The organism is Oceanobacter mangrovi, assembly GCF_019740315.1.
Taxonomy (GTDB): domain Bacteria; phylum Pseudomonadota; class Gammaproteobacteria; order Pseudomonadales; family Oceanobacteraceae; genus Oceanobacter; species Oceanobacter mangrovi.
Genome location: NZ_JAHXZR010000011.1, coordinates 1 through 203,357 on the forward strand (window position 1 = coordinate 1; position 203,357 = coordinate 203,357).

General features: G+C 55.0%; 175 protein-coding genes, 4 tRNA genes, 1 rRNA gene, 1 other RNA gene and 1 pseudogene. 65 read left to right on the forward strand and 117 right to left on the reverse strand.

The window, feature by feature from the left end; translation table 11 throughout:
* Window positions 1-292 precede the first annotated feature (292 nt).
* The gene (locus K6123_RS19035; RefSeq protein WP_221800702.1) at window positions 293-1,420 is read left to right on the forward strand and encodes a DUF5610 domain-containing protein; all 1,128 of its coding nucleotides are present in this window, start codon (window positions 293-295) and stop codon (window positions 1,418-1,420) included.
* A gap of 34 nt (window positions 1,421-1,454) precedes the next feature.
* Here K6123_RS19035 and K6123_RS19040 read toward each other — a convergent pair whose 3' ends face one another.
* Both K6123_RS19040 and K6123_RS19045 read right to left on the reverse strand, forming a co-directional pair.
* On the reverse strand, window positions 1,455-2,345 hold the full coding sequence (locus K6123_RS19040) for a TraB/GumN family protein (protein ID WP_221800704.1): 891 nt from the start codon (window positions 2,343-2,345) through the stop codon (window positions 1,455-1,457).
* A gap of 133 nt (window positions 2,346-2,478) precedes the next feature.
* A complete protein-coding gene (locus K6123_RS19045; protein WP_221800706.1) occupies window positions 2,479-2,715 on the reverse strand; it encodes a DUF2061 domain-containing protein in 237 nt (78 codons plus the stop codon).
* Between the two features lie 233 nt (window positions 2,716-2,948).
* Between K6123_RS19045 and K6123_RS19050 the strand changes: the two genes are divergently transcribed.
* Together K6123_RS19050 and K6123_RS19055 are read left to right on the forward strand one after the other, a co-directional pair.
* Window positions 2,949-3,827 (forward strand): DUF6502 family protein, encoded by an 879-nt coding sequence (locus K6123_RS19050; protein WP_221800708.1) that lies wholly within the window; start codon window positions 2,949-2,951, stop codon window positions 3,825-3,827.
* Window positions 3,824-4,150 (forward strand): hypothetical protein, encoded by a 327-nt coding sequence (locus tag K6123_RS19055; RefSeq protein ID WP_221800710.1) that lies wholly within the window; start codon window positions 3,824-3,826, stop codon window positions 4,148-4,150. The genes K6123_RS19050 and K6123_RS19055 overlap by 4 nt, the downstream gene beginning before the upstream one ends.
* A gap of 3 nt (window positions 4,151-4,153) precedes the next feature.
* On the opposite strand, the gene K6123_RS19060 is transcribed toward K6123_RS19055, so the two are convergent.
* Complete coding sequence (locus tag K6123_RS19060) at window positions 4,154-4,855, reverse strand: hypothetical protein (RefSeq protein WP_221800712.1); 702 nt, start codon at window positions 4,853-4,855, stop codon at window positions 4,154-4,156.
* A gap of 179 nt (window positions 4,856-5,034) precedes the next feature.
* On the opposite strand from K6123_RS19060, the gene K6123_RS19065 reads away from it, so the two are divergent.
* From K6123_RS19065 to K6123_RS19075, 3 genes are read left to right on the forward strand one after another with little or no spacing between them, the layout of a single operon-like run.
* Window positions 5,035-7,119 carry a beta-propeller domain-containing protein gene (locus tag K6123_RS19065; RefSeq protein ID WP_221800714.1) on the forward strand — a complete coding sequence of 695 codons (2,085 nt, stop codon included), beginning with the start codon at window positions 5,035-5,037 and terminating at the stop codon, window positions 7,117-7,119.
* A 37-nt stretch (window positions 7,120-7,156) separates the two neighbouring features.
* Window positions 7,157-7,642 carry a hypothetical protein gene (locus K6123_RS19070; RefSeq protein ID WP_221800716.1) on the forward strand — a complete coding sequence of 162 codons (486 nt, stop codon included), beginning with the start codon at window positions 7,157-7,159 and terminating at the stop codon, window positions 7,640-7,642.
* A gap of 28 nt (window positions 7,643-7,670) precedes the next feature.
* Window positions 7,671-9,224, forward strand: a complete 1,554-nt coding sequence (locus K6123_RS19075) for a vWA domain-containing protein (RefSeq protein WP_221800718.1) — start codon at window positions 7,671-7,673, stop codon at window positions 9,222-9,224.
* Between the two features lie 2 nt (window positions 9,225-9,226).
* On the opposite strand, the gene K6123_RS19080 is transcribed toward K6123_RS19075, so the two are convergent.
* The 13 genes from K6123_RS19080 to K6123_RS19140 form a co-directional block, all read right to left on the reverse strand.
* Window positions 9,227-9,946, reverse strand: coding sequence for a pseudouridine synthase (locus tag K6123_RS19080; protein WP_221800720.1), 720 nt, complete (start codon window positions 9,944-9,946; stop codon window positions 9,227-9,229).
* A 202-nt stretch (window positions 9,947-10,148) separates the two neighbouring features.
* Window positions 10,149-11,441 (reverse strand): adenylosuccinate synthase, encoded by a 1,293-nt coding sequence (locus tag K6123_RS19085; protein WP_221800721.1) that lies wholly within the window; start codon window positions 11,439-11,441, stop codon window positions 10,149-10,151.
* A 7-nt stretch (window positions 11,442-11,448) separates the two neighbouring features.
* A complete protein-coding gene (locus K6123_RS19090; protein WP_221800722.1) occupies window positions 11,449-12,630 on the reverse strand; it encodes an ATP phosphoribosyltransferase regulatory subunit in 1,182 nt (393 codons plus the stop codon).
* Window positions 12,631-12,643: 13 nt separating this feature from the next.
* Window positions 12,644-12,835, reverse strand: coding sequence for a DUF2065 domain-containing protein (locus K6123_RS19095; RefSeq protein ID WP_221800723.1), 192 nt, complete (start codon window positions 12,833-12,835; stop codon window positions 12,644-12,646).
* A 163-nt stretch (window positions 12,836-12,998) separates the two neighbouring features.
* On the reverse strand, window positions 12,999-13,865 hold the full coding sequence (gene hflC, locus K6123_RS19100; RefSeq protein WP_221800724.1) for a protease modulator HflC: 867 nt from the start codon (window positions 13,863-13,865) through the stop codon (window positions 12,999-13,001).
* Window positions 13,865-15,070: an FtsH protease activity modulator HflK gene (gene hflK, locus K6123_RS19105; protein WP_221800725.1), complete on the reverse strand. Its 1,206-nt coding sequence runs from the start codon at window positions 15,068-15,070 to the stop codon at window positions 13,865-13,867. Before hflK ends, hflC begins: the two co-directional genes overlap by 1 nt.
* Window positions 15,071-15,201: 131 nt before the next feature.
* The gene (gene hflX, locus K6123_RS19110; RefSeq protein WP_221800726.1) at window positions 15,202-16,512 is read right to left on the reverse strand and encodes a ribosome rescue GTPase HflX; all 1,311 of its coding nucleotides are present in this window, start codon (window positions 16,510-16,512) and stop codon (window positions 15,202-15,204) included.
* Between the two features lie 25 nt (window positions 16,513-16,537).
* Window positions 16,538-16,789 carry an RNA chaperone Hfq gene (gene hfq, locus K6123_RS19115; RefSeq protein WP_221800727.1) on the reverse strand — a complete coding sequence of 84 codons (252 nt, stop codon included), beginning with the start codon at window positions 16,787-16,789 and terminating at the stop codon, window positions 16,538-16,540.
* A gap of 110 nt (window positions 16,790-16,899) precedes the next feature.
* The gene (miaA, locus tag K6123_RS19120) at window positions 16,900-17,859 is read right to left on the reverse strand and encodes a tRNA (adenosine(37)-N6)-dimethylallyltransferase MiaA (RefSeq protein ID WP_221800728.1); all 960 of its coding nucleotides are present in this window, start codon (window positions 17,857-17,859) and stop codon (window positions 16,900-16,902) included.
* Window positions 17,859-19,817, reverse strand: a complete 1,959-nt coding sequence (mutL, locus tag K6123_RS19125) for a DNA mismatch repair endonuclease MutL (RefSeq protein ID WP_221800729.1) — start codon at window positions 19,815-19,817, stop codon at window positions 17,859-17,861. The genes miaA and mutL overlap by 1 nt, the downstream gene beginning before the upstream one ends.
* 7 nt (window positions 19,818-19,824) lie before the next feature.
* Entirely contained in the window at window positions 19,825-21,165 is a 1,341-nt protein-coding gene (locus K6123_RS19130) for an N-acetylmuramoyl-L-alanine amidase (protein ID WP_343224017.1), read from the reverse strand.
* Window positions 21,162-21,716 (reverse strand): tRNA (adenosine(37)-N6)-threonylcarbamoyltransferase complex ATPase subunit type 1 TsaE, encoded by a 555-nt coding sequence (gene tsaE / locus K6123_RS19135; protein ID WP_343224018.1) that lies wholly within the window; start codon window positions 21,714-21,716, stop codon window positions 21,162-21,164. The genes K6123_RS19130 and tsaE overlap by 4 nt, the downstream gene beginning before the upstream one ends.
* Before the next feature lie 63 nt (window positions 21,717-21,779).
* On the reverse strand, window positions 21,780-23,306 hold the full coding sequence (locus K6123_RS19140; RefSeq protein WP_246624911.1) for an NAD(P)H-hydrate dehydratase: 1,527 nt from the start codon (window positions 23,304-23,306) through the stop codon (window positions 21,780-21,782).
* A 184-nt stretch (window positions 23,307-23,490) separates the two neighbouring features.
* On the opposite strand from K6123_RS19140, the gene queG reads away from it, so the two are divergent.
* A complete protein-coding gene (gene queG, locus K6123_RS19145; protein WP_221800976.1) occupies window positions 23,491-24,531 on the forward strand; it encodes a tRNA epoxyqueuosine(34) reductase QueG in 1,041 nt (346 codons plus the stop codon).
* Window positions 24,532-24,538: 7 nt separating this feature from the next.
* Here the strand turns inward: queG and K6123_RS19150 are convergent, their stop codons facing one another.
* From K6123_RS19150 to K6123_RS19180, 8 genes are all read right to left on the reverse strand, one after another.
* Window positions 24,539-25,582 (reverse strand): CobW family GTP-binding protein, encoded by a 1,044-nt coding sequence (locus K6123_RS19150; protein ID WP_221800731.1) that lies wholly within the window; start codon window positions 25,580-25,582, stop codon window positions 24,539-24,541.
* A 254-nt stretch (window positions 25,583-25,836) separates the two neighbouring features.
* Window positions 25,837-27,831, reverse strand: coding sequence for a RecQ family ATP-dependent DNA helicase (locus tag K6123_RS19155; RefSeq protein ID WP_221800733.1), 1,995 nt, complete (start codon window positions 27,829-27,831; stop codon window positions 25,837-25,839).
* 148 nt (window positions 27,832-27,979) lie between these two features.
* Window positions 27,980-30,109 (reverse strand): D-(-)-3-hydroxybutyrate oligomer hydrolase, encoded by a 2,130-nt coding sequence (locus K6123_RS19160; RefSeq protein WP_221800735.1) that lies wholly within the window; start codon window positions 30,107-30,109, stop codon window positions 27,980-27,982.
* Between the two features lie 237 nt (window positions 30,110-30,346).
* Window positions 30,347-32,089 carry an extracellular catalytic domain type 1 short-chain-length polyhydroxyalkanoate depolymerase gene (locus K6123_RS19165; RefSeq protein ID WP_221800737.1) on the reverse strand — a complete coding sequence of 581 codons (1,743 nt, stop codon included), beginning with the start codon at window positions 32,087-32,089 and terminating at the stop codon, window positions 30,347-30,349.
* A 192-nt stretch (window positions 32,090-32,281) separates the two neighbouring features.
* Window positions 32,282-32,410: a hypothetical protein gene (locus K6123_RS23425; RefSeq protein WP_281423964.1), complete on the reverse strand. Its 129-nt coding sequence runs from the start codon at window positions 32,408-32,410 to the stop codon at window positions 32,282-32,284.
* Between the two features lie 148 nt (window positions 32,411-32,558).
* On the reverse strand, window positions 32,559-33,488 hold the full coding sequence (locus K6123_RS19170) for a tyrosine-protein phosphatase (RefSeq protein WP_221800739.1): 930 nt from the start codon (window positions 33,486-33,488) through the stop codon (window positions 32,559-32,561).
* A gap of 352 nt (window positions 33,489-33,840) precedes the next feature.
* On the reverse strand, window positions 33,841-35,061 hold the full coding sequence (locus tag K6123_RS19175; protein WP_221800740.1) for a hypothetical protein: 1,221 nt from the start codon (window positions 35,059-35,061) through the stop codon (window positions 33,841-33,843).
* The gene (locus K6123_RS19180) at window positions 35,052-35,897 is read right to left on the reverse strand and encodes a type 2 periplasmic-binding domain-containing protein (RefSeq protein WP_221800742.1); all 846 of its coding nucleotides are present in this window, start codon (window positions 35,895-35,897) and stop codon (window positions 35,052-35,054) included. Before K6123_RS19180 ends, K6123_RS19175 begins: the two co-directional genes overlap by 10 nt.
* A gap of 314 nt (window positions 35,898-36,211) precedes the next feature.
* On the opposite strand from K6123_RS19180, the gene K6123_RS19185 reads away from it, so the two are divergent.
* The 5 genes from K6123_RS19185 (at window position 36,212) to codA (ending at window position 43,149) form a co-directional block, all read left to right on the forward strand.
* Window positions 36,212-36,970, forward strand: coding sequence for an SDR family NAD(P)-dependent oxidoreductase (locus K6123_RS19185; protein ID WP_221800743.1), 759 nt, complete (start codon window positions 36,212-36,214; stop codon window positions 36,968-36,970).
* A gap of 439 nt (window positions 36,971-37,409) precedes the next feature.
* The gene (locus K6123_RS19190) at window positions 37,410-38,723 is read left to right on the forward strand and encodes an MFS transporter (RefSeq protein ID WP_221800744.1); all 1,314 of its coding nucleotides are present in this window, start codon (window positions 37,410-37,412) and stop codon (window positions 38,721-38,723) included.
* A 669-nt stretch (window positions 38,724-39,392) separates the two neighbouring features.
* Window positions 39,393-40,649 carry a cytosine permease gene (gene codB / locus K6123_RS19195; protein ID WP_221800745.1) on the forward strand — a complete coding sequence of 419 codons (1,257 nt, stop codon included), beginning with the start codon at window positions 39,393-39,395 and terminating at the stop codon, window positions 40,647-40,649.
* Complete coding sequence (locus K6123_RS19200; RefSeq protein WP_221800746.1) at window positions 40,649-41,905, forward strand: PucR family transcriptional regulator; 1,257 nt, start codon at window positions 40,649-40,651, stop codon at window positions 41,903-41,905. The genes codB and K6123_RS19200 overlap by 1 nt, the downstream gene beginning before the upstream one ends.
* On the forward strand, window positions 41,902-43,149 hold the full coding sequence (gene codA, locus K6123_RS19205) for a cytosine deaminase (RefSeq protein WP_221800747.1): 1,248 nt from the start codon (window positions 41,902-41,904) through the stop codon (window positions 43,147-43,149). Before K6123_RS19200 ends, codA begins: the two co-directional genes overlap by 4 nt.
* Before the next feature lie 389 nt (window positions 43,150-43,538).
* Here codA and K6123_RS19210 read toward each other — a convergent pair whose 3' ends face one another.
* Both K6123_RS19210 and K6123_RS19215 read right to left on the reverse strand, forming a co-directional pair.
* Window positions 43,539-44,036 carry an Lrp/AsnC family transcriptional regulator gene (locus K6123_RS19210; RefSeq protein ID WP_221800748.1) on the reverse strand — a complete coding sequence of 166 codons (498 nt, stop codon included), beginning with the start codon at window positions 44,034-44,036 and terminating at the stop codon, window positions 43,539-43,541.
* Window positions 44,037-44,069: 33 nt separating this feature from the next.
* Complete coding sequence (locus tag K6123_RS19215; protein ID WP_221800749.1) at window positions 44,070-45,488, reverse strand: aminotransferase family protein; 1,419 nt, start codon at window positions 45,486-45,488, stop codon at window positions 44,070-44,072.
* 381 nt (window positions 45,489-45,869) lie between these two features.
* Between K6123_RS19215 and K6123_RS19220 the strand changes: the two genes are divergently transcribed.
* From K6123_RS19220 to astB, 4 genes are all read left to right on the forward strand, one after another.
* Window positions 45,870-47,138, forward strand: a complete 1,269-nt coding sequence (locus tag K6123_RS19220) for a hydrolase (RefSeq protein WP_221800750.1) — start codon at window positions 45,870-45,872, stop codon at window positions 47,136-47,138.
* The gene (locus tag K6123_RS19225; RefSeq protein WP_221800751.1) at window positions 47,132-48,256 is read left to right on the forward strand and encodes an arginine N-succinyltransferase; all 1,125 of its coding nucleotides are present in this window, start codon (window positions 47,132-47,134) and stop codon (window positions 48,254-48,256) included. The genes K6123_RS19220 and K6123_RS19225 overlap by 7 nt, the downstream gene beginning before the upstream one ends.
* 11 nt (window positions 48,257-48,267) lie before the next feature.
* Window positions 48,268-49,794 carry an aldehyde dehydrogenase family protein gene (locus K6123_RS19230; protein ID WP_221800752.1) on the forward strand — a complete coding sequence of 509 codons (1,527 nt, stop codon included), beginning with the start codon at window positions 48,268-48,270 and terminating at the stop codon, window positions 49,792-49,794.
* 291 nt (window positions 49,795-50,085) lie between these two features.
* On the forward strand, window positions 50,086-51,450 hold the full coding sequence (astB, locus tag K6123_RS19235; protein WP_221800754.1) for an N-succinylarginine dihydrolase: 1,365 nt from the start codon (window positions 50,086-50,088) through the stop codon (window positions 51,448-51,450).
* Window positions 51,451-51,696: 246 nt separating this feature from the next.
* Here astB and K6123_RS19240 read toward each other — a convergent pair whose 3' ends face one another.
* The 4 genes from K6123_RS19240 to K6123_RS19255 all read right to left on the reverse strand — a co-directional run bounded on the left by K6123_RS19240 (window position 51,697) and on the right by K6123_RS19255 (window position 54,747).
* Window positions 51,697-52,398, reverse strand: a complete 702-nt coding sequence (locus K6123_RS19240) for an ABC transporter permease (protein ID WP_221800756.1) — start codon at window positions 52,396-52,398, stop codon at window positions 51,697-51,699.
* The gene (locus tag K6123_RS19245; RefSeq protein WP_221800757.1) at window positions 52,395-53,087 is read right to left on the reverse strand and encodes an ABC transporter permease; all 693 of its coding nucleotides are present in this window, start codon (window positions 53,085-53,087) and stop codon (window positions 52,395-52,397) included. The genes K6123_RS19240 and K6123_RS19245 overlap by 4 nt, the downstream gene beginning before the upstream one ends.
* Before the next feature lie 69 nt (window positions 53,088-53,156).
* Complete coding sequence (locus K6123_RS19250; RefSeq protein ID WP_221800758.1) at window positions 53,157-53,906, reverse strand: ABC transporter substrate-binding protein; 750 nt, start codon at window positions 53,904-53,906, stop codon at window positions 53,157-53,159.
* A gap of 52 nt (window positions 53,907-53,958) precedes the next feature.
* Window positions 53,959-54,747 (reverse strand): ABC transporter ATP-binding protein, encoded by a 789-nt coding sequence (locus tag K6123_RS19255; RefSeq protein ID WP_221800759.1) that lies wholly within the window; start codon window positions 54,745-54,747, stop codon window positions 53,959-53,961.
* A 642-nt stretch (window positions 54,748-55,389) separates the two neighbouring features.
* On the opposite strand from K6123_RS19255, the gene K6123_RS19260 reads away from it, so the two are divergent.
* Window positions 55,390-56,865 (forward strand): MFS transporter, encoded by a 1,476-nt coding sequence (locus K6123_RS19260; RefSeq protein WP_221800760.1) that lies wholly within the window; start codon window positions 55,390-55,392, stop codon window positions 56,863-56,865.
* A 160-nt stretch (window positions 56,866-57,025) separates the two neighbouring features.
* Window positions 57,026-59,314 (forward strand): glucosylglycerol-phosphate synthase, encoded by a 2,289-nt coding sequence (gene ggpS / locus K6123_RS19265; protein WP_221800761.1) that lies wholly within the window; start codon window positions 57,026-57,028, stop codon window positions 59,312-59,314.
* A 276-nt stretch (window positions 59,315-59,590) separates the two neighbouring features.
* Here the strand turns inward: ggpS and K6123_RS19270 are convergent, their stop codons facing one another.
* Together K6123_RS19270 and orn are read right to left on the reverse strand one after the other, a co-directional pair.
* Window positions 59,591-60,283, reverse strand: coding sequence for a glycine-rich domain-containing protein (locus tag K6123_RS19270; protein ID WP_221800762.1), 693 nt, complete (start codon window positions 60,281-60,283; stop codon window positions 59,591-59,593).
* Window positions 60,284-60,349: 66 nt separating this feature from the next.
* Complete coding sequence (orn, locus tag K6123_RS19275; protein WP_221800763.1) at window positions 60,350-60,895, reverse strand: oligoribonuclease; 546 nt, start codon at window positions 60,893-60,895, stop codon at window positions 60,350-60,352.
* Window positions 60,896-61,134: 239 nt separating this feature from the next.
* Between orn and K6123_RS19280 the strand changes: the two genes are divergently transcribed.
* Together K6123_RS19280 and rsgA are read left to right on the forward strand one after the other, a co-directional pair.
* The gene (locus K6123_RS19280) at window positions 61,135-61,467 is read left to right on the forward strand and encodes a hypothetical protein (RefSeq protein ID WP_221800764.1); all 333 of its coding nucleotides are present in this window, start codon (window positions 61,135-61,137) and stop codon (window positions 61,465-61,467) included.
* Between the two features lie 66 nt (window positions 61,468-61,533).
* Window positions 61,534-62,562: a small ribosomal subunit biogenesis GTPase RsgA gene (gene rsgA / locus K6123_RS19285; protein WP_221800765.1), complete on the forward strand. Its 1,029-nt coding sequence runs from the start codon at window positions 61,534-61,536 to the stop codon at window positions 62,560-62,562.
* A 17-nt stretch (window positions 62,563-62,579) separates the two neighbouring features.
* Here the strand turns inward: rsgA and K6123_RS19290 are convergent, their stop codons facing one another.
* The gene (locus K6123_RS19290) at window positions 62,580-63,575 is read right to left on the reverse strand and encodes a flagellar motor protein MotB (protein WP_221800767.1); all 996 of its coding nucleotides are present in this window, start codon (window positions 63,573-63,575) and stop codon (window positions 62,580-62,582) included.
* Window positions 63,575-64,426, reverse strand: a complete 852-nt coding sequence (gene motA / locus K6123_RS19295) for a flagellar motor stator protein MotA (protein ID WP_221800768.1) — start codon at window positions 64,424-64,426, stop codon at window positions 63,575-63,577. Before motA ends, K6123_RS19290 begins: the two co-directional genes overlap by 1 nt.
* Window positions 64,427-64,506: 80 nt before the next feature.
* Here motA and K6123_RS19300 point away from each other — a divergent pair, with 80 nt between their 5' ends.
* The 3 genes from K6123_RS19300 (at window position 64,507) to asd (ending at window position 68,342) form a co-directional block, all read left to right on the forward strand.
* Window positions 64,507-66,321 carry an HDOD domain-containing protein gene (locus tag K6123_RS19300; RefSeq protein ID WP_221800770.1) on the forward strand — a complete coding sequence of 605 codons (1,815 nt, stop codon included), beginning with the start codon at window positions 64,507-64,509 and terminating at the stop codon, window positions 66,319-66,321.
* Window positions 66,322-66,456: 135 nt separating this feature from the next.
* Window positions 66,457-67,284 (forward strand): sulfurtransferase, encoded by an 828-nt coding sequence (locus K6123_RS19305; protein WP_221800772.1) that lies wholly within the window; start codon window positions 66,457-66,459, stop codon window positions 67,282-67,284.
* 83 nt (window positions 67,285-67,367) lie between these two features.
* Entirely contained in the window at window positions 67,368-68,342 is a 975-nt protein-coding gene (gene asd, locus K6123_RS19310) for an archaetidylserine decarboxylase (RefSeq protein ID WP_221800774.1), read from the forward strand.
* Between the two features lie 121 nt (window positions 68,343-68,463).
* On the opposite strand, the gene K6123_RS19315 is transcribed toward asd, so the two are convergent.
* From K6123_RS19315 to efp, 5 genes are all read right to left on the reverse strand, one after another.
* On the reverse strand, window positions 68,464-68,880 hold the full coding sequence (locus tag K6123_RS19315; protein ID WP_221800775.1) for a hypothetical protein: 417 nt from the start codon (window positions 68,878-68,880) through the stop codon (window positions 68,464-68,466).
* 116 nt (window positions 68,881-68,996) lie between these two features.
* Window positions 68,997-70,310: a HupE/UreJ family protein gene (locus K6123_RS19320; protein ID WP_221800777.1), complete on the reverse strand. Its 1,314-nt coding sequence runs from the start codon at window positions 70,308-70,310 to the stop codon at window positions 68,997-68,999.
* A gap of 17 nt (window positions 70,311-70,327) precedes the next feature.
* Window positions 70,328-71,557, reverse strand: coding sequence for a DUF3500 domain-containing protein (locus K6123_RS19325; protein ID WP_221800779.1), 1,230 nt, complete (start codon window positions 71,555-71,557; stop codon window positions 70,328-70,330).
* 209 nt (window positions 71,558-71,766) lie between these two features.
* Window positions 71,767-72,690 carry an EF-P lysine aminoacylase EpmA gene (epmA, locus tag K6123_RS19330; protein ID WP_221800781.1) on the reverse strand — a complete coding sequence of 308 codons (924 nt, stop codon included), beginning with the start codon at window positions 72,688-72,690 and terminating at the stop codon, window positions 71,767-71,769.
* Window positions 72,691-72,774: 84 nt separating this feature from the next.
* The gene (gene efp / locus K6123_RS19335) at window positions 72,775-73,341 is read right to left on the reverse strand and encodes an elongation factor P (RefSeq protein ID WP_221800783.1); all 567 of its coding nucleotides are present in this window, start codon (window positions 73,339-73,341) and stop codon (window positions 72,775-72,777) included.
* A 35-nt stretch (window positions 73,342-73,376) separates the two neighbouring features.
* Here efp and epmB point away from each other — a divergent pair, with 35 nt between their 5' ends.
* Together epmB and K6123_RS19345 are read left to right on the forward strand one after the other, a co-directional pair.
* On the forward strand, window positions 73,377-74,417 hold the full coding sequence (gene epmB / locus K6123_RS19340) for an EF-P beta-lysylation protein EpmB (RefSeq protein ID WP_343224020.1): 1,041 nt from the start codon (window positions 73,377-73,379) through the stop codon (window positions 74,415-74,417).
* Window positions 74,418-74,637: 220 nt separating this feature from the next.
* Window positions 74,638-76,728 carry an EAL domain-containing protein gene (locus K6123_RS19345; protein ID WP_221800785.1) on the forward strand — a complete coding sequence of 697 codons (2,091 nt, stop codon included), beginning with the start codon at window positions 74,638-74,640 and terminating at the stop codon, window positions 76,726-76,728.
* 85 nt (window positions 76,729-76,813) lie between these two features.
* On the opposite strand, the gene serB is transcribed toward K6123_RS19345, so the two are convergent.
* Both serB and K6123_RS19355 read right to left on the reverse strand, forming a co-directional pair.
* Entirely contained in the window at window positions 76,814-78,052 is a 1,239-nt protein-coding gene (serB, locus tag K6123_RS19350) for a phosphoserine phosphatase SerB (RefSeq protein WP_221800787.1), read from the reverse strand.
* 35 nt (window positions 78,053-78,087) lie between these two features.
* On the reverse strand, window positions 78,088-78,258 hold the full coding sequence (locus K6123_RS19355) for a hypothetical protein (RefSeq protein ID WP_221800789.1): 171 nt from the start codon (window positions 78,256-78,258) through the stop codon (window positions 78,088-78,090).
* A 256-nt stretch (window positions 78,259-78,514) separates the two neighbouring features.
* On the opposite strand from K6123_RS19355, the gene K6123_RS19360 reads away from it, so the two are divergent.
* Window positions 78,515-79,852 (forward strand): adenylate/guanylate cyclase domain-containing protein, encoded by a 1,338-nt coding sequence (locus tag K6123_RS19360; RefSeq protein WP_221800791.1) that lies wholly within the window; start codon window positions 78,515-78,517, stop codon window positions 79,850-79,852.
* 67 nt (window positions 79,853-79,919) lie between these two features.
* Here the strand turns inward: K6123_RS19360 and K6123_RS19365 are convergent, their stop codons facing one another.
* The 3 genes from K6123_RS19365 to K6123_RS19375 all read right to left on the reverse strand — a co-directional run bounded on the left by K6123_RS19365 (window position 79,920) and on the right by K6123_RS19375 (window position 84,152).
* On the reverse strand, window positions 79,920-80,519 hold the full coding sequence (locus K6123_RS19365; RefSeq protein WP_221800793.1) for a tRNA-uridine aminocarboxypropyltransferase: 600 nt from the start codon (window positions 80,517-80,519) through the stop codon (window positions 79,920-79,922).
* Complete coding sequence (gene uvrA / locus K6123_RS19370; protein ID WP_221800795.1) at window positions 80,516-83,362, reverse strand: excinuclease ABC subunit UvrA; 2,847 nt, start codon at window positions 83,360-83,362, stop codon at window positions 80,516-80,518. Before uvrA ends, K6123_RS19365 begins: the two co-directional genes overlap by 4 nt.
* A gap of 112 nt (window positions 83,363-83,474) precedes the next feature.
* On the reverse strand, window positions 83,475-84,152 hold the full coding sequence (locus K6123_RS19375; protein WP_221800797.1) for a LuxR C-terminal-related transcriptional regulator: 678 nt from the start codon (window positions 84,150-84,152) through the stop codon (window positions 83,475-83,477).
* Window positions 84,153-84,409: 257 nt separating this feature from the next.
* On the opposite strand from K6123_RS19375, the gene K6123_RS19380 reads away from it, so the two are divergent.
* Together K6123_RS19380 and ssb are read left to right on the forward strand one after the other, a co-directional pair.
* Window positions 84,410-85,783 carry an MFS transporter gene (locus tag K6123_RS19380; protein ID WP_246624912.1) on the forward strand — a complete coding sequence of 458 codons (1,374 nt, stop codon included), beginning with the start codon at window positions 84,410-84,412 and terminating at the stop codon, window positions 85,781-85,783.
* On the forward strand, window positions 85,767-86,525 hold the full coding sequence (ssb, locus tag K6123_RS19385) for a single-stranded DNA-binding protein (protein ID WP_221800801.1): 759 nt from the start codon (window positions 85,767-85,769) through the stop codon (window positions 86,523-86,525). The genes K6123_RS19380 and ssb overlap by 17 nt, the downstream gene beginning before the upstream one ends.
* Before the next feature lie 93 nt (window positions 86,526-86,618).
* Here ssb and K6123_RS19390 read toward each other — a convergent pair whose 3' ends face one another.
* A complete protein-coding gene (locus K6123_RS19390; RefSeq protein ID WP_221800803.1) occupies window positions 86,619-87,431 on the reverse strand; it encodes a sulfite exporter TauE/SafE family protein in 813 nt (270 codons plus the stop codon).
* A gap of 255 nt (window positions 87,432-87,686) precedes the next feature.
* Between K6123_RS19390 and K6123_RS19395 the strand changes: the two genes are divergently transcribed.
* The gene (locus K6123_RS19395; RefSeq protein ID WP_221800805.1) at window positions 87,687-88,607 is read left to right on the forward strand and encodes a malate dehydrogenase; all 921 of its coding nucleotides are present in this window, start codon (window positions 87,687-87,689) and stop codon (window positions 88,605-88,607) included.
* Between the two features lie 26 nt (window positions 88,608-88,633).
* Here K6123_RS19395 and K6123_RS23530 read toward each other — a convergent pair whose 3' ends face one another.
* On the reverse strand, window positions 88,634-89,098 hold the full coding sequence (locus K6123_RS23530) for a CZB domain-containing protein (RefSeq protein WP_425517720.1): 465 nt from the start codon (window positions 89,096-89,098) through the stop codon (window positions 88,634-88,636).
* Window positions 89,090-89,767, reverse strand: a pseudogene (locus tag K6123_RS23535) (methyl-accepting chemotaxis protein); the annotation flags it as partial. The pseudogene K6123_RS23535 and the gene K6123_RS23530, both read right to left, overlap by 9 nt.
* A 167-nt stretch (window positions 89,768-89,934) precedes the next feature.
* On the opposite strand from K6123_RS23535, the gene K6123_RS19405 reads away from it, so the two are divergent.
* Window positions 89,935-90,519, forward strand: a complete 585-nt coding sequence (locus K6123_RS19405; protein WP_221800808.1) for a Maf family protein — start codon at window positions 89,935-89,937, stop codon at window positions 90,517-90,519.
* Between the two features lie 208 nt (window positions 90,520-90,727).
* On the opposite strand, the gene gspD is transcribed toward K6123_RS19405, so the two are convergent.
* The 4 genes from gspD to K6123_RS19425 all read right to left on the reverse strand — a co-directional run bounded on the left by gspD (window position 90,728) and on the right by K6123_RS19425 (window position 94,795).
* Window positions 90,728-92,644 carry a type II secretion system secretin GspD gene (gene gspD, locus K6123_RS19410; RefSeq protein ID WP_246624913.1) on the reverse strand — a complete coding sequence of 639 codons (1,917 nt, stop codon included), beginning with the start codon at window positions 92,642-92,644 and terminating at the stop codon, window positions 90,728-90,730.
* A 4-nt stretch (window positions 92,645-92,648) separates the two neighbouring features.
* Complete coding sequence (locus K6123_RS19415) at window positions 92,649-93,542, reverse strand: type II secretion system protein N (RefSeq protein ID WP_221800810.1); 894 nt, start codon at window positions 93,540-93,542, stop codon at window positions 92,649-92,651.
* Window positions 93,543-93,576: 34 nt separating this feature from the next.
* Window positions 93,577-94,338 (reverse strand): type II secretion system protein N, encoded by a 762-nt coding sequence (gene gspN / locus K6123_RS19420; protein ID WP_221800812.1) that lies wholly within the window; start codon window positions 94,336-94,338, stop codon window positions 93,577-93,579.
* Between the two features lie 163 nt (window positions 94,339-94,501).
* Window positions 94,502-94,795 (reverse strand): GIY-YIG nuclease family protein, encoded by a 294-nt coding sequence (locus tag K6123_RS19425; protein ID WP_221800814.1) that lies wholly within the window; start codon window positions 94,793-94,795, stop codon window positions 94,502-94,504.
* A 210-nt stretch (window positions 94,796-95,005) separates the two neighbouring features.
* Between K6123_RS19425 and trhA the strand changes: the two genes are divergently transcribed.
* Entirely contained in the window at window positions 95,006-95,701 is a 696-nt protein-coding gene (gene trhA, locus K6123_RS19430) for a PAQR family membrane homeostasis protein TrhA (RefSeq protein ID WP_221800816.1), read from the forward strand.
* A gap of 22 nt (window positions 95,702-95,723) precedes the next feature.
* Window positions 95,724-96,158, forward strand: a complete 435-nt coding sequence (arfB, locus tag K6123_RS19435) for an alternative ribosome rescue aminoacyl-tRNA hydrolase ArfB (protein WP_221800818.1) — start codon at window positions 95,724-95,726, stop codon at window positions 96,156-96,158.
* Window positions 96,159-96,185: 27 nt separating this feature from the next.
* Here arfB and djlA read toward each other — a convergent pair whose 3' ends face one another.
* The 3 genes from djlA to K6123_RS19450 are packed head-to-tail and all read right to left on the reverse strand — an operon-like array spanning window position 96,186 to window position 98,704.
* Window positions 96,186-96,980, reverse strand: coding sequence for a co-chaperone DjlA (gene djlA / locus K6123_RS19440; RefSeq protein ID WP_221800820.1), 795 nt, complete (start codon window positions 96,978-96,980; stop codon window positions 96,186-96,188).
* Window positions 96,981-97,673: an N-acetylmuramate alpha-1-phosphate uridylyltransferase MurU gene (murU, locus tag K6123_RS19445; RefSeq protein ID WP_221800822.1), complete on the reverse strand. Its 693-nt coding sequence runs from the start codon at window positions 97,671-97,673 to the stop codon at window positions 96,981-96,983.
* Between the two features lie 5 nt (window positions 97,674-97,678).
* A complete protein-coding gene (locus K6123_RS19450; RefSeq protein WP_221800824.1) occupies window positions 97,679-98,704 on the reverse strand; it encodes an aminoglycoside phosphotransferase family protein in 1,026 nt (341 codons plus the stop codon).
* Between the two features lie 194 nt (window positions 98,705-98,898).
* Between K6123_RS19450 and K6123_RS19455 the strand changes: the two genes are divergently transcribed.
* From K6123_RS19455 to K6123_RS19500, 10 genes are all read left to right on the forward strand, one after another.
* On the forward strand, window positions 98,899-101,421 hold the full coding sequence (locus K6123_RS19455) for an LPS-assembly protein LptD (RefSeq protein WP_221800827.1): 2,523 nt from the start codon (window positions 98,899-98,901) through the stop codon (window positions 101,419-101,421).
* On the forward strand, window positions 101,411-102,691 hold the full coding sequence (locus tag K6123_RS19460; RefSeq protein WP_246624914.1) for a peptidylprolyl isomerase: 1,281 nt from the start codon (window positions 101,411-101,413) through the stop codon (window positions 102,689-102,691). Before K6123_RS19455 ends, K6123_RS19460 begins: the two co-directional genes overlap by 11 nt.
* Window positions 102,688-103,695 (forward strand): 4-hydroxythreonine-4-phosphate dehydrogenase PdxA, encoded by a 1,008-nt coding sequence (pdxA, locus tag K6123_RS19465; RefSeq protein ID WP_246624915.1) that lies wholly within the window; start codon window positions 102,688-102,690, stop codon window positions 103,693-103,695. Before K6123_RS19460 ends, pdxA begins: the two co-directional genes overlap by 4 nt.
* A gap of 57 nt (window positions 103,696-103,752) precedes the next feature.
* Window positions 103,753-104,571 (forward strand): 16S rRNA (adenine(1518)-N(6)/adenine(1519)-N(6))-dimethyltransferase RsmA, encoded by an 819-nt coding sequence (rsmA, locus tag K6123_RS19470; RefSeq protein ID WP_221800832.1) that lies wholly within the window; start codon window positions 103,753-103,755, stop codon window positions 104,569-104,571.
* Between the two features lie 11 nt (window positions 104,572-104,582).
* The gene (gene apaG, locus K6123_RS19475) at window positions 104,583-104,960 is read left to right on the forward strand and encodes a Co2+/Mg2+ efflux protein ApaG (protein WP_221800834.1); all 378 of its coding nucleotides are present in this window, start codon (window positions 104,583-104,585) and stop codon (window positions 104,958-104,960) included.
* Between the two features lie 75 nt (window positions 104,961-105,035).
* Window positions 105,036-105,857, forward strand: coding sequence for a symmetrical bis(5'-nucleosyl)-tetraphosphatase (locus K6123_RS19480; RefSeq protein ID WP_221800836.1), 822 nt, complete (start codon window positions 105,036-105,038; stop codon window positions 105,855-105,857).
* A gap of 38 nt (window positions 105,858-105,895) precedes the next feature.
* Window positions 105,896-106,219: a thiosulfate sulfurtransferase GlpE gene (gene glpE, locus K6123_RS19485; protein WP_221800838.1), complete on the forward strand. Its 324-nt coding sequence runs from the start codon at window positions 105,896-105,898 to the stop codon at window positions 106,217-106,219.
* Between the two features lie 498 nt (window positions 106,220-106,717).
* Window positions 106,718-108,640, forward strand: coding sequence for a PrkA family serine protein kinase (locus K6123_RS19490; RefSeq protein WP_221800840.1), 1,923 nt, complete (start codon window positions 106,718-106,720; stop codon window positions 108,638-108,640).
* 169 nt (window positions 108,641-108,809) lie between these two features.
* Window positions 108,810-110,090 (forward strand): YeaH/YhbH family protein, encoded by a 1,281-nt coding sequence (locus K6123_RS19495; RefSeq protein ID WP_221800842.1) that lies wholly within the window; start codon window positions 108,810-108,812, stop codon window positions 110,088-110,090.
* A complete protein-coding gene (locus tag K6123_RS19500) occupies window positions 110,087-111,613 on the forward strand; it encodes a SpoVR family protein (RefSeq protein WP_221800844.1) in 1,527 nt (508 codons plus the stop codon). The genes K6123_RS19495 and K6123_RS19500 overlap by 4 nt, the downstream gene beginning before the upstream one ends.
* Before the next feature lie 312 nt (window positions 111,614-111,925).
* Here the strand turns inward: K6123_RS19500 and K6123_RS19505 are convergent, their stop codons facing one another.
* The 4 genes from K6123_RS19505 to K6123_RS19520 all read right to left on the reverse strand — a co-directional run bounded on the left by K6123_RS19505 (window position 111,926) and on the right by K6123_RS19520 (window position 116,306).
* Window positions 111,926-112,816: a hypothetical protein gene (locus K6123_RS19505; protein WP_221800846.1), complete on the reverse strand. Its 891-nt coding sequence runs from the start codon at window positions 112,814-112,816 to the stop codon at window positions 111,926-111,928.
* Between the two features lie 196 nt (window positions 112,817-113,012).
* The gene (locus K6123_RS19510) at window positions 113,013-114,155 is read right to left on the reverse strand and encodes a GGDEF domain-containing protein (RefSeq protein ID WP_221800847.1); all 1,143 of its coding nucleotides are present in this window, start codon (window positions 114,153-114,155) and stop codon (window positions 113,013-113,015) included.
* A 303-nt stretch (window positions 114,156-114,458) separates the two neighbouring features.
* A complete protein-coding gene (locus K6123_RS19515; protein ID WP_221800849.1) occupies window positions 114,459-115,673 on the reverse strand; it encodes a flagella assembly protein FlgT in 1,215 nt (404 codons plus the stop codon).
* A gap of 30 nt (window positions 115,674-115,703) precedes the next feature.
* Complete coding sequence (locus tag K6123_RS19520; protein ID WP_221800850.1) at window positions 115,704-116,306, reverse strand: LPP20 family lipoprotein; 603 nt, start codon at window positions 116,304-116,306, stop codon at window positions 115,704-115,706.
* A gap of 706 nt (window positions 116,307-117,012) precedes the next feature.
* On the opposite strand from K6123_RS19520, the gene traF reads away from it, so the two are divergent.
* Window positions 117,013-118,632, forward strand: a complete 1,620-nt coding sequence (gene traF, locus K6123_RS19525) for a conjugal transfer protein TraF (RefSeq protein ID WP_221800852.1) — start codon at window positions 117,013-117,015, stop codon at window positions 118,630-118,632.
* A gap of 126 nt (window positions 118,633-118,758) precedes the next feature.
* Window positions 118,759-120,000: a multifunctional CCA addition/repair protein gene (locus tag K6123_RS19530; RefSeq protein WP_221800854.1), complete on the forward strand. Its 1,242-nt coding sequence runs from the start codon at window positions 118,759-118,761 to the stop codon at window positions 119,998-120,000.
* On the opposite strand, the gene folK is transcribed toward K6123_RS19530, so the two are convergent.
* Genes folK through tsaD form a run of 3 tightly spaced genes read right to left on the reverse strand, consistent with a single transcriptional unit; the run spans window position 119,997 to window position 121,904 of the window.
* Window positions 119,997-120,503 (reverse strand): 2-amino-4-hydroxy-6-hydroxymethyldihydropteridine diphosphokinase, encoded by a 507-nt coding sequence (folK, locus tag K6123_RS19535; protein ID WP_221800856.1) that lies wholly within the window; start codon window positions 120,501-120,503, stop codon window positions 119,997-119,999. The two genes, K6123_RS19530 and folK, sit on opposite strands and share 4 nt — an antisense overlap.
* 1 nt (window position 120,504) lies before the next feature.
* Window positions 120,505-120,858: a dihydroneopterin aldolase gene (gene folB, locus K6123_RS19540; protein ID WP_221800858.1), complete on the reverse strand. Its 354-nt coding sequence runs from the start codon at window positions 120,856-120,858 to the stop codon at window positions 120,505-120,507.
* 5 nt (window positions 120,859-120,863) lie between these two features.
* The gene (gene tsaD, locus K6123_RS19545) at window positions 120,864-121,904 is read right to left on the reverse strand and encodes a tRNA (adenosine(37)-N6)-threonylcarbamoyltransferase complex transferase subunit TsaD (RefSeq protein ID WP_221800860.1); all 1,041 of its coding nucleotides are present in this window, start codon (window positions 121,902-121,904) and stop codon (window positions 120,864-120,866) included.
* A 325-nt stretch (window positions 121,905-122,229) separates the two neighbouring features.
* On the opposite strand from tsaD, the gene rpsU reads away from it, so the two are divergent.
* The 5 genes from rpsU to K6123_RS19570 all read left to right on the forward strand — a co-directional run bounded on the left by rpsU (window position 122,230) and on the right by K6123_RS19570 (window position 127,281).
* A complete protein-coding gene (gene rpsU, locus K6123_RS19550; RefSeq protein ID WP_221800862.1) occupies window positions 122,230-122,445 on the forward strand; it encodes a 30S ribosomal protein S21 in 216 nt (71 codons plus the stop codon).
* A gap of 33 nt (window positions 122,446-122,478) precedes the next feature.
* Window positions 122,479-122,925 carry a GatB/YqeY domain-containing protein gene (locus K6123_RS19555; protein ID WP_221800864.1) on the forward strand — a complete coding sequence of 149 codons (447 nt, stop codon included), beginning with the start codon at window positions 122,479-122,481 and terminating at the stop codon, window positions 122,923-122,925.
* A 128-nt stretch (window positions 122,926-123,053) separates the two neighbouring features.
* Window positions 123,054-124,925 (forward strand): DNA primase, encoded by a 1,872-nt coding sequence (gene dnaG, locus K6123_RS19560; RefSeq protein WP_221800866.1) that lies wholly within the window; start codon window positions 123,054-123,056, stop codon window positions 124,923-124,925.
* Between the two features lie 274 nt (window positions 124,926-125,199).
* Window positions 125,200-127,044: an RNA polymerase sigma factor RpoD gene (rpoD, locus tag K6123_RS19565; RefSeq protein ID WP_221800868.1), complete on the forward strand. Its 1,845-nt coding sequence runs from the start codon at window positions 125,200-125,202 to the stop codon at window positions 127,042-127,044.
* Between the two features lie 160 nt (window positions 127,045-127,204).
* A tRNA-Ile gene (locus tag K6123_RS19570) sits at window positions 127,205-127,281 on the forward strand.
* A gap of 11 nt (window positions 127,282-127,292) precedes the next feature.
* Here K6123_RS19570 and K6123_RS19575 read toward each other — a convergent pair.
* Entirely contained in the window at window positions 127,293-128,021 is a 729-nt protein-coding gene (locus K6123_RS19575) for an NUDIX hydrolase (RefSeq protein ID WP_221800870.1), read from the reverse strand.
* A gap of 137 nt (window positions 128,022-128,158) precedes the next feature.
* Between K6123_RS19575 and K6123_RS19580 the strand changes: the two genes are divergently transcribed.
* The 3 genes from K6123_RS19580 to K6123_RS19590 all read left to right on the forward strand — a co-directional run bounded on the left by K6123_RS19580 (window position 128,159) and on the right by K6123_RS19590 (window position 131,183).
* A complete protein-coding gene (locus tag K6123_RS19580; protein ID WP_221800872.1) occupies window positions 128,159-129,217 on the forward strand; it encodes a bifunctional nicotinamide-nucleotide adenylyltransferase/Nudix hydroxylase in 1,059 nt (352 codons plus the stop codon).
* Between the two features lie 178 nt (window positions 129,218-129,395).
* Entirely contained in the window at window positions 129,396-130,763 is a 1,368-nt protein-coding gene (locus tag K6123_RS19585) for a nicotinate phosphoribosyltransferase (RefSeq protein ID WP_221800874.1), read from the forward strand.
* 246 nt (window positions 130,764-131,009) lie between these two features.
* On the forward strand, window positions 131,010-131,183 hold the full coding sequence (locus K6123_RS19590) for a hypothetical protein (RefSeq protein ID WP_221800876.1): 174 nt from the start codon (window positions 131,010-131,012) through the stop codon (window positions 131,181-131,183).
* Between the two features lie 114 nt (window positions 131,184-131,297).
* Here the strand turns inward: K6123_RS19590 and K6123_RS19595 are convergent, their stop codons facing one another.
* The 9 genes from K6123_RS19595 to K6123_RS19635 all read right to left on the reverse strand — a co-directional run bounded on the left by K6123_RS19595 (window position 131,298) and on the right by K6123_RS19635 (window position 142,039).
* The gene (locus tag K6123_RS19595; protein ID WP_221800878.1) at window positions 131,298-132,425 is read right to left on the reverse strand and encodes a porin; all 1,128 of its coding nucleotides are present in this window, start codon (window positions 132,423-132,425) and stop codon (window positions 131,298-131,300) included.
* Between the two features lie 242 nt (window positions 132,426-132,667).
* Window positions 132,668-133,645, reverse strand: a complete 978-nt coding sequence (locus K6123_RS19600; RefSeq protein WP_221800880.1) for a LysR family transcriptional regulator — start codon at window positions 133,643-133,645, stop codon at window positions 132,668-132,670.
* 84 nt (window positions 133,646-133,729) lie between these two features.
* Window positions 133,730-134,788: a GlxA family transcriptional regulator gene (locus tag K6123_RS19605; protein WP_221800882.1), complete on the reverse strand. Its 1,059-nt coding sequence runs from the start codon at window positions 134,786-134,788 to the stop codon at window positions 133,730-133,732.
* A gap of 41 nt (window positions 134,789-134,829) precedes the next feature.
* Window positions 134,830-136,128, reverse strand: coding sequence for a TRAP transporter large permease (locus tag K6123_RS19610; RefSeq protein ID WP_221800883.1), 1,299 nt, complete (start codon window positions 136,126-136,128; stop codon window positions 134,830-134,832).
* Window positions 136,129-136,131: 3 nt separating this feature from the next.
* Window positions 136,132-136,683 carry a TRAP transporter small permease gene (locus K6123_RS19615; protein WP_221800884.1) on the reverse strand — a complete coding sequence of 184 codons (552 nt, stop codon included), beginning with the start codon at window positions 136,681-136,683 and terminating at the stop codon, window positions 136,132-136,134.
* An 88-nt stretch (window positions 136,684-136,771) separates the two neighbouring features.
* Complete coding sequence (gene dctP / locus K6123_RS19620; protein ID WP_246624916.1) at window positions 136,772-137,803, reverse strand: TRAP transporter substrate-binding protein DctP; 1,032 nt, start codon at window positions 137,801-137,803, stop codon at window positions 136,772-136,774.
* 329 nt (window positions 137,804-138,132) lie between these two features.
* Entirely contained in the window at window positions 138,133-139,494 is a 1,362-nt protein-coding gene (locus K6123_RS19625; protein ID WP_221800885.1) for an NAD(P)/FAD-dependent oxidoreductase, read from the reverse strand.
* Between the two features lie 72 nt (window positions 139,495-139,566).
* The gene (locus K6123_RS19630; RefSeq protein ID WP_221800886.1) at window positions 139,567-141,063 is read right to left on the reverse strand and encodes an aldehyde dehydrogenase; all 1,497 of its coding nucleotides are present in this window, start codon (window positions 141,061-141,063) and stop codon (window positions 139,567-139,569) included.
* 70 nt (window positions 141,064-141,133) lie between these two features.
* Entirely contained in the window at window positions 141,134-142,039 is a 906-nt protein-coding gene (locus tag K6123_RS19635) for a dihydrodipicolinate synthase family protein (RefSeq protein WP_221800887.1), read from the reverse strand.
* Window positions 142,040-142,658: 619 nt separating this feature from the next.
* Between K6123_RS19635 and K6123_RS19640 the strand changes: the two genes are divergently transcribed.
* Both K6123_RS19640 and K6123_RS19645 read left to right on the forward strand, forming a co-directional pair.
* Window positions 142,659-143,411, forward strand: coding sequence for a substrate-binding periplasmic protein (locus tag K6123_RS19640; RefSeq protein ID WP_221800888.1), 753 nt, complete (start codon window positions 142,659-142,661; stop codon window positions 143,409-143,411).
* Window positions 143,411-144,346, forward strand: coding sequence for a nucleoside recognition family protein (locus K6123_RS19645; RefSeq protein WP_221800889.1), 936 nt, complete (start codon window positions 143,411-143,413; stop codon window positions 144,344-144,346). Before K6123_RS19640 ends, K6123_RS19645 begins: the two co-directional genes overlap by 1 nt.
* Window positions 144,347-144,419: 73 nt before the next feature.
* Here K6123_RS19645 and K6123_RS19650 read toward each other — a convergent pair whose 3' ends face one another.
* Window positions 144,420-146,105, reverse strand: coding sequence for a methyl-accepting chemotaxis protein (locus K6123_RS19650; protein ID WP_221800890.1), 1,686 nt, complete (start codon window positions 146,103-146,105; stop codon window positions 144,420-144,422).
* A 224-nt stretch (window positions 146,106-146,329) separates the two neighbouring features.
* On the opposite strand from K6123_RS19650, the gene K6123_RS19655 reads away from it, so the two are divergent.
* Entirely contained in the window at window positions 146,330-146,851 is a 522-nt protein-coding gene (locus K6123_RS19655; protein ID WP_221800891.1) for a hypothetical protein, read from the forward strand.
* 111 nt (window positions 146,852-146,962) lie between these two features.
* Entirely contained in the window at window positions 146,963-147,436 is a 474-nt protein-coding gene (locus K6123_RS19660) for a YaiI/YqxD family protein (RefSeq protein WP_221800892.1), read from the forward strand.
* Window positions 147,437-147,700: 264 nt separating this feature from the next.
* On the opposite strand, the gene K6123_RS19665 is transcribed toward K6123_RS19660, so the two are convergent.
* Window positions 147,701-148,423 (reverse strand): GGDEF domain-containing protein, encoded by a 723-nt coding sequence (locus K6123_RS19665; protein ID WP_221800893.1) that lies wholly within the window; start codon window positions 148,421-148,423, stop codon window positions 147,701-147,703.
* Between the two features lie 162 nt (window positions 148,424-148,585).
* Between K6123_RS19665 and K6123_RS19670 the strand changes: the two genes are divergently transcribed.
* Window positions 148,586-149,398 (forward strand): methyltransferase domain-containing protein, encoded by an 813-nt coding sequence (locus K6123_RS19670; RefSeq protein ID WP_221800894.1) that lies wholly within the window; start codon window positions 148,586-148,588, stop codon window positions 149,396-149,398.
* Window positions 149,395-149,934 carry a 2-thiouracil desulfurase family protein gene (locus K6123_RS19675; protein WP_221800895.1) on the forward strand — a complete coding sequence of 180 codons (540 nt, stop codon included), beginning with the start codon at window positions 149,395-149,397 and terminating at the stop codon, window positions 149,932-149,934. The genes K6123_RS19670 and K6123_RS19675 overlap by 4 nt, the downstream gene beginning before the upstream one ends.
* 170 nt (window positions 149,935-150,104) lie before the next feature.
* Here the strand turns inward: K6123_RS19675 and K6123_RS19680 are convergent, their stop codons facing one another.
* The 3 genes from K6123_RS19680 to speB form a co-directional block, all read right to left on the reverse strand.
* On the reverse strand, window positions 150,105-151,556 hold the full coding sequence (locus K6123_RS19680) for an aldehyde dehydrogenase family protein (protein WP_221800896.1): 1,452 nt from the start codon (window positions 151,554-151,556) through the stop codon (window positions 150,105-150,107).
* Between the two features lie 18 nt (window positions 151,557-151,574).
* Window positions 151,575-152,903, reverse strand: coding sequence for a purine-cytosine permease family protein (locus K6123_RS19685; RefSeq protein WP_221800897.1), 1,329 nt, complete (start codon window positions 152,901-152,903; stop codon window positions 151,575-151,577).
* Between the two features lie 67 nt (window positions 152,904-152,970).
* The gene (gene speB, locus K6123_RS19690; protein WP_221800898.1) at window positions 152,971-153,927 is read right to left on the reverse strand and encodes an agmatinase; all 957 of its coding nucleotides are present in this window, start codon (window positions 153,925-153,927) and stop codon (window positions 152,971-152,973) included.
* A gap of 135 nt (window positions 153,928-154,062) precedes the next feature.
* On the opposite strand from speB, the gene K6123_RS19695 reads away from it, so the two are divergent.
* Window positions 154,063-154,965, forward strand: coding sequence for a LysR family transcriptional regulator (locus K6123_RS19695; RefSeq protein WP_221800899.1), 903 nt, complete (start codon window positions 154,063-154,065; stop codon window positions 154,963-154,965).
* A gap of 158 nt (window positions 154,966-155,123) precedes the next feature.
* On the opposite strand, the gene K6123_RS19700 is transcribed toward K6123_RS19695, so the two are convergent.
* The 7 genes from K6123_RS19700 to alaS form a co-directional block, all read right to left on the reverse strand.
* Window positions 155,124-155,240, reverse strand: a non-coding RNA gene (locus K6123_RS19700) — RtT sRNA.
* A 57-nt stretch (window positions 155,241-155,297) separates the two neighbouring features.
* Window positions 155,298-155,374 (reverse strand) — tRNA-Arg (locus tag K6123_RS19705).
* 44 nt (window positions 155,375-155,418) lie between these two features.
* Window positions 155,419-155,495 (reverse strand) — tRNA-Arg (locus K6123_RS19710).
* 78 nt (window positions 155,496-155,573) lie between these two features.
* Window positions 155,574-155,664, reverse strand: a tRNA-Ser gene (locus tag K6123_RS19715).
* Window positions 155,665-155,726: 62 nt separating this feature from the next.
* Window positions 155,727-155,921, reverse strand: a complete 195-nt coding sequence (gene csrA / locus K6123_RS19720) for a carbon storage regulator CsrA (RefSeq protein WP_221800900.1) — start codon at window positions 155,919-155,921, stop codon at window positions 155,727-155,729.
* Between the two features lie 192 nt (window positions 155,922-156,113).
* The gene (locus tag K6123_RS19725) at window positions 156,114-157,355 is read right to left on the reverse strand and encodes an aspartate kinase (RefSeq protein ID WP_221800901.1); all 1,242 of its coding nucleotides are present in this window, start codon (window positions 157,353-157,355) and stop codon (window positions 156,114-156,116) included.
* 264 nt (window positions 157,356-157,619) lie between these two features.
* Window positions 157,620-160,247: an alanine--tRNA ligase gene (alaS, locus tag K6123_RS19730; protein WP_221800902.1), complete on the reverse strand. Its 2,628-nt coding sequence runs from the start codon at window positions 160,245-160,247 to the stop codon at window positions 157,620-157,622.
* A 230-nt stretch (window positions 160,248-160,477) separates the two neighbouring features.
* Here alaS and K6123_RS19735 point away from each other — a divergent pair, with 230 nt between their 5' ends.
* The gene (locus tag K6123_RS19735; protein ID WP_221800904.1) at window positions 160,478-160,681 is read left to right on the forward strand and encodes a YgaP family membrane protein; all 204 of its coding nucleotides are present in this window, start codon (window positions 160,478-160,480) and stop codon (window positions 160,679-160,681) included.
* Window positions 160,682-160,704: 23 nt separating this feature from the next.
* Here the strand turns inward: K6123_RS19735 and K6123_RS19740 are convergent, their stop codons facing one another.
* From K6123_RS19740 to K6123_RS19800, 13 genes are all read right to left on the reverse strand, one after another.
* Entirely contained in the window at window positions 160,705-161,193 is a 489-nt protein-coding gene (locus K6123_RS19740) for a regulatory protein RecX (RefSeq protein ID WP_221800906.1), read from the reverse strand.
* Window positions 161,174-162,217 carry a recombinase RecA gene (gene recA, locus K6123_RS19745; RefSeq protein WP_221800908.1) on the reverse strand — a complete coding sequence of 348 codons (1,044 nt, stop codon included), beginning with the start codon at window positions 162,215-162,217 and terminating at the stop codon, window positions 161,174-161,176. The genes K6123_RS19740 and recA overlap by 20 nt, the downstream gene beginning before the upstream one ends.
* 133 nt (window positions 162,218-162,350) lie before the next feature.
* Entirely contained in the window at window positions 162,351-162,833 is a 483-nt protein-coding gene (locus K6123_RS19750) for a CinA family protein (protein WP_221800910.1), read from the reverse strand.
* Window positions 162,834-162,977: 144 nt separating this feature from the next.
* On the reverse strand, window positions 162,978-163,514 hold the full coding sequence (locus K6123_RS19755) for a nuclear transport factor 2 family protein (protein WP_221800912.1): 537 nt from the start codon (window positions 163,512-163,514) through the stop codon (window positions 162,978-162,980).
* A 173-nt stretch (window positions 163,515-163,687) separates the two neighbouring features.
* Entirely contained in the window at window positions 163,688-164,722 is a 1,035-nt protein-coding gene (locus K6123_RS19760) for a hypothetical protein (RefSeq protein WP_221800913.1), read from the reverse strand.
* 37 nt (window positions 164,723-164,759) lie between these two features.
* Window positions 164,760-166,139 (reverse strand): carbohydrate porin, encoded by a 1,380-nt coding sequence (locus K6123_RS19765; protein WP_221800915.1) that lies wholly within the window; start codon window positions 166,137-166,139, stop codon window positions 164,760-164,762.
* Between the two features lie 304 nt (window positions 166,140-166,443).
* The gene (locus K6123_RS19770; protein WP_221800917.1) at window positions 166,444-167,220 is read right to left on the reverse strand and encodes an SDR family NAD(P)-dependent oxidoreductase; all 777 of its coding nucleotides are present in this window, start codon (window positions 167,218-167,220) and stop codon (window positions 166,444-166,446) included.
* 141 nt (window positions 167,221-167,361) lie between these two features.
* Window positions 167,362-169,218 carry a phytoene desaturase family protein gene (locus K6123_RS19775; RefSeq protein ID WP_221800919.1) on the reverse strand — a complete coding sequence of 619 codons (1,857 nt, stop codon included), beginning with the start codon at window positions 169,216-169,218 and terminating at the stop codon, window positions 167,362-167,364.
* A gap of 165 nt (window positions 169,219-169,383) precedes the next feature.
* On the reverse strand, window positions 169,384-170,601 hold the full coding sequence (locus K6123_RS19780) for an MFS transporter (RefSeq protein WP_221800921.1): 1,218 nt from the start codon (window positions 170,599-170,601) through the stop codon (window positions 169,384-169,386).
* Between the two features lie 95 nt (window positions 170,602-170,696).
* Window positions 170,697-172,067, reverse strand: coding sequence for a DUF1329 domain-containing protein (locus K6123_RS19785; protein ID WP_221800923.1), 1,371 nt, complete (start codon window positions 172,065-172,067; stop codon window positions 170,697-170,699).
* Window positions 172,068-172,081: 14 nt separating this feature from the next.
* Window positions 172,082-173,818, reverse strand: a complete 1,737-nt coding sequence (locus tag K6123_RS19790; RefSeq protein WP_221800925.1) for a DUF1302 domain-containing protein — start codon at window positions 173,816-173,818, stop codon at window positions 172,082-172,084.
* Between the two features lie 53 nt (window positions 173,819-173,871).
* Window positions 173,872-174,882: an SMP-30/gluconolactonase/LRE family protein gene (locus K6123_RS19795; RefSeq protein ID WP_221800926.1), complete on the reverse strand. Its 1,011-nt coding sequence runs from the start codon at window positions 174,880-174,882 to the stop codon at window positions 173,872-173,874.
* Window positions 174,879-176,018, reverse strand: a complete 1,140-nt coding sequence (locus K6123_RS19800) for an amidohydrolase family protein (RefSeq protein WP_221800927.1) — start codon at window positions 176,016-176,018, stop codon at window positions 174,879-174,881. The genes K6123_RS19795 and K6123_RS19800 overlap by 4 nt, the downstream gene beginning before the upstream one ends.
* A 597-nt stretch (window positions 176,019-176,615) precedes the next feature.
* On the opposite strand from K6123_RS19800, the gene K6123_RS19805 reads away from it, so the two are divergent.
* On the forward strand, window positions 176,616-177,581 hold the full coding sequence (locus tag K6123_RS19805) for a LysR family transcriptional regulator (protein WP_221800928.1): 966 nt from the start codon (window positions 176,616-176,618) through the stop codon (window positions 177,579-177,581).
* Between the two features lie 99 nt (window positions 177,582-177,680).
* Here the strand turns inward: K6123_RS19805 and K6123_RS19810 are convergent, their stop codons facing one another.
* Window positions 177,681-178,718, reverse strand: coding sequence for a hypothetical protein (locus K6123_RS19810; RefSeq protein ID WP_221800929.1), 1,038 nt, complete (start codon window positions 178,716-178,718; stop codon window positions 177,681-177,683).
* Between the two features lie 154 nt (window positions 178,719-178,872).
* On the reverse strand, window positions 178,873-180,657 hold the full coding sequence (locus K6123_RS19815; RefSeq protein ID WP_221800930.1) for a hypothetical protein: 1,785 nt from the start codon (window positions 180,655-180,657) through the stop codon (window positions 178,873-178,875).
* Window positions 180,658-181,254: 597 nt separating this feature from the next.
* On the opposite strand from K6123_RS19815, the gene K6123_RS19820 reads away from it, so the two are divergent.
* Genes K6123_RS19820 through K6123_RS19830 form a run of 3 tightly spaced genes read left to right on the forward strand, consistent with a single transcriptional unit; the run spans window position 181,255 to window position 183,716 of the window.
* A complete protein-coding gene (locus K6123_RS19820; protein WP_221800931.1) occupies window positions 181,255-182,187 on the forward strand; it encodes a VOC family protein in 933 nt (310 codons plus the stop codon).
* A 17-nt stretch (window positions 182,188-182,204) separates the two neighbouring features.
* Window positions 182,205-182,567 carry a Rieske (2Fe-2S) protein gene (locus K6123_RS19825; protein ID WP_221800932.1) on the forward strand — a complete coding sequence of 121 codons (363 nt, stop codon included), beginning with the start codon at window positions 182,205-182,207 and terminating at the stop codon, window positions 182,565-182,567.
* An 18-nt stretch (window positions 182,568-182,585) separates the two neighbouring features.
* On the forward strand, window positions 182,586-183,716 hold the full coding sequence (locus tag K6123_RS19830) for an FAD-dependent oxidoreductase (protein WP_221800933.1): 1,131 nt from the start codon (window positions 182,586-182,588) through the stop codon (window positions 183,714-183,716).
* 585 nt (window positions 183,717-184,301) lie between these two features.
* On the opposite strand, the gene K6123_RS19835 is transcribed toward K6123_RS19830, so the two are convergent.
* The 4 genes from K6123_RS19835 to K6123_RS19850 are packed head-to-tail and all read right to left on the reverse strand — an operon-like array spanning window position 184,302 to window position 187,678.
* Window positions 184,302-185,072 carry a hypothetical protein gene (locus tag K6123_RS19835; protein WP_221800934.1) on the reverse strand — a complete coding sequence of 257 codons (771 nt, stop codon included), beginning with the start codon at window positions 185,070-185,072 and terminating at the stop codon, window positions 184,302-184,304.
* Between the two features lie 54 nt (window positions 185,073-185,126).
* Window positions 185,127-185,708 (reverse strand): cupin domain-containing protein, encoded by a 582-nt coding sequence (locus K6123_RS19840; protein ID WP_221800935.1) that lies wholly within the window; start codon window positions 185,706-185,708, stop codon window positions 185,127-185,129.
* 29 nt (window positions 185,709-185,737) lie between these two features.
* Window positions 185,738-186,523 carry an SDR family NAD(P)-dependent oxidoreductase gene (locus K6123_RS19845; RefSeq protein ID WP_221800937.1) on the reverse strand — a complete coding sequence of 262 codons (786 nt, stop codon included), beginning with the start codon at window positions 186,521-186,523 and terminating at the stop codon, window positions 185,738-185,740.
* Between the two features lie 3 nt (window positions 186,524-186,526).
* Window positions 186,527-187,678: an alpha/beta hydrolase family protein gene (locus K6123_RS19850; RefSeq protein WP_221800939.1), complete on the reverse strand. Its 1,152-nt coding sequence runs from the start codon at window positions 187,676-187,678 to the stop codon at window positions 186,527-186,529.
* Window positions 187,679-188,117: 439 nt separating this feature from the next.
* Here K6123_RS19850 and K6123_RS19855 point away from each other — a divergent pair, with 439 nt between their 5' ends.
* The gene (locus K6123_RS19855; RefSeq protein WP_246624918.1) at window positions 188,118-188,351 is read left to right on the forward strand and encodes a hypothetical protein; all 234 of its coding nucleotides are present in this window, start codon (window positions 188,118-188,120) and stop codon (window positions 188,349-188,351) included.
* Here K6123_RS19855 and K6123_RS19860 read toward each other — a convergent pair.
* The 15 genes from K6123_RS19860 to rrf all read right to left on the reverse strand — a co-directional run.
* Window positions 188,348-189,769, reverse strand: a complete 1,422-nt coding sequence (locus K6123_RS19860; RefSeq protein WP_221800941.1) for a sensor histidine kinase — start codon at window positions 189,767-189,769, stop codon at window positions 188,348-188,350. The two genes, K6123_RS19855 and K6123_RS19860, sit on opposite strands and share 4 nt — an antisense overlap.
* Window positions 189,770-189,773: 4 nt before the next feature.
* On the reverse strand, window positions 189,774-190,451 hold the full coding sequence (locus tag K6123_RS19865; RefSeq protein ID WP_221800943.1) for a response regulator transcription factor: 678 nt from the start codon (window positions 190,449-190,451) through the stop codon (window positions 189,774-189,776).
* A 77-nt stretch (window positions 190,452-190,528) separates the two neighbouring features.
* On the reverse strand, window positions 190,529-190,903 hold the full coding sequence (locus K6123_RS19870; RefSeq protein ID WP_221800945.1) for a YgiW/YdeI family stress tolerance OB fold protein: 375 nt from the start codon (window positions 190,901-190,903) through the stop codon (window positions 190,529-190,531).
* 250 nt (window positions 190,904-191,153) lie between these two features.
* Window positions 191,154-192,179 (reverse strand): fumarylacetoacetate hydrolase family protein, encoded by a 1,026-nt coding sequence (locus tag K6123_RS19875; protein ID WP_221800947.1) that lies wholly within the window; start codon window positions 192,177-192,179, stop codon window positions 191,154-191,156.
* A 266-nt stretch (window positions 192,180-192,445) separates the two neighbouring features.
* Complete coding sequence (locus K6123_RS19880) at window positions 192,446-193,393, reverse strand: NAD-dependent epimerase/dehydratase family protein (RefSeq protein ID WP_221800949.1); 948 nt, start codon at window positions 193,391-193,393, stop codon at window positions 192,446-192,448.
* The gene (locus K6123_RS19885) at window positions 193,393-194,427 is read right to left on the reverse strand and encodes a fumarylacetoacetate hydrolase family protein (protein WP_221800951.1); all 1,035 of its coding nucleotides are present in this window, start codon (window positions 194,425-194,427) and stop codon (window positions 193,393-193,395) included. The genes K6123_RS19880 and K6123_RS19885 overlap by 1 nt, the downstream gene beginning before the upstream one ends.
* Before the next feature lie 69 nt (window positions 194,428-194,496).
* Window positions 194,497-194,928, reverse strand: coding sequence for a VOC family protein (locus K6123_RS19890; RefSeq protein ID WP_221800953.1), 432 nt, complete (start codon window positions 194,926-194,928; stop codon window positions 194,497-194,499).
* A gap of 229 nt (window positions 194,929-195,157) precedes the next feature.
* Window positions 195,158-195,991 (reverse strand): SDR family NAD(P)-dependent oxidoreductase, encoded by an 834-nt coding sequence (locus tag K6123_RS19895; protein WP_221800955.1) that lies wholly within the window; start codon window positions 195,989-195,991, stop codon window positions 195,158-195,160.
* A complete protein-coding gene (gene hisD, locus K6123_RS19900; RefSeq protein ID WP_221800957.1) occupies window positions 195,991-197,271 on the reverse strand; it encodes a histidinol dehydrogenase in 1,281 nt (426 codons plus the stop codon). Before hisD ends, K6123_RS19895 begins: the two co-directional genes overlap by 1 nt.
* Window positions 197,272-197,406: 135 nt before the next feature.
* Window positions 197,407-197,943: a carboxymuconolactone decarboxylase family protein gene (locus tag K6123_RS19905; protein WP_221800960.1), complete on the reverse strand. Its 537-nt coding sequence runs from the start codon at window positions 197,941-197,943 to the stop codon at window positions 197,407-197,409.
* 3 nt (window positions 197,944-197,946) lie between these two features.
* Window positions 197,947-200,376: an efflux RND transporter permease subunit gene (locus K6123_RS19910; RefSeq protein ID WP_221800962.1), complete on the reverse strand. Its 2,430-nt coding sequence runs from the start codon at window positions 200,374-200,376 to the stop codon at window positions 197,947-197,949.
* 1 nt (window position 200,377) lies between these two features.
* Window positions 200,378-201,490 carry a WD40/YVTN/BNR-like repeat-containing protein gene (locus tag K6123_RS19915; protein ID WP_221800964.1) on the reverse strand — a complete coding sequence of 371 codons (1,113 nt, stop codon included), beginning with the start codon at window positions 201,488-201,490 and terminating at the stop codon, window positions 200,378-200,380.
* Between the two features lie 15 nt (window positions 201,491-201,505).
* Window positions 201,506-202,117, reverse strand: a complete 612-nt coding sequence (locus tag K6123_RS19920) for an NAD(P)-dependent oxidoreductase (protein WP_221800966.1) — start codon at window positions 202,115-202,117, stop codon at window positions 201,506-201,508.
* Window positions 202,118-202,185: 68 nt separating this feature from the next.
* A complete protein-coding gene (locus K6123_RS19925; protein WP_221800968.1) occupies window positions 202,186-202,941 on the reverse strand; it encodes an SDR family NAD(P)-dependent oxidoreductase in 756 nt (251 codons plus the stop codon).
* A gap of 313 nt (window positions 202,942-203,254) precedes the next feature.
* A 5S ribosomal RNA gene (rrf, locus tag K6123_RS19930) occupies window positions 203,255-203,357 on the reverse strand; the annotation flags it as partial.

Here is a 203,357-nt window from a genome sequence, read left to right on the forward strand (position 1 = left end):
GCAACGGCTTCATCCTTAAATTCTTGTGGGTACTGTTTGTAACTGCGTTTCTGACTCATGGTTGGCACCTCTGGCTGAGAAGAGTTTATCTCTTCTTGAGGTGTCCGGGTTATTCAACCAGAACACTGTCTCCAACCGTCGAGTAAGCATTCCTTCCTTGTTGCCTTAGACAAATAAGGCAGCCTCAAAATTTTCGCTAAAGTTCCTCAAATCGCTGTCGATAACGATCAGATACCCACCCTTGTTTGTCTTCTGCCCTGCCCGACAGAAGCGACGGTCAGGAGGCATTGGCATGATCAATATCAACTCCAAATTGAACCAGGCATTCACCCAGACCTACGCCCGCAACCAGGTCCAGAACGAAGCCGCCAAACAGACGACGGACAGCAGTAAGTCCGGCGAGGCAGCGGCCACCGATGCCAGCAAGGAAACCGAAACGGTGCAGTCGGCGGCGAAACAGGATCCGCAGACCACCGCCAATAATATTCTCGATTTTGTGGTGCGAGGTATCGACCAGCTGAAGAAATCCGGTGCTTCTGAAGAACGCATTCAGGCGCGTTTGGATGCGGCCCGTGCCGGGATCGAAAAAGGCTACGCCGAAGCCACCAAAATGCTCGACGACATGGGCATGCTGGATGAGCAGACCCAGACAGACATCTCCTCTTCACGCTCGCTGGTCGATAGTAGCCTGACCGACCTCGGCAGCCTCGAAAGTTATGTCAGCAACCGCAAGGCCGACCAGGCTGCCGCGCTGGAAGCCAGCCAGCAAACCCGTCAGTCGCTATTGGCGGGGTTTCAGAGCACATCCTCCCGATCGGCAGCCGCCGCCAGCAACCAGATGTCACTGGAAGTCAAAACCCGCGACGGTGACACAGTCACGGTTTATTTTGAAAGCAACGCGGCGGCGGCCGAATCCTGGTCAGGCGGCCGTTATGCCTTTGCATCATCGCTGGATCAGCAGTTCAGTTTTTCCGTTGATGGCGAGCTTGATGATGGTGAGATGGAAGCGCTCGGCAATCTGTTCAAACAAGTCGAGAGCCTCAGCAACCAGTTTTTTGCCGGGGATCTCGGCGGTGCGCTGGAACAGGCGATGTCGATGGGTTATGACAAAAATGAGCTGGCATCTTTCAGTCTGGACTTGCGCCAAAGCGCCTTTGCCCAGACCTCCAGCCGCTATCAGGCGGTGGCTGCCGACGCGCCAACTAGTCAGCTACAGGGCATGAAAGCCCAGCTGGCCAATTACGCCGACACCTACCTGGCAACCCTGCAAAAGGTCAATCCGTTTGCCGATGCCATGCAGCTGCTGGATCAGCTGACCCAGAGTCTGGTTGGAAAGGACAATCCCCTGATGCCAACGTTTGAGCAGTTCAATCAGGGCCTGCGGGACGTGATGGCAGCCCGCACAGGCACCGCCAGCTGAACAGGCACTGTACGCTGACGATTCACTATCCTGTTCAAGGGCGACTGATCTCATAACCGGCCTGTTGCAAGCGTGCCAGCAGGCCGTCTGGCCCAACCAGATGGGCAGCCCCCACCATTACCAGCTCGGTACCGTCTTCAGCAAACAACCGCTCAATGCCAGGCAACCAGTTGTTGTTACGGGTAACCAGCAGCTGCTGATACACCTGCGGGTAGTTAATCCGCATATCCTCAACCAGCTCCTGGTTCATTCGTTCCGTGTTGCCATTGCGCCAGGCTGCAACCATATCTGCCAGTTTGGTTTCGATTTCCTGCAAATCCCGCAAGGTCTGCGACACCATTTCATCTTCTGAGCCTTTTCCCATATTGGCCAGAAAATCGATTTGCTGTTGCACACTCTCCAGCATACCCAGCGCTTTGCCCTGTTCCAGCGCGCGTTGGTAGAAATACTCATCAACCCCGCTGGCTGTCAGCCCCCGGGCTTTCATTTCGGCAACCGTCAGTGTCAGTATCGCCAGCGAGACCTTGAACGGTCGCAGTTGCTGTAAACTCATGCCACGCTTGCCGAATTCCAGCATCAAGGCGCTGTAGGTGCGCGGCGACAAGACCTTGTCGATGGTTTCTTCCGGTCCGGCCAACATGGTCTGTGCCACCAGCTGTTGCAGTTCCGGTGTATTGAGCTTGCCAATATCGGTTTCGAACACCAGCCTGTCACTGTGCTGAAAGGCCGTTTCGTATTCATCAGGTAATGGATAATCAGAAGGCTTGAGTAAATGGATAGTGCCAGCCAGATAAATATGGCTGCCATTCTTGCTGACTTGCCAGACCGAGGCATCCGCCTGGCTGTGACTGCCGAGCAGAGTTGTCGTGGCAAATAGCAGTATCTGTAGAAGAGCAAATAACGGCGTTTTCAATAGCGTTTTCAATGGCGGCTTCCCTGACTTTATTTCCGGCCTGCAGTTCAGCAAACCGGGAGCGGGAATTCAAGCGGCTTGCGCTCTCCTTCCCGGGTCCTTGCGACTCATGCCTTCCACGCCGAGCCGCTGCAAAGTGCTTTGACTAGCGACCTGCACCTTCAGAATTCAGCGTCATCCAGTCTTGCAGGCTCTCGCTACCCACTTCCTGCAATTTGTCTCTCATGTTCCAGGCCATTTCGTGGAAATAAAAGGCGACTGTGTTAACCGCAGGCTCCACCATGGCTACCAGTCCGCCCACCAGCAAATCACCGGTCAACAGATAGGCGACAGTGAAGGCCACTGAAAAGTGCATTACCGCGAAGGTCAGTGTCTTGGCCATGGTGGGCTCCTTGCCAGGTCTGCTGGCGATGTGTTTGGAAGACAGTTTCAGAATAGGGCCAGCGCCATAATAGATAAAATCAAATAATAAAATCGTCCTGATAGCTTTTTAAAAACCAGGATCCAAAAGCTGATTGAAGATTCCCAATGTATAAAATGGTAAATATCTCCATTTTTGGACTTGGCCGCCCGCCTCCGCTAGAGTGGTGCTAACACCTGCTGACCAACCTGACCATGAGCCAACTTGAACGCCCAAGCCGATATCTGAATGCCGCCAGCCGGGTGCTGAAACCTCTGGTGCGTCTGCTGCTGAAGAATCAGGTGACCTACCCCCTGCTACAGCCGCTATTGAAGCAGCTCTACGTCGAGGTTGCCGATCAGGAATTCATGCTGGAGGATGGCAAGCGCCAGACCGAAAGCCGTCTGAGCCTGCTGACGGGTATTCATCGCAAGGAAATCAAACGGCTGCGGGAAGATGTCATTCCGGCTCCGCAAGCTCCTGCCAACCTGTCCCTCGGTGGCCAGTTGCTGGCTTATTGGTTATCGCAGCCAGGTTATCAGGCCGATGGTCAGCCACAACCGATCGCTCGCCAGAGCCGGCAACCCGGTGATATCAGTTTCGAGACGCTGGTGGAAACCGTCGGCCGCCAGGATATTCGCCCACGGGCGGTGCTGGACGAATGGCAACGCCTGGGTATCGTCACCCTCAACACAGAGGACCAGGTGATGCTGACCGCCGAGGCCTACATCCCCAGCGGTAATGAAGAAGAGCAGCTCTATTATTGGCAACGCAATCTGGCCGACCATATAGAAACGGCTTCCCGTAATCTTGACCCACAACAGACGCCATTACTGGAACGTAGCGTTTATTATGGTCAGCTATCGGAACATGCCGTCACAGAGCTGCATGACTATTATCGGCAACAGTCGATGGAATTACTCAAGCGGGTCAACGATAAGGCCCGCCAGCTGAAGCTGGAATCACCCGGCAACTGGCGTATGAATGCCGGAGTCTATTTCAGTCAGCAACCGCTGAATCAGCAACCGCCATTGCGACCCGACAGCACGACAAATAGCAACACAGAAATATCAGGCAAGGACGCAAACCCATGAACACATCGATACGGCGGGCCGCTGTCTTGCTGGTTCTGGGGCTGACCATTGTGCCAACCAGTCAGGCAGACACCGAACCCGATGGCATTGGCGGTACCGGCCTGAAAACACCGATTCACGGTGGTGACGAAGAAGGTATCGGCGGCACTGGCAAGGGCCCGGCTCAACCAGAACGCCCGGAAGTCTTTGAGCGGCCCGACCTGTTTGATATTCACGATATGGTCCGTCCGGGCATTGATACCAGCACGCCAGCAAGCAATGACGATGCGACAGGGTCTAACGATGCCGGGCAACCAGACACACCGTCTTCCGGCAATCAGTAAACGTCAGAAGCGGCTGGAAAATCCCACGCCCCACTGAGTGTTAACGGCTTTGCTGATACTGATGTAAGGGGAAAAGCGGCGCTCGGCGATGGTCAGCTGACGGCCCAGCGTCCAGGTATGACGAACCGGGCCGTCGCGCAGGCTGCTCTGGCGGCCACTGTAACTGATGTTCCAGCGATACCAGCTCACACCGGCTCCCCAGCTGAAGCCGTTCTGCAGGCGGTAATAGTCGCTACTGCCGCGCCAGCGGTAACCGACGTAGTACCACGGAATCCAGTTGGCCAGCCGTGCCAGCGACTGGACCCTCAATTCATTATCGACACCGCCGGTCCCCAGCCCCTTGCTGGCATCGGCTGTCGGCAACTTGAGCTTCCACTGCAGGTCCCACCACTGGCCCAGATGTCGCTGCTGGCCAAGCCGTGTCACACTCAACCAGCTGTCTGCCAAACTGCGTTGAGAGGATGACTCCACCACTCCAACAGTCGCCGACAAACGCCATTTTGGGGTTGCCCCGGGCACAATTACGGCAGCACTCGCCAGCAGACTCTGCCAGCTCTGGCCATCTGAGCTGTCAGCCAGACCGAAATGCCAGCCCCAGCTGTAACGTGCAGGCCACTCGTCGGCATTAGCCGTCTGCGTCCACACCGCCATAGCCGCCAACACCAGTTGTGCCGTGATTGTCTTTACTGCTACTGCCTTCAACACTGTTGCCTTCCCTGCACCCTGTTCACTGCCGTCTGGCCACTCACACTGCCCAACAAAGCATATGGCCACGGACACAATTTCTTGTAACAAATTTATTAAATTTAACCGTGTTTTCTCAAACGGCCTTGAAATGGGAAAATTTTCCACATAAATTATTTTGTATAAAAGATAATCACGACATGGACGAGACGGACATGAACAAGGCGACACTAGTACGCTTGGGCTGGCTGCCCGGTATAGTCATTTGCACGGTGCTGAGCAGCTGTGGTGGCGGCAGTTCCCACTCTCAGGAATCCGTCGATGTGGACGGTCAGCTGTCGTCGGCAACGACGCTGGAGCAGTATCTCAAGCGCGGTTATATCGACAGCTACAGTGGCAGCAACAACTACGATACCGACGATACAACCGGTACCGAGACGGCCACTGATGGCGTCGCTGACGCCGATAGCAGCGCGGATGAATCCGGTTATTCCACCACTAATACCCAGGAAAGTGGCGTCGATGAAGCCGACCTGATCAAACAGAACGGCAACTACCTCTACGCCGTCCAGCAACCCATGCCAGCCTGGCTGGACAGCGACTCTCCGACGGAACCACAAATTCTCAGCTGGGCAACCAGTGATGATCCGGTCAGCAGCAGTCTGCAAGGCACTACCAGCCTGACCGGTGCCTACAGCGTCGATGGCCTGTATTTGCTCGACCAGCAACTGGTGGCGCTGACTCGCAGTGGTGTAGATGGCACTCAACACACAGGCTATAGCAGCGTTGCCGAGGTCGATGACTACTACAGCCCCTGGTACTGGAAGTCCTACAGCACCGATATACGCCTGCTCGACCTGGCTGATCCAGCCCAGCCGAACCAAAGCTATCAACTCAGCATTGAAGGCTATCTGCTCAGTAGCCGGGTGGTTGACGGCCAGCTGTATCTGGTCAGCAAATTCACACCCGCAATCGAGGCTCCCTACGGCAGCGATTTGTCGGTTAATGAGTGGCAGCAACAGGTACTCGATACCCCCATTGAAGACTTGCTGCCACGAGTCTGGATTGATGGCGAAGTCAGCGGCCATCTGTTCGAGGATGGCGACTGCAATGTGCCCGATCTGACCGCCGCCAACAGCTACAACGGTTACCCCAGCATCGTCAGCCTGATCCGGGTGAATCTCAGCGACCCGAGCGACTGGCAAGCCAGCTGCAACAGCGGCCGCATCAGTGGTGTTTATGCCTCCACTGACGCCTTCATTCTCACTGGTTATACCGACAGCCGCTGGGATGCGACTCGCCTAGACTGGTACGACCTCGACAGCTTCAGCCTGATCGCCAGCGGCTCGGTCCCCGGCACCCTGGATGGCACACTACCGTCCTTCCGCCTCAGCGAACGCGCGGGCTTGTTAAGAATCCTGACCTCGAGCTGGAACTGGAGTGTCTGGGACGATGTCGCCATTGATGACGTTGATGAGTGGCAGCCGGAAGTTAGTACGAACAGCGATGACAGTACATCCAGCAGCGCGACGGATAGTACAACGGTCGAATCCAGTGATGACTGGCAACACCGGCTGTTTATCCTCAAGCCCGCCAGCGACGGCAGTCTCGATTTGGTGGCCCAGCTGCCCAACAGCGAGCGTACCAGTGTGATTGGCAAACCCGGCGAAGACGTCAAATCGGTGCGCTACTTTGGTGAACGCGCCTACGTCGTCACCTTCGAGCAAACCGATCCGCTCTATGTCATTAACCTCAGTGACAGCAGTGACCCTTATATCGAAGGAGAACTGGAAATCACCGGTTTCTCTTCCTACCTGCATCCGCTTAACGACACGCTGCTGCTCGGGCTCGGTCAGGCTGCCGATGATTCAGGATTTACCCAGGGCGTAAAACTCAGTCTGTTTGATACCTCTGACCCCGCCAACCCGACAGAGATCAGCAGCCTGGAGCTGGGCAGCCGCGGTTCCTGGAGCGACGCCCTCTACGATCATCATGCCATCAGCTTTATGGACACCGACTCAGGTGTGCGACTGGCGTTCAGCTGGAGCGAATATGAAGACTGGAACTGGCAAGGCAACCGCATTTTTGTTGCCGATATCAATACAAGTCCAGACACCATTACAGACACCGGCAGCCTGACTACCCGGCTCAACCAGACTTATCAGTCAGCCGACGACGATAACTACCGCTACTACTACGGCTATAGTCGGGTTGCCTTACAAGGTGCTGGTTTGCATTTGATCAGCAACGGCACAGTGGAATCCGGCACTCTGGAAAGCTGGTAACAGCTGGCCTGTTAATCACCAATCAAGGAACAGATTTATGACCCCTAACCAAACCCTCTGGCCCACCACGATCCTGACCATAACATTGGCACTGGCAGGTTGCGGCTCTGATGACAGCCCTGACGTCAGCCTCAGCGATGACAATTACGAAATTATCGAGCAAAGCTCGGCCAGTTACGACGATATAACCTTTGCAGCCTTCGGTGCAGGCAGCCAGTTACGTGTATTAACCAGTCAGGAGGAATACGAAGATTTATTAGCGGAGTTACCAGATAGTCCAACGGCCAACACCATCGACTTTGACAGCAGCAGGGTAATTTTTGCCTACACCGGCTCAACTCCAAATAGCTGCTACGGAATCGGTCTTAACAGCATTACAGCAACCGACCATGGACTTGCCGTCAATCTGTTACGTTCCAGCAGCAGTGACAGTAGCTGTAGCCAGGTTTTAACAGCCAGCTGGCTACTGGTGCAGATAGATACCGGAAGTTCTGATCTGATCACCTTTACCGAGCGCTGGTAAGTCATTATTCATACAAAAGGATTTTGGAATGCGTACAACCACTCTCCCGCAAGCATCGCCTTTGCTGGTGCTATTTTTGACCAGCCTGCTGCTGACCGCCTGTGATGGCAGCGAAACAGAAACCGACAGTGCAGGCACTGTTGATCCAGTTATTAATGACTCCAGCACTTCGGCCAGCCCGGGGATAATCTCGGATGAAAACGACAGTGATGACACTGACAGCCAACAAGCTGACAACAGCTATTTCTATTTTTCCTACGACGATTCAGCCAGCACCGCCTCACGGGACCTGAGCTTTTTCTATCTGGAGCAGGGCCTGCTGCCACAAAGCAGCTGGGGCCGCCCCTATGAATTTCTCAATGCTGAATCCTTTGGCAGCTTCAACAGCCAGACAGTCGGGCCGTTCGAGATTTCCATGTCTGCCCTGCCAGCCAGTGCCAGCGAACTGATGCTCGATTCAACCGCAGAAAACTACCTCGCTGTGGGAATCGACGTACAAGGCCCACAACTGAGCCAGGCAGAACGCAAGAATCTGGTCTTGACCCTGCTTGTTGATACCTCCGGATCGATGCAAAGTGCTTTTTATGGCGGATTCTATGAAACCATTGATGGGGTCAGTACACGCCTCGATCTGCTGCAATATGGCCTCGATCAACTGCGTTTTGCACTCAAGCCTGGCGATGTTGTGAATCTGGTTGAATTCAACACCAGTGCCAGCGTGGTGCTGGAAAACTGGCTCTACAGCCAGCAATCCACTTCCGCCGACCTCGATACCGCCGAACTGGCTGATTATTTCGAGCAACTAAGTACCAATGGCTCCACCAATCTCGACGCCGGGGTCCAGCTGGCCTATGACGTCGCCCTGCAATACTACGATGCAGATAAAGCCAACCGGGTCGTCATAATGACGGATGCTTACGCCAACACCGGCGAAACCGATACCAGCGTGATTGCCAACAACATCCTCATCAACGATATGGAAGGCATCTATTTCTCCGGCATTGGGATTGGTTCCGGCTTTGATGAAGACTTTCTCAATGAGCTGACGGACGCTGGCAAAGGCAGCTATTCCGCCATGGTGACACCTGCCGATGCAACCCGGCTGTTTGGTGATGACTTTATGCGCTTCGTCGATGTTGCCGTCCATGATGTGCTATTCAAACTCGATTACCCGGATAACTGGCAGCACGTCGCCTCAGCAGCAGAAGAACGCTCGACTGAAGCCAGCGACATCCAGACCATCAACTACGCCTACAACAGCGAGCAGTTTTTCTTCGAGGCTTTTTCGACTGACAGCAACCTGGCCGATAGTGCTGAAGTCACACTGCAGATCAGCTGGACTGATGATGCGGGCATCAGCCAGCAAGACAGCCTGACGCTGGATCTGGCCAGTATGCAAGCACAGGGTCTTAGTGAAACCCGTGCGGCGGCGGCTGTTACCGCATTGGCGAATCTGATCGCTGGCAGCATCAGCTGTGATCAGGTACAAGATTCCGGGCTACTGCTGCTGACAGACGAACACCCGACCCTGCAGAACTACCAGGATGCCATTGAGCAGTTCTGTCTGATCAGCCAGCAATAAGCTCAAGGCTGAATCCGACGCCACTGCCCTTCCGGCAAACCATCCAGCTGCCAGTCGCCAATCGCAATCCGGTGCAACCTCAGTACCGGATTGCGAAAACGCCCGAACATGCGTTTGATCTGGTGGTAACGGCCTTCGGTCAGAGTCACCCGCACCTGATGCTCAGACAGAATCTCCAGTCTGGCCGGTTGTGTGGTGATGTCTTCGAACGGGAAATACATGCCAGCGGCAAATGCCGCGACATAATCCTGGCTGACCGGATTTTCCAGTGTCACCAGATAAACCTTGCTGACCTTGCTCTCAGGTGCCATCAGGGAAGCGGACCAGCGACTGTCGTTGGTCAGTAGCAGCAAGCCTGTCGATTGCTTGTCGAGGCGGCCAACAATATGCAGTTGCTGCAGTTCCACAGCACTCAGCGGTTGCTGGTCCACAGCCAGAGATTCGCGCAGCAGGTCCAGCACAGTGCGGTGCTCGGCATCCGAGGTGGCGCTGACAATGCCTGCCGGTTTATGTAACGCCAGATAGATGGGCTGCAGGTCCTGCAGCAGCTGACCATCCAGCTCAATACGGTCAAAGGGCCCGACCAGCTGATTGATATCGGTTGCTGGCGCACCGTTTACCCACAGCCGCCGCTGGCCCAGCAGCAAGCGTACATCGCGCCGCGACCACTTGCTGTTGGCAGCAATAAAACGGTCAAGCCGATGATAACCACCCACAGCCATTAACCAGCACTGCCTGTCAGCCCTGAGCAGGACCGCAAAAACAGCTTCACCATCGCAACCTCCAGCTCAGACAGCAGCTACAAAAATGCCGCGCATTGCGCGGCATTTTAATTCGCCTAACCAATATGGCAGGCGATACGGTATTCCAGCCAAACGGGTATCCACTTACATGGAGTCCCGGCCAGCCGGGACTTCAGCAAGATCAGATATCGAAGCTGTGACGCAGAACGATGGTTTCTACGCGGTCAGGACCGGTAGAAATAATGTCGATCGGCGCGTTGATGGCTTTTTCCACAAAGCGGATATAAGCCTTGGCGTTTTCTGGCAACTCATCCAGCGATTTGGCACCGAAAGTAGATTCGGTCCAGCCTGGCAGCTCTTCGTAAACCGGCTTGATCTTCTCGAACTGGTCAGCAGAAGCCGGTACGTTGATAGCATTGCCATCCTGGTCTTCGTAGCCCACACACACCTTGATGGTGTCGAGGCCATCCAGTACGTCCAGCTTGGTCAGACAGATGGTGCTGATCGAGTTAACCCGGATAGAGTGCTTCACCAGCATGGCATCGAACCAGCCACAACGACGGGAACGACCGGTAGTAGTGCCTTTTTCGTTACCCTTGGTTTGCAGGTGCTCACCAATCGCATCCGTCAGCTCAGTCGGGAACGGGCCAGAACCAACACGGGTGGTGTAGGCTTTGGTGATACCCAGAATCTGATCCAGATACAGTGGACCAACACCGGAACCGGTCGCTGCACCACCGGCGGTGGTGTTGGACGAGGTTACGAATGGGTAGGTACCGTGGTCGATGTCCAGCAGAGTGCCCTGGGCACCTTCAAACATGATGTCGCCGCCGCTTTCGCGCACGCTGTGCACCAGTTCAACCGCGTCAACCACGATGTCTTTCAGCTGGGCAGCCCAGTCCAGACAGGCAGCCAGGGTTTCTTCGTAGTTCACCGCTTCACAGCCGTAGTACTGGGTCAGCGAGAAGTTGTGATATTCCATCACGTCTTTCAGCTTGTCAGCGAATTCAGGCTGGTACAGATCGCCAACACGCAGACCGCGACGGGCAACCTTGTCTTCGTAGGCAGGGCCAATGCCGCGACCGGTAGTACCGATCTTGGCGTTACCACGCTTCACTTCACGAGCCTGGTCCAGCGCCGTGTGGTACGGCAGGATCAGCGGACAGGCGTGGGACAAACGCAGACGCTCCATCACAGGTACGCCACGCTCTTCCAGCGCCCGGATTTCTTTCAGCAGGGCGTCCGGTGCAACCACCACACCGTTGGCAATCACGCAGCTCACGCCGTCACGCAGGATTCCGGATGGAATCAGGTGCAGCGCGGTCTTAACGCCATCAATTACCAGCGTGTGACCAGCGTTGTGACCACCCTGAAAACGTACTACTGCAGCGGCCTTTTCGGTCAGCAGGTCAACGATTTTACCTTTACCTTCGTCACCCCATTGGGTGCCCAGAACGACAACACTCTTACCCATGACTATCTCAATCTTGATCTGGTTGAACCTGGACCAGTTGCCACTGGCCGCCTTGTTGTTGCAGCGCGTAATCCGCAGACTGCGAGTCTTGCTCACGACAGCAGACTACTCGCATACCCTGCTCGCGCAATTCAGTTACTTTCTGCCACAGCGCAGCATCGCCACTGGCAGGAGCAATCACAACCGACTTGGCTTCTGGCTGGTATTCACCCAAACGGGCCAGCACACGCAAGTCAGCACTGAAACCACGGGCCGGACGCGCACGTCCAAAGGCCTTGCCGGTTTCATCATAGCGGCCACCCTGGGCAATGGCATCACCATAGCCAGGTACATAGGCACCAAAGACCAGACCGGTATGGTACTGATAACCACGCAGCTCGGTCAGGTCAATGTATAAGGGTACATTTGGATAACGTTCGGCCAGCTGTCCGGCAACGACGTTCAAATGATCCAGTTCTGCAGCAGCGGTTGGCACCAGTGCGGCAATCTGCGCGAAGGTCTGCTGCAGCGATGCCACCGAACCTTGCGCACGGGCCAGAAGCTTGAGCGCCTGTTTGCCATTGGCATCGGCGATTTCAGCTTCGGCCCAGGCTTCGATATCAGAAGCACACTTGAGTTTCAGCAAACCAAACAGCTGTGCCTGCTTGGTTTCGGTAATCGCAGCGGCCGCAGCAATGGCGCGGAACACACCAACGTTACCCAGATCCAGATGCACTTCTTTCAGTTTGCTGGCAGTCAGCAGGCTGACCATCAGACTGATGACTTCAACATCAGCCTCGGCACCGGCTTCACCGTACAACTCGGCACCAATCTGGGTCGGTGTGCGGCTGGCCAGCAGTGAACGGGCGCGGGTATGAAAAACGGTACGGCAGTAGCAAAAACGGCCAATGCCTTCCGGCGCCAGGCTGTGTGCATCAATACGCGCAACCTGGGGAGTGGTATCTGCGCTCAGACCCATCAGTCGGCCAGACAGCTGATCCGTTACCTTGAAGGTTCTCAGATCCAGGTCCTTGCCAGTGCCAGTCAGCAGGGAATCAAGATATTCCAGCACCGGAGGCATCACCAGGTCATAACCCCAGTTGTCCATCAGGTCGAGTAAACGGCGACGCAAGTGTTCAATCTGCTGCGCACCCGGTGGCAGCACTTCTTCAATGCCGTCCGGTAACAGCCAGCGATCCGCTAGTGTCATTCTTTAGCCCATATCAGTGGATGAGATACAAGAGACCAACGCCCAGCAGCATGCTGAACAGGCCCGTCATGCGGATGGTCCGGGTGTCGGCATCGGCCAGAGAGACCACCCAGCGGCGCCACTGTGCCGGTAACAGGAAAGGCATCAGACCTTCCAGTACAAATACCAGACAAATGGCGACCGTTAATTCTTGCCAGAGCGTCATACTTGTATCGTCGGGTGAGGGATGATCCGCTAACGCAGAAGCGTTCAATTAGTGATCAATCCCGTCGAATTCTCACAAAAAAACCGGGCCAGTGGCCCGGTTGCCGGATTCTAGCAAAACCGCTGGGCGAACTCCATGCTCAGGAGCCGATCAGCGGAATTGATTATTTGCCAGAAGGATCCTTCATGTAGCGGAAGAAGTCGCTGTCCGGCTTCAACAGCAAGATATCGTTGCTCTTGAAGGTCTCGGTGTAGGCTTTCAGGCTACGGGTGAAGGAATAGAATTCCGGATCCTTGCTGAACGCCGAGCTGTAGATACGAGCAGCTTCAGCGTCGCCTTCACCACGGGTACGTTCCGCATCACGGTAGGCTTCAGCTTCGATAACCGTCTTCTGACGGTCAGCATCGGCACGAATACCCTCGCCCAGCTCACGGCCCTGGGAGCGATGCTCACGGGCTTCCCGCTGACGTTCTGCCGACATCCGCTGGTAAACAGAGTCACTCAGTTCGTCTGGCAGATCGATCGCCTTGACGCGCACGTCGAGCACTTCGATCCCCAGTTCAGACTGGGTGTCTTCATTCAGCAGGCCAGTCAGCTTGGTCATCAGCTGGTCACGCTCACCGGATACCACATCGTGCATGGTACGAGCGGCGATTTCGTCACGCAGGCCCTTGTTCATCAGGTTCGACAACAGCTTGGATGCTTCCATCCGATTGCCGGAAGTGGCGCGGTAATATGCACCAACGTCCTTGATACGCCATTTGGCGAATGCATCAACGATGACGTACTTCTTGCCGGAAGTCAGGTAACGGGATGGATTGGAATCCAGCGTCAGAATCCGGGCATCGAACTTCTTGACGTTCTGCACGAATGGCAGCGCCCAGTGCAGGCCAGGCTGGATGTCCGACTCAACCACTTCACCCAGTTGCAGTTTGATCGCCAGTTCTTTCTCGTTGACGATGTAGAAACCACTGGCGGCACTCAGCAGAATGGCTGCCAACAGGCCGATAATCAGCGTTTTAGTAGACATTAACGACCCTCCCGGCGAGTACTTGATGATGTGGTTTGACGCGAACGAACTTCCTCCAGAACCTGATCGGTCAGACGGGAAATATCATCGTTACTGAGGCTGCCAGAGCTGCCAACCGGTGACACAGGCATATTCTTGATGATCTGGTCGAGAGGCAGGTACATCATGTTGTTGCCACCATCCACATCAACCAGCACCTTGCTGGACTGGGTATAAACGCTCGACAACGCATCGATATACAGACGCTCGCGCATTACGGCCGGAGCCTTCTTGTATTCAGCATAGAGGTCGTTAAAACGAGCGGCCTCACCTTCGGCACGGGCAATGACCCGATCCTTGTAGGCAGATGCTTCCTCCAGCTCACGCTGGGCCTTACCACGAGCTTCCGGTACGACGGAGTTGGCATAGGCTTCGGCTTCACTGATGAAGCGATCCTTGTCCTGCTTGGCTTTCTGCACGTCATCAAAGGCATCCTTAACCTGCGACGGTGCACGGGCGTCCTTGATGTTGACGGTGCTCAGCACCATACCGGTTTCGTAACGGTCGAGATAATTCTGCAGACGTACCTGTACCTGGTCAGCCAGCAGGTTACGACCAACCGTCAGGATCTGATCCATCTTGGTAGAACCCACTTCGTGACGCAGCGAAGACTCCGCCGCCGACACCAGAGTGCGCTCAGGTGATTCGACGCGCAGGGCGTATTTCACCGGATCAGATACCCGGTACTGCACGCTCAGTTCGATTTCGACGATGTTTTCGTCTTCGGTCAGCATGCGTTCCTTGACTTCAACTTCCCGTACACCGGTGGTGTTAACCGGCAATACCGAGTCGATCAAAGGTGCCTTGACGTTGAAACCCGGACCCGTGGTGTCATGGTATTTACCCATTCGCAGCACCACGCCACGTTCGGTTTCATCGAGGGTATAGAAAGAATTGAAGACTACCAGTACAACGATAATGGCTGCTGCAATAACCGCCATGCTGGCCAGACCGCCACCATTGCCATTGCTGCTGTTACCTGAGTTACCACCGTTGCCCTTGCCACCGAACATGCCATTGAGCTTGTCGAGCAACTGCTTCAGCGCTTCATCCAGATCCGGTGGCTGATTACCGCCACCTCCGCCGCCGCGATTGTTATTGCCGCGGTTGTTGTTACCCCAGGGATCATTGGGATTGCCCTTACCGCCGGGCTCGTTCCAGGCCATAGTTAACTCCGTCAGGGAAGTTTCTTGTCATTGTTGGAAACCAGCCATTGCCCTTCACAATGGCTGTCTTCGTCTTTATTCAGATGTGACGCAATGATAACGATTTTCCCGGCGAATGCGATAAAACATGACTATTGCCACGGTTCCCGCGGTTCCGGCAGGAAGCGGCTGACAGCAACATCGGCACGCGCAAGCGCTCGCTTGAAGTCCTGTTTCTGCATACGAATGGATAACCAGACGTCACCATTATCGTCATAACGTTCCTGTTTGATTGCGCCGAGTTCGTACAGTATCGCCCGCAGCTTGGCATCCGCCGGCAACAGACAAATGTCTTCTGACACCACGTCGTCACCCAACAGCTCGCCAATCGCCTGCTCAAGCAAGTCAAAGCCCTGTCGTTGCATGGCAGACAACCAGACCGCTACCGGTACACCGGCTTCGTCGCGATCAATACGCGGCTGGCCGTGTTCCAGCAGGTCAATCTTGTTGTAAACCCGCAGTTGTGGCACTTCCGTCGCATCGATTTCCGCCAGCACCTTGTCAACTTCAGCTATGTTGCGGTCACGCTCTTCCGCAGCACTGTCGACCACGTGCATCAGCAAGTCGGCTTCAGCGGCTTCCTGCAAGGTTGCCTGAAAAGCCTCAACCAGCTTGTGCGGCAGGTGGCGAATAAAGCCAACGGTGTCGGCCAGCACGACTTCGCCAATCGGCTCAACCGGCAAGCGTCGCAGGGTTGGGTCGAGCGTCGCAAACAACTGGTCAGCGGCGTAGACATCGGCCTGCGTCAAGGCGTTGAACAAGGTCGATTTACCGGCGTTGGTATAACCCACAATTGCCACGGTTGGCGTTGCGGAACGCTGCCGTGCCCGTCGGCCCTGCTGCCGCTGGGCACGCACCTTGGCGAGCCGGGCATTGATGTTTTTCACCCGTTCACGCAGCAATCGACGGTCGGTTTCCAGCTGGGTTTCACCCGGACCACGCAAGCCGATACCGCCTTTCTGACGCTCAAGGTGCGTCCAGCCCCGTACCAGACGGGTAGACTGATACTGCAATTGGGCCAGTTCGACCTGTAACTTACCTTCGTGGGTGCGTGCCCGCTGGGCAAAGATATCCAGAATCAGGCCGGTACGATCAAGTACCCGACACTGCAGTGCCCGCTCCAGGTTACGTTCCTGGCTGGGCGTAATGGAATGGTTGAAGATAACCAGCTCAACGCCGTGCAACTGCACGACTTCACGGATTTCCTCGACTTTGCCGCTTCCGATAAAAAATTTGGCGTCGGGTACATCACGTTTGGTGGTTACCAGTTCTACCGGATCAGCTCCGGCGGAGATCACAAGTTCCCGGAATTCAGCCAGATCCTCTCGGTTGACTCCCTCCGGGAAATCGATGTGCACCAGAACGGCTGTCTCTCCACCGTTCTGTGGGCGCTCAAAGAACAACTAGTCGCTACTCCTCAACTGTCAATCAGTTGTCGTCGCCGGATTCGTCATTCGTTTCTACTGGTGCCATACGGATGTTGCGAGATGGCACAACGGTAGAGATGGCATGTTTGTATACCATCTGGCTGACAGTGTTCTTCAGCAAAATTACGAATTGGTCAAATGATTCAATCTGTCCCTGCAACTTGATGCCGTTCACAAGAAAAATCGATACCGGCACCCGCTCTTTTCTGAGCTGATTCAGGTAAGGGTCTTGTAACGAATGCCCTTTTGACATTGTGTACTCTCCTCAACGAGTAAATGCCGCCAATATACGGCAGCGCAAAAATAAAAATATCCCCAGTCCGTCGCGCGAAAAGTGCCTGAAACAAGGCCAGAGCTGACTAATTACAGCGACTTGCTAAATATGGCGTTCGCTTCAAGTATTTTCAAGGCAGTAGACAACAGTTCCGGTGAATCTGTTTCAAGCCAGTGCAAATCCGGCCAGCTGCGTAACCAGGTGATTTGACGTTTGGCCAGCTGACGGGTAGCAATAATGCCGCGCTCAATCATGCTGTCGTAATCGTACTCACCCTGCAGGTATTCCCACACCTGGCGATAGCCCACTGCCCGAATCGACGGCAAACCTGTGTGCAAATCGCCACGCTGATACAGCGCCCGCACTTCTTCCAGAAAACCGTCGGCCATCATTTGACGATAGCGCATGGCGATGCGCTGGTGTAATACCGCCCGATCTTTGGGGCAAACCGCAAAATTGACCACATGGTAAGGCAGCGGTTCCGTCTGTTGTTCCTCCCAGAATTGCGTCAGCGTCTTGCCCGACACCCGATACACCTCCAGCGCCCGCTGAATCCGTTGCTGATCCATCGGTTTCAGTCGCGCAGCTGACTCAGGATCAACCTTGGCCAACTGTTCATGCATCCACGGCCAGCCATGCTTGTCGGCTTCGGCCAGCAACGCAGAACGGATTGTTTCATCCGCCTGGGGTAAGTCCGCCGCGCCATCGCGAAGGAACTTGAAATACATCATGGTGCCGCCGACCAGCAATGGAATCCGACCCGCCGCCGTAATCGCCGCCATTTCCCGCAGCGCGTCCTCGCGGAAAGTCATTGCCGAATAAGGCTCGGCCGGATCCAGCAGATCGATCAGCCGGTGCGGCGCCCGCGCCTGCATGGCGGCGTCCGGTTTGGCCGTGCCAATATCCATGCCCTTGTACACCAGCGCCGAATCAACACTGATAATGTCACAGGGGAAACGCTCCACCAGTTCGAGTGCCAGGGCGGTTTTTCCCGAGGCGGTTGGCCCCATCAGGAAAATGGCAGGTGGCAGGGAGGTCTGGCTGGTCATTAACGGCCTCGTAAAAACAGTTTGTCCAGCTCAGCCATGCTCAACTGGGTCCAGGTCGGGCGGCCGTGGTTACACTGGCCGCTGCGCTCGGTGGCTTCCATATCCCGTAACAGCGCGTTCATTTCCGGAATGGTCAATTTGCGGTTGGCCCGTACCGAACCGTGGCAGGCCATGGTCGACAGAATTTCATTGCGATGGGCTTCAATACGATCAGACGTACCATGCTCCATCAGATCACCCAGCATATCGGTAATCAGTTGCTGCACTGGCGCTTGCTGCAACAACACTGGAATCTGCCGGATCATCACGGATTCCGGCCCGGCCCGCGCCAACTCGACACCCAGTGCGCGAAATTCGTCGGCAAACTGTTCGGCGGCATCGGCTTCACGCTCGCTGACCGCCAGCGTCTGGGGCACCAGCAAGGGCTGACTGGCGACCTGCTGCTGATCAACGGCGACTTTCAGGCGTTCATAGGTAATGCGTTCGTGCGCGGCATGCATATCCACCAGCACCAGCCCAACTGCGTTCTGCGACAGGATATAAATGCCGTGTAGCTGGGCAATGGCAAACCCCAGCGGCGGTACTTCACCGTCGTCCGCAGGCAAGGCTGGAGTCGTTGTTGCCACCGGCAGTGGTTCACTCATCGAGCGATAGGCGGCCAACTGATCCGCCACCTGCGAGCCCTGAGGGCGCTGACTAAACGCCGTTTGCGAATAACTGCCTGAGCTTCCGCTTGCAGCCGGACTCCATGGCGTTTGCGAATCCACCGCCGAACGTTCGGCATAGGAAGCATTCGACGGCTGATGCTGCCATGGCAAGCGTTCCTGACCAGCAAACTCTCCCGCTTCCACCCCCGTTGCTGCCGCACGATTGGCGCTCAGGCCAAAACCGATTTGAGCTACTTCTGTAGAACCGGTCAGCTCAGCGGCATTGGTCGGCGGCAGCTGATCCTGTGGCCGCACTTCTCCCAACACCCGGTGCAGGGTGCGGAAGAGGAAATCGTGCACCAGCCGACCGTCACGGAAACGCACTTCGTGCTTGGTCGGGTGAACGTTGACGTCCACCAGTTTCGGATCCAGCGTCAGGTACAGCACAAAGGCCGGATGACGACCATGGAACAACACATCGCGATAGGCTTGCTTGATCGCGTGCACCACCAGCTTGTCGCGCACCGCACGGCCATTAACAAAGAAATACTGCATGTCGGCCTGCGAGCGCGAAAAGGTCGGCAAGGCCACCCAGCCCTGCAGATTCAGCCCGGCAGCTTCGGTATCAACATGCATGGCGTTATCAATAAACTGCGGCGACAGCAACGCAGCAACACGGCGCTCTTTTTCGATACCGCGTTCGGCCGCCCGCAACTGATGAATCACCTTGCCGTTATGACGCAGGCTGAAGGCGACGTCATAACGACTGAGCGCCAGCTTCTTTAAATGTTCTTCCAGATGGCTGAATTCGGTTTTTTCGGTACGCAGGAATTTGCGGCGCGCCGGGGTATTAAAAAACAGGTCACGCACTTCCAGCGTGGTACCAACCGGATGGGCTGCCGGACTGGTTTTGGTCATCATGTCGCGGCCTTCGGCCTCCACCTGCCAGGCCAGATCCGCATTTTCCGACCGCGACGTCAGCGTCAGCCGCGATACCGAACTGATCGACGCCAGCGCCTCACCACGAAAGCCCATGGTCATCACGGCTTCAAGGTCATCAAGAGTGACGATTTTACTGGTGGCGTGGCGGCTCAGTGCCAGCGGCAGGTCGTCCTTGTCGATACCACAGCCGTTATCCCGCACCCGCAACAGCTTGATACCGCCTTGCTCGGCGTCCACTTCAATACGATTGGCACCGGCATCGAGGGAGTTTTCGACCAACTCCTTGACGATATTGGCAGGACGTTCCACCACCTCCCCTGCCGCAATCTGGTTGGCAAGGCGAGGCGATAACAAATGAATCTGGGGCATGGGGATATCAGGAGTTGGGAATCTTGATGGTTTGGCCGATACGAATCTGGTCATCATCGAGGTCGTTGAAACGACGCAGTTCACTGATGCCAATGCCGTTCCTGACCGCAATTTCCGACAGGGTATCACCGCTGCGAATCACATACGACCGCCATAACGCCGGAGCCGGAGTGCTACGACGGGCTTCGATCAGAGTGCCACCCGGTGGATGATCGGTGAAGTAGTCCTTGATGCCGTCAAAAATCGAACCGGCCATCTGTTTCTGATAGGCCACGGTGTTGAGTTTGCGCTCTTCTTCCGGATTGGAAATAAAGCCGGTTTCCACCAGCAGCGCTGGCATGTCCGGCGCTTTCAGCACCACAAACGCCGCTTCTTCCACCTGCCGTTTGTGTAGATAGGAGATCTTGCCAAGATATTTGAGGATGTCGCCGCCAATGCGTTTGCTGGAATTACGCTGGTAGGTCATCGACAGATCGAGCAGCGTCATGCGCAGGTGATCGTCCTTGTCATCCAGCGAGATACCGCCGATCAGGTCGGCGTTGTTTTCGTTATCCGCCAGCCAGCGCGCGGTTTCTGACGTCGCACCGCGATCCGACAAGACATACACAGAGCTGCCATGAGCGCTCGGATGTTTGAAAGCGTCAGCATGAATGGAAACCAGGAAGTCAGCATTGGCGGCACGAGCTTTTTCAGTACGCTCACGCAAACCAATATAATAATCCCCCGTACGCACCATAAACGGCGTGTAACCCGGTTCCTGCTTGAGCCTCTGCTCCAACTGTTTGGCAATGGCCAGCACCACGTTTTTTTCCTTGGTGCGCTTGGGCCCGGATGCGCCCGGGTCTTCACCGCCATGACCGGCGTCGATGGCAATAATAATGTCGCGCGCCTTACTGATTTCCGTCACCGCCTGTTTGACCGGCGATACCGACTGGGCGGTATCTGGCCGTTTCAGGTCAACCACCAAACGATAGTCCTTATAGACATCGTTAGGGGCCAACGGAAAACTGCTGACCTTGAGGGTCTCATTGAGGTCCAGCACAATCCGCAGGGTGTGCTTGTCGGGGTGACCGGTACGCAGCCCGGAAACCGCGGTATCGGCCAGTTCGACGTTATCCGGGTTGGCCAGCATTTTGGCGTTGGCGAGATCGATCACCACCCGGTTGGGTGAGGTCAGCGGGAAAATCTTGTGTTCGGTGGCTTCGGTCAGATCCAGAACCAGCCGGGTACTTTCCGGTGATTGCCAGACCCGAATATCACGGACATCGGCATTCGCAGCCAGACAGCCAAACAGGCCCACCACCAGCGTCAGCATGGCGGCAAACGGCCGAATCCAACGCCCCGTCACGGCTGCGCCCCCGTTCGCACCTGGCCAGCCAGCTGCAAGGTGTCCTCAACCGGCTGCAAGCTGCTGTCACGCGACTGCAGTTGCTGCAACCAGCTATTGGCACGGGCAGATGCGGCAGTCAGGTAAATCTGGCGGCTGTCGCCAAGATCATCGAGATCAATAATCAGATCGGCTGGCGGCAACACGCCATGGCCTTTATCTGGCCATTCGACCAGACACAGGGCGTCGCCATCGATGTAATCGCGAATGCCCATAAACTCCAGCTCTTCCGGATCGCCAAGGCGATAAAGATCGAAGTGATAAATGTGCAGGGAATCCAGCAGGTAATCTTCCACCAGCGTGTAGGTCGGGCTTTTAACCGCGCCCTGGTGACCCAACGCCTGAATCAGACCACGGGAAAAGGCGGTTTTGCCAGCGCCCAACGTGCCTTGCAGGAAAATCAGGCCTCCCGACGTCAGCAAGGGCGCCAGACTGGCAGCAAAGGCCAGCGTAGCGGCTTCGCCATGCAGATTACGGGTCAGGCTCAGGACGGGAGAATGTTCAGCAGTCACGTTGGTAAAGTCTTCAATAATCAAACCGGGCCAGTTTATCAGCTCACCAGCTGATCGCCATCATCAGCGGGCGTTGTTCAGGTTACGGATATAGGGCATCAGGTCGGTCGCCAGCAGACCACGCTCACCGTGTTCCGCTGCCACCAGATCCGCTGCCGCGCTGTGCAGGCAAACGCCAAGGCGCGCGGCTTTCCAGGCGTCACAGCCTTGCGCCATCAGTGCAGCGATCACCCCGGTAAGCACGTCTCCCATGCCACCAGAGGCCATACCCGGATTGCCGTCGGTGCAAATCGCTACCCGCCCGGCCGGATCCCCAATCAAGGTACCGCAGCCCTTCAGCACCACTACGGCCTGATATTTGGCAGCCAGCTGGCGCACCGCCTGGAAACGGTCGCGCTGCACCTCAACCGTGTCGAGTTCCAGAAGCCGCGCTGCCTCACCAGGGTGTGGAGTCAGGACCACGTTACGTTCGGAAAATTCCCGCTGCCACGCCGGAGATGCCAACAGGTTCAAACCATCGGCATCCAGCACCAGCGGTTTGTCAGAATTCAGTACTTGCTGCATTAACAGCTCTGCCCAGCTGCCACGGCCCAAACCCGGCCCTACCGCCAGCACGCTGGGTGCTTCCAGACAGGCGGCCAGCTCCAGACCGGAATCAACGCCGTGCACCATCACTTCCGGACGCCGACACAGAATGGCCGTCACATGTTCAGGACGAGTGGCGCAGCTGACCAGCCCGGCACCGCTGCGACCGGCGGCTTCGCTGGCCATCGCCACCGCTCCTGCCATGCCGTGATCACCACCGATCACCATCACATGACCAAACTGGCCCTTGTGGGAATTGCCAGTACGCTGCGGTAACAACTCACGCTGGCGCTCAAGCCGGTGCCAGCTGATACGTTCGGCATCAGGAATAATCTGGAAACCCAGTTCACGAACCGAAGACAGCGGTGCATAGGCGATTTCACCCGCCAGCTCCGGGCCTTCCATCATCAGCAAACCACGCTTGATACCGACATAACTGACCGTCATATCCGCCCTCACCGCCGCCCCCATGATACAGCCGGTGTCGGCGTTCAGACCGGAGGGCAAGTCCATCGCCAGCACTTCGGCCGGATGATTGTTAACCGCATGAATCGCCGCCGCAAACAGCCCGGAAACCGGTTTATTGAGTCCGGTGCCAAGCAAGGCATCAACGATCAGATCGCCGTTAAAATCGAATTCTCCATCAAAGACATGCGGCATCACCCCAGCATCCAGTGCCAGTTGACGCGACTCGGCACTGGCGGCCGACAGTTCGCTGTGATCGCCAAGGGTGTATAGCGTGACGCCAATACCATGCAAGGCTGCCAGTGCCGCCAGATAATAACCGTCGCCACCATTGTTGCCGTTGCCAACCAGTACCCCAATGTGTTCAACATCCGGCCACTTGCCCAGCATACAGGCAAACGAGGCTTCACCAGCACGAGCCATCAGCTCAAAGGTACGGATCTCTTCCAGGCTGATCGCCAGGATGTCCAGTTCGCGAACCTGCCGGGCGGTGTACACCGCACCAGGTAAATGGTCCATTACACTGTTTGGTCGCTTCATCCTTGTATTCCTTCCCCACTTTGCGATGAATACCGGAGCATCCCCGTTGGCCCGCTGGCTCTGATACGCCGACCCGAATGGCGGCCAGCATGTGATAAAGTGAACGATTATAACCGCTGCTGCCACCGAACGGGAAACCTACTTGTCTGACAATTCAACCCTGATGACACCGCCAAGTGCGCCAATGCAGTTGCTACGGGTCAAATTAGACGACTGGGCCAAAGAGCTGGGCTTTCAGCAAGTAGGTGTCACAGACGTCGACTTGCAGCAGGCTGGCGCGCAGCTGCAACACTGGTTGCAACAGGGTTACCACGGCCAGATGGACTACATGGCAGCCCACGACGACATGCGCTGGCACCCTGAAAAACTGCATCCCGGCAGCTTGCGGGTGATCAGTGTACGGATGGATTACCTGCCGTCTGACACTCAAATGCTGGAGCAATTACGCACACCTGAACGAGCGTATATCTCACGTTATGCACTGGGACGGGATTACCACAAACTGCTGCGCAAACGCCTCACCCAGCTGGGCAATCAGCTGCGTGAAGCGGCTGGCGCAATGGACTTTCGGGCTTTTGTCGACAGCGCGCCGATTATGGAACGGCCACTGGCCCAAAAAGCCGGGCTGGGCTGGACAGGCAAACATACCCTGATCATCAACCGTAAAGCGGGCTCCTACTTTTTCCTCGGCGAGATTCTCACCGATCTGCCATTACCGCTTGATGAAGCCTATAACGAAGAACACTGTGGTCGTTGTACTTCCTGCCTGGATATTTGCCCGACCAACGCCTTTGTCGGCCCCTATGTACTGGACGCCCGCAAGTGTATTTCCTACCTCACCATTGAGTTGAACGGACCGATTCCGGTTGAGTTACGGGAGCCGATGGGTAACCGTATTTTTGGCTGTGACGACTGCCAGATTGGCTGCCCCTGGAACCGCTTCAGCAAAGCGACCAGCGAAGCTGACTTCAGCCCCCGCCACCAGCTCGACAAGGCCAGCCTGCTGGAGCTGTGGCACTGGGACGAAGCCACCTTTATGATAAAAACCGAAGGTATGCCGATTCGTCGAACCGGCTACGAAAACTGGCTACGCAATATCGCCGTGGCGCTCGGCAATGCCCCCGCCAGCCTGGAAGTGATTGAGGCACTGCAGCAAAAACGGCCGCTGGTCAGTGCCATGGTACAGGAGCATATTGACTGGGCGCTGTCACGGCACACCCGCTGAACAGCGGTCAGACGGGTTTCAAACTGCCGACGCCCAACAGTGCCAGCGGATTCTGTTGGCTATCAATCAAACGGGCACCGGTAAAGGTTTGAAACACCCGCCGGATATCCTCCTCATCCAGCCGCTCGCCAATCAGTACGATACGCGTACGCTGGTCGGACGACGGCCATTGATCCAGCCGCTGGGGATCGGATACCAGCGCCTGCACCGCATGTAACAACAGCGGCTGCTGTGGGTTGGAGGCTTCTTTCACCAGCCCTTTCAGGCGTAACAACTGGCCTTCATAAACGCTGGTAACAATTTCCAGCCAGCAGTTGATATCAAAATTGCTGATCGCATCATCCGTCATCAACACCAGACTCCTGACCCGGCCACTGTGCGCTCCGCTCGCAGCGCTTGCTGGCAGCTGCCTGGCGCTTTGCTGTTCCAACGGCAGCAAAGCAGATTGCAGCAACACACTCGCATCCAGTTGACCATTCGACACTAACAGGCGTTGCGCCAGCGGATTAATCTCTGCCAGCCGTTCAGTCACAGCCGTATCTGCGGCTGCTGACAGATCCTGTTTGGTTACCAGCAGTACATCCGCCAGTTCCACCTGTTTCAGGGCTTCCGGGTAGTTTTCCAAGGTTTTGATGCCGTTGACGCCATCCACACAGGTAATCACTGCATCGGCGCGGAAATGCTCAACCACACCTTCCGCCATCATCAGGGTTTGCAATACTGGCAGCGGGTCCGCCAGCCCGGTGGTTTCAATCACCACCCGATCAAAGGCTGGCAGCTCGCCACCAGCACGGCGAGCCTGGAGATCCTGCAAGGAAGTAATAAGATCATCCCGCACCGCACAACAAAGGCAGCCGTTATCGAGCAAAAACAGGCTTTCCTGGCTGTTGTCCACCAACAGATGATCCAGCCCCACCGCTCCCAGCTCATTGATAATCACCGCCGTATTCGCCAGCTGTGGTGACTGCAGCCAGTGTTTCAGCAAGGTGGTTTTGCCCGCACCAAGAAAGCCGGTCAGCACGTTAACTGGAAGTCGGGAATCGGAAGTCATGAAAGGCCTGTAGCTTGAAAACAGAGATAAAAACGGCCTGCCAGCATAAAAGCATCAACCGCAGTGGACAATTTGGAATGCCCGGGTGGATGATCCAAATATGCGAATAGCTGACGTTATTCTGATGGGCACGGCCCATCCTACACACCAGCCATTCCCTCTGCAGATTCACGCAGGTTGGGCCACGCCCAACAAAGCCCACCGCTATTCCCCACGGATTCACGTAGATTGGGCCACGCCCGACAAAGCCCCTGTTAAAATCCCGCGCTGGCCAGCCAGGCTTTGACCTCGGCGTAAGGCACATTTTCCAGCTTGCCAAAGCCTGCCATTGAACGGGCCTTGACCTTGCTGAACCAGGGCACCTGAATGCCACACAGAAAACGGGTTAACAGTTCACTCGAAGCCACAGCTCCGAACTGCTGCTGAATCGCCTGTTGTAATGGACGAACCAGCTCAGCAGCATTAAGGCTGTTCAGCTGCTGGTTCACCACCAGCTCCGGCCATGGCTGGAACTGACCACGACACACAGAGCAGACACCACAGTCGTGATCCATATGGTCACCAAAATACTCCGCCAACCGCCGCGACAAACAAACGGGCTGGCGAAACAGATCCAGCATATGGTGAATTCTGCCGATTTCATTCTGCTGTTTGGCGCTGAAGTGCTGATACAGCGTCTGCGCCAAAGCCGGGTCAGCCAGCCGGTTCACATCCACCCGGTAAACGTCAGTCATCTGTTTGCTTTCGAGCTGAATCCAGCCACGTTCCTGACAGAACTCCAGTGCTTTCAGGGCCCGTACCCGAACGTGTGTTTCAGAATTCGGAACCGCTTGCTCCAGCGCTTCAATGTTGAGGGTGTACCAGCTGCGACCTTTTTTGCTGGTGCCTAACAGCTGCTGCAGAAACTGTCTGGGTTCATCGCGAAAATGCGCCAGCAAGCTATCTTCACTGTCCGCCAACTGGAACCGATACTCGGCAAAATAGCTGTATTGGGAAGTCAGCACGCCATTCATTTCCAGATTCACCAACAGGGTTTTCAGCGGCAGCTGGCGAATATTGCTGGCGTTCGACAAGGGCGTCATCAGCACTTCCCATTGGGCAGCACCACGGTTGTCTGGCTGGCTTTGCTGCTGAATAGTCTGAATCACCTGTTCAATACTGGCCAGCTCCGGGGCGTCGCCGTAAACGAAATTTTCCAGCACCGTCAGGCCACTGTCATCGGCCAGCATGACGCAATCAGACGGCTGGCCATCACGCCCGGCACGGCCGATTTCCTGACTGTAGTTCTCGATCGATTTGGGCAGGTCGTAATGAATCACCTGACGAATATTGCTTTTATCAACGCCCATACCAAAAGCGATGGTGGCGACAATCACCGGGACTTCTCCAGCCATAAACTGCCGCTGCAACAGGTCACGTTGCTCATGCCCCATGCCAGCGTGATAGGCCCGCACCGGAAAGGGCAGCTGGCTGGCCAATTGTTCGGCGACGGTTTCAGCGGTGTTCTGCAAGGTAACGTAAACCACTGCCGCAAAGTCCTGCTGCCTTGCCGCCGATTTTTTGGCCAGGTACTGCAGCCAGGTCGCGCACTTCTGCGGCCGTTCGGCTTCCGCCGTTGGTTGCACTAACAGGCGTAAGTTGGGTCGATGAAAGCCTGTGGTGACGACGTCGGCAGCGGCGATCGCAAAATGCTTCTGCATATCGGCGATCACCGCCTGGGTCGCGGTAGCGGTTAACAGCAACACCTGCGGGACTTCAAACTCGCGGCAATAATCCGGCAGTTTGAGATAGTCCGGCCGGAAGTTGTGGCCCCATTCAGAAATACAATGAGCTTCGTCGACGACCAAGAGCGAGATAGGCACCTGGGCAATAAACTGGCGGAAGCGTTCGTTCTTCAGCCGCTCCACCGAAACCATCAGAATCCTGATGGTGCCACTGCGCACACCGTTCATCACTTCCTGTGCTTCGTCACGGTTTTGGGTCGAATCAATGGAGGCAGCAGCAATGCCCTTCGACTGCAGAAACTGCACCTGATCCTGCATCAAGGCCAGCAAGGGTGAAATCACCAGCGTCAGATGTGGTAACAGCAAGGCAGGTAGCTGATAACAGAGGGATTTGCCCGAGCCTGTGGGGAAAATCGCGGCACAGGAACGGCCCGCCAGAAGACCTTCAATAACCGGTTGTTGGCCGGGACGCAGTTGCTCGAAACCAAAATATTGCTGCAGCGAGGGCTGCCAGTTGGGTTGCATGTCAGATCCCTGCTTAACCTGCGAAAGAGAATAACGAACGGCAACCCAGTGTACCCAAGCCCGGCTTCTGTCACAAAAACAGAGAGCACAAAAACAGCCTTGGCCAGATAAGGCCAGCGCTACAGCTGGCCCTGAAACGAGGCTGCTATTATTCGATCACCAGATCAACGCCATCGAAAGTAATCGGCATGGCTGGCGAGCTGCTGATGGCAGGCAAGTTGGCCAGAGTTATAGTACCGCCAGTGGGTGCCACGGTGCCGACCACCTGACTGGGTGGCAATGCCGTGCCTTCCGTTAAATGTTGATACATAAGCTCCAGCGCCTGTTTGAAGTAGTAGTCGAGTGGCACGAACTCCATCTCACCACCGCCCAATGCCGCATAGGTCTGGTTCAGGGTATCCAGATGCTGGGCGTTGGTCACTTCGTAATAGTGCAACTGCGACCGACTACCTTCGATTTGCTGGTTCAGGGCCACATAAGGGCGTGAGCTGTGGTTAGGCAAGATCAGCGCATCGGCACGACCGTGCACAAGGATGGTCGGTTTACCGCGCAGGTTGCCGCTGGCCTCCACTTCTGACAAGCCGGTCATCAGGCGCTGATGCAGCGGGTTATCTGCGTTGTTAAAGATATCCCAGTAGCACAACGCACCTTCGAGGTTGTAATCCTGACGGCCGTTCGATGAGGTTGCGGAATGTTGCACCGTCGCCTGACCAGAATTGTCATCATCCTTGATCAGCACCAGATTGGCAGTACGAGGAATACCGTTACTGGTGGTTGCCAACGTCGCCGCTTCACTATTACTGGCTGGATGACCATTGCCGTCCACCACACCCATCGACACATCACAAACGGCATCAATCACTGAGCTGCGGGTGAATTGATTGGCATAGCCGGTAACCAGCGACTGATAAATATCGATACTGCCGTAACCGGCCGCCACGATCATGGATTCCGGCGTAAATCCGGCGGCCAACAGCCTGGCACTGGCCTGTTGACCCAGTTCGGTTGCACTACCCGCCGTTAGCAAACCAGCATCGACCAGCGACTGACACCGTGGACTGGCATCACCGCGCAGGTCTTTCAACGCCGTCGAAGTCAGCTCAGGATCATCACCTGCGCAGGCAGCGAACAGTTCGGCATAGGCAAAATACTCATAGGAGCTTTTGCTGTGATTACTGATCACCCGCTCGCCAACACGAATATCAAAACTCTCGGGGGCGGAGGCCGGAATCACATTGGGCTCACCCGCCACCACTGCATCAATCAGGTTTTCGACATCCTGTTCCGCTGCCCTGACTACACCTGAACCACCGTTAGAAACACTGGCTGCAATCACCAGGGTATTGGCGGCGGTAAATTGATCGGCTTCCGTGAAATGGCTGTTGAGCTGCTGCAAGGCAAACTTGATCGACTGCAAGGTGTGCAGGCCCCAGTCTTTCTCGATATTTTTCTGCGAATGCAAATGCTTGAAGGCATAACGGTGCGGGTTGGCACTGGTGTAGGCATCGACCTCAGCCTGTGTCGGCAGCGTTACACCGGCGTATTCGTCGAGGCTGTCCGTCGCGACATTTTCCTGCGTTGGCACCCGAAATGTCAGCTCCTCGTCCGTATCCAGCGACAGGGCATTGATCTGGATTCCAAAACCCAGCTGCCGGGTCAAATCAACAGCGCCCGTGCCCTTGTTCATATCCGTCAACGCCGCAGCACAACCATGCTCTATAGCCCAGGCACCGGCAGTGCCAATGGCTCCATATACCCCGCGGGAGCCGGATGCCGGACCAGCAATAATGCAGGGGTTTGAAGTATCAAAACTGTCGGGAATTTGCACCAGCAGCGTCGCCCGGTTAAGACCCTCGCCGACAAAGGCGAAATATTCGGTACCCGGATAATGAGTGTCATCTGTTGGTCCATAAACCGAGCCAAAACCACCATTGGCGCTCTGGTCTACCAGCGCGGTGTAGTTTGCATAAATCGTATTGCGGCGTAGTTCGGTCAGAGTTGGATTGGCGGCATCGACATAACCGGGGGCTGCTCCTTGCAAGCCACTGAGCCCCAATCCGGCCAGCAAGCCGTCGTCACCACTGTAACTGGCACTCTGTATTGTGCCCAGATTCATTGGAATGCTTTGCGACTTGTTGTCCTTGTCACTGCCACAGGCAACCAGCAGGCTTGCCGCCAACACTGCAGAACAGAGTTTGGCTGATCGTGGCAGGCTTGCATCAGGCGTAACCCCGGATCGGCGAAGATGAGATTGAAGAAGCTGGTGATGAGTTTTCATGGTAGTCCCTCTGATTATTAGAATTCGGGATAATGACTTCCTTTGATCTTGCAACCACCCGGGTCTGGATTGCCCAATGATTGCCGCTCAGGATCATCACCAGAAGCTTCGAGGGGAAATACCATCAGATGGTACGAGAGAGCCGGTGCTGGCCTGTTTCGCCCCGCAGTTTGCACAAACTGCCAAAGCGATCACTAACCAGCACCGGAGTCTTACAACCAGACTGACCGAGTCCGGTTAATCACACTGCCCTGCTTCAAAATAGCCCGAGCTGGTTTCCTTGACCCAGACGTATGCGCCGGAAATGCTGCCAAGCAAGTCATCACCGCCAACGCTGTAATAACCCAGCTGATAATAGGCGCGGCCCGCCTGCTGGTGATTCAGCAGGCTGTCGTAGGTTTCCTGGCACTCGAAGCCAGTGCCTGAGCCATCTCCCGAGCCATCTCCCGAGCCATCTCCCGAGCCATCTCCCGAGCCGTCTCCGGAACCATCACCAGAACCATTACAGGCTGCAGGCGCTGTGGCGTACCAGCTGCCGGTTTCTCCTTCCGTCAGGGTCACGCTGCCCCAGCTATCGTAGGCATAACCAATATCCTGCTGGTCTCCGGTTGAAATCGCTCGCAGGCTGTAAAGCCCACCAATCACAGCGCGTCCGGCAGTAATATGATCGCTCGGGCTGGCAGCAGCCGTAAGGCAGGTTTCCAGTGGCGCGTTGGGGTCGATAACGTCGACCTGCCGCAAAACGGTGGTGGTGCCGTCGGCATTGGTAGCGCTGTAGCTGCACTGGTAGCTGCCCACCACACTGGTATCCACCGAGCATTGGCTGCTGACGGTCAGGGCGCCACTGGCGTCCTGACAGCTGGCGCCGGCGTCAACAAAGCTGTCGTTCAAATCAACGCTTTGCGGGTTATCGCCCAACACCGTACAAACCGGCAGGTCTGCACTGCTAATGGCGGCCTGACGGGCAAAGAAATCCCAGATGATGTCCGGGTAGCTGGGCCCAATCCGAACCGACCACTTGCCGTTATTGCCGTCTTCTCCACCAACCCAATAATGGCCGTGATCGGTGTCCTGGGTGTTCGGCGTACTGGTCGGGCCGTCCAGAATGACGGTTTCAACAATCGAATCGCCGCTTGGGGTGCCGTCGCTGGTATAGCGATTATGCTGGCAGCTGTAGTTGTTCTGGTAATACGGCGAACAGCTGTCGCTTTGGGCCAATGCGGCGGTGGCGGTAGTAAAACCGCTGTTACCGAACACCTGTAAGTGAGCGTCGCGAATATTCAGGGCCGCCTGTTGCAGTACGGTGCAGTCGTTCTGGTTCTGCAACACCATCAGCGGAATCTTGCGGCTGTCATCCAGCTCGGCATTCATGGCACTGGCGATCTGACTAACCGAATGAAAGGTGGCATAACCCGGGCATTGACCAGACAAGGACACCGAGGCGGAATCTTCGCCATAAGGCAAACCGGCAGCACTGGCCGCTGCCGTCCAGAACTCGTTATGGGCTACTGCCGCAACCACGGTCATGGCACCACCGGACGACAATCCGGTGATAAATCGCTGGGCCGGATTGGTCTGATACTGGCTTTCAACCTCAGTGGCAATCGAACGCAGATCCTCTACTTCACCAGCACCTTCATGGCGCTCGGCTTCAAACCAGAAGCCCCAGCAGTTGGTATTGCGCAAGCCGTCATAACTGGTGATAAACGGCGTCACCAGCACAAAACCGTAACGGTCGGCGGCGGCCTTGAGGCCCCAGTCGTCCAATACGTCCTGCTCGGTCTGGCTACAGCCATGCAGCGCCATCACCAGTGGTGGCGACGCTGGCAGGTTGTCGGGTTGATAAACCTGGTACTGGCGGTTTTTCGATCCCGTATAGGACTCCGCCGTAAAGGTATGGGAGCTGGTGGTGCCAGCCTCGACGGTGGCCGCCGTGAGCCAGCTGCACAGCATCAGCGCAGCAAATTTACGCATCGACATATCCGCTGTCCTCTTATTGTTATTAAAAGTTGATATTGAAGGTCGTTATTCAGCGTTGTGTGGAACTGAGTGAATGGTCAGACTGGCTGCGGGTTGATTCATCTTCCATAACGGTCGATAGAGAAACATCCTGTTGCGGTTCCTGCCCCAGCAGCGCACCTGCCGATGGCTATTGTGGGTATCCGCCAAAGATTAACTGCCGTTCTTTAGTTGCAGACGGTGGCTGTATTCGAGCCAGCCTGAGAGAAAGGAATGATCAAAGCCCGCCAGACAGACGTAATGCTGTTCACTTAAGCGTTTGTCGCCATAAATTGTCGTCATCCTGAACTGTTCGAGCCGTGCAGTATCAGGATCCAAAAGCCCTATGGATCCCGGATCTGCTTCGCGTCCGGGATGACGTGGATTTATTAAATGAACCGCATCAGCCAGACAGGCGGGCCTTGTGACGGACTGATGCGGGGTCAGAGACTCAGTTCAAATAGAGCTTGCGCAGTTGGGCGATATCCGCCGCGGAAACGTCCAGTTCCTTGTCGAGATACTGTTCAACCGAGCCGTAGTCCTTTTCGATCTGGTTGAGGGCGAAGTTGATAAAAGGTACGCCGTCGTTGGTGAATACCGGCGGTACGGTTTTTATTTCCTTGCTGAAATGATGGGCAATCATTTTGGCGAATGCGTTGGTCTCGGCTGCTTTTTGCAGATCAACACCCGCCATTTCCACGTCTGGACGACGGAACGCCGGAGTCAGCACGTAATCCTGTACCACCTGTGCCCGTGGTACGCCCAACGCCGACAACATCAGTGCCGAAGCAATACCGGTGCGGTCCTGGCCAGCGGAGCAATGTACAACAATCGGCGCGTTGCCCTTGATGGCATTGTCAAAGTAGTCGCTCAGCTGCTGCTTGATGCCTGTGTGCATGGTCTGGTAGGCCGTTGCCATGTCAAACGCCTGCTTCTGGTTGGCGGCATTACGGCTGGCCGCCATCATGGCGACGATGCTGTAGTCCGTGGCGACATAATGCACCTTGCTGTTTTGCAGCCAGCGGTCCGGGAACAGATCGCGCTCTTCGGTACTGCGCAGGTCGACCACAGTGTCGAAAACAAATCCGGCCAGGTATTGCTGGTCGGCTTCAGTGAAATTGGTCATCGCTGCCGAACGGAACAGCATCCCCTTGCGTACTTCCTTGCCATCGGCGGTTTTATAACCACCCAGATCACGGAAGTTGGAACCGCCTTCCAACGGCAGCACCCGGTCATAGGTAGCGGCAACACCGGCTTTTGCCTGCATGGCAGCTGCCTTGTCGATATCGGCTGCTGCCAGGCTGGAAAGGGATGCGGTTGCGCCCAGCATCAGAGCCGTCGCGATCAGTTTCAGTGGCAACACCGGCTTCAGCAGCGTCATGGGATTTCCTCAATAGATGGTTTGATGTCAAAAAGAGGGCCAGGCACACGCACCTGAACAGCGGCATCCGCCACAGTGCCGCCCGGAGAACCGGTGCGCCGCCCTGCCTGCAACCAGCGTTGAAAATTCCGGTGACAGTTATGTTAATGGGTGATTGATGAGGATTTATTAGATGTCTATAACGTGTCGCTGAACCAGCCGGGCCGGTTACAGACATCTCAAACAGCTCCAACAAGATCCAAAGCGGGTAAAAAGCAGGCTAAAAGACAGTAATGCCAGTCAGCCCAGGCGCTGAATCGGTGCGCGTTTAGAAGGACACAGACAGAGCACAAGACAGCACTGAAAATTGCGCCTAAACGGCGATAGAAAGCGGGATATTCGGGCGCTGCAGCCGAATCGCCGCAGCCTCGGTGGCAATCCGGTACTGGAACCGCGAGGTACTGAGGTCACGCTCCTGTTCAAACAGATACGGTGCTGCCAGTTGCTCACCCAGCAAGGCCACCAGATGCTCCTTGATACGGCTGCGGTTCTGGTCGAGGGTTTTGGCCCGCAGGCCTTTTTCACGCAGGTCATTGATAGCGCGGTTGTGGCCGTTCAGCTCCTCCATCAACTCAATCAGTGATTGCGCCAGCTGCTTATCGCCCTTGTCGGCTCTGGGGTTGGTAATCCAGCCGCCCTGATCGCCAGCCTGCTGGCGCATCAGCGCATACCAGTAGTAATAACAGAACGGCGTGGTCGGCAGCCGTACTTCAATGCCGTGCAACCAGATGCTGCCATCGGCGGCATTGATCCGCAGTTCCGGGCTGGCCGTTGCGACCACCAATGCCTGCGATAAATCACCATCATGCAGCTGCAGTCCCAATGTCAGCCATTCCCGCTGTGCCGGGGTCAGTTCTGAAAATCCTGTCAGACCTGCGATTTCCTCCAGCAGCGCCGCCGCCCGCTGCGACCAGCCAAGTTCAGCCAGTGTCAGTAAATAATCCAGCAAGGGTTCGGATGGCATCGCTGCCGCAAGCGGTGCCAGCCGGATCGCTTCAGTCTGTTCAACCCCTGCAGCCAACAAAGCCTGCTGGTAATAACGCTGACGCTCAGACAATGGCCGTGGCAGCAATAACATCAAAGCTCCGGCCAACAACACCAGTAACAAACGACTGCCCAGCAAATAGCTCCAGTTGGTTTCCAGCTGCAGCGCCAGACGAACTTCAAAGTCACCAGTGTCGCGCTTCCAGCTGAGATCCAGCGGACGTTCGCCGCTTTGTAGTTGCGCAAATTGATGTTGCTGGATTTCCAGCACCCGCAACTGGCCACCGACAATTTCGCCGATGCCGGGATTCAGCGTCACACTGGCAATATCGGCTGCCATACCATCGGCCAATGCCTGCCAGCTGCTGGCCGATCCATTCCATTGCTCCGGGGTGAATTCCAGCCGTGGGCGGAATTGCTGCAGCAACTGTTGTTCGATGGCTGTCGCCATCTGTTGATGAGCCTGCCAGTAACCCTGCACACCCAGAACCGCCCACAGCAGCCCGGCCAGACCAGCGACAAGCATTGAATGTTTGCTATCTAGTCGCATCGCAAGTCACCTGCCAGCATGATCTTTTCAGTTGAAACAAACGGCACCGCCGCCACCGCCTGATACAGTTCGCAAGCCACTTTGGTCGAGCTCAGCAAACCACTCTTGATATACCAGTTGGCGCCCGGCATTGCCGGTTCCAGCAAGAGTGCGTAGTCGTAATGCACGCCGTAACTGCTGAGCAACCACAAGGGCGTCGGAATGATATCGACCTCGCCGCTCTCAAACGCCTGATAGAGAGCAGGCAAGGTGTTGTATTCACGAAAAGCCAGGGTTTTGGCATCGAGGCCAGCATGCTGCAGCGACGTAATAGGTTGCAGATAAAAGGTCTGGCTGATGCCGCCCGCCAGTACGCCGATCTTTTTGTCAGCCAGATATTCGGGCGTTAACGCCACTGGCCGTCCCTTGCTGAGCCAATAGACCTTGAACGGCGCAGTACTGGCCAGCACGCCGTAATATTGCTCCAGATCCGGCACCAGACCATGCAGGGCATAATCCCGCCCCCACATCACATCGTATTGCTGCTCAATAATATGCTGGGCACTGAGGAAGCTTTTGTAGCGCCAGATGATATCAATGCCGGCAAATTGCTGCGCCAGCAACTCCGAGCGACAGAGGATTTCCAGCATCTTGTCGGCTCCCAGCGAACTGCCCAGCAGAATACTGAGGCGTTCTGTCTGCTGCTGTTGCGGTGCAGGCTTAGTCAGGGTCGTCAGCTCACAGCTGGCCGACAGGTAATCCCGCAACACAAACGGCTGTGGCTGCTGCTGTACCATGCCCATACTGGCCAGCAGCACAGCAGCCGCCGCCACCAGCAGTAATAACCAGTAGCGCACGGGATTGTGTATTTGAAAGTTCTGCAACACGGCAACGGCCAGTTAACAACAAAGGCTGCTATTTTTATTTCAAAGCCATGACAAAAACATGACAGAAGCAGACAGTTCCGGCGACACATATCAAGTTATTGAGCAACGACACACTAGGGCCGTTGCCGTAAACCACCGGCCAGTTATGCTAAAACCTGCCAGCCAGGCCTGGGGGCGTCAGATAGTCATCTGTGGGATGCTGTTATCCAACCAAGCTGGTGAACCGCACATCAGAGACGGGCTCCAAACCCTCACACTGAGTCCACCTAGCAAGGAGATACGTCATGATTGATTACCAGCTGAAAGGCAAAGTCGCCATGATCACCGGAGCAGCTTCCGGTATTGGTTTCGCAATTGCAGAAAAAATGGCCGCGTCTGGTGCCGCCCTGTCACTCTGGGATGTATCGGAAGATCACCTCACCAGCGCGATCGAAAAGCTCAAGCACTACGATGTGCCAATGCTGGCGATTGTCGCTGACGTCAGCGATGCAGACGCGGTCGCCGCCGGTGTAGAACGCACCGTCGCTGAGCTCGGTCGGCTGGATATCGGCGTCAACAACGCCGGTATTGGTGGCCCGGCCGCCAAATCGGCGGAATACCCGATCGACGGCTGGAACAAGGTTATCAATATCAACCTCAACGGCGTGTTTTATTGCCAGCGTGCGCAGCTGCAAACCATGGTAAAACAGGGCTCCGGCAGTATCGTTAATATGGCTTCGATTCTGGGTCAGGTGGGGATTGCCATGTCACCTGCCTATGTCGCCGCCAAACACGGTGTGGTTGGTATGACCAAATCCGCTGCTCTGGAACACGCCGCTGACGGCATTCGTCTCAACTCCGTCGGTCCGGGCTTTATTCACACGCCGCTGGTCGATGAAACCCTTGATAAGGAAACCCAGGATTATCTGGCCACCCAACACGCGCTCAATCGTATGGGCACGCCAGCTGAAGTTGCCGAACTGGTATGCTGGCTCGCCAGCGACGCTGCCTCATTCGTAACCGGCACCTACTACGCCGTTGATGGTGGTTATCTGGCTAAATAACGCGCCTCCCGGCAGAGGGATTTCGCCTTTTGCCGGGACTTTTTTCAGCCGTTTTTCCTGCTCAAAAATCCTGCCTGTCAGCGCCACTGGCGACTGTTTTCACAGTTTCAAAAAAGTTGTCTGTTTACGTCATTATTTAGTTGAAAATTTAACCAGTAATGGTAAAACACGCGTCTCTTTCCGACCCTGTTTCTTTCTGAAATAACAGCTCATTCCAGAGCTATTCACGTCACCATCAAAGTACTCACTGGCATACTCGCCAGGGCGTCGTTGATCCTGCGTGAAACGGTCGTTTATTACCGCTTAAATTCATCACAGAGGACACCATGAAAGCTTCCGGCTTTTGCCACGGTCATATTTCTCAATGGCTGAGGCTCGCTGCTGTCAAGGCGACAGCATCGTCTATCGTTACCCATATGCCGTCATGGAGGTATGCGTAATGATTCCGGTGGTTATGCCTATTTTTTCGCTGCTGGTTGGCGTTGCCTTACTGCTGTTCGGCAGCGGCTTGCTAAATACCCTGCTGTCATTGCGCGGCGGCCTGGAAGGTTATAGCGACAGCCTGATCGGCTATATCATGTCCGGCTATTTCTTCGGCTATTTTGTTGGTTCCTTTATGGGCCTGAAACTGCTGCGCCGGGTTGGCCATGTACGGGCGTTTTCCCTCTGTGCCGCCGTTTCAGCAGCAACCGTCCTGTTGCACGTGCTGATCGTGAACCCTTATATCTGGATTGTGCTGCGGGTCATTACCGGCGCAACCCTGGTGATTCTGTACACCATCATTGAAAGCTGGCTGAACGATCAGACACCGGCAGAAAAACGCGGTCAGGTGTTTGCGGTGTATATCGCCGTCACGCTGGCAGCCCTGGCGCTGACCCAGCAATTGCTGGTACTCGACAGTCCGCTGAATTTCACCCTCTTTGCGATTGCCGCCATGCTGGTGTGTGTGAGCCTGATTCCAGTCAGCTGGACCCGCTTGCCACAGCCCAAGGTGACCAACGTCAGCCGCTATTCCTTACGCAAGCTGATGCGTCAGGCGCCTTTGGCGGTAATGGGCAGTGCCTTGTCCGGCCTGGTCATGGGCGCGTTCTGGGGCCTGATGCCAATTTATGGCCAACGTATTGGTCTGGACGCCGGACAGGTTGCCAACCTGATGTCAGCAGCGATTATTGGTGGCTTCCTGTTCCAGTATCCGATCGGCCGTTTCTCTGACGGTTACGACCGCCGTATTGTGTTGGGTGCCATTTCAGCACTGGGCTTTGTGGTAACCCTGATCAGCTGGCTGCTGCCGATCCCCTACTGGATGCTGCTGCTGAATATTGCCTTGTGGGGCGGGGCCGCCTTCTCACTCTACCCGGTCGCGGTCGCCCACCTGGTCGACCATATCGACAGCAACGACATTTTGCCTGCGGGCAGCGCCAACCTGCTGGTTTACGGCATTGGTGCAGCCATTGGCCCGGCCGTGAGCGGTGAAGTCATGCAAGCCACCGGCCCTGGTGCCCTGCTGGCGTTGTTCGCACTGTCCCATGGGGTTTATGTGGCCTATGTGGTGTACCGTCTCAAACGTCCAGCCGCCAGTGTTGAAGAACAGCCTGAATCCCCGGCTGCCTTTGTACCTATGCTGCGTACCTCACCCGCGGTACTGGAAATGCACCCGGACGAACCACTGGCAGAAGAAACTCCGCTGGACGTCGCGGCCAATCAGCCATTTGATGAACCACCGGCTCCGCCAAAGGCAGCTTCCGGTAACTGACAGCCAGACTGGGTCGGGATCCATACGACAGAGAATACTGGAAGCCGTATGGATCCTGAGGCAAGCTCAGGATGACGAATCATTTGAAACCCTGCCGCCCCAAACACCGTCATCCTGAACGCGAAGCAGATTCAGGATCCATACAGCGGAGAATCGCTCAAAGCCGTATGGATCCTGAGGCAAGCTCAGGATGACAAATCATTTGAAACCCTGCCCGCCCAAAACACCGTCATCCTGAACGCGAAGCAGATTCAGGATCCATACGACAGAAAATCTTGCGAAGCCGTATGGGTCCCGAGGCAAACTCAGGATGACGCGTCATTTGAAACCCTGCCCGTCCAAAACACCGTCATCCTGAACGCGAAGCAGATTCAGGATGACGAATTGTTTGAAAGACCTTCCCTTAAAACACCGCTGCCCCAATGGCGGGCATTATGTGATCCCAAACAGTGCCACCCAGTGCGATGCTGCCGCCAGAACCACGACCCCTTTGTGAGCACCTTGTGCCGTCCGCCCGGGTAACTGTGCACTATGCACAATTAATAACAAATTGACCTGTCCAGACTCTACAACCGGTTAGACAGCCGGATTTGAGTTCGTAAACTGGTATATGCCTTGCCTTATCAGGGCTGTGACCAGATAACCACAACTCAACTCACGGAGCCTGATATGAATACTTCGGATTACCCATTGAGCGAAGTGCCCAAAACCGAACGCAGAGGTTTACTCTCAACGTCGGTGGTATTGCTCGGTTTTACCTTCTTCACCGCCACCATGTGGGCCGGTGGTACGCTCGGAAAATCCTTCTCGTTCGGTGAGCTGATGCTGGCAATTCTGGTCGGCAACCTGCTGCTTGGTGCCTATGCTTCTGCGCTGGCCTACATCGCCTGTAAAAGTGGTTTGAATTCGGTGCTGATGGGACGTTTCTGTTTTGGTGAAATCGGCAGCAAGCTGTCGGACTTTGTGCTCGGCTTCACCCAGATCGGCTGGTACGCATGGGGCACTGCCACCATCGCCATTGTGCTGGTAAAAACCACCGGTATTTCCGCCTCACTGGAAATGCCACTGATGATTTTCTTCGGTTTTGCCTTCTGCATCACTGCCATGGTCGGCTATCGAGGCCTCGACTGGCTGTCGCGCTTTGCCGTACCGGCGATGATGTTGTTTATTCTGGTCAGCATGTACACCGGCATGGTGGATATTGGTGGCCTCAGCGGCCTGATGGCACAAACGCCGTCGGACACCATGAGCTTTGCCGCGGCGATTACGGTAGTGATCGGAACCTTCGTCAGTGGCGGCACCCAGGCCACCAACTGGAGCCGTTTTGCCAGCTCCCCAAAAATCGCAGTGATCGCCACCATGGCAGCCTTCTTTGTTGGCAACGGCCTGATGGTTCTGACCGGCGCACTGGGTTCACTGATTTATCAACAGGCCGACATCGTAGACGTCATGCTGGCGCAGGGCTTTGTGGTTCTGGCCGTGTTGATGCTGTTCCTCAATATCTGGACCACCCAGGACAACACCATTTACAACTTTGCTGTCGCCGGTTGTAACCTGCTGCGTACCGACAAGCGCAAGCTGGTAACCGTTGCTGGCGCCGCCATCGGCACTGTGCTGGCCATCGGTGGTATGTACAACATGCTGATTCCGTTCCTGATTCTGCTGGGCACCTTTATTCCCCCCATCGGCGGCGTGATCATGGCCGACTTCTGGCTGCGCCATAAGGGCTCATATCCCAAACTGGCTGACGTCAGCCTGCCGAACTTCAACTGGATGGGGCTGGCAGCCTATGCCGCTGGTTCCGCCGCGGCCTATTTCTCACCTGTGTTACCACCCGTGGTTGGCGTGCTGGCGGCGGCAGTTTGCTACGGTGTGCTGCTGAAGCTGCCGCAAGCACAGGCCCAACTGGACCCTGCGGAGGGCTAATGGCCATCAGCTGTACTGATATTCCACGCCTGCCCGGCCTCGGCAGCATTCGCTTCCGGGCTGGTTTCCAGGGTGGCAACCGGGTGGTGCGGTGGCCGTATGTCGCCGAAAACGACAGCATCGCCCCCTGGGTCAGTGGTGGCGAGCTGGTATTCGTCACTGGAGTCAACCGCCACCGCAGTGAGCAGAACCTCAAGCAGTTGATCCGTGAAGGCGCAGAGCAGCAAGTGGCTGGCATGGTGATACTGACCGGACCGGAGTTTATTCGCGAAATTCCGGCGGGCGTGATCGAACTGGCCAACTCGCTGAGCTTCCCGTTATTCGAACAGCCGTACGAATTAAAAATGGTGATCGTCACCGAGATCATCAGCAACGCCATTGTGCAGGACAACCTGATGGGGCAGTCGGTGAAGCTGTTCCTCAGCAAGCTGATTAACGGCTTTGCCGAAACCCCTGAGCTGATTCACCTGCGTGCCAGCCAGCTGGGGCTGAGTGACAGCCGACCCTATTCGGTGATGGCCATCCGGCTGGCACAGCTGAGCCGGGGCAACGACAATCAACTGCAGCCACAGCAACTGCTGCAACAACGCAATTTACTGGAACAGCAACTGGGCGATTTACTGAAACGCCGTGCCATCGACTGGCCTGTGCTGGTGCATCAGGAAGACTTACTGGCCATCTGGCCCAGTGATGGCGAAACCTCCGGCAGCCTGGCCGACGAACTCGAACAGGCGTTACAACGGCTGCAATTGCAGCATCCCGATATCGCTCTGTATGCCGGAGTCAGCGACCTGCAAGGGGAACTGAGCCAGCTTGGCGACGCTGCCGAACAGGCCCGCCAGGCGCTGCAGTTCGCTATCCAGCATCAACACCAGCGGCTGTTCTTCTATGAACAGCTCGGCATTGCGCGGCTGTTTGCCGCCATTCCACAACGCAACATGCTGGCGGATTTCTGCCAGCAGCAGCTTGGCGAACTCTGTTTCGCTCGCGACAGCAACGCGCTGATGCTGAAAGAAACCCTCACCCAATACCTCAACCTGTTCGGCAACCAGCAACAAACCGCCGAACTGTTAGGCGTTCATCGCAACACCCTGAGCCACCGGCTGAAGCGCATCGAAGCACTCACCAGCCACAGTCTGAAAGACCCTTACACCCGGCTCAATTTGCAGAACGCCTTGCTGATTGAACAGATTCTGTTCCAGCGCCATAACATTAATAACCCGTTACCAGCTTCAAGCGAGAACCCGCCGTTATGAACATCATCAATGCCCGCCTGCGCCACAGCAACGACCTCTACAGTCTGGAAATCCACGACGGCCTGTTCGATAAAATCACGCCACAAAGCAGCCTTTTGAGCGCCAGCGAAAGCAGTCTGGATGTGGCTGGCAAATTGCTGTGCGCGCCGTTCGTCGAGCCGCATATCCACCTCGACGCCGCGCTTACCGCTGGTGAACCTAACTGGAACCAGAGTGGCACTCTGTTCGAAGGCATCGAACGCTGGGGCGAACGCAAGCCCATGCTCAACGAAGCGGACATTCGTCGGCGGGTACTGAAAACCATCGAGCTGCTGGTCGCCAACGGCGTACAGCACATCCGTACCCATGCCGACACTTCAGACCCCAGCCTGGTGGGCCTGAAAACCCTTTGTGATATTCGTGATGAATTACGCGACCAGATTGATATTCAGGTGGTCGCCTTTCCCCAGGAAGGCCTGCTGTCCTACCCCAACGGTCTGCAGCTGATGGAGCAGGCGATGGAATACGGTGCTGATGTGGTTGGTGGTATTCCACATTTTGAATACACCCGCGAACTGGGCGAGCAGTCGATGAAAACCGTGATTGAGCTGGCGCTCAAATACGATCGGCTGGTCGATGTGCATTGCGACGAAATTGACGACCCTAACTCCCGTTACCTGGAAGTACTGGCCTGCGAAGCGCTGTTCAGCGAGCTGGGTTCCCGAGTTACTGCCAGCCATACCACCGCCATGCACTCCTACGACAATGCCTACTGTTCCAAGCTGTTCCGTTTGCTGAAGAAGTCCGGCATCAACTTTATCTCCTGCCCAACCGAAAGCATTCATCTGCAAGGCCGTTTTGACAGCTATCCCAAACGCCGTGGCCTGACCCGGGTAAAAGAACTGCGAGAAGCCGGTATCAACGTCTGTTTTGCTGAAGACTCTATCTTTGACCCCTGGTATTCACTCGGCAACGGCAAGCTGTTGCGCAGCCTGGATTTTGGCCTGCATATCTGCCAGATGATGGGTTATCAGGACTTCCAGCGGGCACTCGACCTGATCACAGACAACGGCGCTGTCGCCCTTAATATTCAGCATAATTACGGCATTGAAGTGGGCAAGCCTGCCAACTTTATTGTGCTGGAAGGTGAAGATGACTACAGCGTGTTACGCAATCAGGGAGAGGTCATGCTGTCGGTACGTGGTGGCGAGATTCTGATGCAACGGCAGCCATCACAGGTGAGTTATAACCGTTTAGCGGTGTAGCCGCTGGTCAGGTGTCTGCTGTCATTAGGAACAAGTCACAGCTAGGGCTGGCACCGTCGTCCTGAACGCGCTGCAGATTCAGGCCCCATACAGCGGAGAATCTTTCAAAGCCATATGGATCCTGAGGCAAGCTCAGGACGACGAATTATGTGAAAGGCTTCTGCCCAAAAACACCGTCTTCCTGAACGCGCAGCAGATTCAGGATCCATGTAACGGAGAATCTTTCCAAGCCATATGGATCCTGAGGCGAGCTCAGGATGACAAATTATGTGAAAGGCTTCAGACCAAAAGCACCGTCATCCTGAACGCGCTGCAGATTCAGGACCCATACAGCAGAGAATATTTCAAAGCCGCGAGCTCAGGACGACGAAATAGCTGGGTAATTTTTCTCACAAGCCTTTCGGATTCATCAGCTCATCCACCGGATAACCGCGGAATTTCTTGCTCTCTTTCAGAATCACGTGGGTATTGATGTTGCTGATTTCCGGACACATCTGGATCAGCGAGTTACTCAGCTCCATATAACGCGTCATATGTGAGCAAATAAACCGCACAATAAAGTCGCAGCCACCACTCACCGTCCAGGCTTCCATCACTTCCGGAATAGCTTCAATCCGCTGCTCCAGAAAACGGAAGGTATCCGGTGCGTGGCTGCCAAGGGAAATGGTGGCAATACATTGCACTGGCCGACACAGGCGGTCGATGTTGATGCGGCCAATAAAGCCATCAACCCAGCCGTCCTGTATCAGTTTTTGCAAACGCTGGTGACAGGCGCTGGGCGACAGGTTGACCTTCTCCGCCAGCTCTTTATTGGTGATTCGACCATCGTGCTGCAGTGCCTGTAGCATGCGCAAATCCAGCCGATCCAGTTCACTTGCCCGTTTCACCCGACACCTCGTATGCCTGTAAAAATAATCTGATTAACAGCCAGGCAGGGTTTTGATAGCCGTTGCCAGGCTGTCTACCAGGCGGTCGATTTCCGCTCTGGAAATAATTAATGGTGGCGAAATCGCCAGTGTGCCAACACTTGGCAGCGGCCGCACAATCACACCTTGTTGACGTACCGCCTGACTGACTTTTAATGGCCATTTGGCGGCCGGGTCTGGCAAGGTCTTATTGGCCTTGTCGACGACCAGCTGTACCCCGGCCAGCAAACCACGGCCACGAATTTCACCCACCTGACTCATCGGTAGCAGCCGTTCAGACAGCTGCTGATGTAAATAAGCGCCATTGTCTGCCGCCTGTTCGACCAGTCCTTCCCGCTCCATCAGTTGCAGGTTGGCCAGCGCCACCGCCGCACCCACCGGATGACCGGAATAGGTGTAACCGTGAGAGAACGCCCCGTACACATCAGAGCCCTGCTTCAGCACCTGCCACACCGCCTGGCTGACAAACGCCGCCGACATCGGGAAATAACCACTGGTCAGACCCTTGGCGGAACTCATCAGGTCGGGCTCAAGCCCCAGTTGCGGTGAACCAAACCAGCTGCCCAAACGGCCATAACCGCACACCACCTCGTCAGCCACCAGCAAAATATCGTGCTGCTGTAACAAGACTTTAAGAGCCGGATAATATCCGGCTGGCGGCTCAATAATACCGCCAGCGGCGTGAATTGGCTCAGCAAAAAATGCCGCGATGTTATCCGCACCTTCGCGCTCGATCAGGCATTGAACCTCTGTAATCAGGCGATCACAGAATTGCTGTTGGGTTTCTCCCGCCTGGCCGCGAGTGTAATAGTGCGGGCACTCTACCCGCAAAACAAAATCCTGTGGCAGCGGGTAGCCTTTGTGAAAACCGCCCAGTCCTGTCAGGCTGGCGGTGCTGATGGAAGTACCGTGATAGGCCTGCTGGCGAGCAATCACTTTGGTTTTCGACGGTTTGCCGCGCAGCCCATGATAATGCCAGGCAATCTTGATCAGGGTGTCGTTGGCATCACTGCCGCTGGAGCCGAAGAAAACCCGGCCATCCGTCAGACTGGCTGGTACCAGTGTCAGCAGCTTTTCCGCCAGCGCCACCTGCCAGGGGTTAGAGGCATTGCTGAAGGTATGGTAATAGGCCAGCTGGTCAGCGGCCGCTTTCATGGCTTCGGTAATTTCCTGGCGACCATAACCGGCGTTGACACACCAGAGACCACCGACCGCATCCAGTAACATCTGGCCATCACTATCAAGGATATTGCAGCCGCTGGCGGCAGTAATCATCGACGGGCCATTGGCTTCCAGTGCAGTAATCGAGGATGCCGGATGCAACAGCACATTTGCATCCTGCTCTACTAATCCCTCGATATCCAGATCTGGGATTGCAGCTTCTGCTGTAGAAAAAACGCTGGATTCAGTCATAACAAAACTCCTGTCTGGCCACGATTCCCGGGACTGGCGAGCCAGTGACTGAATCAGGGCCATTTACCTAATATAAAAAGCGTCCAGAACGCTGTGATTGTGCTTTTCAGTGTATGAATCCGATACCGGATTTTATCCGGTATTTAAGTCACCAAGAGATAGAATATTCGCGCAATAGCAACGTTAATCCTGGCCAGAAACCCCATTAAATCTGGAGAATTAAAAAATCATCCAGCGTCCTTACCAAACCGAATTTTATTCGAAGCAATAATCAAAACTACGCATCACATTCGTTGGCTGCTGAACAACACTTCGCCGTAACAGATTCATCTGTTTCACCCTTATTTCAATAAATGCCCCAATAACGAAGCGGCCAAGGTTATGACCCAGCCCAACACCAACTCTCTCCAAAATACAGTGGCCCACCAGCAGTTGCTGGACTATCTGGCCAGCCGTGCCGACACCATGCTGCAGGCCACCCGGAGCCTGTGTGAGATCAATTCCGGTAGCTACAACCTTGATGGTATTGAGCAAGTCCAGCAGCAGTTACAGCAGCTTTTCGCCCCGCTGGCCGACAGCCACAGGTTACAACCGTTAGGGCCACTGGAACGGGTAACCGACAGCGGCGATGTTGAAGCCCTGCCACTGGCGCCGATGCAGATTTTCCAGAGTCGTCCAGCAGCGCCGTTACAACTGCTATTCACTGGCCACTGCGATACCGTGTTTCCGCTCAGCTGCGATTTCCAGCACTGCCATATCGACGGTAACCGCCTTCATGGCCCGGGCACCGCCGATATGAAAGGCGGTCTGGTACTGATCGCCGAAGTGATTCGTTGGCTCAATCAGTCCGGGATTCGTGAACAGGTAGGTTTTACTGTGGCAATTTCCCCGGATGAGGAAATTGGTTCTCCCTGCTCTGGCCCGATCCTGATGCAACTGGCCAAACAGGCGTTAGCTAACGCTTCTGCAATTGGCATGACCTACGAACCGGCGCTGGAAGATGGCACCCTCGCCGGAGCCCGCAAAGGTAGCGGTAACTTTGCCATTACCGCCAAAGGCCGCAGCAGCCACGCCGGCCGGGCATTTTTTGAAGGCCGCAACGCGGTGGCGGCCATTGCCAAAGTCGCCAGCCAGCTGGCCAACCTGAGCGACGAAGACAGCGGCCTGAGCCTCAACATCGGCCAGATTCTTGGCGGTGGCGCGGTCAATATCGTGCCAGACAGCTGTATCTGCCGTTTTAACGTCCGCGTTGCCGAACCACAGCAACAGCAGCAGGTGCTGGAAGATATTCATCGGGTGATTGACGCCGTTAGCCAGGACACTGGCGTCGAACTGGCGTTGCACGGCCATTTCAACCGCCCACCCAAGCCCATGACAGCAGCCCAGCAGCGGCTGTTTGAAATCCTTCGCGAGGGCGGTGCTGAACTTGGCCTGGATATCCGCTGGCGTGCCACCGGTGGTTGTTGTGAGGGAAATAATCTCGCCGCCGCTGGCCTGATCAATATCGATACCCTGGGCGTACGTGGCGCCAATATCCACACCGACCAGGAATACGCCTGCAGCGACAGCTTTGTCGAACGCGCCGCGCTGTCGATTGTACTGATTCAGAAACTACTCAAACTCCAGCAAGAGGGCCAACTGCCATGTTAATCATCCGTCCCATGCAACCGGCCGATCTGGATGATCTGATGGCCCTCGCCAAAGCCGCAGGTCAGGGCATGACCTCACTGCCGGAAGACCCTGAAGCCCTGCTGGCCCGTATCCAGCGTTCCTGCGACAGCTTTGCCCGCCAGCAACGCCATCACGATGATTTCTTTTTTTTGGCGATGGAAGACACCGAACAACAGCGCGTCGTCGGCAGTGCCGGAGTCTACGCCATGACCGGCGCCCGGCAGGCGTTTTATGCCTACCGTTTGATGACCATGACCCACTTTTCCCATTCACTGCAAAAGCAGGTACGCAGCCAAATGCTGCACCTCACCAATGATTACACCGACTGCTCGGAAGTCGGTTCACTGTTCCTCGACCCAGCCTATCGTGGCAACGGCCATTGGCTGGCCCGTTCACGTTATCTGTTGATGGGCTTGTACCCCGACCGTTTTGCCGAATCCGTGATTGCCGAAATGCGCGGCTGGACCGACGCCGAAGGCAACAGCCCGTTCTGGGACGCCATTGGCCGCCAGTTTTTTGAAATGGAATTCGACGATGCCGACACCCTCTGCGGCGTTGGCTCCAACCAGTTCATCACCGAGCTGATGCCGAAATACCCGATCTACACCAACCTGTTGCCAGCCGCAGCCCAGGCGGTGATTGGCCGTCCCGCCGATGCCGGTCGGCGCGCCAAGGAGTTGCTGGAGGAAGAAGGTTTCCGGTTTGAAAAAGTGGTCGATATTTTCGATGCCGGTCCGCTGATGCGGGCCGACCTCAATGACATTGCCAGCGTGCGGGCGATTCGCCAACACCATGCCCTGGCCATGAATGAGCTGTTAAACGATCCAACTCCCGCAGAACAAGTGATCGCCGCCAACCCGGATTGGGCCAACTTCCGGGTGATTTGCACCCAGGCTACCGAAGCCATGGCGACTAACAGTCGTTTAGCCCCAGCCAGCAGCGAAGGTCTAGCACTGAGTGACGAAGCACTGACGGCCTTACAGCTGCACGCCGGTGATCCAATTGCCTGGATACCCCACAAGCTGAACAGCCGCCCGGCTCATAACTTATCCAATCCATTAACCAATAACTCATCCAATAACAGGGGCCGAGGCTGAAGGAGCAGACCATGAGCGCAATAATGATCAACAACCAGTGGCAGACCGGTAACGGCCCACTGCTGACCTCACTGAACCCGGCCACCGCCGAGGTTGTCTGGCAACAGCAACAGGCCTCTGACGAACAGGTTCAGCAAGCCGTACAAGCTGCCAAACAGGCCTTTACCGGTTGGCAAGCACTGACGTTTGAACAACGCCAGCAGGTTTTGCAGGCCTTCGCCGAACAGCTACACAGCCATCAGGACGAACTGGCCAACATCATCAGCCTGGAAACCGGCAAGCCCGGCTGGGAGGCCAAAACCGAAGTGCAGGCGATGATCAACAAGGTCGGTATTTCCATCGAGGCCGCCGGCGAACGCACCCAGCAGCAACCCCAACTGGCTCACCGGGCTCACGGCGTTATGGCCGTGTTCGGCCCCTACAACTTTCCCGGCCACTTGCCCAATGGCCATATTGTTCCAGCGCTGTTGGCAGGCAACACCGTAGTATTCAAACCCAGCGAATTAACCCCCTGGGTTGCCGAATTCACCGTCAAACTCTGGCAACAGGCAGGCTTGCCAGCTGGCGTACTGAATCTGCTGCAAGGCGACGTTGCCGTTGGCAAAGCCTTGTGCCAAACCGCCATCGACGGCCTGCTGTTTACCGGATCATCCACCACGGGACGACTGTTACACCAGCAGTTCGGCGGGCGGCCGGAAGTCTTGCTGGCGCTGGAAATGGGTGGCAATAATCCCCTGATCATCGACAACGACATTAACCTCGACGCCGCCGTCGAACTGATTATCCGCAGCGCCTTTATCAGCGCTGGTCAGCGTTGCACCTGTGCGCGCCGGCTGATCCTGATCGACAACCCGCAAACTGACCAGCTGCTAGACAAACTGGTGGAACGTTGTCAGCAAATCAGGATTGGCGGTCAGCACGACGAATCCTTTTATGGCCCGGTGATCAGTGCTCGCGCCCGCGACGAGCTGCTCAATGCCCAACAGCAGCTGAGCGCATTCGGCGCCAACACCCTGCTGGCAATGCAACATCCCGCCAGCGTCGATCCAGCCGGAGAAAATCCAGCCAGCGACGACTCCAGCAAGCAGTCCTATAACCACAATAGCCACACACAAGGTTACTGGCTAACACCCGGCATCCTCGACGTCAGCAGCCTGCGCCAGCAACCAGCAGCCACCGAATTGCTCGATCAGGAATGGTTCGGCCCACTGCTGCAGGTCTATCGGGTTGCCGACTTTGCCGCCGCCATCGCCCTGGCCAACGACACCCGCTTTGGCCTCGCCGCCGGGCTGGTCAGCAACCATGCAGAACATCAGCAAGTCTTCAAGGCAGAGATTCGAGCCGGGGTTATCAGCATCAACCAGCCCACCGCCGGAGCCTCCAGCCGCTTGCCATTTGGCGGCATCGGCGCCAGCGGCAACCACCGCCCCAGCGCCTGGTATGCCGCCGACTACTGCGCCTGGCCGCAAGCCATCAGTGCGATAGACAGTAATGCCGACTACCAACCCACAGCATTGCCGGGGTTGCAGAAGCAATAACGAATTACAGAACCCAGACAGTTAAAAATACACTTTCGCGTCACCAGGCAAGGCGCATCAAGGTGAGCCGGTTTAATCAAGAACGCATAGAGTATCCGGCCATGGATGGCCGGATAGTCCACTTGAGGCAGGGATGCCGAATGTGGACGGGCTCGTAATGCGTTGGACGAGTAAGCCGAATAGCGAACCGGAAGCGCAAAGCAGAGGGGTGGCTGCCGCCGGGGAGAGAAGTTCTCCCCCAGAGGCATCTGCCCTGCGGTTGACGTCGAGCCCTGAGATACGGATAAAAACATGACCAACACCACTGCCCGCGAAGTCAACTTCGACGGCCTGATCGGCCCAACCCACCACTACGGTGGCCTCGCCAGCGGCAACCTGGCATCCAGCCGCAACGCCATGCGCAGCTCCAACCCGCGCGAAGCAGCGCTACAGGGGCTGGAAAAAATGCGCACCTTGCTGCGACTTGGCTACACCCAGGGCTTTTTGCCACCGCAGCAACGGCCAGACCTGACGGTGCTGCAACAGCTGGGTTTCCGTGGCCCGGATGAGCATATCATCAACAGCACCGCAGCCCAGGCACCGGAACTGCTGTCGATGGTCTATTCGGCCTCCAGCATGTGGGCAGCCAACGCCGCCACAGTAACGCCATCCAGCGACAGCCATGACGGCAAGGTACATTTCACTCCGGCCAACCTGCTGACCACGGCCCACCGGGCCATCGAACATCCTCACACCGAGCGCATATTGCGGACGGTTTTCAGCGCCTCTCACCACCCCGGCGATCACTTCAGCGTTCACAGTGCGGTTCCGTCGATTCAGCGTTTTGGTGACGAAGGTGCTGCCAACCATACCCGCCTGTGTCATGCCTACGGCGAAGCCGGCGTTGGCCTGTTTGTCTACGGTCGTAATGAACAGACCGACCCGGCCAACCTGACATTTCCGGCTCGTCAGACACTCGCCGCCAGTGCAGCAGTGGCCCGCCAGCACGGTACGCGCGCAGCGGTTTACCTGCAGCAGGCCAGTCGCGCCATCAACGCTGGTGCCTTCCACAATGATGTGGTCGCTGTCGGTAATGGCCCATTGCTGATGTATCACCAGCACGCTTATGAAACAGCGGCTGCCGAACAGGCGTTCAAGGCCCTGCGAGAGCAATTACCACTGCAAACTCTCTGTGTGGCTGATGCTGATGTTTCGCTGGATGACGCCATCAAGTCCTACCTGTTCAACAGCCAGCTGCTGGCCAGCCCGGACGGTGACATGAATCGTATGCGTTTGATCGCACCATCAGAATGCGAGGAAAACACCGCGGTGCGGCGTTGGCTGGAACAGATTACCCAGGATCACAACCAGCCCATCCGTGACGTCAGCTTTGTCGATGTGCGTCAAAGCATGAGCAACGGCGGCGGCCCGGCCTGTTTGCGGCTACGGGTAGTGCTGACCGATGAACAACTGGCGGCAGTCAATCCGGCCTTTCTGCTCGACGAAACGAAGATTAATCAGTTACAGGATTGGGTGAAATGCCATTACCGCGACCAGCTGAGTCCAGCCGATCTGGCCGACCCGCTGTTTTATCGGGAAGTAATGACGGCGCTGGAAGATCTGGTGCGGCTGCTTGGGCCTCAGCAAGTGAACGGCTTGTATCCGTTTATGGGCTGAGGTTTGAATCCCGTTCAGAGTGCAGGTATCCCGCCTGCACTCCCGAAGGGGTCTTAAATCGAAGCGGCGGAATTTGAAAGATAAAAACCAGCGGCAAGCGCCCTGACAGGCTGTTGATTTTTGTTTTCGAGGCCGCCAGGGCAAGGCAAAAACAGGAGCAAAGAGGGAGTTTATGAGTGATAAATGACTGATTTGAGCCTGTTTTTAACGCCGCCGTGGCAACGCAGATAGAAAATCAACGCCCTGTCAGACAGGGCGCTTGGCATATTGATAACGGTTCAGCTTGCGCTCCATCAGACGGAAGCACAGGATCAGTACCGCTGCCATGGCAAGGTAGACCATACCAGCGGCGAAGAACATTTCTAACGGTGTATAGGTACGGGCAATAATGGTCCGCGCCATACCGGTCAGGTCCAGCAAGGTGATGGTCGAGGCCAGCGCCGAGCTTTTCAGCATCAGCAGCACTTCGTTGCTGTAGCCGGGCAACACGATGCCCGCCGCACGCCGCAAGATAATCCGTCGAATGGTGGTGAACTTGCTCATACCCAGCGCCATACAGGCTTCAATTTCCCCTTTTGGAATCGCCTGAATCGCTGCCCGAATCAGCTCAGCACCATAAGCGGCGGTGTTGAGCGAGAAGGCAATGATGGCGCACCAGTAAGGTTCGCGCAGCACCGGCCAGAGGAAGGAGTTCTTCACCGCGTCAAACTGCGAGGCGCCGTAATAGATCAGGAAGATCTGCACCAGCAGTGGCGTGCCACGAAAAAAGAAGATGTAGATGTATGGAAAGGCACTGATGGCCTTTTTTTCGGATGCCCGCATCAACGCCAGCGGCACCGCAATCACCAGCCCCAGCAAACCGGAAATCGCCACCAGTTCGATGGTCAGCCAGGCTCCGTCCAGCAGTTTTGGCAGATATTGCCAGATAACGCCCCACTCCCAGCTCATGTCCGGCCTCCGCGTAATTCAGGTTTGCTCATGCGTTCCAGCAGCCCGGTCACCAGCGTGGTGCCAACGGTCAGCAACAAGTACAACAGTGCTGCGGCGAGGTAAAAATCAAACGGTGACTTGGTGGTGGCAGCGCCCACCGATGCCTGCCGCATCAGTTCATCAAGACCCACAACCGAGACCAGCGCAGTGTCTTTCAGCAGCACCTGAAACAGGTTACCCAGCCCGGGAATCGCCAGCCGCCAGACTTGCGGCAGGATAATACGGAAGAAGGTTTGCAACGGCGTCATGCCCATCGCCTGAGCCGATTCCCACTGGCCTTTCGGCACGTCCTGCATGGCCATGCGGAAGACTTCGGTGGAATAGGCACCAAAGGCAATCGACAGTGCCGCGACGGCGGCGGCGAACTGGCCCACGTCGATGTACTCCTCGTAGCCAAACATGCTGGCGAAGAACATCAGCAGCTGCGAGCCGCCAAAATATAGAGTCAGCACCAGCAGCAGTTCGGGAATACCGCGCACGACTGTGGTGTAGGTGGTGGCAATCGCCCGCGCAGTACGGGATGAAGACAGTTTTGCAGCTGCACCACTGAGTCCGATGATGAGGCCAAAAAACAGGCTGGTAAGGGCCAGTTTGATGGTCATCCACAGGCCGCTCAGCAACAGTTCGCCGTAGCCATGTAAATCCATGAGAGTCTTACCTTGCAGGGTGTTCAAACGAACCGGGGTGAATCTGTTGATTCACCCCGGAGTGTTCGATCAGTAGATATCGAACGGGAAGTATTTGGCGTTGATTTCAGCGTACTTGCCATTAGCCCGAATGGCCTTGATCGCAGTGCTGAACTTGCCGGCCAGCTTGTCGCCCTTGCGTACAGCAATGCCAATGTGGTCGTCGATGTCGAGGTCAGCACCCTTGAATTCAAAACCCTTGCCTTCTGGAGTGCGCAGCCAGTCGTAGGCCGGGAATTTGTCAGACATGATGCCATCGAGACGGCCGCTGGCCAGATCCAGGTAGGCGTTGTCCTGAGTGTCGTACAGTTTGACGTTGACCACGTTACCGAAGTTGTCTTCCAGATACTGTCCGGCAATCGTTGCACGCTGGGCACCAATGGTTTTGCCTTTCAGGGCATCCTTGGTGGTATCCAGAGCCTTGCCTTTCGGGCCCACGAACGCCAGTACGTTGGCGTAGTATTTTTCAGAGAAGTCCACGACCCGCAGACGCTCTTCAGTGATCGACATGGAAGCGATAATGGCGTCGTACTTGCGCGCGCGCAGGCCAGGAATAATACCGTCCCAGTCCTGGGCAACAATTTCACAGTCGGCTTTCATTTCCGCACACAGCGCCTTGGCGATGTCGACGTCGAAGCCCACCAGCTGACCCTGGTTGTCCATCATGTTGAATGGCGCGTAGGCACCTTCGGTAGCAATACGGATTTTTTCGCCCGCCATGGACAGTGGAGCTGTCACACAGGCTGCCAGCATGACTGCGGTTGCGATCAGTTTTTTCATGATGTCAGTTCCTCGCTTCTCTTCTTTGATTACAGGGCTAACCCGATGGTTGTTATTGGGCCGTCTGGGATTTGTGACTGGCCATAAACTCTTTGACTCGTTCGGATTTGGGGTTGTCGAACACTTGTTCCGGCGGCCCCATTTCCTCAATCTGGCCCTGATGCAGGAACACCACCTGGCTGGAAACGTCACGGGCAAAACGCATTTCGTGCGTCACAATCAGCATGGTGCGGCCTTCTTCAGCCAATTCTTTCATCACCGCCAGTACTTCGTTGACCAGCTCGGGGTCGAGCGCCGAGGTGGGTTCATCGAACAGCAAGACGTCGGGTTCCATTGCCAGCGTACGGGCAATCGCCACGCGCTGTTGCTGACCACCAGACAGGTGTGCCGGGTAAGCATTTTCCTTACCGGACAAACCGACTTTGGCGAGCAGCTTGTGAGCCCGCTCGATGGCGTCTTTTTTAGGGATTTTCAGCACCTGGACCGGTGCTTCAATGATGTTTTCGAGGATGGTCATGTGCGGCCACAGATTAAACTGTTGAAACACAAAACCCAGCCGTGAACGTAATTGTTCCAGCTGGCGCGGGCTTTCCGCTTCCAGTTCGCCTTTTTTGGTGGCCTTCAGCTTGAGCTGCTCGCCACCAATCACTATCTCACCGCGACTGGGCTTTTCCAGCAGGTTGATGCAACGCAGCATGGTACTTTTGCCGGAGCCGCTGGAGCCGAGGATGGATATCACATCGCCCTTGTGGGCTTTCAGGGTGACGCCCTTGAGTACTTCCAGTTCGCCGTAGGATTTGTGGAGGTCGATCAGTTCCAGTGCCAGTGGGGGGTTACTCATTGGGTACCATCTTTGAAGTCTGCTTGTTTTCTGACCAGCCACAGCGGTATCGGCTGTGGCGGCGGTATTTTGGTTTTATTGCAGGCGGATGACAATGCGAAAGCAAACACTCGTTTGATATTTTCGTGTATCCATTGCGGTTAAACGCCTGTAACCGTTCAGTTTTCAGCCATTTATCAGAAATCCTCACATCCCTGATCACAACTTCGGCAGTCTATGCGAGCCAATCAGAATTAAATCCGGTTATTGGAAAATTCTGCCGCAGAATTTTTCAGTGCCAGCCTGACAATCTTCAGCCAAATCTTGCCTGAGCTTCGACGAATTGGAACCAGGCCTTGTTTTTACGGGTCCGTAGTGGGCACTGCTGCACAAAACTTCACCGAATTTAATCTCTCACAGCAGCAGCTGCCGTACCATCATTACGCGCCAATGGTTAGCCAAACCCGGCAAAGTTGCCAATGTTTGCCTCTGGTCCGGCTTTTTGTTTTGGTGAAGGAACAGTCACACGGGTGCACCGTCCCACCAGCTAACCGAGGACAACCCTATTTTCAGCCGGAAGCCGCCACCACAGGCCTGTCCGTGCAGGCTCGCTCAGCAACCCACGGCAAGCATCCGGCCAATACTGCGTCAGGAGGCCACTGCGTGATCAGATCCCTGCTCCCCATTGCATCATTGTTGTTTGGTGTTTCACTACTGCTGTTTGGCAATGGTCTGCTGAACACCCTGCTGGCGTTGCGCGGCGGCATGGAAGGTTACAGCGACAGCCTCATCGGCTACATCATGTCGGGCTATTTCGTCGGTTTCTTTGTGGGCTTCTACGCCGGTCTGCCGATGCTGCGACGGATTGGTCACATTCGCGCCTTTGCCCTTTGTGCCGCCGTTTCGGCCGTCGTGGTGCTGGCTCATGTACTGCTGGTCAATCCCTACACCTGGATGCTGTTGCGAGTGGTCACTGGCGCGGTGCTGGTGATTCTCTACACCATCATCGAAAGCTGGCTCAACAACGAAACACCGGCAGAACGCCGTGGTCAGGTGTTTGCCATTTACATGGCCGTCAATCTCGGTTCGCTGGCGCTGACCCAGCAGCTGTTAAAACTCGACAGCCCGATGAACTTCACTCTTTTCGCACTCTCAGCCATGCTGGTATGCATCAGTCTGGTACCCATCACCTGGACCCGTTTACCACAACCTTCCGTCGCGGAAGTGAAGCGCTATTCGTTACGACGGCTGCTGAAAACCGCACCGGTGGCGGTGGCTGGCGGGGTTTTGTCTGGCCTCGCCATGGGCGCTTTCTGGGGATTGATGCCTGTCTACGGCCAGCGCATCGGCCTCGACAGTGGTCAGGTGGCGACCCTGATGTCGGCTTCGATTGTTGGCGGTGCACTGTTTCAATATCCACTTGGCCGCTATTCCGACAAGCATGATCGTCGGCTGGTACTGGCCATCACGGCAGCGGTCGGTTGCGCCATTGCGCTGGCCTCCTGGCTGTTACCGACACCTTACTGGCTGGTGCTGACCAGCATGGCCTTGTGGGGTGGAGCCGCCTTTGCGATTTATCCGGTGTCCGTCGCCCATCTGGTTGACCGTATCGACAGCCACGACATTCTGCCCGCTGGCAGCGCGCTGCTGCTGTTACACGGAATGGGGGCCGCCATTGGCCCGGCACTGGCAGGCAGTCTGATGGAATGGAGCTCGCCTGCAACCCTGCTGCTGTATTTCGCCTGTGCCCACGCCTTGATTGCCGGTTATATCGCCTTCAAGCTGACACGACCTGCCACCATTGCCGAAGCCGAACCGGAAACCAGCGCGCCATTTGTACCCATGCTGCGTACCACCCCGGCGGCACTTGAAATGCTGCCGGATGAAGCCATATCAGCAGACGATGTCGACAATAGTGTCGATCCCAACGCCAGCCCTGCAACCGGCTCTGACAGCAGCCCTGCAGCGAATATAGAAACCAGCATTATTGTGGACACTGCCCACCCCGACGGCGTGCTGGCAGGCATGACTGCAGAAGGCGGGTTGGCTGGCATGAATGCCGCCAATCATGATGACAGTGAGCCACTGTCGGGCTATGAAGAGGATGACACTCCCCAGATTCGCCACTGCGTTGGCTGAAAATTCGCGCTGGCCGTCATAACCGTCAGCGCACCTTGCAAGGCCCGCCACAGCAGCAAGCGCGGGCCCATCTTCAGGCTGTTCAACGACGAACAGTCACAACCGTCAATCGGGACCGCCCGGCGCACTGCCGGAACCAGTTCCGGAAGGAGATACCAACATGTTACTCGCCACCGACCTTGATGGAACCTTGTTGTCGGGTTCGCAGGAAGACCGCTACCAGCTCTACCAGCTGATCAGCAACCACCCTCATATCCAGCTGGCCTACGTCACCGGTCGCGGACTGGAAATGGTGATGCCGCTGCTGTCCGATCCATCACTGCCCACTCCCGACTACATTATCTGCGATGTCGGCGCCACCATCGTTGATGGTCACAACTTGCAGCCGATTGGTGAAATCCAGGCCGAAATCGAACAGAACTGGCCCGGTGAAGTGGCGGTTGCTTCAGCCCTGGATGCCTTTCCCAACCTCGTTCGTCAGGATGTGCCACAGGAGCGCCGGTGTTCGTACGATTGCAAACCGGAAGATGTAACAGACCAAGTACGTCAGGTCATCAGCCAGCTTGGCTGTGAGCTGCTGTACTCCGCTCACCAGTATCTCGACATCTTGCCGCGCGGCGTTAACAAGGGCACCACCTTGCAGAGTCTGATCGACCACCTCGGACTGGCCGACAATGAAGTGCTGATCGCCGGTGACAGCCTTAACGATCTGGCCATGTTGTCACTCGGCTATCCAGCCGTGTGTGTCGGCGGTTCAGAAAACCGCCTGCTGCAAATGACCGAACGCCAGTCACTGGTGTATCACGCCGAGCGTTATGGCGCTGGTGGCATTATCGAGGCGTTCAATCAGTACGGTTTTCTTGGTGAAGCCGGGCTGGCACAGGAAGTTGGGGATGGCTTGCCACCCGGCAAATCAGATCTGGTGGTGGTTTATCACCGTCTGCCGTTTGAAGAAAGCGTTGAAAATGGCGTGGTGGTGGAACGCCAGCCGTCGTCACCCAATGGCATTATTCCCACCCTGCTGAGCTTTTTCGGTGATGGCAAAACCGGCTCCTGGGTGGCCTGGTCCAACGTCAATCCAAACACCACAGGTTATAAAACCCGTTCGCCGGTCGACAAGGTCAAGTACCCCAATCTGGCGGTTGCACGGGTCAACCTGACCAAACAGGACGTTGATATTTTCTACAAGAAATTCTCCAAGGAAGCCTTCTGGCCAACCCTGCACACCTTCTGGGAACGAGCGACCTTCCTCGAGGAAGACTGGCAGGTTTTTCTCAAGGTAAACCAGCAATTTGCCGAGCGAACGGCCGCTGAAGCCGCCGAGGGCGCAACCGTGTGGATTCACGACTACAACCTCTGGATGGTACCGGCCTATTTGCGTGAAATGCGGCCCGACCTCACCATCGCCTTCTTCCACCACACCTACTTCCCGTCCGCCGACGTCTTTAACGTGGTGCCATGGCGACGTGAAATCATTGGCAGCTTGCTGCAGTGTGATTTTGTTGGTTTCCATATTCCCCGCCAGTCGGAAAACTTTATTGATGTTGCCCGTGGCGTTACCCCCATCAAGGTTATTGAACGGCAGAACTGTGCACCACGCTTCCTTACTTACGGTTGTGCTGTTGGCCTCGAAGAAATGACCTCAGTGATCGAAGTGAATGGCCGCCGTATTCACCTCGGCGCTCACCCGGTCGGACTTGATCTTGGCCGAATTACCCATGCGCTGGACGATGCAGACATCCAGCAGCGCATACGTGACCTGAAAGCCGAGCTGACAGGCACCAAGGTGCTGTTGTCGGTCGAACGACTCGACTACACCAAAGGGATTCTGGAAAAACTGCAGGCCTTTGAACGATTGCTCGATGAGCACGCCGACCTGATCGGCCAGATCACCCTGATCGTGGTTTGTGTGCCGGCCGCCAAGGAAATGACCGTTTACGCCGAATTACAAACCGAGATCGAACAGGCGGTAGGTCGTATTAACGGCCGCTTCGCCGAAGTTGGCTGGTCACCGCTGCAATTCTTCTTCCGCAAGGTGCCGTTCGACCAGCTGGTCGCCTACTATGCCGTCGCCGACGTGATGTGGATTACCCCGCTGCGCGATGGCCTCAACCTGGTGGCGAAGGAATACGTTGCCACCCAGGGCATGATTGATGGCAATGGTGTGCTGGTGTTGTCAGAATTTGCCGGGGCTGCGGCGGAACTGAAAGGTGCACTGCTGACCAACCCGCATTCGCCACACGAACTGGCGGACTCCGCCTGGTGGGGCCTGACCATGGACCCGGCCGAAGCCAAGGCGAGGCTGCGGGATGCCTACGACGCCGTGCAGTATTACGACATCGACCGCTGGGGCAAGGACTTCCTCGACGCCGTCGAACAGGCCCGCCTGTCGAACCTGGAACTGCAGCAGCAAGCGGCTGAACAGGTTGAGTTGGTTGGGGAGAGTTGAGTCATCGGCCAACGCTGGATTGTGCCATGCCGCTGCTTGCCTCTTGGGGAGAACTTCTCTCCCCGGCGGCAGCCATCCCCTCAGCCTTGCGCTACCGATTCGCTGATCAACTTTCACTGCGAATACGCAACGAGCACGCCCGGATGCGGCATCCCTGCCTTAGTCCGGGCTATTCGGCCATCCATGGCCGTGATGCTCGGCTTATTCTTGTTCAAATCGGCTCATCTTGATGCGCACCTGAATACGCCAGGCAGCATTTCAATTTCCAACCAGAAATCAATCCCCACCCCCGCTACAGCCACTGCAGCTGGAACCACCACCATCATGGCCGGAGTGGTCACTGTCGCCAAAAATCCCGCCACCGCTGTCACCACCAAAATCGCCGGAACAACCAGATGAACAACCGATATGGCTGGCGCAATAACTGTCTCCAAGTGGATTGCGGCTGTTTTTATCCTTGCAGTTGAGGCTGTAGACGTAGCCGTCGCTAATCTTCAGCTGGGTATCGAGCGCAAACAGTCGTGGCAGTTCGAGCGGAAGGCGCGCACTGAGCCCCTGTCGAGCGCAGGCCAGTCGCCAGACCCGGCGGATGCCCAGCTGGGCTTTGGTGGGGTTGGCCATGGCTTCCGTCGGCGTGTGATGGAGGAAGCGACCAAAGGCTTGCTTGCAGAACGTCTGATAGGCGCGGGTGAACAAAATAAATTCGTGCCAGGCGACATCAACCACTTGCGACGGCATCGCCAGGGATTTTCTGCCCGCCGTGCTGCAACACCAGAAATAGTCCCGCAGCCCGTCCATGACCAGCGCCAGCTGATCATCATCCAGATGCGGATAACGCTGCTGCACCTTACGACTGATGGACGGATGAAAGCGAAAGTCCTCGATAAAACGGGCCCGCTGGCGACGCTGTAAACGCCGCCATAACCACCACACTGGCACCACACCGGCTGCCAGTACCACATAATTCATTGTCACCTCCCTGTGTCAGTTTGCCATTGCAGTGCTGGGTGTAGCAGCGCTTACTTGTAGCAGCGCTTACTGGATATTGAGGAAATACTGGCGGTAGTGCGCCAGTTCGGCAATCGACTCACGAATGTCGTCGAGCGCCTGATGGCTGCCGGCCTTCTTGAAGGAAGACACCACCGCCGGATTCCAGCGTTTGGCCAGTTCCTTGAGGGTACTGACGTCGAGGTTGCGGTAATGGAAAAAGGCTTCCAGCTCCGGCATGTATTTCACCAGGAAGCGACGGTCCTGATGAATGCTGTTGCCACACAGTGGTGAAGCGCCCGACTTGACGTGTTGCTTGAGGAATTCGATGGTTTGCAGCTCGGCGTCGCGACAGCTGATCGGGCTGTCCTTGACCCGCTGGGTCAGGCCGGAATTGCCGTGGGTGCGGGTGTTCCACTCGTCCATCGCATCCAGCAGAATATCCGGCTGGTGAATTGCCATTACCGGGCCTTCGGCGATCACATTCAGATTGCTGTCGGTGACTATGGTGGCAATCTCGATGATGACATCCCGTTCCGGTTCCAGACCGGTCATTTCGAGGTCCATCCACACCAGATTATCTTGCTGACTCATGTTGCTTTTCCGCGCTTTGGATTTCCCGGAAGTCTAGCTGCTTCAGCGCTCAAGCGACACTCTGGAATCCAGTCGCGCTAATGAGTTTTATCAACAAGGACCAGCCAATAGCCCCTGACCTGTCTCAGTATTTGGCAACTCAGTTCACATATTCAGGATCATTTGTGAACCAGATCATAAAAAATGGTCCGACAATCGGTATCCTGCCCCAATCCAGAGTTGCCCCCCAAGAGTTACGAGTGAAGTCATCTGTCGCCATCAAAATGCCGTTATCTGGCCGCCCGTCGAGGCCGCCAACATCTCCCAAAAGTTACGTGTCTGACGCCATCCGGCGGAACCAGCGCCGTTCGATTCTGTGCAGTATTCTCAATGCTCCCGGGGCTTTTCTGGTTGCCATGGGACTGTTCGGCAAACTCGACTACGACCCAGCCCGCATTCACAGCCTGCTGGCCAACCAAACCCTCACCAACCTGATGCTGGCAGTCGGGATTCCCTGGATGCTGGTGTGCATCAGCTGCTTTATTGGCCTGGGTATCCAGCGCCAGCGCCTGCTGAACAACCAGCCAAACTGACACGACGCTTGCGGAAGCCCCTGCCAACCCGGAAAATGGCGCTCGACTCAATCGCCCGGAATTCCAATGGCCAAACGCAAGCTCACCAAAAAACAATCCTGGCGCATCGCCAAGATCCAGCAGGAAAAGGCCAAGCGTGCCGACCAGAAAGAAGTTTCCATTTCTGAACAACTGAATGCTGGTGAACTGGGCGACGAAATGCACGGTCAGGTGATCGCCCATTTCGGCAGTCAGGTGGAAATTGAAGATGCCGAGCGCAACAGCTATCGATGCTTTATGCGCGCCAACCTGGGTTCACTGGTCACCGGTGACTTCGTCGTGTTCCGTCCCGCTGCTGAAAACGACCAGGGCGTTCGTCAAGGCGTGGTGGAAACCCGGCTGGAACGGGAATCCGAACTGTCACGGCCCAACCCCTATAACGAAATCAAACCGGTAGCGGCCAATATCGACTTTATTGTGTTGGTGGTAGCGCCAGAACCTTATGCCCACGCCAACCTCATCGACCGCTATCTGGTCGCCGCAGAAAACTGTCAGATCGAGCCGATTATCCTGCTCAACAAGGTCGACCTGCTGGACGACCTGAGCCGCTTCCATTTGTATCCACTGTTGGAGCGTTATCACGATCTGGGCTATCAGATTCTGCAGGTCAGCGCCAAAGACCCGGACAGCCTCGGCGACCTGAAGGAATTTCTCAATGACCGCGTCAGCGTCTTTGTTGGCCAATCCGGTGTTGGCAAGTCATCCTTGATTGGCACCCTGCTGCCGGATGTCGAGATGAAAGTCGGTGCGCTGTCGGAAAATACCCGTAAGGGCAAACACACCACCACCACCGCCCGCCTGTATCATTTCCCGGCCGGTGGCGACCTGATCGACTCGCCGGGAATCCGCGAGTTTGGCCTCTGGCATATGAGCGAAGAAGAAGTCTTGTATGGCTTCCGCGAATTGCGGGATCTGGCCGGTCATTGCCGCTTCCGCGACTGTCGCCATGAAAGTGAGCCCGGTTGCGCACTGATTGAAGCGGTCGACAATGAGGAAATCACTGCCGAACGCTTTATCAGCTACAAGCGGATTCTGGAAACCCTGTCCGAGCTCTAAATAATTTCAGGCGTTCGCTATTCCAGCAAATTGGGCGGATTATCGTACTGGTTATCCGCCCGGTTACGATTTTTCTGCACGCTCTGGATACTCGAACTCGCAGGCGATGCGGTTGCGCCCATGCCTTTCTGATCGACCTTGGCGGCCGGATCAACCGGTCCGGTTTGTTGCTCCAGTTCCCGTTCCCGTCGTGGCGATAACAGCAGCAGGCCGATTCTGCGGTTAACCGCTGCGGTCGGATCCTGGCGGTCATAAGGGGCCGAGTCGCCCATACCGATCACCTGGGAAATCTGGCCATCGGCTACCCCGGCTTCCACCAGCGCCCGCCGTGCCGAATCCGCCCGCATGGCAGACAATATCCAGTTACGATTGTCTTCCGCCCGGCCAGTGCCACTGTTGCTGTTGGCGTCGGTATGGCCGGTGACTGACATTTTCAGGCCGGAGTTAGCCAGTACCGGCGCCAGCTCCCAGAGAATATCCTCGACGTAATAATTCAGGCGGCTGCTGCCAAGATCAAACATCGGCCGATCCTGTTTATCGACGATCTGCAGCCTTAAGCCATCGGTTGTGATGTCGAGTTTGATCTGATCCTTGAAGGGACTGAGAGTCGGGCTGTCGAGCACCATTTCCTTGAACTGTTCTTCGAGGTTTTCGAGCTGGTCCTGCTGCTGGCCATCACTGCTGCTCGGCTGTGGTTGCAGGTTCACGATAGGATCAGACGCACCATCCTGACCAATATTGGCCAGCGGCGACGGCGAACCGCCCAGATCAATGGCACTGGCAGACGGCGCCAGCTTGCCCTCAGCAAAGGCCTTGGGATCATGGAAATAACCGGAAATAGCCTTGCGCTGGTCTTCGGTGGAGTTACTGATAATCCACAACACCAGAAACAGCGCCATCATCGCCAGCGCAAAGTCGGCCATCGCCACTTTCCAGGCACCACCGTGGTCTTCGTGGCGATGACGGCCACCACGGCGGATAATAATCGGCGGTTGTTGACCAAGATTCTCCATCAGCGGCCTCGCAAGTGACTTTCAAGCTCACTGAAGGTCGGCCGGCTGTGGCTATAAAGGGTCTTGCGTCCAAACTCAACCGCCAGTTGCGGTTGCAGGCCGTGCATGGAAGCAATGATCGAGGCTTTGGCGGCATCGTAGAGTTTGATTTCATCTTCTGCCATATGCTTCATTTTGGCGGCTATCGGCCCCACCAGACCGTACGATAACAACACCCCGGCAAAGGTCCCCACCAATGCTGCCGCCACATGGCCACCAATCTCGGCAATTTCCCCGCCAATCGCGCCCATGGTGATCACAATCCCCAGTACGGCCGCGACGATACCAAAACCCGGCAAGGCATCGGCGACCTTGCCAACCGCCATCGACGGTTGCTCCAGCTCGCTCAGACGGGTTTCTATTTCCTGATCCATCAGACCTTCCAGCTCGAACGGACTGAGGTTGCCCACCACAATGATGCGGAAATAATCGGAAATAAAATTGGCCAGTTGGTCATTGTTTTGCACACTCGGATAGCGGGCAAACAGCGCACTGGCCTGCGGATCGTCGATTTCGGCTTCAATCGCCATCACACCTTCACGCCGCGCCTTGCCAAGAATGTCGTAAATCAGCGCCAGCAATTCTACTTCCCGCTGTTTGTGATGACGGGCACCAATCAGTACTTCCGGCATTTGTCGCAGGCTGCGCTTGACCACCTCCCAGGGATTGGAAATCAGAAATGACCCCAACGCGGCGCCAATAATGATCAGCACTTCGAATGGCTGCCACAAGGCCAGCAGCTGGCCATGGGACATAACAAAGCCATATCCAACGCTGCCAAAAACGATGACAACCCCAAGCAGAAATAACATACCGCCAGGTACCCTCCACGGTTAACACAAGAATCCTGTCTATAGTTAAGGACACGACTCTCGGTTACTCAAACACGAAGATGAAACCAGGCACTCGTATTTACAGCAATAAACCGTTCAGCAAGAAAAACTGGGAACCATTTCTCAAGGGCGACAGCTTGCCCATTCTGGAGGAAACCCGTACCCGGCTGCATGCGCTGCTGCGTGATCGTCAGATCACCTTCAAGGAACTGGCGCTGGTGATTGAACACGACCCAGCGCTTTGCCTGGCGCTGCAACAGCTGACCGTGGCACAGAATCCAGACAGCCTGCAGCAGATCAATGGCGCCGCCAATTGCCTCTCGTTACTCGGCATGCAGGAACTGGTGAAGCTGGTAAAGCAGTTGCCCGTGGTGAAACCCGACAGCTCCGATCCACAACAACAGGCCTATCGTTCGGCGCTAATCACCACCAGTATGGCCGGCACTCTGGCGGCAACGCTGAGCCAGCAAAAAGGCAGCAACAGCGCCCATTATGCCCGCTGGGCCACACTATTGGCTGGCGCCGCGCTGTGGCCCTGGCTGTTGCAACAGCCACAGGCGCAAAACTGGCTCTATTATCTTGGCCAGGGCCTCGAACCGGAGCAGGCCCGCCGGGCGATCTGGGGTGACGACCTGAAACTATGGCAACAATGGAATGGCCACGCTCACCTGCCACCACTGGCACGGGATATCTGGAATCCAGGCCATCTGCCCACGCTTGGCCAATGGCGCTTACTGCGTCGTCATGACCCCTGGGACCTGCCGCCCAAAGCAGGCCGGCCGCTATTACATTTGTGTCAGAAGCCGGAAATGACGGTGGTGCTGGCTCTGTCACTGGCGTGGCATTTACACATCAACAGCAACAGCCGCCGAACTCGCCGCTGGTTACAAATAACCGCACATTGGCTCGGCAAACCGCTGGCCAATATTGTGCCGCTGGTACGGGAGGTACAGTTCCACAGTGCCACACGCCATCACGATGCCTTTGCCTCAGGTATTCACAGTTATCTGAATGGTGGCGTCTGTGACGAGCAACACCCGGCCAGTTATCGCTGGATCGAAGTCAATGGTACAGCGGCAGTTAGTCCGCTGGCGGCAAGCCCGGTTGCTGACGGCTCAACTACAAACCCTGCAACAACATCTACGGATAACAAACCCAAACGCGGTGGTCTGCTGGCAGCTCTCGAACGAGAAAGAGCGCAGCAAGAGCAGGCAGCAGCCCGGACAGCCACACAAACAACCGAACCGACGATCAGGCCACCCAAATCACTGATTCCCCAAGACCCTGAAATAGTCGCTCCTCCCTCACAACCAGCAGGAGCCCCAGAACCGGCATCACAGGACAGCGTCAGCTCATTACAGCAACGGATGGAACAGAACCCGGCCAGTTTTGGTGATTGGAATCATCTGATGACCAGTTTGCTGGACAGCATCAACCACGATATCGGCCTGCCATTCGCAGCGGTCTGGCTACCCAACCGCAGCCGCGACAGCATGCGGCTGATTTACCAATCCGGCTTGCCTGCCGATCATCCATTAAGAGCCATCCAGCTGGATTTGCAGCAAACCAACCTTTTCACCAAAATCATGCAGCGCAACGCCGCTGTGGTGGTTCACAAGGACAATCGCAACAGCTTACTTGGTAGTCTGCCGATGAATATCCGCCAGCAGCTGCCGGAGTTTTTTATGCTGATGTCAGTCAGCGCCGGGGCCAAACCGATTGGTCTGGTGATGGCAGGTACGCTGCAGGGAATGCGGGAACTCCCCGGCCAGTCCCAATATCAGCAGTTCAAACAGCTGTGCCACAGCGCTTCCACCGGACTGGCTTATTTGCGCGAGCAGTCGCTCAGGCAGCAAGCCACCAGCAGATCTTGAAGCTGAGTGTCTGGCGTCCGGGATAACGATATGAAACGCTCCCACTGACGGTCCGCAACCAACGTAATCAACTGACAGCCAGCTGCGGCTTGGATACACTGACAGCTTGTGTATCGAGACCACCGGAGTAACCGCATGACCAGCCTGCCACTGTTGTTGGAACCTGAAGCACTCGCCCAGCTGCTGCCCCTCGACAACGTCCTCATCATTGACCAGAGCAAGTACGAAGGTTTTCTCCAACAGCATGTTCCTGGCGCCGTCTGGCTCGATTTCAAACGCCTGCAACTGGGTGTCAAACCAACGCCCGGCGCATTGCCATCGCTGCAGCAACTGAGCGACGTGTTCAGCGAGCTGGGGCTGACGCCGGATACCCACGTAATTGCCTATGATGACGAAGGCGGCGGCTGGGCCGGTCGACTGATCTGGGCTCTCGATATGATTGGGCATTCGAACTACAGCTACCTCAACGGTGGCATTCTGGCCTGGGTTCAGGCAGGTCTGCCGACCGAAGCTGGTGCCGTCAGCGTGGAACCTTCCGACTATCAGGTGACCGAACTGCAGGCTGGTTTTTCACTCAGCAAGGAAGAGATTCTGCAACGGCTTGGCCAGCCCGGTTTTCTTGTCTGGGACGCCCGTTCAGCGGCTGAATACACAGGTGACAAGGTGGTTTCCGAACGTGGTGGCCATATTCCCGGTGCCGTTAACTACGAGTGGACGCTCGGTATGGACGCAGCCAATGGCTTGCGGATCAAGAATCTGGATGAATTCCGCTGTCTGCTGAACGACATGGGCGTCACCGCCGACAAGGAAATCGCCACCCATTGCCAGACTCACCACCGCTCCGGCTACACCTATCTGGTCGGCAAGATTCTGGGCCTCAACATCAAGGCTTATCCAGGTAGCTGGGCCGACTGGGGTAATGACCCACAGACTCCGGTAGTCACCGGCGACCAGCCATTCTGAGCGACTGAATACGCGCAGGCTGCCAGCCAGCCTGCAGTCACACCCGGTGCTGCATTGCAGCACCCGCATATGAGACGACGATTTTGCTGAAAGACGACTTTTTTATTGCCAGCCAATACATCCTGCCCCACCAGCTGCTGTCGCGGCTGGTTGGCAAGCTCGCCGCCAGTGAAAACCGCTGGATCAAGAACCAGCTGATCCAGCGCTTTATGGATCACTTTGGCGTCACGCTGGACGAAGCCGTGCACCAGCATCCGCAGGACTTCAAAAGCTTTAACGACTTTTTCACCCGCGAACTGCTGCCAGACGCCCGTCCACTCGACAACGGCATCGACAGCCTGCTGTCACCGGTTGATGGCGCGGTCTCCCAGTTGGGAGATATCCAGCGCGGCCGGATTTTCCAGGCCAAGGGTCAGGAGTTTTCCCTCAACGAACTGCTGGGCGGCGACCGTCAGCGTTCCGAGCCATTTGTCGGCGGCAAGTTCGCTACCCTGTATCTGTCACCGCGGGATTATCACCGCGTGCATATGCCAATGGCCGGTAAACTGAAAGAAATGATCTACGTGCCAGGCTCGCTGTTCTCAGTGAACCAGGTCACCGCTGAACGGGTTCCAGGTCTGTTTGCCCGTAACGAACGACTGGTCTGTATTTTTGAAACCGAGCACGGCCCAATGGCAATGGTGCTGGTGGGTGCCATGATTGTGGCAGCCATTGAAACGGTTTGGGCTGGCCGAATCACGCCTGCCGAACGCAAGATCAAGGTGGTTGATTACCGTGATCCGCAACCGGTAGAACTGGATCGTGGTGCCGAAATGGGCCGTTTCTGTCTGGGTTCAACGGTGGTGCTGTGTTTCCCGGATGGCATGATCGATTGGTCCAGCGAGCTGGCAGCCGGTAGCAGCCTGACCATGGGTAGCCGACTGGGCAGCATTAATGCGATGAAACCAGCAGAGACAGCGGTGCCAGACAAGGTTGGCCAGCATGAACCGGCAGAAGCCGATGAAAAAGATGAAGCGGATAGCGATGAATCCGCTGATTCAGGAGAGGCAGCCGAATAAACGGCTACTGATCAAAAACGGCTATATTCCAGATCCGTACGGCGGTGCAGTCATTCGCCTCGTATGGATCCCGGATCTCTTCCAGGCCAAGGTTTTCTTCAAGGTCTGGCGGACTGACGAATCAGTTGGCACTGACCTGCTGTGACAAACACCCTTCCGGCCAGCTCAGCTGATTAGCTTGTGGCCGTAGTCGCAAGGTCAACCATTCACTGCCGGTATCCAGATGGATATCACTAAAGGCCCACTGTACCTGCCCCTGACTTTGATCGTCCCACAGCACATCGCTGAGATTGCTCATCATGGCACCAAGGTCATCAGCATTGGCCTTTTCCAGATTCACCGCGGTAAAACGGCTACGATCAGTCAGGACTTCAACCGGCACCCGTACATTCAGGCCGCCGCTAAGACCAACTCGTGAAATCAATGTGTCGCATGACAACAGTGGCGTTTCTGCCTGCTCGGCTGTCGCCGTCTGAGCTGAAGTGGCTGCCAATAGCACCAGCCCAGCCATCAGCCCGCGTATCGAATATCTGTTCATGGCAACCACCTGATAAACCAATTAGGGTTACCAATATTTGAGCACAGCAGCACGTAGAGTAGTCGTCGCCTGCAGCGAACAAGTGCAAGGCTTTGCCAACGAATGTCAGAGTGAACTCAATACTCCAGTGGCTGGCGTGGCGCTGGTCGCCACTTCAGTTGTATCCACAACCACAGCAGGCTCATTAGCAGCAAGCCCCAACTCAAGGCTACCGCTTGCGGCAGCCACTCACTGAGTTGCTGCAACCAGTCTTGCTGCCCCAGCCAGCCCGTCCGCTGGATAAGCCAGCCAAGTGCCAGCAGAGCGATGGTAACCGCCATAATTTGCCGTAATGCCTGATATCCGTTTGGTCGCAATTGATACAAGGCCAGCAACAGCGGCACCCACATCACCACCAACAGCAGCTGCATCAATTCCACCCCCAGATTAAACGCCAGCAAATCGAGTAGCAGCGACCAGCCAGTCACATGCAAATTGCCGAGGATTTCCGCGAAGGCACTGCCATGAATCAGTCCGAACACCAGTGTCAGCAGCAACATCCAGCGTTGCCCGGAGGTTGGCAGCAACGCCAATAAGGCTGACAAGGCAACTGACAGCGCCACCGCCATTTCAACCAGCGACGCAGAAAATGGCTGCCAGCCCATCGCTGCGGCCAGCAGGCTGATCATATGACCGACGGTAAAGGCACTCACCAGCAACAACAATCGCTGATAGACAGGCCAGGCGCGATTCCCGGACCGACGCTTGGCCGAAAACAAAGGGGCAGGCAACAGCAGCGCCAGCATAAACAGCAAGTGATCGGCACCGGCAGCAATATGCTCGAAGCCGTAGCCAAGGTACTCCAGCATGCCGGGCTCACGCTGAACAGCCTGCTGCACATCAAGCAAAGGCAACTGCACATGCTTGCGTCGTAACCATTGGCTGAAACCGGTGTTTTTCACCGTCACCAGAGTACGATGATTCACTACCCGGTGGACGATGGCATCCAGTTGCAATACCAGCGCTAACGCCTGATCGGCCTGCCAGCTGGACGCGGGCCAGCAGACCCGAACTACCAACATGGCAGTGCCGGTCTGCTGCTGATCCTGATGATTCACCGACCAACCCAGCCACTGCCAATCAAGTTGGCGGCCAGGCTGTGGTTTTGGCTGCCCGGCCTGAGGAAGCAGCAGCTGCAAATGCTGGCGCAAGTAGTCTTGCAGGTAAGCCAGCTGCTGAGCGTTGAGCGTATCAAACTGTGCTGGCATGGAGGCGTCAGCCATCTGCAACTGATCAATCGCCAGATGCAGTTCGGCATACAAGCCATCATCTTCCAGCGCCAGCTGTAGCGACGAAGGCTGGGCCGGATGGCTACAAACCAGACTGGACCAGCAGAGCAGACAGACAACCACCAGGTTCTTGAACTGCTGCCAGACTGCCTGTCTGTTCATCAGACCCAGACGGCAGATCACAGGCTGTTACCGTAGTCCATGGTCTTGTCGCGATACATGGTGTGGTAGTGGGTTTTGTTGCTGATCACCACTCCATTCTGAACTGCCACTTCAATCCACAAGCGCGGACCGTCGATACGCATATAAGTGCCGCTGACATCGACATCAACCCCGGCGCTTTCAGTGCCGGCCCAGGCGACATAAGTGTCTGCGAAGGCATCATCCGAGGTGTAGTCATCCATCAACTCGTCGGCGACCTCATCCGGGAAATCCCGCACCCATTCTTCTATCGCCGCAATCACTAACGCCTGTTGAGTGTCACTCATATAGGAGACCAGCAAGCCAGTGCGATCGCTGCCACTGGGATAATCATCCGGCAGCACACCACTGCCATTATCCGGCCCCATCAGCACATCAGAAAAACTCTGGCCACTTAGATAGGCAGTACTGAGGTCATCCGCCGACAATGAATCGAAGATGTCCACCATGGCGTTGCCTTCATCTTCTACCGGCGCCCAGGTTTCCGAGTTCAAAACAAAGCTGTCCTTGGGTTCGGCAGCGATATGGTTAGGAACCGGGTAACCAGTACCATTCAACATGGTGATGTTGTAAGCCATATGGTGGCCGCCGATTTGGAGCATCCAGACATCGTCAGCGGATGGTGTACCAAAAATGGCGAAGTAGTACAGGTCAGAACTGTATGCAGCACCGCCACCGCCGCCGCCACTGCTCTGTTCGCCGAGATAATCATCGGCCGCCAGCACCCCCTGAAAATCCAGATAACCAGCGTCACTAAGAGCTACACTCGCCAGATAATAAGCGGCTTCTTGCTGGCTTGTGCTCATATCGCCCAACGCCAGACCATTTCGCTGCACCGAACCAGTGGGTAAATTCGACCACACAGTTTTACTTTCCGAATCGGACCAGTCGTACGACACCGACGCCAGTTCACTGCTGTCGAGGGTCGCGAGGAAAGCGTTGGCGGCACAGGCCAGTTCAGTCGGATAGTCGTCACTGCTGCAGTCGGTGCTGGAACTGTCGTCCGACGAGCTGTCATCACTGTCGTCAGCTGAGCTATCGTCCGAGCTGTCATCCGAAGAACTGTCGTCTGATGAGCTGTCCGAAGATGTATCCGAGCTGCTGGATGAGCCTGAGTCGGATGAAGATCCACACGCCGTCAGTCCAATCAGGCTGGCCAGCATTGCCAGCAGCCATAGTGGTCGTGCCAATCGAAGAATACTGTTCATCTACCTTTCCCCGCATGAATGTGTTCAGGTTTTGAAAGTGTATTAATCACGGCTTCTGTCGAGCCATTTCAGTGGCTGTCATCAAACCATAGTCAAAATGCAGGCAAACAGGCACCAAAGCAAAGCTGAGTGTGGATTGGCAAGATTTTGCCGGGACTGTCAACCAGCCCGGCCAAACACCGTTTAGTACGGGTTAGAGATGAGAAAAATCAGGCCCGGAACCAGTCAAATGCCAACACATCGCGAATTTTCGGGGTCTGTAGCCGATGCATCAGAATACGATCAAGGCCCATGGCAACACCGGCGCAAGCCGGTAATCCATGACGTAAGGCAGCCAATAATTGTTCGTCCAGTGGCCGCCCATCGGCCTGCTGCTCGAACCGATGCCGCTGTTCAACCACATCGGTCAGTTCGTGATAACCATTGGCCATTTCACTGCCGTTCCAGAACAGTTCAAAACGCTCCGCCACGGCAATGCCTTCTGCCGTTACACGGGTTTTCGCCAGCGCCGCCTGCGAGGCCGGAAAGTCGTGAATAAACACCAGGGTGTTGGCAGGCAAGGCCGGTTCAACCTGATGACTGACGATCACATCCAGCCAGCCATCGCGACCCAGCTGCAAATCCTGGCCAGCCAGCTGTATACCCAGCGCAGCAATTTCGTCATCCGTGGCGGTGAACGGATCCAACCCGGCAAAACGGCTGACGGCATCGCGATAACGATGAATTTCCATTGCTGCCTGCGGCTGATCCAACAGCAAACGCACCAGTTCCGCGACTTCGTTGATCAGCCGAAAATGATCCCAACCAAGCCGATACCACTCCAGCATGGTGAATTCCGGGTTATGACGGCTGCCCGCTTCACCGGCGCGGAATACCTTGCAGATCTGGTAAATGTCGCCACTGCCTGCACACAGCAGCCGTTTCATGGCGTACTCCGGGGAGGTATGCAGGTAACGTTGTTCGGTGGTTTGCATCGGTTCGATATTCGGATCAACCACCGCGGCCACTGACAACACCGGGGTTTCAACCTCCAGCACCTGACGCTGGTGAAAAAATTCCCGAATCGTGCGGTAACAGTCGGCGCGGGCGCGCAGATTTTCAATACTGGCGGTGGGATTCCAGCTGGCGGACATAAAAATAACCCCGGGGAACAACATACAAGGCAGACACAAAAAAGGGAGTCCGCTGACTCCCTTCTGGACGGATACGCAGCCGAATCAGGCGCGACTGACGTATTCGCCGGAACGGGTATCGATACGCAGCTTTTCACCAATGTTGATGAACAGCGGTACTTTGACCACAGCACCGGTAGACAGGGTCGCTGGCTTGCTGCCGCCCTGGGCAGTATCGCCTTTCACGCCCGGATCCGTTTCGGCCACTTCCAGTTCAACAAAGTTTGGCGGTGTGACCGTCAGGACTGCGCCGTTGAACAGAGTCACGACGTAAACATCCTGCTCTTTCAGCCACTTGATGGTGTCGCCCAACGCGTCTGCAGAAGCACCGTGTTGCTCGAAAGAACCGTCAGTCGCCATGAAGTGCCAGAACTCACCGTCGGTGTAGAGATATTCCATATCCACTTCAACCACGTCCGCGCCTTCCAGGGAATCGCCGGATTTGAAGGTTTTCTCAACCACCCGACCAGTACGCAGGTTACGCAGTTTGACGCGGTTAAAAGCCTGGCCCTTGCCCGGCTTTACATATTCGTTATCCATGATGGAGCAAGGCTCGCCATCCATCATTACCTTAAGACCAGATTTGAATTCGTTGGTAGAATAGTTAGCCATTTCGCTATCCCAAAGATATTAGGAAAAAAATTAAAGTGCGTATCATAGCGCGATCCGCCGCCAAAACGCAGTCGAACTGGCACGAGATTCTGGCCAATTCCATCCGTTCAGGTCAGCAATTGTTGCAACAACTGCAATTATCCAACCATCCGGAGCTGGCCAGCCAGGCTGCCGAAAATGATTTCCCGGTGCTGGTTCCACGTCCCTGGCTGGAACTGATGAAGCCAGCAGACCCTCTGGATCCACTGTTATTGCAGGTATTACCCCAGGCTGCTGAAACGCTCAGCCAGCCAGGTTATGTCAGTGATCCACTGGGGGAAATCGCCACCAATGTGCAGCCCGGTATCATTCATAAATATCAGGGACGGCTGTTACTGATTGCCGCCACCGGGTGTGCCGTGAACTGCCGTTATTGCTTTCGCCGTCATTTTGATTACGCCGATAACCGCCTCAGTCGCCAGCAATGGCAACAGTCGCTCGACTATGTGCGGAATAACCCGGAGATCAGCGAAGTTATTCTCAGTGGTGGTGACCCACTGATGCTGAAAGACGTCCATCTGGCCGAGCTGGTGAGCGCGATTGAAGCGATCCCCCACGTCAAACGACTACGCATTCACAGCCGCTTACCCGTGGTCATCCCGGCTCGTATTACCGAATCACTAACCGCCATGCTGGCCAGTAGCCGCCTGGACTGCGTACTGGTGCTGCACATCAACCACCCACAGGAAATCAGTGCGGAACTGCAAGGCGGTGTCACCTTGCTGAAGCAGCACGGCATTACCCTGCTGAATCAGAGCGTGTTACTGAAAGGGATTAACGACCAGGCTGATATTCTGGTCGGGTTAAGCGAAAAGCTGTTCCAGATTGGCATTTTGCCCTACTACCTGCATTTGCTCGACAAAGTCGCCGGCGCGCAACATTTTGATATGCCTCTGCAACAGGCTCAGGCGCTCTATCAACAGCTGCACGCCCGCTTACCCGGCTACCTGCTGCCAAGGCTGGCGCAAGAAGAGTCAGGCATGACAGGTAAGACCTTGATTCCACTTGAGGCCAATCAAGGCAATGACTCTTTCTGACATATCTCAGGCGAATTTCAGAACGTAACCTAATATTATCGAGTTTGGATCCAGTCTTAATATATTAAGGTTTTTTGACTGAGGTCACAGATTTTTACTTGATAGTTGCAAACTTTGCCCTGGGGATGCCACATCGGCAGACCCCAATCGGCAACGAGGATAGAATCCAAGACTTGCGTCGCAATTTAGCCGAACCAGAGACGGAACAGAGCCCCCGGAAATGTCGAGCCCAGAAGACACGCTGCACCTGTTGATATTGATGGAATCCCGTAACGAAGCTGAAGGAATCGTTAGCTTGTTGCGCAATTCCGGCAGCGCTACACGGGTTCATTTTATTACCTCGCTGGAAGACTTTTCCGAACAACTGGAAGCCAAGTCATGGGACCTGCTGATTGCCGAAGAGCAGGCTAATGGCCTCGAAGTCAGCACCCTTCAACACCAGATCAACCGCTTTAACAAAGACCTGCCACTGATTCTGATCAATCGTGAAGTCGACCTGATTGCTATGGAAACCGCTCTCAAGCGCGGTGCCTGCACCATGGTTCCGATCGGTGAGAACAACCTGCTGGTACTGGCGATTCAACGCGAAATCACCCACCTGCGTACCCGCCGCGAAAAACGCTCACTCGAAGTACGTCTGCGCGATGCTGAGAAACGCGCCCAGGCGTTGCTTGAAAGTTCACGTGATGCGGTTGCCTACGCCCAGGATGGCATGCACCTGTTTGCCAACGCTGCCTATCTGCAAATGTTCGGTTTTGCGTCCGTTGACGAGCTGGAAGGCATGCCGCTGCTGGATATGGTTGATTCGTCCGGCCAAAACGACTTCAAACAGTTTTTCAAAAAATATCTGGCTGCCAGCCACCAGACTGCCGAGCTGAACACCATCGGTGTTGCCAGTGATGGCAAGCTGTTCCCTATGCGCATGACCCTGAGCCCGGCAACCTACGCCGAGGAGCGCTGCACTCAGGTCGTGATCCAGTCGAGTGAGAAAAACACCGCTGTAGAAGCCAAACTGCGTGAAATCAGCAACCTGGATATTCTCACCGGCCTGCACAACAAGCCCTACTTCATGACCCAGCTGGAAATTGCCGTCGACAATGCCGTGCTGGGGGGAAGTCGTGGCGCGATTCTTTATATCAATATTGATGGTTTTGGTCGCATCCGCGCCAACGTTGGCATCGCCAAATCAGAAATGGTGCTGGTCGAAATGGCCCAGGCGCTGCGCAAACATCAGCCAGAGGGCAGCTGTCTGGCCCGCATCAGCGAAGATATTTTTGCCATCACTCTGCATGGCAAGAGCGTTGACCAGACGCTGGAATTCGCGGAAAGCATCCGCTCGCACATCGCCAACATGCTGTTTGATCTGGGTGACCGTACCATTACGACTACCGTCAGTATTGGTGTCGCACTGGTCAACGACAGTAGTTCCAACCCGGTCGATGTGCTGCAACAGGCCCACTCGGCCTGCTACAAGGTACGGGAAGAAGAAGATCACAAGAATGGCAATGGCGTTGCGCTCTTCAGTGGCAATCAGGCAGCCAGCAGCAAAGGCAGCTCAGCGTCACTGGAAGATGCCGTTACCGAAGCGCTCAAACTGAATTCCTTCAAACTGTCATTCCAGCCGCTGATCAGCTTGCGTGGCGAAGAGATCGAGCACTACGAAGCGCGTTTCAAACTGCCTTATCATGGTGATGCAATGAGCGCTGGCGGCGTGATCAACGAACCCACTATCAGTGATACCCTCAAGCGCAAGATTGATCGCTGGGTGATCCTGAACACCGTCAAGCGCCTCAGCGAACACCAGCACAAGGGTCACACCACCCGGGTGTTCCTGAATCTGTCCGGCCCCTCCATTCTTGATGAAAGCCTGCCCAACTGGATCAGCGTTGCCATGCGTGCAGCCCGCCTGCCCAAAGGCGCAGTGATCATCCAGATTACCGAAGACGACTGCTCGCGAATGCTGAAACAGGCACAGAAATTTGCCCAGGCACTTTCCGAGCTGCAAATCAGCATGTGCCTGAGCCGTTTTGGCTGTTCACTCGAACCAATGAAGAACCTGCAGTTTGTGCCAGCCCAATACGTCAAGGTCGATGTTTCCTACACCCGCGAACTGGCCAACAACCAGAAGCAGCTGCAGGACTTGCTGAAGTCGCTGCACGAGCAGGAAAAGCAGACGATTGTGCCTATGGTAGAGAGCGCTTCGACGCTGGCCAACCTGTGGCAGATGGGCGTTCATTTTGTCCAGGGAGACTATGTCCAGTCAGCCCAGGAAGCCATGAACTACAACTTCGAGGAAGAAGGCAGCTTCTGACCACAGCCTGACTCAGCCCTGATAACAAAAAGCCGGTGATCAACACCGGCTTTTTTATGCTTGCAGCTTGTCGCCTGTACAGGCGTCAGTCTTCGCGCACAGGCGGCTCCAGAATATCGCGGTCCCGATAGCCCAGTAGATACAGAATACCGTCCAGTCCCAGTGTCGAAATCGAATGACGGGCATTCTCACGCACCAGCGGTTTGGCCCGGAAAGCAATTCCAAGACCGGCAATGCTGAGCATTGGCAAATCGTTGGCACCATCACCCACAGCGATGGTCTGCTCCAGCCGGATACCCTCTTTTTCTGCCAGTTCTCGCAGCAATTGCGCCTTGCGCTGGCCATCAACCACGGGCTCTATCACCCGTCCGGTGACCTTGCCATCAACCATTTCCAGCTCGTTGGCAAAGACATAGTCGATACCCAAACGTTGTTGCAAATAACGGCCAAAGTAGTTGAAGCCACCAGACAGAATCGCTGTCTTGTAACCCAGCGAACGCAGGTTATAGATCAGTCGTTCGGCACCTTCGGTGATTGGCAGTTTGGCAGCGATGCTTTCCAACACGCTGGCATCCATGCCCTGCAACAAGGCCATGCGTTGGGCAAAGCTTTGTTTGAAATCCAACTCGCCCTGCATCGCCCGTTCGGTAATGGCTGCGACCTGCTCGCCGACGCCAGCGGCAGCGGCCAGTTCATCAATCACTTCGGCTTCAATCAGGGTTGAGTCCATATCGAACGCCACCAGTCGGCGGGAACGACGATAGACGTCATCAATCTGTACGGCCACGTCGATGCCCAATTCGTTGGCGACATCGAGGAAGCGCGCACGCAACTCACTCTGGTCAGCGTCACCGCGAACCGACAGCTCAACGCAGGCACGGGTACTGCTGTCATCAGATGCTTCCTGGTCGAGTGGTACCCGGCCAGACAAGCGGTTGATCTGATCAATATTGAGGCCACTGCTGGCGACAATTTCAGTCACCCTGGCAATCGCTTCCGCTTCAATAGTGCGGGCCAGCAAGGTGATGATATGACGGGGCTTGCCCTGCCCTGCCACCCATTGCTCATAGCTGTCAGCGGTTACCGGAGTGAATCGAATGGAAAGCCCCAGCTCGTGTGCTTTGAACAACACATCTTTTAATACCGGAGCAGAATCTGCGCTGGCAGGAATTGCGGCCAGAATGCCCAGGGAGAGGGTGTCGTGAATCTCGGCCTGACCAATATCCAGAATGGTCACATCATACTGGGCCAGAATCGCAGTGATGCTGGCGGTAAGGCCGGGTTTGTCGGCACCGGATACCCGGATCAGTACCAGTTCGGTCACAATAGTTTCCTGTTGCCTTGCGGCGGTGATGGGTTTTACAGCTTGTTCAGGTCAGTTTTGGCAGCCGCCACAACAGTGCGCAGCTCTTCGATCAGATCCACGGTTTCATGGACAGACAGAGCGCGAACGCGGTCCAGACTCATCAAAAACAGGCCTTTTTCCAGCTTTTCCAGTTTCTCTTGCAGGGACTGCTTGGTATCGCTCATGGCGTATCCTCATGGTTTCTTTTCGTGGGAATCATCCAATACCCGCCCAGCTTTGGGTGATTGCACTCTGATGGCCATCCTTCGGGCGGCGCATATAATAGCACCTCAGCAACCGCTGACTATCACGATATCTTCCGGTTTTGCCAGACAAAGGGCTATACACTGTATATCCTTGATACAGGCAGGTTAAATTCATGCCCTGTCACGACGTGGCAATAACACGGTAACAACACAGCAATCAGCGATGGCCTTTTTCATGTCCAAGACCCACGCCAAACCCTGGGGTCTGAGCCAGTTTTGCGGGATCTTTGGTGCCCTGCAGATTTTGATACTGGGCTCGGTTATTTCCTTCCTGACCTACAGTCAGCTGCACGGCCAGCTGCAGGCCAGCCAGCAGCAGCGCGCCAGCCAGCAGCTCGACCGGCTCGCCCAGCTATTGGCTCCGAGCCTGCTGCAACAGGACCGCATCAGCATCAACCTGGCACTGAAGGAATGGAATCGCGGCGATGACCTCAATGCCATCCGCATCCAGAACACCGACCGCAAGGTGATTGCCGAAACCGGCCCACTACTGAATCCCGATCAGGTGATCAATCGCTCAATCACCCTCGATGACACCGCCATGGGCATGATGCAGGCTGAAATCAATCCGCAACCCGTCTCCCGTCAAAGCGGCCGTTATCTGTCGCTGGCACTGATGGCTACCGGTTTGTGCGCCATGCTGGGTGGCCTGATCAGCTATTTTATGGCCGAACGCATTGCTGCTTACCTGCGCAAGCTGTCAGGCTCACTGGGGGAATGGAATAACCGTAACCTGTTGACCCTGCCACAACTGAGCCTGCCGATACGAGAGCTGCAGGAACTCGACCAGAGCTGCAACCAATTGCAGGAGCAGGAACGTCAGCGACTGGCTATCGAACGGGCATTAGGGAAATATCTCTGCAGTGGTGACAAGCCACCGGTGAAGACCTCTACCTATCACCGCTGCGCGCTGGTTTATATTGAAATTACCGATCTCGATGTGCTGCAGGCGCGTCTGAGCGCGGTCGAGCTGGCCGAAACCCTGGGTGAGTATTATCGCCTGCTGAACCAGGCCGCCAAACTCTATAACGGCAAACTCGACCGTTATCAGGGCAATGGTCTGGTAATGATTTTTGGACTGAATGAATCCAGCGATCGCGATACCCTGCACTGCATCTATGCTGCCCAGCTGTGCCTTGGCCTGCTGCAACAAAGCCAGAAACGCAAACCGGCACTGGCTTCCGTTGGCTTCCGTATCGCCGCCCACTGGGGGCCGGTACTGCTGGCGCCTATCGAACAGGATGAAGACACTCACTACTCCCTGATTGGCGACACCATTTATTGGGCCTCACATCTGGCCGGTAGCAGTGAAGAAGGCCGTTTGCTGGCGAGTCAGATCCTGATTTCCGAATTGCCGCCGGAATACGGCTTGAGCTGGGAAGAAGGTCCGTTAGTGTCAGACCTGCAAGGCAACGAGCAATCAAGTTTCTGGCTCCAGGGACTGCCGGAAACCAGCCGAACCCTGATCGAGCGCCAGATCAAGCACATCACCAGTATGAAAGAAAACGCCTGAGCGAATCGGCTCAAGTCCCGGCACGCCGGGACCCTGGCCTCAGGGGGTGACGATTCTTCCAATCGGCCTATTGCTGACTCTGCTGCTGACGTTGCTGCAACTGCAAGTACACCAGCCGCTCCAGCACCCTGGTCACCGGTGTAAAATCCTGCTGCGGGTGCAGCTGATTGAGAGCAATCACGGCGGCTTCCAGCGTCGACAAACCATCATCACGCGGCGACTTTCGTACTGGCGCATAACGGCTGGTCTGCTCAGGCTGTAGCGCCAGATGTGGCAGTTCATTCAGCCAGGGATTCAACAACAGCAGCCGTTTGACCTTGCGCCAGGTGCCATCCAGCAGCAGCAACTGCTGCCGTTGTGGCAAGCCCTGATCATCTAACAGCTGTTCGTTCGTCAGCGCCGGTTTATGTTCCAGCGGAAACAACAGCATTGTCTGCGCGCGCCAGTCTGGCCCCAATAATTCCTCCGGCACTAACTGATCAGCCACCAGCAAACGACTGCCAACAATACTTTTATGCAGTAACGGCGCGGTAGACAAGCGATGGCGGGCTTCGTCCTTGTCCTGCCAGATAATCAGCTGCAACGCCGGGGTCACGCGACTGATCGCCGAACACAGACAAACGCTGGCCGGTCGATCACAACCGCTACAGATCTGGCGTTTACTCATGCCTGGCGCTGTTTGGCGATTTCCAGTAGCGGCTTGAGGAAACGACCAGTGTGCGACACTTCAGCGGCAGCGATGTCCTCTGGCGTGCCTTCCGCAATGATATAACCACCCTTGGAGCCACCTTCCGGGCCCAGATCGACAATCCAGTCGGCGGTTTTGATCACATCGAGGTTGTGCTCGATCACCACCACAGTGTTGCCGTGGTCACGCAGCCGATGCAGTACTTCCAGCAACTGCTCGATATCGTGGAAATGTAGGCCGGTGGTTGGTTCATCGAGAATATAAAGCGTCTTACCGGTATCCCGCTTCGACAGTTCTTTCGCCAGTTTCACCCGCTGGGCCTCACCACCGGACAGGGTAGTCGCTGCCTGTCCCAGCCGGATATAGCTGAGACCAACATCCATCAGGGTTTGCAGCTTGCGGGCGACTGCCGGAATGGCGTCAAAGTAGTCGCGGGCATCCTCTACCGTCATATCGAGCACTTCGTGAATGTTCTTGCCCTTGTAGCGGATGTCGAGAGTTTCGCGGTTATAACGCTTGCCGTGGCAAACATCACAAGGCACATAAATATCGGCGAGGAAGTGCATCTCGACCTTGATCACGCCGTCGCCCTGACAGGCTTCACAGCGGCCACCCTTGACGTTAAACGAGAAACGACCAGCCTTGTAACCACGGGCGCGGGCTTCCTGGGTACCCGCAAACAATTCACGCACCGGCGTAAAGATGCCGGTATAGGTGGCCGGGTTGGAACGCGGAGTACGACCAATCGGACTCTGGTCGATATCAACGACCTTATCGAGCTGACCCAGGCCGGTAATGCTGCTGTGTTCTGACGCTTTCAGGGTCGTCGCGCCATTCAATGCGGTGGCCGCCAGCGGATACAGGGTGCGGTTGATCAGAGTCGACTTGCCGGAACCGGAAACCCCGGTAATACAAGTCATCAGGCCCAGCGGAATGGTCAGGTCAACATTGTTGAGGTTGTTGCCTTTGGCGCCCTTGAGTTTCAGCTCCTTGCCTTTGCCATACGGCGTACGGCTCGGTGGCACTTCTATCGCCCGTTCGCCCGACAGGTATTTGCCAGTCACTGAATTGGGATCATTGGCAACTTCATCCGGCGTGCCCTTGGCAATCACCTGACCACCATGAACACCGGCACCCGGGCCAATATCAATCAGATAATCAGCGCTACGGATGGCATCTTCATCGTGTTCCACCACCAGCACCGTGTTGCCCAGATCACGCAGGTGGAACAGGGTTTTCAGCAGACGGTCGTTGTCGCGTTGATGCAGACCAATCGACGGTTCATCAAGAATGTACATGACCCCCACCAGACCAGCGCCAATCTGCGATGCCAGCCGGATACGCTGGGCTTCACCGCCCGAAAGGGTGTCAGAACTGCGATTCAGGGTCAGATACTCAAGCCCGACGTTGACCAGAAAGCTCAGCCGCTCACGGATTTCCTTGAGGATTTTCTCGGCAATTTCGCCCTTGTGGCCAGCCAGCTTCAGCTCGGTGAAATACTGATGCGCTTGCTCCACCGCCATACCGGTACAGGCATGAATGGTCTTATCACCGATAAACACGTTACGGGCCTCACGACGCAGACGAGAACCCTCACAAACCGGGCAAGGTTGCACGCTGAGATATTTGGCCAGTTCATCGCGTACACTCTGGGATTCCGTTTCGTGATAACGGCGATCGAGATTCGGCAACACCCCTTCAAAGGCATGGTTCTTGACGATCTGATCGCCACGGGAGTTGACGTAGATAAAGCCGATTTCCTCGCCGTCGGAACCGAACAGCAGCTTGTTGCGAGCAAACTCGGTCATTTCCTCAAACGGCACATCCAGCGGAAAGCCGTAGTGGTCGGCCACCGCGCAGAGCATCTGGAAATAATAGACACTGCGACGATCCCAGCCCCGAATCGCCCCGGCACTGATCGACAGGCTGGCATCCACCACCACCAGATCCGGATCAAAATACTGCTTCACCCCCAGTCCATCACAGCTTGGACAGGCACCCGCCGGGTTGTTGAATGAGAACAGTCGCGGCTCCAGCTCTGACAGGCTGTAACCACAATGTGGACAAGAGAACTGTGATGAAAACAGCATAGGTTCAGCACCGTCGTCATCCATCGACGCCGCCAGTGCCAGCCCGCCGCTCAGCTCCAGACAGGTTTCCAACGATTCCGACAACCGCTGCTCAATACCTTCTTTTACCTTGAAACGATCCACCACCACTTCGATGGTGTGTTTGCGGCGCTTGTCGAGGTCCGGCAAATCATCGAGGTCGAAAATACGACCATCAACCCGCACCCGCACATAACCCTGCGCTCGCAGGCTGTCGAAGATATGGGCATGTTCACCTTTACGGTCCCGCACCACTGGCGCCAGGATCATGTATTTGCTGCCTTCCGGCAGCTCCATGATGCTGTCGACCATCTGGCTGACGGTCTGGGCCTCCAGCGCCACGTCATGATCCGGGCAGCGCGGTGTGCCGACCCGAGCAAACAACAGCCGCAGGTAATCGTAGATTTCAGTAACCGTACCGACGGTGGAACGCGGGTTATGGGAAGTCGATTTCTGCTCAATCGAAATGGCGGGTGACAGACCTTCAATCAGGTCGACGTCCGGCTTTTCCATCACGCTGAGGAACTGGCGGGCGTAGGTCGACAAAGATTCGACATAACGCCGCTGGCCTTCGGCATAGAGAGTATCAAACGCCAGCGACGACTTACCGGAACCACTCAGCCCGGTAATGACCACCAGTTTGTCGCGGGGGATATCCAGGTCCACATTTTTGAGGTTGTGGGTACGGGCACCTCTGACCAGAATCTTGTCCATGCAGCTCAGCTCTATACCTGTGTTGGAAAGGCAAAAGCCCCATTGTAATGGAAGCAGGATTCAGAAACAGACCTCAGCGCACTCTGGAATCAATGACTGCTGCAACAGTCATTTACGACGGTAGCGGTTTATCCTCACCGAGATCACCTAAATATCGCTCCGCCCAGGTCACCGCCTGCACCCGGTTTTTCACACTGATCTTGCGGAACAGGTTGTAAACGTGGCTTTTAACCGTGTGTTTACTGACTTCCAGTTCTTCAGCAATGTCCTGATTCCGGTAACCCGCCATCATAAACCTCAGGATCTGTAGCTCCCGTGGCGTTACCTGAACCGGCAACGGCACCAGCAGGTTCGGACGTTTGCGATTAACGTGCAACACATTGGCCAGCACGGATTCCGGCAGACTGGCGCAACCGCGCAGCAGGGTTTCGACACCATCCAATAACTGCTGTTGATCCAGCGTCGAGCGAAAAATGCCATTGACCTGCGGCCAGTGCGCCAGCTGTTCGCGCTGGTCACCGGCGGGCAGATTAATCAGCCCCACAGAGGGCTTGTGGCCGGTGTGTTTGTAGATCTGATCGAGCCAGCGGCAACAGCTGGCCAGATCCAGACTGTTGGCATCAATCAGCAATAACCTACACTGGCGCAGGTCTATCGCCGCCAGACTGCTGCACAACAGCCGCCATGGGCCAAAGGTTTCGGTTAACAGATCAACCAGCATATTGGTTTGCACCGAATTATCGGCGCAGAGCGCAAGGTAACCCCTGCGAGTCGTATGCAAATTCGCCATAAATCTCTCCCTGACAGCGAAAATTATTTTGGATAAGCAGCACCATTGATCATCAGGTACTGTTTCGGTCCACCACATCCTTAGGGAACCTACAGCCAGGTTTACACCTCTATAGCTGCCTGCCTATGCGCTAAATATTCCAATGATTGCTGAAATCTCAGCAGCAGAGCTGATAAACTAGCGCACTTTTTCAAATATACAACGACCCTGATCACGTTTTACGGAAGCCCGGGATGGCTCCGCTATCTGGAAAACACATGTCTGCCATACCAAATTCTGTACAACAGCGTGCTGTCGCATCGCTCGCTGCCCTCTACGCTTTGCGTATGCTCGGGCTGTTCATGGTCCTGCCGGTTCTGATGATTGATGGCCTATCGCTGGAAGATGCCACTCCCCAGTTACTGGGTCTGGCGATGGGCGTTTATGGCCTCACTCAAGCCGTGTTACAAATCCCCGCCGGGGCCTTGTCTGACAAGATAGGCCGCAAGCCGGTGATCATTGGTGGGCTGCTGATTTTTGCCGTTGGCAGCCTGATTGCCGCCCAGGCGGATTCTGTTTACGGACTGATTATTGGCCGCGCCATGCAAGGCGGTGGCGCTATTGCCAGTGCCATTATGGCGCTGGTGACCGACCTCACCAACGAAGACAGCCGTATGAAAGCCATGGCTTTTATTGGTGCCAGCATTGGCCTGTCCTTTTCGGTGGCGCTGGTACTCGGGCCCTGGTTGTCATCACTGGGTGGTTTGCATCTGATTTTCACCACCACGGGCGTGCTCGCCGTTGGTGGCGTGGTCGTTACCCTGTTGCTGATTCCGAATCCGCCACAGGTGCGGCACCGCGATTCGATTGCCGTGGTCAGTGAGGTCAAACGCCAGCTGGCCAACAAGAATCTGTGGCCACTGAACCTTGGCGTGTTTGTCCTGCACGCTCTCATGGTGGCGATTTTTGTGGCGATTCCGTTGCAGCTGAAAGCCATTGGTTTCAGCGCCGATCACCACAGCACACTCTATTTGCCGGTAATGGTATTGGCCTTTGTTTTAATGGTGCCGTTTATCATCATTGCCGAGAAACGCCACAAGATGAAACCCATCGTCTTGCTGGCCAGTGGTTTTATCATTCTGGCACTGCTACTGATGACCCAGGCCGCGACCGTCTGGCACTGGGGCGCATTGCTGTTGCTGTACTTCCTCGGCTTTAACCTGATGGAAGCCAGCTTGCCCTCTTGGCTCAGCAAGGCAGCGCCCGCCGGCGCCAAAGGCAGTGCCATGGGAATTTATTCCAGCATGCAGTTTCTGGGTGCCTTTGTGGGTGGTAGTCTGGGCGGCTGGCTGCTCTCTCACCTGGGTGTGAACTGGGTCTTTGGTGTTTTTGCAGTTGCTATGGTGATATGGGCAGTCATTATGTTTTTGGCCCCGGCACCACGCCATTTGACCAGTGTTCGGCTACGACTCGAAACCGCGCTCAGCAGTGGCCAGCAGGCCAGCCTGCTGAACCTGCCCGGGGTCGCCGAACTGATCGAACTGCCGGAAGAAGAAGCCGTTTATCTGAAAGTCAATGCCAGTGAATTTGATCAGTCACTGGCGCTAGCCATTACAGCGAATACAGGAGACAACCATGGGTCGCAGCGTTAACAAGGTGACACTGATTGGTACTCTGGGCCGTGACCCGGAAGTGCGTTACATGCCCAACGGCAACGCGGTAGCCAACATGACTCTGGCGACCGATGAGAGTTACAATGACAAGCAAACCGGCCAGAAAGTCGACCAGACTGAATGGCACCGTCTGGTGGTGTACGGAAAACTGGCTGAAATCTGTCAGCAGTACCTGAAAAAAGGCAGCCGTGCCTACTTTGAAGGCAAGCTGAAAACCCGTGAATGGGAAAAAGACGGCATCAAACGCTACACCACCGAAATCGTTTGTAACGACATGATGATGCTCGACAACCGCAATAGTGGCGACGGTATGGGCATGGGTTCCGGTATGGGTGGAGGAATGGGCTCAGGCATGGGTGGCGGCTACCAACAACCGAGTGCTGCCGGCATGATGAACGCACCACAGCAACCAGCCCAGAACATGAACCCGATGGGCAACCAGGGTTATGGTCAACAGCCACAACAGCCCATGGGTAACCCACAGGGCGGCTATCAGCAGCCTGCACAACAACCGGCCATGCAACAGCCGCCGATGCAGCAAGCACCAGCGCAGCAGCCTTACCAGCCAGCACCGCAACAACACGCTCCGGCAGCACAGCAGCATGCCCCACAACAGGCTCCACGTCCGCCGCAACAGCCAGCACCGAACCAGGGTGGCTATCAGCAGGCGCCGCAGCCTAGCAACAACTTTGATGATTTCGACGACGATATTCCGTTCTAATCATCAGCAGTCATGGGCGAATTTCACCCACAAAAAATCCGCCAGCTGGCGGATTTTTTGTTTCTGGCTATGTGGTTATGGAAAACCTCAGCCTCAGCCCAACAACACCGGCAACAGGTATTTGTACATCATCATCACCGACACCACCGCAGCCAACACCGCAAAGCTGAGTTGCAATACCCGTGCAGGCAGTTTCGGGGCGGCTACCCGACCGGCCAGCAGGCCAACACTGGTCGCGCCAATAAACCACCAGCCCTGGGCGGTAATTTCGGCACCAGCCATCAATGAATGAACCACGGTGCCACCGGAAATCAGTGTAATCACGGCCAATGACGTTGCGACAATGCCGTGCATACCAAGGTTACTGAAGTGCTGGACGCCCGGCACAATCAGAAAGCCACCACCAACGCCGAGCAAGCCACTGCTGAGGCCAGACAAGGCACCAATCCCAGCCAGCGTAGAGAAACACTTGGGGTTCCACTGAAAACGACCGGTGTCCGGCCGTAGCATGCAGTTCTGCGCCAGCTTGTGGTCATCTTCAGTCGCCAATTGATTCTTGCGTGCCTGCCGCACCATTTTCACCGCGATCATCAACAGCAGCAGGCTGAATAAAATGGTCAACAGAGTGATCGGTAAAATATGCGACAGATGAATACCTAACGGCGCTGCCAGGGTTCCGAACCCGGCCATCACCAATGCCGCCCGGTAACGTACCAGTCCGCGCCGCAGGCCATCAATGGTGCCAATCAGCGAACCCATGCCAATGGCGATCAGCGACACCGGTGCCGCTTCCTGTAATGTGAAGCCAAGCCCCAGCATCAGCGCCGGTACAGCCAGTACGCCACCGCTGCCCGTCAGACCCAAGGCAATGCCTACACCGGCTCCGAGCAGAATTTCGTTAATCATCAACAGCCTCCAGAGGAGTCATGCAAAGCCAATCACAGCGGCCAGACAACCGCTGGGCTTCAGCTTAGATCATTTTGTTAGATGCTTATAACAATATTCCAAAACCAGCATACAGTCACCTGAAAATTTGGCTTCCCGATAACCCGTGGCGTAACCGTCCGGTTTTGCCCGCAATGGCCAGCCAGCAAAAAGGTCGACTGTCCGCCATTAAAGTCAGGGCTTACACTGACAGCAGCATGATCCTGGAGATTGGATATGAAAGTTTCGATTATTGGCATCGGCAAAGTGGGCTCCAGCCTGGCGTTCACCTTGTCGAATCGCAGTTTTATCGATGAGCTGGTGCTGATTGGCCGCTCGCCCGATGCGGTGATGGGCGACGTGCTGGATTTACGCCACGGCCAGCTGTTTGCCGAAGCGCCGACCCGAATCGTTGCTGGCACGCTGGCAGACACCGCTGATTCCGATGTGATTGCGATTTGTGCTTCAGCGCCCACCCCGGCCGGATTAACAGACCGGCTCTCGCTGGCCACGGCCAACGTCAGTCTGATGCAACAGCTGTTACCGGAAGTGGCCCGTTACGCCCCCGGAGCAGTGATCGTCATTGCTTCCAACCCGGTCGATGTACTGGTGCATTTTGCGCTGAAATTTACCGGTTTTCCGGCGGGTCAGATTCTTGGTACCGGCACGCTGCTGGACTCTGCCCGCTTCCGCCAGCTGCTGGCTGACGATCTGCAGATCCATATGGAAGATATTCGTGCCTATATTCTCGGCGAGCATGGTGACAGCCAGTTTGCCGCCATGAGTTGTGCCAGTGCTGGCGGCGAGTTGCTGGCAGCCACTCCGTCCCGTTATGACATGGCCAAGCAGGCTGCCGGAGCCGGTTTTGAGGTATTTCGTCGCAAGGGCTACACCAACTATGCCGTGGCGCTGGCAGCGGCCCATATCATCAAGGGCATTGCCGCCAACACCCGCCATACCATGCCGGTAAGCCTGCAAGTGGATGGATTTCTCGGAGTCGATGATGTCTGTCTGAGTTTGCCTGCGGTGATTGGTCGCCGCGGCATAGAACGTATTCTGCACCCATCCCTGAACGAGCAGGAGCAACAGGCTTTTTTACACAGTGCTGCGACGCTGCGGAGCTGTATTCAGCAGCTACAACAAAACCTGCCGTCATAAACGGCAGGCAGGGCTGATATTACAGATCAGCGCCGTGGTTTGCTGTTGCTGTCACTCTTGCTGCTGTTATGACGCTGCTTTTGCTCATACGCCAGCTCATTGAGTAAACGGATCACGCTTTCGCTGTGACGTTCCATCGCAAACAACTTCTGGGTCATTTGTTTGTGATCACCGCGCTTGAAGGCTTCCAGGGCGGCGATGCCGTCCTGATGCACGCCATGATGAGGCTCTTTCAGACGACCAAAGGCGGTGAACTGGCGGAAGCGCTGGTAGCCTTCACCATCCGTCATCCAATGACCAAGGCGGCATTCCGACTCATTGCCTGGCGGCCGGGAATCCTGGCCAGGTTCCTGAATCCGGGTGTAGACAGCATGCATCCACAACAGGTGATCAAGCTTCACGGAGTTCAGGAAGCCATGATCAGCACTGCTCTGAATCACCTTACTGGCCTGCTCCGACACCTGGCCAACCTGCATCACATCCGTCGCCATGGCATTAACGGTCTGCGCCAGCTGGCCGGACTGATTCCCCACCGTTTCTATCTGACCTGAGACCAGATCCACTTCGTCACCAATCTGCTCAATCAAACCGGCAATTTCGGTGGTCGCCTCAGCAGTACGACCTGCCAGTGTACGAACTTCATCGGCCACCACTGCAAAGCCCCGACCCTGTTCGCCAGCACGAGCGGCTTCGATGGCGGCGTTCAAGGCCAGCAGATTGGTCTGTTCGGAAATGCTCTTGATCATCACCACAAAGTTGGCGATCCCCTCGGCCACTTTTTTCAGTCCGGTAACGGATTCAAAAGCTTCGGAGGACTTGCTGCAAATAGTGTGTAACTGACCTCCAGCCTGCTGCAAACGATGGCCAACATCGCTGACGCTGGTGAGCACTCTGTGCAAGCTTTGGCTTTGTTCAGTCACATCACTGGCGTCACGAGTGACATCATCGCGTACCTGGTTGACCAGTCCGAACAGCCGGTTACAGCCGTGACTGACGTCCTGATCGTTGCGCTGGTCCTCATGTGACAGCCGATCAATTTCTGCCTGCATGGCCAGAATTTGCTGCGCCTGCTGATCGTTGTCCCGTTGCAAATCTGCCAGCTGTTGCTGCAGACGTTGGTTAGCCTCGCGGGCTTCCGTTAGTTTTCGATTTCCAAACATAGTGAGTCCATAGCAGATATCTACAGCAAGTGTAGACGTTAGCGGCAAATTGCCAGCGCACTTGAGCCGCTTTTGCGGTTTGCTATCAAGGAAATATCTGGACTGGATTTTGGTTGCTACCTGAGCCGATAATTCCGGCGCTTCTGCTCTGTTCTGGTATCGCTGTTATGAAAATATTGCTGGCTTCTTCTTCGCCTTATCGGCGCCAACAACTGCAACAACTGGGGCTGCCGTTTGATTGCGCCAGCCCGGACATTGATGAAACACCACTGGTTCACGAGTCAATAGATGACTACGTGCTTCGACTGGCGCGCCAGAAGGCCGAGGTGCTCGCCAGTGACTGGCCAGAGCACTGGATTATCGGCAGCGATCAGTCCTGCAGTCTCAACGGTACGATTGTTGGAAAAGCCGGTAACCTTGAGCGAGCGCAGCAACAATTACGGGATTGCAGCGGCCAGCGCATTCGTTTTGCCACCGCCGTGGCCCTCTGGCATCAGGGCCAGTGCCGAACTGCGCTGGAGCCCATCGAGGTGCAATTCCGCCAGCTGACGGATGCCGACATTCTCCATTACCTGCAACTAGAACAACCATTCGATTGTGCAGGCAGCTTCAAGATTGAGGGACTGGGAATTCATTTGTTTGAAGGGATTTATGGCCGTGACTTCAACAGCCTGATTGGCTTGCCGTTGATCGCCTTACTGGAACTGTTCCGTCAGGCTGGAGCCAATCCGCTGGCCGAGGTGAAACGCTGAGTATTGGAGTCACGCGGTTCGTTTAACCAATTCACGTCATCCCGTACGCAAAGCTGATACGGGAACCATGCGGCGAAGAGAGTTTCATCGCCACATGGTTCCTGGGGCAAGCCCAGGAGGACGTATTTTTTATTCGGCTGATGCAAATAACGCCGTCATCCCGTACGCAAAGCAGTTACAGGAATACATTGCTCACACAGGCCAGGGCTCAGTCGTCCTCGCTTTCCTTGTTCAGTTCACCCATTGGCAGACCACGGAACAGGCCGTCCAGCTGGGTATCGAGATCATCTACGCCAAGCTGGTCAGACAACTTGAATTCCCAAATACCGTTAAATTTCTCACGAGTCACCTGGCGAGCCACTTCGCCGGTATTCACGACCGTTGGACGCAGAAATACCATCAGGTTGCTCTTGGTGTGTTCACTGCTGCTAGAACGGAACAGCCAGCCGATCAGAGGGATATCGCCCAGCAGTGGCACCTTGCTTTGGGTTTCAATAACGTCGTCACGGATCAGACCACCCAGAACCACAGTTTCTTCGTTGGCAGTCAGCACCATGGTTTTCACCGAGCGCTTGTTGGTGATCAGGTCCGCACTGCCATCAACCGTGGTGGATGAAACGGATTCGGCGGTAGCTTCCACTTCCAGACGAATATCAGAACCATCGTGAATGTGAGGAATCACTTTCAGCGTCACACCAACGTCTTCGCGGGTAATGGTGGTGAAGGGGTTTGAATTACTGGAAGAAGCGGTTGAACCGGTACGGAACGGTACGTTCTGGCCGACCACGATTTCCGCTTCATGGTTATCCATGGTCAGAATGCTTGGCGTCGACAACAGGTTGGTGTTGCTGTTGCTCTGCAATGCCTGCAGGATCACACCAAAGCTGAAGTTGCCGTTCAGTTCGCTGTATCCACCAATGGTCAGACCACTGCCAAGAGCATCACCGTAATCACCACTGACAATACTGGTGGCAATTGAACTGATCGAAGGCCCGGCATCACTGAAGTTGGTCGCCGCCACCGGATTGTTGATGTCACCGCTGGCCCACTGCACACCCAGCGCATCGTCAACACTGCCAGTCACTTCGACAATGGCCGATTCAATCAACACCTGGGCACGGCGAACGTCGAGAGAGCTGACCAGCTCCTGAATTTCTTTCATCAAGGATGGCTCAGCACGCACCACCAGCGCGTTGAGATCTTCGTCGGCATATATACCCACATTGCCCTTCACCTGGGCGGCATCCTTGTCATTACTGGTAACTTCGCCCATCAGGCCTTTCAGCAACTCGGCCAGCTTGGACGCGTCGGCATATTGCAGTCGAATAACCTGGGCACTGCCCGAGAAATAGGACGGCTTGTCGAGTTCTTCGATCAAACGACGAATACGTTCACGGGCGGTTTTTTCGCCCTTGATGATCAGCCGATTGCTACGCTCATCTGCCACCACCCGAATGCTGCCAGCGGTGTTGCTGCCTTCACCATTGCCCTGGCTGACCTTTTGCGGGTCCAGACTCTGCAACATGGTCACCACGTTGCCGACCCAGGCTTCTTTCAGCTGCACCACTTCCAGCTCTTCACTGCCGGAGCGGTCGAGACGATCAATAATCTGTTCAATCCGGTCGATGTTGGCAGCATGGTCAGAAATGATCAGGGCGTTGGCCGACTTGACCCCGGCCAGGTGGCCGTATTTGGCCACCAGCGGCCGCAAAATTGGCACCAGATCCAGCGCCGGAGTGTTCTTGATCATGATCACCTTGGTGAGCATTTCCTGGCTGCCCGGCGCGACCTTGGTGTCGAGATCACGGCCCACCTGTTTGACGTCGTTCTGCTGCACAATCAACACCACGTCACCAGCAGGAATGGCCGCAAAGCCATGCAGGTCGAGTACCGACAGGAACAACTCATAAACACCGTTGGCATTCATCGGATCGCTGCTGAGGACGTTGACCTTGCCCTTGACCCGCGGATCAATCACAAAACTCTTGCCAGTAATATCCGCAACCTGGCTGATAAAGGCACCGATGTCCGCTTCTTTCAGATTGATCTGCCAGCTTTCCTGCGCGCTGGCGTTCAAGCCCAGCAGCAACAAGGCAGTCATTGCCCAATATTTGATAGCACCCATCGATTTATTCCAAGCTGTGGTTAACGGTGAAACGACTGTCGCCGCGCTGTACTTCGATCATAACTTCGCCAGCGTTCTGCAGGTCTGCCAGCAAACTCTGGTCACTGGCAGGATCACCCAGTGACTGGCCGTTCAGCGACAGCACCACATCACCAGGTCGTAATTTGAATTGCATCAGCGGTGAACCGGGTTTGACCCGATAGCCTTCACCACTGCCTTGTGGCTCAAGACCCATTTTGTTTAATGCTGCCACCGGATCTTCAGAGATTTCAGCACTGGCCACATCAACAAATTCATCGGCGTTGCGGACTTTCTTGAAACGATCCATCAACGAGCCCTTGGTAAGCCGTTCCGGCAACTGATCAGCATCCGGATCGCCGTCACGATCAGCGCTCGGCGCGATGTTGCGGACTTCCGAGCCTTTCATCGGCGCATCGTCAAACTTGAGGGTTTCGAGCTTGCCTGCGGTATCCAGAATAATGCGGTCGGGTTGTACACCGGCCAGTTTGGTACGCCCCTGCACGGTGTCACCCATGCGGAAATATTCACCAGGACGGCCGGAGACAGAAACAATGGCGCTCGACAGTTCAGCCCGGGATGACTGGTTAATGCCCAGCAGGGTCAGACGCAGTTTGGTTTCCGGCGCTTCAACCGCTTGCTGCACCACTTTCGGCGGTTCACGGGAAGGCTCACCAAACAGGTGATAACGGGAAGTTCCGGCAGTTTGCGGCGCAGCACTGTCTTTGGCCGCCACCGCTGGCGCCTGTAACACCAGCGGTGCTGGTGCCACAACGTCCCAGATCAGCTGGGAAGCCTGCCAGCTGATCGCCAGGGTCAGCGCCAGCTTGCCGGTCAGCAGGGTCAGTTTTTGCCACACAGGCAGTTGTACCGCATTCATATCCAAATCAGGTCGCTCCGGGTCGGCGCCAAGGTTATAGAATCTTCCGTGACACTTCAAAAATCACCGTGTCTTCGGTTGCCTTGTTAGGCCATTGCTGGCCCAGTACGTCGACAAAACGACGGCGCACCGACACCCCTGCCCAGCCATCCGGCTGCAAGAATCCGGTGGCCAGATTGGCACCGTCGGTGGTGACGACATCCAGTACCGCCTTGTCCTTGTCCATGCCCAGATTACCAACCAGCATCGGTACATCGGCATTAATGGTCTTGCGATCAACCGGGAATTCGGTCTTGCCACCGCTGTAGACAAGACGACCGGCAATGTCCGCCAGCTGGCGGGTTTGCAAATTGCCACTCAGGCTCAACGCAGAGATTTCCAATTCGCCATTCAGACTGACTTTCTGGCGTCGCAACAGTGGTTGTAACAGTGCGCTATCGACATAACCGTCGAAGTCGTGAATTTGCAGTTCACCACTGGGGGAAGCCGTCAGCTCACCCGAACCACGCAGATCACGGCCTTCAACCTTGATATCAGCTACCAGTGCACCACCCAGCAACGCCAGTGGTTGCAATTGCCACTCACCGTCGAGAGTTCCGACCATTCGATCACTAAGCTGAAAACGGCCATCCCACAGCGTACCGGCAACCGATTCCACCTTCACAGGCAGACCTTTCAGCTGCGGTTCGGCGTAGTGCCAGACAAAGTGCAGGGGAACGGTAATCACCAGGAAAACCAGCAGGGAGAGCAATCCCAATAACAGATACCAGCGGGCGCTCCAGATGGCAGACAACATGACTATAAAAAATCCATTACTAAATATTTGCGAGTCATTCTACTGACAGGGGGCGGGAGTCTAAAGCCGGGATATGACAGCTGTGTAACAAATCTTCAACCTCCCTGTCGTTATTGGCCATCCGACCAGCGGCTATCACAAGCTGGCGGGCCAACGACTCTTGTTATTGTTCCGTTCTACCATGAACCACCCGCTGACGCACGGCTTCGTCGCCAGCGATCAGCCGCAGCTTTTGCTGGCGGCCCAGTTGTTTGACCCGATACTCACAGCGTAGTGCTGCCGCCTTATCGGGTAGCTGAATGCTCCATTCGAGCTGCAGGGGAGTCTTGCCCCGCAGCGCCCTGGCGGCCTTTTTACTGCCACCACTGTGTTCCCGAAAGCGGCGAATAACGTGATTGGTGGCGCCACAATAAAGCTGTCCCAGATTGTTCCGGATCAGATAGACAAACCACGCCATTTCCAAATCTTCGTCTTTTACTGTCAATCCTGATTCCAAACCACAACCATTGAATTTCCCATACCTGGCAAGGATGTCTATCCTCTGCCCTGCGCCAGCCAGCACAGATGGCTCGCGGGTGATTGAACCGCTGATGCTAACAGTGATCCGATAGTGTTGTTACCCCAAGCCGGTTTTCCGGCTACTCGTTCCGCAGCCCAGAGCCTACGTATGATTGTCAGTACCCGTTTATTTCGTGAACCCGTCAGTGGCTTTACCCATTTGGCCGGTGCCCTGCTCGCCATCGTGGCACTTGCCATTCTGTGCGTGCAGGCCGCCGAGCATGGAGACATCTGGCAGCAGGTGTCGTTCCCGATTTTTGGTATCTGCATGCTACTGATGTTTGCCAGCAGTGCCGTCTACCATTTGGTACATGGTTCAGAACAACGCATCAAACGTCTCAAGCGACTCGACCATATGGCGATTTTTCTGATGATTGCCGGGACCTACACGCCAATTTGTCTGGTGCCATTAAACGGCCCGTTAGGATGGTGGCTGTTTGCTGGTGTGTGGGCGCTGGCGGCGGCCGGAATTGGCCTGAAGATTTTCTGGATTCACGCCCCGCGCTGGTTATCAACGCTGATTTATCTGGCGATGGGCTGGCTGATCGTACTGGCGATTAATCCGGCAATGGAACGCATTCCCGCCAGCGTGTTGCACTGGCTTGTAGCCGGCGGACTGTTTTATACCATCGGCGCCATTATCTACGCCTGCAAATGGCCCAATCCCTGGCCACGCTTTATTGGCTTCCATGAAATCTGGCATCTGTTTGTCATGGCCGGTGTCTTTTGCCACTTCTGGGCGATTGCCTATGGCCTCGCCGACTTTGATGTTGCGGCGATAAATGCGATGCTGACCACTGGTTAACGAAACAGGGCAAGACGACCGGATGGCAGATACAGACAACGGCCTCTACATAAATCATCGCATCTGTATTCCCATGGATGAGATCGACATGCAGGCAATCCGCGCCCAGGGCGCCGGCGGCCAGAACGTCAACAAGGTCTCCAGTGCCATTCACCTGCGCTTTGATATTGCCAATTCAAGCCTGCCGGAAGCCATTCGGGAACGTTTGCTGGAGCAAAAAGATTCACGCCTGACCAAGGAAGGCGTGCTGGTGATCAAGGCACAGCAGTTCCGCACCCAGGAGAAGAATCGCGAAGACGCCCTTGAGCGCCTGAGAGAAATGGTCCTGCAGGCTACCGTGGTACAGACTCCCCGGATTGCCACCCGACCAACCCGCTCCTCACAGCGTAAACGGGTTGATGAAAAGAACCGTCGTGGTCAGGTCAAGGCCATGCGTGGCAAGGTCAGTGATTACTGACTTGCCGTCAGGCTCAAGCGCTACGGTCTAACTGCCGCGAGCCTTGCGAATCAGCGCATAGGCTTGCTGGATTTGCTGGGTTTTCTCTTTCGCCAGCCGCACCATTTCTTCCGGCACCCCGGTAGCACTGAGTTTGTCCGGGTGATTCTGGCTCATCAGCTTGCGATAAGCTTTCTTGAGGCTGTCATCGTCAATATCCGGACTGACTTCCAGGGTGTTATACGCCTGTTGCAGCTGGTCTTCACGACTGGCACCACCATTACGGGACTGGTAGATCACCGATTCAATGCGCGCCCGCACCTCGTCCATTTGCCGCTGACTGATGCCCAGACAATTACTCATGTGCTCAATCAGCGCCCACTCGGCGCGGGTGATATCACCATCGGCATAGGCAATGGAAATGACCACCTCAAGGAACATCTGCGCCATGGGTGCACTCATCATTGGCCGCAGCTTCTGCAGGTCTGCATCCAGTTCGGAACCCGCGGTCTTGCCTTGCTGAAACCAGCGAATCGCTTGCTGGCGGGCTTCGCCCTTCAGCTCCATCCGATCCATCACAAAGTTGGCAGCAGCAATTTCCTGTTCAGATACCCGGCCGTCAGACTTGGCCACCAGCCCCATGCAACGATAAAGGCTGGAAATAAACAGCGTGCGGATATCGCCCAGTGACGTCACGCCCGGCATCAGTTCCATCGAACCGGTGAGGAAGCGCTCCAGATTCTGATCGAACAGATGTCCAACAAAACCGCCGACCATGGCACCAAACGGACCGCCACTAAACAGTCCGACCATGCTGCCCATCAGCTTACCCATCCATAGCATTTACGCGCCCTCCGCGATGAGTACCTGTTCCAGTTGTTGCAGCCGTTGCGGGGTGCCGACATCGACCCAGCGCGCCTGTAATTCCGCACCACCGACCTTGCCCGCCGCCATGGCTTGCCGCAATACCGGCGCCAGTGGCCGTTTTCCGGCTGGCAGTTGTGCCAGCAAAGCGGGCTTGATCAGTGAAATCCCGGCGAACGTCAGGCCCTGTTCACCGGCCTCAGGTAACACCCGTTGCTGTTGCAGGGCAAAATCACCAGCTGGATTATGCTCCGGATTTTCCACCAGCCACAGCCACGCCTGCAATCCATGATCGGCCATTAAGGCAGCTAAATATTGCAATGCTGTGTGGTAGTTCCAGTCGGTCCAGACATCGCCGTTGATCAGTAGGAAAGGTTCGTCTCCCAACAATGGCAGTGCCTGGATAATGCCACCAGCGGTTTCCAGCGCCTCGGCTTCAGCGGAATAACGAATGCTGACGCCCCAGCGGCTGCCGTCACCTAACGCCGCTTCGATCATATCGCCCAGCCAGGCATGGTTGATTACCAGCTCGGTAATGCCAGCAGCGGCGAGTTTCTCGATGTGATGGACGATCAAGGGCTTGCCCGCCAGTGGCAGCAAGGGTTTCGGACAATGATCCGTCAGCGGTGCCATCCGCTGGCCCCGGCCAGCGGCAAGAATCATGGCTTTCATGCAGATCAGTCCCGCAGGCTGAGGTTCAGCAGGGCTGGCTGGAAGGTCGACACCAGCCATTGATGAAAGTCTGCCAGTTCCGCATAGCGGGCTGACACTTCTAGCAGGTACTGGCAGGTGTTGGGAATGTCTGCCAGATAGGACGGCTTGCCGTCACGCAAGTTGAGGCGGGCAAAAATACCGGCCGCTTTCAGGTGGCGCTGCATGCCCATCCAGTCGAAATCTTTCACAAATTGTGGCCAGTCGGCCAGATAGTGACCGGCAGGACGGGCGTTTTCCCAATAATAGGCCATCAGCTCGTCAATCATCGGCTGCGGCCAGCGCACGTAACAGTCACGCAGCAGTGAGACCAGGTCGTAACAGGCCGGGCCTGCTACCGCATCCTGAAAATCAATCACCCCAAGGCTGTGGTCCGGTTTCAGCATCAGGTTACGGGAGTGGTAATCACGGTGCACGGTTACCACAGGCTGTGCCAGTGCCTGCTGTTTCAGACAGGCGAAAGTCTGATCCAGCAGCTGATGTTCATCGGCGCTCAGGGTCATACCCAGTTGCTGCTGACAGAGCCAGTCGCGGAACAGCTCCATTTCGCGATCCAGCAGTTCAGCGTCGTAGGGCGGAATATCGTTTTTGGGCACCGACTGCAGATGAATCAGCTGGTCTATCGCCTGACGGTAAAGCGCCAGAATGGACTTTTCGGTGGCGTCATCCTGATGGGCGGCCTGCCACAACAGGGTGTCACCAAAGTCTTCCAGCAACATATAGCCACGTTCAACATCCGCTGCCAGTACCGCCGGAACTGCCACACCGCTCTGGCGCCAGCGCCGGGCAATGGCAATAAAACGCGGGTTATCTTCCTTGTCGGCCGGGGCATCGACCAGAATCCAGCTGCTGCCAAGACCACGCAGGCGGAAATAACGCCGAAAGCTGGCATCACCGGATACCGCTTCTACCTGCCCCTGCAAATCAATGTCCGCCAGCTGGCGAATCTGATCAGAAGCCCATTCAACCAATCCATTTAAACGCTGATCCATTTTGGCTCCAACATAACTTGTCGAACTAAAATTGCGCACGCTGGGCGTCGCCCGTATCATCTGCGCGCAACAAACACACTGGACACCATGCGACAGGTTCGGGTAATCCAGCGGGTTGGTAAGATAACACAGTTGATTTGACAGGCACTCACAAGGCACCTTGGCTCCGCATGCCGGAAAAACATTCCCGATTCATGACTGTTCTGACCGTTGGTCAGCAGTTTTTCTCCCGCTCAGCACCCACCGGGACCCGTCTGAGTGCCCTCGCGTGCCTGTGGCTTGCGGTTTTGCCTGCCCAGGCAGAAGACACGACCAGCCAGGCCGACCAGCCAACCGTTAGTGCAGACAGTATCCGCCTGAATAGCACGCCATTGAACTGGTATCCACGTGCGGCACTGACGGCGGAGCAGGCAGCCAGCCTGCCATCCTTTTGCAGCGGCATGTATTTGCCCGCAACACCCGTCACACTGCCAGCCAAACGACTGGAAGCCGAAGCGGATCACGCCTTCATGGACAGTGATGGCAATGCTGAACTGACCGGTGATGTCACCATGCACTACGGCAGTACCATATTGAAGTCCGACCAGGCCAGCTGGGATGCTGCCTTGCAACATGGCAGCTTCAGTGGCGATATCCGGGTTGATAACGGCGCGGTAGTCTTGCAGGGCAAGGGTGCCAGTTACAGCCATAATATTGCTGGCGAGGCTGGCAGTGATGGTACTGGTGACGAAGTCAGCGAGCTGAAACTGCAGCAGTCGGAATATTCCCTGCCCGAACGCCATATGCGTGGCTCAGCGGATCATATGACCACTCGCTCCGATGGTGTTATTGCCTTGCAAGGGGCGACAGTGACCTGGTGTGAGCCGGGCCAGAACGACTGGCAAATCGCCGCCAGCGAAATTCATCTGGACCAGCAGAAAGGCATCGGCAGCGCCTGGAATACCCGCCTGGAAGTGATGGACGTGCCGGTGTTTTACCTGCCCTATTACCGTTTCCCGATTGACGACCGCCGCACCACAGGCTTCCTCGACCCAAGCTTTTCGATTGGTGGTGATGCCGGTTTGCAAGAGCTGAAAACGCCATTTTATCTCAACCTGGCAGCCAATCTCGATGCCACCATTACGCCACACTATGTCAACGAGCATGGCTGGCTGTGGGAAAACCAGCTGCGCCATAAAACGGCTCTGCTAGGCGATGGAGAACTGAACTACGCCTATCTGAATCAGGACGCCAGCACTGGCGACGAACGCTGGCTGATCAACTATCGCCAGTCCGGCAAGATCAGTGAGCGCTGGACCCACGAATGGATCTACAACCACGTCAGTGACGACGATTACCTCAGCGACTTCAACTCGTCCTACGGTATCGACCGTTCCACTCACCTGCCGCGCAAGGGCCGGGTAACCTATCGCGGTGATGACTTCACGGTTAACCTGGAGGCATCCGAATACCAGACCATCGACAGCACCATCAGCCTCGAAGAACGGCCTTACAAACGCTTGCCACAGGCCAGTCTGAACTATCAGAAGCGCTGGCAAGATGGCTGGAAGGTCAGCGGTTTACTGCAGGGCAGCCGTTTCCTGCGTGATCAGTCAGCCCTGATTGATGGCACCGAAGAAAGCCTCAGTGGTTTTGATTCACTCAACGGCAACCGCCTGGTTGCCGATGCGGATCTCGGCTGGCGCTTCGATAACGGCTGGAGCTATGTTGAACCGCAAGTCAGCTACCGCTACCGCGCCTACCGTCTCGACAGCCATGACAGCAGCTACAACTACGATGCCAACCAGCAATTTGTCGCGCCACGCTACAGCCTCGACTCCGGTTTGCGTTTTGAACGGCCACTCGATTGGTTCGGCGACCAGCAAACCCAAACGCTGGAGCCGCGTTTGTTCTGGGTCAAAAGCCCTTACGTCGCCGGACAGGATGAAATCCCGACCTTCGACACCAAGATCACCAGCACCAGTTACGACAGCCTGTTCACTGGCGACCGCTTCACCGGCTACGACCGGCTGGCCGACCTGGACCAGGTCAGCATTGGTGCCACCAGCCGCATCGTCGACAGCGAAGGCGACGAATGGCTGCGTTTCAGCCTCGGCCGGATGTATTTCTCCGGTGATCGACGGGTACAGATTGAGGCCGACGAAATCAACGACAGTCGCGCCACCTCGTCAACGCTGGCCGAACTGGAATGGCGTCCGAACAACAACTGGGGCATCTACAACACCATGGAATGGGACACCTACGGCAACTTTGCCCGTCAGAGCCGACTGGGAATTCGTTACACCCCGGAAACCAATCGCATGCTGAACCTGTCAGTCAACAAGGTTCAGAGTGAAGACAACGATACCAACAGTATCGACGTTGACCTCTACCAGGCGGATATCAACGGCTTCTGGGCAATTAACGACAGCTGGGCACTGACTGGCCGGGTACTGCGGGATATGAAGCAGTACAACGCGGGCGAACGACGCCCTGAGAGTGCAGTACTGGAATCCCTCGCCGGATTCGAATACCAGAACTGCTGCTGGCGCTTCCAGCTGATGTACAAGGAAACTTCGCCGACAGCCGATGACGACGCCGACTACAGCACCAACAAAAGCAACAGCCTGATGTTCAGCATTCAGCTGAAAGGGCTCACTACGCTCGGAGGCGGCACCGATGCCACCCTCCGCAACAGCATTCAGGGTTACACCAGACGACAATACCATGACTATTAAGAAGCTGATTTTTATCTGTTGTGCAACGCTTGCCAGCACCTTCGCCGCCGCCAAACCTGTGCTGATTGACCAGGTGGTGGCCATCGTCGAAGACGACGTCATCATGCAAAGCGAACTGCAACAGCGTATCGACAACGTTAAATTGCAAAACCGTGGTGCTCGTTTGCCTGCCGAAGACGTACTGCGCAAGCAGGTGCTGGATCGCCTGATCGAAGAAAGCATCCAGCTGCAAATGGCCCAGCGTATTGGTATTCGTATCAGTGACGCCCAGCTCAACGAAGCACTGCAGCGTATTGCCTCACAGAACAAGATGTCGCTGGAACAGTTCCGCACTGCCATGGAAGCCGAAGGCGTACCGTTTGCTGCCGCCCGTGACCAGATCAAGACCGAAATGGTCACCAGCCGTCTGCAACGCATCAGGGTTGGCGAGACTATCCAGATTACCGATCAGGACGTTGACTACTTCCTCGCGTCGGAAGCCGGCAAGCAAGCCTCAGCGGCTGAATATCACCTCGGCCACATCATGGTCTCCGTACCTGCCGACGCGACGGCTGCTGACCTGCAAAAAGCCGAACAAAAAGCTCGTAGCCTGGCTCAGCAAATCCGCGACGGTGCCCGTTTCAGCGACGTCGCGATTGCCGATTCTGACGGCCGCAACGCCCTCAAGGGTGGCGATCTGGGCTGGCGCAAGGAAGGTCAGCTACCAGGTATTTTTGCCGATGTGGTGCCAAAGCTGAAAGTCGGAGCAGTTTCCGAGCCGATTCGCAGCTCCAGCGGTTACCACCTGGTATCGGTACTGGAAAAACGTGGCGGCAACACCCAGATGGTGACCCAGTATCAGGTTCGTCACATTCTCATCAGCCCGAACAAACTGCGAGACAAGGTAGCCGCCGAGAAACTTGCCAACGATCTATACGTGCGGCTGCAAAATGGTGAAGACTTCGCCGCGCTGGCAAAACAATACAGTGATGACCCGGGCAGCGGTGCCAACGGTGGCGATCTGGGCTGGGCCAACCCCGGCGACATGGTGCCGGAGTTCGACACCACCATGCAGCAATCCGAAATTGGCCACATCAGCGCGCCATTCGAAACCCAGTTCGGCTGGCACATTTTGCAGGTTGAAGACCGTCGTCAAACTGATATTGGTGCCCAGGTACAACGTGGCCAGGTGCGCCAACTGCTGTACAGCCGTCGTTTTGAAGAAGAATTACCAATCTGGTTGCGTAAAATTCGTACTGAAGCCTACGTCGATATCAAGGAGCCATCATGATCCATCGACTGGCCATTACGGCAGGTGAACCCGCTGGCATCGGCCCGGACCTTTGTGTCCAGCTGGCCCAGCAAGGCAGCCAGCATCAGCTGGTTGTGATTGCCGACGAAACCCTGCTGAAACAGCGGGCAGAGCAGCTGCAACTGCCGCTGCAACTGCTGCCATTTGATGCTGCTGATCCACGCCAGCCGACCGCCCCCGGCCAACTGTTTGTCGCCGACGTGCCACTGGCCGCCAAAGTGGTTGCCGGTCAGCTCAACGTCGCCAACGGCCAGTACGTACTCAACACCCTGACATTGGCTGCTGAAGGCTGTCACGACGGCAGCTGGGACGCGATTGTCACAGCCCCGGTTCACAAGGGTGTGATCAACGATGCCGGTGTCAGTTTCAGCGGCCATACCGAATATTTCCGCGACTTCGCCGGTATCGAAGAAGTCGTCATGATGCTGGCTACTGAGGACCTGCGAGTGGCGCTGGTGACCACCCACCTGCCGCTGCGGGACGTCGCCGATGCGATTACGCCAGAGCGCCTGAAACGGGTCAGCCGTATTCTCAATCAGGATCTGAAAACCTTTTTTGGCTGTGCCGAGCCGCGCATTCTGGTCGCTGGTCTGAACCCGCACGCCGGGGAGGATGGTCATCTGGGCCGCGAAGAGCTGGATATCATCATCCCGACGCTGCAGCAGCTGCGGGATGAAGAAGGCATGAAGCTGATCGGGCCGCTGCCAGCCGATACCCTCTACACCCCGAAACACCTGCAACACGCCGATGCAACCCTCGCCATGTATCATGATCAGGGTCTGCCCGTGTTGAAATTTCATGGTTTCGGACGTGCCGCCAACATCACTCTCGGGCTACCCTTTATCAGAACCTCGGTTGACCACGGCACCGCGCTGGATCTTGCCGGCACCGGCAAGGCCGATATGGGCAGTTTGCTGACCGCCATTAACGTTGCGGCACAGATGGCCAACAGCCGTCAGACGGCCAACCAGCCACTGCACTGAACACACAGAATTAAACGCCCTGTCGCCAACCAGGCGACAGGCAGCACGAGCTGAACTATGAAAGCCAATATGCATGGCCACCGCGCCAGAAAACGTTTCGGTCAGAACTTTCTGCACGATCCGTACATCATCAGCAAGATTGTGAGTGCCATTCACCCACAACCAACCGATTGCCTGGTCGAGGTTGGACCAGGTATGGGCGCGCTGACCGAACCCTTGCTGGAAGCTTCCGGCAAGCTCAACGTGGTCGAACTCGACCGCGACCTGATTCCGATTCTGCGGACCAAGTTTTTCAACTACCCGGAATTCCGGATCTACGAAGGTGACGCGCTCAAGTTCGACTTCAGCCAGCTGCTCGAACCGGGTCAGCGGCTACGGATTGTCGGCAACCTGCCGTACAACATTTCAACACCGCTGATTTTCCACTTCCTCAGCCATCACGCCCAGGTGCAGGACATGCACTTCATGCTGCAGAAGGAAGTGGTTGAACGTCTGGGCGCAGTTCCAGGTAATGGCGACTACGGCCGCCTGAGCATCATGGCGCAGTATTACTGCAAGGTTGAACCGCTGTTTATCGTTGGCCCGGGTTCATTCAATCCACCGCCAAAAGTGGATTCCGCCATTGTTCGCATGATTCCCTACGAAACGCTGCCGATTCAGGCGAAAGACGTCAAAACCCTCGAACGCGTGGTTCGCGAAGCCTTCAACATGCGCCGCAAGACCATTCGCAATACCTTGAAAAACCTGATTTCAGCAGACGCTCTGGCTCAACTGGGCATTGATACCGGCCTGCGTCCTGAAGTGCTGACCCTGGCTCAATACGTCACCATCGCCGATGCCGTGTACGAGCAACAGGCCGCCAGCGAAACCGAATAACGGAGCCTGACATGGAACTCAGTGACAGCATACTGATTGAGGCAATGCCCCAGTATCTGGACGATCAATCCGACCCGGAAGACGAGCGGTTTGTTTTCAGTTATCGCATTGTCATTATCAACAACGCCCGCCAGCCGGTGACCCTGCGCACCCGCCACTGGTTTATCACCAATGGCAACGGCGATGTGCAGGAAGTCAAAGGCGAAGGGGTCATCGGTGAACAGCCGACCATCCAGCCGTGTGAGGAATACGAATACACCTCCGGTGCTGTGCTCAGCACCGCGGTTGGCAGCATGCGTGGCTATTACGTTATGGAAGCGGCTGACGGCACGCTGTTCCATGCCTCCATTCCGGTGTTTACGCTGGCGTCTACCCACGCGCTGAACTAGTGGACGTTCTCAATTAATAAAACGGCCCGTTAATTAATTGAGAGCTCTCCTGACAGGTGGCAAACAGAAAATCATATGGCAATATACGCAATTGGTGATATTCAGGGTTGCTACGAACCGCTGCAGCGACTGCTGCAGCTGATTCAGTTCGACCCGCAACATGATCAGCTTTGGCTGGCCGGTGATCTGGTTAACCGAGGTCCGGACAACCTGGCCGTGTTACGCTGGGCCAAATCCCTTGGTAACCGGGTCATTGCAGTACTGGGCAATCACGACCTGCACTTGCTGGCGCGCTACTACGGCGGCGAAAAAAAGAGCAAGAGCGACACCATTGATGACGTGCTGCAGGCAGCGGATTGTGCCGAATTGATGGATTGGCTACGCCACTGTCCACTGGTTCACCTGTCGGATGATGGCAGCTGGTGCATGAGCCACGCTGGCATTCCCCCTTTGTGGAGTGCCGGCAAGGCACGCCAGCTGGCAGCCGAAGTCGAAACCGTGTTGCAGGGCGAACAGTGTCAGCAACTGATGGCTGAAATGTACGGCAATAAGCCAAATATCTGGTCAGATGACCTGCAAGGAACGGATCGTTGGCGAGCCATCGTCAATCATTTGACGCGTATGCGCTTTATCGATCAGCAGTGTCGACTCGACTTCAAGGCCAAGGAAGGATTGGATAGCGCGCCCGAAGGATATTTTCCCTGGTTTAAAGCGCCCCAATATGAGGCAAAAAACGCCAAAACACGCATCATTTTCGGACATTGGGCGGCTCTGGCTGGCCACACCGGCAATAACACGCTTTTTGCCCTTGATACCGGTTGTGTCTGGGGCGGCAGCCTGACCGCCATGCGGCTGGATGACCAACAACGTTTTTCGGTACCGGCGAATCCCGGTTAACGGCTGCAACAATCACAGAACCATCACAGGAGACAGCCATGAGCAAGTTTACCCAGATCACTCCGGAGCAGGCTAAAACCATGCTGGAGGAAGGCAACGTCAACGTTGCCGACATCCGTGACGCCATGAGCTACGGCTCCGGCCACATCGCAGGCGCCAAGCGGGTTGATAACAGCAATCTGCGTGAATTTATGGCTGCCGCTGATGCCTCTGCCCCACTGATCGTGTGCTGCTATCACGGTAATTCCAGCCAGGGTGCTGCACAGTTTTTTGCCGAACAGGGTTACAGCCAGGCCTATAGCCTGATTGGCGGCTACGAACGCTGGAAATTGATGCATCCAGAGCTGTGCGAACGCGGCTGATCCAGCTGCAATTCCGGCCGCTGCCACAGTCATGTGCCCGGCCGGTCTCCCTCTCCAGGCTGGTTTCCCGGCAGCCAAGATCGAACCTCCGCCTGACACCCGTTTCACAATCTTTACACTAACTTTTTTATACCCAGCTATCGTCCCCTGAAACCCTGATGAAATCTGGCTTTACGCTTCTGCCTGTAATTTTTCAAAGGCGTTAAAACGGTTGCCCATACAGCAACACTGAGCTGCATTTGGCAACCCCGGCACACTCAATGCATATTACAAACAGGTGTCAGAAATATGTGATATCGCCAATTTGGGGCTAGACTGAACCAAACGGGGTTTGGTTGACCAAAGAGAGAATGACGCTAACAGAGCAAGCTAAATTGCCTGGCTCTGCGGCTTCGACAACCATCAACAGACAACGAACAGTTATTTTTTATTCAAGAGGAACGCCGCAAGCAACGACGTCATCCGAACATCGCTATCTACCTGCCGAAGAGGTGAACAATGAGTGTATTCAGCCGTTTTCAAGAGCGTTACCAGGCCACTCAGCAAGAAGTCATGAGCCTGCAAGACTACCTCGAGCTCTGTAAGCAAGACCCGAGTGTGTATGCCACAGCCGCCGAGCGCATGCTTATGGCGATTGGTGAACCGGAACTGGTAGACACGTCGAAAGACCTGCGTCTCAGCCGAATCTTTTCCAACAAGGTGATCAAGCGCTACCCGGCCTTCAATGAATTCTATGGCATGGAAGAAGCCGTCGAGAGCATCGTTTCCTATTTCCGTCACGCCGCCCAGGGGCTGGAAGAGCGCAAGCAAGTGCTCTATCTGCTGGGTCCGGTAGGTGGTGGTAAATCCTCCCTCGCCGAACGTCTGAAACAACTGATCCAGGCGATTCCGTTCTACGCCATCAAGGGTTCGCCGGTATTTGAATCGCCACTTGGCCTGTTTGACCCGGTCGAAGACGGCGCCATTCTGCAGGAAGACTTTGGTATTCCGGAGCGCTATCTCGGCCGAGTGATGTCACCCTGGGCGGTCAAACGCCTGCACGAATATGGCGGTGATATTTCCAAGTTCGAAGTCGTCAAACTCTATCCATCCATTCTCGACCAGACCGGTGTCGCCAAAACCGAACCCGGTGACGAGAACAACCAGGATATTTCCTCACTGGTCGGCAAGGTCGACATCCGCAAACTGGAAGACTTCTCCCAGGATGATCCGGATGCCTACGCCTACTCAGGTGCACTCTGTCGCGCCAACCAGGGCCTGATGGAATTCGTTGAAATGTTCAAGGCACCGATCAAGGTGCTGCACCCACTGCTGACCGCGACCCAGGAGGGTAACTACAACGGTACCGAAGGCATGGGCGCGATTCCGTTTGAAGGCGTGATTCTGGCGCACTCCAACGAATCCGAATGGCAAACCTTCAAGAACAACAAAAACAACGAGGCCTTCCTCGACCGTGTTTACATCGTCAAGGTGCCTTATTGTTTGCGTGTGAATGAAGAGGTGAAGATCTACGAAAAGCTGCTCGAACACAGCTCACTGTCACACGCCCCCTGTGCGCCCGACACGCTGAAAATGCTGGCCAAGTTCACCGTACTTTCGCGTCTGAAAGAGCCGGAAAACTCCAGCATTTATTCGAAGATGCGAATCTATAACGGCGAAAACCTCAAAGACACGGACCCTAAAGCCAAGTCGATTCAGGAATACCGCGACGGTGCTGGTGTTGATGAAGGCATGTCCGGTATCTCAACCCGTTTCGCCTTCAAGATTCTGTCCAAGGTCTTTAACTTCGACAGCACAGAAGTAGCCGCTAACCCGGTTCACCTGCTGTATGTTCTCGAACAGGCGATCGAACAGGAACAGTATCCTGACGACACCCACAACCGTTACCTCAACTACCTGAAGGAATACCTGGCCCACGAATACGTCGAATTCATTGGCAAGGAAATCCAGACTGCCTATCTGGAATCCTACTCAGAATATGGCCAGAACATCTTTGACCGTTACGTGACCTACGCCGATTTCTGGATTCAGGATCAGGAGTACCGTGATCCAGAAACGGGTGAAATGCTTGATCGTACCTCGATCAACGAAGAGCTGGAGAAAATCGAGAAGTCGGCTGGTATCAGCAATCCAAAAGACTTCCGCAATGAGATCGTCAACTTCGTGTTGCGTGCCCGCGCCAACAACAACGGCAACAACCCGAGCTGGCAGTCCTACGAAAAGATGCGTTCAGTGATCGAGAAGAAAATGTTCTCCAACACCGAAGATCTGTTGCCGGTTATTTCGTTCTCAGCCAAGTCATCCAACGACGATCAGCGCAAGCACGACGATTTTGTCGCCCGTATGACCGATCGTGGCTACACCGAGAAACAGGTACGACTGTTGTCTGAATGGTATCTGCGGGTTCGCAAATCGCAGTAAGGCCTTGATGTTGGCCCGCCAGGCGGGCCGATAACAGGCTGCACAGGGCCGGAATTTCCGGCCCGCTATCAAGATTATTGGGAGGTTTGGACAAGCGCGCAGCGCAGGCAAGGCCAATCTTTCACGCCAGGGTCGAGCGCGCCGTTTGTCTCTCTCGTAAGGGGGTTAGATGTCCTACATCATTGATCGGCGTCTGAACGGCAAAAACAAAAGCATGGTGAACCGCCAGCGCTTTTTGAAACGCTATCGCCAGCACATCAAGGAAGCTGTGTCGGATGCCGTTAATCGCCGTTCCATTACCGACATGGAACGCGGCGAGCAGATCAGTATTCCTGATCGCAATATCCATGAACCCATGATTTCCCATGGCCAGGGTGGCAAACAGCATCGTGTTTTCCCCGGCAACAAGGAATTCAATACCGGCGACCAGCTGGAAAAACCCAAAGGCGGTGGTGGCGGTTCCGGCTCCGGCAAAGCCAGTAACCAGGGCGAAGGTGAAGATGAATTCAGTTTCTTTATCACCAAGGACGAGTTCCTCAACTATCTGTTTGATGATCTTGAACTGCCCAACATGATCAAGAAAACCCTGTCCCAATCGAAGGAGTTCAAGACCCGCCGGGCCGGTTTTGTTTCCGAAGGCACGCCCAACAACCTCTCAGTGGTGAAATCGCTGCGTAATGCCCACGCCCGCCGCATTGGCATGGGCGCTGGCAAACGTCGCAAGATCAAGGAGTTACAACAGCAAATCGACGAGCTGATCGCCGCTGGTAACCCGGACGACAGCATCATTGCCGGTCTGCGCGAAGACATTCAGGCTCTTGAAGCCAAGCTCAAGCTGCTGCCCTTTATTGATGAACTCGACCTGCGTTACCGCAACCAGGTGAAAGTACCACAGCCTTCCAGCAAGGCGGTGATGTTTTGCCTGATGGACGTTTCCGGCTCCATGACCCAGGACGTCAAGGACCTCGCCAAGCGCTTCTATCTGCTGCTGTACCTGTTTCTGGAAAAGAACTACGAACACATCGAAATCGTGTTTATCCGCCACCACACCAGCGCCAAGGAAGTGGATGAGCAAGAGTTTTTCTATTCCCGTGAAACCGGCGGCACCATTGTTTCCAGTGCTCTCAAGCTGATGGACCAGATCGTCCAGGAGCGTTACCTGCAAGGTGACTGGAACATCTATGGCGCGCAAGCTTCCGACGGCGACAACTGGGACGATGACTCTCCTGTCTGTGCGCAGATTTTGTCTGAACATTTGTTGCCGGTTATCCAGCATTTCGCCTATGTTGAAATAACCCCACATGAACACCAGGCACTCTGGTATGCCTATCAGGGCGTTGCCCAGGCCAATGCCAGCCGCTTTGCCACCGCCCAGATCCGTGGGCCTGGCGATATTTACCCGGTGTTCCGTGAGCTGTTTGCCAAAGAGCGTTACAAGGAGGCCGTATGAGTCTCGAATCGACCACAACGCCACGCGAGCGTAACTACCTTTCAACCGATTCCGACTGGAACTTCGAGTTGCTGGAAGCCTACGATCGCGAAATTGCCAAAATCGCCAAAAAGTACCGGCTTGATACCTACCCGAACCAGATTGAAATCATCAGCGCCGAGCAGATGATGGACGCCTATTCGTCGGTGGGCATGCCGATTGGCTACAACCACTGGTCTTATGGCAAGCAGTTCCTGGCCACCCAGAAAAGTTACCAGCGCGGCCAGATGGGGCTGGCCTACGAGATTGTGATCAACTCGGACCCTTGTATTGCCTATCTGATGGAAGAGAACACCATGCCAATGCAGGCGCTGGTGATCGCCCACGCCTGCTACGGCCACAACTCTTTCTTCAAGGGTAACTACCTGTTCCGCACCTGGACGGACGCCAGTTCGATCATTGATTACCTGCTGTTCGCCAAAAACTACGTCCGCAAGTGTGAGGAACGTTACGGCGCTGAAGAAGTTGAGCAGGTGCTGGATGCCTGTCATGCGCTGCAGAACTACGGCGTCGACCGCTACCGTCGGCCACGGCCGATTTCTGCCGCCGAAGAAAAACTGCGCCAGCAGGAACGGGAAGATATCCTGCAGCGTCAGGTCAACGACCTCTGGCGGACCCTGCCAAGCCGCAACAGCGAATCCGGCAAGCAGAAAAAACGCAAGTTCCCGGAGGAACCACAAGAGAACATTCTCTATTTCCTTGAGAAAAATGCGCCGCTGTTGCAGTCATGGCAGCGCGAGCTGGTGCGCATTGTGCGCAAAATTTCGCAGTATTTTTATCCGCAGCGCCAGACCCAGGTGATGAACGAAGGTTGGGCCACCTTCTGGCACTACACGCTGCTGAATGAACTCTACGATGAAGGCAAAGTAACCGATGGCTTTATGATGGAGGTGCTGACATCCCATACGAGTGTGGTATTCCAGCCGGGCTATGATGCTCCTTACTACAACGGCATCAACCCTTATGCGCTGGGCTTTAACATGTTCCAGGACATCAAGAGGATCTGTGAAAACCCGACCGAAGAAGATCGCGAGTGGTTTCCGGATATTGCTGGTAAGGACTGGCTCGATACCCTCCATTTTGCGATGGAGAACTTCAAGGATGAAAGCTTTGTACAGCAATTCCTGTCACCCAAACTGATGCGCGATTTCCACCTGTTCAGCATTTATGACGACGATGAAAAATCCCATTACCAAGTGGAGGCGATTCATAACGACAATGGTTATCGCAAGGTACGGGAAATGCTGGCGCGCCAGTATGACCTGTCGGTTCGTGAGCCCAATATCCAGGTCTGGTCCGTCGACCTGCAGGGCGACCGTTCGCTGACCCTGCGTCATACCATGCAGGACGGTACCCCACTCTCCAATGACGTGCATGAAGTAATGAAACACCTGCACTTCCTGTGGGGCTTCGATATTCATCTGGAAACCGTCAAGGACGGTGAAGTGGTCAATCACAAGAGTTGCCCTGATACCCGGGCATAACCCCTTCTCTATCCCACCGGCGGGCTGCCTCAGGCAGCTCGCCCAAGCCTCGGCGTAAAGATCCCACCCGGCAAACCCAGCCATTGTTTCCAAATACAAAAAGTGACGTAAATCAAACCCAGGTAGTATTGTTTGCCACGGTTGGCCTGATTCATACTGTGGTTATTCTTTCAGGTTGTAACCCGGTCATTTTACATGTTCCCAGTACCACACAATCCCCATGAATGGGTTTCCTTTACCCTGTCGTTTTTGGCTATGGCCTCGCTGTTTGCAGCAGCCGGTTATGGTTTTGGCCGCTGGATGCGCTCCTGATCATTGCTGCCGGTCAGGCATTGCCGGGCCCAGCGTAAACGACAGATACGCCGCATTGTGGAACCAGAAGTGACTGGTTTCGCCACTCTGCTGTTGCAGCGTCAGGTGCTGGCGTAACTGGATACCGGTTTCAAGCGTCAACTGCAGCTTTTCATGTAACGGCAAGCTGGTTCCCAGCCCCACTTTTACCGACGACCAGGACAAGTCATATGGTTGCCGGTTTGCGACACCACTTTGGGGATGGACGTGCCATTTACCACCATCCGGTCTTGCACGAAAAAAGTAGCGTGTTCCTGTATCAGTCATTTTACTGATCTGGGTGAAGGGAAAACCCGCCATAATCTGCCAGCCACCATCCAACTGCGATTCGTAATTGATGCCAAGCAAAGGCATGAATTTTCCTTCACCAAAGATGTGGTTATATCCCGCACCCAGCATCAAACGCGCATCTCCCCACTGGTAGCGATAGCCAGCTGTGACATCGATAGCAAGATCGTCTGAGCCAATCGACTCCATGCTGGACGCGACAGTCGGAGCAAAAGCAAACATCAATTGACTTTGCTCATCCAGTTGCCGTTCCAGACCCGTTTGCAAGGTCACACGATACAACTGAAACCGGTCATCGCCAGCACCCTCAATATGAAACTCTGTCGCAGCAGCACTGGCCGCCAGATTCAGATGCCAGGAGTCACTGAATTGCCAATGTCCCAGTGGGCCACTCAAGCTGAACTGCTGTAATTCCAGCGACTCATCTCCATCACCTCGAACCTGAGTATCAGCTCCCTGCAGAAATTCAGCCCCTGGAGCAACAGAACCAGTCATAGCCGCCACCGGCAAAGACAGCAGGTTGGCAATCACCAAAGTGCTACCTGCTTTACAAGCGATGTTCATGATAGAAATCCCGATCAATCTGATTAGGCCAGCAGACTAACGCAAGACTGGTTAACGACAGGTAATTTATACAGCACTTATACAAATCTTTTACATTGTTGTTTTTTACAGCCAGAACACGGCAGCATTACGCTTATTCAGGACAAGCCTGAAAGCGTCAATGCACAGAACGGCTGATTTTAATAATCAGCCTGAATCAGCCAATAACCACGCAGTTACGCCCTACCCGCTTGGCCTTGTAGAGTGCGATATCTGCCCGCTTGATCACCTCCTCAAGATGATCTTCAGACCTGATAGGGGCATATCCCAGACTGGCAGTAACCGGCATAGCCGCTGGCTCTGACGGTAACGAACAGGTGGCAATTTCGGCGCGCAGATTTTCCAGAATCCGGCCGACTTCATCGCCGTACGGCAAATACAGAATAAATTCTTCACCGCCATAACGGCCAGATATCACACCGTCAACACTGACTCCGGCAATCATTCTGGCAATATTACGAATCACCCTGTCGCCGACGTCGTGGCCATACTCATCATTGATCTTTTTGAAGTGGTCGATATCAATCAGGGCAACTGCACCCGCTGGACTGCCAGCCTCAAATAACTGCCGCAACTGGTTTCCAAAATAACGACGGTTGTGCAGGCCAGACAATTCATCCCGAATCGACTTTTCATAATGCAGTCCGATCTGGTCGAACAAAAACAGCGACAGCAAGGCCCCCAGCGTCAGACTGTTGATGATAATCTGGCTGACCATTACGGCTTCCATAAAAATATAGGGATTCGACGGCGTATAGAAACAGACCGTAATCGAAGGTACTGATACCGCCACAATATCCAGCAGCAAAGTCAGGGTAATGATGCGTTCACCGGTTCGGTTGGTCGCCCGGTGCCGCCAGCAAACCAGCAGCATCGACAGTAGTACCGCCGAAATATTGAGGAAGGCAATATAGGTTCGCAGGTTGAAGGAGTTTTCAACGGTCAGGTGCAACCAGCCCTGCAGCGCCATTAACCCCAGTACATGTACAACGACCAGCGCCAGATGCCAGCAACTGATACGAATCCGGTACCAGCTCAGCACACCCAGCGCCAAAAAATGAAAGATCAGCAGATAAATGCCGTTATTGATAACGACCGAATAGATAGCCGGCGTCCAGTTGCGAATCACCAGGGCAAGATACCCCAGACCGGCCAGCAGAAAAAACAGCATGAAATAGCGGGCTGCAGTCTGCTTGTGTTTTTCCATATGACGCACCACGCCATACATATACAGAAAGCCAATCGCACTGCAGGCCAAATTGGCGATCACATTGGCAATAAAAACAAACTGATAATCCATCGCCCGAAATTTCCTGTACGAACTGACAGGCATGGAAGTCAGATCGATCCGCTATTCATGTTGTAAAAATACCAGTCACGAATTTACCCGATTGTCAGACAGTCATCCAATTTGCGAATGCATTTCAACATTCCACCAGCAGGCTTAATGCAAGTGATTACTGTCATCAAATGGGTGCACAGAGGGGGGAATTTCAGTAGCAAAGAAAAAGGACGGCGATGTCTGTGCATTGAACAAACATGGCCGTATAAACCAGAGCCGCTGTTGTCAGGGCCGACTAGCAGTCCCGATCACCTGGCCCAATCACCAGGCAATGACCAGATCATCTCTCTGGATCGCCAGAGAGCCAGCGTCGGCGCTCATTTCAGCAATCACAAACTGCGGTTGCACCTGTTTGACCACCACTTCGGTCGCCATGTCAGTCAGTTCGGTACGGGGTTCCAGATCAAGGTTGTAGAAGGTCCCGGTGCGGTACACCTGCAACTTGTCACCCGGCCGCAAACCCGCTGCGGCACTGGCTTCGATATGCAGACGATTACCACGGGAGGCGACGATTCTGGCCATAAAGGGCTGACAACGAATCACTTCACCGATGTCTTCCACCATCGCCGCCATCAGGTTATCGACCTGACCACCATACGGCGTTTGCCAGAAGGCCGGCGTACCAAAACCAATCATGGCGTTGGGTTTTGGCGTCCAGGCCCCTTTGGTTTCATAACTGCGCTGGAACAGCATGGCACCACTGAGGCCATCGTGGATAAACAGTTCGGCAACAAACTCGCGCTGTGGCGGTGCTTTTTCCAGTCCTACCAAGGCTGCCCAGCTGCCATTGGCGGCTGGCGCAACACGGCCTTGTGATTGCGCCTCACCCAGTTCTCGCACCACGCCAGACACTACATACTGGGCGCCAAGCTGGGTCGCCAGCGCCACCGAGGTGGTCAGCCGTTGCTGGCTGGTTTCCAGCGATGGCGCGCGACGCGGATCCTGATACAGGCTGATACGGGTAGCATCCAACGCCTGAATAAAACGGCCACGGTTGAGCTGGTTCACCAGCAACCGTGGTAAATCCTGTTCGATATTCTGCAGCTGTCCCAAGGTCGCCTGCATTGGCCGCGCCAGCCCAAAACCGGCGATGGCAATGGCTTTGCGATAATGCTGTTCGGTTGCCGCACACATGGCTTCCGGCTCAACATCCACCTTCAGACTGACTTCGTACAGGCCCTGATATTCGCCTTCTTCAATCACGTCGACATTACGAATACGGGCCTGACTACGCAGCTGAATTTCGTCCTGATCCATCTCGTTGCCGGTCAGCATCTGGGTTGAACGAATGCTGGCACCAGCCTGTAAACTGGCCTGCCGCAGAGCATCCTTCAGGGCCTCTTCACGCGCCTGATTAACCGACTGGCCAATCACAGCCTGCCCCGATACTTCAACGGTACGGGCCTGACTAACAGATGCAAGGTTTACGACAATCAAGGCGCCAAGCGCCAGCCCTGTGAGCTTCAATCGTTTCATGTGTGTGCCTCCGCGGAAAACCCGTCGGGCTTATTCAATGAAGTAAAATCCAGACTCAGGTACGGCGGCTTCTCCCTTGACGCGGCTGTTCTGACGCTCGACAAACTGGCTCAGTGAAGCGCCACCGAGTGGCACCCGGCAGTCGACGTTCATGCGCTGGTTATCAACCACCTGCAGACAGTTGCGGAAGCCCTGATCAATAGTCATTTCCAGCAGAGTCTCGACCGTGCCATCCGGCATCACGTCGGTGCTGACCACCCGGGCACCGTGCAGATACGTTTCCACATAGGTACGCAAGCGGTCATTCTCAACCACCATGTCACGCACGGTAGTACTACCCTGAATTGAGGTGCCGTACACCCGTTCGGCCATGACCCGATAGGCATCCATGCGGGCAGCACGAATCGCCATCAGTCGGCGCTGGGGTTCGGTCAGGTTTTTGTTGTTGCTCATGGCACCATAACCAACCACCCGCAATACCATCGGGGCAATCGGGTCCACCTGTTGTTCAACCGGGGAAAAATAGGAATCCTTGTCCCGGCCCATACCTGCCTGGCGCATCATTGCGTCAGTACAGCCAGTTATGGTCAGCACCAGGGCAGCGCTGATAGCAATACGAGAAGAAACACTCATCGGAGTCTCCGGCCCTTGGAAGTAAGTTAACCGGGTTATCGGCCGCCGACGGCGCAAATTTAGGGTTTTTTACAGGCTCATCCAGTTACCGTCAGGCAACCGGCCCGACGGCAATACAGGTACGGCGGCGTACAGCCGAGGTCGCAGACAATAGAGTCGGCTTCCTTGGCTACTTCGAAATCGCTTCTCTGCAAAGCTTTGGATGCGAGCAATTGATTAGGCCGAACACTGCAACTGGCCTGGTGGCGACGCCTGGTTTGCCCATCTGGAGTGGTCTGATGACTATGCAATCCAAAAACAGGCTGGCAACAACGGCGCGGAATCACTGGGCCTGCGTGGCACTGTTGAAATCAAGGTCGGCAAGGCTGCCGATATCGTGCTCTGAAACACCAACAGGCCGGGATCAATTCCCACAACAACCTCCCGACAGCTTCCTGACAATTCCATTAATAGTCACTTTGCCAGAACATTGCATCGCATTTGACCCATCTAGTCAGTTACTGACTAATACAGTTGCTGCAAAATTACCGGTACTATTTACAAGTTTTAACAGGTCACCGGCAGTCATCGTCTAGAATTGTCAGCGAACCCGCTGAAATCGATGTACTACACTGCTTCAGAACAGGTTTGCTCCCCCGCCAACAAGCCGCCACAGCCATAGCGGGGGAACCAAACCGGAACCCTAACCGGAACAAGGACACCTATCATGCTAAAACGTTCCCTGCTTGCCACGGCTATCACTGCAGTCACCATGGCATCTGCCAACGCCGCACCATTCCTGCCAATGGATGCCCGTGGCCTGGCCATGGGTAACACCGGCGTAGCCAGCGCCAAACGTGCACACGCTCCAGCCTATAACCCGTCACTGCTGTCCCAGGCCGATAACAGCGATGACTTCGCAATCCTGCTGCCTCAGGTGGGCGTCAACATCGCTGATGAAGACGAGATGTATGACACCTTCACCACTATCAACGATGATCTGGTGCCACAGCTCGAAGATCTGATGGATGAAAACACCGTCGGTAACTTCAACGATAACCTGCAATCCCTGTCTGATGCGGCCGATGCATTGGACTCAGCAATCAGTAGCCTTGGCGATGTCACCGACCTGAACAGCGCAACAGCAAAAATTTCCGAAATTCGCAGCCGCAACCAGGACGTCAAGGACGCCCTCAGTGCAGTAACGTCCGATCTGACTTCAGTAGATAACCTCACCGCAGACCTCACCAATCAGCTGAACTCGGTTTCTGGCAGCCCGCTGAGCGGTCGTCTGGGTACCTCCGCCGCGATTGCCTTCCCGGGTAAAAAATTCGCTGCTGCCATCAGTGTTTCTGGTACCGCCACTTTCTCTGGCCGTGCCTTCTTCACTGCTGAAGACTCCGCGCTGCTGAATGGTTATGCCGATGCCGGTTTGGCCTACGCCCAGAGTGCCGAACAATTAACCACAGATCTGGATACCTTGCTGGATAACGCAGAGACCGGGTCAGTAACATCAGACCAACTGACCGCGATCCAGAGCCAGGCTTCTGATACTGCCGGCTTCACCTCAGACACCATTACCACGGCAGCTGGCGATATTTCCATTATCGACAACGGCGTGCTGTCTGCTGACGCTGAAGACGCCCAGATGAACTCCAACCTGGAAGTGATCGCGGTTGCCGTGGCTGACGTGGGTCTGTCCTTCTCCCGTGAATTTACCTTCTGGGATAAAAAGGTAGCGATCGGCCTGACGCCAAAACTGCAGAAAGTCATCACCTACCACTATGCCGCCCAGGCGGACTATGAAGGTGATATTGACGAGCAGGATATTGAAGACACTTCCGAAACCTATACCGGCTTCAACGTCGACCTGGGTGCTTCCTTCCGCTTTGGTGAAACCAACAAGTGGGTTGTCGGTCTGGTTGGTAAAAACCTGATAAGCAAGAGCTACGATGTTCAGGCGGCAGAAATCAAGGGCAGTGACCCGCTGAACCCATCCTACACCGGGGCCACCACTGTCAGTCTGAATCCACAGTACCGTGCCGGCCTGGCCTTTGATGGCGAGTGGACCACCGTTGCGCTCGACGTCGACCTGGTTGAAAACGATCCGATCGCGTGGGAAAACCCGACTCAATACGCTGCTATCGGTGCTGAATTCGACGTCTGGAATACCGTGCAATTCCGTTTGGGCTACCGCACCAACATGGCCGCTTCCGATGCCGAAGTTGCTTCCGTTGGTCTGGGCTTCTCACCATTCGGTCTGCACATCGATATCGCCGCCATGGCGAATCCAAACAAGGTTGAAAAAGAAGCCGGTGTTGCCGCTGAGTTCGGTCTCTACTTCTAAGCCTGTTTGAGCTAACGCCAGCCCCGGCTGATCGTTATTTCCCCAACGCCAGCGGGTGACAAGCCCGCTGGCGTTTTTTATGCTGCTCAGCTGTTCCATGACTGATGAGCGGTACCTGAATTCCCCATGCAAATTTTCCTTGTTGGCGGCGCAGTCCGTGATGCCCTGCTAGGACTGGCTGTAAAAGACCGCGACTGGGTGGTTACCGGCGCGACGCCGGAGCAACTGCTGCAACTGGGCTATCAGCAGGTTGGCGCTGATTTTCCGGTGTTCCTGCATCCCCAAACCCATGAAGAACACGCACTGGCGCGCACAGAACGCAAGTCTGGCCATGGTTATCAGGGCTTTGAGTGCCGTTTCAGTCCGGACATCACACTGGAAGAAGATTTACTGAGGCGCGACCTCACCATCAACGCCATGGCGCAGGACAGCGATGGCAACATCATTGACCCTTACGGCGGCCAGCAGGACTTGCAACAACGACTGCTGCGCCACGTTTCCGATGCTTTTGGTGAAGATCCGCTGCGCGTATTGCGGGTCGCCCGCTTTGCCGCGCGGCTGACACCACTGGGTTTTACCGTAGCGCCTGAAACCATGACGCTGATGCAACGGATGGTCGCCGACGGCGAATTGCAGCATCTGGTGGCCGAGCGGGTTTGGCAGGAAACCCAGCGCGCGTTACTGGAACCGCATCCTGAGGTTTATTTTCAGGTTCTGCGCCAGTGTGGCGCGCTGGCGGTCTGGTTCAGCGAAATCGACGCCTTGTTCGGCGTACCGCAACCCGAGCAATATCACCCGGAAATTGACTGCGGTGTGCATGCGCTGATGTCATTGCAGGCCGCCGTCAGACTGTCTGCTGACCTTGCCGTACGCTGGGCTGCGCTGACCCATGATCTAGGCAAGGCACTGACACCCAACGAGGAATGGCCGCGTCATATCGCCCACGAAAGCCGTGGCATCAAACCTGCCCAGGCGCTGGCGAAAAAACTCAAGGCACCGAAAGACTGTGCCGAACTCTCCGCGCTCAGCAGCCAATGGCACACCCATGTGCACCGGGCGCTGGAACTGCGACCAGAAACCATTCTGAAGCTGTTTGATGGCATGGATGTCTGGCGGCGGCCAGAGCGGTTTGAGCAGCTGTTGCTGGTCAGCATGGCCGATAGCCGTGGCCGTACCGGCTTTGAAGACTGCGATTATCCGCAAGCGGACTATTTACGCGCGGCGCTGCAACAGGCACTGACCGTCGACGCCCGGCAATTGATTGAGCAAGGAATCAGTGGTGCCGCCATCCGCCCGGCACTGGCACAAGCGCGCGCCAAACAGCTGAGCAGCTGGAAAGCCGCCCGGCAGAGTAATCAGCAGGGCTAGCGAGCGACTGCCAGCAGGGCGGGTTCTTCGTCCAGCATCGGCTTTAATGGCTGATCAGCAACCACCGGCCAATAACTGGCCACCGGTACCCGCCGCAGCGGACACATCAGCTGCGGTGCGATATCCAGCAAAGGCTTCAGCACAAAGGCAAAACGCCAGATATCCGAACGCGGCAGGGTCTGGCCACCAAACTGGCCGACCAGATCGTCATACAGCAGAATATCGAGATCGAGCGCCCGCGAAGAATATTTGGTCGCATTGGGCGCGCGACCAAATTCACGTTCGAGTTTTTTCAGCATCACCACCAGTTCGGTGAGTGACAAGTCGGTGCGGCAGCGCACCACCAGATTGATAAAGTCCGGCCCGGCAAAACCGACGGCTGGCGAACGATACCAGGGTGACACCTGGTCTAGCTGTACCCGTTTTGCCAGTGCATGCAGACCCTCGGGCACACTGGTGTCCGGTGACAGATTCGAACCTATACCCAGATAAACAACGGCCAAACTAGCATTCCCCACGTTCAATTCTGAGCCCGACCGCTCGCGCCTGCGGCACCACGGCTGGCTTTTCAACCCGGATTGCCAGCCAGCGAATTGCAAATTCCTGCTGCAGGGCGGAGGCCAGACGTTCGATCAGGGACTCCAGCAGTTCAAACTGCTGTTGCTGGACAAAATTTTCTACAAACTCGGTAACAGCGGCGTAGTTCAACGCGAAAGCGAGATCATCAGTAGCAGCGGCCTGACGAATATCCCAGGCCATTTCGAGGTCAAACAGCAACGGCTGATGAACCTGTTTCTCCCACTCAAATACCCCGATTACGGCGTCTACTTTCAGGCCATTGATAAAAACCTTGTCCATAACCGTTACACCTGTTGTTCGGCCAGGGCTGGCAACTCCACCAGCGGCCAGCGCGGCACTACCTTCACTGCCAGATCAGCCTGTTGTTGAGCCAGCAAGCGGCGCGCTCCGGCATAGGCGATCATGGCACCGTTATCGGTACAGAATTCCGGCCTTGGATAGTACACCTCACCCTTGAGAGCGTGGGCAGTTTCACGCAATTGCTGACGCAATTTCTGGTTGGCACCCACACCACCGGCAATAATCATTCGATTTATACCGGTTTGTTGCATCGCACGTTTGCACTTAAGCGCCAAAGTATCCACTACCGCCGCCTGAAAACAGGCCGCTATGTCGGCCTTATCCTGTTCGGCCAGTACACCATCGACCGCCAGCTCGAGAATTTTGGTACGTACACAGGTTTTCAGACCACTGAAGCTGAAATCCAGCCCGGGACGGTCGGTCATTGGTCGCGGGAAATCAAAGCGCTTGTCATCCCCCTCATTAGCCAGCTTGCTCAGCGCCGGGCCACCGGGATACGGCAAGCCCATCATCTTGGCCGCCTTGTCAAAGGCTTCACCGGCAGCATCGTCGAGAGATTCGCCCAGCAGGGTGTATTCGCCAATCGCATCGACCTGTACCAGCTGGGTGTGGCCACCGGACACCAGCAAGGCGATAAATGGAAATTCAGGTGGTGTTTCTTCCAGCATCGGCGCCAGCAAGTGGCCTTCCATGTGGTGCACACCAATGGCAGGCAAGTCCAGCGACCAGGCCAGACTGCGGCCCATACAGGCGCCAACCAGCAGCGCTCCCACCAGCCCCGGGCCAGAGGTATAGGCAATGCCATCAAGATCGGCAGTGGTCATACCGGCATCGGCCAGTGCTTCCTTAATCAGTGGCAGCGCCTTGCGAACGTGGTCGCGTGAAGCCAGTTCCGGAACCACACCGCCGTACTCTGCGTGCACGGCAATCTGGGAATAGAGTCGATGCGACAGCAATCCCCGTTCGGTGTCATACACGGCAATACCTGTTTCATCACAGGAAGTTTCCAGCCCCAGAACTTTCATCGAATACCTATATAGATGGCCAAATAGATGACAAAATCACCCGTTCTGGCTCGCTTGCCTTACCCGCTGCAGCGTTTCCTGCACCGCTATAAAGGGATTCAATACCGTTATAACGGACCGGATTGCAGCCAAATGTGCCAAACCAACCAACCAAGCCGCCCATAATAAAGCCGGGTTGATCGAAAGCCAACCAAACCTGCCGATAAGGGCTTTGCAAAATCCAGACAAAGGATTTAGAATGCCCGCCCTCTAACTGGAGCCCGTCCCGTATAATCGGATCAGAGCGGTTCCAACCTAAGATTTCAGCTAAAACGTAGGTGATTGGATGCCAGCTGTTAAAGTTAAAGAAAACGAACCATTCGACGTAGCACTGCGTCGTTTCAAGCGCGCTTGTGAAAAAGCCGGTGTACTGTCTGAAGTACGTCGTCGCGAGCACTACGAAAAGCCAACCTGGATCCGTAAGCGCCAGGCTGCTGCTGCCGTTAAGCGTCACCTGAAGAAAGTACAGCGCGAACAGCGCAAGATGACTCGTCTGTACTGATCATTTTAAAGAATCCGGGATCAGGAGCGATCGATGAGTACTCTGGTTGAGCAGGTAAAGGCTTCCGTCAAGGACGCCATGCGCAACAAACAGAAAGAACGTCTGGGCACCCTGCGTTTGATTACCGCCGAATTCAAAAAGGTGGAAGTTGATGAGCGGGTTGAAGTAGACGATGCTCGCGCCCTCGCGATTCTTGACAAGATGACCAAACAACGTCGCGATTCCATTAGCCAGTACGCTGGTGCGGGACGCGACGATCTGGCAGCCGTTGAACAAGCCGAAATCGACGTGATCAGCGAATTCCTGCCAAAAGCCCTGAGCGATGAAGAGCTGAGCCAGCTCGTTGCTGATGCCATTGCACAATCCGGTGCTGCTTCAATGCAGGACATGGGCAACGTTATGGGCATCCTGAAACCACAGGTGCAAGGCCGCGCTGATATGGCGCACGTAAGCCGAATGGTGAAAGACCAGATCGGCTAAGCAACCGGCTGAACAGCACCGCCAGGGTTTCAAGAAAACGCCACTGCCTGTCAGTGGCGTTTTTGTTTTTACTGCACAGCCCTAAAATGCACAGCATCAAATTTCACCAGATCAGGTAACCAGGCTGAATGGCAGGCCGTATTCCGCAGTCCTTTATTGATGAGCTTTTGTCCCGGGTCGATGTCGTCGACGTGGTGGACAGTCGCGTCAAGCTGAAAAAGGCTGGCAAGAACTACTCTGCCTGTTGTCCGTTCCACAACGAAAGCACGCCCTCCTTCACCGTCAGCCGTGACAAGCAGTTTTATTATTGTTTTGGCTGTGGTGCATCCGGCACTGCGCTCAAATTCGTGATGGAATTCGACGGCCTCAACTTTCCTGATGCGGTCGAAAAACTGGCGGAATCCGTCGGCCTGAGCGTTCCCAAGGAACAGCAGAGTCGCCAGCTGATTGAACAGCAGAAAGAACAGGAACCCCTGTATCAGCGGATGCAGGAATCGGCCGAGTTCTTCAGCAAACAGCTGCGCCAGCATGAATCCCGCCAGCGTGCAGTGGACTACCTCAAGGGCCGTGGCCTGTCGGGTCAGGCGGCCAAGTTCTTTGGCATTGGCTACGCCCCGCCAGGCTGGGACAACCTGCAAAGCGAACTGGCTGACACGCCCGAACACACCAAACAGCTGGTCAGCTCCGGCATGCTGATCGAAAAAGAAGATGGCCGCACCTACGACCGCTTCCGGGATCGCATCATGTTCCCGATTCGCGATGTGCGCGGTCGTGTGATTGCTTTTGGCGGGAGAGTACTGGGCGACGAAAAACCCAAATATCTGAACTCGCCGGAAACCCCGGTATTCCAGAAAAACCGCGAGCTCTATGGTCTTTACGAAGCCCGCAAGATTCGTCAGAAACTGACCCGGGTACTGATCGTCGAAGGCTATATGGACGTCGTGGCACTGGCCGAATTCGGTATCCACTACGCGGTTGCCACCCTGGGGACCGCGACCAGCGAGCACCACCTGCGGCGACTGTTCAAAATGGTACCGGAAATCATCTTCTGTTTTGACGGCGACCAGGCTGGTCGGACTGCGGCAGCCCGTGCCATGGAAACGGTTTTACCAGTTCTCGAAGACGGATTGCAGGCCCGCTTCCTGTTTTTGCCCGATGGTGAAGACCCGGACACCCTGATCCGCAAAGAAGGAAAACAAGCCTTTGAAAATCGGCTGAACAAATCCCGCCATCTGCCCGAGTTCCTGTTTGATCACCTCAAGGAACAGGTTGATTTTGACACCCTCGATGGCAAGGCAAGACTGGACCAACTGGCCGCGCCCCTGATTTCCCGGATTCCCAAAGGCACCTTGCGTGACCTGATGGTGGCCGAGCTGGAACGTCAGATCGGCGTCCACAGCCGGGCCATGGACAAACTGGAACAACAGGCTGAACAAGCGCCGCTTGCTACGGTCGAAGCCGATTATCCGACGGCGATTCCAGCGTTTATGAACGATGAATTGCCCGATGATCCAGAACACCAGAGCAGTCAGATCGACAGTCGTCTGGCAGCGATGGTTGAACGGGCAATCAGCGCGCTGGTACGGCATCCATCGCTGGCCGACAAGCTTGAAGTGATCGAGGTAGAAGCCCAGACCGATCGCGAACGACTGCTGCTGGAAATGATCAAAAAGCTGAGCTCGTCACCTCAGGCCAGCAGTATCGGCTTGCTGATCCAATGGATCGGCACGCCGTATCACCCGGAACTGACCGCCATTGCCAATCAGGGCAACCACCAGATCAAACCGGTGCTGGCTGAAATCGAGCAAGTACTGCAGCGTCTGGCGACCCGCAGCACCGAAGCTGAATTTCGTCAGCTGCAAGCGCGCTTTGAAGACTCACAGCAGCGCAAGAACATGAGTGAAGACGACATTCGCAAACTAAAAGAACATCAGCGCCAGCGCCGCAATACCGTCGCTGGCCGTGGTGAGATTTATCTCAACAACCCGAAACAACGCTAGCCTGGCCAACCCTTAGCGGAACCGGACTCTCCTGTCTCTCGAGTGGAAATATTCCCGAACAGGACTTGAATAGCAGTTATTAACCCCAACATTACCGAGACGCAGCAGCAAAACCCGAAGTTATAAAAACGCACAGCCAACCCAGCCAAAAACGACCCGATCTGGTCACAAAATGTGCGGAACTGCCGCGCTGGGGACTGGCCTAAAAGTAGCCAAAAATATATACTTCAGCGCTTTTCTGCTACGCCTGATACCAACGGATCACAGGGCCCCTATGTCAGCGAATACCCAACAGTCCCGACTAAAAGAACTCATTGCCAAAGGTAAGGAGCAAGGTTACCTGACCTATGCCCAGGTCAATGACCACCTGCCAGACGACATTGCCAACCCGGATCAGGTTGAAGACATCATTCGCATGATTAACGATATCGGTATTCCGGTATCTGAAGTTGCGCCAGACGGCGAAGCCCTGTTCATGAACGATGCCGCCGACGAAGCCGCCGCTGAAGAAGCTGCTGCTGCGCTGGCATCGGTAGAAAGCGATGTTGGCCGTACTACCGACCCTGTGCGTATGTACATGCGCGAAATGGGTACCGTCGAACTGCTGACCCGTGAAGGCGAAATTGTTATCGCCAAGCGTATTGAAGAAGGCATCCGTGAAGTGATGTCAGCACTGGCCTACTATCCTGGTGCCGTGCAGACCATCCTGACTGCCTTTGCTGAAGCAGAAGACGATCCAAACCGTATTGGTGACATTTTCAACGGCTTTATCGACCCATCTGATGAAGATCCTGCACCAGGCCCACAAAGCGGTCCGGAAGCAGAAGCTGCGGCAGACGACAGCGATTCTGACAGCGACAGCGATGACGACGACAGTGATGACAGCGACAGCAACGAAGCTGAGTCCGGCCTCGACCTGGTTGAAGTAAACCGTCGCTTCCAGGAACTTGCCGATGCTTTCGCAGCTGCGCAGAAAGCAATCGCTGCCAACGGCCGTGCCAGTATCGACAGCGAAAACGCACTGTCGACCCTGGCTGATATCTTTGCACCAATCAAACTGTCGCCAAAATATTTCGACGCTCTGGTTACCCGTGCACGTGAATCCCTGGACACTATCCGCGCCCAGGAACGTCAGATCATGACCCTGATGACCCGCAAGTGCGGCATGGACCGTAAAGAGTTCATCAAGTACTTCCAGGGTAACGAAGTTAACAACGACTGGATCGAAGGCCTGATTGCTTCCAACAAGCCTTACTCCAAAAAGCTCGACACCTACAAACTGGAAATCTTCCGCGCCCAGAAGAAAATCATGGCCGTTGAAGACCGCGTTGGCCTGACCATTCCGGAAATCAAGGAAGTCAACCGTCGCGTATCCATTGGTGAAGCCCGCGCCCGTCGTGCCAAGAAAGAAATGGTTGAAGCTAACCTGCGTCTGGTTATCTCGATCGCCAAGAAGTACACCAACCGTGGTCTGCAATTCCTCGACCTGATCCAGGAAGGCAACATCGGCTTGATGAAAGCGGTAGACAAGTTCGAATACCGTCGTGGTTACAAGTTCTCCACCTACGCAACCTGGTGGATTCGTCAGGCGATCACCCGTTCGATCGCTGACCAGGCACGTACCATCCGTATTCCGGTTCACATGATTGAGACCATCAACAAGCTGAACCGTATTTCCCGTCAGATGCTGCAGGAGATGGGCCGCGAGCCGACTCCTGAAGAACTGGCAGAACGTATGGAAATGCCGGAAGACAAGATTCGCAAGGTGCTGAAAATCGCCAAAGAGCCAATCTCCATGGAAACCCCGATCGGTGACGATGAAGATTCACATCTGGGCGACTTCATTGAAGATACCCACTCCGAATCACCAATGGACACCGCCACCAACGACGGCCTGACCGAAGCTACCCGCTCCGTTCTGGCTGGCCTGACCGCGCGGGAAGCCAAGGTACTGCGGATGCGTTTTGGTATCGACATGAACACCGACCACACTCTGGAAGAAGTCGGCAAACAGTTCGACGTAACCCGTGAGCGTATCCGTCAGATCGAAGCCAAGGCACTGCGCAAACTGCGTCATCCAAGCCGCTCCGATCACCTGCGCAGCTTCATCGACGACTGATTTGTCGATCCAACCGCACTCTGAAGAAAAACCGGCCTTGCGCCGGTTTTTCTTTATCTATCATAGGGGTGGAACATAAACCTCATGGCGCTTATAATCAGCGACCGCTTCAGGAGGAGCCTTCCTCTGCCATCAGGTCCAACCTGATGAACGAAGCAAGGGGCCTGTAGCTCAGTTGGTTAGAGCACGCGACTCATAATCGCTAGGTCCACGGTTCAAGTCCGTGCAGGCCCACCACTTTCTCTGTTTCAATCTCCGAAAACCCTGACAAACAGATGTCGCTCTGAACCGGCTGATGGTTCATATAATCCGGCAGGCCTCCCTTTGCCGCCTTCCGGGACTCCTTCGCCGACTTGATGTAACAACTCTGCGTTGAGAATTCGTCGCCGAAAGGACTTTTTCTCCAGTGATTTCCCCATCAACAACTCAAAAGCATGTTGCAGCTGACTCAAGGTAAAAGGCCGCTCAAGTACATGAAGTGGCAATACACTATAGGCCGTCTTGTTCTTTAACCGCTCTCTCGCAAGTTCGATCAGCAACTGGTGATCAAATGCCAGCGACAGCTCTTTCAGCTCTTCCATCGGACACCAGATAGCCTCAGAAACAGTGTCGACAAAATCAGCTGTTGGTGCATAAGGAATCAGCGCCATATAGAGAGTGGTCACTGACCATCCTCTCGGGTCCCGGGACGCGTTACCCACTGTAGTCACCTGTTCCAGCAAAGGAGCATCCACACCGGTCTTGGCCACCAGCTTGCGGCGGGCGGTCGCTTCAATATCAGCGTCGATGTGCAGATCAACAAACCCACCAGGTAGCGCCCGACTGTGTTTGAAAGGATGCGCTGCACGCTCTACCAACAACACCTTCAATTGCCCGTTGTGCAGGGTAAAGATAGCGATATCAACTGAATACAGCGGGCTTTCGTAGTCTTTAATGTTGTACTGGTTTAGATACTGTCGCTCGGTTTCTTCCGTCATTTCAATTCCATTATTAACCTGGAGCTATGTCCGGTTGACTTTATTGGCTTAAAGCCAATAATATTTCAAAACACTCTAAAGATCACGAAACAGCAGGATAGACCTGCTTGTTTCCACCACGGCAAGGAGCTTGCTGTATGCAACCCGGTTTCGATTTCGCTGTTTTTATAGGCCGTTTTCAGCCTTTCCATTCTGGCCACCTGAAAGTTATTCAGTCTGGCCTGCAACAGGCAGACAAACTCATCGTTCTGATTGGCTCATCCTGGCAGGCCAGGAATCCACGCAATCCGTGGACGCACCTCGAACGTGAACAAATGATTCGGGGGTGCTTGTCTGAACAGGAAAATCAGCGTCTGATCTGCCTTCCCTTGATGGATGTCCCCTACAATGATGAGCTGTGGGTCAGAAATGTTCAAACGACGGTCTCCGGCATTGTTACCGCGCACCACACCACCCCGCACAAAGCCGCACGCATCGCCCTGATTGGCCACAAAAAGGATCAAACCGGTTTTTATTTAAATCTATTCCCTCACTGGAAAAGTATCGGCGTCGACAATTACCGCGAAATCAGTGCCACACCACTGAGAGAGCAATATTTTACCGAACAGCGAGATGCCGTTCTGGAGGCGTATTGCAGCGGAGGCAAACTCCCACAAAGCATGTTCCGCTGGCTCACAGACTTTGCCAGAGAAGCTCCGGCCTACCAGCAAATCTGTGAAGAAATTGCCTTCGTTAACCGTTACCGCAAGGCGTGGCAAGCAGCACCTTATGCCCCAACCTTTGTGACCGTCGATGCCGTCCTGGTGCAATCCGGCCATATCCTGCTGGTTGAACGAAAAGCCAGCCCGGGTAAAGGGTTGTGGGCCTTGCCGGGTGGATTTGTTGACCAGCAGGAGCGGCTGCTTGACGCCTGTCTTCGTGAACTGAGGGAAGAAACCCGCCTAAAGGTACCTGCTCCAGTGCTCAAAGGCTCGATTCGACGGCAGTCCGTCTATGATGATCCGTTCCGTTCATCACGTGGCCGAACCATCACCCATGCCTTTTACATTGAGCTGGAGCCCAGTAACAGTTTGCCCAAGGTACGAGGCAGCGATGACGCCAAACAGGCGCGCTGGGTGCCGCTTGGGGATATTCAGCCACAGGATCTGTTTGAGGATCACTACTTCATCATTCAGGATATGATCGGCGTGATTTGATGATGCAGTCCACATAATCCGGCAGTCGCCGGATTTTTTATTGACAATATAGTGGCACAAAGCCACTATATTGAAACGGCAACGGGAACCGCTGCCAGTAACCGATATCGACAGATATCCACACCAATGCAGCACAGGACAGACCCGTGCTGTTACATCCGACAGGAGGAGCTCCGTCATGACCAACCTGATTCTGAATACCGATTCCTATAAGACTTCCCACTACCTGCAGTACCCACCAGCCACAGAATATGTTTCCAGTTACATCGAATCCCGTGGCGGTGAATATGCGCAGACCCTCGTCTTTGGATTGCAGGCGTTTATCAAGCAATACCTGAGCAAGCCAATTAATCAGTCAGATATTGATGAGGCCGATGCCATTCTGACTGCCCACGGCGTGCCCTTTAACCGTGCTGGCTGGCAATACATTCTCGATAACTGCAATGGCTATTTGCCGCTGGAAATCCAGGCCGTCCCCGAAGGCATGTTACTGCCTACCCATCAGGTAATGATTCAGGTCGTCAACACTGACCCATACTGCGCCTGGTTAACCAGCTATATTGAAACGTCGCTGTTGCGTGCCATCTGGTATCCCACCACGGTCGCCAGCGTTGCCCGCGCATGCCGCGATATAATCAGCCGCTATCTTGAAGAAACTGCAGATAATCTCGATGGCTTGCCATTCAAGTTACACGACTTTGGTGCCCGGGGAGCCAGTTCCGAAGAGACCGCCGCACTTGGCGGTGCTGCTCACCTGGTCAGTTTTATGGGCACCGACAATCTGTCAGGAGTCATTGCAGCACGCCGTTACTACGCTGCTGATATGGCGGGATTTTCAATCCCTGCCGCCGAACACAGCACCATTACCAGCTGGGGCAAAAATGCCGAAGCCCAGGCGTACGCCAACATGCTGGACCAGTTCGGAGGAACCGGACGAGTACTGGCGGTTGTCAGTGATTCCTACGATCTCTGGAACGCCATCGATAATCTCTGGGGCGGCGAACTGAAAGAACAGGTTGAACGCATGGGCGGCACACTGGTCGTGCGGCCGGACTCTGGTGAACCCACTGAAATCGTACCCGAGGCTATCGAGCGCTTGATGGACCGTTTCGGCTATACCGTCAACACCAAAGGCTACCGGGTTCTGCCAGCTTGTATCCGACTGATTCAGGGGGATGGCGTCAGCGTAAGTTCGATTGAAGCGATTTTGCGGATACTCAAAGATCGCAAAATCAGCGCCGACAATATTGCCTTCGGTATGGGTGGCGAGCTGCTGCAAAAGATAAACCGGGACACCCAGAAATTTGCCATGAAAGCATCTGCCATCTGTGTGGCCGGCAACTGGAATGACGTCTACAAGGACCCGGTTACGGACCCAGGCAAACGTTCAAAACGCGGACGCCTTGCTCTGATCCAGTCAGAAGATGGCTACCAAACCATTCGCGAGGACCAGCTTGGTGGTCGCACCAACCTTTTACGTCCGGTATTCCGTAACGGCGAATTATTGATAAATGAATCGTTCGACGACGTTCGTAATCGGAGCTGATTCAGTCTCAAGCAGCGATCACCGAATAATCGCCAAACACTGTAATGATTGATCAGCCAGACCTGTCGGTGGTTCGCGATACTGCCGACAGGTTACTCGCCTCTGGAAAAACCCGGTAACTCACACCCGATACCGTCTCACCAGCTCAGACATCGCCGTTGCCAGTTCCTTCAGCCGTCGGATTTCTGCCGCTTCCCAGCCATCGCTGCTACGCCCCATCAGGCTAACGGCATTGCCGGAGCCCTGTTGCTGCCGTTCGATGGTGGTTTGGATTTTCTGGATGCCTTATTGGGTGTGACTGGCGAGCGCACGAACCCCATCAGCCATGCATGGCAAAACCGCGACAGGCTTTCAATAATCCGTGATCGTTTGCATAGCGATAAACATAAACCAGGTGCTGGATACACAGCAAGATTCTGACTACTACTGAATTTGTGGACAGCAGAAACAAAAAAGCCTACCCCGCGGGGTAGGCAAAGCTGGCAAACCAGCATGGATTTACACACAAAAAACGGACGAGCAATACAGACAGAATCAGAAGCTTTGACGCATGGAAATCAGGTAGATATTGGCACTGCCCCAATCCTGACGAGTGCCATTGATCACGGATTTACCATAGTCAACATGTTCGAATTCAAATCGAACCTGACGGGAATCAGTTACCTGATACAACGCCTGACCGAACCAGTTGGCATCCAGCTGACGCTGGGTTTCATCTTCATCTTCCCCGGTCGCAGCACCAAAATGCAGACCCAGCTCTTTGGTCATCTGATACTGGACAGATGCAGTCACACTATAACGGCCACTATCCTTGCCGGTATCACGATCTGAGGCACGATAAGCCAGGCCAAAATCAAGCGCATCGCTGGCCTGCAGTTTGGCGCCCAGCATCACCACGCTTGGTGCGGCAACGTCGACATTAGCGGCTTTCGCAGCATCACTTTCCTTGACGATGCTTTTGGCATACGCAGCATTGACGGTCAGGTTACCGAACGAACTGGCAGCACCAACCTGCACACCGGTAATACCGCTGTTGTTGTACAGATCACCATCGGCGTTGGCACGGTCATCATCGTTCACCTGCAGCGACACCGTGGCCGTGAAAGGACTGGCACTGTATGGGCCGCTGCCATAGGTGTAAGACACACTAGTGTCATTACGGAAGCCATAGGCCATGGAGCCAGGCAGCTGATCAGTGATGTAGTAGTAAGACGCATAACCATGCGATTCACTGCGGTTAGTGTTCCAGCCGTTGTAACCGTATAGCGGCGACCACTGGCTACCGACCTTGAAAGTATGGGGACCTTTCGACAACGCCAGCCAGCCCAGCCGGGTAGATAAAGCCTGACCGCCGTTATCAAGCACGTTGGCAGTAAATTCCATCCGGTAACTGCCTTTCCAGCCAGCGGCGACATCTTCTTCACCACGAATTCCCAGACGAGACTGCACATTGTTGGACTGTGAAAACTGTTTGCCATCCGGGTTACCGTTTGGCGAGAACTGGCCTTCAAAAATGTCAGAGCCGCCATTAATACCGGCTTCACTATATTTTTCCAGACCGATATCCACAAAACCATAGAAATTGATACTGGGTGTTGCATATGCGCTGGATATTGCCGAAGTCAGCATAGCGCTGGCAAAAACCACCTTCTTATAATTCATAACCACTCCACAGATATACAAGGGCTTATTTCGGGATTAAGAATCCCAAACAAGTAAATCCAGTATATTTATAGAATTCAAAAGCAGTCCAACAACATATTTACCGTACTAATAATAACAACCAGTAATAGATATTAAAATCTGCAACACCATCAACCAACAGAATCCAAACCTGAAATCAAATACAGCAAATATTATTTCTTTAAAATACGTCAATCAGGCCATTTTATAAATGACAGATATTATCCATTGTATATCGCTGTTTTTTCCATCGAGACTTCATTCATCAGCCATTCCTGAAAACGCTGAAAGGTAGACTCATTAGCCTTGCTGCCAAGATAGCTCATGTAATGCCGCTTCTGGGTCAACTCAACCTGATCAGCACAAGGGACCACCAATACCCCATCCGTCACCAGCTGGGAAACCAGATGATGCCACCCCAAAGCAACCCCTTGATGGCGTAACACCATACTCATCAGGGTATTGTAGTCATTGGCACTGAATAAATGAGACTGAATGACCTGCGAGCCATCCAGATCAGGAAAAAACGAAAACCAGACATCCCAGTCCAGATGCTCGGCGACCTGTGCCCGTCCATATGGGCTCAGATTAAGGCGACTGGTTGTAAAGATGCCATCCAGCGTGGATATATTCGGGTTCTCTTGCAGAAACTGCGGGGTGCAAACCGGATATATCAGATCGTGAAATAAAGGGACTGAATGATAACCTTCCCTCGGGTCTGCAGATTTATTGATAAATACATCCGGATACACCCCGGGTTCCATATGCAGGAAGTTTTCCGTGGTGATGACGTTAACGTCGATATCCGGATTACTTCTGAAAAAATCCGGTAAACGGCCAGATAACCAGAATGCCGAAAATGCCGGGGTACAACAAATGGTCAGCAGCTTTTTACGCTCATCCATATGTTGTATTCGTTCGGCGGCCTGGGCGATATTAACGAAAGACAAATAGGCAGCATCATAAAAAATAACCCCCGCCGGAGTCAGCTCAACCGTTCTGCCTTCGCGTTTGAAAAGCTGCACACCCAGATGGGTTTCGAGTTCACGAATCTGCCGACTGATAGCCGCCTGAGTCACACACAAAGCTTCGGCCGCACGGGTGAAGTTCTGGTATTTGGCTGCCGCAGTGAAGGATTTTACCGCTCGTAACGAAGGCATCTTCAGAAAGATTTTGTCCGGTTCCGCGTGGCGGCTCATATCAACTCTTGAGGTCATCTTGCAACATTCCTGAAAGCTAGTTCAGCCAACCTTAAGGGTCAAGGCGTTTTGTTCCCGTGGATATCAGCGGAATCCTACAGCACAGCCGCCAAACTCCCCTCGCATATGGCTGGGTGAACAACCATATTGGGATTTAAAAGCCCGGCTGAAATGAGTGATGCTGGTGAAGCCACTGGCAACCGCCACCTCACTGACGCTGTAACTGGTTTTCATGATCAGATCGCGCGCCTTTGCCAGGCGCAATTCCAGATAAAATTTCGCTGGACTGGTTTTCAGATGCTTGCTGAAAAGTCGTTCGATCTGGCGGCGAGACAGCTGGGTATAAGTGCTGATCTCCACCATCTCAAGTACTTCCTCGATGTTATTTTCCATCAGCTCGATTACCTGCATTAACGGCAAAGGCAGCCTCCCCATCGACTTTTGCAGCGGGATCGCCAGGGTATGATCGAGGTTGGAAAGCAGGATGGAGCCCACATCCTGCTTCAGCTTGATGCTGTGTAAATGCTCCAGCAGCTTCAGCATGCTGTTGATCGAACCATCCGGGCTGGCACAGCTGAAAATTTGCTGGTCCACCGTCGCTGGCAGATTGGAAAGCTGCACCTGGGGAAAATGCTCACGAATCAAAATCCGGCTGTCCGGATGAATCGCCAGAGCACCGGCATCGGTTAAACCGGCAGCCGCCAGGAAATAAGCGCCATTCCATAAGCCACCGGTTCTTGCACCTTGCTGATAACAGTGCTGAATCAGCCGGGTCAGTGCCGGATATTGCTTCAGCGGCGTCCGATAACCTCCACAAACAACCAGTACATCAATCTGATCGCTGTTGAGTGAATCAAGATCGTTATCAACCGTTAGCTCCACCCCCAGATCACTGCGAACCCTGCTGCCTTTCAGACAGCAGGTTTTCACCTCAAACATAGGCGCTGGCATCAACAGGTTGGCCGTCACCAATACATCAGCAGCGCCAGTAAAAGACACCATCGAAAAGTGTTCCAGCAACACAAACACCACTTTTTGGGTGCGTTCAAGCGCCGCCGTGGAAGGCTTGCCGAGACCCGCCGGCAGAGGTATCTGGCGGGTCATATCCGGGCTGGCTTTTGTCAGGGATGAATTGCGCAACATAATTGTTTCCTGCCGGACCTTGCCTGGCGGTACATGGATCTTCAGTCGATATAGCCAAACATACGAGGTAAATACAAAGCCAGCGGTGACCAGTAAGTAGTTACCAACATGACCGGTAAGGCCGCAAAAAACATAAAGAACATGGCTGGTCGCATCACCTTGGAAATCCCGACCTGACCGATACGGCAAGTCATGAACAGGATCGGCGCCATTGGCGGGCTGTTACAGCCAATCACCACACTGGTGCCAACGATGGCAGCAAACTGCACCGGCGACACACCAATGTCCTGCATCACGGGCAACAACAGCGGGCTGATAATCGCCACCACACTGACGTCATCCATGAACATACCCAGAAGAATCAGAAAAACGTTAACCAGTAACAGGATCAGAATCGGGCTCTGGAAAGTGTCCATCAGTACTTCGGTCAGCTCCTGCGGCACCCGCTCCAGCGTAAAGATACGGCTGGCAACAAAGGAGAACACCAGAATCACCATGATTACGCCGGTTGTTGCAGCAGCCTGGAGCAAACAGCGGAACATCGATTTCAGATCCAGCTCGCGATACACAAACAGGCCGACCGGAATGGCATAAACCACGGCAATGGCCGCTGCTTCAGTGGGAGTGAAAACACCGCCATAAATGCCGCCAAGAATAATGAAAGGTAAAAACAGAGCTGGTAATGCTTTCCAGCCAGTCTTGCGCACATCAGCCATACGTTCGGAAAATGTGAGGCTTTCAACCGCACTGTCTTCCTGCTTGCGAACCTTCAGCCAGTTGAGGAAGCACAGCATGATGATCAGCAGGATGCCCGGGCCAATCGTCGCCAGAAAACAGGCAGCTACCGACTGACGGGTCACCACCGCAAACAGAATCATGGTGATGCTGGGTGGAATCAGCAGTCCCAGCAGCGATGAAATACCCAGCAAGGCACTGGTGTACTCGCGCTTGTAGCCATGCCGCTCCATCGGCCCGATCATGATGGTGCCAATCGAGGCAACCGCCGCCGATGCAGTTCCGGAAATAGCCCCAAAGACCCCGCAGGCAACCACCATCGAAGACCCCATCCCGGCCCGTGAACGGCCAACCAGAGCTTCAACAAAGTTAACCAGTCGGGCAGCCATACCACCGGCCTGCATCAGATAACCTGTCATTACAAACAGGGGTAATGCAAGCAGAATCAATGAGTTAATCGACCAGAACCCGGTCGTCATCAGCGACGATACGTCAACATCGTAGACGTAGGACAGAACCAGGGTCATGGCCGCAAACGAGAACACAACCGGAACCCCGATCATCATCAGCAAAACCACAGCCGCAATGGCAAATAAAGCACCCATAACTTAACCTTCGATCTTTGTATCTTCAGCCATTTGGCTATGTTGGTCGTGATTGCCTTCGATAAACTCGAGCAGTTCGGTAACAAGGTCGCGCAGCAGATAAACGATAAACATCAAACTGGCGGCAAACAGGCTGGCCTGTGACAGGTACAGGGGAATCTGAAACACCGTGGTCGCCTGACCACGCTGGACGCCCCACGCCAGCAGATCAAATGACCACGTAGTAAAGAAAGCGGCCATCACCAATGAAATCGCAATGGCGAACAAATGAAAGCCATGCACGATTCTGGGGTTCTTGACGAACGTCTGAACAAAATCGGCTGACAGGTGGGAACGATCCCGCGAGGCCAGCACCGCCCCCAGCATGTACAGCCACACCGCGGCCAACAGGATCAGCTCCTCCAGACCAAACACCGGCTGATCAAGCAGCTCCCGGCTGAACACACCGAAGGCAACCATGGTTGCCACGGCAATACTGAGCAAAACAACCAGAGGATATATCAGCCGATATAACACCCAGTCGATAGCGGACAATACGGACAGGATTAAATGCATAAAAAACTCCTGTGATTCAAAAAAATATCCGACCTGGTCGGCCGGATATTCTATTTATCGGCACTTTTTATAATAGCCATGCTGGCCGTTATTCTGGTACCGAGGCATTAGCACGAATCTTGTCCATCAAATCCTTGCCCAGCTTTTCTTCTGCCTGTGGCCATACCTCTGCGCGCACCCGTTCAACCCAGTTATGCATCTGCTGTTTGTTCGGCACGATATATTTCATGCCGGACTTCTGGGCCGCCGCAATCCACTTTTCATCTTCGGTCCTGGCATTGGCAAACTGCAGCTCAATCACTTTCTGGGCAGCATCAGCAATGATTTTCTGATCTTCTGCATCCATCTCCTGCCAGTGATCCCAGTTCATTAGCAAGGCATAGGATGAGAAGTTATGGCTGGTCTGTACGTAATAATTAACCTGATCACGGAAGTACTCGTAATCGTAGTAAATAACGTTACCGGAATCGCCATCAACCACGCCGGTCTGGATCGAGGTGTAGACTTCTGACCAGTCAATCGGAACCGCCTGGAAGCCCATCGCGTTGATGGTTTGCGGCAGTGGGAAAACCGGTGTTGAACGAACCTTCATGCCCTGGGCATCTTCATAGCTCAAGGCATATTTTCCCTTGGTGGCAATACCGCCAAAACCTTCCGGATATGGGCCAAAATATTTCAGACCAATATCCTTGTATACAGGTTCAAGGATATTCTTGAGCCAGCCATTTTCGGTATAGGCGCTGAGAGCATCATTCCAGCCGAGCGTCAGATATGGAATATAGTTAACCGCCAGGCGATCATCATAAGAGGTTTGTGGCCAGGTCAACATCATATCGATATTGCCTTTTACCAACTGGTCAAACAGCTCTTGCTGGCCGCCCAGTTCGCCCTGATAAAAAACATTTACCTTGATACGGCCAGCAGAATCCTTCTTGATCAGATCCGCCCACATTTGCATCGATTTGCCGGAAGCTGAATCCCGGTCGCCAGACTCCAGCGCCAGCGTCAGCTTGAACTTGTCATTACTGGCTGCAGCTTCCATTGAAACGCTGACTCCCGCCAGCATGGCTAATCCGATGATGCAGGATTTATTGCGCAGTGTTTTATTTGTTGATTTCATTATATTTCCTACCAGTCTTTCAATTTAAACGAGGGTGGAATATCAACAGCATCAAGACTGATGATCGTTTTGCTATTATTATATTTTATATTTCTGATCACTTGTTGTTATCAAGTATATTTAGCAGCCCTTCAAACATCTAATAACATATATTCGACACTCTTGATAACTTCAGGTTATCATTCTCGCGAAGCCAGTATTCATGCAGGTTTCAGGACATCTGCTCTTATATATTTGATGATTTGCTGTCCTGTATTGTCCTGAATGTCTTCTATTTGCACGAATACTTTCAAGGTATCAATACAACACCAGCGCAGGTTATTTATATATTAAACTTCCAGTCCCGCCTGCCATTCTTTAATACGCATTACTGTATTCGCGCCAAACGATAAAAACGGTTCCGGCGGAAGCCTGCGCGGTTCAGCGGTTTGCATGAATTCGAGTAACTCCGGATTATTCGCATTACCGGCAGCCAGTTCCGCCGCCATCATACCGGCCAGGGTTCCTTTCACCGTACCCAGGCCATTCTGGCAACAGGCCGACCACAGCCGCTCGCCCACTTCCCCGAAAGCCGGTACCGAGTTCAGTGACAGACACAGACGCCCGCCCCAAAGGTACTCCATCTCAACACCTTTCAGCATTGGGAAACGACGCTCAAAAGACAGCTGCTGCATTTTGCGAGCACGGTTGAGATTGCCCTGACTGGCTTCCAGTGACTGATTCAGGGTGGCGTGGTTGCGAATAATCAGCCGATCACCGCTGCCCTGATAATTCGATATCTTGCGCACTGTCGTGCCCATCGGATCTGCAGGTAAAATTCCCCAGTCCTGTTCACCTCCGAGACGTTGTAATTCGTCCTGGCTGAGACGGCGAGTCATTGAGGCGTAGGTAAAAACATGCAGCAACCTGGATGGGTAAAAGCCAAATGACTGGATATGGCCATTCACCGCCATAATCACCCGCCGGGCCTTAACCTTGCCCTTTGGCGTGGTCAGGGTGTGCAGGCCGCTGGTCAGGTCAAGTTGCTGGACCGGGGTGTTTTCATGAATAACCACCCCCTTCCGTTCAACCAGCCCGGCCGCCGCCTGACGAATAAAACCGGCAGGCTGGATCATCACCACTCCCGGTGTAAACAGCCCGGTGTGATAAAACTCCGAACCGGTATATTCGATCATGTCAGCATGATCCATCAGCCGGTAGGGCTCGCCAATCGAGTCCAGATGTTGCCGATAGCTCTGGATATGACGCTGGCCTTTTGCCGTACAGGCCGCAGTGACCTTGCCAACAGCTGTCAGCGTACCTGCAGCAAAGCCATATTCTTCCGCCATCGCGCTGGCAAAACGAATCGCTGAGCGGTTCTGGCGGATCTGGCGAATGTCTGCATCATGGCTGCCAGCATAACTCTCAGAGTTGAGTTCATGCGGCAGGTCGATCATAAAACCACTGTTACGTCCGGCCGGTCCTTCCGCCAGCTGTGAAGCCTCCAACACCATGATGGACTCTCCATTCACCAGCTGGCTCAATCGCTGTGCCGCTGCCAGCCCGGCAAAACCACCACCAACAATAGCCCAGTCAACACTGACGTCCTGCTCCAGTGGAGCATAGCCAGCACGCACAGGAAGAATGCGATTCCAGGCGGCAGGCCCCGGGTCTCTGGGCAAACGACGCGCCTTGATTCTTGTGTTTTGCATCTTGTATTAGCCTGAAAAGTCGCTGCCGGAGAACATCGGCAGCGACAGACACTGATGGAGATTGTTGAGGTATCAGCCTGCGCTGAGGTCGACCCAGATCGTTTTTATTTCGGTGTACTGGTCATGGGCATGAATGGAGTTGTCGCGGCCGCCAAAACCGGACTGTTTATAACCACCAAACGGAGTGCTGATATCACCTTCACCGAAGCAGTTAACCGTTACGGTGCCAGCACGAATGGCCTGGGCGGCACGCAAGGACTTGCGGGCATTGGCGGTAAACACTGAGGCTGCCAGGCCGTATTCGGTATCGTTGGCGACAGCAATCGCTTCTTCGTAGGTCGACACTGTGATCACAGACAAAACCGGTCCAAAGATTTCTTCCCGGGCAATTTTGTCGGAGTTTTTGACGCCATCGACAACGGTGGGCTGGATGTACACGCCATCCATGGTTTCGCCACCGACTGGCACCTCGTAACCCACTTCACGAGCCAGCTCGAGATAACTGGCCACCTTGGCAAAGTGACCACTGTCGATCATCGCCCCCAACGCATTTGCCGGATTCAGCGGGTCACCGACCGTCCATTCGCTGGCGTAATGGCTGATACGTTCCAGCAACTCGTCCTTAATGCCTTTTTGAACGATCAAACGGGAACCGGCCGAGCAGTTTTCACCCATGTTCCAGAACGCCGCGGCACACACTTGCTGGGCAACTTCATCTAGTCGCTCGGCATCATCCAGTACAATGCAAGGGTTCTTGCCACCCAGCTCCAGCACCACCTTTTTCAGATTGGACTGGGCAGAATAATTCAGGAAACGACGGCCGGTCGCAGTTGAGCCTGTGAAGGTCACCATGTCGATATCCATGTGCAGACCAATTGGCTCACCCACCTCACGGCCACTGCCAGGCACAATATTCAGCACCCCCGCAGGCAAACCGGCAGCACTTGCCAGTTCAGCCACTTTCAGTGCCGTCAGAGTGGTTTGGGCCGCAGGCTTCAGTACCATGGTGCAACCGGCAGCCAGACAAGGCGCAATTTTCCAGGCCAGCATCAGCAGCGGGAAATTCCACGGCAGTACCGCCCCCACAACGCCAACCGGCTCGCGTACGATCATCGACATGGCACCAGGACCAACCGGGGCGGTCTGGTCGTAGATTTTATCGACCAGCTCGGCATGCCATTTCAGGGTGTGCACAAACTCGGGAATATCGATATTTTCGCAATCGCTAATGGGTTTGCCGGAATCGAGGCTTTCCATCACTGCCAGCTCATGGGCATTGGCTTCCACCAGCTCACACAGTTTCAGCAAAATGTCCTTGCGTTCATTCGGATGCAGTTTGCTCCAGCGGCCATCTTCAAACGCTTCGCGCGCCTTGCCGACGGCAAAATCAACATCCTCTGCATCACAGGCAGCGATATCTGCCAGCTTGTCACCCGTTGCCGGATTGGTTGAAACGAAGGTTTTGCCACTGGCAGCCGGACAGAACTGGCCATTGATAAACGCCTGATCAGGTAACTCAATGGTCTTGGCCAGCGCCTTGTATTCTTCGTAGGTCAGCATATCGGACATGGTATTAATCCTTTTCGATGAGCGGGAAAGCACGGCCTGACGAGCCCGCCAGACCGGCGAATGTTGGCAATCAGCCTGCAACGATCTCGGCAACCCGGTTTTTCAGCACCTGAATCACCTCAGCCAGAACCTGTTCTTCGGTAGCAGCCAGTCCCTGCAGCGGTGGGCGTACCAGACCGCCCTGACGACCAGCCAGGGAAACCCCGCTCTTGACGCTCTGGATAAACTTGCCGCCCTGCTCCAGCACATGCATCAGCGGCATCATGGCAGCCATGATTTTGCGGCCCTTGTTGAAATCGTTTTCAACAACACAAGCCTGATACAGGGCGATGTGTTCTGCTGGCAGGAAGTTGGAACCGGCACAAACCCAGCCTTTGGCACCCCAGGCAAAAAACTCCAGCGCCTGATCGTCCATGCCACACGCGGTTTGTAGCTCTGGATACTGGTTCAGCAGTAAATGCAGACGATTGATATCGCCAGAGCTTTCCTTGATCGCAACAAAGTTTTCGGAAGCATCAAACACACGTTCGAAAAACTCGGCTTCCATGTTGATACCCATACGATCCGGGTAGTTGTAGAGCATCACCGGCAGACCGGCAGCCTTATCGACCGCCAGTGCAAAATCAGCCAGTTCCTGCTGGGTTGGCAATGAATATGGTGGCGTACCGATGAGCACACAATCAGCACCGTTATCCGCAGCGGCGGCAGCCAGCTCAACCGAAACCCGGGGATCGGTCGAACCGGTACCAAAGATAATCTGGATATCCTTGCCAGCCACATCACGAGCCGTTTTCAGTAGTTGAATACGTTCCTGGATACTTTCCACATAATATTCACCCGTCGTTCCGCCGATCATCAAACCATGAACACCAGCACTGGCAAGATAGGCAACCTGCTGTGAATAGGCATCAAAATTGATTGACATATCTTCCGAGAACGGCGTGATAACTGGCGTGTAAATACCATTAAACAACATATTAAAGCCCTTAAAATATTTATCAAAATCCGGACTGGATATGACTTCTATATGACATCGAATGGTAAATACGATGATTAAAAACAAACAAACAACTTTTTAACAATGCTATTGAAAACTTCAGGTTATGATTGGAATTGGACGTCGCCAATCCCTGAAAAACCCTGATTACATGCGGGTTCAATGACAATCGGTGTTCATTGCTGGATTATTTTTCTTGCAGTTCAGTGGCTTGTAATGACACATAAACGCACGAACAGCTGCCATTTCAGACAATTTTCAGAGGCAACAACCGTTGTGATTTCCAGAATTTCCATGAGCGGTCATTTTTGTTTTTAACTGTTCACAACAAATGCTTGCTAAAGCAGGTCTTTTAAACCCGGATTTTTAAATACCATCTGCAATACCAACTCAGAACACCGATATTCATAAAGCATTAAGTAATCGGTTTAATACATGGGATAAGCAGACTCGATTATACAATTTGCGGCGTTATTCGCCCTGCGACGACCAATAGCGACAGCCAGCGTGGACAAGAGACCGGCGCTGCGTGCATAAAAATCAGCAACCAGCAAAGCCAATCCGGCACCAGCTGCCCACTGCCGTCAGGAGCGAGTTCATGACGTTTTTTGTACAAGCAACAGCCTTGGCCGTTCTCACCGTCTGGTCGATGCTGGCCTCAGCAGACGACACCAGGCTTTATTTGTTTACCAATCAGTACCCGCCCTACAACATGACCGTTGACGGTACTCCTTACGCCCACAAGGCCGAGGATATCGAAGGCATGTGCACCACCATTGTGAAACGGATGTTAGCCAACACCAGCATCGACTACACCATGAAGCTGCGTAACTGGAGTTTTGGTCTTGACCGGGTTGAACGTCTTAAAAACCACGGTATTTTTTGCACCATCCGCAGTGCCGAACGGGAACACATGTTCAAGTGGGTTGGCCCCATTACCTACATGACTGGTGCGCTGTTCGCGCGTCCAGACAGTGAAATCAAGCTGAAGTCGGTAGAAGACGCCAAAAAATACAAAATCGGCGGTCTGAAAGGCGACAGCTTTACCAACTTCTTCAAGGACAAGGGCTATAACCTGTCAATCGTTGCCGACGATCGTGAAAACCCCTACCTGCTTGAACAAGGCACCATCGACCTGTGGGTCTCGGATGTCCTCACAGGTCCGTATAAAGCTGCCGATACCACCAACATGGGGGAGGTAAAAAAGGTCATCAGCTTTATGAAAACCCCGGTGTACCTCGCCATGAATCCTGAAACACCGGACAGCATCATCAAGACCTTGCAAAAGCAGATCGACCTGCTCAGACAAAGCGGTGCCGTACAGCAAATCGAGGCAGGATTCGGAATCTGATGGATAGCCTGGCGACGCTCATTCTCACCGCAGGAAGGTCAGCCGTAGAGCTGTCACTGTTTGTATTGCTGCCCATTATGGTCGTCATGCTCAGCCTGATGTTATGGCTTGAGAGCCGTGGTCTGGTTTCCCTCCTGGCTGACCGCTTGGCACCCTTGCTGTTGCCGTTGGGTATCGCAGGTTTGGGGGTATTTGCGCTGATTCAGGAAATGTTCGTCAGCTCAACCGCCCCATTGGCAACCATTGCCCTGATGGCCAAGCGAAACGTTTCGCCCCGCCATCTGACAGCAACCCTGGCAATGGTAATGTCACTGGCACAGGCCAATGTGGTTTTCCCGCTTGCGGCAGCGGGCCTGCAAATTGGTAGCGTGATTGTTATTGCGATTGCTGGCGGCCTGGTTGCGGCAGCCATAACCTATCACCTGTTCGGTAGAAACCTGCCCGCGACAAGCCTGACAAGCTCACCGGACAGTGATGTGGATGACTATGATCGTCGCTTGCTGGCGATCATTCGCCGGGCTGGACAAGACGCCTGGAATATTACGATTGGTGCCATGCCGCTGCTGATTGTGACGCTGGTACTGGTGAGTTTGCTACGCGCTTCCGGTGCAATCGACTGGTTGGAAAGCCAGTGCTCATGGCTGTTTGAACTGATCGGTTTTCCCTCTGCAACCTTGCTATTGGCCATCACCAAATTTGTTGCAGGTGGTACCGCCGTGTTGGGGATATTGATGGAGCAGTATCAATCCGGTGAACTCAGCAGCCGTGACATCAACCTGCTGGCTGGGTTGCTGATTTCACCACTTGATCTGGCTGGCGTCGCGATTTTTGCCACCGCAGGCAAGCAAGTCGCTGCCGTCATCAAGGTGGCCGTGTTAGGCGCCATTGTCGGTATTCTGTTCCGGCTGGTGTGTCATGTCCTAATGTTTCATTAACATGGCCACGCCAATTAACTGGAAGGCCACTATGGCCTTCCGCTACAGCCTTAACAGGCAAAATAGCCCATTATCACACCCGATACCGTCTCACCAGCTCAGACATCGCCGTTGCCAGTTCCTTCAGCCGTCGGGTTGAATGCCCCGCCCGTTCAGTACCGGCCGCCGTTTGCTCGGAAATCGCCACAATCTGATGCACGTTCTGGTTAATGCTTTCCGCCACACTGGCCTGTTCTTCAGCGGCGGTGGCGATCTGGTTGTTCATATCCGTGATGGTCGACATGGCGCTGCCGATTAATTGCAGGGCATCGTCGACCTTGCGGGTTTCTGCCGCCGCCGCTTCACTGCGCTCACTGATACGCCCCATCAGGCTAACGGCATTACCGGAGCCCTGTTGCAGCCGTTCGATGGTGGTCTGGATTTCCTGGGTGCCTTGTTGGGTGCGGCTGGCGAGTGTACGAACTTCGTCAGCCACCACCGCAAAGCCGCGACCGGCTTCACCGGCGCGGGCGGCTTCAATGGCAGCGTTGAGTGCCAGCAGGTTGGTCTGTTCAGCAATGCCGCGAATAACGTCCAGCACACTGTCAATCTGACGGGAATCGTGACTCAGCTGTTCAATGCCCGTCACCCCGGCTGCAACCTGTTCCGACAGCCCGGACATCACGTCAGTAGAACGATGCACCAGCTGCAACGCCTGCTGGATCTGGTCGTTAACGTCGTCAGCAGCAGCGGAGGTTCGTACCGCACTGCTGGCAACTTCCTGCGCAGCGGCGGTCATTTCATACATGGCAGTGGCAACCTGATCACTTTCCATCTGTTGTTGCTGCACGCCTTTTTCGGCGCCAGTCATGACATCACCCAATTCCGTACTGGACTGGTTAAGCGTGTCGGTTGAGCGCCGTACTTCAGTGACCAGCCCATGTACCTGATCAGCAAACTGGTTAAAGGCGCCTGCCAACTGAGCCAGTTCATCCCTGCCCTTCATCTGCAGCCGCTGGGTCAGATCACCGCCGCCACCGGCAATATCATTCATGGCTGCCACGGCGCTTTTTAACGGCCGGATAATGCTGCCAACCACCAGCAGCGCCAGCACCACAATCAATACCAGCACCACTGCTGACGACGTGACTGAGCCCCACAGCGCTTCTGTGAGGGATTTATTGACCCGTTGATCCATGGTTTGAATCTGGCTGTCGAGGCCATCAATCCAGAAGCCGGTTCCGAGCATGACATTCCAGCCAGGCAGCATCTCGGCATAACCCAGTTTTGGGGCTGGCTGGCCAGTCGCAGCGTTTTTCCAGCGGTAATCAACATAACCACCGCCAGCCTGGGCGGCCTTGAGTAATTCCTGAATCAGGTATTTGCCATCCGGGTCCTGAAAGCCCCAAAGATTTTTTCCTTCCAGCTTCGCATTCGCTCCATGCATCAGCACCACGCCCTGAGCGTCGTAGGCAAACAGATAGCCATCACTGCCAGCATCGTCAAACCGCAACTGCCGTAGCAGTTGCCAGGCTTGCTGGCGTAATTCCGGTGAATCCCCTTGTGCCTGCAAATGGCTGATCGCCGTACGAGCCAGCTGCAGATAGTTTTTCAACTCCTGCTTTTTGCTGTTGGTCATGCCTTCGGCGTAGCTCTGCATGGCTTCATTGCCAATGCTGGCCGCCTGGTCACGGTTAAACAGGGTCAGGAATACAGTTAATACAGCAGCAGGAATCAGTGCCAGCGCCAACACGCGGGCCTGAATCGTCAAATTGGGCATACCCATCACCTTCACAGAGTTGTCTTCTATTCAGCCTAGTTGGTGATTCGCTGTTCAGAAATCACTCAATAGCAGATTTATCGACAAGCTGTTCGATGGCTTGAATGCAGCCGACAAGCAGGGCCGTTTTGCCCTATTTGCACAGACCAATGCGGGCATTCAACGCTTTACCTGCTGCAAATGGCTGGATTATCGTTGAGGGCCATCAAGATCGAGACGAACCAATGAATATGGCAACCCTCGGGATCATCCTGATCGTTGAAGCAACCGATCTGCCAACCGGCGAACCGGCTCATGGCAGCCAGCTGAACCACTGGTTGAGCCATCTCAAACGGCTCGGGGCAAAAGATTTCAGCTGTTATGTGGTGTTGCCATACGCATTGCCGGAACTCGAGCAACGCTTGTGGGAATCCTGCCTTGAGTGGGGCATCTGCCCGGAACCAGAACCGGATACCGCTCACCTGTTAGCCTACGGCATTCACCAGACCCAGTCCGCCCAAGGCTGGATTGTGCTCGACAGCCAGCAGCAGGAAGTCAGTTTTGGTGATATTCAGGATGGCTGCCAATGGATCAGTGAGCATCAGCACCACAGTCCACAGGGGCGTGCCATCAGTGGCAAGGCCACCTGGCCAATTGCCTTCAACCAGTCTTGCGGGTTTGCACTGGCAACCTGCCACCATGACGACATTTGTCTCGACAGCCGCCAGCAACAACAGCAAACCCTCAGTGGCTGGCTGACGCATTAGCCAGAGCCCGCTATGCCATTGCAACCATTCTTGAAAGCACAACAATCACGGTCACTACCAACAGCTGTGCTAAAGTAGCCCGCGTCCAGCCAGAGTTTGAAATGTCTGCCAATGAGTACCAATGATCCACAACCAGCCCAGATCTGGGTTGATGCCGATGCCATACCTGCGGTGGTGCGGGAAATTATCTGCAAGGCCGCCGTTCGTACCGCCACCAGCACCTGGTTTGTCGCCAACCATGCGCTGCCGCTGCCAAATTCCCCCTGGATCAAAAAGCTGTCTGTATCGGCCGGTTTTGATGTTGCCGATCACACCATTATTGAACGTGCCAGCAGCGGTGACCTGTTAATCACCCAGGATATTCCGCTGGCAGCAGAAGCGATGGAATTAGGACTGTCGGCGATTAATCCGCGTGGTGAACCCTATACCGCAGAAACCATTCGCCAACGGCTGAACATGCGGGACTTTTACGAGACGATGCGCTCCAGTGGCATCCAGAGTGGCGGGCCGTCAGCCTTTGATCAGCGTGACCGGCAGAACTTTGCCAACGCACTGGATCGCTGGCTGGCCAAACAAAAGCATTAGGGGGCGTTCTCAATTAATTAACGGGTCCTGTTATGGAAGAAAAATTCATCAGGCAAGGCGTTGAACGAAGGGAATGGCGAGCCCTTTACAAGTTCAACAACACCGCATGGTGGATTTTTAACCATAACCCTTCGGGCTGAGGCCAGTTGGCTCCAGGCACTGCGTTATTCGTCACTTATTTAGCGGGCTAAACAGCGCTCCTCATGCCTTGTTCTGAAGCCAACTGGCTCTCAGCAGGGCCGCTTTACTAATTGAGAACGCCCCCTAACCGATCGGTTTGCTGTCGTCAAAATCGTCGTCACTGTCGGCGCCACCAAACAAACTCATCATCAGGGCTTTTTCGTCGGCCGTCACATGGCTTTCGGAAAGCACTTCCGGAGCCGAACACACCTGATTTCGGCCCTGCTGCTTGGCCCGGTACAGTTCCTTGTCAGCCTGTTGCAGCAGTTCGCTGGCGATAGCAGGCTGACCACTTTCAAAGCAAGCCAGACCAATACTGGCGGTGACCCCAAAGGTTTCGCCCTGCTGTTCAAACACCAGCGCCTCGATATTCTGACGAATCCGCTCGGCGACGTTCTGGGCTGCCAGCCGATGCGTCGACGGCAGGATTACCGCAAACTCCTCACCACCGTACCGGCACTGGATATCCAGCTTGCGGGTAGTTTCCAGAATCACCCGGGCACTGGCCTGCAACACCAGGTTGCCGACTTCATGGCCCCAGCGATCATTGACCTGCTTGAAATAATCCAGATCAATCATCAACAGGCAGGTCGGTAGCTCCGAACGCTCGGTACGGTCGATTTCCCGTTCCAGTGATTCCATCAAATGGCGGTGATTAAACAGGCCGGTCAGGGCATCACGAATAATCTGCTGACGCAGCGATACCAACTCCTGTTGAAAACGACATTCGGTACCAGCCGACGGGCACAGCCAGCCGCTGTCAGTAGCAGTTGTCGAAACATCAGCCTCAAAGGGAATACGGCTCATTTGGTTGGCTATCCTGTCTTTCATCCAGATAGTGTAGAAAGGAAAACCGCTGTTTGCAGAACATGCCGGGACAATTGCTGAATTGTTAATTGCCGTTCAGCTTCACTGGCCTTATGACCGGCCTTGTCGCTAGACTGACGGCATTCGCAGGACAGGTATTTTATGAGCACCACCAATCCAGAACTCCATTCCGGCAGCAGCCAACCCGACCGCAATTTTGATGATATTGCAGCGCGTTTCCGCAACACCATCTACAACACCCCCAAGGGCCAGTTACGGCTGGCAGCGCTGACGGATGACTTCCAGCGCTTTGCCTTGCCGGTCGCCAATGCCCGGGTATTGGACCTCGGTGGTGGTCAGGGCCAGTTTGCCCTTCAGCTGGCACAACAGGGCGCCAGTATCAGCCTGTGCGATCTGTCGGCAGAAATGCTGGCCTTTGCAGACCAGCAGTTTGCCGAAGCCGGATTACCTCTGCAAAGTGCCTGTAGCGCCCTGCAGCAGGTCGATCAACACTTCCCTGGCCAGTTCGACATCGTGCTCAATCATGCGGTGCTGGAATGGCTGGAACAGCCGTTCGAAGAACTGGCACAGATCTGCAGCAAGGTGGCTGCAGGCGGCTATCTGTCACTGATGTTTTACAACCTCCATGGCCATCAGTGGCGTCAGCTGATGAACGGTCGTACCCATGCACCGGGCGGCTCGACCGACCGGCTGCGCAAGGAAGGTAATGCACCGCAACACCCTCTTGATCCTGAACAAGTGTTCGAACGCCTGCAACAACTGGGTATGGAAACGCTTGGCTGGCGTGGTATTCGTTGTATTCACGATCATATGCACCAGAAAATCCGTGAGCGTATTGGCCAGCCCGCCGTCGACCAGGCGGATCTGGAATTCGGCTTGCTGGATCCCTACCGGCTGTTCGGTCGTTATATTCATGTGGTTGCCCGCCGTCCGCTCGCAGAGCCGTCGATATGAAAAAGCTGCTGGTTTCCGCCTGCCTGCTGGGCCAGCCGGTGCGTTATGACGGTGATTCGAATGAAAACAAGGTTGGCCATTTGCAACCGCTGTTGAGCCTGTGGCAGCAGCTGGGCTTGCTGGTTGTAGTATGCCCGGAGGTCCTCGGAGGCCTGCCGACACCCAGACCCGCCGCAGAAATTATCGGTGGCCAGGGCGATCAGGTATTGGCGGGCAACAGCCGGATTATTACCCGTGCCGGTGATGATGTGACGGCAGAATTTGTCGCGGGCGCCAAACGTGCACTGGACAAAAGCTCGCTGGAAACCGCACAGGGAAACGAAGTTGTCGCAGCCCTGCTGGCGGCCCGTTCGCCATCCTGTGGTGCCGACGGCACTTATGACGGCCATTTTTCCAGCACCCTCACAACAGGACAGGGAGTCACGGCTGCACTGCTGGAGCAGCATGGCATTCCCTGTTTTAGCCCGGCAGCAGATCGACAACTGCTGGCCTTGCTGCAACAGCATGGCTTTCCGGTAACCAAACCTGGCTGTTGATCGGCAACAACCGGGCCTGTTGGAGTGGCTGACGGACTGGCTGGCAGTCCGCTGTCACTTCTTCAATCTAACGTCCGCCAGCACTGCTGGAGCTGGCAGAAATAGTCAGGTTGCAGAAGCTGACGGGCTAATCGGCAGCCCGTGTTCTTTTTAAGGCAGTCCTGAGTGATTCAGGACTTGCGGGTAATGTGCTTCACCTCGGTGAAAGCACTCAGGCCCCAGGGGCCCAGTTCACGTCCCAGACCACTCTTTTTCATACCGCCCCAGCTGGTTTCCACCAGCACTTTCTGGTCGCAGTTGAGCCAGATATGACCGGCTTCGAGCTGACAGGCCACCGCCTCGGCACGCTGTTCGTCGCCGCTGACTACAGTGGCAGCCAGACCGTATTCACAGTCGTTGGCACGCTCAATGGCTTCCTCAACGGTTGCAAAGGTGCGGCAACATAGTACCGGGCCGAAGATTTCTTCCTGCCACAGACGACTGCTGACCGGCACATCAACGTAGACGGTTGGCTCGACCATCCATTGGCTGACGCCATCAGAGCAGGCCTTGCCACCGTTCAGACACTGCAAACCTTCAGCTTCGGCAATGGCCAGATATTCCATCACCTTGTTGAACTGGGCTTCACACGCCAGCGGGCCCAGCACCGCCTCCGCCGTAGCCGGATTCGACGGTTTGAGTTGCGCCACCCGCTGTTGCAGTTGCGCCAGCAACTCAGCCGCAATGCCTTCGTGCACCAGCAAGCGGGAGGTTGCCGAACAGATCTGGCCGTTATTAAAGAAAATCCCGCCCATAATGGCCTGCAGCGCCACTTCCATATCCGCGTCGTCAAACACAATGATGGAAGACTTGCCGCCCAGCTCAAGGCTGAGGTTCTTGATCTCCGCCGCCGTTTCCAGAGCAATGCGGGCACCGGTGGCAGTACTGCCGGTGAATGACACCTTGCGCACCTGCGGATGACTCACCAGTGCGGCACCTGCTTCGCCAGCGCCATAGACAATATTCACTACACCAGCAGGCAGGCCAGCGGCAGTACAAATCTCAGCCAGTATGGATTCCGGCAGCGGCGTGACTTCCGATGGCTTCAGCACCACAGTACAACCGGCTGCCAGCGCTGGAGCCAGCTTCCAGGAAGTGGTCACGGTGGGGAAATTCCAGGGGGTGATGAGCGCAACCACTCCCACAGGTTCACGCCGCAAACGGCTGCTGAAAGCCGGATCGGCAATCGCAACCGCCTGCAGGCCCTGCGCGTCCTGTTGCGCTGCCAGCTCACGAGCCAGCGCGGCGTAATAGCGGTAGCAGTCGATGGAATCCAGCACATCGTAACCGGCTTCCGTCAGTGGCTTGCCACAGCTGGCGGTAATCGCGGCAGCGATCTGCTCGCTGCGCAGTTCAATTGCAGAGGCTATCCGATCCAGATAATCCGCCCGTTGCGTTGCAGAGGTCTGACGCCAGCCAACTAACGCTTGTTCAGCCGAAGCCACCGCCTCGTCCACTTCGGCCTTGCCTGAGCATGGGAACTCGGCAATGGCCTCACGGTTGTACGGATTAACAGACTGCAGGTAACCGGCAGGCTGTGAAGCTTGCCGGTTGTTGCCCAGATAGTTTTCAATACGAATCATGTTATTTCACTTGAACGATTATTCAGCGGCGGATAACTGCGGCGTTTTGGCAGCAGGCATCAGCTTGTTGAGAATAATGTAGACCACCGACGCAAATACCAGCGTTGCGGCGGTTGAGCCGAACTCCAGTGGCGAAACGTAGGTGAAGTAGATAGCGAATACAGCGCTGACAACATAGCTGATAAGGGCACTGATATTGATATCCAGACGACCGTTAGTGCGGAAGTTGATTGAGTCCATGTTCAGCTGACGGCCACCCAGCAGGTAATAGTCGGTCAGGATGATGGAGAACACCGGAATCATCAGCGCGCCGACCAGCAATACCCAGTCGAAGAACGAAGCCAGCAACAGATCCTGCGCCAGTGTGGCAACCATGATCAGCAGGCCCCAGAACAGCACTGCCACCGGGAAACGCAGCTTTGGCAGCACCGACATTGAGCTCATGGAGATGCTGTACAGCACCATGATGTTGGTGGTCATGACCGAGAAGAACATCACCAGCGAACCAATCACCACGTATTCGCCCTGCATGATGTCGGATGGATCGTAGGTTGGCTCATGGCCGTGTGCCAGCGAGAACGCTCCCACCAGAATTCCCAAACCCATGGCGATAATGGTGCCCAGCATGTAACCACTGACAATACCGGTCGCACTAACCGCCTTGCTCTTGCAGTAACGGTTGTAGTCACACGGCAGGGTAATCCAGGAGAACGCGGTTGCCAGCACGATGTCGAACACAATCGCGGCAGTCAGGCTTGGCGTATCCGACAACGGCAGGTTCTTGATATCGGTGAGGCCATTTTCGCTCAGCAGACGATAGGTCACTGCCAGCGCCATAATCAGCATCAGCGAGGACGCCACGCTTTCGATTTTCTGAACGCCGGAGTGGCCCAGAATGGTGATCACCATCACCAGCCCCTGCGTGATGAAGATACACAGGACGATGTTATCGAAACCAAACAGTACATTGACGACCTTGTTGAGCGCCATCGCTCCCAGATAGCCCTGAATCAGCGACCAGCCAGCCAGAATCACCACGTTCAGTCCGGCAAACAGTTTGGAACCGTGATAACCGTAGGTCGAACGGGCAATCACAAAGGTTGGCAAGCCGGTTTTGGTGCCAACAATGGCCACTGCAGCCAGCGCCGCACAGCCAATAATGGAACCCAGCAACACCATCATAAAGGCTGATGACGGGCTGACGTCCGGTACAAACATCTGGCCGGTCATCACGGTTGGTGTTACCAGCGTGGCGGCCGTCCACAGAAAAATCGTGCCCCACAGCCCGAGGTTTCGGTCTTCTGGCTGGGTTGGCAATATGCTGTCGTGCCCACTCTCTATGCTCATGGTAAATCCCTGAATAATTATAATTGGAATGTCTTAATCGAGGTTTTGTCGTTATTGGCTGGCGCCGTTATTCGTTGTCGTACTTAACGCCTGGTAGCACACAGAGCATTTCGTACAGATAGTTGGCCGCCAGTTGCGAGGTGTTACCGCTGAGATCGTAGGGTGGAGACACCTCTACCAGATCGCCACCTATCAGATTCAGGCCCTTACAGCCACGAATGATTTCCAGCCCCTGAATCGAGGTCAGCCCACCCACTTCCGGCGTGCCGGTACCGGGCGCCCAGGCCGGGTCGATGCCGTCGATATCAAATGACAGGTAAACCGGGCCGTCACCCATCTGCTCACGCACTTCCTTCATCAGTGCTTCGAGCGACTTGTGCCAGCATTGTTCGGCGGTTACCAACCGGAAGCCCTGTTGCTCACCCCATTTGAAATCGTTGGCGGAATAGCCCTGGGCGCGCTGACCAATCTGCACCACCCGATTGCAGTCCAGCAGACCTTCTTCCACCGCCCGGCGGAAGGTCGTGCCATGGGCAATCTTTTCGCCAAACATGTTGTCGTTGGTGTCCGTGTGGGCATCCACATGAATCAGGCCAACCGGACCGTGCTTTTTGGCAATCGCCCGCAGAATCGGCAGCGTCAGAGTGTGATCACCACCCAGCGTCAGTGGCGCCAGCGGGTAATCGTTCAGCCGGGTGTAATAATTTTCGATGATATCGACGGACTTCAGCAGGCTGTAGGTGTTGATCGGCACATCACCGATATCAGCCACAGAGAGCGATTCAAACGGCGCCGCTCCGGTTGCCATGTTGAAAGGCCGAATCATCACGGATTCAGCACGAATCTGGCGTGGGCCATAACGGGTGCCCGCGCGTTGGGAAGTACCAATGTCCAGCGGAATCCCCACAAAGGCAACGTCGAGACCTTTCAGGTCTTCAACAAACGGCAACCGCAACATGGTCGCCCGACCGCCAAAACGCGGCATGTCGTTGCCACTTTGTGGTTGGTGGAAGTGTTTATCCATTGCTGGCTCCTCTTTCTGACCGCAAACAGCGTGATGCTTTCAGGACATGTTAGGCAGCCAGCCTTGACCCTAAAATACGAAATAAAAAATAATCACTTCAGAAATTACTGAAGTATTCAGGAACACCCTAATCTCATGAAAACCGATAAACGCTTCAACATCCGCCTGCTCGAGGTCTTTGTGGCCGTGGTACAGCATCAGGGCTATTCCGGTGCCCAGCAGGAGCTCAAGCTGACCACTTCCGCAATCAGCAACTACATGAGCGAACTGGAAGGTAATCTGGGGTTTGTGCTGTGTCAGCGTGGCCGTTCCGGCTTTTCACTGACCGAGAAGGGGCAGCAATTTTTGCATCAGGCGGTCAAGGTGCTGGAAGAAGTGGAATCGCTGGAGCGCCATGCCGAAGCCCTCAAGGGCGATCAGGGCGGTACCTTCCACATCGCCTTACTGGATGCCACTGTGATGGACAGCGCGCTGTCGTTCCCGGAAGTGCTGCGACAGTTCAACGAGCGTTTCCCGGCTGTGCACCTGAATCTGCAGATTCGCAGCCCCTACGAGCAGGTACAGGGCATCCTCAACAACCAGCTGGACCTCGCCATCGGCAACTACCCCTCCAGCATCAACAACGTGATTGAGGAAAAGCTCTATCGCGAACAGCACTGGTTGTATTGCAGCGACCAGCATCCCTTGTTCAGCGTGCGGCGGGTGAAAGCCGAACAGATCGCCCAATGCGGCCTGGTAACGCGCAGCTACTGGAATAATGCCGACTTGCGGAAACGTGGCTTTGGCCACAGCACTGCCACGGTGGAAAGCATGGAAGCCCAGCTGGCGCTGATTCTGTCCGGTAAATTTGTCGGTTACCTGCCGGAGCACTACAGCCAGAACTTCGTCCAGGACGGCCGTTTACGGCCACTGCTGCCAAGTGAATTTGGTTACCAGGCCCCCTTTTCACTGATCTGCCGTCGTGGACGCAGCCGCGAGCTGTTTATTCGGACCATGCGGGATTTGCTGATCAAGCAGACAACAGGACTGGCGAAGTGAAACCGTACCGGCGCTTCGGGAATAATATTGAGGGAAAATTTTGCGAAGGAAAGCTCGAATCGAACCAGAGGAGGTTCTCACCTCCGTCGCTTGAACGGAGAAGATAACGACATATTTTGGGGATTCGATGTGCCAGATATTGGCGAGATCTTCTGAGATGGCGCGCTCGGGAGGATTACTATCGCCCTGCGGGCCATTGTCGCAAGCGCCAATGTTTTCTCGCGGTGCTCGAATCGAACCCGGGGAGGTTCTCACCTCCGTCGCTTTAACGGAGAAGATGACTACATATTTGGGGGATTCGATGTGCCAGATACTGGCGAGATCTTCTGAGATGGCGCGCTCGGGAGGATTCGAACCTCCGACCGCCTGGTTCGTAGCCAGGTACTCTATCCAGCTGAGCTACGAGCGCGCTTCAGAAAATTCACGATAGATTCCATCCAAATAGGATTTGAATGGCGCGCTCGGGAGGATTCGAACCTCCGACCGCCTGGTTCGTAGCCAGGTACTCTATCCAGCTGAGCTACGAGCGCGTATCGTGGGGTGCGCATTATAGTAATAAAACTGAAACCGTCAACTACTATTTTACGCGATCTGCGGAGCAGAAAACGTGGCGGAGAGAGAGGGATTCGAACCCTCGATAGGGTATTAACCTATACACCCTTAGCAGGGGTGCGCCTTCAGCCACTCGGCCATCTCTCCAAATCACGGCGCGCATGATACCACGTTTTTTGCATTTGCAAAGAGGAAATGCAAAAAAATTATCAGTAGTTGCCGCTCGGCTCACCACCATCTTTTTCGCGCTGAATGCGCTGGTAAATCTCTTCACGGTGTACAGCTACTTCTTTCGGTGCGTTAACACCGATACGTACCTGGTTTCCCTTAACGCCAAGGACGGTCACTGTTACTTCATCACCGACCATCAATGTCTCGCCTACGCGACGGGTCAAAATAAGCATAGGGTTTCTCCTGAAATCCTGTTGGTTAGTTCTAGGGTGCTGCGGCGTAATGCCTGGGTCGTTCTCTCAATATAAGTATTGACCATTAAGTCCGGTATGGTCAGCCAAATTATCGAAAATTGAGAACATTTTGTGCATTGGGGTCCTTCCTGTCAGGAAGGTTCCCCAATTTGTAAGACAGGAAGAATAAAATCAGGCGGGAACCTGAGTCTCTTCCTCGGCGTCCAGGCCAAAAGCGGTATGCAGGGCGCGTACTGCCAGTTCCAGATATTTTTCGTCGATCACAACAGAGATTTTGATCTCGGACGTGGTGATCGCCAGAATGTTGATGTTTTCGTCAGCCAGAACCTTGAACATCTTGCTGGCCACACCCGCGTGGGAACGCATGCCCACACCCACCATCGACACTTTACAGATATTGTCGGTGCCCTTGACCGAACGGGCATTCAGTTCCTGCCCGATCTTTTCCAGGATCGCCTTGGTCTTGGCGTAATCATTGCGATGCACAGTGAAGGTAAAGTCGGTGGTGCCGTCTTCAGAGACGTTCTGCACAATCATATCGACTTCGATATTGGCTTCGCTGACAGGACCCAGAATTTTGGAGGCAACGCCCGGAATATCTGGTACACCTTTAACGGTCAGTTTTGCTTCGTCACGGTTGAAAGCAATACCTGAGATAACTGGATTTTCCACGGAGCCCATCTCCTCCATTGTGATCAGTGTGCCGTTGCCTTCCTTGAAAGTGGAAAGCACGCGCAGTGGAACCTTGTATTTACCGGCAAATTCGACCGACCGAATCTGCAAAACCTTGGAGCCGAGGCTGGCCATTTCGAGCATTTCCTCGAAGGTCACCTTTTCCATCCGCCGAGCCGCAGGAACAACCCGTGGATCAGTGGTATAAACCCCATCAACATCAGTATAGATCTGGCATTCGTCAGCACCGAGGGCGGCCGCCAGGGCAACACCCGTGGTGTCGGAACCGCCACGACCCAGCGTGGTGATGTTGTTGTCGTCATCAATCCCCTGGAAACCGGCAACAATCACAATACCGCCAGCATTCAGCTGGGCACGCATGGAGTCGGTGTCGATATCTTCGATGCGGGCTTTCATGAACGCGCTGTCAGTTTTGATACCAACCTGCCAGCCGGTATAGGAACGGGCGCTGACGCCACGTTTTTCCAGCGCCATCGCCAACAAGGCAATGGTGACCTGCTCGCCAGTGGAAACCAGCACGTCCATTTCACGTGGAGAGGGGTTTTCAGAGATGGATTTAGCCAGTCCAATCAGACGGTTGGTTTCACCGCTCATTGCAGAAACGGTTACCACTACCTGGTGGCCTGCGTCGTGAAAGGATTTCACCTTGTCGGCAACCGCCTCGATACGTTCTACCGTACCGACCGAAGTGCCTCCATACTTCTGAACATATAGTGCCATGATGTTACAGCCGAGGTTGACCAATAAAAAAGGGCGCTAATTAAACAACAATTGGCATGAACAGGAAAGATACAGCCAGCCCCTGACTGAACAAATTTTAATCATTTGAACGAATGTTTATGTAACCAATATGTTTTATTGATTATATAGATTTACACACTGCTATCAGGGCAGGATTTTCAGGCTCCGAAAACAACAAAAGCAGGCGATTGCCTGCTTTTGTTGAGTCTGCATCTGGCCACCAAAGCGGCCGCAGCAAGCGTCTTACAGAACGCTTTCTGCCCAGCGTTCGAACGCTGCCAATGCATCATCAATGCCTTCCGGCTTCTGGCCACCGGCCTGCGCCATTTCCGGCTTGCCGCCACCACGACCGTCAACGTATTCGGCACAGGCCTTGACCGCATCGCCAGCCTTGGCAGACTTGATCAGGTCCTTGGTCACACCTGCCAGCAGGGTTACCTTGCCGTCGTTGTCAGAAGCCAGCAGGATCAGCGCAGAACCCAGTTTGTTCTTCAGCTGATCCATGGTGGTACGCAGGTCATTCACCTCGGCACCATCCAGACGCGCAGCCAACACCTTGACGCCGTTGACGTCTTTGGCCTGACCTGCCAGGTCTGCACCGGCACTGCTGGCCAGTTTAGACTTCAGCGCTTCCAGTTCTTTTTCCAGCGCCTTGTTGCGGTTTTGCAGTTGCTCAACCTTGTCTGCGACGTTGTCGGTAGAACCTTTCAGGGAAGCAGCGATGCCCTTGAGGGTTTTCTCTTCAACGCCAATAAAGTCCAGCGCAGCCTGCCCCACCACGGCTTCAATACGACGGATACCCGCCGCAATACCGCTTTCGGAAGCAATTTTCAGCAGACCCAGGTCACCGGTGCGGGAGGCGTGAGTACCACCACAGAATTCCACCGAGAAGTCATCGATACCCATGCTCAGTACCCGAACTTCGTCGCCGTACTTCTCACCGAACTGTGCCGCAGCACCGGTTTCACGCGCATCATCAATGGCCATCACACGAGTGGTTACCGGAGTGTTGGCACGGATATGACGGTTGACGATGGCTTCAATTTCTTCCAGTTCGGCCGCCGATACCGCTTCCAGATGAGAGAAGTCGAAACGCAGGCGCTCATAGGTATTCAGTGAGCCTTTTTGATGCACATGATCGCCCAGTACCTGACGCAACGCAGCGTGCAACAAGTGGGTCGCAGAATGGTGCAATGCAGTCGCCTGACGCTTGTCGGCATCAACCATGGCGATCAGCTGATCACCAACCTTGACAGCACCTTCAACCAGTACGCCCTTGTGCAGGTGGTTGCTGCCTTCCTTGGTGGTGTCCTTAACCTGGAACACCACGCCGTCGGCCTTGAGGAAACCGGTATCACCAACCTGGCCACCGCTCTCGGCGTAGAAAGCCGTTTCGTCAAGCACCAGCACGGCTTCATCACCAGCACTCAGTTCTGCTACCGCTTCGCCGTTTTTGAACAGGGCTTTTACAGTGCCGGTATTTTCCAGCAGCTCGTAACCAAGGAATTCGGTCGCACCGTCGATTTCCAGACCCGCACCGTAGTTGGCGCCAAAATGACCAGCAGCACGGGCTTTTTCGCGCTGCTTGTTCATTTCAACGTCGAAGCCTTCTTCGTCAACCTTGAGATCGCGCTCACGGGCAACGTCCGCAGTCAGGTCGAGCGGGAAGCCATAGGTGTCGTACAGCTTGAACGCCACTTCACCCGGAATGGTATCGCCACTCAGCTCGGCAATTTCGGCGTTGAGAATTGCCATCCCCTTATCGAGAGTCTTGGCGAACTGCTCTTCTTCGATACGCAGTACTTTTTCAACGTGGGTCTGCAGGTGAGCCAGTTCTGGATAGGCTTCGCCCATCTGCTCAACCAGCGCACCAACCAGCTTGTGGAAGAAGCCGGATGGCGCTCCCAGCATGTGACCATGACGTACGGCACGACGAATGATACGACGCAACACGTAACCACGGCCTTCGTTGGAAGGCAGTACGCCGTCAACGATCAGGAAGCTGGTTGAACGGATGTGGTCGGCAATGACGCGCAGCGACTTGTTTTCAGTGTCGGTACAACCGGTCACTTCACCAGCGGCTTTCAACAGCGCCTGGAACAGGTCGATTTCATAGTTGCTGTGGACGCCCTGCATGATCGCGGAGATACGTTCCAGGCCCATACCGGTATCCACAGACGGCTTCGGCAACGGAATCATTTCACCGTTTTCCTTGCGCTCGAACTGCATGAATACGTTGTTCCAGATCTCGATGAAACGGTCACCGTCTTCTTCCGGAGATCCTGGCGGACCACCCCAGATGTGTTCGCCGTGATCGTAGAAAATCTCGGTACATGGGCCACAAGGACCGGTATCGCCCATGGCCCAGAAGTTATCCGAAGCGTAGCGCGCACCCTTGTTGTCACCGATGCGAACAATCTTGTCGGCTGGAACACCCATTTGTTTGTTCCAGATATCGAATGCCTCATCGTCTTCGGCGTAAACCGTCACCATCAGTTTTTCAACCGGCAGGTTCAGCCACTGCTCAGAGGTCAGGAATTCCCACGCAAACTTGATGGCGTCTTCCTTGAAGTAGTCGCCGAAGCTGAAGTTACCCAGCATTTCAAAGAAGGTGTGGTGACGTGCGGTGTAACCGACGTTTTCAAGGTCATTGTGTTTGCCGCCCGCCCGCACACAACGCTGCGACGTCGCCGCACGCGTGTAGCTGCGCTGGTCCTTGCCCAGGAAACAGTCCTTGAACTGCACCATACCGGCGTTGGTGAACAGCAGGGTCGGGTCATTACCGGGAACCAGAGGGCTTGAAGGCACCACCTCGTGCCCTTTGGAGGCAAAGAAATCGAGGAACGCCTGGCGAATATCTGCGCTTTTCATACGAGGGCAAAATTCCGAAGGTTGTTTGCGTCAAAGCGGCGAGTATAGCGGTTTGAACGCAATTGTCCGAGTCCAACCTCTATATGGTTACGCTATTGTCGAAGTAGATGTCGCGTATCAGAGGTTTTGAGGGATTGAACAAAATAACCACATAGTTATACTTGAATCAAATCTGCTGTCGTCCTGAATGACAGCCCATCGAACATAGCCCGCTGTCGGGAGGCCCTGCCATGAATGTTGATCGTTTTGTTTTTGCTTTCGCCGGTACCGTGATTCTGGTCAGCCTGGCGCTGTCCCAACTGCACAGTGTTAACTGGCTGTGGCTGACTGCTTTTGTAGGTTTTAACCTGCTGCAATCGGCCTTCACCAGCTTCTGCCCGCTGGCCATTATTCTGAAGAAATTCGGCCTGCAAAGCGGCTGCGCCTTTAAATAAGGCGAGCTTCGGAAAGTGTCGTTTTATTGGTCATCATCGTCCGAGGAACGGCACTCATTGATGGCGTACTGGATCTGGTCGGCCGTGTAACCACGGTAGGCCAGAAACCGGTACAGTTTGGCTTTGTCTTTCTGATCATCCAGATCCAGCCCACGAGCCTTGCGGCGCGCTGCTTCCAGTGCCATTGCAAACCAGTCAGTATCCGATTCACCTATGCCCTGCCGTACCTGACTGTCGGCAATCCCCTTCTGACGCAACTCCTGCCTGAGACGTACCGGCCCGATTGAGCGCTGGCTTTTGCTACGAACAAAACTGTCGGTGAAACGCTGGTCGCTCTGCCAACCTCGTTCGGTCAGCTCATCCAGCACCTGATTGAGAATGTCGGCCGATTCAGCCCGGGGAGAGAGTTTGCGGAACAGCTCCCGACGGGAATGTTCACGTCGGGAGAGTAAGTCCGCTGCAGCCATACGCAAGGCTGCAGCGTCGAGCAGATCAGCTGTCGGCTTCGTCATTGATCTCGGAGTCATCAGAATCTTCAGAGGTCACAGAAGAAGAAATCAGCTGGGAACGAATACCGGCTTCGATTTCTGCCGCGATTTCCGGATGCTCTTCCAGGTAAGCAGCAGCGTTAGCCTTGCCCTGACCGATCTTGTTGTCCTGATAGCTGTACCAGGCACCGGCTTTCTGTACCAGATCACACTTCACACCCAGGTCGATGACTTCGCCCATGTGGTAGATGCCCTGACCATACATGATCTGGAATTCTGCCTGACGGAACGGTGGAGAAACCTTGTTCTTCACCACTTTCACACGGGTTTCGTTACCAACCACTTCATCGCCCTGTTTCACCGAACCAATACGGCGGATATCCAGACGAACAGACGCGTAGAACTTCAGGGCGTTACCACCAGTGGTGGTTTCCGGGCTACCGAACATCACACCAATTTTCATACGAATCTGGTTAATAAAGATCACCAGACAGTTGGCGTTTTTGACGTTGGCGGTGATTTTACGCAGCGCCTGAGACATCAGACGGGCCTGCAGACCGACGTGGCTGTCGCCCATTTCACCTTCGATTTCAGCTTTTGGCGTCAGCGCAGCAACAGAGTCCACCACAATCACATCAACGGCACCGGAACGTACCAGGCTGTCACAGATTTCCAGCGCCTGTTCGCCAGTGTCAGGCTGTGAAACCAGCAGACTGTCGAGATCGATGCCCAGCTTTTCAGCGTACAGCGGATCAAGTGCGTGTTCGGCGTCGATAATGGCAACGGTTTTACCCATTTTCTGGGCCTGCGCCATGGTCGACAGACACAGCGTGGTCTTACCAGAACTTTCCGGACCATAGATTTCAACGATACGACCAACCGGCAAACCACCAATGCCCAGTGCAATATCCAGCCCCAGTGAACCGGTAGACACAGCCGGAATTGCTTCCCGTGGCTGCTCACCCATTTTCATGATGGCGCCTTTACCAAACTGGCGCTCAATCTGACTCAGAGCGGCATCAAGGGCTTTTTGTTTGTTCGCGTCCATTGAAATCCTCATGCCCCGAAGGGAAGTTAATCGGATGGAAATATTTACTGTAAATTTGACCAGTAGTTAAACACAGTTTTTGCGCTTCGCCAAGAGAACACAGTAAAAACACTGGATAAATTAACAGTCAAATTCAGGCCTGTTCAAGCCAGTGCGACAGACCTCTCAAACTATGCAGTACCGCCTGCTGGCGCACCGCCGCCCGATCACCATCAAAGTGACACAGCTCGGCATGGATACGCTGGTGATTACCCCAGGCGACCCACACAGTCCCCACCGGCTTGCCCGGTACTGCGCCTCCCGGCCCGGCAATGCCACTGGTGGCCACCGCTACATCAGCGCGGCTGTGTTGTACCGCTCCAGCGACCATTTCCCGCACGGTCGCTTCACTGACAGCACCATGCTGCTCCAGCGTCGTTTGCTGAACGCCCAGCATCTGCATCTTGGCCTCGTTGGAATAGGTAACAAAACCACAGTCGAACCAGCCGGATGAACCGGCCAGATCCGTACAGGCAGCAGCAATACCACCACCGGTGCAGGACTCCGCAGTCGCCATCCGCCAGCGCCGCATGGTCAGCTGCTCAGCCAGCTCTTCGGTTGCAAATAACAAGGACATAAAGGCTCCTGCCATTGGTGTGGGTGAAAGCCGTATTTATACCGCATCTGGAGAACCAGACGCCAAAAACAAAAACGCCCCGCAAAGCGGGGCAAGGAACAGGGAACAACGACGTTCAGGGTGGGTAAACCAGTTAGCAGTCTGTTAGTGGGCCATGCCCAGCGATTTGGTAACGCCATCTGTAGTACGGGTGAAGTCCAGATAGGCGACCTTGATGTCGTAGAATTTCCCGAAGGCATCAATCTTGTACATGATCACACCGTGGTAATCGAAGTTTTCGCCTTGTTTGATTTTGCCAAACGGCGAGTTGTCGGAGTCCTTGATCACGGTGAAATGGGTTTTCATTTCAATCGCCAGGTTATCGCCATCCGAGGTGTAATTAACCACGTTCAGCTCCTCCTTCATGACCGACCAGATCTTGCGATAATGCTCCTTGATCGCCGGGATGCCGTTCAGCACCATATGGCCGTTTTGCATCACAATATCGTCGGCAAAATAAGCCTCAAAAGCGCCGGGATCCTTGCGATTGAACATGGCGATATAGTTTTCAAAACTGGCGTGGTTGATCATCTGATACGACGGTTTCGCCGCTGCAGTGTCAGCAGCCCAGACCGGCGTAACCGCCGCCGTTGTCAGTGTCAGACAACCAAGTGCAATGGATAGGCCCAGTGGTTTCAGCATATTGGATTCCTTTTTATTGTTATGGTCTGAAGGCTTGGTCAGCAATGAGATTGCTGCCAAACCGTTAATCTTGCTCCAGGACATCAGCCTTCCTGGATCACCTTTTTATCGCTGCAGCGAGAGGCTCTCTAAAGGCATCGAGATACCTCCAGCTACTTCAGCGATGACAAAGATTATTTACTCCAGGGTGAATTCCCACCAATCGGCTGCATGTTCATGTAACGCTGAACACCCTGCACCTTGCCGTCGTAGAAGCGTGTCATTTCAGCCACGGCCATGGTGGACTCCATCTGCTTAAGCACAGGGACAAATGACGTGCTACCCGCCTTGTTAGGGTCACGCATTTCAGCTGGCAGATTTTCAAAGCCATCCTTGATTTCCGTTGGAACAAACGTGGACTCAGAACCTTTCTCGATAAAGCTCGGGTATACAATGCCAGGAACCACACCGAAGCTGACAACAATGCCGGTTTCTTCATCCACAAGAATCCGCGCGTTTTTGGCCTCCGGTCGTTTGTCAAACGTACAGGGAACGGAAACTCCGTGCTTCAAAGGGCGGTCAGTTGCCAGATCATCACCCGGCATCAGGGTTTTCAGAGCGTCTGGATCTTCGACAACCCGCCCACCCATCTCAACCAATTCACAAGTCTTCGACTCAGGAGGAGTACCGAAACTGCGATCAAAAACGCTGTTTGCCCATTTGGTTAATTCCTCGCGATTGGCTTTCTGGCCAACCGGAACAGGCTCTAACCAGGCAGGGGGCAAGCTCGACAGTTCTTCTGGAGCAAATTTCAGACCTGACTCCCCCTTGGCCCGGCTGATATACATTTCCAGTTCAGTGATCAAACGGTCCTCGACCTTGAGGCGGAAAAACACGATCGACGGCATCTCACCTTCAAACACTTCAGCCACGACAAAGACCTGACCAGTCTTTGGGTCAATCGCGTATTGCCCTGCACCAGGCTCGGTAAAACGGGTTACCGAACGCCATAAAGAGGTCATTTCCGGTGCTGCGGGCGCACCGTTTTCAGTGAAGGAATACCAACGACCCAGCGGCAACCCTTCACGACTGTGTTTGGTCATGGATACCAGGGTTTTCTGTGCCATTTCTTTCAGACAGGCGCGATCACAATTTTTATCTGCAGCCAGCGCAGTATTTCCCAACAACATCAATGAACCCGCCAGAATAGCCGAAGCAATTTTCTTCATTTTTATTCTCCATTTCACACTTGAATATCAGGTCGTATTAATTACCGAATGGCACAATCATCATGACACCCGTCAGCCAACCACTGGATGGCATATCTGCTGTTGTACGGGATTTTGATGTATCAGGATTAAGAATATACTCAACAACCGGCTGAACCTTCAGATGCTTGGCAACACCCAGCGTTGTGCTCAATTCAAATCGATATTGATTTTCGTCGGTCATCTCAGAGCCGCCACCATTGGATATACGCAAATCCCTCTGTGCCAGAAGAGTAGATTCATTGATATTGACGTAATGTATCTTGAAAACCGCTTGATCAATATTGAATTGATCAGGCTGAAACCCTAGTGGATTAGACCAAACCAGACCAGCGGTTAACCCCAGGTTAATTGGTTTCGCGTCATCAAATGATTTTTCGACGGCACCAAACACCGATAGCCTCGAAGCCTCAAATATATTGGCGGTGGAGTCTGCCCAGACACCCTGATTGAATTTGAAAACAACCCCGTCAGATCCCTGATGAGTCTTTGCGTCATCCCCAGTAAGCACAACTGACGTGCCATTCACAGAATGATAAGGATCGCTGATTTCGGCATCAGCCTTGTAATATGTCAATTCAATATCACTGGGGTAACGATTGCTGGCATCGCTGCGATATCCCAGGCTACCGACCCAGAAAGTGCCATCTTGTCCACCCGTCGAAAATGCATCCCAGCCATTTTTAGCGACTAATTTTGCGTAGTCGCGCATCTCCTGGCCCCCCGCTTCCAGATTGAGCCTTGGGGTCAGTCTGTACCTGAGTCGCAGACCCAAAGTGCCGGTACTGGCATCGGGTACACCGGCATCCCACTTGACCAGAGGATCCGTATAAACAAAGTCGATACCACTATTAGGACGAAAGAAATAACGCTGCAGGTTGAGCTTACCAAGTTCGAAATTAAAAGCTCCATCCAGCAATGTCTGTTCGTAGGTCAAAAGCGAGAAAACCGGTGCTCCTGTGTCGTGAGCCGGGTACTGGTCTCCTCCCAGATAACTACTTGCATAGTTTTCGTAGTTATCCATGGACTCAGCCGGATATTTATATGGAAACAGTGTCGCTTCCATGTGTATTTTTGCATTATCAATACCGGCAATCACCCCAAGATCGAGATCCACGGCATTAATGAACATCATCTGTGCCCCGGTTTTACCAGTATCTACCCCGGTACTCAGGTTGTTAAATGCGGCACCGATTAAAAGACCATTATATTTAATACCATGTGCAGCAAGCGCTTCACTAACGGAAGGCTTTTCACCTGACTCTGATTTCTGGGGAAATCGAATTTTTTCACCAAGAGAAGGATTGGCTTCATCAGCTATTGCGGCAGAGCAAGAAGCAATCAGGACCCCTGCCACCAGCAGTCTATTATTTTTCAATTTATTTCCCTTCCAGCCTATTTATTTTTATTAACGCTGTAAAAATCAATTTCAAATCAAAAACAAGACTATCAACACACCTATTAAAAAACCAAACTTTATTTAAAAGAGCACATATGCACGAAACCAATAGCACTGACAATTCGTTACAAATATTCTTAAACAGGATATTTATAAGTCATATAAATTTGATAAAAACTTACGATTTAAATCAGGGAATTGATATATCAGAAAATCAAAAGCCCCCTTACGGGGGCTAACAGACCTGGACAAGCAAGCTTAAAGAGTGAACAACAGCGCAGCCTTACCAGGCTGTCGAGCCACCATCCACCGGCAAGTCGGCACCGGTTACCCAGGAGGCTTCATCTGACGCCAGATAGATAGCCGCATAACCAATATCTTCCGGTTGTCCGAGGCGTTTGATCATGGTTTTGGCCAGCACTTCATCACGGAAACCAGGAATGTTTTCCAGCGGTTCGCGAGTGGCAGTGGTTTCAATCAAGGCAGGCGAAATGGTATTGACCCGAATATTGAATTCACGCCCTTCCATCGCCAGCTGCCGCGACATCGCCAGCACGCCGCCCTTGCCAGCACAATGGGCAATGGCTGGCAGTGGTTTGAAGGCATTGTGGGCGTTGGCGGAGGCGAAGTTGATAATTGCCGCCGCCCCGCTTTGCTTCAGATGCGGCCAGGCTTTCTGACAAGCCAGGAATACCACGCTCAGTTCACCATCGAGGGTACGTTTCCAGCCTTCGTAATAGTCCATCTCTTCGAGCCAGGCGAAGGCGCCAAAAGCACCGGCGTTGACCAGAATATCCAGCCGACCATACTGCTCGATACAAAAGTCTATGAGCTTTTGCACATCGTCCGGGTTGGTCAGATCACACGGAGCCAGCGAGCGGATCGGCGTGCCCTGCTCGGCGGCCAGCTGCTCCGTTTCGGCGGCCGTGGTTGCGTTGATGTCGGCACCCACTACCTGAGCCCCGGCAGCAGCAAACATCAGCGCGCAACCACGGCCAATTCCTGACCCACTACCGGTGACGATAGCGACCTTGCCTTCAAGGCGATTGTTTTTATTCATGTTGATGTCCTTATTATCCACTCGTGTAGGAGCGAATCGGGCCGCGAAGGTTTATTCGCGATTCGCTTTCAAGGGATGAAAGAATTCGGGGTGAGCAAGCTCACCCATCGCGAATAAATTCGCTCCTACCGGTTTATGCCCTTACTTGCCCTTGCGGAACGGCAAGCTGGCCAAAAAAGCCATGTCGCTGAACTTCATCATTTTCAGACCGGCACGAGCGGCATCGGCGTCGAGACGAGCTTCCATCGGCATGGTGCCGAAGCTTTTGCCCTTGATGATCAGCTCGCCGTTTTCACGACCAATGGAGTCCACGCTCATCAGCTCTTCGTCGGCCGGACCGCGCAGTACCATGCCACCTTTTTTCACCGCTGCAGCGGCGTTCGGGTCACCGCCGTCCTGACGTACCGACTTGCTGACGCTGCTGAAGTCCATACCCAGTTCTTCGAACATCTTCTGTGCCGTGGCTCGGCCTGCGCCGTAAACACCACCACCCGGATGCTGGAATGGACCGGCGAGGAACAGGTTCTTGATGCCAGGAATCATAAACTGGCCCAGATCCGGCGTCGGACGGTGGCCAGCGCTCTGATACATGTACGGCGCGACGCCGTGCAGGTCGCCACGCACCATGGAGTTCGGCGAGCTACGCTCCAGATCCACCGGCGAGCAGATGCTGCGCATGATGATGTTGTCGGAGGTGAGGTTCTTGACGAACTTGCGGTAGTGCTCCAGCGACAGGTCGCCGATCTCTTCCTTGAATTCGTCCCAGTGCTTGCCCGCCCAACGCTCGTCCTTCACCTCGTATGGCGCGAAGGTGATGCCGTGGAACATGCCTGCACCTTCTGGTACGCGGGTCTTGTCGCCAATCGATTCGTCACCACCGGCACACAGGCGGCGTTTGGTGATCAGACCGCGCTTGAGGTCGTCAAAGTCGGCGCACATATCGTCGAGCTTGTCGGTGGCCATAAACTCCAGCATGGTGGCGTAGCCAACATCTTCACCGGCGTAGTACTGGGCGTTTTCTTTCAGATCGTAGTGGGAAACCATGATCGAGAACGGCGCCAGCGTGGCACGCTCGGCACGTTTCAGCACCGGCTCATCAACACCTTCGACGAACTTGCGGATCACGTGTGGGTGAATGGCCCCAATCACTGCATCCCTGGCAAAAATCTGCTCGCCATCAGCCAGCTCAACGCCTTTGGCTTCGTCGCCCGACATGATGATCTTGCGCACTTCGGAGTCACAACGCACTTCACCGCCGTGGTGCTCGATACAACGCACCAACGACTCGGTCAGCTTGCCGGAACCGCCAATCGGCTGCGACACACCGTAGGTGTGAATAATGCCCGGCATCAGCAGTACGCCCATGCCGGTGCCCAGTTCGTTCGGGGCTTGCAGGTTTTCGCTCACCAGACGCAGCAGGTGAATCTTGATCTTGTCGCTTTCATACAGCTGATTAACCAGATCAAGACAGTCGCGGCTCATATAGTCGAGCATGATGCGACCTTCTTCGGTGCGATCGAGCATGGCCATCATTTCGCCCAGTGGCGGTGGTGGCGAATACAGGCCCGGCATAAAGACTTTCAGAAAGTCCTGGCTCATTTTCACGAACGCCCGATAGGTTTCAGCGTCCTTTCTGGAAATTTTGGCGAAACACTCGCAGGTTTTGTCGATGTCCTTGTAGGTGTACAGCACCGATTGATCCGGAAAAATCGTCGCATGCGGCACCGGCGAGTAGTGATACTCCAGTCCATGCTGGCTCATCAGCCCCAGTTCGTCCTGACGAATCATCGGGTTACCCTGAATCATGATGTGCACGCTGGAGTGCTCATCGTGCCAGTATCCCGGTGTGTTCAACTGCTGGGTGGACACACCACCACCCGGATAGGATTTGCGTTCCAAAACCAGCACTTTTTTACCGGCCTTGGCCAGATAGGCAGCGGCGACCAGACCATTATGGCCGGCACCCATAGCAACGATGTCGTAGCTGTTACTGCTCATTTGGATTTCCTCAATAATCACCCCAGCCGCAGGGTTCTCGTTGGTTATGCAGGCTGGCGCTCGGTTACCGGGCTTTATCCCGGACTCTTGCTAAATTCGTTTGGAGACCTGGAGCCTGACGGGAGGCTCCTGAAAAATCGTTCGGACAGGTATCAGGCCCAGATATCAGGCCAATGACACCACCCGGTTGCGTACCAGTCGTTGGCCGATAGCCAACAACAGCGCTACCGGCACCACAAACTGACCGATAAAACCAATTGCAGCGGCGTGACTGCCCAGTACATCCTGCAGCCCCACCACCACCATCGGGGTGAAGAACTGGCCGAGGAAGAAGGCAGCCATCCAGGCGCCAGTGCCTAGGGCTCGACGATGCGGTGGCAGGTTGCTCATGTTCCACACCATCATGGTTGGCAACAGCAGACCACCACCCAGACCCGCCACCATCACACCGGTGACCATAATTTCAGCAGCGCCGTTGGCATTGCCGATCAGCAGATAGCCGCAGCCAATAAAGCCCAGCGCCACTGCCAATCGAACAGGCGTTACAAACCAGCTGCTGGAAAGGAAGAAACGGAAACTGATAGAGCCGATCACCACCGCTACCTGGCCCATTGAAGCCAGCAGGCCAATGGTGCCTGGTGCAGTAATATCAACACTGTGAAGCAGGTAACCAATGTGAACCTGAACGGACATAAAGAGGATGCCGCCAACCAAGGTTACGGCGCAGATGCCAGCCACCTTGAGCGGATTCCAGAGTGCTTTTTCTTCGTCGCTGAGGGACTCCAGCAGCTCTTGTGGCTGATGCCGTTTTGGCTCCCACAGAGTGACTAACGCCAGCAAGGCCAAAATGATACTGATGCTGTAAAGCATAAACGGCACCCGCCAGCCCAGCTCTCCCAAAGCACCACCAATGGCGATAAACATCACCGCAGAGGTTGAGGACAAGGTGGTATTCAGTGCCAGATAACGTTCGCGCTGCACACCGGAATAGTAGTCGCCGATCAGCGCCACGGATGACGTCATAATGATGGCTTCGGCCAGTCCGACGCCAATGCGGGTACCAATAATGGTTGGCAACGAATCCAGAAAAACAGGCGCAACGCCGAATACAGCGTACAGGGCCAGACCGGCCACCAGCAGATTCTTGCGGCCCGTGCGGTCAGCCAGGATACCGACGGCCATCGACAGCAGTGCGATCACCAGCCCCGGTGACGTCAGTGCCATCGGCACCATAAATTCAACGTTGGGGGTGGCAGCAAAATGTTCCTGCATTTGCGGCAATACAGGGGCAATCACCACGGCAGCCAACACCGACATGCAGCCGCAAAGCAGCAGCAGCCAGGCGTGAAACGGCCGGGCAACTGGGGTCATGTTGTTATTCATATTATTGACTCCCGAAATCAACTTCGAAGGTTACCGGGTCTTGCGACCCGGCGTCATTGTTAAGATGTAAAGAATGTCATTCAAAAAAACGACTGTTAGCGAATGCCTTCACCGGCCATGGCCTCTGGCGTGAAGGTGAAGTCGTCGTACCGATCCATCACCTTGTATTGCTCATCCGAGTCGTTCAGTACGCCGTCGATGTACCAGGCACCAGAGATCAGATCGTAGAAACCAAAGCTCATTGGCGGCAGTGTGGCCGGAATATCCGGCATGGTGATCGGGTTGGAGAAGCCCATCTGCCAGAGATCACCGTTGGCATCCCAGTGGTCAGCCAGTACCGCGAACCAGGTATCTTCATCGACGTAATAACGACGCTTCGGAGCCAGGTGGCGCATACCCTGTTTGACGGTGGCTTCCACCACCCAGACGCGGTGCTTCTCGTAACGCATGTCTTCCGGATTGACGTGGTGGTCCATCAGGATTTCTTCTGAAGGACGCTGGAACACGCGGTTGTTGTTGTACGGAATGTACATTTCTTTCTTACCAACGATCTTCCAGTCGAAACGGTCAGTACGGCCGTTAAACACGCCGGTCTGGTCGAACATGGAGATACCGGCAGACGCAGGTGTCGGGGTATCGCAGCAGGAGTTTGGCAGCTTGCGAACACGACGCTGGCCAGTGAAGTACACCCAGGTTTCGCCCTTGCCGTTCTTGATGTTTTCGTGGCCGGTAATGGCTTCACCAGCACGGATTGGCGGGCCATAGTTCAGCAGCCGGATATTCCAGAACACGCCGTCGTAATCGTCCATAAACTCTTCGTAGTTACTTTCCTTGAAGTAATACGGCATCTGGAAATCACCGGACGCAAACACGGTCGGCACGTGTTGGCCAGCGGCAGTGGTCTGGATACCACGTACATCGACGTGGTGAGAGGCTGGACGCCAGGCCAGCAGGTGATTCCACATCACTTCTTCACCGGACTGTGGAATCGGGAACGGAATACCACCGAACGCCTGTTTCACTTCAGAGTCGTCCAGTACGGCACTGGTGGCGTTGTTTTTGGTGTTGTCATACACCCACTGCGGCGCAGCGGCAGTACGGTGGGTCTTGTACACCGGCACCTTGAAGGTATCCGGATACTTCTTCAGCATCGCCTTCAGACCTTCGCTGAGCTGGTCCTGATACTGCGCCATATTGGCGGCAGTAATCACCAACAGCGGCTTTTCATCGGCGTATGGATCTGGCCGTTTGCCACCATTTACAAAGCCTTTTGGCACTGTCGTGTTACCGCCAGTCCAGGCTGGAATCGAACCATCGGCGTTGGCGGCTTTTTCAGCCCCAAATGGCGTCAGGTCCTTGCCCAAACGGGCCGCCTCTTGTTGCGACACCGCTGCCGAGGCCACTCCCGCTGCCGTCAGCAGGGCACCTAACAGGGCGACTTTCATGGTTTTTGCTACGGAATTCATGTCTATCTCCCTGCTTAGAAGGTGCGACGGATGTTGAAGGAAATGTTGTCGCGGTCAGCCATGGCCTGCTTGTATGAGCCATGACCGTTTTCGTCGATGGTGTTGTCGACCGGACCAAAGAAGTTGGTGTAGTTGACGCCGAAGCGCCAAACGTCCAGATAGGTACCTTCCACCCCCAGGCTGAGGTCGCCGGTTTTCTCACCCATAAAAGACCCTTCGGCCAACGAGTTGCCATGCAGGCCATACCCCAGCACCACAGGCACACTCAGATCGAGACCGGACAACACCTGACGGTATTTGGGTGAATACACCAGCCGCATATTCCAGGCATCACGGTCACCATTCGGGTTGAGCACCCCTTGTGGACCACCTGAATCGAGATTTTCAGAGGTATAGCCACGGTCAGAAGTCACTTCACGAACGTGGTTGTAGGCAATTTCACCGAGGAAGTCGGCTTCACGAGAGAGGAAGTTCGGGCCAATGCTGGCCAGCCAGTTAATCTGAGCATGGGCTGTTTTACCAACGGCATACAAGGCCGTACCCGCGGTATTGCCACCAGGTGCGACAGCGCCGCCGGAGGCAACAGACAGATCGACCGCCGCGTCACTGTTCAGTGGAGTGTTGTAGCGGAATGACACTTCACCGGCAAAGTTGAAGTTTCCGATTGTTCTGGTGGCAGAAGCCCCGAACGCCTTGATCCCCTCATGATAAAGCCAGCGGTAGTCACCGACCCGGGTGCGACCATCATCGTCGGCATAAGGACTGCCATTGGGGCGGACGTTAATGTTTGGAGCCTTGCTGTGATAACGGATGGCGTAAAGACCATAGTCGGCATCATCAGTACGAAAGCGCAACTGGAAACCGAACTGACCGTTATCAGAGGCTTCCTTGTCGGCGACACGCTTGAAATACGCCGAGCCATCCGCTGCCAGTAACATTTGCTCCGCACCTTCACTGAGGAAGTCGACACTGGAGAAATAGCTGCCGGAACCCGGTAAACGAGTCTTCTTGAAGTCCAGTTGGTAATAGGCGCCAACACTGACATCGCGACTGATTTGCAGCTGACCGGAAATCTGTTCAACCGGCCGCATCAGCTCCTTGAACTGTACCGATGGCACTGCCATCGCCTTGGCAACGTCAATCGGTGCCTGACCGTTGGCAATACCGTTGCCACCAAAGAACAGCGACTCACCCCACACCATGGTGTGAGAGCCAATACGGCCAGTCAGCGACATATCCCCCAGTCGAACACGGCCAAAGGCAAAGTAGTCCAGCATTTCGGCACTCTGACCATGCAGATCCTTGGTGCCCTGGGTGAACTCGTTGTAGTCAGTCGACAGCGTGTTCGAGGTGGTTGGCGAATCGTTGTCGTTGGAATCCTGATACTGGCTGTCATACCAGGCCGCACCACTGAGGCGCAGACCATAGTTACGCTTGTAGATCACATCCAGTTCGGTCAACACGTCGACCCGACTGGAAACCAACCCCTTGTCGAAGTTGCGGTTACCATCGTCGGTGTTGGGCCAGTTGCCCTGGGTATCTGCCACCAGCTGGTCGTGCTGATCGGTCAGACGGTACATTGCGGAATATTTGGCCGTGGTATCCCACATGATCCGCATATCCGAACTGTTGGTAACCATAAAGGCCTGTGCTTGTCCGGCGCTGATGGCAGCTGCGATTGCAACCGCCAGCAAGGCAGGACGCCCGCAGGCGGCAGTGCGTGTTGCTGGAGTGGTTTGCCTGTTACTCATCTCTGATAGGCTCCTTGTTATATTTATAGGAAAAGCCTGTTACCTGACGACCGTTAGCGCCAATGCGCCATAGGCAGCCCGGCAACCGGGGAGCGGAAGCTTGGCAAGCTGCTGCCTGCCAGACTGCCGATGTAAACCGTGCATAAATCCGGACCACCAAAGGTGATGCTCGCCATCATTGGGGCCAGCCTGCCCTTGCAGGCACCCATCAGATCCGGGGTGGTAGTGCCTTCATCAAAGTGCTGGTTATAAATCGCCAGCGCTTGCGGGTTGCCGTCGTCCAGCAGGGTCAACACCTCACCCTCTGGAGTCAGCGCAATCAGACGTTCATTGAGAATCAGGGTGATCCAGAGGTTGCCGTAGCTATCAAAGGCAAAACCGTCGGGATAACCACCAAGGTCGGCGGGACCGTAAATTTCACGCTCCAGCTCGTTGAGCTGTTCGTCGAAACGCACCCGGGAAATACGTTTGGCGTTGGTTTCCACCACGTAGAGCCATTCCTCATCGGCGTCGAAACGGATCTCGTTGGTACCAACAAAGCCGTCAGCGGCAATACGGATGCGGTCGCCATCAATCACACCAACATAGCCGTCGGCGGTCTTTTCATTGATGGATATGGTCCAGGGTTCCTGACGGGTGGTAACGGTGAACCAGATGCGTCCCTGGCGATCGAGCAGACAAAAGTTCATCTTGCCGAGTGGCTTGCCATCCATGCTGTCGAACAAGAGTTCGGACTTGCCATCGCGGCTCATACGTTCAATGGCGTTGGTGCCAAAATTGGCGATCACAATATTGCCGTCGGAATCAAAAGCCAGACCGTTTGGCAGCGTTCCACCTAACATACGATCGGCAGCGGAAGCCGCCTCGGTCAGCCCGGCTGTTGGCTGCTGGGCTATTAAGGTTTGTTCGCCGTTGGGGGCGATGTGCATCACGCCACCGCGGGCATCAGCAGTCCACAGGCTGCCATCCGGCTCCGCCAGAATGCATTCGGGACGCTGCAAATCGTGGCCGACCATTTCGATGGCAGAAGGGTCCACCTGCCAGCCGATCAATGGGTTGGTCATAACAACTCCTTACCTTGGCCAGCCACAGAGGTGGGCTGGCTTTTACAGAAATCAGAAAATTCGGGAATGGCTTCAGCTGGCAGTTGCAGCAGTCGCACCGCGTTGTCTCGCAACAGCGCGCGCCGCTCATCAGCGCTCAGGCTGGCCAGCCAGGGCTGATTCATTTCACTGCCCATGTCGAAGGGATAATCGGTGCCCAGCACCACCCGCTCGGCTCCAACCTGATCAATCAAGTGACGCAGGCTCAGCGGGGAAAACACCAGGCTGTCGAACCACAGATTGGTTTTCAGATAGTCACTCGGCAGCCGTGGTAAACCGCCCGACTCCGGCCGCACCAGCGCGCCCTTGTCGATGCGACCGCAGTATTGCGGCAGGTAACCGCCACCATGGGCAGCCAGCACCCGCAGGTTGCGATGTTGTTCAAACAGGCCGGAGAAAATCAGCCGGCTCAGTGCAATGGTGCTTTCCAGCGGCTGGCCTATCAGGTTCGACAGGTACCAGTCCTGCAAACGGTCATCGACATGACTGGTAAAGGGATGAATAAACACCAGTGCACCCAGTGCTTCGGCGGCTTGCCAGAACGGCAACAAATCCGGGTGATCCAGATCCAGCCCGGCGATGCGGGTGGCAATTTCGACGCCCTTCATACCGGGCAATTGCATCAGCACCCGCAGCTGTTCAACCGCCAGCTGCGGGTGCTGTAAAGACACGGCACCCAAGCCCACAAAACGCTCTGGGTACTGCTCGCACAGTTCACTGATGGCCATGTTCTGCAATGCCACCAGCTCGCAGGAGAGTTCTTCATCTGCCCAATAGAAATACTGGGATGGCGATGGACTGAGGCATTGAATTGCAACCCCGGCGGCGTCCATATCAGCCAGCCGGGTTTCAACATTGATCAGCCGGTCGAGTGCCTGCGGCATCATCACATCACGATTATGTTCAACCGATGCCTGTCCCATGTCGCCAGCGAAACCCGCCAGCTCCGCCTGAAATTCCGGCCGCTCAGCTGCCTTCTGGTTCACCATGGGTACAAATACATGGCAGTGCATGTCGATGGCACCAGCACCACAGCCAGGCTGATGGTGGTCAGCACTCAGGCCACAACCACATGTATGCAAGTGAATGGAACTCACTGGACACCTCCAGTCCCTACCGGCTCGCATCACTGCCATTGCAGCGAGAAGTACCGGTAACTGTCCCGGGGTGACTGACAAGGCCAGACAGCAGGACAGGCGTTATTGTTATTTTTTAACGGCAGGACGAGCGCTCCATCAGGTGCTGCTCTGGCCCTCACCAGGCGCCGTAGCGCGAGTACAGGGCCATACTAAGACCGGCTTTTACCATCCACTAAATCGTTTGTTGCCATGGCAGTCATTGGTGCTGCAGATGCAAAGATGACAGCTATCGAGCCCGCAGATGACAGCTATCGAGCCCGCAGATGACTGGGCAGAAGCCTGCAGGATGTCGTCAAATCGGCCTGGAGGCCGCGAAAAATGGGCTTTTGGGCTGGCCAGAGGGAAACCGGAGAAATGCTCGATGGATAAAACAGCGCTCACTCACGCCTGATAGAGAAAGGCCGTTAAGAGAAGAATGGCAGGTCATTACGAGCCAGCGATCAAACTGACCGGCAGTCAATACAAGATATCGACAACATGGATAATTGCCATAAAGAGTATCCAGCAATACGATAATGGCTAACAACAAAAACAATACAAAGAAAAGAGGTGGCCATGCGTTTCAATCGCTTCGACCTTAACCTACTGGTTGTACTGGATGCGCTGCTGACCGAGCGCAATATCACCCGCGCTGGCGAAAAGGTATTCCTCAGCCAGTCTGCCACCAGTGGCGCACTTGCTCGTCTGCGGGAATATTTCGACGATCCCCTGCTGGTACAGGTCGGTCGCAAGATGGTACTGACGCCGTTGGGCGAAAGCCTGATCATTCCGGTACGCGAACTCTTGATGAAGATCCAGGCAACGCTGGAAAGCCGCCCCGATATGGACATTTCCCGCGCCCAGCGCGCCCTGACCATGGTGATGTCCGACTATCCGGTTACCGTGCTGATGCCGGAAGTGTTGCGTCTGGCTTCTGAACAGGCACCCGGTATCGTGTTTGAAACCACCGCCCCGACCAATGCACCGATTGAAGAAATGGAACAGGGCAACGCCGATTTCCTGTTGCTGCCATCCAACTTCCTGTCCCCCGACCATCCTTCCGTTGATCTGTTTGATGAAGACTTTGTGGTGATTTGCTGGAGCGGCAACAAAACCGTCCAGGACAATATCAACCTGGATGAATACTGTGCCCTCGGCCACGTGTTAGCCCAGTTCGGCTCCAAGCGTCGCCCCAGTGTTGACAGCTGGATGATGCAACGCGGCGGTATCGAACGGCGGGTAGAAGTGACGGTAAACACCTTCAGCGCCATTCCCCAATGCGTGGTTGGCACCCAGCGTATCGCCACCATTCACCGCCGGCTGGCACAGCAATGGGCGCAATACCTGCCCATTCGGATTCTCGAAGCACCGATGGAAATCCCCTCGTTCAAATGGGGCCTGCAGTGGCATGAAATGCACAATGTTGACCCGGTCACCCTGTGGGTACGTGATCTGATTGTGTCCTGCTCTGACCGGATTGCAGCCCAGTCGACCCAAACAGCTGGTCAGACAACCACTGCTGCATTGGCTACCGCGGACTAATACGACGAATCTGCAAACCTTGCGCTGCAAGCCATACGGCTTGCCAGCGCTAACCAGCGCAGCCCACCAACAATCCCACCCACAAACCAGGCAAACTATTCAGGGCACTGACGCCAGTTTTACTGCTGGAGACTCACAGCCTTGTTCTATCATCGGCCGAAACAGCTGTTCACGGGTCGCCCAATAACGCAACGAACGATTGCTGTTATTCACGGACTGACTCGCCTGCAGCGGTAACTGCAGCACCAGGTAACGATCATCGTCCGGAGTGGTGATCACTGCGCTCAGACGGTTTTCCTGAACAGGCTGATTTGAGCCCTGCCGGAACCAGCTGGCGACTGACGTGGGTAACAACCCCTGATTAAGCAAACGACCATTACGATAGCCCTTAAGCAAGGGGTCCGGATATTGCTGTAGCAGCTTCTGCAATTCCGACAAGCGCTGCTCTGCTGGCATCGCCGCCAACAGCCCTGCCAGCCGTTCGAACTGCTGCTGTTGTTCAGCGCTGGCCGAAGCTGGCTGCCTTAGCCACAGCCCATACACCAACTGACGCTCGGCAACAAAACGGGCAACAGTATTCGCAGGCGCTTTTTCAGCCCGACTACCGTAGAGCTTCTCGAACAGCCGTTCGGCCAGCCGATCACTGTTAAACAGCCAGTGATACATGGCCTCACTCTGATACATACGCCGCAGCTGCAGGAAATATTCGTAGCCACCGCCATAACGGCCAATGTTCTGTTGCTGCTGTTGTTGATATTGCCGATCGTCTGCAGCACTGATGGCCACGCCATGCTGGCTGGCCAGCTGGCGCAAATGGCGCTGCTGACATATGTAACTGGCGGCTTGCTGATCGGGCTGGAGATGATCTGGCATGGCATGATCCGCCTGAGAGACTAATTCCTGCGCCTCAAGCTTCTGCTGCTGACGTTCGACATAGTTAAGCCAGAATCTGGCCTCGTCTTGATACACAGGCTGATTGTCCACCCAGCCCCATAGCGGAACTGAAATAACGGGCTCGGCCGTTTTCGAAGGCTGCTGTTCCGATGCAGCAGGCGCGGCCGCTACGATGTGTACCAGCAGCAGGCCAGAGATCAGCAGCAGGCAGGTCAACAGCCTGGATTGAATCCGCTGTAACATCGCAGACTCCTTGTTATTTTTCTTGTGGATTAGTCCTGCAAACGACAAAAGCCGGAGCCGCCTGATTTCCCAGTGGCTCCGGCCCAGGCCCCGTATGACTCAAATGAGCAACACGGGGCGGTGCCATTGGTTTTCACTCAAACAAACGCAGTGCTCAGTCCGCCGTCACCTGCATGGTGACGTTTTCAAACGTACCTGCAGCGATGGTGGTTTCAACACCAGCCACCAGCATGGTCAGGCTGTAGCCATCAGGTGCGGTTACGGACGCACCGTCTTCCAGTGTCAGCGAGGTCAGGTAGGAGGTTTCATCCACCACCCAGCTGCTGGAGCCATCCAGTGTCAGGTCAAGACCGGTTTCATCGTCAGTCGCGGCGAACTCGTTTACCACCTGGCCGATGTAGCCATACTGGTCGGCAGTGACGTCTTCCGCAGCCAGGCCGTCCGCTTCATATTGGAAGGTAGTGTTGGCGGTGGTGATGGCACCGGTCAGCGTGGTGGAAGCCAAAGTCACAGCCAGGTTACCGCTGGCGGTGTTGCCCTGAATAATGTCGCCATCCAGAGTCATATCAGTAAAGCTGGCAGTGGCTTCTCCGGCATCAGAAGTACCAGAGAACAGATCCGGGTTTTCTGCCATAAAAGTCGCGAAGTATGGATCGTCGTTGGCCATCATTTGCAGAATGATGCCATCTTCGGAGTTCAGCTCGGAGTCGCTGGCAACAATCGTCGGGAAGCTGCCTTTGGCCTGAATCACCGCTTCGCCGGTGTTAAACACACTGCCGCGTTCGATGGTCAATGTGCCGGTACCACTGGAGTGCAGCATCACACCAAAACGGTCGGAGTTCACCACAGTGCCATCAGTGAAGGTACCGGAGCCTTCTGCCGCCATGATCAGGCCGTAGTCGTTGACGTTAACGGTACAGTCACTGAAGGTATCCAGCGCGTCACCAATGGAATAGGCGCCATAACCGCTTTCTTCGGTTTCCAGCGTCGAACCAATACAGTACAGCCGCACGCTGTCGGTATCGTCAGTCGACAAGGCGCCCCAGCCCTGGGCCTTGACGGTCGAGTTGATGTAATAGGCGGTGCCACTTTCAACCAGGTTGGTAGCCCGTACGTTACCGGTCAGACCCAGCATCCACGGCACTTCCATCATTTCACCCAACGCCACGGTGAATTCGTAGTCGTCTGGCAAGGTGCCGTTCTGTACATAGATGTCAGAGTTATTAACCCGCATGGTGCTGTTGCCACCCGCAAACACCGCAGTACGAATCGCACCTGTGGTGTTGATGGTGGTGTTATCCACTGACACGTCGGCATAACCGGAGGAATAGATCGCGGCACCAAAACCGGCGAAGTCGTTACCACCATTACCGGTGAAATCGACGGTCAGGTCACTGATGCTGTAGTTGAACGGGTCTGTGCTATCAGCACTGCTGGTCACCATCACGCCATTGAATTCGTCCCCAACGGAAGTAATGGAACCGCCGGTCAGGGCGGAGTCCGTGACTTCGCCATCAACATAGGCAGCCGCTACCGACTTGCTTTCAACATAGGCACCGTCCTCAACATAGACGGCAGTACGGAAATAATGCGGATCGAGTTCACCATAGGTGATTTCGATATTGGCGGTTGGTGTCAGTACCACATCACCGCTAAAGCTGCCTTCTTCGATTGGCGTTTCAACACCATCAACGGTCATGCTGAGGCTGTAGCCGTCTGCCGTCGTCAGGGTAGCCCCGCTGGCCAGCGTCAGTTCCGACAGTTCCGTGATATCCGTCACTTCGTAGCTGCTGTCCGCTTCAACAGACAGCTCCGGCAAGCTGGCAGAATCATTATTATTGTCGTCACCACCACAGGCGGTCAGCAAAGGCGCAGCCACCATTGGCAGCACAAAGGGAGCCGTGCGAATAAAGCGCAATAAAGGCTTGAGGTTTTCCATAGGGTTATCTCTTTATTATGTTTATTAGTAAGCGCCCGGGTCTGGTGAAGATCCCGTCTGGCACGTGACAACAACATAAAAAGAACACCAGCTATCGGTGAAATGGCTCGTTGCAATGGTTTATATCCCGCCCACCGATAGGGAACAAAGCAGGCCAGTGATGTCATTAAGCGTCAACAAAAACGTCAAAAAATACGTCTGTCAAAGCGGTGCGGCTGCCACCGCAAGAGACCTTTTTGGCATTTCTCCGCAGCCGATAATGGTTTGCAGCAATGGTTGATATCCGCTCAAGCCATGCTCAAACAGGCGTTTGAGGGCAATGCCGCTGAGCACTCTTGATGCCCGTCATTGTTCTCATCTTGTTCCGGGCTGGTACGAATTCAGCGGTCGACAGATTTTGACGCTACTACTCATACATCCGTCATATCCATGGTTGCCATAGCTACAAACCATTTTTATGGATACATTCCCCCTCTCTAGACTGGCATAGCAGTCGATTGACCGGCTCAGGGTTACGGTGGCTTTGATATTTGAGAGCAACAGCGCCTGACCGCGGATCAATCAGACACCAAGAATAATGACAATAAGGTAATGCCCATGAACATCACAGGCCTCGACAGCCTGGTGTTTGGCGTCGACGATGTCGAAGCCTGCAACCAGTACCTGACGGACTACGGACTGATTCCGAACAATGTCTCCGCCGCTGGCGGTACCTTTACTGCACTGGATGGCACCTCGGTAGTGATCCGTCATCGCGACGATCCGGAACTGCCACCGGCGCTGCCAACCGGCGCATCGCTGCGCAAAACCATCCATGGCGTCGCCGATCAGGCAACCCTCAATGCCATTGCCGAAGAACTCGGCAAGGACCGCGACGTGCGCCGTCTGGCGGATGGTTCGATCGAAGCCGAAGACGATATGGGCTTTACCCTCGGCTTCCAGCTGTCCTGTCGCCAGCCGATTTCAATCCCGGCTGAAAAGGTCAACGCCCCCGGCGATGAACCCGGCCGGCCGGTCAATGTGATTGGTGCTGATGAAAGTATCACCATCGTGCCGCGCACCCTCTCGCACGTGGTCTACTTCGTGCCGGACAGCAAGAAAGCCGAACAATTCTATATCGAGCGCCTGGGCTTCCGGGTTGCCGACCGCTTTACCAACCTCGGGCCTTTTTTGCGGCCACAAGGGACCCTTGATCACCACACCCTGTTCCTGGTCGATACGCCACCGGAAATGCAAGGGGTTGAGCACTTCACCTTCCATCTGGGTGGCCCAACCGAACTGTTACTGGCCGGTAAACGTTTCCAGGAAAAGGGTTATGAGTCGTTCTGGGGCCCTGGCCGCCATATTTATGGCTCCAACTGGTTCTGGTACTTCAACAGCCCGATGGGCGTACACGTCGAGTTCGATGCTGACATGGACCTCCATGACGACAGCTGGACCGCACGGGAAATTGATGCCAGCGCCGATGCCTCGCAGATCTTCAATTTCACTCTGGTCGACAAATGGATGCCGGGCGGCGACCCGCACTGAGTTGAGCGGGCCGCAGCATGAACAGACCTATCCGGCTGTGCCACCTCAGCGATATTGAGGACGGCGACGCGCGGGGATTTGATCCGCACCAGCAAGGCCACGACAGCCTGTTTGTGATTCGCCAGCACCGGCAGGTGATTGGCTATCGCAACGCCTGCCCGCACAAGGGCTATGAAGGCACGTCGATGGCCTGGCGCAAGGATCGATTCCTCAACAAGGCTCACAGCCGGGTGATCTGTGCCGCTCATGGTGCCCAGTTTGATATCAACAGCGGCGAGTGCCTGCTGGGCCCCTGCCCCGGTCAGTCGTTAGATAGGCTGCCATTGCTCGTGAACGAACAAGGCGATGTGTATCTGCTACCGGCAGATAGCGAAAAATAACAAGATGAGGGATTCACAATGACCCTGCCTGCACAAAAAATTCTGATTATCGGTGGTGGTTTCACCGGTATGTCCACCGCCATTCTGCTGCAACAGCTTGGCGCCAGCGTTGAACTGGTCGAGATCGACCCTAACTGGCGTACCGATGGCGCCGGTATTACCGTCAGTGGCCCGTCCCTGCGAGCCATTGAAGCCATCGGTGTATTGCCTCAGTTCCGTGAACAGGGGGCGATCACCGAAGGCGTCAAAATGTTCAATTCTGAAGGTATGCTGATCAAGCAAATCCAGACGCCAGCGGTACCAAACTCCTCCATCGTTGGCGGCGGTGGCATCATGCGGCCGGTACTGGCACGCATTCTCGGCGCAGCCACCAGGGAAGCCGGTGTTGATGTGCATCTGGGTTGTACCTTCACCCGCATAGAAGAGATCGACGACAAGGTCAATGTCGAATTCTCTGACGGTCGTTTCGGCAGCTACGATCTGGTACTCGGCACCGACGGCGTATTCTCGAAAGTGCGTCAGGAAATTTTCCCCGATGCACCACGGCCACAATACACCGGCCAGGGCGTTTGGCGGGCGGTGATTCCGCGTGGTGACGTTAGCTGCGCCATGCAGTACCTCGGCCCCAAAGGCAAGGTTGGTTTCACGCCGGTATCCGAAACGGAAATGTACCTCTACTACACCGAAGCCCGTCCCACCATGGACAAGTTCTTCGAAGAGCACGAACTGGTGCCTCACCTGAGCAGTTTGCTGGAGCAGTTCAGCGCACCGGAAATCGTCAAAATCCGCGACAACCTCAGCAGCTCATCACAAATTATCTATCGCCCGCTCGAAGGTATGCTGATGCCGCGCCCATGGTACAAGGGCCGTATTCTGCTGATGGGTGACTGTGTCCACGCCACTACCCCACACCTGGCCTCGGGTGCCGGTATGGGTCACGAAGATGCCGTGGTACTGGCCGAAGAATTCAACAATGGCGGCACCATTCAGGACGTGCTGGAACGCTTCCAGAACCGTCGCTGGGAACGCTGCCGCATGATCGTCAGCAACTCCATGCGCCTCGGTGAGATTGAAAAAACCGGCGGCCCGAAAGAAGAACATACCCAGATTATGGGCATCTCCATGGCGGGCCTGCTGGCACCGATCTGAGATACCTGAAACAACGTTCGATTGAGCCTTTGCACTGTCTGCAGTCATAGCGACTGTTTTTTGGCACACCCTTACCGGTGTGCCTTTTTTGTTTGGGCCAGAGAGTGTTGGGCGCGCCCCAACCTACAGGCCCCATTCAACGCGTAGGATGGGCTATGCCCATCATGATCCCCTCACGCCTGTCCAGGCATGCCTGGACCCTACGAACATGATATTCCAGACAGCGAGACATCATGATCCTGGTGGTTCAGGGCACAGCCCAACCGGGCCCAGGACAAAGACCAAATATTCGTCATTCCAGACTTGCTCTGGAATCCATACGGCGCTGCGGGCAGTCGTGTAAGTTGGATAATCAAGCACAGTGAGTGCCATCCAACATGGTTTTGTCAGATGGCAGCCGCTGCGCGTCTTTATCTGACCTACGACACGCATTCGGGAAGGCGTGTCACTGGCGTAGAGCGAGGATGAAATGTGTGGGAGCGCGGGCGTCTCGCCCGCACCAGCGTTTATGCAGGCAGGACGCCTGCACTACCAGCGGGTATTGTCAGATGGCCGTATAAAACGAGTATTAGATGGACGACTACCTCACCCTTCTCCAGCTACCCGACTCAGCGTTAGCTGGTCTAACAGTTCCAGCATGCTGCCGTAATAAAAGGCCACCAGGTTAGGCACCCATTCCCGCTGTTCGCCAATCAGGCGCGGGCGAATAATCTGATAACGGGTCAGCAGTCGCTGCAGTACTTGCGGGTCCAACTGCTGTTGCTTCAGCTGATCCAGATTGGCCTGAATCTGTTCGTCCAGATAGACCAGAATATCGATACGGCCGCCCAGGATCAGCAGGTTAATAGAGCTGAAGGTGACGGTCTGGTAAGCCAGGTTTTGCATCGACAGATACAGTGCCAGCTGATTCTGTAGTGGCAGCTGAGGTATTGCTTGTGGCGTCAGCTGCTCCAGCACGACGTCCAGACTGGCGTGACTCTTGACCACTTCATTCACCCATCTGGGTAACAACGAAAAGGCGTCTTTCGGCTGTTGGGCGAGGGTTTGCAGATGTTTGTCGATTTCGTTCAACTGGCTGACCAACTCACTATGCGACGAACCGGCGGCCCATTGATGCAGTTGCTGCATATTGTCGAGGAAACGCTGGCGAATCACAGGGTCGTGATTTTCAAAGGCCGGGTTGTAAAACAGCAGCATGTCACTGACCACATCCAGCGCACGGATACGGGCATCAACGGCATTCTGGATACTCTGTTCTGCCATGCCATAACTCGACCAGAGCATGGTGAACAGCGCCAAGACAGTGAACAACGGCCGCAGCAGCAGCCTCGAACCAGCACGAGCAGGATTGAACATGATATTCCCTTTTTGTTGTTATTGTTGGAGCGGAGCTGGCTGATTCAAAGCCGGTCAAGGCAACCGGAATTGACCGTCCAGCAGCACAAACATCATTCGCGCCATGGTTTCAGTGCGGTTACTCCAGGCATGGTTGGTGCCACGCTGGACCACGATGTCGCCTTGTTGCAGATGAATTTCTTCGTCATCCAGTACCAGCCAGACTTCACCGCAAAGCACCACGCCATAGTCGAGGGTTTCGGTGCGGTGCATCAGTTTGTGACGAGTCGCTGTATTGGATTTTGGGGAATTGACCTGATGTGCTGAGGCCTGGCCAATTTCGGCGAAGGCATCCGCAGCGGCCGCTTCAGAAATGGCGTTTTGCTGGCTGTCTGGCGGAATATCCACCACCCGAATCACGCTGCCATTGGCGGTCGGGGAAAGCTGCAGCGGCTTGAGGGTTGGGTCCGTGCCGTTATCAATGGCGACCGGCATCTCGCTGCTATTCCAGATTTCATAAAACACTGTGCCGGGCACAGCCTGCAAATGCTGGATCACTGGCGGCAAACCCGTCTCGCTGACAATCGCAGCACCGTCTGAATTATGGCCAGTCACGACCCGTTTGAACGTCGGCAAACTGGTTGGCTTGTCCGTCATAACCTCTCCGTCAGCTCATTGGCAGCGTTTCAGCTGCCGTCCGTAATCAGGGTACCGCCATCCACCACCAGCGTCTGGCCGGTCACAAACCCACCAGCCGCGCTGGCAAGGTAAAGCGTGGTCGCGGCGATTTCATCGACATGGCCGAGCCGCCGCAAGGGCGTCATCGCCAACCGACGTTGTTTGAGTTCGGGGTTATCGTGAAATACCTGAGCGAGGTCGGTGTCGATCAGACCGGGAGCGATGGCGTTGATACGCACATTGTCGGGCCCCCATTCGATCGCCAGGTTACGTGCCAGCTGGCTGAGGGCCGCTTTGGTGAGGGAGTAGAGGCCAATCGAGCGATTGCCACGCAAGGCTGACAGGCTCGACATCAGCACCACACTGCCGCGCTGGCGTTGTGCCATCAGCGGAATCAGGGCCGCACACAGCCAGTGAGCACTGCGCAGGTTGATGTTCATGGTGGTGTCCCAGTCCTGCTCGGATGCCAGATGCATAGGGCCGTTGTGAATACTGACACCCGCATTGCAGACCAGAATATCAACGCCACCAAATTGTTCGATCAGCTGTTCAGTCAGCCGCTGCACCTGCGGACGCTGCGACATGTCCGCTGCCAGTGCGAAAACATCGAGCTGCCGGGCCCGCAGCTCGGCGACCACTGCCTCGCAATCAGCGGCGGATTCACTGCTAATAACAACTCGGGCACCGGCCTGCGCCAACGCCACGGCAATGGACTTGCCAATGCCGCGGCTGGAGCCGGTCACCAGAGCGGTCTGACCACTGAGGTCAAACAGTCGCTGGATGGATGCCGTCATGGCTCATTCCATGGCAGCGAAGGTCTGGGCGCACCAGTCGGCAATAAAGTCGCGCATCACGGTGCCGTTGTCTGCACCGCAGTGTTCGATCTCAAAGTCTTTGGGGGTGAACACCCGGATATCACAACGAGCGCTGTTGACCGCTTGCTCCTTGCAACGATAGGCATCCGACACCGGCACCTGACGATCCCCCTCACCATGGGTGATCAGGAACGGCATTTTGATTTTTTCAATCTGGCCATCGAGGGTGATGTTGTCGCAGTAGGCGAGGAAAGATTCGAGATTATCCTGACCCCACACCCACATCACGTGGTCCCAATAATGCGGTACCGGATTTTCGCCTTCGCGCTGACGGCGACGATGTTGCAGGTCGCCCCACAAATGGTTGGCGCCCATGACCGCACACAAGGCAAAACGTGGTTCATTGGCCGCCGCACGGGGAGCGTAATAACCACCTAACGACAGTCCGAACATACCGATTCTGGTTTCATCGACGTCGGCCCGGGAGGCCAGATAGTCATAGGCCGGGGTGGCCCAGGCTTCGCTGTTGTAAACCGCCGTCAGGCCACGCTTGCGCAGCGCTTCACCCGTGCCCGGCTGGTCAACAAACAGAGTGTACATACCGCGTTCAAGGTTGGATTCACCATGACCAGCCATGTAGACCTGCTCTTTCATCGAATCCAGGCCGTTACAGGAAACCAGCGCCGGGCGTTTGATACCGCTGCCGTCGTGAACAAAAATCGCCGGATAGGAAGTGTCGCCATAGGGAATTTCGACAAAATCGATGTGCAGGCCACGGCACTCGACATATTTGCGGAACAGCTCCAGGCCCTTGTCGTAGGCCTGCCAGCGTGGGGCGTAGTCGCGTGACTGCATCCGTTCGGCGGACAGGTAATAACCAAAGGCACGACCGTATTTGGTACCGGCAGATAGGGTATAACCGGCCTCTTCGTCGGCCCTGGCGTTGGCAGCAACCTGATCGGCCACTGCGATCCAGCTATCAAACAGCTGTGCGGTGCCGGCATCTTCACCATTGGCAGCGGCTTCCTTGATCGGGCGAATGGCCACATCAATTTCACCGTGATTACCGCCACAAACCAGCGCCAGGTTGGTTTGCAGGTTCCAGACGTAATTCCCCGGGAACGGTTCAAACATAGAATTTCTCCTCCAGCCGGCAGTGACCGGCCAATAGCCAATATGCAGGTGTCGGAACAAATGACGGTATGGCCGGGCACCAAAGGCCCTGTAGCCAAATGACTCACCGATTGGCCCAGCGGCTTGCCCAGCATTTTTCGCAGGGCGCAGGCAGCTGGCTGATTAACAGCGAACCGATGTAAACCTGTTGTTATTGTTCTCGGACCAGCAGTTTTCTGGCTAATAGTCGCGGATCAACGACGAGTATTAACCAACTGACCTCAAGGCTAACGAGGCTTCAGGTATCGTTAAAATCGTTTGATTCCATGGGAGGTATTCATACTGCCAATTCATTTACCTGGCGGGAGATTTTCCGGTACTACAGACATTATTATGATGCCAGTGACCCGCTTTATTGCCGGGATATAAATTGCCGGGATATACATTGACGGGAGATAACATGACTCGCCCCCCTGCTCCACCCGCGTTTGACCCGTTAATGGAACTGCCCGATGTGAGGGACGGCCTCAATCGTAAACAGCGGGCGCTGCTCTATTGCCTGCAACAAACCCAGCAGGAAATGGGCGGCCGCAACGTGCCAACGATCATGCTGTATGGACGGGTGTGTGAAATGGTGGATATCAGCCAGCAGGAGTTTCAGACCATTCTGAATCAGATGGTTGGCAAGATTTAACTCTCTGTCAAAACGATCGACACAGCATACATGCCATCGTCTGAACCGACCTGAAATGCCCAACCGAGACGCTGGCAAATCCGCTCGATAATGACCAGCCCATAGCCATAGCCGCTATTTCCCTGCCCTTTGGAAGAGGATGATTGAGGGAGCAGATTGGTAACTCCCAGTTGCTTGCTATCCAGCAGGATATTCACTTCACCGCAGCCGTAGCTGAAGGCATTCTTGAGCAGGTTATTTATCAGGATGATCAGAAACTCGGGCGGAGCCAACACCTCGGGTTCAGCAGCCAGAGTCAGCCGGTACCCGAGCCCTTGCAGATCGTACAAAGGAACACAGTTGGCCAGTTGTTGTTGCAGCAGTTCAGCCAGACCACAACGCTGATAATGACGGTGCTCAATCTGCTCCTGCCCCAGTAACAGAAAGGCATCGGTCAGCAAACGGATGTCTACTGTCGCCTGCTGAATCCTGACCAGTGCCCGGTCTTGCAAAGCCCTGTTTTTCCGAGCCCTGTTTTTCAGAGAATTCGCCGAGGTGTCCGGGCTGACCATGGCTTTTTGCAGCAATTCTGTCGAGCCTTGCAGCACCATCAGCGGAGTGCGGATTTCATGGGCGGCAAAGTGGCTGAATTCCTGCTCGCGACGAAAGTATCCGGCGATCCGCTGCTTGCTGGCCAACAGCGCCGACTCGATCTGGTCAAACTCCTGATAACGGGCGTCCAGCACAAAATCCGGCTCATCTGGAGACATCTGGCGAATCTTGCCAACCACTTGTTTGAGTGGCACCGATAACTGCCTCAGCAAATACCAGAGGTACAGATACAACAGCAGAGTTGCCCCGACTCCGACGATCAACACGGTGCGGTGCAGTTCACTCTCGTACTCATCAAGGTAGTCATCGGCGTCTTTCTTGAACACCACGTAGAACAGCCCGCCACTGACCGGGTCGGGCTGCACCAGAAAATGTTTGTCTTCCGGTCCGAGCTGATGCTCGAAGAAACCAGGCTGTTGATAGCCCGACAGCCACAGCGGCACCCCGGTGGCTGTGCGGTAATAATTGAATTCGGATTCCCAGGCTTGTGAATTTGGTGTTTCGGTTGGCTCCGAAGCTAAAGCCTCTATAGCCGCCGGGTCATCAGCCGCGCTGATACCGGGATTCAGATACTCAGCCTGATTCTGGACCTGACGCTGTGCTTCGAGCAGGAGGCGCTGTTCGTACTGACGGGCTTCAGAATCCAGCCAGCGTTGCAGACTGAGTATTTCCATTTTCTCTTCAGCCAGAATCACGATCAGCCAGAACACAACCACCAGCACAGTGACCGGTGCCAGGGTCAGCAGAATCAGCCTCGGCACCAGCCTGGGCTTGACCGGCGAATCCGCTGCTGGCTTGTGATCGGACGTTTGTCTGAACGTTGCCATGAGGCTATTCATCCTCAACGCAGAGCCGATAACCCTTGCCGTGCACCGTAATCAGGCGCGCGGCTGCAAAGCTCTTATGCAAGGCCTGACGCACGCCGTACATATGGCTGCGCAGGGCATCGCTATCCGGTTCATCCTCCCCCCAGACCCGTTCGATAATCTGCTGGCGACTGACCAGCTGCGGAAACTGCTCCAGCAACAGACGCACAATATCGGTCTGGATACGGCTCAGCCGGATCGGCTGCCCGGCCCGGCTCAATTGCCCGGTACGAGTATCGAATTGCAGATCACCGGCACTCAGCAAACTCATGCTACGCGGCGCCCCGCGTCGATGCAGCGCTTGCAGGCGCATGACCAGCTCTTCCATGGCAAAGGGTTTGATCAGATAGTCATCTCCGCCAGCCTGATAGGCGGCAGTTTTGTCGTCCAGGCTGTCGCGAGCGGTCAGAAACAGCAGCGGCGTCGCTACTTTCATCTCACTGCGCAAAGCCCGCACCGTTTCGATGCCGTCCAGACGTGGCATCATGATATCCATCACGATGACGTCGAAACTCTCTTCGCGCAGCCGCTGCAAGGCGGCTTCGCCGTGGTACGCACAATCGGCCTCGATACCGGATACCTCCAGGTAATCCAACAGGGTCGACAGTACCTGGCGGTTATCGTCGACGATCAATACTTTCATGATGGGCTTTCCGAATGAGTCCTGATGTCTGACCGGGATGGAGAGATAGGATTCCCTCCGCCGGTCATGAGCAGCATTCAGCTGCCCTGATTGACAATCGATACCTGATCAACATCGATTTCCGGATCACGATTCCATTCCTTGTCCAGCTCGCCGGTAATCTCTATCAGAGTATGTTCATCAAACGACTGCATGGGAAAATCCTCGGCATCAATCTCCGCCTGAATCCGGTGCGAGCCATCGGAAAACAGATAGGTCTCGTTGCCCACTTTCTCGACTAGATAGCCGCTTAACCGCACCGGCATATCGTCTTTCGGGTTATCGATAATGGTCTGCAAATTGGTCATGGTGGCCTTGTCCGGCCCCTGATAATCCGCCAGAGTCTCTGAAGACAAGGCACCCAGCCCAAACAGAGCGGCAATAGACAGAGCAATACGCTGAACAGGTTTCATAATGAATCCCTCTCGGTGATGAATGAATGTCGTTGCGACAGTCGGATCAAACCAAAGCGGGCGTGAAGAGAGTGTGAAAACCAGCAGTGAAGGGGGCGGAATATTCCCTGTAAAACGGCGGATCAGATAAAGACGTGAAGCAACGGCCATCCAACAGATCGACATCCAGGACGACTCAAGCCTGTCTGACCGACGGAATTCATTATCGGGCCAGCGGCCCGCTCTCCCAGCTACAGCATTTTGAACTGAGCTACACGACCCGATTTTGCTGACAGCCCAGTCCTTCGATACAGCTGGTCATCACATCGCCGGGCTTGAGGAAACGATTGAAGTGGGAACCGTTGCCCGCCGGTGAGCCGGTAATCAGAATATCGCCGGGATACAGCTGTACCCGACTGCTCAGATACACCAGCAGCTGGCGCACATCAAAAATCATGTCGGCGCTGCTTTCATCCTGCATCAGCTCGTTGTTGAGTTGCAGCTGAATTCGCAGCTGCTGGGGATCGGCCACTTCACTGGCCGGAATCAGATAGGGCCCCATCGGGCTATAACCCGGCTGGCATTTGCCCATCAACCAGTCAGAGCCGATGGCGTGCAAATCCGGCCGGTGGGTTAGCTCACGGTTGGTGATGTCGTTCACTATGGTGTAGCCCGCCACCACCTCCAGCGCATTGGCGTCGCTGAGTTGATAACCGGGCTTGCCAATTACCACCGCCAGTTCCAGTTCCCAATCCGGCATCAAGGCGTAATCCGCCACCATCACCGGATCATTGGGTCCACAGATCGACGAACTCACCTTGGAAAACACATACGGAGTGCCAGCGGCACGTTGCTCAACAAACTGCTCGGCCTGACGGAGAATTTCTTCATCGTTCAGGTGCTGCCACTCGGGGTCTCGACGCTGGTCGATCACCAGATCCTTGACGTGCTGGCGGTAGTTGGCGCCGGAACAAAAAAACTGTCGCGGTTGCGGCAGCGGCGCATGCAGCGTCAGCAGATCTTCAGCGACGGGTCGTTGTGGTATCTGCAGCGACTGCCAGCCAAGCTCCAGTACCTGTTCTGCCAGCCGTTTGATAAGCGGCTGATTGTGCGGCCAGTACTGTAAACAATCCATCAGGGTGTCCGTGCCGAACAAGGTTTGCTGCTGACCAGTGCATGCTGCCAATGCCTGCAATGCCATTACTTCGCCCTTGACCATCAAACCGGCGAACGGCGTTGAGCCGGCAATGGAATACATACCCAGACCCCAGACGGGCTGTGAACAGACTGACTTCATGACGGTACCCTGTTGCACGCAAACGTGCCTGATTGGAATAAACGAGCACTTTGTACACGCTGGAGAATCGACGACCTGATATTATTGTTGGACGGTCGCCGCAGCGGAATTGGCAAAGTAACAGAAGCTTAATACCACAACAGTCGTTAAAACAGCCCTTGCGATAGATTCGCCATTCCATTTACAACAACGCCGGAAGATCTGCTTGATTTACCGGCGTTTGGTACAGCATCGCTGACAGTTTTTTACAGGCTGGCGCACCAATGTCAGAGACTGGTCGCCCGTTCGATCAGGGTTTGAATATCACCGTCATGGCGGAAACCAATCGCCAGCGCGGCATCAGCCACCAGCGGTGGCTGACTGGCAAAGCCCGCCTGCAACTGCGGATTGGGTTCAAAACTCACCAGCTGCTGACGATCTTCACCGTAACGCTGCGCCAGCCCATCAATCACCTGACGCATGGTCAGGCGCAGCACCGGCAAGGTGAAATCACGTCGCGGTGCAATCGCCCCTGGGCTGATATTGGCAGCATGAATAAGGTTTTCGACACAGCAAGGCACCGACATATACCAGGCAACCCCTTCTTCCGATACCGGACAAACAAAGGGTTCACCGGCTTTCAACTGCCAGAACATATCGCTCATAAAGGCCGACAGCAGACCGGATGGCTGAGGTGGCCGGGCAACAATGCCTGGCAGGCGCACAATACGACCGTCGATAAAACCGCGACGGCTGTAATCCTGCAGCAACAACTCGGTAGCCAGCTTCTGATAGCCATAACTGATGTGTGGCTGCAGCGCCGACTGGTCATCGACCACATCCGGCATCGGTGAGCCATACACAGCGATGGTACTGGTGAATACCATGCGGGCAGGAACAGCGAACTGGCGGCAGGCTTCGTACAGATTCACCGTCGCCGTCAGGTTAACGTCGAGTCCCAGCTGAAAGTTTTTCTCCGCTGCACCACCCGGAATACTGGCCAGGTGAAAAACGATTTGCGGCTCATCAGCAACGGCCTGCTGTAGTACTTCGGTATCGGCGATACTGCCTTCGACGCAACGCAGACGTTCGTCAGCAGGCAAACCCGCACAGCTCATATCCGCAACGGTCAAGGCCGTAACCGGCTCTCCTGCCAACAGGCAATCATCCTGTAACAGGCGTTCGACCAGACGGCGACCAACAAAACCATTGCCACCGGTAACCAGGACTTTCATCAGCACACCTCCCCATTGCGGCTGTTGGCAGCCACCGGTTTGGTACGCGGGCCGGTGCCATTGCCAGCCACAAAGGTCTGGTCGATCTTGCCAAACAGCGAGCTGCGGTCAGAAGCAAACATCTCGAACTGCAGGCTGTCGCCATACTGGATAAACGGCGTCGTCGATTCACCCGTATCGATCACTTCCACCGCCCGGCGTTCCGCCAGACAGGCTGAACCAACTTCGCGGTAACCTGCGTTAGAGAAAGTACCTGTGCCCAGCACGGTGCCAGCACCCAAATTACGGTTGTAGGCCCAGTGACTGATCAGTTCGGCAAAACTGAAATCCATCTCGCGACCATTCGGATTGCCAAACCATTGATGGTTACGGTGCACCACCATGTCCAGATTCACCCGACCGTTGGCGAAGCTGTCACCCAGCTCATCCAGGGTACAGGCGACCGGCGCAAAGGTGGTCGCGGGTTTGGCGTTGATCAGACCAAAGCCCATCTGCAATTCACGGAACAGGTGGCCACGCATGGAAACATCGTTGATCAAAGTGAACAGCTTGATGTGAGACTCGGCGTTTTCCAGCGTTACACCGGCTGGCACGTCGTCGAGAATCACCGCGATCTCACCTTCGAAGTCACACTGGTCAGCTTCTGTCGGGAAGGCATAATCATCCACCGCATTGACAAAATCATCTCCCTGGCGCTGCACCAGAATCGGAATTCCTGGCGTCTTTTTCACCGACAGGTTGTAGGCCTGTTCCATGATCTTGCCGTGATTCAGAAAGGAAGAAGCATCAACAAACTGATAGGCCCGTGGCAGCGGTGCCATCAGGCGTGCCGGGTCAAAGGCTTCGGCACCTGCCCATTCGCTGTTATTCAGGGCACTGTTACGGGCTTCCAGCTGCGGCGCCAGCTCGTCCCAGTTTTCGATCAGTTGTTGCATGGTCGCAGCAGCACCGGCCTCGGTCATGGCGGTGAGCTGACGGTTAACCAGCATCAGGCGGCCATCGCGGCTGCCGTCTTTCAGAGTCGCCAGTTTCATTTGGTTCTCCCTTTATTGTTATGTCTTTATTGTTATTGCCGCGCTACTGGTCGTTTCCAATAACGACCGTTAGTCCCACAAATGAGGCAGCTCGATCATTTCGATCAGGTTGCCGCTGTTATCGCGTAAAAAGGTGGTTGGCGTGCCCTGAATCACCTTGGTAAAAACGATGTCGGCCTCTTCCTTGCGCAGGTGCTGCAGCATGGTCTCCATGTCCTGCACGCCAAAACAGATATGTTTGTTACCGTGGGTCAGCAGATCGGTATTGGGCATCCGGCGTTCTTCCGGCAACGGCTTGGCTTGCTCCAGCTGGAACAACTCAATACGGAATTTGCCGCGCTGAATAAAAGCCACATGGGCCGGAATGATGTCGAGATAAACCCGGAACTCCAGTTCAAACCCCAGTACCCGTTGATACCAGGCCAAAGAGGCGTCCATATCCGGCACACTGATGCCAAGGTGATCGGGTTTGATATCGGGGATGTTGTTTTCATTACTCATGGGTTTCTCATCGTTGGTTTTGTCGGGCGTCAGGGCCGTAGGTCGGATAAGCCTGCGCCATCCGACGTTCCCCCGTTCCCACGCAGGAGCGTGGGAACGGGATCAGATTTGTATTTTGTAGGAGCGCATTTATTCGCGATTGCGGTTGTGCAGGCAAAACCGTTTCGCGAATAAATTCGCTCCTACAAGCAGCCTCGCGCACCGCCACCTGTGGCGATCAAACCACCTCCTACGACAACGGCCGGCCGCCATCCACGGCAATGATATTGCCGGTGGTAAAGGTCAGGTACGCCGCCGCCGCAATCACGGCATCGGCCACTTCTTCTGGCGCAGCCAGACGTTTCAGCGGTGTACGCTCGGCCTGTTCATCGCGCCAGCTCTGGTCCATTTGTTTGACGAATTCCGTATCAGCCAGCCCCGGCGCCACTGAAACCACCCGGATTGCCGGTGCCAGTGCCCGTGCCAGTGAGCGGGTCATGTTGTCGACGGCGGCCTTGGAAGCGCAATAAATCACGTTGCTGCCCATCGCGGTTACGGCGGCGATCGAAGAAATATTCACCACCAGACTGCTCCCTTGGCCAGCACTGCCACTCTGTTGCAGCAAGCTCTTGAACGCCCGTACGGATGCAAATGGTCCACGCACGTTGGTTGCCAGAATGCGATCGATCAGCTCGTCGTCCAGCCCTTCAAGATCGTCATGGGGGCAATAACGGGTGGTACCGGCGCAGTTGATCAGAATGTCGCAGCGGCCATAACGTTCGGACACCTGTTCGGCCATCTGCTTCATGGCGGCACCGTCAGTCACTGGCGCGGCTAACGCACAATGTGGTTGTTCACCGTTATAGCCAGCAACCACTGGCAGCTGGCTGGCCAGCAGTTCCGCCGGTTGTTGTGAGCTGTTGTAGCCCACCACCACTGCAGCACCGGCTTCAGCCAGTCGCTGACAGATGGCGGCCCCCAGACCGCCACTGCCACCGGTGACCACCGCAACCTTGCCCGCCAGTTCGGTGCCGTCGAGTCGACGAATCACCGGGCTCTGGTTGTCAGGCGCAGTGGTCGCCATTAGTTGGCGCCCAGGCGACGAACACGGATGTCTGCCTGCTCCTTGTGACCCATCATGTGTTCGGCACCGCACAGACGCGAGCAGTATTCACCGACCATCACGGAGGCTTCGTCGGTCAGCACGCGCTGGTAGGTGTGGGTTTTGATGAACTTGCCGACCCACAGACCACCGGTGTAACGACCAGCGCCCTGGGTTGGCAAGGTGTGATTGGTACCAATCACCTTGTCGCCATAGGCCACGTTGGTGCGCTCACCGAGGAACAGACCACCATAATTGGTCATACGTTCGAGGAACCAGTCCGGGTCTTTGGTCATCACCTGCACGTGTTCGGAACACAGACGCTCGCTTTCCTGCAGCATTTCCTCATCGCGGTCACAGAGGATGATTTCGCCATAATCGCGCCAGGACACAGCAGCCACGTCACGGGTTTCCAGACGTTCCAGCACTTTCTCAATCGCGGCTGGCAGTTCTTCAGCTATCTTTTTGCTGGTAGTCACGCAGTAAGCTGGCGAGGTCGGGCCATGTTCAGCCTGACCCAGCAGGTCAACGGCCACCAGTTCAGCGTCCACGGTGTCATCACAGATCACCATGGTTTCGGTTGGGCCAGCGAACAGATCGATACCGACGCGACCAAACAGCTGGCGCTTGGCTTCGGCCACAAATGCGTTACCCGGACCAACAATCATGTCGACGCCTGGGATGGTTTCAGTACCAATCGCCATCGCGGCAACGGCCTGAACACCACCGAAACAGTAGATTTCATCGGCACCGGCCATGTGCATGGCGGCAACGATTTCAGGGCATGGCGCGCCGTTGAATGGCGGCGCACAGGCGATCACACGTTTCACACCGGCGACCTTGGCGGTCAATACGGACATGTGAGCAGAAGCGATCAGCGGGTATTTTCCGCCCGGGATATAACAGCCTACGGAGTTCACCGGGATGTTCTTGTGACCCAGTACAACGCCCGGCAGGGTTTCGATTTCAACGTCCTGCATGGTGCTTTTCTGGATCTGTGCAAAGCGACGGATCTGCGCCTGGGCGAACTTGATGTCTTCGATCACAGACGCAGGTACTGCCGCGATGGCAGCCTGGATTTCCTCGTCGGACAGCCGGAAAGACGCAGGAGACCACTTGTCGAATTTCTCGGAGTATTCACGAACGGCGGCGTCACCACGGGATTCGATGTCGGCCAGAATGCCTTCCACGATGCCACGCACCTGGGTGTTCATTTCCGCTTTGGTCTCTGCCGCCGCGCCTTGCTTGATGTACTGGATCATGAGTATTCCTCAGTGACGGTTTTATTGTTGTTTTTCAATCGTTCAGACGTCTGCAGCCAGACGTCTGACACGGTATTTTTTACTAATCTTGTTCCCACGCTCGGCGTGGGAATACCCGGTTTTTGGCTAACACGCCTACTGCTCGATCTGAATATCGAGGGTGTTCACCACCCGGCTGACCATGTTGTACGCGGCGATCAAGGCCACCAGTTCAACGGCCTGCTGATCACTGCCCAGTGCTGCCCGGGCGGCTTGCAGGCAATCATCCGTCGCGGTTGGCTGGTCGGTCATTTGCAGGGCGAGATTGATCACCGCGCGCTGGATCGGATCGAACAGACGGGCGTTGTCTCGCGCCAGCAACGGCTCCGCCAGCGCCAGATATTGCTCTTCAGTGCCACCGCTTTGCAGGAACGGCCGTTGGTGCTGAATCCATTCGTAGTCAGTCTGGTTACGCGCCGACACCACCAGAATGGCGAGTTCGCGGTAACCGGCATCTAACGCCAGTTCGTTACGGACAGCGCCAAGAAAGGCGGCCCAGCCTTTGATCAGCGGCGGGCTGTGCATCAACATGCGGTCGATGTGTAGCAACTTGCCGCCACGTTTCTGGCGAATGGTCTGAATCAACTCGGTACCGGGCAGATCCACATCGGCGTGATAGGGAATCCTAGGCATCACTCAGCCTCCGTGAACCGCTGTCGGGTTGGAGTGAAAACCTGCAGCTTCGGAATCCGCCGGTTTCTCATACTTGCCTTTCAACAGGAAGTGGCCCAGTGCAGGCAGCAACACCATGGCGCCAACCATGTTCCAGAGGAACATAAAGGCCAGCAGCACGCCCATGTCGGCCTGGAACTTGATCACCGAGAACACCCAGGTGGAGACACCCGCCGCCAGTGTCATGCCGGTCATCAGTACCACCTTGCCGGTGAATGACAGTGCGTGCTGATAGGCCGCAGACAGGCTCTCGCCATACTGCATACGGGTCAGAGTGACGGACAGAATGTAGAGCGCGTAATCGACGCCAATACCTACACCTAGTGCAATCACCGGCAAGGTCGCAACCTTAACGCCCATCCCCAGTGCCACCATCAAAGCCTCGGCTAGCACCGAAGTCAGCATCAACGGCAGGATCGCCACCACCACGGCACGCCAGGAGCGGAAGGTGATAAAGCACAGCAGAATGACGGCGCCGTACACCATAAACAGCATGTCGCGCCAGGCGTCTTTCACCACAATATTGGTGGCCGCTTCAATACCGGCGCTGCCAGCAGCGAGCTTGAAGGTCACTTCGTGGGTGTTGTTCACTGCGGCAAAGGCTTCGACGTGATCAACAATACGGGTCAGGGTGTCGGCCTTGTGATCGGCCAGGTAGACGAACAGGGTCAGCATGGAACAGGCGTCGTTATACAACCCACGCGGAGCCGAGGCGGTTACAAAGTTGAGCATCGACTGATTCTTGATCAGCTCAAACCACTTTGGATTGCCCTCGTTCAGGCCGGTCAGCACCCGACGATTCATCAGTGCCAGCGAGTTGGTCGCCACCACACCGGGCAACTGACGCAGTTGCCACTCCAGAGCATCAACCCGACGCAGCGCTTCGTAGTTGGCGCAACCTGCACTGCCTTTGGTTTCTACCATGATGGCAAAGACGTCACTGGAGGCACCGAAGTGATCGGCCATAAAGGCAACGTCCTGGTTATAGCGGGAGTCCTGCCGCAACTCGGGCGCACCCGGGTCAAGGTCGCCAATTTTCAGCTGGGTAGAACCCCAGTAGCCCAGACCCGCAACCACCACTGCCACGGCAATGGCAGCCATCGCCGGACCGCGACGGGTGAAGTTATCCAGCAGCCTCCACAACAAGGCTTTCTCTTCGCTTTCTTCAGCACACAGACTGCGTTTTGCGGCTTTCTTGCTAACGCCTGTATAGGACAGCAGGATCGGTAGCAGAATCAGGTTGGTGAAAATCAGCACGGCAACACCAAGGGACGCTGCAATCGCCAGTTCCTGGATAACCCGAATGTCGATCACCAGCAGTACCGCAAAGCCCACCGCATCGGCCAGCAAGGCGGTCAGACCGGCCATAAACAGACGTCGGAAGGTATAACGGGCAGCCACGTATTTATGCGCACCGCGTCCGATGTCCTGCATGATGCCGTTCATCTTCTGGGCGCCGTGGCTCATACCAATGGCAAACACCAGGAAAGGAACCAGCATGGAATACGGATCAAGGTTGTAACCCAGTGCTGAAATCAGCCCCAGCTGCCAGACCACCGCAATGAGCGAACTGGTGACCACCAGTTTGGTGGAGACAAAACAGCGGGTGTAGAGGTAAACAATGCTGGTGACGATCAGGATCGAAAGCAGGAAAAAGGTCACCACTTCATACAGCCCATCGATCAGGTCACCCATGATCTTGGCAAAGCCGGTGATATGAATACTGATGTTGCCCTGCTCATAACGGCTACGAATATCTTCCAGCTGTTGTGAAAGGGTTTCGTAGTCCAGCGCAGAACCGTCTGGCAATTGCGCCAGCAAAGGTACGTACAACACCGACGCCGTCGCATCGAGGGCGACCAATTGGCCGATTTCACCGGAGCGCGCGATATTGGCTTCCAGCTGGGCCAGGCTTTGCGCTGAGCCGTTATAACCATCCGGGATCACCGGACCGCCTTCCAGACCTTCTTCAGTAACGCCAATCCAACGAGTGTTAGGCGTCCAGAGCGACTTCATGCCAGCCCGATCGACACCCGGCATCAGGAAGATTTCATCACTGATCTTACGCAGCGTTTCCATGTAGTTGGCGTCATAGATAGAGCCACTACCATTGGCGACGGCAATACGTACGGCATTACCCAGGCCACTCAGATCTTCCTGATGTTCCAGAAAGTTGGCGATGTAGGGATGCGACGACGGAATGGTTTTTTCGTAACTGGCATTCAGCTGCAGATGGCTGGCTTGCCAGCCCAGCAAGGCAGTAACCATCAGACACAGCACAATAATGGCCAGTCGATGGTTGAACAGCAGTCGTTCCAGCGCATTGCCGGAATTGCGGTCGAATTGATCCAGCCCAACCGGAGCCAGATCGAGATTGCTATCGGGAGTATGCATATCAGTTGCTCGATATCTGGTCGTTGGTAATAGCGATTTCCGTCAGTCCCTGCAAACCACTGATCAGCAAGATGTTACGGTTAATCGACAACAGGGATGTCGGTGCCAGGCCGGGTTCACTGGCCAGCATATGCAGCTTCTGTCCATTTGAGGCGGAACTGATTAATTGACCTGCCTGGTTAATCAACAACAACCGACCATCGGCAGTAATATCCGAATCGACAATCGATGCTTGCGAAGGCAGCTGAAGTTCAGTCCAGTGCTCTCCCTGGTCCTCGGAAACAAAAGCGTTACCGCGCAACCCCGCAGCCAGCAATTGATTGCCATGGGCGCTGAGCGTGAAATAGCTGCCTTCATACGGAGTGGACAGCCGTTCGAACTGCCAAGGCTGGCTTGCCGTACTGCGGAATACCAGACCTTCTTCACCAGCCAGAAAAACGGTGCCGTTGGCTGCAGCGATACTGTAAAGATGACGTTCGCCCGGGTTATCCAGTTGGCGATTGATTGGCTGCCAGTGCTGGCCGCCGTCAGAGGTACTGAAAATCAAACCATAGGCACCAACCACCAAGCCGTCGTTCGGATTGGCAAACCAGATATCCAGGAAGGGTTTGTCCGGTCCATCCGCAACCAGCCGTTTGGCGCTCGATAACGCCCGCTTGGTTGTACGATTTTCATCTGCAGTAATATCCACTTCGGCCTGCTGCAGTACTTTTTGGGCAGCCTGACTGCCGTCCAGTTGAACCGACCAGCTTTGGCCACCATCCGTCGTGTGTAGAACCAGACCATAATGGCCTGCAGCCCAACCTTGTTGAGGGGTGGCGAAAGTAACGGATGTTAGTGTGACACTGACAGGCACACTCGCCTGATTCCAATGTTGGCCACTGTCATCTGACCACAGCACCAGGCCACGCTCGCCAACAGCCACCAGACGCTTGCCAGCCTGCGCAAGATCGAGAATGGTTGCATGTTCAGCATGGTTGACGGCTAACGCTGGACGGCTGTCAGATTCAGCCAGCGGCTTAACCGCTGACTCCGCAATAACATTGGCCATAACAGCACCGGCCATGGCAGCAACAACCACTGAGGCAAACAGCTTGCGGGGAAACGATTTCATGCTATTTCCTCCGCCTTAATAACCCACAGTGAAACGTTCACTGCGATGTTGTGGCTGCTCCAGCTCGTCGAGCATGGCGACGGCGAAATCTTCCATCGAGATATGGCTTTTGCCATTACTATCAATCAGCAGGTTGTCCGTACCCAGACGGAACTGGCCAGTACGCTCACCCGGCAGGATCAGCATCGAAGGTGACAGGAAGACCCAGTCAATTTCCTTCTCCTGCTTCAGAATTTCGAGAAAACGAGCACCCGCAGTCGCTTCTGGAATGACATGAGGAGGAAATTCAGCGCTATCCATCAGCCGTTTACCATCATTGGTCAGCAAACTGCCCGCACCACCAGTAGACAGCAGCCGAGGAATCCTGGCTGCACGACACAACTGCAGAAAGGTAGTCGCAGGCACATCAGTAAAATGTACCGCCGTTAGGATCACATCGTGGCCAGACAACAGTGCTGGCAACTGTTCAGGCAGATGCAGGTCCCCTGTCCGCCAGGTTACTCCGGCAAGGTTTTCGACCACACTAATGTCACGGGAAAAAGCCGTGACCTGATGACCACGAGCTACGGCTTCCTTGAGCAGCCGGGATCCAACACGACCCGTCCCACCAAACAAGGCGATTTTCATAATTGCTCCATTATTCTTTTTATTCGTCCAGCCGGTGGCTGGTTAAAGCGTAAATCGGCAAAACGCCATCAGAACTGGGTACCGCCATCGACGTTCAGCGCCTGACCAGTAATAAATCCAGCCTCTTCGGAAGTCAGGAAAGCCAGCACACCAACCAGGTCTTCCGGTACTTCAGTGCGTTTGATCAGCTGCAGATCCTTGACGGCATCAAACAGTGCTTGTGGCAGATGCTTGCGGGAGCTCTCGGTAGCGGTCAGGCCCGGATGAATGGCATTCACGGTAATACCGCAGTTACCAAATTCAGCAGCTAACGCTCGTACGAAGCCAATACCAGCCATTTTGGTAGTGATGTAACCAGCAAAGCCGGGGCGTGGATCACCGGTGGTAGAAGATCCAATTTGCACAATACGACCGTAACCACGCTCTTTCATACGCGGCGCCAGTTGCTGGGCAAACACCAGCGAGGCTTCAACGTTGATCGCTTCAAACTTGCGGAATTCCTGCAAGGTCAGCTCTTCAAAGGGAATCAAAGGCATGTAAGCGGCGTTATTCACCAGGATGTCGCACTGACCATAATGAGCCAGCACATCGTGGGCAAAACCGGCAACAGCATCGGCATCAGCCAGATCAACTGCGTCGGCGTAAACACGCACACCGGCTTCGGCGAGTGATTCGATGGTCTGCTCAGGAATCGTCAAATCTGTTAAAGCCAGATCGCATCCTGCAGCGGCCAGACGACGAGCGAAGTGGGAACCCAAAGCTCCGGCTGCGCCAGTAATCAGCGCCACGCGGCCAGAATGGGTTTGAGGGTAAGTCTTCTGCATTGGAAGCTCCGTTATTGTTCTTATCGTTCGGCTCAAAAGCCGTAGAACGGGCTATGTACCTTGGCATTCAAGGTATCACCAGCCGGAGGCATCCAAAAAATCGTTTGGTTTAATTCAAGGTATTGGTATTAGTGATGATTGAAGGATAAGCAGTAAGAAATAAAAGAGATCCAACGGACAGAAAACTCGAGTGAGCTGAAGAGCTGAAGAGCTGAAGAGCTGAAGAGCTGAAGAGCTGAAGATTTTCATTCTATAAAAGCTAGAAAACGAAAAAAGCCCCGTCAGCATTAGCTGACGGGGCTTCTGTTTAAGAGCTTGACGATGACCTACTCTCACATGGGGAGACCCCACACTACCATCGGCGATGCTGCGTTTCACTTCTGAGTTCGGAAAGGATTCAGGTGGTTCCACAGCTC

Bases quoted from the DNA above. Each gene is read 5' to 3' on its own strand.
- K6123_RS19520 (WP_221800850.1), bottom strand. From the start codon at position 116,306: ATGAGTGTTTCTTCTCGTATTGCTATCAGCGCTGCCCTGGTGCTGACC.
- K6123_RS19245 (WP_221800757.1), bottom strand. From the start codon at position 53,087: ATGGATTTACATGGCTACGGCGAACTGTTGCTGAGCGGCCTGTGGATG.
- K6123_RS19515 (WP_221800849.1), bottom strand. From the start codon at position 115,673: ATGAAACGATTGAAGCTCACAGGGCTGGCGCTTGGCGCCTTGATTGTC.
- K6123_RS19500 (WP_221800844.1), top strand. From the start codon at position 110,087: ATGAGTCTCGAATCGACCACAACGCCACGCGAGCGTAACTACCTTTCA.
- K6123_RS19880 (WP_221800949.1), bottom strand. From the start codon at position 193,393: ATGAAAGTCCTGGTTACCGGTGGCAATGGTTTTGTTGGTCGCCGTCTG.
- K6123_RS19845 (WP_221800937.1), bottom strand. From the start codon at position 186,523: ATGACGGCATCCATCCAGCGACTGTTTGACCTCAGTGGTCAGACCGCT.
- K6123_RS19925 (WP_221800968.1), bottom strand. From the start codon at position 202,941: ATGCAGAAGACTTACCCTCAAACCCATTCTGGCCGCGTGGCGCTGATT.
- K6123_RS19895 (WP_221800955.1), bottom strand. From the start codon at position 195,991: ATGGCGACCACTGCGCCTGACAACCAGAGCCCGGTGATTCGTCGACTC.
- K6123_RS19170 (WP_221800739.1), bottom strand. From the start codon at position 33,488: ATGACGCTGCTGAAGCCGGTGTTGCCACTGAAACTGATCGCGACGGCT.
- K6123_RS19255 (WP_221800759.1), bottom strand. From the start codon at position 54,747: ATGAGTAACCCCCCACTGGCACTGGAACTGATCGACCTCCACAAATCC.
- dnaG (WP_221800866.1), top strand. From the start codon at position 123,054: ATGGCAGGCCGTATTCCGCAGTCCTTTATTGATGAGCTTTTGTCCCGG.
- K6123_RS19185 (WP_221800743.1), top strand. From the start codon at position 36,212: ATGATTGATTACCAGCTGAAAGGCAAAGTCGCCATGATCACCGGAGCA.
- K6123_RS19695 (WP_221800899.1), top strand. From the start codon at position 154,063: ATGAAAACCGATAAACGCTTCAACATCCGCCTGCTCGAGGTCTTTGTG.
- K6123_RS19140 (WP_246624911.1), bottom strand. From the start codon at position 23,306: ATGAAGCGACCAAACAGTGTAATGGACCATTTACCTGGTGCGGTGTAC.
- K6123_RS19625 (WP_221800885.1), bottom strand. From the start codon at position 139,494: ATGCAAAACACAAGAATCAAGGCGCGTCGTTTGCCCAGAGACCCGGGG.
- K6123_RS19810 (WP_221800929.1), bottom strand. From the start codon at position 178,718: ATGTTACAGCGGATTCAATCCAGGCTGTTGACCTGCCTGCTGCTGATC.
- K6123_RS19670 (WP_221800894.1), top strand. From the start codon at position 148,586: ATGAGCACCACCAATCCAGAACTCCATTCCGGCAGCAGCCAACCCGAC.
- csrA (WP_221800900.1), bottom strand. From the start codon at position 155,921: ATGCTTATTTTGACCCGTCGCGTAGGCGAGACATTGATGGTCGGTGAT.
- K6123_RS19355 (WP_221800789.1), bottom strand. From the start codon at position 78,258: ATGAGCGATACCAAGCAGTCCCTGCAAGAGAAACTGGAAAAGCTGGAA.
- K6123_RS19460 (WP_246624914.1), top strand. From the start codon at position 101,411: ATGACTATTAAGAAGCTGATTTTTATCTGTTGTGCAACGCTTGCCAGC.
- K6123_RS19920 (WP_221800966.1), bottom strand. From the start codon at position 202,117: ATGAAAATCGCCTTGTTTGGTGGGACGGGTCGTGTTGGATCCCGGCTG.
- K6123_RS19555 (WP_221800864.1), top strand. From the start codon at position 122,479: ATGAGTACTCTGGTTGAGCAGGTAAAGGCTTCCGTCAAGGACGCCATG.
- hflC (WP_221800724.1), bottom strand. From the start codon at position 13,865: ATGTCTACTAAAACGCTGATTATCGGCCTGTTGGCAGCCATTCTGCTG.
- K6123_RS19450 (WP_221800824.1), bottom strand. From the start codon at position 98,704: ATGGATCAGCGTTTAAATGGATTGGTTGAATGGGCTTCTGATCAGATT.
- arfB (WP_221800818.1), top strand. From the start codon at position 95,724: ATGGCAGATACAGACAACGGCCTCTACATAAATCATCGCATCTGTATT.
- K6123_RS19595 (WP_221800878.1), bottom strand. From the start codon at position 132,425: ATGAATTATAAGAAGGTGGTTTTTGCCAGCGCTATGCTGACTTCGGCA.
- K6123_RS19600 (WP_221800880.1), bottom strand. From the start codon at position 133,645: ATGAGCCGCCACGCGGAACCGGACAAAATCTTTCTGAAGATGCCTTCG.
- folB (WP_221800858.1), bottom strand. From the start codon at position 120,858: ATGGACAAGGTTTTTATCAATGGCCTGAAAGTAGACGCCGTAATCGGG.
- K6123_RS19215 (WP_221800749.1), bottom strand. From the start codon at position 45,488: ATGACTGAATCCAGCGTTTTTTCTACAGCAGAAGCTGCAATCCCAGAT.
- K6123_RS19825 (WP_221800932.1), top strand. From the start codon at position 182,205: ATGAACAGACCTATCCGGCTGTGCCACCTCAGCGATATTGAGGACGGC.
- epmA (WP_221800781.1), bottom strand. From the start codon at position 72,690: ATGTCCGCCAGCTGGAATCCCACCGCCAGTATTGAAAATCTGCGCGCC.
- K6123_RS19380 (WP_246624912.1), top strand. From the start codon at position 84,410: ATGTCTGCCATACCAAATTCTGTACAACAGCGTGCTGTCGCATCGCTC.
- K6123_RS19615 (WP_221800884.1), bottom strand. From the start codon at position 136,683: ATGCATTTAATCCTGTCCGTATTGTCCGCTATCGACTGGGTGTTATAT.
- K6123_RS19850 (WP_221800939.1), bottom strand. From the start codon at position 187,678: ATGTTTGAACCGTTCCCGGGGAATTACGTCTGGAACCTGCAAACCAAC.
- K6123_RS19890 (WP_221800953.1), bottom strand. From the start codon at position 194,928: ATGAGTAATGAAAACAACATCCCCGATATCAAACCCGATCACCTTGGC.
- hisD (WP_221800957.1), bottom strand. From the start codon at position 197,271: ATGATCCAGTACATCAAGCAAGGCGCGGCGGCAGAGACCAAAGCGGAA.
- K6123_RS19835 (WP_221800934.1), bottom strand. From the start codon at position 185,072: ATGTTCAATCCTGCTCGTGCTGGTTCGAGGCTGCTGCTGCGGCCGTTG.
- K6123_RS19095 (WP_221800723.1), bottom strand. From the start codon at position 12,835: ATGACGCTCTGGCAAGAATTAACGGTCGCCATTTGTCTGGTATTTGTA.
- K6123_RS19640 (WP_221800888.1), top strand. From the start codon at position 142,659: ATGACGTTTTTTGTACAAGCAACAGCCTTGGCCGTTCTCACCGTCTGG.
- K6123_RS19505 (WP_221800846.1), bottom strand. From the start codon at position 112,816: ATGAACATCGCTTGTAAAGCAGGTAGCACTTTGGTGATTGCCAACCTG.
- K6123_RS19645 (WP_221800889.1), top strand. From the start codon at position 143,411: ATGGATAGCCTGGCGACGCTCATTCTCACCGCAGGAAGGTCAGCCGTA.
- K6123_RS19345 (WP_221800785.1), top strand. From the start codon at position 74,638: ATGTCGAGCCCAGAAGACACGCTGCACCTGTTGATATTGATGGAATCC.
- uvrA (WP_221800795.1), bottom strand. From the start codon at position 83,362: ATGGACAAGATTCTGGTCAGAGGTGCCCGTACCCACAACCTCAAAAAT.
- K6123_RS19680 (WP_221800896.1), bottom strand. From the start codon at position 151,556: ATGATTCGTATTGAAAACTATCTGGGCAACAACCGGCAAGCTTCACAG.
- K6123_RS19685 (WP_221800897.1), bottom strand. From the start codon at position 152,903: ATGAGCATAGAGAGTGGGCACGACAGCATATTGCCAACCCAGCCAGAA.
- K6123_RS19300 (WP_221800770.1), top strand. From the start codon at position 64,507: ATGAAACCAGGCACTCGTATTTACAGCAATAAACCGTTCAGCAAGAAA.
- K6123_RS19860 (WP_221800941.1), bottom strand. From the start codon at position 189,769: ATGGCAACGTTCAGACAAACGTCCGATCACAAGCCAGCAGCGGATTCG.
- glpE (WP_221800838.1), top strand. From the start codon at position 105,896: ATGAGCAAGTTTACCCAGATCACTCCGGAGCAGGCTAAAACCATGCTG.
- queG (WP_221800976.1), top strand. From the start codon at position 23,491: ATGCAGTTGCTACGGGTCAAATTAGACGACTGGGCCAAAGAGCTGGGC.
- K6123_RS19085 (WP_221800721.1), bottom strand. From the start codon at position 11,441: ATGGGTAAGAGTGTTGTCGTTCTGGGCACCCAATGGGGTGACGAAGGT.
- K6123_RS19840 (WP_221800935.1), bottom strand. From the start codon at position 185,708: ATGACGGACAAGCCAACCAGTTTGCCGACGTTCAAACGGGTCGTGACT.
- K6123_RS19785 (WP_221800923.1), bottom strand. From the start codon at position 172,067: ATGAATTCCGTAGCAAAAACCATGAAAGTCGCCCTGTTAGGTGCCCTG.
- K6123_RS19855 (WP_246624918.1), top strand. From the start codon at position 188,118: ATGACTCGCCCCCCTGCTCCACCCGCGTTTGACCCGTTAATGGAACTG.
- K6123_RS19495 (WP_221800842.1), top strand. From the start codon at position 108,810: ATGTCCTACATCATTGATCGGCGTCTGAACGGCAAAAACAAAAGCATG.
- K6123_RS19050 (WP_221800708.1), top strand. From the start codon at position 2,949: ATGAGCCAACTTGAACGCCCAAGCCGATATCTGAATGCCGCCAGCCGG.
- K6123_RS19290 (WP_221800767.1), bottom strand. From the start codon at position 63,575: ATGGAGAATCTTGGTCAACAACCGCCGATTATTATCCGCCGTGGTGGC.
- K6123_RS19155 (WP_221800733.1), bottom strand. From the start codon at position 27,831: ATGCAACCCAACTGGCAGCCCTCGCTGCAGCAATATTTTGGTTTCGAG.
- K6123_RS19775 (WP_221800919.1), bottom strand. From the start codon at position 169,218: ATGAGCAGTAACAGCTACGACATCGTTGCTATGGGTGCCGGCCATAAT.
- K6123_RS19365 (WP_221800793.1), bottom strand. From the start codon at position 80,519: ATGAGTAAACGCCAGATCTGTAGCGGTTGTGATCGACCGGCCAGCGTT.
- K6123_RS19360 (WP_221800791.1), top strand. From the start codon at position 78,515: ATGTCCAAGACCCACGCCAAACCCTGGGGTCTGAGCCAGTTTTGCGGG.
- K6123_RS19905 (WP_221800960.1), bottom strand. From the start codon at position 197,943: ATGCCTAGGATTCCCTATCACGCCGATGTGGATCTGCCCGGTACCGAG.
- K6123_RS19160 (WP_221800735.1), bottom strand. From the start codon at position 30,109: ATGAAAACTCATCACCAGCTTCTTCAATCTCATCTTCGCCGATCCGGG.
- K6123_RS19230 (WP_221800752.1), top strand. From the start codon at position 48,268: ATGAGCGCAATAATGATCAACAACCAGTGGCAGACCGGTAACGGCCCA.
- gspD (WP_246624913.1), bottom strand. From the start codon at position 92,644: ATGGGTGCTATCAAATATTGGGCAATGACTGCCTTGTTGCTGCTGGGC.
- K6123_RS19770 (WP_221800917.1), bottom strand. From the start codon at position 167,220: ATGAATAAAAACAATCGCCTTGAAGGCAAGGTCGCTATCGTCACCGGT.
- K6123_RS19395 (WP_221800805.1), top strand. From the start codon at position 87,687: ATGAAAGTTTCGATTATTGGCATCGGCAAAGTGGGCTCCAGCCTGGCG.
- motA (WP_221800768.1), bottom strand. From the start codon at position 64,426: ATGTTATTTCTGCTTGGGGTTGTCATCGTTTTTGGCAGCGTTGGATAT.
- K6123_RS19510 (WP_221800847.1), bottom strand. From the start codon at position 114,155: ATGGATTATCAGTTTGTTTTTATTGCCAATGTGATCGCCAATTTGGCC.
- codB (WP_221800745.1), top strand. From the start codon at position 39,393: ATGAATACTTCGGATTACCCATTGAGCGAAGTGCCCAAAACCGAACGC.
- K6123_RS19075 (WP_221800718.1), top strand. From the start codon at position 7,671: ATGCGTACAACCACTCTCCCGCAAGCATCGCCTTTGCTGGTGCTATTT.
- K6123_RS19090 (WP_221800722.1), bottom strand. From the start codon at position 12,630: ATGACACTAGCGGATCGCTGGCTGTTACCGGACGGCATTGAAGAAGTG.
- efp (WP_221800783.1), bottom strand. From the start codon at position 73,341: ATGGCTAACTATTCTACCAACGAATTCAAATCTGGTCTTAAGGTAATG.
- K6123_RS19415 (WP_221800810.1), bottom strand. From the start codon at position 93,542: ATGAATGCGGTACAACTGCCTGTGTGGCAAAAACTGACCCTGCTGACC.
- rpsU (WP_221800862.1), top strand. From the start codon at position 122,230: ATGCCAGCTGTTAAAGTTAAAGAAAACGAACCATTCGACGTAGCACTG.
- K6123_RS19815 (WP_221800930.1), bottom strand. From the start codon at position 180,657: ATGGAAAACCTCAAGCCTTTATTGCGCTTTATTCGCACGGCTCCCTTT.
- K6123_RS19035 (WP_221800702.1), top strand. From the start codon at position 293: ATGATCAATATCAACTCCAAATTGAACCAGGCATTCACCCAGACCTAC.
- K6123_RS19315 (WP_221800775.1), bottom strand. From the start codon at position 68,880: ATGAACAGATATTCGATACGCGGGCTGATGGCTGGGCTGGTGCTATTG.
- K6123_RS19490 (WP_221800840.1), top strand. From the start codon at position 106,718: ATGAGTGTATTCAGCCGTTTTCAAGAGCGTTACCAGGCCACTCAGCAA.
- K6123_RS19200 (WP_221800746.1), top strand. From the start codon at position 40,649: ATGGCCATCAGCTGTACTGATATTCCACGCCTGCCCGGCCTCGGCAGC.
- K6123_RS19660 (WP_221800892.1), top strand. From the start codon at position 146,963: ATGAGTACCAATGATCCACAACCAGCCCAGATCTGGGTTGATGCCGAT.
- K6123_RS19665 (WP_221800893.1), bottom strand. From the start codon at position 148,423: ATGAGCCGTATTCCCTTTGAGGCTGATGTTTCGACAACTGCTACTGAC.
- K6123_RS19870 (WP_221800945.1), bottom strand. From the start codon at position 190,903: ATGAAACCTGTTCAGCGTATTGCTCTGTCTATTGCCGCTCTGTTTGGG.
- K6123_RS19270 (WP_221800762.1), bottom strand. From the start codon at position 60,283: ATGAATTATGTGGTACTGGCAGCCGGTGTGGTGCCAGTGTGGTGGTTA.
- rpoD (WP_221800868.1), top strand. From the start codon at position 125,200: ATGTCAGCGAATACCCAACAGTCCCGACTAAAAGAACTCATTGCCAAA.
- K6123_RS19875 (WP_221800947.1), bottom strand. From the start codon at position 192,179: ATGAAGTCAGTCTGTTCACAGCCCGTCTGGGGTCTGGGTATGTATTCC.
- K6123_RS19635 (WP_221800887.1), bottom strand. From the start codon at position 142,039: ATGTTGTTTAATGGTATTTACACGCCAGTTATCACGCCGTTCTCGGAA.
- K6123_RS19375 (WP_221800797.1), bottom strand. From the start codon at position 84,152: ATGGCGAATTTGCATACGACTCGCAGGGGTTACCTTGCGCTCTGCGCC.
- K6123_RS19055 (WP_221800710.1), top strand. From the start codon at position 3,824: ATGAACACATCGATACGGCGGGCCGCTGTCTTGCTGGTTCTGGGGCTG.
- K6123_RS19070 (WP_221800716.1), top strand. From the start codon at position 7,157: ATGACCCCTAACCAAACCCTCTGGCCCACCACGATCCTGACCATAACA.
- K6123_RS19455 (WP_221800827.1), top strand. From the start codon at position 98,899: ATGACTGTTCTGACCGTTGGTCAGCAGTTTTTCTCCCGCTCAGCACCC.
- speB (WP_221800898.1), bottom strand. From the start codon at position 153,927: ATGGATAAACACTTCCACCAACCACAAAGTGGCAACGACATGCCGCGT.
- K6123_RS19220 (WP_221800750.1), top strand. From the start codon at position 45,870: ATGACCCAGCCCAACACCAACTCTCTCCAAAATACAGTGGCCCACCAG.
- K6123_RS19530 (WP_221800854.1), top strand. From the start codon at position 118,759: ATGCAAATTTTCCTTGTTGGCGGCGCAGTCCGTGATGCCCTGCTAGGA.
- recA (WP_221800908.1), bottom strand. From the start codon at position 162,217: ATGGACGCGAACAAACAAAAAGCCCTTGATGCCGCTCTGAGTCAGATT.
- K6123_RS19325 (WP_221800779.1), bottom strand. From the start codon at position 71,557: ATGAACAGTATTCTTCGATTGGCACGACCACTATGGCTGCTGGCAATG.
- K6123_RS19865 (WP_221800943.1), bottom strand. From the start codon at position 190,451: ATGAAAGTATTGATCGTCGACGATAACCGCCAGGTACTGTCGACCCTG.
- K6123_RS19915 (WP_221800964.1), bottom strand. From the start codon at position 201,490: ATGAAATCGTTTCCCCGCAAGCTGTTTGCCTCAGTGGTTGTTGCTGCC.
- K6123_RS19725 (WP_221800901.1), bottom strand. From the start codon at position 157,355: ATGGCACTATATGTTCAGAAGTATGGAGGCACTTCGGTCGGTACGGTA.
- K6123_RS19910 (WP_221800962.1), bottom strand. From the start codon at position 200,376: ATGCATACTCCCGATAGCAATCTCGATCTGGCTCCGGTTGGGCTGGAT.
- astB (WP_221800754.1), top strand. From the start codon at position 50,086: ATGACCAACACCACTGCCCGCGAAGTCAACTTCGACGGCCTGATCGGC.
- alaS (WP_221800902.1), bottom strand. From the start codon at position 160,247: ATGAAAAGCGCAGATATTCGCCAGGCGTTCCTCGATTTCTTTGCCTCC.
- K6123_RS19820 (WP_221800931.1), top strand. From the start codon at position 181,255: ATGAACATCACAGGCCTCGACAGCCTGGTGTTTGGCGTCGACGATGTC.
- K6123_RS19830 (WP_221800933.1), top strand. From the start codon at position 182,586: ATGACCCTGCCTGCACAAAAAATTCTGATTATCGGTGGTGGTTTCACC.
- miaA (WP_221800728.1), bottom strand. From the start codon at position 17,859: ATGACCAGCCAGACCTCCCTGCCACCTGCCATTTTCCTGATGGGGCCA.
- K6123_RS19650 (WP_221800890.1), bottom strand. From the start codon at position 146,105: ATGCCCAATTTGACGATTCAGGCCCGCGTGTTGGCGCTGGCACTGATT.
- orn (WP_221800763.1), bottom strand. From the start codon at position 60,895: ATGAGTCAGCAAGATAATCTGGTGTGGATGGACCTCGAAATGACCGGT.
- K6123_RS19065 (WP_221800714.1), top strand. From the start codon at position 5,035: ATGGACGAGACGGACATGAACAAGGCGACACTAGTACGCTTGGGCTGG.
- hfq (WP_221800727.1), bottom strand. From the start codon at position 16,789: ATGTCAAAAGGGCATTCGTTACAAGACCCTTACCTGAATCAGCTCAGA.
- K6123_RS19320 (WP_221800777.1), bottom strand. From the start codon at position 70,310: ATGAACAGACAGGCAGTCTGGCAGCAGTTCAAGAACCTGGTGGTTGTC.
- K6123_RS19150 (WP_221800731.1), bottom strand. From the start codon at position 25,582: ATGACTTCCGATTCCCGACTTCCAGTTAACGTGCTGACCGGCTTTCTT.
- djlA (WP_221800820.1), bottom strand. From the start codon at position 96,980: ATGCTATGGATGGGTAAGCTGATGGGCAGCATGGTCGGACTGTTTAGT.
- mutL (WP_221800729.1), bottom strand. From the start codon at position 19,817: ATGCCCCAGATTCATTTGTTATCGCCTCGCCTTGCCAACCAGATTGCG.
- K6123_RS19305 (WP_221800772.1), top strand. From the start codon at position 66,457: ATGACCAGCCTGCCACTGTTGTTGGAACCTGAAGCACTCGCCCAGCTG.
- tsaD (WP_221800860.1), bottom strand. From the start codon at position 121,904: ATGAAAGTTCTGGGGCTGGAAACTTCCTGTGATGAAACAGGTATTGCC.
- rsmA (WP_221800832.1), top strand. From the start codon at position 103,753: ATGAAAGCCAATATGCATGGCCACCGCGCCAGAAAACGTTTCGGTCAG.
- K6123_RS19225 (WP_221800751.1), top strand. From the start codon at position 47,132: ATGTTAATCATCCGTCCCATGCAACCGGCCGATCTGGATGATCTGATG.
- K6123_RS19795 (WP_221800926.1), bottom strand. From the start codon at position 174,882: ATGACCAACCCATTGATCGGCTGGCAGGTGGACCCTTCTGCCATCGAA.
- K6123_RS19885 (WP_221800951.1), bottom strand. From the start codon at position 194,427: ATGAAACTGGCGACTCTGAAAGACGGCAGCCGCGATGGCCGCCTGATG.
- K6123_RS19740 (WP_221800906.1), bottom strand. From the start codon at position 161,193: ATGACGAAGCCGACAGCTGATCTGCTCGACGCTGCAGCCTTGCGTATG.
- gspN (WP_221800812.1), bottom strand. From the start codon at position 94,338: ATGTTGTCTGCCATCTGGAGCGCCCGCTGGTATCTGTTATTGGGATTG.
- K6123_RS19760 (WP_221800913.1), bottom strand. From the start codon at position 164,722: ATGAAGAAAATTGCTTCGGCTATTCTGGCGGGTTCATTGATGTTGTTG.
- K6123_RS19165 (WP_221800737.1), bottom strand. From the start codon at position 32,089: ATGTCGATGCGTAAATTTGCTGCGCTGATGCTGTGCAGCTGGCTCACG.
- K6123_RS19675 (WP_221800895.1), top strand. From the start codon at position 149,395: ATGAAAAAGCTGCTGGTTTCCGCCTGCCTGCTGGGCCAGCCGGTGCGT.
- K6123_RS23530 (WP_425517720.1), bottom strand. From the start codon at position 89,098: ATGGCGACGGATGTGATGCAGGTTGGCCAGGTGTCGGAGCAGGCCAGT.
- K6123_RS19175 (WP_221800740.1), bottom strand. From the start codon at position 35,061: ATGCGACTAGATAGCAAACATTCAATGCTTGTCGCTGGTCTGGCCGGG.
- K6123_RS19585 (WP_221800874.1), top strand. From the start codon at position 129,396: ATGACCAACCTGATTCTGAATACCGATTCCTATAAGACTTCCCACTAC.
- K6123_RS19605 (WP_221800882.1), bottom strand. From the start codon at position 134,788: ATGTTGCGCAATTCATCCCTGACAAAAGCCAGCCCGGATATGACCCGC.
- dctP (WP_246624916.1), bottom strand. From the start codon at position 137,803: ATGAAATCAACAAATAAAACACTGCGCAATAAATCCTGCATCATCGGA.
- K6123_RS19390 (WP_221800803.1), bottom strand. From the start codon at position 87,431: ATGATTAACGAAATTCTGCTCGGAGCCGGTGTAGGCATTGCCTTGGGT.
- K6123_RS19190 (WP_221800744.1), top strand. From the start codon at position 37,410: ATGATTCCGGTGGTTATGCCTATTTTTTCGCTGCTGGTTGGCGTTGCC.
- K6123_RS19240 (WP_221800756.1), bottom strand. From the start codon at position 52,398: ATGAGCTGGGAGTGGGGCGTTATCTGGCAATATCTGCCAAAACTGCTG.
- pdxA (WP_246624915.1), top strand. From the start codon at position 102,688: ATGATCCATCGACTGGCCATTACGGCAGGTGAACCCGCTGGCATCGGC.
- K6123_RS19080 (WP_221800720.1), bottom strand. From the start codon at position 9,946: ATGGCTGTGGGTGGTTATCATCGGCTTGACCGTTTTATTGCTGCCAAC.
- ggpS (WP_221800761.1), top strand. From the start codon at position 57,026: ATGTTACTCGCCACCGACCTTGATGGAACCTTGTTGTCGGGTTCGCAG.
- K6123_RS23425 (WP_281423964.1), bottom strand. From the start codon at position 32,410: ATGACGACAATTTATGGCGACAAACGCTTAAGTGAACAGCATTACGTC.
- codA (WP_221800747.1), top strand. From the start codon at position 41,902: ATGAACATCATCAATGCCCGCCTGCGCCACAGCAACGACCTCTACAGT.
- K6123_RS19405 (WP_221800808.1), top strand. From the start codon at position 89,935: ATGAAAATATTGCTGGCTTCTTCTTCGCCTTATCGGCGCCAACAACTG.
- ssb (WP_221800801.1), top strand. From the start codon at position 85,767: ATGGGTCGCAGCGTTAACAAGGTGACACTGATTGGTACTCTGGGCCGT.
- murU (WP_221800822.1), bottom strand. From the start codon at position 97,673: ATGAAAGCCATGATTCTTGCCGCTGGCCGGGGCCAGCGGATGGCACCG.
- hflK (WP_221800725.1), bottom strand. From the start codon at position 15,070: ATGGCCTGGAACGAGCCCGGCGGTAAGGGCAATCCCAATGATCCCTGG.
- K6123_RS19575 (WP_221800870.1), bottom strand. From the start codon at position 128,021: ATGACGGAAGAAACCGAGCGACAGTATCTAAACCAGTACAACATTAAA.
- K6123_RS19655 (WP_221800891.1), top strand. From the start codon at position 146,330: ATGAATATGGCAACCCTCGGGATCATCCTGATCGTTGAAGCAACCGAT.
- K6123_RS19425 (WP_221800814.1), bottom strand. From the start codon at position 94,795: ATGGCGTGGTTTGTCTATCTGATCCGGAACAATCTGGGACAGCTTTAT.
- K6123_RS19750 (WP_221800910.1), bottom strand. From the start codon at position 162,833: ATGTCCTTGTTATTTGCAACCGAAGAGCTGGCTGAGCAGCTGACCATG.
- trhA (WP_221800816.1), top strand. From the start codon at position 95,006: ATGATTGTCAGTACCCGTTTATTTCGTGAACCCGTCAGTGGCTTTACC.
- apaG (WP_221800834.1), top strand. From the start codon at position 104,583: ATGGAACTCAGTGACAGCATACTGATTGAGGCAATGCCCCAGTATCTG.
- traF (WP_221800852.1), top strand. From the start codon at position 117,013: ATGCTAAAACGTTCCCTGCTTGCCACGGCTATCACTGCAGTCACCATG.
- K6123_RS19480 (WP_221800836.1), top strand. From the start codon at position 105,036: ATGGCAATATACGCAATTGGTGATATTCAGGGTTGCTACGAACCGCTG.
- K6123_RS19755 (WP_221800912.1), bottom strand. From the start codon at position 163,514: ATGCTGAAACCACTGGGCCTATCCATTGCACTTGGTTGTCTGACACTG.
- K6123_RS19780 (WP_221800921.1), bottom strand. From the start codon at position 170,601: ATGAATAACAACATGACCCCAGTTGCCCGGCCGTTTCACGCCTGGCTG.
- K6123_RS19735 (WP_221800904.1), top strand. From the start codon at position 160,478: ATGAATGTTGATCGTTTTGTTTTTGCTTTCGCCGGTACCGTGATTCTG.
- K6123_RS19630 (WP_221800886.1), bottom strand. From the start codon at position 141,063: ATGTCCGATATGCTGACCTACGAAGAATACAAGGCGCTGGCCAAGACC.
- K6123_RS19045 (WP_221800706.1), bottom strand. From the start codon at position 2,715: ATGGCCAAGACACTGACCTTCGCGGTAATGCACTTTTCAGTGGCCTTC.
- K6123_RS19250 (WP_221800758.1), bottom strand. From the start codon at position 53,906: ATGAAAAAACTGATCGCAACCGCAGTCATGCTGGCAGCCTGTGTGACA.
- K6123_RS19580 (WP_221800872.1), top strand. From the start codon at position 128,159: ATGCAACCCGGTTTCGATTTCGCTGTTTTTATAGGCCGTTTTCAGCCT.
- K6123_RS19790 (WP_221800925.1), bottom strand. From the start codon at position 173,818: ATGAGTAACAGGCAAACCACTCCAGCAACACGCACTGCCGCCTGCGGG.
- K6123_RS19610 (WP_221800883.1), bottom strand. From the start codon at position 136,128: ATGGGTGCTTTATTTGCCATTGCGGCTGTGGTTTTGCTGATGATGATC.
- rsgA (WP_221800765.1), top strand. From the start codon at position 61,534: ATGGCCAAACGCAAGCTCACCAAAAAACAATCCTGGCGCATCGCCAAG.
- K6123_RS19805 (WP_221800928.1), top strand. From the start codon at position 176,616: ATGCGTTTCAATCGCTTCGACCTTAACCTACTGGTTGTACTGGATGCG.